The organism is Chitinophagales bacterium (assembly GCA_020636495.1).
GTDB lineage: Bacteria > Bacteroidota > Bacteroidia > Chitinophagales > Chitinophagaceae > UBA5543.
Genome location: JACJXQ010000008.1, coordinates 1,326,441 through 1,557,126, shown reverse-complemented (window position 1 = coordinate 1,557,126; position 230,686 = coordinate 1,326,441). Strand labels below are relative to the sequence as shown.

At 43.4% G+C, this 230,686-nt stretch carries 195 protein-coding genes and 1 pseudogene (2 of these 196 only partly in view); 89 read left to right on the top strand and 107 right to left on the bottom strand.

From position 1 onward, the window contains the following. Nucleotides 1-546 carry the 3' portion of a C40 family peptidase gene (locus tag H6550_06705; GenBank protein MCB9045812.1) on the top strand. Its footprint begins 225 nt before the window's first position, so the window shows 546 of its 771 coding nt (coding positions 226-771); its start codon lies off the left edge, out of view; it ends in the stop codon at nt 544-546. Here H6550_06705 and H6550_06700 read toward each other — a convergent pair. From H6550_06700 to H6550_06670, 7 genes are all read right to left on the bottom strand, one after another. After that, complete coding sequence (locus tag H6550_06700; protein ID MCB9045811.1) at nt 543-1,628, bottom strand: hypothetical protein; 1,086 nt, start codon at nt 1,626-1,628, stop codon at nt 543-545. The genes H6550_06705 and H6550_06700 overlap by 4 nt on opposite strands. 248 nt (nt 1,629-1,876) lie before the next feature. Next, on the bottom strand, nt 1,877-2,425 hold the full coding sequence (locus tag H6550_06695) for a translation initiation factor IF-3 (protein ID MCB9045810.1): 549 nt from the start codon (nt 2,423-2,425) through the stop codon (nt 1,877-1,879). Nucleotides 2,426-2,500: 75 nt separating this feature from the next. Beyond that, entirely contained in the window at nt 2,501-4,456 is a 1,956-nt protein-coding gene (gene thrS, locus H6550_06690) for a threonine--tRNA ligase (protein MCB9045809.1), read from the bottom strand. A 112-nt stretch (nt 4,457-4,568) separates the two neighbouring features. After that, nucleotides 4,569-5,102 (bottom strand): hypothetical protein, encoded by a 534-nt coding sequence (locus tag H6550_06685; GenBank protein MCB9045808.1) that lies wholly within the window; start codon nt 5,100-5,102, stop codon nt 4,569-4,571. 68 nt (nt 5,103-5,170) lie between these two features. Then, nucleotides 5,171-5,890, bottom strand: coding sequence for a hypothetical protein (locus H6550_06680; GenBank protein ID MCB9045807.1), 720 nt, complete (start codon nt 5,888-5,890; stop codon nt 5,171-5,173). Next, the gene (locus H6550_06675) at nt 5,887-6,717 is read right to left on the bottom strand and encodes an ABC transporter permease subunit (GenBank protein ID MCB9045806.1); all 831 of its coding nucleotides are present in this window, start codon (nt 6,715-6,717) and stop codon (nt 5,887-5,889) included. The genes H6550_06680 and H6550_06675 overlap by 4 nt, the downstream gene beginning before the upstream one ends. Continuing rightward, nucleotides 6,695-7,627, bottom strand: a complete 933-nt coding sequence (locus H6550_06670; protein MCB9045805.1) for an ABC transporter ATP-binding protein — start codon at nt 7,625-7,627, stop codon at nt 6,695-6,697. The genes H6550_06675 and H6550_06670 overlap by 23 nt, the downstream gene beginning before the upstream one ends. A 195-nt stretch (nt 7,628-7,822) precedes the next feature. Here H6550_06670 and H6550_06665 point away from each other — a divergent pair, with 195 nt between their 5' ends. Further along, entirely contained in the window at nt 7,823-9,112 is a 1,290-nt protein-coding gene (locus H6550_06665; GenBank protein MCB9045804.1) for a HAMP domain-containing histidine kinase, read from the top strand. 5 nt (nt 9,113-9,117) lie between these two features. Here H6550_06665 and H6550_06660 read toward each other — a convergent pair whose 3' ends face one another. From H6550_06660 to H6550_06650, 3 genes are all read right to left on the bottom strand, one after another. Further along, complete coding sequence (locus H6550_06660) at nt 9,118-9,714, bottom strand: carboxymuconolactone decarboxylase family protein (GenBank protein ID MCB9045803.1); 597 nt, start codon at nt 9,712-9,714, stop codon at nt 9,118-9,120. A gap of 71 nt (nt 9,715-9,785) precedes the next feature. Beyond that, nucleotides 9,786-10,349: a peroxiredoxin gene (locus H6550_06655; GenBank protein ID MCB9045802.1), complete on the bottom strand. Its 564-nt coding sequence runs from the start codon at nt 10,347-10,349 to the stop codon at nt 9,786-9,788. Between the two features lie 175 nt (nt 10,350-10,524). Next, nucleotides 10,525-12,561, bottom strand: a complete 2,037-nt coding sequence (locus H6550_06650; GenBank protein ID MCB9045801.1) for a gliding motility-associated C-terminal domain-containing protein — start codon at nt 12,559-12,561, stop codon at nt 10,525-10,527. A 117-nt stretch (nt 12,562-12,678) separates the two neighbouring features. On the opposite strand from H6550_06650, the gene H6550_06645 reads away from it, so the two are divergent. The 3 genes from H6550_06645 to H6550_06635 all read left to right on the top strand — a co-directional run bounded on the left by H6550_06645 (nt 12,679) and on the right by H6550_06635 (nt 18,146). Beyond that, nucleotides 12,679-14,844 carry a S46 family peptidase gene (locus H6550_06645; GenBank protein ID MCB9045800.1) on the top strand — a complete coding sequence of 722 codons (2,166 nt, stop codon included), beginning with the start codon at nt 12,679-12,681 and terminating at the stop codon, nt 14,842-14,844. 118 nt (nt 14,845-14,962) lie between these two features. Continuing rightward, nucleotides 14,963-15,514, top strand: coding sequence for a hypothetical protein (locus H6550_06640; GenBank protein ID MCB9045799.1), 552 nt, complete (start codon nt 14,963-14,965; stop codon nt 15,512-15,514). Between the two features lie 7 nt (nt 15,515-15,521). Then, a complete protein-coding gene (locus H6550_06635) occupies nt 15,522-18,146 on the top strand; it encodes a T9SS type A sorting domain-containing protein (protein ID MCB9045798.1) in 2,625 nt (874 codons plus the stop codon). Nucleotides 18,147-18,214: 68 nt separating this feature from the next. Here the strand turns inward: H6550_06635 and recN are convergent, their stop codons facing one another. Next, nucleotides 18,215-19,876, bottom strand: a complete 1,662-nt coding sequence (gene recN / locus H6550_06630) for a DNA repair protein RecN (protein MCB9045797.1) — start codon at nt 19,874-19,876, stop codon at nt 18,215-18,217. Nucleotides 19,877-19,960: 84 nt separating this feature from the next. On the opposite strand from recN, the gene H6550_06625 reads away from it, so the two are divergent. After that, a complete protein-coding gene (locus tag H6550_06625) occupies nt 19,961-21,133 on the top strand; it encodes a class I SAM-dependent rRNA methyltransferase (GenBank protein MCB9045796.1) in 1,173 nt (390 codons plus the stop codon). A gap of 52 nt (nt 21,134-21,185) precedes the next feature. On the opposite strand, the gene H6550_06620 is transcribed toward H6550_06625, so the two are convergent. Further along, entirely contained in the window at nt 21,186-23,819 is a 2,634-nt protein-coding gene (locus H6550_06620; GenBank protein MCB9045795.1) for a T9SS type A sorting domain-containing protein, read from the bottom strand. Between the two features lie 265 nt (nt 23,820-24,084). Here H6550_06620 and H6550_06615 point away from each other — a divergent pair, with 265 nt between their 5' ends. Continuing rightward, nucleotides 24,085-24,678: a 2OG-Fe(II) oxygenase gene (locus tag H6550_06615; protein ID MCB9045794.1), complete on the top strand. Its 594-nt coding sequence runs from the start codon at nt 24,085-24,087 to the stop codon at nt 24,676-24,678. Nucleotides 24,679-24,692: 14 nt separating this feature from the next. Here the strand turns inward: H6550_06615 and H6550_06610 are convergent, their stop codons facing one another. Then, the gene (locus tag H6550_06610; GenBank protein MCB9045793.1) at nt 24,693-25,787 is read right to left on the bottom strand and encodes a hypothetical protein; all 1,095 of its coding nucleotides are present in this window, start codon (nt 25,785-25,787) and stop codon (nt 24,693-24,695) included. A gap of 33 nt (nt 25,788-25,820) precedes the next feature. Beyond that, complete coding sequence (locus H6550_06605) at nt 25,821-26,651, bottom strand: hypothetical protein (GenBank protein ID MCB9045792.1); 831 nt, start codon at nt 26,649-26,651, stop codon at nt 25,821-25,823. Nucleotides 26,652-26,793: 142 nt separating this feature from the next. Here H6550_06605 and H6550_06600 point away from each other — a divergent pair, with 142 nt between their 5' ends. Beyond that, entirely contained in the window at nt 26,794-27,231 is a 438-nt protein-coding gene (locus H6550_06600) for a GNAT family N-acetyltransferase (GenBank protein ID MCB9045791.1), read from the top strand. Between the two features lie 2 nt (nt 27,232-27,233). On the opposite strand, the gene H6550_06595 is transcribed toward H6550_06600, so the two are convergent. Beyond that, entirely contained in the window at nt 27,234-27,650 is a 417-nt protein-coding gene (locus tag H6550_06595) for a hypothetical protein (protein ID MCB9045790.1), read from the bottom strand. 37 nt (nt 27,651-27,687) lie between these two features. Further along, nucleotides 27,688-29,118 carry a PLP-dependent aminotransferase family protein gene (locus H6550_06590; protein ID MCB9045789.1) on the bottom strand — a complete coding sequence of 477 codons (1,431 nt, stop codon included), beginning with the start codon at nt 29,116-29,118 and terminating at the stop codon, nt 27,688-27,690. A gap of 85 nt (nt 29,119-29,203) precedes the next feature. Between H6550_06590 and H6550_06585 the strand changes: the two genes are divergently transcribed. From H6550_06585 to H6550_06565, 5 genes are all read left to right on the top strand, one after another. Next, nucleotides 29,204-30,148 carry an EamA family transporter gene (locus tag H6550_06585; protein MCB9045788.1) on the top strand — a complete coding sequence of 315 codons (945 nt, stop codon included), beginning with the start codon at nt 29,204-29,206 and terminating at the stop codon, nt 30,146-30,148. 30 nt (nt 30,149-30,178) lie between these two features. Beyond that, the gene (locus H6550_06580; GenBank protein ID MCB9045787.1) at nt 30,179-31,219 is read left to right on the top strand and encodes a branched-chain amino acid aminotransferase; all 1,041 of its coding nucleotides are present in this window, start codon (nt 30,179-30,181) and stop codon (nt 31,217-31,219) included. 6 nt (nt 31,220-31,225) lie between these two features. Then, nucleotides 31,226-31,678 carry a GNAT family N-acetyltransferase gene (locus H6550_06575; GenBank protein ID MCB9045786.1) on the top strand — a complete coding sequence of 151 codons (453 nt, stop codon included), beginning with the start codon at nt 31,226-31,228 and terminating at the stop codon, nt 31,676-31,678. Nucleotides 31,679-31,691: 13 nt separating this feature from the next. Continuing rightward, nucleotides 31,692-32,264: a DUF1572 family protein gene (locus H6550_06570; protein MCB9045785.1), complete on the top strand. Its 573-nt coding sequence runs from the start codon at nt 31,692-31,694 to the stop codon at nt 32,262-32,264. A 150-nt stretch (nt 32,265-32,414) separates the two neighbouring features. Further along, the gene (locus tag H6550_06565) at nt 32,415-33,479 is read left to right on the top strand and encodes an outer membrane beta-barrel protein (GenBank protein ID MCB9045784.1); all 1,065 of its coding nucleotides are present in this window, start codon (nt 32,415-32,417) and stop codon (nt 33,477-33,479) included. Between the two features lie 9 nt (nt 33,480-33,488). On the opposite strand, the gene hxpB is transcribed toward H6550_06565, so the two are convergent. Further along, nucleotides 33,489-34,142: a hexitol phosphatase HxpB gene (gene hxpB, locus H6550_06560; GenBank protein MCB9045783.1), complete on the bottom strand. Its 654-nt coding sequence runs from the start codon at nt 34,140-34,142 to the stop codon at nt 33,489-33,491. Between the two features lie 136 nt (nt 34,143-34,278). Here hxpB and H6550_06555 point away from each other — a divergent pair, with 136 nt between their 5' ends. Together H6550_06555 and H6550_06550 are read left to right on the top strand one after the other, a co-directional pair. After that, nucleotides 34,279-35,613 carry an insulinase family protein gene (locus H6550_06555; protein MCB9045782.1) on the top strand — a complete coding sequence of 445 codons (1,335 nt, stop codon included), beginning with the start codon at nt 34,279-34,281 and terminating at the stop codon, nt 35,611-35,613. Nucleotides 35,614-35,655: 42 nt separating this feature from the next. Further along, nucleotides 35,656-37,761 carry an insulinase family protein gene (locus tag H6550_06550; GenBank protein ID MCB9045781.1) on the top strand — a complete coding sequence of 702 codons (2,106 nt, stop codon included), beginning with the start codon at nt 35,656-35,658 and terminating at the stop codon, nt 37,759-37,761. A gap of 53 nt (nt 37,762-37,814) precedes the next feature. Here the strand turns inward: H6550_06550 and H6550_06545 are convergent, their stop codons facing one another. The 4 genes from H6550_06545 to H6550_06530 all read right to left on the bottom strand — a co-directional run bounded on the left by H6550_06545 (nt 37,815) and on the right by H6550_06530 (nt 41,307). After that, the gene (locus H6550_06545; protein ID MCB9045780.1) at nt 37,815-38,162 is read right to left on the bottom strand and encodes an MmcQ/YjbR family DNA-binding protein; all 348 of its coding nucleotides are present in this window, start codon (nt 38,160-38,162) and stop codon (nt 37,815-37,817) included. Nucleotides 38,163-38,217: 55 nt separating this feature from the next. Further along, nucleotides 38,218-40,476 (bottom strand): TonB-dependent receptor, encoded by a 2,259-nt coding sequence (locus tag H6550_06540; protein MCB9045779.1) that lies wholly within the window; start codon nt 40,474-40,476, stop codon nt 38,218-38,220. Between the two features lie 11 nt (nt 40,477-40,487). Further along, nucleotides 40,488-40,832 carry a heavy-metal-associated domain-containing protein gene (locus H6550_06535; protein MCB9045778.1) on the bottom strand — a complete coding sequence of 115 codons (345 nt, stop codon included), beginning with the start codon at nt 40,830-40,832 and terminating at the stop codon, nt 40,488-40,490. 67 nt (nt 40,833-40,899) lie between these two features. Continuing rightward, on the bottom strand, nt 40,900-41,307 hold the full coding sequence (locus tag H6550_06530; GenBank protein MCB9045777.1) for a hypothetical protein: 408 nt from the start codon (nt 41,305-41,307) through the stop codon (nt 40,900-40,902). An 87-nt stretch (nt 41,308-41,394) separates the two neighbouring features. On the opposite strand from H6550_06530, the gene H6550_06525 reads away from it, so the two are divergent. Then, nucleotides 41,395-41,787, top strand: a complete 393-nt coding sequence (locus H6550_06525; protein MCB9045776.1) for a hypothetical protein — start codon at nt 41,395-41,397, stop codon at nt 41,785-41,787. Nucleotides 41,788-41,794: 7 nt separating this feature from the next. On the opposite strand, the gene H6550_06520 is transcribed toward H6550_06525, so the two are convergent. The 9 genes from H6550_06520 to H6550_06480 form a co-directional block, all read right to left on the bottom strand. Continuing rightward, complete coding sequence (locus tag H6550_06520; protein MCB9045775.1) at nt 41,795-42,064, bottom strand: hydrolase; 270 nt, start codon at nt 42,062-42,064, stop codon at nt 41,795-41,797. A gap of 2 nt (nt 42,065-42,066) precedes the next feature. Beyond that, nucleotides 42,067-42,744 carry an SGNH/GDSL hydrolase family protein gene (locus tag H6550_06515; protein MCB9045774.1) on the bottom strand — a complete coding sequence of 226 codons (678 nt, stop codon included), beginning with the start codon at nt 42,742-42,744 and terminating at the stop codon, nt 42,067-42,069. A gap of 2 nt (nt 42,745-42,746) precedes the next feature. Further along, the gene (locus H6550_06510) at nt 42,747-43,037 is read right to left on the bottom strand and encodes a type II toxin-antitoxin system RelE/ParE family toxin (GenBank protein MCB9045773.1); all 291 of its coding nucleotides are present in this window, start codon (nt 43,035-43,037) and stop codon (nt 42,747-42,749) included. Then, nucleotides 43,025-43,204, bottom strand: coding sequence for a hypothetical protein (locus H6550_06505; GenBank protein ID MCB9045772.1), 180 nt, complete (start codon nt 43,202-43,204; stop codon nt 43,025-43,027). Before H6550_06505 ends, H6550_06510 begins: the two co-directional genes overlap by 13 nt. Nucleotides 43,205-43,211: 7 nt before the next feature. Beyond that, entirely contained in the window at nt 43,212-44,585 is a 1,374-nt protein-coding gene (locus H6550_06500) for an NAD-dependent succinate-semialdehyde dehydrogenase (protein ID MCB9045771.1), read from the bottom strand. Between the two features lie 134 nt (nt 44,586-44,719). Then, nucleotides 44,720-45,403, bottom strand: a complete 684-nt coding sequence (locus tag H6550_06495) for an alpha/beta hydrolase (GenBank protein MCB9045770.1) — start codon at nt 45,401-45,403, stop codon at nt 44,720-44,722. An 84-nt stretch (nt 45,404-45,487) separates the two neighbouring features. Further along, nucleotides 45,488-46,048, bottom strand: a complete 561-nt coding sequence (locus H6550_06490; GenBank protein ID MCB9045769.1) for a hypothetical protein — start codon at nt 46,046-46,048, stop codon at nt 45,488-45,490. A 210-nt stretch (nt 46,049-46,258) separates the two neighbouring features. Next, a complete protein-coding gene (locus H6550_06485; protein ID MCB9045768.1) occupies nt 46,259-46,807 on the bottom strand; it encodes a hypothetical protein in 549 nt (182 codons plus the stop codon). Nucleotides 46,808-47,044: 237 nt separating this feature from the next. Further along, the gene (locus tag H6550_06480) at nt 47,045-47,608 is read right to left on the bottom strand and encodes a hypothetical protein (protein ID MCB9045767.1); all 564 of its coding nucleotides are present in this window, start codon (nt 47,606-47,608) and stop codon (nt 47,045-47,047) included. Nucleotides 47,609-47,824: 216 nt separating this feature from the next. On the opposite strand from H6550_06480, the gene H6550_06475 reads away from it, so the two are divergent. Both H6550_06475 and H6550_06470 read left to right on the top strand, forming a co-directional pair. Beyond that, a complete protein-coding gene (locus tag H6550_06475) occupies nt 47,825-48,970 on the top strand; it encodes a sorbosone dehydrogenase family protein (GenBank protein ID MCB9045766.1) in 1,146 nt (381 codons plus the stop codon). 101 nt (nt 48,971-49,071) lie between these two features. Then, nucleotides 49,072-50,301, top strand: coding sequence for a hypothetical protein (locus H6550_06470; GenBank protein MCB9045765.1), 1,230 nt, complete (start codon nt 49,072-49,074; stop codon nt 50,299-50,301). Between the two features lie 64 nt (nt 50,302-50,365). Here the strand turns inward: H6550_06470 and H6550_06465 are convergent, their stop codons facing one another. After that, nucleotides 50,366-51,307 carry an ROK family protein gene (locus H6550_06465; GenBank protein ID MCB9045764.1) on the bottom strand — a complete coding sequence of 314 codons (942 nt, stop codon included), beginning with the start codon at nt 51,305-51,307 and terminating at the stop codon, nt 50,366-50,368. A gap of 113 nt (nt 51,308-51,420) precedes the next feature. On the opposite strand from H6550_06465, the gene H6550_06460 reads away from it, so the two are divergent. Then, nucleotides 51,421-52,686 (top strand): sugar MFS transporter, encoded by a 1,266-nt coding sequence (locus H6550_06460; GenBank protein MCB9045763.1) that lies wholly within the window; start codon nt 51,421-51,423, stop codon nt 52,684-52,686. A 285-nt stretch (nt 52,687-52,971) separates the two neighbouring features. Here the strand turns inward: H6550_06460 and H6550_06455 are convergent, their stop codons facing one another. Further along, nucleotides 52,972-54,612 (bottom strand): leucine-rich repeat domain-containing protein, encoded by a 1,641-nt coding sequence (locus H6550_06455; GenBank protein ID MCB9045762.1) that lies wholly within the window; start codon nt 54,610-54,612, stop codon nt 52,972-52,974. A gap of 850 nt (nt 54,613-55,462) precedes the next feature. Further along, on the bottom strand, nt 55,463-56,044 hold the full coding sequence (locus H6550_06450) for a dihydrofolate reductase family protein (protein ID MCB9045761.1): 582 nt from the start codon (nt 56,042-56,044) through the stop codon (nt 55,463-55,465). 863 nt (nt 56,045-56,907) lie between these two features. Here H6550_06450 and H6550_06445 point away from each other — a divergent pair. Beyond that, nucleotides 56,908-57,945 (top strand): hypothetical protein, encoded by a 1,038-nt coding sequence (locus tag H6550_06445; protein ID MCB9045760.1) that lies wholly within the window; start codon nt 56,908-56,910, stop codon nt 57,943-57,945. A gap of 79 nt (nt 57,946-58,024) precedes the next feature. Next, nucleotides 58,025-58,657 (top strand): calcium-binding EGF-like domain-containing protein, encoded by a 633-nt coding sequence (locus H6550_06440; GenBank protein MCB9045759.1) that lies wholly within the window; start codon nt 58,025-58,027, stop codon nt 58,655-58,657. A 56-nt stretch (nt 58,658-58,713) separates the two neighbouring features. On the opposite strand, the gene H6550_06435 is transcribed toward H6550_06440, so the two are convergent. Next, on the bottom strand, nt 58,714-59,370 hold the full coding sequence (locus H6550_06435; protein MCB9045758.1) for a hypothetical protein: 657 nt from the start codon (nt 59,368-59,370) through the stop codon (nt 58,714-58,716). A gap of 119 nt (nt 59,371-59,489) precedes the next feature. Between H6550_06435 and H6550_06430 the strand changes: the two genes are divergently transcribed. After that, entirely contained in the window at nt 59,490-60,224 is a 735-nt protein-coding gene (locus H6550_06430; GenBank protein MCB9045757.1) for a methyltransferase domain-containing protein, read from the top strand. A 1-nt stretch (nt 60,225) separates the two neighbouring features. Then, nucleotides 60,226-60,822: a phosphatase PAP2 family protein gene (locus H6550_06425; protein MCB9045756.1), complete on the top strand. Its 597-nt coding sequence runs from the start codon at nt 60,226-60,228 to the stop codon at nt 60,820-60,822. On the opposite strand, the gene H6550_06420 is transcribed toward H6550_06425, so the two are convergent. After that, the gene (locus H6550_06420) at nt 60,809-61,498 is read right to left on the bottom strand and encodes a DUF4476 domain-containing protein (protein MCB9045755.1); all 690 of its coding nucleotides are present in this window, start codon (nt 61,496-61,498) and stop codon (nt 60,809-60,811) included. The two genes, H6550_06425 and H6550_06420, sit on opposite strands and share 14 nt — an antisense overlap. A gap of 86 nt (nt 61,499-61,584) precedes the next feature. Next, nucleotides 61,585-62,325 carry an RNA methyltransferase gene (locus H6550_06415; GenBank protein ID MCB9045754.1) on the bottom strand — a complete coding sequence of 247 codons (741 nt, stop codon included), beginning with the start codon at nt 62,323-62,325 and terminating at the stop codon, nt 61,585-61,587. A gap of 37 nt (nt 62,326-62,362) precedes the next feature. Here H6550_06415 and H6550_06410 point away from each other — a divergent pair, with 37 nt between their 5' ends. Together H6550_06410 and H6550_06405 are read left to right on the top strand one after the other, a co-directional pair. Then, entirely contained in the window at nt 62,363-64,807 is a 2,445-nt protein-coding gene (locus H6550_06410) for a BamA/TamA family outer membrane protein (GenBank protein MCB9045753.1), read from the top strand. Nucleotides 64,808-64,841: 34 nt separating this feature from the next. Then, nucleotides 64,842-65,789 carry an arginase gene (locus H6550_06405; protein MCB9045752.1) on the top strand — a complete coding sequence of 316 codons (948 nt, stop codon included), beginning with the start codon at nt 64,842-64,844 and terminating at the stop codon, nt 65,787-65,789. Between the two features lie 71 nt (nt 65,790-65,860). Here H6550_06405 and H6550_06400 read toward each other — a convergent pair whose 3' ends face one another. Both H6550_06400 and H6550_06395 read right to left on the bottom strand, forming a co-directional pair. Further along, nucleotides 65,861-67,006, bottom strand: a complete 1,146-nt coding sequence (locus tag H6550_06400; protein ID MCB9045751.1) for a TraR/DksA family transcriptional regulator — start codon at nt 67,004-67,006, stop codon at nt 65,861-65,863. 6 nt (nt 67,007-67,012) lie between these two features. Next, a complete protein-coding gene (locus H6550_06395) occupies nt 67,013-70,333 on the bottom strand; it encodes an isoleucine--tRNA ligase (protein MCB9045750.1) in 3,321 nt (1,106 codons plus the stop codon). 762 nt (nt 70,334-71,095) lie between these two features. Between H6550_06395 and H6550_06390 the strand changes: the two genes are divergently transcribed. After that, nucleotides 71,096-71,860, top strand: a complete 765-nt coding sequence (locus H6550_06390) for a CHAD domain-containing protein (protein MCB9045749.1) — start codon at nt 71,096-71,098, stop codon at nt 71,858-71,860. A gap of 51 nt (nt 71,861-71,911) precedes the next feature. Here the strand turns inward: H6550_06390 and H6550_06385 are convergent, their stop codons facing one another. The 3 genes from H6550_06385 to H6550_06375 form a co-directional block, all read right to left on the bottom strand. Beyond that, on the bottom strand, nt 71,912-72,103 hold the full coding sequence (locus H6550_06385) for a hypothetical protein (protein ID MCB9045748.1): 192 nt from the start codon (nt 72,101-72,103) through the stop codon (nt 71,912-71,914). Nucleotides 72,104-72,160: 57 nt separating this feature from the next. Then, the gene (locus H6550_06380; GenBank protein MCB9045747.1) at nt 72,161-75,940 is read right to left on the bottom strand and encodes a T9SS type A sorting domain-containing protein; all 3,780 of its coding nucleotides are present in this window, start codon (nt 75,938-75,940) and stop codon (nt 72,161-72,163) included. 388 nt (nt 75,941-76,328) lie between these two features. Continuing rightward, the gene (locus H6550_06375; GenBank protein MCB9045746.1) at nt 76,329-78,011 is read right to left on the bottom strand and encodes a hypothetical protein; all 1,683 of its coding nucleotides are present in this window, start codon (nt 78,009-78,011) and stop codon (nt 76,329-76,331) included. A 299-nt stretch (nt 78,012-78,310) separates the two neighbouring features. Between H6550_06375 and H6550_06370 the strand changes: the two genes are divergently transcribed. The 4 genes from H6550_06370 (at nt 78,311) to H6550_06355 (ending at nt 81,347) form a co-directional block, all read left to right on the top strand. Continuing rightward, nucleotides 78,311-78,835: a hypothetical protein gene (locus H6550_06370; GenBank protein MCB9045745.1), complete on the top strand. Its 525-nt coding sequence runs from the start codon at nt 78,311-78,313 to the stop codon at nt 78,833-78,835. Nucleotides 78,836-78,908: 73 nt separating this feature from the next. Further along, nucleotides 78,909-79,502 carry a class I SAM-dependent methyltransferase gene (locus H6550_06365; protein MCB9045744.1) on the top strand — a complete coding sequence of 198 codons (594 nt, stop codon included), beginning with the start codon at nt 78,909-78,911 and terminating at the stop codon, nt 79,500-79,502. Nucleotides 79,503-79,671: 169 nt separating this feature from the next. Then, entirely contained in the window at nt 79,672-80,667 is a 996-nt protein-coding gene (locus tag H6550_06360) for a hypothetical protein (GenBank protein MCB9045743.1), read from the top strand. A gap of 149 nt (nt 80,668-80,816) precedes the next feature. Next, nucleotides 80,817-81,347, top strand: coding sequence for a DUF4287 domain-containing protein (locus tag H6550_06355; protein ID MCB9045742.1), 531 nt, complete (start codon nt 80,817-80,819; stop codon nt 81,345-81,347). A gap of 47 nt (nt 81,348-81,394) precedes the next feature. Here the strand turns inward: H6550_06355 and H6550_06350 are convergent, their stop codons facing one another. After that, nucleotides 81,395-81,898 carry a DUF1761 domain-containing protein gene (locus tag H6550_06350; protein ID MCB9045741.1) on the bottom strand — a complete coding sequence of 168 codons (504 nt, stop codon included), beginning with the start codon at nt 81,896-81,898 and terminating at the stop codon, nt 81,395-81,397. Between the two features lie 121 nt (nt 81,899-82,019). On the opposite strand from H6550_06350, the gene H6550_06345 reads away from it, so the two are divergent. Continuing rightward, entirely contained in the window at nt 82,020-83,918 is a 1,899-nt protein-coding gene (locus H6550_06345; GenBank protein ID MCB9045740.1) for an ABC-F family ATP-binding cassette domain-containing protein, read from the top strand. Nucleotides 83,919-83,930: 12 nt separating this feature from the next. Here the strand turns inward: H6550_06345 and H6550_06340 are convergent, their stop codons facing one another. The 3 genes from H6550_06340 to porU all read right to left on the bottom strand — a co-directional run bounded on the left by H6550_06340 (nt 83,931) and on the right by porU (nt 89,803). Next, the gene (locus H6550_06340; protein MCB9045739.1) at nt 83,931-84,608 is read right to left on the bottom strand and encodes a hypothetical protein; all 678 of its coding nucleotides are present in this window, start codon (nt 84,606-84,608) and stop codon (nt 83,931-83,933) included. Nucleotides 84,609-84,750: 142 nt separating this feature from the next. Next, complete coding sequence (gene porV / locus H6550_06335; protein ID MCB9045738.1) at nt 84,751-85,959, bottom strand: type IX secretion system outer membrane channel protein PorV; 1,209 nt, start codon at nt 85,957-85,959, stop codon at nt 84,751-84,753. A 112-nt stretch (nt 85,960-86,071) separates the two neighbouring features. After that, on the bottom strand, nt 86,072-89,803 hold the full coding sequence (porU, locus tag H6550_06330) for a type IX secretion system sortase PorU (protein ID MCB9045737.1): 3,732 nt from the start codon (nt 89,801-89,803) through the stop codon (nt 86,072-86,074). A 290-nt stretch (nt 89,804-90,093) separates the two neighbouring features. Between porU and H6550_06325 the strand changes: the two genes are divergently transcribed. Together H6550_06325 and H6550_06320 are read left to right on the top strand one after the other, a co-directional pair. Next, nucleotides 90,094-91,626, top strand: coding sequence for an SUMF1/EgtB/PvdO family nonheme iron enzyme (locus H6550_06325; GenBank protein MCB9045736.1), 1,533 nt, complete (start codon nt 90,094-90,096; stop codon nt 91,624-91,626). A gap of 343 nt (nt 91,627-91,969) precedes the next feature. Then, entirely contained in the window at nt 91,970-92,401 is a 432-nt protein-coding gene (locus tag H6550_06320; GenBank protein ID MCB9045735.1) for a calcium-binding EGF-like domain-containing protein, read from the top strand. A gap of 349 nt (nt 92,402-92,750) precedes the next feature. Here H6550_06320 and H6550_06315 read toward each other — a convergent pair whose 3' ends face one another. Continuing rightward, the gene (locus H6550_06315) at nt 92,751-93,290 is read right to left on the bottom strand and encodes a hypothetical protein (protein MCB9045734.1); all 540 of its coding nucleotides are present in this window, start codon (nt 93,288-93,290) and stop codon (nt 92,751-92,753) included. Between the two features lie 268 nt (nt 93,291-93,558). Here H6550_06315 and secA point away from each other — a divergent pair, with 268 nt between their 5' ends. The 3 genes from secA to H6550_06300 all read left to right on the top strand — a co-directional run bounded on the left by secA (nt 93,559) and on the right by H6550_06300 (nt 98,979). Then, a complete protein-coding gene (secA, locus tag H6550_06310; protein ID MCB9045733.1) occupies nt 93,559-96,879 on the top strand; it encodes a preprotein translocase subunit SecA in 3,321 nt (1,106 codons plus the stop codon). 157 nt (nt 96,880-97,036) lie between these two features. Continuing rightward, complete coding sequence (locus H6550_06305) at nt 97,037-97,609, top strand: hypothetical protein (GenBank protein ID MCB9045732.1); 573 nt, start codon at nt 97,037-97,039, stop codon at nt 97,607-97,609. Nucleotides 97,610-97,695: 86 nt separating this feature from the next. Beyond that, nucleotides 97,696-98,979 (top strand): UDP-N-acetylmuramoyl-tripeptide--D-alanyl-D-alanine ligase, encoded by a 1,284-nt coding sequence (locus tag H6550_06300; protein MCB9045731.1) that lies wholly within the window; start codon nt 97,696-97,698, stop codon nt 98,977-98,979. Nucleotides 98,980-98,981: 2 nt separating this feature from the next. Here the strand turns inward: H6550_06300 and H6550_06295 are convergent, their stop codons facing one another. Genes H6550_06295 through H6550_06285 form a run of 3 tightly spaced genes read right to left on the bottom strand, consistent with a single transcriptional unit; the run spans nt 98,982 to nt 104,968 of the window. Next, complete coding sequence (locus tag H6550_06295) at nt 98,982-100,946, bottom strand: T9SS type A sorting domain-containing protein (GenBank protein ID MCB9045730.1); 1,965 nt, start codon at nt 100,944-100,946, stop codon at nt 98,982-98,984. A gap of 51 nt (nt 100,947-100,997) precedes the next feature. Then, nucleotides 100,998-102,995, bottom strand: a complete 1,998-nt coding sequence (locus H6550_06290; protein ID MCB9045729.1) for a T9SS type A sorting domain-containing protein — start codon at nt 102,993-102,995, stop codon at nt 100,998-101,000. Continuing rightward, on the bottom strand, nt 102,992-104,968 hold the full coding sequence (locus H6550_06285; protein ID MCB9045728.1) for a T9SS type A sorting domain-containing protein: 1,977 nt from the start codon (nt 104,966-104,968) through the stop codon (nt 102,992-102,994). Before H6550_06285 ends, H6550_06290 begins: the two co-directional genes overlap by 4 nt. Before the next feature lie 357 nt (nt 104,969-105,325). Between H6550_06285 and H6550_06280 the strand changes: the two genes are divergently transcribed. After that, complete coding sequence (locus H6550_06280; GenBank protein MCB9045727.1) at nt 105,326-107,242, top strand: arginine--tRNA ligase; 1,917 nt, start codon at nt 105,326-105,328, stop codon at nt 107,240-107,242. A 3-nt stretch (nt 107,243-107,245) separates the two neighbouring features. Here H6550_06280 and H6550_06275 read toward each other — a convergent pair whose 3' ends face one another. Together H6550_06275 and rbfA are read right to left on the bottom strand one after the other, a co-directional pair. Further along, the gene (locus H6550_06275; GenBank protein MCB9045726.1) at nt 107,246-108,490 is read right to left on the bottom strand and encodes an ABC transporter permease; all 1,245 of its coding nucleotides are present in this window, start codon (nt 108,488-108,490) and stop codon (nt 107,246-107,248) included. Then, nucleotides 108,487-108,873, bottom strand: coding sequence for a 30S ribosome-binding factor RbfA (gene rbfA / locus H6550_06270; protein ID MCB9045725.1), 387 nt, complete (start codon nt 108,871-108,873; stop codon nt 108,487-108,489). Before rbfA ends, H6550_06275 begins: the two co-directional genes overlap by 4 nt. Nucleotides 108,874-108,973: 100 nt before the next feature. Here rbfA and H6550_06265 point away from each other — a divergent pair, with 100 nt between their 5' ends. From H6550_06265 to H6550_06245, 5 genes are all read left to right on the top strand, one after another. After that, a complete protein-coding gene (locus tag H6550_06265; GenBank protein MCB9045724.1) occupies nt 108,974-109,849 on the top strand; it encodes an Omp28-related outer membrane protein in 876 nt (291 codons plus the stop codon). Between the two features lie 65 nt (nt 109,850-109,914). Continuing rightward, on the top strand, nt 109,915-110,457 hold the full coding sequence (locus H6550_06260; protein MCB9045723.1) for a hypothetical protein: 543 nt from the start codon (nt 109,915-109,917) through the stop codon (nt 110,455-110,457). A 63-nt stretch (nt 110,458-110,520) separates the two neighbouring features. Continuing rightward, the gene (locus tag H6550_06255; protein MCB9045722.1) at nt 110,521-112,737 is read left to right on the top strand and encodes a TonB-dependent receptor; all 2,217 of its coding nucleotides are present in this window, start codon (nt 110,521-110,523) and stop codon (nt 112,735-112,737) included. A 159-nt stretch (nt 112,738-112,896) separates the two neighbouring features. After that, on the top strand, nt 112,897-113,550 hold the full coding sequence (locus H6550_06250) for a lipoprotein signal peptidase (protein MCB9045721.1): 654 nt from the start codon (nt 112,897-112,899) through the stop codon (nt 113,548-113,550). Between the two features lie 30 nt (nt 113,551-113,580). Further along, the gene (locus tag H6550_06245) at nt 113,581-113,874 is read left to right on the top strand and encodes a cell division protein ZapA (protein MCB9045720.1); all 294 of its coding nucleotides are present in this window, start codon (nt 113,581-113,583) and stop codon (nt 113,872-113,874) included. On the opposite strand, the gene H6550_06240 is transcribed toward H6550_06245, so the two are convergent. Continuing rightward, nucleotides 113,871-114,869 (bottom strand): c-type cytochrome, encoded by a 999-nt coding sequence (locus tag H6550_06240; GenBank protein ID MCB9045719.1) that lies wholly within the window; start codon nt 114,867-114,869, stop codon nt 113,871-113,873. The two genes, H6550_06245 and H6550_06240, sit on opposite strands and share 4 nt — an antisense overlap. Nucleotides 114,870-115,117: 248 nt before the next feature. On the opposite strand from H6550_06240, the gene H6550_06235 reads away from it, so the two are divergent. Then, nucleotides 115,118-115,747, top strand: a complete 630-nt coding sequence (locus H6550_06235; GenBank protein MCB9045718.1) for a hypothetical protein — start codon at nt 115,118-115,120, stop codon at nt 115,745-115,747. Between the two features lie 104 nt (nt 115,748-115,851). Further along, the gene (locus H6550_06230; GenBank protein MCB9045717.1) at nt 115,852-116,559 is read left to right on the top strand and encodes a hypothetical protein; all 708 of its coding nucleotides are present in this window, start codon (nt 115,852-115,854) and stop codon (nt 116,557-116,559) included. 63 nt (nt 116,560-116,622) lie between these two features. Here H6550_06230 and H6550_06225 read toward each other — a convergent pair whose 3' ends face one another. The 6 genes from H6550_06225 to H6550_06200 form a co-directional block, all read right to left on the bottom strand. Further along, nucleotides 116,623-117,024, bottom strand: coding sequence for a VOC family protein (locus tag H6550_06225; protein MCB9045716.1), 402 nt, complete (start codon nt 117,022-117,024; stop codon nt 116,623-116,625). 11 nt (nt 117,025-117,035) lie between these two features. Continuing rightward, nucleotides 117,036-117,581, bottom strand: coding sequence for a DUF4199 domain-containing protein (locus tag H6550_06220; GenBank protein MCB9045715.1), 546 nt, complete (start codon nt 117,579-117,581; stop codon nt 117,036-117,038). Between the two features lie 127 nt (nt 117,582-117,708). After that, a complete protein-coding gene (locus H6550_06215; protein ID MCB9045714.1) occupies nt 117,709-118,149 on the bottom strand; it encodes a winged helix-turn-helix transcriptional regulator in 441 nt (146 codons plus the stop codon). A 53-nt stretch (nt 118,150-118,202) separates the two neighbouring features. Beyond that, entirely contained in the window at nt 118,203-118,499 is a 297-nt protein-coding gene (locus H6550_06210) for a chaperone modulator CbpM (protein MCB9045713.1), read from the bottom strand. A gap of 5 nt (nt 118,500-118,504) precedes the next feature. Continuing rightward, nucleotides 118,505-119,416 (bottom strand): J domain-containing protein, encoded by a 912-nt coding sequence (locus H6550_06205; protein ID MCB9045712.1) that lies wholly within the window; start codon nt 119,414-119,416, stop codon nt 118,505-118,507. A gap of 89 nt (nt 119,417-119,505) precedes the next feature. After that, nucleotides 119,506-120,633, bottom strand: a complete 1,128-nt coding sequence (locus H6550_06200; GenBank protein MCB9045711.1) for a hypothetical protein — start codon at nt 120,631-120,633, stop codon at nt 119,506-119,508. A gap of 139 nt (nt 120,634-120,772) precedes the next feature. On the opposite strand from H6550_06200, the gene H6550_06195 reads away from it, so the two are divergent. Continuing rightward, on the top strand, nt 120,773-122,257 hold the full coding sequence (locus H6550_06195; protein ID MCB9045710.1) for a histidine kinase: 1,485 nt from the start codon (nt 120,773-120,775) through the stop codon (nt 122,255-122,257). Nucleotides 122,258-122,301: 44 nt separating this feature from the next. Here the strand turns inward: H6550_06195 and H6550_06190 are convergent, their stop codons facing one another. Both H6550_06190 and H6550_06185 read right to left on the bottom strand, forming a co-directional pair. Further along, entirely contained in the window at nt 122,302-122,751 is a 450-nt protein-coding gene (locus H6550_06190; protein MCB9045709.1) for a thioredoxin family protein, read from the bottom strand. Nucleotides 122,752-122,940: 189 nt separating this feature from the next. After that, nucleotides 122,941-124,016: pseudogene (locus tag H6550_06185) on the bottom strand (alkene reductase). Nucleotides 124,017-124,235: 219 nt separating this feature from the next. Here H6550_06185 and H6550_06180 point away from each other — a divergent pair. Next, nucleotides 124,236-124,832: a hypothetical protein gene (locus tag H6550_06180; protein ID MCB9045708.1), complete on the top strand. Its 597-nt coding sequence runs from the start codon at nt 124,236-124,238 to the stop codon at nt 124,830-124,832. Between the two features lie 35 nt (nt 124,833-124,867). On the opposite strand, the gene H6550_06175 is transcribed toward H6550_06180, so the two are convergent. Continuing rightward, complete coding sequence (locus H6550_06175; protein MCB9045707.1) at nt 124,868-125,533, bottom strand: hypothetical protein; 666 nt, start codon at nt 125,531-125,533, stop codon at nt 124,868-124,870. A gap of 237 nt (nt 125,534-125,770) precedes the next feature. Beyond that, on the bottom strand, nt 125,771-126,949 hold the full coding sequence (locus H6550_06170) for a hypothetical protein (protein ID MCB9045706.1): 1,179 nt from the start codon (nt 126,947-126,949) through the stop codon (nt 125,771-125,773). A gap of 1,291 nt (nt 126,950-128,240) precedes the next feature. Between H6550_06170 and uvrA the strand changes: the two genes are divergently transcribed. After that, the gene (gene uvrA, locus H6550_06165; protein ID MCB9045705.1) at nt 128,241-131,042 is read left to right on the top strand and encodes an excinuclease ABC subunit UvrA; all 2,802 of its coding nucleotides are present in this window, start codon (nt 128,241-128,243) and stop codon (nt 131,040-131,042) included. A gap of 53 nt (nt 131,043-131,095) precedes the next feature. On the opposite strand, the gene H6550_06160 is transcribed toward uvrA, so the two are convergent. Further along, complete coding sequence (locus H6550_06160) at nt 131,096-132,097, bottom strand: sodium:calcium antiporter (protein ID MCB9045704.1); 1,002 nt, start codon at nt 132,095-132,097, stop codon at nt 131,096-131,098. A 115-nt stretch (nt 132,098-132,212) separates the two neighbouring features. Between H6550_06160 and H6550_06155 the strand changes: the two genes are divergently transcribed. Next, nucleotides 132,213-132,749, top strand: coding sequence for a hypothetical protein (locus tag H6550_06155; protein MCB9045703.1), 537 nt, complete (start codon nt 132,213-132,215; stop codon nt 132,747-132,749). Between the two features lie 3 nt (nt 132,750-132,752). Here H6550_06155 and H6550_06150 read toward each other — a convergent pair whose 3' ends face one another. From H6550_06150 to H6550_06140, 3 genes are all read right to left on the bottom strand, one after another. Then, nucleotides 132,753-134,423, bottom strand: a complete 1,671-nt coding sequence (locus H6550_06150) for a sodium:solute symporter (GenBank protein MCB9045702.1) — start codon at nt 134,421-134,423, stop codon at nt 132,753-132,755. Between the two features lie 129 nt (nt 134,424-134,552). After that, nucleotides 134,553-137,021: a PIG-L family deacetylase gene (locus H6550_06145; protein MCB9045701.1), complete on the bottom strand. Its 2,469-nt coding sequence runs from the start codon at nt 137,019-137,021 to the stop codon at nt 134,553-134,555. Between the two features lie 68 nt (nt 137,022-137,089). After that, nucleotides 137,090-137,938, bottom strand: a complete 849-nt coding sequence (locus tag H6550_06140) for a DUF2911 domain-containing protein (GenBank protein ID MCB9045700.1) — start codon at nt 137,936-137,938, stop codon at nt 137,090-137,092. Nucleotides 137,939-138,101: 163 nt separating this feature from the next. Here H6550_06140 and H6550_06135 point away from each other — a divergent pair, with 163 nt between their 5' ends. From H6550_06135 to H6550_06125, 3 genes are read left to right on the top strand one after another with little or no spacing between them, the layout of a single operon-like run. Further along, nucleotides 138,102-138,398, top strand: a complete 297-nt coding sequence (locus H6550_06135) for a thiamine-binding protein (GenBank protein MCB9045699.1) — start codon at nt 138,102-138,104, stop codon at nt 138,396-138,398. A gap of 19 nt (nt 138,399-138,417) precedes the next feature. Beyond that, a complete protein-coding gene (pyrF, locus tag H6550_06130) occupies nt 138,418-139,218 on the top strand; it encodes an orotidine-5'-phosphate decarboxylase (protein MCB9045698.1) in 801 nt (266 codons plus the stop codon). Between the two features lie 15 nt (nt 139,219-139,233). Continuing rightward, nucleotides 139,234-140,499: a DUF2851 family protein gene (locus tag H6550_06125; protein MCB9045697.1), complete on the top strand. Its 1,266-nt coding sequence runs from the start codon at nt 139,234-139,236 to the stop codon at nt 140,497-140,499. Here H6550_06125 and H6550_06120 read toward each other — a convergent pair. Beyond that, nucleotides 140,494-140,901 carry an OsmC family protein gene (locus tag H6550_06120; GenBank protein MCB9045696.1) on the bottom strand — a complete coding sequence of 136 codons (408 nt, stop codon included), beginning with the start codon at nt 140,899-140,901 and terminating at the stop codon, nt 140,494-140,496. The genes H6550_06125 and H6550_06120 overlap by 6 nt on opposite strands. 94 nt (nt 140,902-140,995) lie before the next feature. On the opposite strand from H6550_06120, the gene H6550_06115 reads away from it, so the two are divergent. The 9 genes from H6550_06115 to H6550_06075 all read left to right on the top strand — a co-directional run bounded on the left by H6550_06115 (nt 140,996) and on the right by H6550_06075 (nt 150,226). After that, the gene (locus H6550_06115; protein ID MCB9045695.1) at nt 140,996-141,841 is read left to right on the top strand and encodes a hypothetical protein; all 846 of its coding nucleotides are present in this window, start codon (nt 140,996-140,998) and stop codon (nt 141,839-141,841) included. A 12-nt stretch (nt 141,842-141,853) separates the two neighbouring features. Beyond that, nucleotides 141,854-142,783 carry a lipoyl synthase gene (gene lipA / locus H6550_06110; GenBank protein ID MCB9045694.1) on the top strand — a complete coding sequence of 310 codons (930 nt, stop codon included), beginning with the start codon at nt 141,854-141,856 and terminating at the stop codon, nt 142,781-142,783. A gap of 85 nt (nt 142,784-142,868) precedes the next feature. Then, nucleotides 142,869-143,204, top strand: a complete 336-nt coding sequence (locus tag H6550_06105; protein ID MCB9045693.1) for an SRPBCC domain-containing protein — start codon at nt 142,869-142,871, stop codon at nt 143,202-143,204. A 176-nt stretch (nt 143,205-143,380) separates the two neighbouring features. After that, a complete protein-coding gene (locus H6550_06100) occupies nt 143,381-144,265 on the top strand; it encodes a hypothetical protein (GenBank protein MCB9045692.1) in 885 nt (294 codons plus the stop codon). Further along, the gene (locus H6550_06095) at nt 144,265-145,272 is read left to right on the top strand and encodes a S41 family peptidase (protein MCB9045691.1); all 1,008 of its coding nucleotides are present in this window, start codon (nt 144,265-144,267) and stop codon (nt 145,270-145,272) included. The genes H6550_06100 and H6550_06095 overlap by 1 nt, the downstream gene beginning before the upstream one ends. A 92-nt stretch (nt 145,273-145,364) precedes the next feature. Continuing rightward, a complete protein-coding gene (locus H6550_06090) occupies nt 145,365-145,613 on the top strand; it encodes a 2TM domain-containing protein (GenBank protein MCB9045690.1) in 249 nt (82 codons plus the stop codon). A 77-nt stretch (nt 145,614-145,690) separates the two neighbouring features. Beyond that, the gene (locus H6550_06085) at nt 145,691-148,327 is read left to right on the top strand and encodes a tetratricopeptide repeat protein (protein MCB9045689.1); all 2,637 of its coding nucleotides are present in this window, start codon (nt 145,691-145,693) and stop codon (nt 148,325-148,327) included. A 104-nt stretch (nt 148,328-148,431) separates the two neighbouring features. Next, nucleotides 148,432-148,965, top strand: coding sequence for a response regulator (locus H6550_06080; GenBank protein MCB9045688.1), 534 nt, complete (start codon nt 148,432-148,434; stop codon nt 148,963-148,965). Nucleotides 148,966-149,035: 70 nt separating this feature from the next. After that, nucleotides 149,036-150,226 carry a pyridoxal phosphate-dependent aminotransferase gene (locus H6550_06075; protein ID MCB9045687.1) on the top strand — a complete coding sequence of 397 codons (1,191 nt, stop codon included), beginning with the start codon at nt 149,036-149,038 and terminating at the stop codon, nt 150,224-150,226. A gap of 1 nt (nt 150,227) precedes the next feature. Here the strand turns inward: H6550_06075 and H6550_06070 are convergent, their stop codons facing one another. The 7 genes from H6550_06070 to H6550_06040 form a co-directional block, all read right to left on the bottom strand. Continuing rightward, nucleotides 150,228-150,581, bottom strand: a complete 354-nt coding sequence (locus H6550_06070) for a DUF4296 domain-containing protein (protein MCB9045686.1) — start codon at nt 150,579-150,581, stop codon at nt 150,228-150,230. Then, nucleotides 150,578-151,510 (bottom strand): DUF4835 family protein, encoded by a 933-nt coding sequence (locus H6550_06065; protein ID MCB9045685.1) that lies wholly within the window; start codon nt 151,508-151,510, stop codon nt 150,578-150,580. Before H6550_06065 ends, H6550_06070 begins: the two co-directional genes overlap by 4 nt. After that, nucleotides 151,491-152,708 (bottom strand): bifunctional phosphopantothenoylcysteine decarboxylase/phosphopantothenate--cysteine ligase CoaBC, encoded by a 1,218-nt coding sequence (gene coaBC / locus H6550_06060; protein ID MCB9045684.1) that lies wholly within the window; start codon nt 152,706-152,708, stop codon nt 151,491-151,493. Before coaBC ends, H6550_06065 begins: the two co-directional genes overlap by 20 nt. A gap of 383 nt (nt 152,709-153,091) precedes the next feature. Then, nucleotides 153,092-155,035 carry a T9SS type A sorting domain-containing protein gene (locus tag H6550_06055; protein ID MCB9045683.1) on the bottom strand — a complete coding sequence of 648 codons (1,944 nt, stop codon included), beginning with the start codon at nt 155,033-155,035 and terminating at the stop codon, nt 153,092-153,094. A 125-nt stretch (nt 155,036-155,160) separates the two neighbouring features. After that, nucleotides 155,161-156,594, bottom strand: coding sequence for a cytochrome c (locus H6550_06050; GenBank protein MCB9045682.1), 1,434 nt, complete (start codon nt 156,592-156,594; stop codon nt 155,161-155,163). 61 nt (nt 156,595-156,655) lie between these two features. Next, a complete protein-coding gene (locus H6550_06045) occupies nt 156,656-156,940 on the bottom strand; it encodes a hypothetical protein (GenBank protein MCB9045681.1) in 285 nt (94 codons plus the stop codon). A gap of 50 nt (nt 156,941-156,990) precedes the next feature. After that, nucleotides 156,991-157,539 (bottom strand): sigma-70 family RNA polymerase sigma factor, encoded by a 549-nt coding sequence (locus H6550_06040; GenBank protein ID MCB9045680.1) that lies wholly within the window; start codon nt 157,537-157,539, stop codon nt 156,991-156,993. Between the two features lie 133 nt (nt 157,540-157,672). Between H6550_06040 and H6550_06035 the strand changes: the two genes are divergently transcribed. The 4 genes from H6550_06035 to H6550_06020 all read left to right on the top strand — a co-directional run bounded on the left by H6550_06035 (nt 157,673) and on the right by H6550_06020 (nt 160,858). Beyond that, a complete protein-coding gene (locus H6550_06035; protein ID MCB9045679.1) occupies nt 157,673-158,491 on the top strand; it encodes a hypothetical protein in 819 nt (272 codons plus the stop codon). 79 nt (nt 158,492-158,570) lie between these two features. Beyond that, nucleotides 158,571-159,119: a GNAT family N-acetyltransferase gene (locus H6550_06030; protein ID MCB9045678.1), complete on the top strand. Its 549-nt coding sequence runs from the start codon at nt 158,571-158,573 to the stop codon at nt 159,117-159,119. A 99-nt stretch (nt 159,120-159,218) separates the two neighbouring features. Then, a complete protein-coding gene (locus tag H6550_06025; GenBank protein ID MCB9045677.1) occupies nt 159,219-160,361 on the top strand; it encodes an acyl-CoA dehydrogenase in 1,143 nt (380 codons plus the stop codon). Nucleotides 160,362-160,444: 83 nt separating this feature from the next. Continuing rightward, nucleotides 160,445-160,858: a hypothetical protein gene (locus tag H6550_06020; protein ID MCB9045676.1), complete on the top strand. Its 414-nt coding sequence runs from the start codon at nt 160,445-160,447 to the stop codon at nt 160,856-160,858. A 41-nt stretch (nt 160,859-160,899) separates the two neighbouring features. On the opposite strand, the gene H6550_06015 is transcribed toward H6550_06020, so the two are convergent. After that, nucleotides 160,900-161,073: a hypothetical protein gene (locus H6550_06015; protein MCB9045675.1), complete on the bottom strand. Its 174-nt coding sequence runs from the start codon at nt 161,071-161,073 to the stop codon at nt 160,900-160,902. A 473-nt stretch (nt 161,074-161,546) separates the two neighbouring features. Between H6550_06015 and H6550_06010 the strand changes: the two genes are divergently transcribed. Further along, entirely contained in the window at nt 161,547-163,241 is a 1,695-nt protein-coding gene (locus H6550_06010) for a glycosyltransferase family 39 protein (GenBank protein MCB9045674.1), read from the top strand. Here H6550_06010 and H6550_06005 read toward each other — a convergent pair. Both H6550_06005 and H6550_06000 read right to left on the bottom strand, forming a co-directional pair. Next, a complete protein-coding gene (locus H6550_06005) occupies nt 163,233-163,685 on the bottom strand; it encodes a hypothetical protein (protein ID MCB9045673.1) in 453 nt (150 codons plus the stop codon). The two genes, H6550_06010 and H6550_06005, sit on opposite strands and share 9 nt — an antisense overlap. Before the next feature lie 29 nt (nt 163,686-163,714). Further along, a complete protein-coding gene (locus H6550_06000; GenBank protein ID MCB9045672.1) occupies nt 163,715-165,193 on the bottom strand; it encodes a proline--tRNA ligase in 1,479 nt (492 codons plus the stop codon). 97 nt (nt 165,194-165,290) lie between these two features. On the opposite strand from H6550_06000, the gene H6550_05995 reads away from it, so the two are divergent. The 5 genes from H6550_05995 to bla all read left to right on the top strand — a co-directional run bounded on the left by H6550_05995 (nt 165,291) and on the right by bla (nt 172,154). Then, nucleotides 165,291-166,418: a hypothetical protein gene (locus H6550_05995; protein MCB9045671.1), complete on the top strand. Its 1,128-nt coding sequence runs from the start codon at nt 165,291-165,293 to the stop codon at nt 166,416-166,418. Between the two features lie 157 nt (nt 166,419-166,575). After that, nucleotides 166,576-168,096 carry a hypothetical protein gene (locus H6550_05990; protein MCB9045670.1) on the top strand — a complete coding sequence of 507 codons (1,521 nt, stop codon included), beginning with the start codon at nt 166,576-166,578 and terminating at the stop codon, nt 168,094-168,096. Between the two features lie 193 nt (nt 168,097-168,289). Continuing rightward, nucleotides 168,290-170,176 (top strand): type IIA DNA topoisomerase subunit B, encoded by a 1,887-nt coding sequence (locus H6550_05985; protein MCB9045669.1) that lies wholly within the window; start codon nt 168,290-168,292, stop codon nt 170,174-170,176. A 218-nt stretch (nt 170,177-170,394) separates the two neighbouring features. Further along, nucleotides 170,395-171,405: a hypothetical protein gene (locus H6550_05980; GenBank protein ID MCB9045668.1), complete on the top strand. Its 1,011-nt coding sequence runs from the start codon at nt 170,395-170,397 to the stop codon at nt 171,403-171,405. Nucleotides 171,406-171,452: 47 nt separating this feature from the next. Further along, on the top strand, nt 171,453-172,154 hold the full coding sequence (gene bla, locus H6550_05975) for a subclass B1 metallo-beta-lactamase (GenBank protein MCB9045667.1): 702 nt from the start codon (nt 171,453-171,455) through the stop codon (nt 172,152-172,154). On the opposite strand, the gene H6550_05970 is transcribed toward bla, so the two are convergent. Next, on the bottom strand, nt 172,151-172,591 hold the full coding sequence (locus tag H6550_05970; protein ID MCB9045666.1) for an RDD family protein: 441 nt from the start codon (nt 172,589-172,591) through the stop codon (nt 172,151-172,153). The two genes, bla and H6550_05970, sit on opposite strands and share 4 nt — an antisense overlap. A gap of 73 nt (nt 172,592-172,664) precedes the next feature. On the opposite strand from H6550_05970, the gene H6550_05965 reads away from it, so the two are divergent. Next, nucleotides 172,665-173,210: a hypothetical protein gene (locus H6550_05965; protein MCB9045665.1), complete on the top strand. Its 546-nt coding sequence runs from the start codon at nt 172,665-172,667 to the stop codon at nt 173,208-173,210. A 2-nt stretch (nt 173,211-173,212) separates the two neighbouring features. On the opposite strand, the gene H6550_05960 is transcribed toward H6550_05965, so the two are convergent. The 3 genes from H6550_05960 to H6550_05950 form a co-directional block, all read right to left on the bottom strand. After that, nucleotides 173,213-173,401 (bottom strand): general stress protein CsbD, encoded by a 189-nt coding sequence (locus tag H6550_05960; protein ID MCB9045664.1) that lies wholly within the window; start codon nt 173,399-173,401, stop codon nt 173,213-173,215. Nucleotides 173,402-173,463: 62 nt separating this feature from the next. After that, complete coding sequence (locus tag H6550_05955) at nt 173,464-173,649, bottom strand: CsbD family protein (protein ID MCB9045663.1); 186 nt, start codon at nt 173,647-173,649, stop codon at nt 173,464-173,466. Between the two features lie 57 nt (nt 173,650-173,706). Continuing rightward, entirely contained in the window at nt 173,707-174,213 is a 507-nt protein-coding gene (locus tag H6550_05950) for a cupin domain-containing protein (protein ID MCB9045662.1), read from the bottom strand. A gap of 104 nt (nt 174,214-174,317) precedes the next feature. On the opposite strand from H6550_05950, the gene H6550_05945 reads away from it, so the two are divergent. Both H6550_05945 and H6550_05940 read left to right on the top strand, forming a co-directional pair. After that, a complete protein-coding gene (locus H6550_05945) occupies nt 174,318-174,962 on the top strand; it encodes a hypothetical protein (GenBank protein ID MCB9045661.1) in 645 nt (214 codons plus the stop codon). Between the two features lie 49 nt (nt 174,963-175,011). After that, nucleotides 175,012-175,779, top strand: coding sequence for a TIGR00730 family Rossman fold protein (locus H6550_05940; protein MCB9045660.1), 768 nt, complete (start codon nt 175,012-175,014; stop codon nt 175,777-175,779). A gap of 2 nt (nt 175,780-175,781) precedes the next feature. On the opposite strand, the gene H6550_05935 is transcribed toward H6550_05940, so the two are convergent. Next, nucleotides 175,782-176,423, bottom strand: coding sequence for a DUF47 family protein (locus tag H6550_05935; protein ID MCB9045659.1), 642 nt, complete (start codon nt 176,421-176,423; stop codon nt 175,782-175,784). Between the two features lie 287 nt (nt 176,424-176,710). Here H6550_05935 and H6550_05930 point away from each other — a divergent pair, with 287 nt between their 5' ends. Continuing rightward, nucleotides 176,711-177,694, top strand: a complete 984-nt coding sequence (locus tag H6550_05930; GenBank protein MCB9045658.1) for an acyl-CoA desaturase — start codon at nt 176,711-176,713, stop codon at nt 177,692-177,694. Between the two features lie 47 nt (nt 177,695-177,741). Next, complete coding sequence (locus H6550_05925) at nt 177,742-179,490, top strand: M20/M25/M40 family metallo-hydrolase (GenBank protein MCB9045657.1); 1,749 nt, start codon at nt 177,742-177,744, stop codon at nt 179,488-179,490. A 4-nt stretch (nt 179,491-179,494) separates the two neighbouring features. Here H6550_05925 and H6550_05920 read toward each other — a convergent pair whose 3' ends face one another. Together H6550_05920 and H6550_05915 are read right to left on the bottom strand one after the other, a co-directional pair. Further along, a complete protein-coding gene (locus H6550_05920) occupies nt 179,495-180,349 on the bottom strand; it encodes an alpha/beta hydrolase (GenBank protein ID MCB9045656.1) in 855 nt (284 codons plus the stop codon). 23 nt (nt 180,350-180,372) lie between these two features. Next, nucleotides 180,373-182,775 carry a TonB-dependent receptor gene (locus tag H6550_05915; protein ID MCB9045655.1) on the bottom strand — a complete coding sequence of 801 codons (2,403 nt, stop codon included), beginning with the start codon at nt 182,773-182,775 and terminating at the stop codon, nt 180,373-180,375. 160 nt (nt 182,776-182,935) lie between these two features. On the opposite strand from H6550_05915, the gene H6550_05910 reads away from it, so the two are divergent. Then, nucleotides 182,936-183,922, top strand: a complete 987-nt coding sequence (locus tag H6550_05910; GenBank protein ID MCB9045654.1) for a DUF2167 domain-containing protein — start codon at nt 182,936-182,938, stop codon at nt 183,920-183,922. Between the two features lie 59 nt (nt 183,923-183,981). Here the strand turns inward: H6550_05910 and smc are convergent, their stop codons facing one another. From smc to H6550_05895, 3 genes are all read right to left on the bottom strand, one after another. Beyond that, nucleotides 183,982-187,515 (bottom strand): chromosome segregation protein SMC, encoded by a 3,534-nt coding sequence (gene smc, locus H6550_05905; protein MCB9045653.1) that lies wholly within the window; start codon nt 187,513-187,515, stop codon nt 183,982-183,984. A 146-nt stretch (nt 187,516-187,661) separates the two neighbouring features. Then, entirely contained in the window at nt 187,662-189,047 is a 1,386-nt protein-coding gene (locus tag H6550_05900) for a hypothetical protein (GenBank protein MCB9045652.1), read from the bottom strand. A 64-nt stretch (nt 189,048-189,111) separates the two neighbouring features. Further along, the gene (locus tag H6550_05895; protein ID MCB9045651.1) at nt 189,112-189,624 is read right to left on the bottom strand and encodes a hypothetical protein; all 513 of its coding nucleotides are present in this window, start codon (nt 189,622-189,624) and stop codon (nt 189,112-189,114) included. Between the two features lie 145 nt (nt 189,625-189,769). Between H6550_05895 and hscA the strand changes: the two genes are divergently transcribed. Further along, nucleotides 189,770-191,629, top strand: coding sequence for a Fe-S protein assembly chaperone HscA (gene hscA, locus H6550_05890; GenBank protein MCB9045650.1), 1,860 nt, complete (start codon nt 189,770-189,772; stop codon nt 191,627-191,629). Nucleotides 191,630-191,656: 27 nt separating this feature from the next. On the opposite strand, the gene H6550_05885 is transcribed toward hscA, so the two are convergent. The 4 genes from H6550_05885 to H6550_05870 form a co-directional block, all read right to left on the bottom strand. Continuing rightward, nucleotides 191,657-192,922 (bottom strand): aspartate kinase, encoded by a 1,266-nt coding sequence (locus tag H6550_05885; GenBank protein ID MCB9045649.1) that lies wholly within the window; start codon nt 192,920-192,922, stop codon nt 191,657-191,659. A gap of 179 nt (nt 192,923-193,101) precedes the next feature. Continuing rightward, a complete protein-coding gene (gene lptC, locus H6550_05880; GenBank protein MCB9045648.1) occupies nt 193,102-194,727 on the bottom strand; it encodes an LPS export ABC transporter periplasmic protein LptC in 1,626 nt (541 codons plus the stop codon). 49 nt (nt 194,728-194,776) lie between these two features. Then, nucleotides 194,777-195,724: an MCE family protein gene (locus H6550_05875; GenBank protein MCB9045647.1), complete on the bottom strand. Its 948-nt coding sequence runs from the start codon at nt 195,722-195,724 to the stop codon at nt 194,777-194,779. An 84-nt stretch (nt 195,725-195,808) separates the two neighbouring features. Beyond that, nucleotides 195,809-199,156: a hypothetical protein gene (locus tag H6550_05870; protein ID MCB9045646.1), complete on the bottom strand. Its 3,348-nt coding sequence runs from the start codon at nt 199,154-199,156 to the stop codon at nt 195,809-195,811. Between the two features lie 100 nt (nt 199,157-199,256). Between H6550_05870 and H6550_05865 the strand changes: the two genes are divergently transcribed. After that, a complete protein-coding gene (locus H6550_05865) occupies nt 199,257-199,898 on the top strand; it encodes an MBL fold metallo-hydrolase (protein MCB9045645.1) in 642 nt (213 codons plus the stop codon). Here the strand turns inward: H6550_05865 and H6550_05860 are convergent. From H6550_05860 to H6550_05825, 8 genes are all read right to left on the bottom strand, one after another. Then, a complete protein-coding gene (locus tag H6550_05860) occupies nt 199,895-200,626 on the bottom strand; it encodes a 2-phosphosulfolactate phosphatase (protein ID MCB9045644.1) in 732 nt (243 codons plus the stop codon). The two genes, H6550_05865 and H6550_05860, sit on opposite strands and share 4 nt — an antisense overlap. Before the next feature lie 116 nt (nt 200,627-200,742). Further along, nucleotides 200,743-201,660, bottom strand: coding sequence for a gliding motility protein GldN (gene gldN, locus H6550_05855; GenBank protein ID MCB9045643.1), 918 nt, complete (start codon nt 201,658-201,660; stop codon nt 200,743-200,745). A 50-nt stretch (nt 201,661-201,710) separates the two neighbouring features. After that, nucleotides 201,711-203,267, bottom strand: coding sequence for a gliding motility protein GldM (gene gldM, locus H6550_05850; protein MCB9045642.1), 1,557 nt, complete (start codon nt 203,265-203,267; stop codon nt 201,711-201,713). 70 nt (nt 203,268-203,337) lie between these two features. Next, nucleotides 203,338-204,156 (bottom strand): gliding motility protein GldL, encoded by an 819-nt coding sequence (gene gldL / locus H6550_05845; protein ID MCB9045641.1) that lies wholly within the window; start codon nt 204,154-204,156, stop codon nt 203,338-203,340. Nucleotides 204,157-204,255: 99 nt separating this feature from the next. Continuing rightward, nucleotides 204,256-205,512 carry an SUMF1/EgtB/PvdO family nonheme iron enzyme gene (locus tag H6550_05840; protein ID MCB9045640.1) on the bottom strand — a complete coding sequence of 419 codons (1,257 nt, stop codon included), beginning with the start codon at nt 205,510-205,512 and terminating at the stop codon, nt 204,256-204,258. Between the two features lie 537 nt (nt 205,513-206,049). Continuing rightward, on the bottom strand, nt 206,050-206,841 hold the full coding sequence (locus tag H6550_05835; GenBank protein ID MCB9045639.1) for a uroporphyrinogen-III synthase: 792 nt from the start codon (nt 206,839-206,841) through the stop codon (nt 206,050-206,052). A 63-nt stretch (nt 206,842-206,904) separates the two neighbouring features. Further along, the gene (locus H6550_05830) at nt 206,905-207,777 is read right to left on the bottom strand and encodes a DUF4271 domain-containing protein (protein MCB9045638.1); all 873 of its coding nucleotides are present in this window, start codon (nt 207,775-207,777) and stop codon (nt 206,905-206,907) included. A 43-nt stretch (nt 207,778-207,820) separates the two neighbouring features. Continuing rightward, on the bottom strand, nt 207,821-208,369 hold the full coding sequence (locus H6550_05825) for a hypothetical protein (protein MCB9045637.1): 549 nt from the start codon (nt 208,367-208,369) through the stop codon (nt 207,821-207,823). A gap of 93 nt (nt 208,370-208,462) precedes the next feature. On the opposite strand from H6550_05825, the gene hemW reads away from it, so the two are divergent. The 3 genes from hemW to H6550_05810 are packed head-to-tail and all read left to right on the top strand — an operon-like array spanning nt 208,463 to nt 211,175. Further along, a complete protein-coding gene (hemW, locus tag H6550_05820; protein ID MCB9045636.1) occupies nt 208,463-209,590 on the top strand; it encodes a radical SAM family heme chaperone HemW in 1,128 nt (375 codons plus the stop codon). 34 nt (nt 209,591-209,624) lie between these two features. Then, entirely contained in the window at nt 209,625-210,500 is an 876-nt protein-coding gene (locus tag H6550_05815; GenBank protein ID MCB9045635.1) for a hypothetical protein, read from the top strand. Between the two features lie 9 nt (nt 210,501-210,509). Then, complete coding sequence (locus tag H6550_05810; protein ID MCB9045634.1) at nt 210,510-211,175, top strand: hypothetical protein; 666 nt, start codon at nt 210,510-210,512, stop codon at nt 211,173-211,175. Nucleotides 211,176-211,184: 9 nt separating this feature from the next. Here H6550_05810 and H6550_05805 read toward each other — a convergent pair whose 3' ends face one another. Further along, nucleotides 211,185-212,324 (bottom strand): FAD-binding oxidoreductase, encoded by a 1,140-nt coding sequence (locus tag H6550_05805; GenBank protein MCB9045633.1) that lies wholly within the window; start codon nt 212,322-212,324, stop codon nt 211,185-211,187. 36 nt (nt 212,325-212,360) lie between these two features. On the opposite strand from H6550_05805, the gene H6550_05800 reads away from it, so the two are divergent. The 3 genes from H6550_05800 to H6550_05790 all read left to right on the top strand — a co-directional run bounded on the left by H6550_05800 (nt 212,361) and on the right by H6550_05790 (nt 218,136). After that, entirely contained in the window at nt 212,361-212,870 is a 510-nt protein-coding gene (locus tag H6550_05800; GenBank protein ID MCB9045632.1) for a hypothetical protein, read from the top strand. Between the two features lie 168 nt (nt 212,871-213,038). Beyond that, nucleotides 213,039-215,810 (top strand): leucine--tRNA ligase, encoded by a 2,772-nt coding sequence (locus tag H6550_05795; protein MCB9045631.1) that lies wholly within the window; start codon nt 213,039-213,041, stop codon nt 215,808-215,810. A 106-nt stretch (nt 215,811-215,916) separates the two neighbouring features. Beyond that, nucleotides 215,917-218,136: a gliding motility-associated C-terminal domain-containing protein gene (locus H6550_05790; protein ID MCB9045630.1), complete on the top strand. Its 2,220-nt coding sequence runs from the start codon at nt 215,917-215,919 to the stop codon at nt 218,134-218,136. A gap of 22 nt (nt 218,137-218,158) precedes the next feature. On the opposite strand, the gene H6550_05785 is transcribed toward H6550_05790, so the two are convergent. Next, on the bottom strand, nt 218,159-218,530 hold the full coding sequence (locus tag H6550_05785; protein MCB9045629.1) for a VOC family protein: 372 nt from the start codon (nt 218,528-218,530) through the stop codon (nt 218,159-218,161). 76 nt (nt 218,531-218,606) lie between these two features. Here H6550_05785 and H6550_05780 point away from each other — a divergent pair, with 76 nt between their 5' ends. After that, the gene (locus H6550_05780) at nt 218,607-218,933 is read left to right on the top strand and encodes a DUF4406 domain-containing protein (GenBank protein MCB9045628.1); all 327 of its coding nucleotides are present in this window, start codon (nt 218,607-218,609) and stop codon (nt 218,931-218,933) included. Nucleotides 218,934-219,007: 74 nt separating this feature from the next. Next, on the top strand, nt 219,008-219,763 hold the full coding sequence (locus H6550_05775) for an acyl-CoA desaturase (GenBank protein ID MCB9045627.1): 756 nt from the start codon (nt 219,008-219,010) through the stop codon (nt 219,761-219,763). On the opposite strand, the gene H6550_05770 is transcribed toward H6550_05775, so the two are convergent. Beyond that, a complete protein-coding gene (locus H6550_05770) occupies nt 219,760-220,539 on the bottom strand; it encodes an ABC transporter substrate-binding protein (protein ID MCB9045626.1) in 780 nt (259 codons plus the stop codon). The two genes, H6550_05775 and H6550_05770, sit on opposite strands and share 4 nt — an antisense overlap. Then, the gene (locus H6550_05765) at nt 220,539-220,895 is read right to left on the bottom strand and encodes a hypothetical protein (protein ID MCB9045625.1); all 357 of its coding nucleotides are present in this window, start codon (nt 220,893-220,895) and stop codon (nt 220,539-220,541) included. Before H6550_05765 ends, H6550_05770 begins: the two co-directional genes overlap by 1 nt. A gap of 183 nt (nt 220,896-221,078) precedes the next feature. On the opposite strand from H6550_05765, the gene H6550_05760 reads away from it, so the two are divergent. Continuing rightward, the gene (locus H6550_05760; GenBank protein ID MCB9045624.1) at nt 221,079-222,791 is read left to right on the top strand and encodes a T9SS type A sorting domain-containing protein; all 1,713 of its coding nucleotides are present in this window, start codon (nt 221,079-221,081) and stop codon (nt 222,789-222,791) included. Between the two features lie 73 nt (nt 222,792-222,864). On the opposite strand, the gene H6550_05755 is transcribed toward H6550_05760, so the two are convergent. Beyond that, on the bottom strand, nt 222,865-224,235 hold the full coding sequence (locus tag H6550_05755; protein MCB9045623.1) for a pyridoxal-phosphate dependent enzyme: 1,371 nt from the start codon (nt 224,233-224,235) through the stop codon (nt 222,865-222,867). 201 nt (nt 224,236-224,436) lie between these two features. Here H6550_05755 and H6550_05750 point away from each other — a divergent pair, with 201 nt between their 5' ends. After that, nucleotides 224,437-225,270: a T9SS type A sorting domain-containing protein gene (locus H6550_05750; GenBank protein MCB9045622.1), complete on the top strand. Its 834-nt coding sequence runs from the start codon at nt 224,437-224,439 to the stop codon at nt 225,268-225,270. Nucleotides 225,271-225,342: 72 nt separating this feature from the next. Here H6550_05750 and H6550_05745 read toward each other — a convergent pair whose 3' ends face one another. The 3 genes from H6550_05745 to H6550_05735 all read right to left on the bottom strand — a co-directional run bounded on the left by H6550_05745 (nt 225,343) and on the right by H6550_05735 (nt 229,777). After that, a complete protein-coding gene (locus H6550_05745) occupies nt 225,343-226,950 on the bottom strand; it encodes a pyruvate dehydrogenase complex dihydrolipoamide acetyltransferase (protein ID MCB9045621.1) in 1,608 nt (535 codons plus the stop codon). Nucleotides 226,951-227,059: 109 nt separating this feature from the next. Next, nucleotides 227,060-228,844 (bottom strand): DNA polymerase III subunit gamma/tau, encoded by a 1,785-nt coding sequence (gene dnaX, locus H6550_05740; GenBank protein ID MCB9045620.1) that lies wholly within the window; start codon nt 228,842-228,844, stop codon nt 227,060-227,062. A 72-nt stretch (nt 228,845-228,916) separates the two neighbouring features. Beyond that, entirely contained in the window at nt 228,917-229,777 is an 861-nt protein-coding gene (locus tag H6550_05735; GenBank protein MCB9045619.1) for a hypothetical protein, read from the bottom strand. A gap of 459 nt (nt 229,778-230,236) precedes the next feature. Here H6550_05735 and H6550_05730 point away from each other — a divergent pair, with 459 nt between their 5' ends. Continuing rightward, nucleotides 230,237-230,686, top strand: partial view of an acyltransferase gene (locus H6550_05730; GenBank protein MCB9045618.1) — the 5' end (the start) only. 699 nt of this gene lie beyond the right edge of the window; 450 of the gene's 1,149 nt are visible here — the first part of the coding sequence; it begins with the start codon at nt 230,237-230,239; the stop codon falls past the right edge of the window.

Sequence of the window (230,686 nt, the reverse complement as noted above, 5' to 3'; positions counted from 1 at the left end):
GCACGGTATATTGCCGATAAACATCATAACAAACTGGTATTTGAGCACGACGAACAATGGGTGCCCATGGGCAGCGACCTGTTTGGCATAAAAATGCTACACAAACCCGGGAAATATAAGGGTAAGAAACTGGCGATCAAGGAACTGGAAGCAACCCCTAACCACCTGGCCAATGCCGCAATGCAATATATGAACGCCCCCTATTTATGGGGAGGCAGGAGTATTGCCGGCATAGACTGTTCCGGTTTGACGCAAATGGCGTTTAAAATGTGCGGTATGGCTATCCGCCGAGACGCCTCGCAGCAGGCCGAAGACGGAGAACTGGTTGATTTTCTGCAAAATGCCCGCAAAGGTGACCTTGCCTTTTTTGACAATGAAGAAGGAAAAATAACCCACGTCGGGCTCTTGCTGGATAATACCAGCATCATTCACGCCACAGATACCAGCGGAAAAGTAGTAGTAGACAAAATTGATCCGGAAGGGATTGTCAGTAAAATACTCAGAAAAAGGACCCACAAGCTCAGAATGATAAAACGCTATTGTTAATCAGCGTATTCCATGCCCTTGTAGTATATCCTGTACATGTTCTTACCTATTTGGTATTTCAAAACATCATAGGTAAGTTGCCAGTCTTCCAGTGTGGCGTTGGTCACATCATACAGCTCGCCATAAGAGAATAAACGCAGCATACCCATCCTGTTGACATATGCGATTGAGTGATATTGCATAACGAACTTGTCAGGATAATAACTCTCCAGGCTGTAAACTTTACCCCTGTAGAAAACCTTCATATATCCACTCTGATCGCGGAAGGCAACCATATTATCTATTACGCGGTAATCCTGTGGCTCAAAAAATCCAATACTCTCAATGCTGTTATCATAAAAAACCTTGAAGTAACCATCTGTAGAAACGTAAGCCACAACATTATCTCCTACCTGGTATGAATTCGGCGGGAAATCTTCTACAATATATGTTTCACCATCATGAAATATCTTGAACCTACGGCTGATGTCAATATATCCTACCGTACTCCTGCCGACCTCAAAACTGTTCACAGCATAATCTTCCTGCGACAATATTTGCCCGCCATAAAATATTCTGAACTGGTTAGCATAGTTCACATATGCTGCAATGTTATCTGTCACTTTCACAACATCTAGTGCATCACTAGCCAGGAACCCTTCTATCGGATAAACTTCACCGTTGTAATATGCCTTATACTCACTACGTACACCGTCAAAATACAATAATACGCTATCACCCAGGTAGTAAGTATCGCAATAGGTAGAAAGTTGTTTGATCTTTCCTTTATCGAAAACACTGAGTGCGGTATTGTTCTTATAAGCAACCAGGTTATCACTTATTTTAAATTCGTTTGTAAAACCGGCGTTTATCTTTTTCATGGCTCCGCCATAGTATATCTTAAACGAGCGGGCATTGTCTATGTATGGGATAGCAACTCTTCCTGTTTTTACTTCCAGAGGTTGCAGGTAGTCTATTTTTCTTATCAAACCTTTATCCCATACCATTACCTGATTTTGCAGGTTTACATAGTAGGATAATGGCTGACAAACACTAAACAAAGGGAGTAATATGATGAGTACGGAAAAGAAAATTTTAGGCATACCGACTAATTAATAACCGAAGATAGGCAAAAAATAAAAAAGCCGGCCCGAGAACAGGCCAGCCCCTATAAACCCTATCACCATGAAAACTTCTTTATAATGAGATTATTGTACTGCTACAACAACTTTATATCTTCATTTCTGAACACAAAGTTACAAATCGTTTTTATTTTTTGCAAACAAGGTTATCTTTTTTTTATTTTTTATAGTTAATCGGGCTATCGATTTTTTGTATATAGTTGATTTAACTATTTCTTTTTAGGTGTAAAAATGGCGATCATCCTACGGCCTTCCATTTTGGGCATGCTTTCTAAAGACCCCACTTCTGCCAGGCGCTCAGCAAACTTCAATAACAGTAGCTCACCCCTGTCTTTGAACATGATGGCGCGACCCTTGAACTGAACATAACATTTCACCTTATTACCCTCCTGCAGGAACTTGTAAGCATGTTTGGCTTTAAAGTCAAAATCATGATCATCAGTATTGGGTGTAAAACGAATTTCCTTTACTTCTGACTGTTTTGACTTTGCCTTTTGCTCCTTATCCTTTTTCTTTTTCTCGTAGAGGAATTTTTTATAGTCGATAAGACGACATACCGGAGGCTTAGCTGTTGGTGATATTTCAACAAGATCCACCTCCAACTCGCGTGCCAGTTGCAATGCTTTTTCTATCGGGTAAACATCTGATTCAACATTGTCACCGACAACCCTTACTTCACGGACTGTAATCTCTTCGTTTGTACGATGTTCTTTTTGTGGTCTCTGTCTGAGGTATGGTTTTTTTGTCCTTTTCTGCATTAAAGATTTTTAAAATTGTTGCAAATTTAGCGTATTTGTTCGTTCAATTGCAATAATGCTCATATTAAATGCTTATTAGACGGCCTGGGGTTTCTTCCCTTCCATCTGAGTATTTACTATACTATTTACTTCAGTAATGAACTCCTGCAGCGTAACAGATCCCTGGTCTCCTTCTTTATGTTTACGAACTGAAACCTTCTGCTCATTCATTTCCTTTTCTCCGATTATCAGCATGTAAGGCACTTTCATCAGTTCTGTATCCCTGATCTTACGTCCAATTTTTTCGCTACGGTCATCCAGTTCAGCCCGTACACCCGATGCTTTTAACTGCCTGTAAACCAAATCAGTATATTCAGCATATTTATCGCTTATCGGCAATACCTGCACCTGTACCGGCATCAACCACAGTGGCAGGTTGCCACCACAGTGTTCTATCAGCACAGCGATGAAACGTTCCATAGAGCCAAAAGGAGCACGGTGAATCATTACCGGGCGCTTACGGCTGTTATCACTGTCTACATACTCCAGTTCGAAACGCTCAGGCAGGTTATAATCCACTTGTATAGTACCCAACTGCCAGTTACGGCCGATGGCGTCTTTTACCATAAAGTCCAGTTTGGGACCATAAAAGGCAGCTTCTCCGTACTCCACAACAGTCTGCAGGCCTTTTTCTGCAGCAGCTTCTATAATGGCTTGTTCTGCAATAGCCCAGTTTTCATCACTACCTATATACTTGCTTCGGTCTTCCTGGTCGCGCAGAGAAATCTGTGCCGTGTAATTCTCAAAACCTAGAGAGTTGAAAACATACAATACCAGGTCTATCACTTTCTTAAATTCGTCTTTCACCTGCTCAGGACGGCAGAAGAGGTGTGCATCATCCTGTGTAAAACCACGCACCCTTGTCAGACCATGCAATTCACCAGACTGCTCGTAGCGGTATACCGTACCAAATTCAGCCAGGCGCAAAGGCAGGTCTTTATATGAACGAGGTTGTGTTTTGTATATCTCACAATGATGCGGACAGTTCATAGGCTTCAGCATGAACTCTTCACCTTCCTGTGGTGTGGCTATAGGCTGAAAGCTATCCTTACCATATTTATCCCAGTGCCCTGATGTTACATATAGTTGTTTACTACCTATATGTGGTGTTATGACCGGCAGGTAGCCACTGTCTATCTGCGCCTTTTGCAAAAACTGCTGCAGGCGCTCGCGCAACATGGCGCCTTTGGGCAGCCACAATGGCAAACCACTGCCTACTTTCTCAGAAAATGCGAACAGTTCCAGTTCCTTTCCCAATTTACGATGGTCACGCTTTTTGGCCTCTTCTATCAGTGCCAGGTGTTCGTCCAGCTCTTTTTGCGAAGGGAACGTTACACCATAGATACGGGTAAGCATTTTATTCTTTTCGTTACCCCGCCAGTATGCACCTGCAATACTGGTGAGCTTTACCGCTTTGATATGACCGGTGTGCGGAATGTGTGGCCCGCGGCACAGATCAGTAAAGTTGCCCTGTGTGTAAAAAGTGATCTGCCCGTCTTCCAGCCCTTCTATCAGGTCCAGTTTGTAAGGGTCGTCTTTCTCAGTAAAATAGGCAATAGCATCTTTTTTAGAAATCTCTGTCCGCTCGAAAACGCTTTTATTCTTAGCCAGTTCTTTCATTTTGGCTTCAATAGCTGCAAGGTCTTCTTCGCGTATGGCCCTGTCACCCAGGTCTATGTCATAATAGAACCCGCTTTCTATGGGCGGGCCTATTCCCAGTTTCACTCCGGGATACAAATCCTCCAGGGCTTCTGCCATAAGGTGTGCAGAAGAGTGCCAGAACGTAGCTGCAGCCCCTTGCTCGCCCCAGGTAAGCAGCCTGAGCGACACATCTTTATTAATAGGCCTGGTAGCGTCCCAAACTTCGCCGTCCACTTCAGCCGCAAGCACTTTTCGTGCCAGCCCCTCGCTGATAGACATTGCTACATCCATTGCTGTTACCCCTGCTTCGTACTGCCGTACAGAACCATCAGGTAGTGTAATATTTACCATATAAATACTTCTTCAATGCTCAATAAGTTTGCAAAGCTACAAATTGCGCATGTTGTTTTAAATAAAAAAACCCACCGATCATTACCGGTGGGTGAAAATAATATCATATAAATCACTCTGCCGGTGGCGGAACGTATTTTTTAAAATATATCGTATAGATGGTTGTATCCCTCAACCATGCAGTTACGCCGCCTTCAGTTACCGCTTTATCCTTATATTCCTCGAACCTGATAGCGAACTTGTCGGAGTAGAACTCTATCAACTCTGCATTCACATCCACTTTGAAAAGTTCCTTGTCATCGTAGATATACATCTTTGTATCGTTATCGGTCAGTCCCCACCGGAACGGGATCTCAGCAGTTTCGTTGATAGAACATGTAGTTGCCCCGGGCAGGTGCGCACCTTCATTACCTTCCCTGAATACAAGTAAGTCATCAGTATCACACGCAGCAATAGGTACACGTGTCTCCGCATCAATGGTTACAGGTACCGTGGCACCATCCTTTTTCCATTTTTTGTGTATATACTGATCGTCCAGTCTCCATTTCTCAGCTCTCAGCATCTCCTGCTTGGACACTTGTTCTTCTACCTTGGTGCATGATGACATTATCACACAAGCAGATAAAATCAATAAGGAATATCTCATAATTAAGTATAATTAACCCTTAAAACTAATGAATATCTTGGTGTTGCAAAAGTTTTGGCAGTAAAAAATCAATCCTTTTCTGCGAAAATGTTGTCGGGCAGACCTTTATTTACTTCATAGTTAAGATAACTGATCTCAATTTTGCCCTTTTTATTTTTGCCATTGCCTTTATCATCAGCTTTCATTTGTGCATTGGCGTCATAATCCATGGTAACACCTTTGGGTAATTTATACTCTTTTACGTCCAGGTACACTATTACCTTGTCGGGCAGCCCCTGGGCTATATGCGCACCAAAAGCCAGATCCATTTTCACAGTGCCATTGTCACGGGTAGTAGTTTCCGTCCGTAATGCCAGGTTACGTTCCTCGTCTACCCATATTTTAGTTAGCACAATATCACTCTCACCCTGTGGTATCACTTTTATCACTTTAACAGCACGGCTATTCACTACATCTGTACCTGCATCTATAACAATAGCATCCCCCACTGGGAACATACTATTCAATGTGAGGTTAATATTCTTTTTAGGTAATATAGATACTCCACCGTTACGCTCCAGTTTCATTTTGTCGGGAGCTTTAAAATACAGCTTGCCGGCGAGTGGTGGCACTTTCATAAATGAGACATCTATCCGGATACGCACGTCTGCTACATAGTCATTTACCTTATCCAGCCTTGCCCTTAATTTTTGAAATAATATAGTAGACGAATCAGTCTGTGCGCAAGCCACAAAACTGAAACAGGACAATAACAACAACCACAAACCATTCCTTGCATATCTCCTCATGACTGAATATCTTTTCTTTTAAATATTACTATTGTTGCCGCTAAAAAAAGCGCTATGTATCCTACCAACACCAATACAGAAGTGATTATTGCATCGTATGGTACGGGCGCATCGAAAAATCCTTTCCAAGCTATCATGTGTGTTGTAAACAGATATGGCTTAATGGTATTGAACAGAGGTATTTCCAGGTTAGAAAAAATGGTCAGTACCACTATCACACCCATAGTACCAATTATTGGTCCTATAGAATTATCTGCAAATACAGACAGGAACACAGCCAACGCAGCCACTGTTGACATAGCCAATGCCGCAAATGCGAATGCCAGCATATAACGCCACATAATATCATGTTCCAGCAACATAACAAAGGCATCACTTTTCAGGTTGATAAGGTCGCCCGTACCGAATATCAGAACAGACAGGCCCAGGCCAACTACAGCCAGCCACACCAGCAAGAGCATGGCATAAGCTACACTGGCAATATATTTTACCAGAACCACCCCGCCACGAGACACAGGCTTTGTAAGCAACAGCCGCATTGTGCCGGCGTTGGCCTCCCCGGCTAGTACATCGCCGGCTACCAATGCCACAAGCAATGGTATATGTATGAGCAACGACTGCAATACCAGGTAGGTAACCAAGTAGCCATTGAGAATATTACCCGAAATAGCGAACTGCTCACCCACCCCCTGCATAGCAAACGACACAAAACTGCTTCCATCCACATACATAGCCAGTTGAATAAGAAAGGTCACCGCCGTCATTATCAGGAAACTGATATAGGTACGTGGCCTACGGAATATTTTATGCAGCTCCAGTCTCAGCATCAGCGTGGTTTGTGAGTGATAAAAAATATGCCTCTAATGAGTGCCTTGACCTGATCTCCAGCACATGAACATGTTCTTCTACCAGGTATTTATTCAATCCGGGCATTTTGCGCGGATGCATTTTAAAGATCAATGTTGATGAATTGCCTCCGTCAATATACTGCCCCCAGCCTTTGGCGTGTAGTTTTTCGGTTATAGCATCGTCGGGCAATATCCTTATTTCAAATAATGTTTCGTTGGGGTTCAGCAATTCACTCACCTTTCCTTCTACTATCTTTTTCCCATTGTGAATGATGAGCATATCGCTGGCCACCTGCTCCATTTCGTACAACAAATGTGATGAAATGAGAATGGTCTTTCCCATCTGCCTGCCCAGCGTACGTATCAGTTCACGCATTTCTGCAATACCCTGAGGGTCCAGTCCATTGGTAGGTTCGTCAAGTATCAGCAATTCAGGATCGTGTACTAATGCCACAGCAATACCCAGCCTTTGTTTCATACCCTGGGAGTAAGCTTTTACTTTATCATGTTCCCTGCCGCGCAGACCCACTATCTCCATCACCTCTTCCAGCCTGGTTGACGGTATATGTTTTCGGCTTAACCGTGCAAATATCTTCAGGTTGTCCCAGGCTGACAGGTAACCATACAGGTCAGGACGTTCTACGATTGCACCTATCTGCTCCAATGCCCTTCTCCGGTTCCTGTCGAACCGTTCACCGTTTATCAACACTTCACCTGAATCTGCATGAATCAGTCCCAGCAACATACGAATTGTGGTACTTTTACCCGCGCCATTCTGCCCCAGGAAACCATATACACTCCCCCTTTCGATAGAAAACGACAGATCGTCTACCGCAACAAAATCGCCAAAAGATTTAGTAAGTCCCTTTACTTCAACAATTTTATCCAAGCAATGTATTTATGGTCACAAATTAACACAGAACAGGCAGAATACGTCTGAACATCTGTTAAAGAGAAAATAAATTATATTTAATATAGCTTATCCACAGCAATAAACGCTGTAGATAGAGAATAGTTAAATGAGCGTTAAACAAATTTGGGGCGATGATGTTTAATCTTATCGTTTATGTAATTTCACCGTTTCATGAAAAAGGTATTTCCTCTCATAATTATCCTGATCACCTTATCGGTGCTGGGCATCATATTCATACAGATGTCGTGGATACACAACTCTGTGCAGTTGCGCAGACAACAGAGGGAACAAGACCTGGCCCATGCCATTACCCAGATCAACCAATCGTTGCACGACGCTTACCTGTTCAAGAAAGGGAATATCGGTTTCCTGAATGAAGAATCAAGGCAATATTATCTGCAAGGGTTTACTGTAGAAGTATTATCACCGGAAGACATAACCGAGAAAATAGATGTAGCACTGAAAAGGTATAACATAAAAGAGCCTTTTGAGTACAGCATTACCAATATCTTTCAGTCTCGCATAGTAAAGTCAAAAGGGTTCAACCCAGAGATGAACAACAGCAATTCCATTGACATACTGCTGACCCTGAACGACCCGGAAGCTTTGTATTATGAGGTGCTGCACCTGTATTTGAAAGAGGAAAACAATTTCATCATACGAAAAATAGGCTGGTATATTGCAGGATCTATATTATTTACCATCATTATCATTGCAGCATTTTACCTGACCATCCGTACGATGTTCAACCAGAAGAAACTTTCTGAGATAAAGTCTGACTTTATCAACAACATGACCCATGAACTAAAAACACCACTGGCCACTATATCGCTGGCAATAGACGCCCTGACCAATGAAAAAGTGATACACGACACTGAAAAGATACGCTACTACAGCCGTATGATAAAGGACGAGAATAAGCGTATGAACAAGCAGGTAGAAAAGATACTCCAGTCGGCCAGGATAGAGAAACAAGACATAAAACTGAACCTCCAGAACCTGAATGCGCACGAGATCATTAACAAAGTAGCCGACAATGTAAACCTGCAGATACTGGATAAGAATGGCAAGCTGACTTTGAGCACAGAGGCTGATAACTTTATTATAGAAGCAGATGAGGTACACTTCTCAAATGTGGTCTTCAACCTGCTAGACAATGCCATCAAATATTCAAAAGAAGACCTGGCAATAGAGCTCATCACCAAGAACGAGGGCAACATGTTCGTGCTACAGGTGAAAGACAATGGTATAGGTATGAATAAAGAAACACAGAACAGGGTGTTTGAAAAATTCTACCGTGCCCATACCGGTAATTTGCACAATGTAAAAGGTTTCGGGCTGGGGTTAAGCTACGTAAAAGCTATAGTGGAAGCACATGGCGGTAAAGTGAAGGTAGACAGCGTATTAGGAAAGGGAAGTACATTCTCTGTATACTTCCCTGTAGTACATTCTTCAAAATAAGTAAACTAAACAATTACCGACAGGCTCCGTATCACGGCACCTAACCTCACCGCATCGTATATCCTCGGCTCAGTTGTTCCCAAAGCTTTCACTGAATGTTCGTGAGACACCATACATTGCTCGCAACCATTAATTGCTGAAACAACAATACTCATCAGCTCGAAAAATTCTTTGCCAAGTACAGGATTCATCATGATACTCATACGAATGCCTGCCGGAGTATTATTATAATACTCATTGCCGTGCATATAATGACGGAACCTGTAAAACACATTATTCAGGCTGAGCAGAGAAGCACATGCATGCGCCTCGGCTATTTCTTCCGCCGTTGCTTCAGCTTTTCGGCTCATATTCTCAAATGCTGTTATCAGCACATTATTCTTTTCAGTAACAGATACTGCCAGCGCCAGCAGAGCCGACTCCCTGGCTGACAGGTTTTTACTCTTCATCACAGCTGCCACATTCAGCTTCAGGTCTCTCAGGTATTTACTATCTACTGCCGAAAGACTTTCCAGGCTTTTTGAAGTATGCGTTTCGTCAATACCCAACTCGGCAAACATACTCTGAATAGATACCGTCAGTGTTGTATTCTCTTGTTCCATGCTACTGATTATTTTATACATAACATCCACCTTTCAGCGGTGGATGTTATGATATTATTTATGTACTAAAATTATGCTTCCTGCAGCTGTGCTGTCAGTGTTTCCTGGCCTTTTGTCCAGTTACAAGGGCACAGTTCATCTGTTTGCAAGGCATCTAAAACACGCAGTACTTCATCCACATTACGGCCTACGCTCAGGTCATTTATGTTCAACCAACGAACAATACCCTGAGGATCAATGATGAAAGTAGCCCGGTAAGCGATCTTCTCGTTAGGTTCCAGGATAGAAAGTTCTTCTGCCAGGCTTTTTGAAGTATCAGCTATCATAGGAAATTTCAGGCCACGCAGGTCATCGTGGTCTTTTCTCCATGCCAGGTGTACAAACTCACTGTCAGTTGAAGCACCCAACAAAATAGTGTCCCTGTCTTCGAAATTCTCGAAATTGTTGTTGAATTCCGCTATCTCGGTAGGACAAACAAAAGTGAAATCTTTAGGCCACCAGAACATAACCGCCCATTTTCCTTCCATATCGCTATTGCTGATATTTTGAAACTCTTTACCTTTTTCCAGAGATACCACTGCTTTCTTGTTAAACTCCGGAAACTTACTGCCAACTGTAACACAATTGTTGCTCATTACTTCTTACTACTTTTTAGATTGTTAGAAAATTTTGGCGCAAAGGTCGGTTATGCCTCGGAATAAGACAAACCACGGTGGATTGAAAAGCTTTATGAAAAAATAAATCATTTCAATTTGAAAACACGAAAGGGGGCTTAGAGCCCCCTTTCGTGAAAATATTTATCCGGTTGTGTTATCGTATCAATGTAACGTTACCTGTCTTTTGTATCCGTTTACCTGAGAGGCAGAATCCGTCAACTTCCCAGACATAAACGCCAACAGCAGCTTTTTCACTACCTATATTACCATCCCATTGTTTAGTCATATCTTTCGTAGAGAATACTAATTTACCCCAACGGTCATATATATTAAATTTATCCAATTTAATAATTTCCCTATTCAGCAGTCCAAACTTAGCACGCGCACCATTGCTTTCAGGCATAAATGCGTTAGGCAGATTTACATCACCACACTCTACATAAACAACTACTGTATCAATGCTTGCGCACTTGTACTTACTGCCAGTGTCTGTAACTACCAGGTAATATGTAAAGTCGTGCGGAGGACGAACCATCGGATTGTCTGAGTAGATATCATCAATATACTGATCAGGCACCCACCTGCGCAGGTGATTGAGCCCCTGAGATGTATTAGGCCCGCCTAATAATGTAGACGCACCATCTTTTATGGTCCTGTCAGGGCCTGCATCTGCCTGAAGCTTGATAACATTAACTGTAATATGCGTATCTACTACGCAAGTACCTAGTGGGAATGGCATACGTACATTATACTGCGTAGTGTACTCAGGCCATACCTTAATCTCGTTTTTGCTTGCACCGGATATATTATAGTTAGGTGTCCAACTGTAAGAGATAGCATTGATAGATACCATACGAAGACGAGCAGTGTCACCCTGGCAGATAGTAGTATCAGGAGGCAACAATATCAAAGCCGGTGTCGGCAATACAGTTATTTGTTTACATTGTACCTGCATATCAGGTAAACCTTCATTTACAGCATAATACACATTGTAGAAACCGGCAGTATCGTAGCTATACTTAGGTGGTTTGTTTGTTAGCGAGTACTGTATACTGGCGTTATCACATTGTTCGAACTTGATACGTGTCAGGCTGTTATTGGCCTGGTTAACGATGAATGCATATACATTATCCCTGTCGCGGATAACACGCGAGATACCTACAGGAGACAAAGTAGACCCGATGTTACCAAAATTAGTACCATTGTACGGTCCGTTCACGTCACCCATTTCCAGGCGCACTACGTCGTGCGAACCGGCATTGGTAATGATACCGTGTATCTTACCACAATCTTTTAATAGTGTAATGGCAGATGGCGATTTCAGATCCGGGATACTATTACTTACAACTGTAATGTTCGGAGTCTCGTTGGTCAGTTTATCCATGTCAACACGAGATACCGAGTTAGCATTTGCATTGGTGATGAAGAAATACCATTTGCCACCATCTATAATAGCACCGATATCTGTTGGGCCACTCAACAGTGCGGGAGTAACCGGCAATATTTCTTTAATAGTTGGTGTCAGCGAAATGTTTGAATCGAGGTCAAAACGCATCAACTGGCTGCCGTTGAAGTTACAATAGAAACCATACCACTTGTCACCCTCTTTGGCAACAAAAACCCCTGTAGGGTAATTCAATTTATTTTCGAGGTTTCCAAAGTTCACAATATTCGGAGTGTTGGATAACGACTTGCCAAAGTCGATACGCGACAAAGCAGAAGTAGCTGCTGTCTGACCGGAAGTAAGGAAGATGTACCAACGCTTATCAGCCAGATCACGCACCAGGTAAAGTGAGTTTACTTCATCCGGGAATATACCATCCATATTACCAAAATCAGTAATGGTTGGAATTGAACTCAGATCAGTACCAAAATCCATCCTCAGGAAAGAATTATTTCCTGCGTTTATGGCAAAGCCATAGTAGTTACCATCATCGTCTTTTGCAACTTCTATTCCGGCGGGCAGGTCTAATTTAAACGTATCTCCAAGGTTGACACCTGTAGGATCCTTATAAAGATACCCGGAACAAAACCCCCAATAATGTGACTGTTTGTCCGGCACATTACTCAACAACTGTATAAGTTGTTTTTCACAAACCGAGTCAGGCGCTTTAAATAATTCCTCCTGGGCGTTGACAGAACTCACTAATGAGGCTATCAAAAAAACTACCAATAGTAGACTTTTTCTCATAATACTGAAGAGAGTTTCACTTTCTAATGGGCTAATATAGCGAATTTGCCCTAAAATTTTATAGCAAAACTGTATATTTATTTCTTTGAAAAAAATTTTCCGTATTTATTTCTTTTTATGAACAATTTTCAGGTTGGTTTATTACGTAAGACATTAATTATTATCATATTAGTTGGCTCAGGATTAAACGCTCAGTCGAAAAAAGGCATGTGGCTTCCTCCATTGCTAAAAAGCCAGGAAGCTGAGATGATAGCTGCCGGTCTGAACATTCCGGTTGAACAGCTATACAACGCAGATGGTACAGGTTTGAACAATGCTGTTGTACTATTCGGCAGTGGTTGTACAGCTGAAGTTATATCTAAAAAAGGGCTTTTGCTCACTAATCACCATTGTGGATACGGAACAGTTCAAGGGCTCAGCAGCAAGGAGCATGACTACTTTGCTGATGGCTTTTGGGCCCAAAAATATGAAGATGAGCTGCCTTGTGGTGGCTTAACCGTCACATTTATTAGGAAAATAGAAAATGTGACAGATAAAATAACCGTTAACCTCGATGATACCTTGTCTGAAACAGTAAGGGACAGTATCATAGCTATAAGGATAAAGAATCTACAAAAAGGTTATAAATACACCACGGGGTATGATGCCATTATCAAACCTTATTATGAAGGCAACCAATACTGGGCGCTGCTGACAGAAAAGTATACTGACATACGTCTTGTTGGCTTTCCTCCTAATGGTGTAGGTTCGTTTGGGGGAGATACAGACAACTGGATGTGGCCCCGTCACACAGGAGACTTTAGTATGTTCCGCATTTATGCAGGCAAGGATAATAAACCCGCCCCTTACAGCAAAGACAACAAGCCTTACGACCCTGACAAATACCTGGCCATTAATACGGGTGGATACAAAGAGGGAGACTATACTATGGTATATGGATTTCCGGGACGCACCCAGCAATACATATCATCTTATCAATTAAACCAGATATATAATATTATAGACCCTATACGCATCGAGGTACGTACCACATTGCTTGAAACATGGGCCAAACACATGGATGCTGATAGGGATGTATTTCTGAAGTATACATCAAAACACAAACGAGTGGCTAATGGCTGGAAAAAATGGCAGGGAGAAGTACGTGGCCTGCGCCTGAACAACGTGCCTGAAAAGAAAATGGCCTACGAACAAAGTTTCCAGGGTCTGGCTGCGGCAGATGAGACCCTACCCTATGCTGACGACCTGCTGGCAAGAATCGGCGCAGTGTCAAATGCTGCTAATGATGTGATAAAAGCAGAAGAGTTCATCAGGGAAGCAGTATTATCTGTGGAACTGATACGGCAGGGTCAAAATTTTGAAAAGATGCTGGCTGTGTACCGCTCAGGTATTACTGACGATGAACTATCAGATAGCCTGAAGCGTTTGGCGAAAAGCTGGAACGGATACTTCAAAAATTATGATGCGACAACAGATAAGGATGTATTTACACAACTGATGCCACTGTTTTTTGCTAAATGCCCGCAATATGTACCCTCTATATATAAAGAGCAGTTGCAAAGATATGGTAATGACTATCCTAAATGGGCGAATTATGTGTATAACTCAGCCGCCGCAAGCCAATCAAGATTAGAAAAACTTGCTGAATCGACCACACTTTCTGATAGTATGAGCATTGTAACAGACCCTGCCTGGATATTGTATAATGCTATTAATACGGTTAACGAAAAACGTGTTAAACCTGCACTGACAACCTATAACGAGCAAATGAGTTACCTGAACAGGCTGTATATGAAAGCCCAAATGACACTCGACCACAATACCAATTTCTTTCCCGACGCAAATCTTACACTGCGCCTGACATATGGCAATGTGAAGGGCATAGATCCGGACGGGCCGGCTGGATATTCTTTCCAGACTAACCTTGATGAAGCCGTTGCCAAACATAACCCGGACATTGAGGAGTTTGATATGCCGGAAAAACTGAGAGAAATACACAAAAACAAAAATTATGGACGCTGGGCAGTGAATGGCACAGTGCCAATCGCATTCATAGCTACCAACCATACCACAGGAGGCAACTCGGGCAGCCCTGTACTGAATAGCAAAGGAGAACTGATAGGCCTGAACTTTGACAGGATATGGGAAGGTACTATGAGTGACCTGTATTTTGATCCGGGATTGTGCCGTAACATTAGCGTTGACATCCGCTATGTCCTGTTTATAGTGGATAAGCTGGGCGATGCCGGCTGGCTGCTGAAAGAAATGAAGCTGACCAAATAGCAGGTAATGGTACAATAAAACCTACTCAACGAAAAAAGAACCCGTAAATGGCGGGTTCTTTTTTCGTATATTTACCCGCTGTTATATCTATTTTTACTCCCTCTTTTAAATGTACCTGATGATCAGACAAAATACTTTTACAGTAGCGATACTGGCTATTTTATTTATGGCATTAACCGCTTGCGCACAATCAAAAAAAAGCACAGCAGCAAAAACAAGCAGGCATATCACAAGTGACAAACCTTTGCTATTACAGGCAACCGAGCAAACTACTCTTCCCGGCAGACCGGAAATGGAGCCTACTACTGATAACAGGTTTGTTATTGTCTGGAAGAGCAAAGACGCGCCGGCCTCATTCTTCTGGCGCGGACAACAAAGCTGGCTGCCTTGCAACGTAAATAAAGTGACCGGTTACAAACCACTTGTTGTAAAAGACAACGGGGATGGAATCCCGACTCCTCTTAACTATGTGACCGTCAGCACAAACAATCAGAATTTTGCTACAGGCGATACTCTTGAACTGTACCCGGTAACAGGTGGCAAGCACCCGATTCCTGCTGAAATACCGCAAGACAAAAACAATGTTATCTATTATAAAACCGTAAACAGCAATTGGCTTGCCCTGCCTGTGGACAGCATCACAGTTCTGCCGTCTATAGCAATGCCTTAGTAGTAAGATGAAAAAGATATATACGCTTTCAGCGGCTGTACTATGCAGCCTGCAGGTTATGTCCCAACCGTGGTTGGAAAATGTGAACGTTGAGCAAATGACAGTGGCTGAAATAGCGGAAGCCTATGAGGCTAGGCCATCTTTAAATCATTCTGTTGACGAAGAAAAAGGAACTACCGACAATGAAGACGAGCGGGAAGATAATAACTATCATTTCCGGCGCTGGCTGAACTTTGTGGAGGGGCGCACTGATGAACAAGGGCACCTGGTATCTACAGCACATATATGGCGCGAACTGAAAAAACTGCAGGCAAAAGAAGGTATCAACCGTGCTGAAGGTAAAAGCACTGCGATGGATGCCAACTGGACATTTCATGGCCCTACCAACCCGCTTAGTGGCAATTTTGGGTTGGGACGATTGACAGTGGTTGAATTTCACCCGACAGATTCTAATGTATATATAATAGGCACACCAGGTGGCGGAATATGGCGTACAAAAGACGATGGAGCAACATGGGCACCTTTGAACGATTTTTTTCCTGTATTAGGTGTAGCAGATATAGATTACAACCCGCAAAACCCTAATACTATATATGTATGCACGGGCGACAGGGACGCAGGTGACACCTATAGTATGGGCATTTTCAAAAGCACTGATGGTGGTGCGACATGGGATACTACAGGCTTTCAGTATCCTTTTACTGCATCAAAGAAAACAAATGGGTTGATAGTAAATCCGATAGATACCAACTCGTTAACAGTTGCAACTTCTGATGGGATATATAAATCATATGACGCCGGTAAATCATGGACATTATTGTATACAGGTTACTTCCAGCAACTATTGCCACACCCAACAGATACTGCTATTATGTTTGCCGCCGGCTCCTACCAGGGTGCTCAAAATGTATTCCGTTCAAATGACGGCGGGACTTCATGGCAGGTTGTCTCAGGTGTAAATAATGGCCGGAGAGTTGAAATTGCAGTCACCAAAGCCAACACTGCGGTAGTGAAAGTAGTAGTTGCAAAAAGCGATTATGGTCTGGAAGGTATTTACAACTCAACAGACACAGGAAAAACCTTCACGAAAATATTTGACGATGGCACCAACTGCAGTACCAACATTCTGGCCAGCAGCCCCAAAGGTGATGAATGTGCCGGGCAAGGCTGGTATGACCTGTCTATAGAAATCAGCCCGTTGGACGAGAACCAGGTTGTAGTTGGCGGTGTGAATACTTGGGTATCTACCAATGGTGGCAGCAGTTGGAAACTGGTCAATCAATGGAAGAATACAGTAACCGGTGTCACTATTGTTCATGCGGACAAACATTTTCACAAGTTCCACCCACTCCAGCCTTCTACCCTTTTTGAGTGTAACGACGGTGGGCTTTTCAAAACTTATGCGCCTATGAGTACGAACAGCATATGGGATAACAAAAGCGAAGGTTTGGGTATTACACAATTTTACAGGAATGCAGTTTCAGATGCAGCAACCTATGTACTGGGTGGCGCACAGGACAATGGCACCAAAATGTTGGTTGGCGGCACATCGCAACAAATGACAGGCGCAGATGGTATGGAATGCCAGATGGATCCTGTTGACAGCAATATACTGTATACGGCGCAACAATACGGTGAACTCAGGCGCTCGGTTGACGGAGGGCAGAAATTCACAGACATACAAGGGAATATTCCGGGCAAGCCTAAAGGTGCGTGGATAACGCCTTATATTATTCACCCGGTAGGTAGAAATGTGCTTGTTGCAGGATATAACTATGTATTTGTTTCAACTGACTATGGCGATAACTGGTCTGCAATTTCGCCCAATTTCTTCAATAACATCACACAACTCGCTGCAACAGCAATAGACGACAAATATTTGTTCTGTGCTACAGTAACCTCCAGCGCCAGTACAATAAGATATACAACAGACTTCGGAAATGCGTGGAAAGTACTCAGCCCTATCAACTCTAATATGCTTACTGTATCCGGCCTAATGGTAGACCCTTTTTGCAAGGATTCGCTTTGGGTAACTTACCGAACCTACACTGCTGATAAAGTTGCAGTAGCTGATATACGTACCGGCAAATGGACAGTTGTTGATAACGGCCTGCCCGACGTGCCTGTTAATTGCATTGAATATGACAAGAGCAATAACACACTTTACATCGGCACTGACCTTGGTGTGTTTTATAAAGAATACAACGACACTGCATGGCAATACTTCAATAACGGAACGTTACCCAACGTTGAAGTTATGGATCTTGGTATCAACAACACGACAAATACTATCTGGGCAGCTACCTATGGTCGCGGTATGTGGAGTTCGCCTACCCACAAATCCACAACAGGCATAGCCAACACGATACCCCTGGCTCAGGATGTTGTTACTATTGCCCCCAACCCTAACTACGGTGATTTCAATATCAGTACAAAAAATCTGGCACTTAAAGGTAAATCAACAGCGATACGCATCATGAACATGGCGGGTATTGTAGTATGGCGTAACGATGTAGTATTAAGCAAGGATGGCGGCGCTAAAATAAAAGTCGACCTACCCCGCGGTACCTACCTGGTAGAAGTGTTGCATGAGGGCACCATTTTTGCAAAAACAAAGATGGTTGTATTTTAAGCCAACAATATCATAAAAGGGAGGGCGTGCTATAATGGCATGCCCTTCCTTTTTATATTCAATTTATTTTATGCAGTCACTAATTCTTTTGCGTTCTGCAATGCTGCTTTGCCAGGCTCTTCGCCACCTATCATTTTGGCGATAGCCAGTATTCTCTCGTCTTTTGTCAGTACGCTTACCCTTGTTGTTATTCTGCCGGTACGTTCAGCCTCTTTGTATACATACATATGATGATCAGCTTTGGCTGCTACCTGCGGTTGGTGTGTGATACAAATAACCTGGTGATATCGGGCTAATCCATGTAACAGTATACCTACCTGCTTAGCAGCTTCTCCCGACACGCCGGTATCCACCTCGTCAAAAATGAGCGTAGGCAATTCCATAGCCTTTGCCGTCAGTGATTTGATACAAAGCATGATACGGCTCATTTCCCCCCCTGAAGCAGCCTTATGCACAGGTTGAAGGCTGCCGCTTTTATTTGCGTCTAAGTAAAACTGAACATGGTCGATACCCAGTTCTCCGGGCATATCTTTCTTATCAACCTGCACACTGAACAAAGCGTTGGGCATGCCTACCAATGCCAGTAGTTTATTTACCTCTACAGAGAATAGTTTTGCATGTTTACCCCTTGCAGCAGAAAGTTTGCCGGCTATACCCATCAATTTTTCTGACAACTGTTGCAATTGAGTTTCCGTATCTCCGATGGCATCTTCTATATCCAGGCTGGCTTGCAAGTCTTTTACCAGGTCTGCAACAATATCCAGTAATTCATTCGTTGTTTGTACATTATGTTTTTTCAGCAGTTTGTAACCTATGTCTACCCTATCCTGCAATCGTTGTATCTCTTCTTCATCAATAGTAACTGTACCTGCAATATTCTCTACTTCATCTGCTATATCCTTCAGCTCTATGTGCACAGAATTCAACCTTTCTATCACTGCTTTTGCTTCCGGCATCAAAGTTGAAATTGTATCTAACTGCTGTAACAGTCGTTTCAGTTCATTTACAAGCGGATGTTCACCTTCATTCAGCACTGTTAGCGTCTCCAGCAAAACCTGTGTGATGCGTTCAGCATGAGTAAGCTGTTTCAGGTGCTGCTCAGCCTCCTCAATTTCATCATTCTTTAGCGCAGCTTCCTGCAACTCATCCAGCAGAAACTTTTTATAGTCTGCTTCTTTCTGCCATTCAGCTTTCCGGGTTTTGAGAGCATCCAGTATTTTTGTTATGTTCCTGTATTCGGTATAACATGCTGAGTAGTCTTTCCTCAATGTATTATTGCCGGCCACCGCATCAAGTACATTCATCTGAAAATGACTATTATCCAGTGCCAAATGGTCGAACTGTTGGTGCAGGTCTACCAGTAGTGACGTGAGCCTGTTCAACACATCAAGGCGCACAGGTGTATCATTGACAAATGCCCTTGATTTCCCACTCGTGTTTATCTCTCTGCGTATGATACACTGCTCATCGTAGTCCAGTTCTTCTTCCTCTATAGCTGCCCTGAATGTTTCGTTGCCCTTTACGTCAAACAGTGCCTCTACGATACATTTTTCATCCTTATTGATAAGTACGGAGGTATCTGCCCGCTCACCCAGGATCAAAGAGAGGGCCCCGAGTATAATACTCTTTCCGGCGCCTGTTTCGCCTGTAACAATGTTAAGCCCTGCAGCAGGCGCTACCACCAGGTGGTCTATAATAGCGTAATTATTGATCGTTAGTTTTTGCAACATATCCGGACAGCGCAAAAATAAGTAACTAAATGGCACATTACATAAGAAAATGAAAGAGCCATATGAATTCTATACATTTGCGCCATGGCCAAATTTTTCTTACGTAAAAAGATAGGTGACAGGGTGGTAAATGGGCACCCCTGGATATTTTCCAACGAGCTTGGTGATAGTGAGGGCAAATATGAACCGGGAGATATTGTTGAAGTATACTCATATAACGGCTCCTTTGTTGGAAAAGGTTATATCAACCCTTCATCTCAAATTAGGATCAGGCTGCTGACAAGAGACAAAGACGAACAGGTAGACAAGGATTTTTTCTACAACAAACTGAAAGAAGCATGGGAATACAGGCAACAGATAGGCTATGTAGAGAACTGCAGGCTGATATTCGGTGAAGCAGACGGGTTGCCGGCACTCATTATAGATAAATTCAATGACTATTTTGTAATACAAACACTGGCACTTGGCATTGACATTTGGAAGGATGCTATAGTAGAAGCACTGCAAAGAATATTCTCTCCCAAGGGTATCTACGAGCGGAATGACGTGCCTGTAAGGGATCTGGAAGACCTGCCACAGATAAAAGGTTTTCTGTCTAAACCTTTTGATACTAATATTATCATTAATGAAAACGGCCTGAAGTTTCACGTGGATATTGAGAACGGGCAAAAGACAGGCTACTTCCTGGACCAACAGGATAACCGCAGGGCTATACAGCATATTGTGAAGGGAGCTAATGTGCTCGAAGCTTTCTGCTACACAGGCACCTTCTCTTTACACGCCGCGCATTACGGTGCCAAAAGTGTTTTAGGGCTTGATATATCTGAAAATGCAGTAGCCATGTCAACCGCCAATGCAAAGCTGAACGGATATGATAAAGTGTGCAAATTTGAAGCCGTAAATGCTTTTGATGTTCTTAAAGTATGGGCTAAAGAAGGACGTAAGTATGATGTGGTGATGCTGGACCCGCCAGCCTTTACCAAGAGCAGGGCTAACATCCAGAAGGCAATAACAGGTTATAAGGAGATCAACCTGAGGGGGATGAAGATGGTAAAACCGGGTGGCTTCCTGGTGACGGCATCGTGCACTAACCTTGTGCCACCCGACCTATTTCTCAAAACCATTGAGCTGGCTGCCAAAGATGCCAAGCGCAAACTCAGACAGGTTACCTGGCAAACGCAGGCTTCAGATCATCCTATTATGTGGCATATACCTACCACGCAATACCTTAAGTTCCTGATCGTACAGGTAATGTAATATTATATTTAACAACATCGGCGGCAATAATAACTGCCGCCGATGAATATGGTTATCGTATGACCGCCCGTTTTCGGCCAAGTACTGAATTATGATCTTTCAGTTCGACAATATAAACACCCGGAGGCATCCCTTTTACATCGACATCTATTCTTTTACCACCATCCAGCTTTTCTTCCCTGCTTACAACTGTTTTTCCCGTAAAGTCAATGACATTTACCCTTAGTGCCTTACCTGCCTGCATTGAAGGACCTGCTATTATTTTAAACTGGCCTTCAGAAGGGTTAGGCGCTAAACGGAACACATCATCAGCATAAGGTATGATGATGACATAGTTGGTTGTATCAGTGGTATCTGTCGTATCCGGTGGTATAACATATGAACCCTGCTTGACCGAATTCCACATACCCCGGCCGTAAGTAGACGCCCATATCTCTTTCGTTGTATAATTTATGCCCAGGTCGGTCACCTCAATAGATGGCATATTCTTCTGGAATGATGCCCAGAGATTGTTGGTAGATGTATCCCTGTAATACACACCAATATCTGTACCTACATACAAAACACTCAGTGAGCTGTCATATTCGATACACTTGACAGGAATGTTAGGCAAGCCCCCGGCTATCGGAGTCCAAACTCCTTTGTTATACTCCACAATACGGTTGGTATTGTAGCCGCTGAAAGAAACAAAGAACCTGCCGCTGTCCGTAGGGTGTGCTTTGATGTCTGACATATTGCCACTATAAGGAACAATGATCGTATCAAATGTAGCTGTAGCGCCGTGTACATAGTTCTTTGCATAGAACACAACTTGTGTATCAGGGAACAACGCGTAAATAGTAGGATGTTTGCCACCTGTCATTGCCAACCTGTAGCATTTACCACCGGTTATTTCAGATCCTTGTATTGACATCCAGTTGTTACCCCTGTCAGGGCTGTAATATATCTCTTTATATCCTGCTATGAGGTGCATATTACTATCGGGAGTTATGAGATATGGCGTTATCCATGCACCTGACGGCTTGCCGGGTATATTATCCTGGATGTCTGTAAAGCTGTTACCGCCGTTTGTTGTACGTCTCAACTCCCCGTTTTGCACCGCAGTATAGAATACATTTGAATCCAGCGGGTCTGCCTGGCACTCCATTCCGTCACCACCCGTCAGGTCGTACCAGGTACCACCCTGCCAGCCTTTAGAGCCATTATCCTGCGCACCACCCAATGCATAGTTGGCAGCATTGGTCACAGCATTACGATAGAACTGGGTCACACCTAAGCCATTGGAAATATCCGTCCATAAAGTACTCTGCGGCAGGCGTGTTTTATAAAGACCTCCATCGTTACCTTCGAACAATTCTCCGGTAAGCGGATGATATTCATGAGCATGTTTATCAGCGTGCACGGTCATAACACCGGGAGCATTCGAATACCACTCCGTAACCAACGACCATGAAACACCACCATTGTTAGAACCATATGTATTAACACCACCTACGTATACTTCATTAGCATTTGTGGGATTGACAGCAATGGTCAGGTCGTACCAACCCTGGTTACCACAACCCTTACCATTTAGCGCACCTACTATCAGGTCGCCCGTTTTTGAATTACAATTGCTGCCAGAAGGAACATATACCTGGGAGAAAGATGCGCCCGAATTAGTAGACTTATAGATACCCATCAGTCCATTAGAACTGTTACAAACCACAGCCATTACCAACGAAGGATTGGCCGGAGTAACTGCCACCTGTATCCTCCTGGCGTTGTTGAAGCTGGTAACCGTGGTCCAGGTAGCACCACCGTCGGTTGAACGGTAAATGTCCCTTGTACCATCATTTTTAGGAGCATACAGGATGCTTGTGTCTGTCGGGTGATAGACAACCTGTTTAAAATGGCCCGATTGTACAGAGGTCCAGTTAGCACCGCCGTTATAAGACTTGTATATCCCGACGCTGGTAGCAACTGTGAGCGAATTCGTATCCTGCGGGTTGATGACCAGGCAGTTGGTAAGCCTGAACTGGGAAGGTGTCCACGTCAGTCCTGTGACACCCCATGTGGCTCCGCCATCTGTAGACTTAAGCACACCCAGGCTGTAAGTATCAGAAGCATCGCGATCGCCGGGGCAGAGATAAATCGTATTCGGGTTTTTAGGGTTAATATCGATATCAGATACGCCGAGTACCGCCAGGCTGTGCGTCATAGCTGTCCAGGTCGCACCGTCATTGGTGGTCTTCCAGGCCCCCCCTCCGGCTGTTCCTACCCAATAGGTATTAGAATCAGTTGGATGAAAGGCGACGCAATTTACACGGCCTATGCCTCCGTAGCCACTATATGACAATGTAGGCCCCACAAACTTCCAGTCCGATTGGTTAGCGGTTGTTTTTGATCGTGCATTGTTCTGCGCTTTCTGCCCCTCAATAAAGTTAGCTGCAGAAGACACCATGTAGCCATTCTCGTCCAGGTGTTGCGACCAGTACCACTTCCAGCGGTCGTAATGGTAGCCTTCCCCTTCTACTTCGATCCCATTTTCAAATTCTTCTTCACGATCCATATCGTGCGTTTGTTCGTACTGTTCCACTACATCCCTGAATAGCACGGGTGTGGTATTATCCCCCTCAACCGGGGCTTGTGCATAAGCAGCAGCTGACGCGAAGGCAAGTATACCTGCCAGACAGATCCTCTTCATATCTAAAAATAAATTCATGAATATTCGTTAAAAATATTGAATTTTCGGTTAATATTCAATATGATATTTATCAATGCTACCATTACCATGCTAATGGAACCTTATCTGTAGGGTATTGACTTGTCTTTTCTCAAACGGATAACAAACAAAAAATGTATCTCGTGCTTGTATTTTATACCAAAAAACCACCATACATTCGCGCCGCCTTTGATTACCTGGTATAAGGCCCACAACGTATATCAGCAAAATAACCCGAGGCTTATGCATGAGTGCGCAATTTGATGAGCTGATAGACGGCTATATACAGAACCAGGCAGGTATCTGTAACCAATTTCTTGACGACAGGCTGACCACAGAACTACGTAAGAACCTTGAAGTACTGAACCAGCGGGATGAGCTATCGCCCGCAGGTACGGGGCTGGGCGTATCGAAAGTATATGATATGCAGGTGCGCAGCGATAAGATATACTGGATAGACAAAAGCAGTACGAACGAGTTCGAGCTGGAGTTCATAGACAAGGTAGAGGCTTTCATCAGCTACCTGAACAGCACCTGCTATACAGGTATCAACGACTATGAGTTTCACTATGCGATATACGAGCCGGGCAGTTTTTACAAACGCCATCTTGACCAGTTCAGGAACAACAGCGCGCGCAAGTTCTCTTTTATTACCTACCTGAACGACGACTGGCAGGAAACAGATGGCGGACATTTAGTTATATACCCCGGCGATAAGACCGAAAAGATAACACCGCTGGGCGGGCGTACCGTTTTCTTTAAAAGTGACGAACTGGAACACGAAGTGAACCCCGCCAACCGTACCAGGGTGAGCCTGACAGGCTGGTTGAAAAGTGTTTAAGCCGCAGGAGCAACTTATTCCTTTTCGCCATAGACAAGGATGAGTTCTTCCCTGTCTTTTGCATAATTGTAATTGGGTAAATGCTCAAAACGTATCCTTGTTCTATCCTCATTTTTCCAATATTCCGGGCAAGCTTTTTCAAACATAGGCCAAAGTTTATCGTCACAATTGTCACCGCAGTTTTTTAACTTGTTATGTTCTACCTCGTAGCTGTATTTTTTCGGATCATTGGTGTAGCGCATAATTATGAACTGTGCTATGGGACAATTAGCCGCATATGCAGCCCATATATCGTTCATTACTTTGCGGGAGCTCAGCACACCAATACCCGGCACATCCATAAAGCCTGTAACGTCGAAACATGCATAACCGTTTCTCTTCAATAAGTTCATTTCCATGAATGTACTATAGGCACTTTTGTTCTGCTGTATCTTCTGCAACATAGACAATGGTATCCACTGTTTGCTGAAGGCATCAAGCATTGGAGGCAGGTAATCATAATAATGTTCTATATCCCTGCCGGCCAGGTAAGCAGCATATAAAGCACCAGCTTCAGGAGCAGGCCAGCCGTTCTTTAATACATATTCACGCAGGAAAATGGATTGGACAGAATCAGCAATATGCAACTGCTGCTCTACATCTGCCCTGTATGGTCCCGGAACAGAATCCAACACATGTTTCAGTGATATAATATTGAAATAGTATTTGCTGAATGAATCATACTCAGCCGGGTGTGGAGCGTTATACGCGGCAGCAAAACGTTTTTTTATCGTATCCTTAACCTCATTTTTCAACCTGAACTTCTGCAGGAACGCATCCATACCCGAAGGACTCAGCCCGCGAAACATGAGGATATATGGAGGTATTGCCAGCATATGCCTGCTTGTGTTCTCCTCATCGTTCTTTGCATTATACATTACAGCCAGATCATAATGACGAAAGGCTGCATTCTCAGCGGTTGGTATAGCAAGAGCGTTTACCTCTTTAATTTTTGCCTTCAGTTCGGGCGAGGCGAATCCGTTGTCATCTTTTCCCTCTACACCCGGTTGCGCCGAAATAGTGTTCAACGCTACAAGCATAACCATCAGCAATGTGCCATATCCTGCCATTTGCTAAAGTTACCAAATACGAATAAAGTATTCCTACTTAGCATTGAGTTGCTTGGCGATAACAGATGGCGACACCTGTACAGACATGGCAAAAGGCGCACGTTGTACCCTGCCGGTAGTAGCATATAAAGGCCCTGAAATATAGAAGCTGATCATATCGACTATAATGACGCCGGCCTTTAACTTGATAGCCGTATAATCAGGTATATGTAATTCAGCCGCCGAGTTGCCCCATACATAATGTACCGGCACTTCGAAATACAGTCTTGCTTTCTGGTTGTTGCTGCTGATGTAGAGCTGCATAGCCAGACCTGTGTGGTTGATAAAATTGAGGTCGGATGAGGCATAGGATGTTTGTCCCGTGCTATCATTTATATTCGGGTTAATACCCCAAACGGTTTGTGCAAAAAAACCGAAATGCAACTGGTCATTGGCAGAGCGGTGAAAATACAAAGGCATCAGGAAATTGAAATTGAGCGAACCGCCCGCATTCATGATACGCTCCAGGCTGGTAGCAATAGCTGCGTCTTCGGTTGTATCGCCCGTGGTAGAGAACGAACCGCCGATACCCATACGCACCGGGCCGAACAAAAAACTGCCAAACTCTGAATAGATATGTGTAGCACTACCCAATGTTTGCACCGATACGGAACGTAATACATCGAATGTACCCTGGTCGTAAATATATTTATTGAGCGAGGTGGGACTAAAATCTGCTTTTGGCCCTGAATTGAACAACGCATATGACCTGTCAGACTTCTGACTACCATCCGTCTTGCTGTAGTCAAGTTTCAGTATGGGTGTTTGAGCTGACGCCGCAATTGTAAATAACAGGCAAAAAGTGATAGTTATGCTCCTCATCATTGTATGTGTATTTTGATAGCATAAACATACTCATTATACCTTACCTGTTATAGGGTGTTTTTCACCTTGATATTAAAAAAAAAAATTACTAATGCAATGATGTACATGGATGGGGAACATGTAAATTAGCATACGATAACATATGAGTAACATACAGATAAGAAAAGCCACTGCCGCTGATGTTGACAACGTGTACCGCTTTGTTTGCGAGCTGGAAGACATGGTATTTGACAGGGTGCTTTTCGGGGAGTATTATACCGAGAACATCGGCAACAGTAAGTATCATTACCTGCTTGCTATTGATAATGGTGTACCTGTTGGTTACCTGAGTTGTCACGGGCAGTTGCTGCTGCACCACCTTAATTATGTGTACGAAATACAGGAGCTGTTTGTTGACACAGCATACAGGGGCAAAGGAATAGGTAAGCTGCTGGTAGCACACCTTGAAGGTATTTTAGCTGATAAAGAATATGATATGCTGGAGGTAGCCAGTGGTTTTCGCAGAACGGAATCGCATGAATTTTACAAGGCTGCCGGGTTCGGGCAGACGCATTATAAGTTCACTAAAAAGAAGCAATAGTTTTATTCCTGTTCTAATGTAAGGTACTTGTTGCGGCCAAAAGTATAGAGGTAAGACATATAGCCGAGTATACTACCCACACAAACCAATAATATACCTGAACGGATATAAACCTCGGTACTCCGGGGCAATACAAAGGTGGACAGAACAGCTATTGCCAGCAGTATCAATGTCAGCTTTTGTCCTTTAAAGCCTGCCAGTTTAAACGTCACTTTACCACTTTCCTTAACCGTTAGCTTTCTTTCAACACTGCCTCGCCAGTCCATTTTGGCTCTTATAGTATGTTCACCTGCGGGTATGGTAAATACTTTTGTTTCCCCATCAGCTATAGTGCCAATGGCATTGCCGTCCACCATTATTTTGATGTCTTTGTACTTATTGATAAAATCGGACGAACGGTTGATAACTAATTCAGGCATGTGTTATTGTTGGGTTGCGAAGGTATCACAAATATTTTTACATCATCCCCTTAACAAGTCTACCCAGTGTTTTAAGGGCTTTGTCTACTTTATCATCCCATGGCATACCGTAGCTGATGCGCATACAATTGCCGTACCTTTCCTGCAGGGTAAACATAGTACCCGGGGCGATGCTTATTTTGTGTTGTATGGCTTCGCGGTACAGGTTGTAGGTATCTATCTTTTTATCCAGTTCCAGCCATAGGATATACCCACCCTGCGGGCTGTTCATCTTAATACCTTCGGGAAAATATTCATCAATCGCACGGATGAATTGCAGCCCGTTGGCATGTAGTGTCTGCCGTAGTTTACGCATATGGTGGTGGTAGCGCCCCTCTGCCATAAAGTTGGCTATTGCCGCCTGCTGTGGTGTGGCCGACGTAATACTGTTGTATAATTTCAGGCGCTTGATCTTTTTATGGTACTTGCCGGGTGCTACCCAGCCTACCCTGAAACCCGGTGCAAGCGTCTTGGATATTGAACCACACCAAAGCACATTGCCTTCTTCATCAAAACTCTTGCAGGATCGGGGGCGTTGTTTACCAAAGTATACATCACCATACAGGTCATCTTCAATAAGTGGCACACCATGTTTGGCCAGCAGTTTTACCAGCGCTTCCTTCTGGTCATCGGGCATACAGTAGCCGAGGGGGTTGCTGAAGTTGGTAACAAAGAAACAAGCTTTGATATCATACTTATTCAGTGCTTTTTCCAGGTCGGCGGGGTCTACACCCGTGTCGGGGTCTGTTGGCAACTCCAACACCTTCAGGCCTATGCTTTCCGCAAAACGGAGTACGCCAAAATAAGTAGGGCTTTCTACGGCAATGATATCACCCGGTTTGGTAAGTGACAGCAGGCAATAAGCAATGGCATTCATACATCCCGCAGTAGTAATAATATCATCAGGTTGCAAATGGCCGCCCCACTCTATAGATGATTTGGCAATCTGCCTGCGCAACGACTCATTACCCTGTATCGTTTCGTATGAAGTACCACTGGCGGGCAGTTCGCGCATAGCCTGCACCATAGCTTTGTTTAGCTTGGCTATAGGCAATAACTCCGGTGCGGGAACACTGAGTGAAAAACGTGTGGTATCCGGCATGGCGAAATCGTCATACACTTCTGAAATGATGGCCTCCACGCTCTTGGCTTTCGCCGTAAGACTAGGGTTACTCTTCTCTACCTTTTTAGGGAAACGGGAGGGATTGAACCGAACGAAATATCCTGATTGCGGCCTTGCCTCTATCAGCCCTTTGCCCTCCAGGTGGTAATAAGCCTGTAGGCTGGTACTCATGCTCACATCATGCATCTTGCTCAGGGCACGCACGCTGGGCAGCTTTTCGCCAATGGGTAGTACGTTACTCATAATGCGCTGTTCTATATCCTCAGCTATGGCTATATACAGGTGGTTACCTTTATCGTTCTTCATAACATAAAAATAAACTGTTATGGTCTAAAAATAAAAAATTGTATCTGTTTTGGTTTTGAAAATTGGCTGATATTTGCGGTATCAGATGAATAACAACACCAAAGCATATATTGCAATAGCCTTCCTGAGCATAGCCTGGGGCACCACATACCTCGCCATACGCATAGCCGTGATGCACTACCCCGCCTTCCTGTTTGCCGGTTTAAGGCAAGTTATAGCGGGGACTTTGATGGCGGTATTTGCCATAGCGGTATATAAAAAGGCCGATATATCACGAAGAACCATACTGATGAATATGATGATCGGCTTTTTCATGATAACGGTGGGTAATGGTATAGTATCTTATTCTGAAAAGACCGTACCCAGCGGCGTGGCAGCACTCATCTGCTCGATGATGCCGCTGAATGCCGTGATGCTGAATATATTCATGGTAAGAGATGACAAAGTGAACCCGATGATCGTTACGGGGTTGTTGCTGGCTATGGGCGGTGTCGCATTAATATTCAGAGACAACCTGGCCGACCTGGCTAACCCTGTTTACTTCTGGGGCATGATAGCCATATTTATAGGTACTATGAGCTGGGCATTCGGCAGTATAAAAAGCAAACAGCTGGCAGGCGTAAAGAACCCGATATTCAATGCAGCTATGCAGTTGTTCTTCGGTGGATTTTTCCTGTTACTACTCAGTCCCGCGATAGACAGCTATGATAACTTCGAACCGTTTCAACCCGATGCATTGAAGGCAATGGCCTACCTTATCATAGTGGGCTCGTTCCTGGCATTTACTGCCTATATGTTTGCACTGAAAGTATTACCTGTAGGTATTGTTACACTATATGCCTACGTTAACCCACTGGTAGCCGTGATACTGGGCTATTTTATCATGGGTGAAAGGCTTACCTGGTTTACGGGGTTGTCCTTTGCAGGAATAGTATCAGGTGTGTATCTTGTAAATGCAGGATACCGGAAACAGAAACAAAAAATGACACAAGCAGCCGCCCTGCAACCTGAAATAGCAGTGGCGGAGTAAAAATTGTTTATGAGTAAAAAAAGAAGCAGTATGATAACGATAACAGAAAAGGAACAAAAACAGGTAAAAGACACGAAGTCCATACCATTCGGCATAACGCCTACCGACCATATGTTCATATCAGAGTACAGCAATGGCGGATGGAGCAACAGTCGTATAGTGCCGTTTGAGAACCTGAGTATGAGTCCCATAGCCTTGTGCCTGCACTATGGGCAAACCGTATTTGAAGGTATGAAAGCTTTTAAAATGGCGGATGGCCGCATCAATATATTCAGGGCAGACAAACACTATGACCGTTTCTGCAAATCGCTGGACAGGATGTGTATGCCGGCTGTACCTGAAACACTTTTCCAGGAAGCACTGAAGCAGCTGGTGCAACTGGATGCGGCATGGATACCTGAAGATGAGGATGGTTCTTTATACATCCGCCCGTTCATGATAGCATCAGAAGAAAGGCTGGGTGTTAAAATATCTGACAACTATATATTCATGATCGTATGTACACCTGCGTACCAATACTACGCCAAACCGTTGCGTGTAAAAGTAGAAGAGCAGTACAGCAGGGCCGCATTTGGCGGTACAGGTTTTGCCAAGTGCGGCGGTAACTATGGCGGGGCCTACTACCCGGCACGCAAAGCACAGCAAGCCGGCTACGACCAGGTAATGTGGACAGACAGCCGCAGGCATGAATACATTGAGGAGTCAGGAACAATGAACCTGATGTTCTATATGGATGAGGTACTGGTAACACCGCCATTAGGAGGAACGATACTGGACGGTGTAACAAGAGACTCGCTACTGGCCCTTGCCGAAGATATGGGCATGCACGTAGCTGTGCGCCCGGTAACACACAGGGAGATAAAAGACGCACTGGAAAAAGGCAAGCGCGTAGAAGCATTCGGAGCAGGTACTGCAGCAGTGGTAGCACCTATTGAGGCAATAGGCATTGGAGACACAGATTATAATTGCTACATAGGTGATGATTCTATAGCACACAAACTGAAAGACGCACTGAATGCTATAAGGAACGGTGAAGCCCCTGATAAATACAATTGGAACACTGTAATATAATCACATATGCACACACCGGTGCACATACCATACAACGGCTACCTGCTGACAACAGACAAAAACCTCATGCAGGTGGAAGCAATTCACAAATGGCTGTCGGAAAAATCGTATTGGGTGAAGGACATACCTTTTGAGGTTGTAAAGGGAGGGTTTGACAATTCATTTTGCATCGGTGTATTGAAAGATGGTATACAGGTGGGTTATGCAAGACTGATAACAGACTATACTACCATTGCCTACCTGGCAGATGTGTATATTGAAGAAGAACACCGCGGGCAGGGGCTTAGCAAGAAGATGATGGAAATACTACTCGGGATGGAATGGGTGACACGACTGAGAAAAATATTTTTAGGAACTTTAGACGCCCACAGCCTGTACACACGCTATGGTTTTGAGCCTATAGCAGAACCGACACGCTGGATGGAGATAAGCAGGCCGGGCATATACTTAGACGAATAAAAACATTAAGAAGATGGCAGACTTAGGCTATTTAAAAAGTATAGACAGGCAATTCAACTATTACAAAGCCCTTGGCGAAAAGGCGATGGCACAGGTAGCTGACGACCGCCTGTTTGTACAACTGAATGAAGACAGCAACAGTATAGCCACCATTGTGAAACATATGTGGGGCAATATGATGAGCAGGTGGACCGACTTCCTGACCACTGATGGCGAAAAACCATGGCGCGAACGTGATGCTGAGTTTGAGAATGATATACAGACCCGCGAAGCCATGATGCAGAAATGGGAAGAAGGCTGGCAATGCCTGTTCAACGCGCTGGGCAGCATCACTGACAACGACCTGGGCATGATCGTGTATATACGTAACGAAGGGCATACCGTACTGGAGGCCATCAACAGGCAGATAGCCCACTATAGCTACCATGTAGGACAAATAGTTTACGCGTCGAAGTTGTTGAAGAACGGCGACTGGAACAGTTTATCCATACCTAAAAACCGATCAGATGAATACAACAAAGAAAAATTCGCACAGGATAAAAGCACACGGCACTTTACAGATGAGTGGTTGGGGAAGGACAAGTAAAAATCCACCAAGTACCTAAAAACCCCATTGAAAATAATGAATAATATCCATATGTTTATCCGCGATTAGTTCGCTTAAAAGAACATGACCAGGATAAATACCCCACTTTCCTGTTTATTTGTATTTCTATTTCTCTTGCCGCTTTTCAGCATGGCACAGGGAACGGATACCGTTGCCACATACTCTCTTTCTGCATACATGGATATGTACTATGCCTACTATACAGACTCAACCGGACCGGGCGATTTTCAGCAATTCCCTACCACATCGCCGGTAAGCAACTCCATAGGCCTGAACACCCTACAGGTATCCTCAAAATTTGATGGCAAGCGGATACGTGAGCTGGCTACCATACATGTGGGAGATATAGCCCGCAGCACATGGTCATCTACCTACAACCTGGTACAGGAGGCACATGGAGGTTTTCGCATCTATAAAAATCTTTGGGTAGATGTGGGCTTCTTCCGTACGCACTTCGGGACAGAGTTATTATTGCCTTGCGAGAATATTACCAGTTCTGTAACTGTAGGTACTTTTCATGAACCATACTACCAGGCAGCAGCAAGACTGAACTATACCGCTCATGACCAATGGGAAATAAGCCTGTACCTGCTGAATGGTTATGGCCTGTATGCCGATAACAACCACCGCAAATCAGTGGGCATGGCCGTTAACTATACTGTAAATGAAGCATTGAGCATAGGCTATACAAATTACCTTGGCAATGATGCGCCGGATAGCGTTACCATCAGTAAAACCATGTTCGCCAATAACATGTATATCAACTACCGCGAAGGAAACATAAAACTACAGATAGGAGGAGACTTTTTCACGGAACGTCATGCCAACTTAGTTAACAGGGCCAATGCAGCACTGATGTACAGCGGACTGGCAACAGTTGGCTATTATACCGATGACCATTGGGGCGTGTATACAAGAGGTGAAATATTCCACGACCCCAATGGACTGGTATCGAAAATAATAACCGATGCAACAGGACATAGAATGGGTTTCATGCTTTGGGGTATAACAACGGGGCTGGAGTTCAGGCCTAATAAGCAGTCCTACATCAGGCTGGAAGGCCGGAAGCTGCAAATGGACTCGCACGAAGCTATATTCAGGTATAATGGCATGGACAGAAATTACCGTTATGAAATAATGCTGAATGCCGGTATATCATTTACCTTGATCAATGGCGTGCTGACCAGGAGTTAACACCACTCATTACAATGCCTTCAGCAATTCCAGGTCAAATTCTTCGAGGCTGGTAAGTTTGGCATCACCCAGCATGAACTCAGGTTTGTGAAAATGTAATACATCGGGCACCATGATCACTTTCATGCGAGCCGATTTACCTGCCAGTAATCCATTGATAGAATCTTCCAGTACTACACAATTTAATGGGTCAGACCCTAACGACTTTGCCGCATGCAGGAAAACAGCGGGATGCGGTTTGCCCAATTCTACCACATCGGCAGAAGTAATTACATCAAAATATTGTTTCAAATCAAAATGCGTGATCAGTTCATCTATCATTCGAGAGGGTGATGACGATGCAAGCCCTGTTTTATAATTATTACTTTTCAGTAACTGCAGGGTTTTAATAACACCCGGCATTACCCTGCCCCTTTGTTTAGACAATTCAATGATATCATCCAGTATCTCATCGGCCACCAACTGTGCAGCAGCTCCCTGCCATGGGTATTTTATTGCCCAGTAATCTGTCACCTCGTATATACGTAACCCCGTGGTTTCTTTGAACTTATCTGCCGTTACAGGAATTTTATGTTTAAGCGCCACTCGTAGCATACTTTCGCCCCAGAGAGGTTCAGTATCCAGTAACAAACCATCCATATCAAACAATACCGTATCTATCATTCTTTGAAAATTTTGTGCAAAAATGCATAAACAGGGTGAGAATTCGGGTGAAATTAATTTCAAAAAAGGACTTTAACATTAGCCTATCCCATATGAAACCTTATTTTTGTGACTGAAACAATAATATATTTTATCTATGAAGCTTAAAGCTTTTTTCCCGCTTTTGATGAGCGCAGGCCTGCTGGCCCAGAATGCAGACGCAAAAGGTAATATCAAATTTACCGAATACGACTTGCCTAACGGGTTACACGTGATCCTGCACGAAGATCACTCTACACCGATTGTCGCCGTGTCGGTAATGTATCACGTTGGTTCTAAGAACGAAGACCCGGAACGTACGGGTTTCGCGCACTTTTTCGAGCACCTGTTGTTTGAGGGTAGTGAGAACATTGACCGTGGCGAGTACATGAAACTGGTACAAAGTGCCGGAGGACAAATTAACGCTAACACCTCGCAGGACCGCACCTTCTATTATGAAGTATTACCATCTAACCAACTGGAGCTGGCTTTGTGGATGGAATCGGAGCGTATGCTGCACGCCAAAATTGACGAAACAGGCGTAGAAACACAGCGCAAAGTGGTAAAAGAAGAAAAGAAACAGCGCTACGATAATACGCCTTATGGCCAACTGCTGAACGTTGTATTTGAGAACGCGTATACTGTGCATCCATACCGCTGGTCGCCGATAGGTAAAGAACAGTACATAGACCAGGCCAAGATCAGCGAGTTCATGGACTTCTATAAAACGTTCTACGTGCCCAACAACGCTACCCTTTCTATAGCCGGCGACCTGGACATTACCCAGACCAAGGCATTTATTGATAAATATTTCTCAGGCATACCTAAGGGTACCAAAGCTGTTCCCCGCCCTACAGAAGTAGAGCCTGCACAGAAAGCTGAGAAACGTGTTGAATTTTATGACAACATTCAGTTACCGGCAGTAGTAATAGCTTACCATACTCCTGAAATGGGTAATGATGACTGGTATGCTCTTTCGTTGCTGACACAAATGTTGTCACAAGGGCAGAGTTCGCGTTTTCAGAAGGAACTGGTAGACAAAGAGCAAAAAGCGTTGGCTGTAGGCGCCTTTATGCTGCCTAACGAAGATCCGGGTATGGCTTTCATGTTCGGTATCACCAATGCTGGTGTACAACCTTCTGCTCTAGAAGAGTCTATGCTTGCTGAAATAGAAAAAGTAAAGAATGGTGAGATAGGTGATGAGGAATTCAAAAAACTGATCAACCAGGCAGAGAACGACTTTGTTACCCAGAACCAACGTGTAGTGGGTATAGCGGAGAACCTGGCCACTTACTATACCTACTTCCACGATGCCAACCTGATCAATACAGAGCTGGACCATTACACAAAAATAACAAAAGAGGATCTGAAGCGTGTTGCGAAAAAATATTTCACAAAAGAAAACAGGCTGGTAGTTTATTATTTACCTAAATCTGAACAAAAGAAAGGTTAATCAACAACATTCATTAAACAGCTTCAATACAAATAACCAGATATGAAAAAGTTATCTCTCTTTATATTAACCGTAGCACTGGCCATCAATGCAAGTGCTCAACAATACCAGGTGGCTACCGTGACCGGTACCAAAAAAGGTGACCTGGATCGTAGCGTACGTCCTAAACCGGGACCAGCACCTGAAATAAAATTAGGCAAAACCGAAAGTTTCGTATTACCAAACGGCCTTAAAGTTTTCGTGGTAGAGAACCACAAACTTCCGTTGGTAAGCGCAAGCATACAGCTTGACATATACCCTGAAATGGAAGGCGAAATGGCCGGTTACAGCACATTTTTATCAGAATTGCTGACAGCAGGTACCAAAACACGTAGCAAAGATCAGCTCAATAAAGAGATCGACTTTATAGGTGCGCGTATCAATGCCAACTCAAGAGGCATGTTCGGACAAAGCCTGAAAAAGCACCAGAATACATTACTGGAGCTGATGAGCGATATCGCAATGAATGCAGACTTCAAACAAGATGAAGTTGAAAAGGTAAAGAAACGCACCCTATCAGGCCTGCAGGCTAGTAAGAATGAGCCGGACGACATGCTGAACAACGTTACATCGGTACTGAACTATGGTGCCAACCACCCTTACGGTGAAGTACCTAATGAAAAAACAGTGGACAATGTAACCCTGGCAAAATGTAACGAATACTACAAAACATACTACAGGCCAAACGTTGCTTACATGGCTGTTGTGGGTGATGTTACGCTTAAAGAAGTAAAACCGCTGATAGAAAAGTACTTTGGTGCATGGCAAAAAGGTGAGGTACCTGTAACCAAGTACCCGAACCCGGCTGCACCAACTACTACACAAGTAGCATTAGTACCACGCCCGGAGGCTGTGCAAAGTGTTATCAACGTAACATACCCGATAGACTTGCTACCAGGTAGCCCGGATGTAGTAAAAGCTAAAGTAACTAATGCAATTCTTGGAGGTGGCTCAATGGGTCGCCTGTTCATGAACCTGCGCGAAAAACATGCCTGGACCTATGGTTCTTATTCTTCAATTTCCCAGGACGAGTTGAAAGGTAATTTTACAGCTTACGCAAAATGCCGCAATGCTGTAACAGACAGCTCTGTTGCTGAGATACTGGCTGAGATGAAGCGCATGAACGACGAGAAGATATCTAATGAAGCACTGCAAGACCAGATCAAATACATGTCGGGCGGATTTGCGATAGGACTGGAAAGCCCTCAGACCGTTGCACAATATGCTATTAATATCGAGCGCTACAACATGCCTAAAGACTATTATACTAACTACCTGAAAAACCTGAGCGCTGTAACTCCGGAAGATGTTCAGATGATAGCTAAGAAATACATCCATCCTGACAAAGCACACATCATTGTTGTAGGTAGCAAAGATGACGTAGCAAAGGGGCTGGAGCGTTTTGATGCAGACGGTAAATTAGACCTGTATGACAATTATGGTAATCCTTTTAAAGAAACTGTAGCTAAGGCTGCTCCTGATGGCATGAATGCCGCTACTGTTATGAAGAACTATATCAGGGCAATAGGTGGTGAAAAAACGATCAAGTCTATCAAAGATATCAAGACCGTAAGCAAAGGAACATTCGCCGTAGCAGGCCAGGAAATTCCGATTACTATTACAGAAATGAAGAAAGCTCCGCTTAACTACAACGTAAAGATAGAAGGTATGGGCATGGTGCTGCAAAAACAAGTATTTGATGGCACTAAAGGCTATATGGAAGCAGGTGGCCAGAAAAAAGAACTAAGCGGAGATGACCTCGTAAGGGCTAAGCAAGAAGCTGACATCTATGCCGACCTGACACCTGAGAAGTATGGTATCACCAGGGAATTAAAAGGTATGGAGACAGTAAACGGTAAAGAAGCCTACAAACTGGAAGTAAGTGATAACGGTAAGAAGACCACCGAATATTATGACACCCAGACAGGCTACCTGATACAAACTGTTTCGGCAGAAGAAGGCACTACAGACCTGAGTGATTATAAAGACGCCGGCAATGGCTATTTCATCCCTCACAAGCTTGTTACTAACGTACAAGGACAAACAATTACAGCTAATGTTGAGTCTGTTGAGATCAACAAAGGCATTGATAACAGCAACTTTCAATAGTAACTGACGTTACAATGCTAATAGTAAAGCCCCGCAATTGCGGGGCTTTACTATTATAGCTCATCTATTTCTTTCTGTAGCTTCTTCGTCAGTTTTGATTTTACCAGTAGGTAGGACTTTTCAAGATATTCTTTCCATTCATGATTCCTGAGCTTTCCCCGTGTTTCAACACTTACCCACTGGTTCTTTGCAAAATACCGTGCCTGGGTTATTCTTTCACGCTCTGTAAGTAATGCAAAATCGTCAGGACTAACTTTAAAACTAACGCCATCATTATCGCCGAAGCCTGTAATGCAGAATATCTTCTCCGCCAACGTAAAACAAAGGTGATCTTCCCATTTTATGCCCTCCTCTACTCCTTTAAGGCTGAGGCAAAATTCACGAAGCTGTTCAGTATTCATACCATAAAAATATAAAAGGCGGGGCATATGCCCCGCCTTAAAACATTGATTGCGTTTATCTCAACTTCCAACGTACTCCGGCATAGATATTACGCCCCATAACCGGCCCCCAAACCATGGAGGCATCAAAACCTGGATCATACGGGGCATCAGACCCTATTATTGGCCTATGCTGCATAAAGTTTGCCAGGTTTTCACCCCCGGCATATATTTCAAATACTTCATTCCATGTTTTGCTTATCTGTGCATTCATCTGGAAGAAAGACGGAGAAGCCACATCTACAGATGTAACACCTGTAAGATGATTGTGCAAAGCAGGGACACGTTTGGTACCCACCCATTGTACAGTATAATCAAGGCGCCAGGTGTTCCTTGTTTCATACCCGAGGTTAACAAAGGCTCGATGCTTCGCAATCAACGGGCGCTCTTTCAATACCCCACCATAGGTTGTTTTAACGTCATACCAACGATATGCCAATCGTACATCTAAACGAACGATGGGTTCGTAGTCAAGTTGTCCCTGTAAACTATTTGCAAAAGACATGCCCTGCAAATTGTAAAACCTGACAAGGTTATATTTCTCAACGTCAACTACTACCTGGTTTTGAAAATCAGTATAATAATAATCAGCTGAGAATGCACCATCACGATAATTGAGCCTGAACTTTTGTGTCAGGTTCACACCGTAGTTCCACGCTATTTCAGGTTTCAATCCATACGGTAGTTTTGAGTCCGTACCCAGGAACTGAAAACTACGTGCTGATGCCATATAACCGATATTTTCGGCCAGGATATTGGCAGTACGTTGTGCACGGCCAACAGACGCCCTGATGGCTGTACGCTTGAATGGTGCATAACGTACGTGCAACCTTGGTGTAACAAACGCACCAAAAAGGTTGTGATAATCGCCACGTATCCCGGCTATAAGGTTGAACTTGGTGAGATAATTATAGGCATACTCAACAAAAGCCCCCGGCACCACCTCGTTGCGTGTGAAAGTGGTATTTTCAAAACGCTCATTGTAATTATCTACCAGGCTGCTCAACCCTCCTTTTATAACATGATTCGTGTTGCTGATAAGTGTCTGGAATATCCAGTTGGCATAGAAGGTATTCTGCGTGGCATCGTAATTACGATTGCCATACAGTGCATCCTGCTGGTGGTGCACACCCGAAAGTTGCAAGCCTGTGCTGGTACCTTTCTTTTCGGGGAAGACCTTACCTATTTTTGCCCAGCCCTCTATACGTTTTGTGTGCATTTTAAATCCCCAGGGGTTACCTGCTACCTGCTCTGTGCCATTCTGATAATTCAATTGACCTCCAAGCTGGTCCAGGTTTACTACCTTAACACCTGCCTGCACTTCAAAGCCCTTGGGTCCGAAATAGAACCAACGGTTCAATCCAACAAACTGGTTGTTTTGCGGCTGGTCCATAAAACCATCACTATTCATATCTACCCTGCGCCAGCGCGAGCTGCCGTGCAGCATCAGGTTAGTAGATAGTTTTTTATTGAATATATGTTTATATACAACATTACCCTCAGAGCGGCCCTGGTAGTTTTGGTATGCATTCAGGTACAGGCGTGGTTCTTTTTCTTCGAAAGGTTTCCGCAGTTCTATATTGATCTGACCTGCAACACTCTCGTAACCGTTCACCACACTACCCGTGCCTTTGCTCAGCTGCATACCCTCAATCCATGTACCGGGCGTAAACGTCAACCCTGTAACGGCAGACAACCCTCGTACATCAGGGATATTCTCACGCGTTATAAGTGTATATGGCCCGGCCAATCCGAGCATCTGTATCTGTTTGTAGCCCGAAACGGCATCGGTAAATGACACGTCAACAGAGGGCGTGGTCTCAAAACTTTCACTCAGGTTACAACAAGCCGCCTTGAGTAATTCACGCTCACTTATCAATTCTGATTTGCGGGTATCCAGCAGCCCTATCTCATTGCCCTTTTTACGGTAAGTAACCTCTACTTCGTCCAGTTGGCGGGTACCTCTGAGCACAACGGATATATTTTGTGGTCCCCCATCAAGGTGTATCGTATCATTTACATGACTCAGATGTTCAAACACGATACTGTTTGCCTCTTCGGGAACTGACAGCCTGTAATTGCCATCTATATCCGATTGCGTACCTATATCATATCCCGGTATCTTAATCACAGCACCGGGAAGGGGTGTTTTCACTCCTTTTATTTCTTCGAAAACGGCACCATATACCGACCTGTCCTGCGCGTAAATGCCGGAGGCACTCAACAACATTGCAGGCAGGTACAGCACCGTAACGATGTTCTTCAAAAACTTCATCCGGTACTATTTTAATGGTTACATGTAGCTGTTCTGTAGTGGCAACACTCAGGCAGTTTTTCGTATGCGTCCTCTGAAGCAGTAAAAGCTTCTGAGTCGTAACCGGCTTCGGCTACGCTCTTCAATATTTCTTCTTTTGAAGTTTTTGACGGCTTGTACGTAACGGTCAGCTCGTGCTTATCCTTATCCCATTCAGCACGTTTTACACCTTTTACATAAGCTGCCTTTTCGATGCGTTTTTCGCACATCTCGCAATTACCGCTTACCAGCAGCTTTTCTGTCTTTATATCTTTATCCTGTGCGTGAACAGTCAAAGAACTGAACACAACGGAAATTAAAATTATTATGTATTTCATATTATTACGATTTAAAAATAAAAAATGTCATTCAAATACTTACACCATAGAAGATGCAGCAATGACATTAACCGTAATAAGTAAGATTGGAATGTAATTTATATAAAGGTATATCCTGCCACAACCCCGGCGGAGCATTGGGTGTATATGCCACATGGCCGGTCTCGCCATATAATACAGGTTGAGGCAGTTCAGGATAATCGTGTAATACCGCACTCTGAATAACGGGGGTTAATTTGAGTACTATTTGCTGCGCTGAGTTCTGGTCGTTCACCACTTTGGCTATCACCACTTCATTCTTACAACAGCCATCGTCATCCGCTTCGTCTGTACACTTATCATCGTTGCAACCGTCACTCTTCGTGAACATATTCCACGACTCCAGGTTATGGCCGCAGTAGTGCAGTTCTATCTTCACGCCCGATACGGCAATGATATAGATGAATAAAAGCGGTATAGTCAAGAAACGCCTCAAAGTGTTACAAAGGTACGAAAATGGCTGTTAACGAAATATAAAAGCCATATATGTAATTATGGTGGAGATTTATATTATTTTGTACTTATGGTGAATCCCTTTGCTACAGGTGATACCAAGGAGTATCGCCATACTGTGACCGAAGCCGATAAGGCTGCCTTCCCTACGGGAGAAGTACATAATGTGTACTCCACCTTCTCCATTGCCCGCGATGCCGAATGGGCGGGCAGACTGTTTGTACTGGAGATGAAAGAAGCAGGTGAAGAAGGCATAGGAACAGGTATCACTGTTGCACACCACTCCCCTGCTCTTATGGGGCAGGAGGTTGTTTTTGTTGCAACGCTAACTGAAGTAAAACGAAACGAAGTAGTTGTAGATTATACTGCCCATGTTGGCGACCGCCTTGTAGCTACAGGTAAAACATGGCAGAAGATATTAAAAAAAGAGAAGCTGGACAGGTTATTTGAGGGGTTGAAATAGATACCGTTTACTCATACTCATCAAACCTTGGTGGCCTTACAGAATCAATACATCTCTCATCACTAGCACCAAATTTTTTAAAATTTTCACGAGCTTCATTTAAACTTACGCTATTAGCACCGCCCCAAAAATCAGGGTCATGAAGTTGTACTCCGTCATCTTCCCAGCAACATACATCACAAATATCAAAGTGGTTCTCTATCGGCTCTTCAAAAGTATAGTATCCACAACATGGGCATTGGTACTTACCATATTTGTTTTGTTTATTCTGATACATGGTTATCGTAATTGTTTTTCAATCATTGGCACTAACTGCTCAGCCCACACTTTATACTCCTTACCGGAATAATGTAGTTTATCACCTACTAAATAAGATTCGTCTGTACCATGTTCCCGGGTGCTATGTGTTATTTCCAGCCAATGGCATTTGTGTGCTTTGGTAATTTCTTCTTTCGCAGCATTGTAGGCGTCTATCTCTTCGGCTATCTTTTCACGGTCGCGTCCTTCGGCAAATGGCGTTACACCCCAATCGGGAATAGAGAGCACAAACACCTTAGCAGGATCACCCCCGGCAAAATCAATGGCCTGTTCCAGTAACTGGGTGTACTCTTCCCTGTAGTTCTCTACACTCCGGCCACGATATTGGTTGTTCACACCTATCAGCAATGTAACAAATGAGTATGTGCCTGTAATATGCTCAGCTTTAATAGCCGCTGCCAGTTCATCCGTTGTCCAGCCGGTAACGGCAATTATTTCAGGTTCAGCTACATCGTACCCTGCCTTATTAAGTAACGCAACTGACTGGTGCGGAAAGTTATCCTTCGCCTCTACCTGTTCGCCAATAGTATAAGAATCGCCTAAAGCAAGATATGTGTACATGTGTTTACTGTTCTGTGCGCTCAAAGATGTGGCAGAAAAAAATAAGATGCAAACAGTTGCAAGAAGACGGGTAATCATATCTAAAGAATATTCAACATTCTTGATTGATGATGGATATGAACTATAGCGACATTATCTTCATCTTCCACCAGGTAAACTATCCTGTAGCTTCCTTCAATCAATTCCCTTATGTAAGGTTTACCAAACTCAGGCACTACCCTACCTATTAAAACATGAGACTCAAGAATATCAGCTCTTGATATAATCCGGTCAACCATATTAGATGCATATAATTCTGAATCTACTGAGATGTACTCGTATATAGCCTCTAACTCACGTACAGCCAAAGGTGACCACTTTACCTGCGCCATTCGCTGACAATTTTTTTCACATCTTCATGTGAGACTGCCTGCCCTTCGTTAACCTGCCTGATCCCCTCTTCTACTTTTTCAATAAACATCAGCCTCTCAATTAGTTCGTCTAACTGAAAGTCCTTTGGCATATCCTTTATTACATCCAGTACTTTTTCCTTCGTCATATACCCGTTATTTTATAAATACGGTTTTTACATTCGTAAATTCCCGTATTCCAAATATACTTAATTCTCTTCCATAACCGCTTTGTTTCACACCACCAAAAGGCAGGCGCGGGTCAGAATGTACAAAAGCATTTACGAAGCAATTGCCCGCTTGTATTTGTGTTGCTGCAATTTTCTCCGCTTTTTTAACGTTTTTAGAGAATATACCGCTGCCCAGGCCATAAATACTGTCGTTGGCGAGCTTAATGGCGTGCTCTTCATCTTTAGCTTCGATGATAGCCGCGACAGGCCCAAAAAGTTCTTCATCATATGCAGGCATACCTTTCTTCACATTGGTTAATACCGTAGGTGGATAATAAGCACCATCGCCTTCGGGAATATAGCCACCACATAATAGTTTCGCCCCTTTGGCTATACTGTCCTGCACCTGCTTATGCAATTCGTCCCGCAGGTCTTTGCGCGACATGGGGCCTATCCTGTTATTCTTATCCATAGGGGCTCCATAAGTCGAGGCTTCCATTTGCTCCGTCATCTTCTGCTCAAACTCTTTTCTTACAGACTTCTCAACAATGAACCTTTTAGCGCATACACAACTCTGCCCTGTGTTCACCAAACGGCCTCTTACACAGGTCTCTACGGCAAGTTCCATATCCGCATCTTCCAACACAATATATGCATCGCTACCGCCCAGTTCCAACACCTGCTTTTTAATATGTGCTGCCGCAACCGATGCTACTTTCTTGCCTGCGTCTGTACTACCCGTTAAAGTAACTGCTGCAATGGCGGGATGTTTAATTACAGGCTCAACCTGTGCACCCGGTACTACCAATGTGTGAAACAAGCCTTTTGGCGCACCCGCATCTTTCAATACTTTCTCGATCGCTTTGGCACAACCTGTAACATTTGATGCGTGTTTCAGCACCATGGCATTCCCCGCCATGAGTATGGGGCCCATAGCACGAAACACCTGCCAGTAAGGAAAGTTCCAGGGCATAATAGCCAGGACTACTCCTATAGGCTGATAAGAGACATAACTTTTACTTGCTTCAGTTGCTACAATTTCATCAGCTATAAAACCGGGGCCATTCTTTGCATAGAACTCCATATTCATAGCACACTTTTCAACCTCTGCTATACTTTGCGCTATCGGCTTACCCATTTCAGCCGTGGCCAGCTCGGCCAACATCTTCTTATTCTTCTTTATTACAGCAGCTATCCTTTTCAACAGTGCACTGCGTTCGCGAAATGTTGTCGCTCGCCACCCTTCGTATGCTTTATGTGCCGCCTTCAGGCTACGTTCTATCTTCTGTTCGTTGTCGATCTTATATTCAGCTATTACCGCTCCCGTAGCCGGGTTAACGGATGTAATTATATCAGTCATAACGTGTGTTTTTGGGTATGTAAATCTACGCCTATGCATGTTAATAAATGGCTAAGAAGACATAGAGCCTGCCAATGCTGGTATAAGTTTAACAATGCCGCAACTGAAATGTTGATGTCGCAGGTAAGCAACTACTAAATAAACTGCCTGATATAAAATAGCAAATAAGGAATATTCGCCTGTTCTATAGGGTGATGTGTGGCAGGCAACATGCCCATCTGCGCATTGGGTAAGGTTCTGTACACATCCAGCGTTTCATCCAGGGTGATCATTTTGTCCCTGTCGCCCAATAATATCATACAGCTATGCTCTATCGAGCTGTACTCATTTAATTTCAACAGATTATCCTGCCCCATGTTACGGAGCATATCAATGGTTTTCTGCAATACATCTTTCCAGTTGTTGGGTGCGTGGCGTTTAGCCAGTGCATCAGCAAAAGCAGGCAGTTTTTCCTGTATCTTTTCCGCATTCAGCATCTTCACTTCCTTTTCTGCTGTTGCTTCGTCCCAATGAAATTTTGTTGCAAGTGTCACTATCTTATCCACTTTACCGGGATGATATTTGGCCAGGTACATAGCCACATACCCGCCCATACTGTAACCAAATATGGATACTTTATCCAGCTTCTCAGACTCCATAAAGTCCAATACATCCATTGCGAACAAGGCTATAGAAAATGGCTCTGCCGCAAATGGACGTCCTCCATGACCACTGAAATCAAGTGTATATACTTTATATGTATTTTCCAGTTCAGCAGCAATGCCCTCAAGTTGATCAGCGGCTCCTATAGCCCCGTGTAATAGTAATAGTGGTTGCATAATTTGAAGATAAATACAGGCCCGCATAAAACAAAACAAGCAGCCTTACGGGGCTGCTTGTTTTTATTACATCGAGAGAGACAATTATTCTTGAGTAGCAGTGTACACTACGTCTACTGCGTAAGTACCTGCAGGGTAAGCGAAACCTGGAGTAGCTTTATACTTTACACTGAAAGTCTGGTTGCCACCACGGTCAGCTGCTGTGATCAGGTCCTGGTTAGAAGCTGTCAAAGTAGAGTAAGCAGTTGAAGAGAACGGGCTGGCTATAGAACCACCTGTACCGTTTGCTGTTACTTTTACTGCCAGAACACCACTTACTGGCATAGTTGGAGCCGGGGTAGTGTTACCTGTGTATGAGAAGTTTGTAGCGTTAGCTTTAACAGCTACTGAGAAATTCTTGTTAGAACGTACTTTCAGTTCCTGTGCATCACTCTCAACACCGTTAGCGTAGTCGTTAACTGTTGTGAAAGGGATAGTCACGTCAGCACCTGTAGCAGAGCTGTTACCTGTGAAAGTGATCTCGATTGCGTTGCTCAGTACCAGGTTGGTAGTTTGAGAAGCAGAAGAGGTCTGGTTAGCCTGGTTTTGAGCATTAGCTGCGAAACCGAAAGAAGCGAAAACTGCGATTGCGATGATCTTTTTCATAATTGTTTGTTTTTGTTAGTTTGGTTGTTTGTTTAAAAATGTTTGTTGTTTGTGTTTGTCGTTATTGACGATACAAAGATGCGACGCTGGTACACATTTGAGAAATATTTAAGCCCGGTTAACCATGTGTTTGCAACCCGCTAACCAACCGTTAACAAAAAAGCGGAGAGGTATATAAAGACCTCCCCGCCATCTCAATAAGGGTAAATACTATTTCTGTGTAGCGGTATATATCACCTCTGCTGTGTAGGTACCTGCAGGATATGCAAAACCGGGAGTGGCTTTGTACCTCGTAAAGAAATACTGGAACCCACCCTTTTGTCCATTGGTTATCAGCGTTTGCGGAGCCTCATCCAGTGGGGCGAATTTGTTCCAGAATGTGTTAGAAGGGGTACCTCCTGTATTGTTAATGAACAGCCCTACATTCAGGGCAGAAACAGGCATTACAGGAGCAGGTGTGGTATTACCGCTATAAGTAAAATTTGCAGCATTGGTTTTTACACTGACATCGTAATTCTTATTAGATTTTACGATCAGTATCTGCCAGCCGGTAGTTACGCCATTAGCATAGTCATTTACATTGTTGAAGGTCATGGTTTGCGTACCGCCGTAGTACATAGAATAGAAACTGATGTCTATGGCATTACTTAATGCCAGTTTTGTTGATTGGTCAGCTGCGGCGTTCTGGTTGGCTTGGTTTTGTGCCTGGGCGGCCAAACCTGCAATTGCTAAAACGGTGCTTAAAATGATCTTTTTCATAACTGTTTGTTTTGTGTTTGTTTATTTAGTTGGTTGGTTGTTTTGTTGACACAAAGATGGGGTATGCAAGGGGCTTATGCCAAAAAATGCAATGTGCTTAACAGGCGTTTAAAAAACACATAACCCGCTATTAACAAACGAGTTGTGAAAAATAAAACAATCGAAAAACAACAATATCTAAAAACGAAAAAAGGAGCCTTACGGGGCTCCTTTAATTCACTATTTCGGGAGAGACTATTATTCTTGAGTAGCAGTGTATACTACATCTACTGAGTAAGTACCTGCAGGGTATGCGAAACCGGGAGTAGCTTTATACTTTACACTGAAAGTCTGGTTGCCACCACGGTCAGCCGCTGTGATCAGGTCCTGGTTAGAAGCTGTCAAAGTAGAGTAAGCAGTTGAAGAGAACGGGCTGGCTATAGAACCACCTGTACCGTTTGCTGTTACTTTTACTGCCAGAACACCACTTACAGGCATTGTTGGAGCCGGGGTAGTGTTACCTGTGTATGAGAAGTTTGTAGCGTTAGCTTTAACAGCTACTGAGAAATTCTTGTTAGAACGTACTTTCAGTTCCTGTGCATCACTTTCAACACCGTTAGCGTAGTCGTTAACTGTTGTGAAAGGGATAGTCACGTCAGCACCTGTAGCAGAGCTGTTACCTGTGAAAGTGATCTCGATCGCGTTACTCAGAGACAGTTGAACGGTCTGAGAAGCAGAAGAAGACTGGTTAGCCTGGTTTTGAGCGTTTGCTGCGAAACCGATTGAAGTAAGGAACGATGCGAATAATACTATCTTTTTCATTTTGTTTGTTTTTGCTTGTTGTTTAATTGTTTTGTTTGTTCGTTGTTTTGTTGATACAAAGATGGGGGTATGAAGGCCCCTCTGCCAAAATATCGCCCCCGGTTAACGGTGGGTTAGCAAGCGGGTAACCATCCATTAACAATTATTAATGAGCTGGATGGGCGAAACATCAGTAAAATCAATACTTTACCTTTACACCAAGCAACAGGCACCATTATGATCAGGAAAAGACTGTTAACAGCGGGAATTATCATTATTATCGGATTCACTCAATATAGCTGCGGCGACAGGGCTAAGCATTATACCCCATCAGAAACAGACTCTCTCCTATCATTAATAAAGCTGCCACAGGGGTTTAGCATCAGTATATATGCAGATGACCTACCCAATGCACGCTCTATGGCATTGGGGGCAAAAGGCACTCTTTTTGTCGGCAACAGGAGCGAAGACAAAGTATATGCACTGGTAGATGAAGACCATGATGGTATAGCGGATAAAAAATACGTGATAGCAGAAGGTATGAATATGCCCAATGGCGTTGCTTTCAGGAATGGCAGCCTGTATGTGGCTGAGGTAGATAAAGTATGGCGGTTTGATGATATAGAAGACAACCTCTCCCGCCCTCCTGCCAAGGTGCTCATAAGCGATGACTTCCCGGGAGACAAGCACCATGGATGGAAGTATATTGCCTTCGGCCCGGATGACAAACTATATATCCCCGTTGGCGCTCCCTGCAATATCTGCAACGATAACGAGACAGATAAACGTTACGCATCCATTACCCGCATGAATGCGGACGGCAGCGATCATGAAGTATATGCCAACGGCATACGCAATACAGTAGGTTTTGCATGGCACCCACAAACAGGCGACCTCTGGTTTACAGACAATGGCCGCGACAACCTGGGCGATGACATGCCCAATGATGAGCTGAACAGGGCGTATGAACCGGGACTGCATTTTGGCTATCCCTATTGCCACGCGGGATATATACAGGATCCTGAGTTTGGAGCGGGGCATCCATGTGACAATTACATACCACCTGTGCAAAAGCTGGCACCGCATACGGCATCACTAGGTATGAAGTTCTATACCGGAGATATGTTCCCCGCTGAATACAGGAACCAGGTATTGATAGCTGAACATGGTTCATGGAACAGGACAGAACCCATAGGATACAGGGTAACTTTAGTAAAACTGGACGGAAATAATGCTATAAGCTATGAGCCTTTTGCCGAGGGCTGGCTGCAGAATGGCAAACCCTGGGGGCGCCCGGTAGACATATTACAATTGCCGGATGGTTCTGTTTTAGTGTCAGATGACTATGGCGGCAAGATATACCGCATCACTTATAGCAAATAGCCCCATATGTGAAGATTAACCTAAAGGAGCCTGTTTAACAGTTCTTTGTGACAAGATGGAACCGTTCTTGGATATGTTACTATGTATCAAAATCCAGAATTATGAGCAGGTTAATTAAAATACAGGGTTTCGTGGTGCTGTTGATGGCATTGATAGCAACTACTGCTCCGGTAAAAGAATTAAAGGCACAACCCAATGTTTCCGTTTCGTTCCAGACCTTTTATAATGATCTGCAGCCCTACGGACAATGGATAGACTATCCTCAATATGGCTATTGCTGGGTGCCGAATGTGGGCAATGGATTCCGTCCCTACTATACCAATGGTTACTGGGCTATGACCGAATATGGTAATACATGGGTATCCAACTACAACTGGGGTTGGGCTCCTTTCCACTACGGTAACTGGACCTATGACGACTATTATGGCTGGATATGGGTGCCGGGCAACACTTGGGGCCCTGCATGGGTAAGCTGGCGCAATGGTGGCGGATATTATGGCTGGGCTCCGATAGCACCGGGTATTAATATCAATGTAGCCATAGGTAACTATAATTGTAGCCCCAACTGGTGGGTGTTCGTACCACAAAGGCATATATACGCGCGGAATTACAGCAGCTATTGGAGAGGTCCGCAGTACAATACGACCATCATCCGCAACACAACCATTATAAACAATACCTATATCAACAACAACCACAGGTATATATCAGGTCCGCGCAGGAATGAGATAGAACGTGTAACAGGACGTAGCGTGCGCACTTATGGTGTACGTAGCGAGATGAAGCCCGGCAGGTCTCAGGTAAGGGGTAATACACTGAATGTGTACCGCCCGACTGTTAACAGCAGGAACAACGAACGCCCTGAACGTTATGTGAATGCAAATGAACGCAGAACAACACCTGCTAACCACAGCGGCAGCAGGAACAACGATCAGCGCAGCAGTACCCCCAACAGGATGAGTTCGACACAAAGAGCTAGTAGCCCTAACCAGGCAAGGCCTAATACAACAAATAACAGCCGTCCTTCGCGGACAGCCAATACGAGGGCACCACAGCAACAACAACGTATAACAGAACGCAGGCAGCAATCGTGGCAACAACAGAGGAGCCAGCCTGCAAGGCAACAACATACACAACCACAACGTGGGCATGTGACACAAAACAGGCCGCAAAGCACCAACAGGAGCATGCCTGACAGGGCGAGGCCACAATCTAATCAGCATATGTCTCAGCCTGCAAGGCAACAACATAGCCAGCAAAGGGCGTCTCAACCGGCAAGAAGTAATACAACACACAACAGCGGCCAGAGAGGTGGCAGCAGGGGAAGATAAAGGATAAGGTGGAAGATGAATAGTAGCCCCGTTCCGGTGTCATGCCGGGGCGGGGTCTCTTCTTTTACCAGGCCAGTGCGCTGGCACCTAATATTGCAGCGTCAGCATCCGGCAGTGCAGAAGGCAACAGTTCTATTTTGTCTTTGAACATACTCAGCAGGTTCTCTTCCATATATTTTTTTACAGGCCCGTACAATACATCACCTGCTTTAGCCAGCCCACCGAACAAAATGATGGCCTGTGGAGAAGTAATAGCAACAGCATCAGCCAGGGTCTGGCCGAGTATTTTGCCTGTATAGTCAAAAATCTCTATCGCGAGCTTATCGCCTGCCAATGCAGCTTCATGAATATCCTTTGCTGTTATTTGTCCTTGTTTATCGCGCAGTAACGATGCATCATCCCGGTTTTCCAGCCACTCGTTTGCAGTAATGACAATTCCGGTAGCAGAACAATACCTTTCCATACATCCCTTTCGCCCGCAACCGCAAGGCCTGCCATCCCGCACTGCTATCACATGCCCCAACTCCCCCGCAAAACCATCATGACCGTATATCAACTGGCCGTTGGCTACAAAACCACTACCTACACCCGTACCCAGTGTCACCATGATAATATCTTTCATACCCCTGGCAGCACCATACATCATCTCTCCCATCGCTGTTGCGTTAGCATCATTGGTCAATGTTACTTTGTACCCCAGGGCTTTGCTCATCATATCAGCCAGGGGTATCCTGCCTTTCCAGGGCATATTGGCGGCATCCACTATCTCACCTGTATAAAAATTACCATTAGGCGCACCTACACCTACCCCATTGATATTATCCCTGCCCGCACGTTCGATGAATTTCGCCACCTCTCCTTCAATAGCTTTAATATAAAGCTCTACCGTTTCAAAACCGGTTGTGGGTATGGTAGCCTGCAACAGTATCTGCCCACGCCTGTCTGCCAGCCCTAAAGTTGTAGTAGTGCCACCTATATCAATACCTATGGCAAATGATCTGTTCATTTCTTGTTTTTGACGCTTTAAAAGTACGTATCAGATAGCGAAGTCTTATTCTGCAAACAATAAAACTTTCCCGACAATTCCTGTATCTTGGTATTCAGCTACAAACTAAACCAATGCAGTCAAACAATAAAAACTCATACGCTACCTCTTTGTTCCTGGTAGGGTGCCTGTTCTTCATATTCGGCTTTATTACATGGCTCAACGGCAGCCTGATACCTTTTCTTAAATTGGCCTGTGAACTCACCAACTCACAATCCTACTTAGTGGCTACCGCTTTTTTTGCATCTTACTTTGTTATGGCGCTGCCATCATCTATGATATTGCGCAAAACAGGGTTTAAAAAAGGTATGAGCCTGGGCCTTGTTATCATGGCTATAGGTGCAGCCATTTTTATTCCCGCAGCCATGCAGCGCAGTTATGCATTTTTCCTTTTCGGGCTCTTTACACAAGGGCTGGGATTGACCATTTTACAAACTGCTACTAATCCTTATGTTACCATACTCGGCCCTGAAGAAAGCGCCGCACAGCGCATCAGCATTATGGGTATTGCCAACAAAGTAGCGGGCGCTATAGGTAGTATACTCATGGCCGGATTATTACTGAAAGGCATATTAGGCGTGCAGGAGCAATTAGAAACTACTGCCAACGCTGCAACCAGGGCAGACCTGCTCAATGAGCTGATGCAACGCATCATTACCCCATACGTAGCTATTGCTATCTCGCTGACGGTACTCGCCGTTTTGATATTATTATCTCCCCTTCCCGAAGTAAATGATACGGAAGAAAACCCCGATACAGACAGTAGTGCTCACGCCTCTATATGGCACCACAAATATCTGTTCCTTGGCGTACTGGGTATTTTCTTCTATGTTGGTGCCGAAGTTATTTCCGGTGATTCTATCATAGCTTACGGAACCTCTATGGGCATTAGCGGGGAAGAAGCCAAGTTCTTTACCAGCTTTACACTCGGCGGTATGCTGGCAGGTTATGTATTAGGCATCATCCTCACGCCAAAATTCATGTCTCAGGAAACCATGCTGAAAATATGCGCTGCACTCGGCATTGCATTGTCAGTATGTGTCATGCTCACCTCGGGCCGCTTGTCTATTTATTGCCTCGCTTCATTGGGTATTGCCAATGCCATTATGTGGCCCGCTATCTGGCCTATGTCTTTAAAAGGTCTGGGCAAGTTCACAAAAACAGGCTCCGCATTGCTCATTATGGGTATCATAGGTGGTGCGGTCATCCCGCCATTATTTGGCTGGCTGATAGACATGATGGGCAGCCAGTCATCAGCTTATATAATACTCATACCCTGCTACCTGTACATTCTCTATTTTGCTGTAAGCGGTCATAAGGTGGGGTATAAGGAGAAGTAGCGGGAGGCCCAATAGAACCGTCATTATGAGGAGAGAGGAACGAACAACGTAATGATCCCCTGAGCATATGCAATTGGTTGATAGCTGTAACAATTACAAGGAACATTAACCATGTAAAAAAGTCAAAGAAGGCGGTTCGAGTATCAAGAAGTTCACTTCACAAGAAAATCCTCTTATAATCAGAGGATTTGTTATTTCTGCTATTTTTCTTCTTTTCTAATTTGCTGATTTTCAATCGTAATTGGTTCGAGTACCAAAACGTCTCTATAATTGCCACTAGCATCTTTAATATACAAATTCACAATTCGGTAGTAGTTGCTTGTGTCTGCCTCTTTCTTCAGGTGATACAAATTCCCTATTATAATTGGTCATAATTATCCTTTTTATACTTTTTAGTCTGGAAATACTGTCTGGAAGCCTTTGTTCTCCATAGTCAATGTTAATTTCTTCTAAATTTTCCAAATTTATTAGTATCGAAAATAGGCTCTCAAAATTGATATGAAATACGCCAGATAAATCAATTTTCTTCAATGAATGTAGATTCCCGAAGTCTGCCGGCATGTATTTATAATCAGCCGGAGATAGTACTATTTCTTCCAAATTAGTAAGGTTACCAATCCCATCTGGGATAGAATCGGTTTCATAAATATTCAATCCTAGAAATTTTAGCTTTTTAAAATTGTATATTTCTTTAGGTATTTTAATTCGCCACGCTTGGCTTAAATCAAGATATGTCAAATCCAAGCCTTGTAATGATTGTATTGAATAATCAAAATCAAATGGTTTACGCATTGAGTACAAGCTTACTTTACTCAGTTTTTTGCAATTGTTAATACACCTGGGAATTTTCGTTAATTCATCGCAATACCTAAAATGTAGTTCTTTCAAATTTCTCAATCTCCCTACGTCATTTGACATCTCCTTAATTTCAGAATGTTCTATATTAAGTACTTCCAAAGATTGGACTTTATTTATCCCGTTAGGCATCGAGCTTGTTTCAAATGAAATGGTAAGCTCCTTTAGGTTTTTCAAATCACTCAAAATATCAAACGCCTTTCCAAAATCAATTTTTGAATTACCCTTTATATTTAACCGTTCTAAGTTTTGACATTTTGTTATTGAAGAAGGAAGAGAGTCTAATCCAACATTCCAAAATATCGCGGATTTGAAGTTTTTACATTTTGATAATACCGTAAAAACTAGTTCCCAATTCATGTTGTTGCAGAAGTAAATTTCGGTCAAACTATCCAGCGTGGAAATTGAATTCGGGAGTGTTTTTATTTTATTGTCTTGAAATTCTAATATTTTTAGTCGATTTAATCTGCCTATTTCATTTGGTATTTCTGTTAGTTCATTATAAGCGATTGAAAGTTCTTCTATTTGACTAAGATTAAAAATGTACATGGGAACTTCTTTTAACTTGTCAAAACTTAATAGAACTTTGCTTTGATTGCCGTATCTCTTGTAAACGGTCGTTTCATTTACTTCAAGTGAATCTCCAATAGATTTCGATATAAACTCAAAGCCATATGGCGCTTTTACAGGCCTTTCATACTCGTAATAAGTCAAATATAATGTTCTAACGTCTTTTACAGTGTCATTATCCAGATATCCAATGTTGTATATATCAATTGTGGCAATTCCTAAAGGTGCTTCGTTTAATTCATATTGGCAGCACCCCCCTGCTCTTTTATAAACAATTTTTCTACCCGATGGATCTTGTAGATTCTTGAGATAAATCCTCTCATTTCTTGGCCCACCATTGACTCCCGACCCAACCTTAATAGGATATTTGGGACTAAGCCCAAGGGAATCAGCCGCCGGTTGACTAAGTGCCTTTATACTAACAAAAAAGATTAGAATGAATAAATTTCTAGTTATAAAGTGCATATACCTGTGATATTTGTCTGCAACGTGTAAATCCATTTTGCACATTACGAATATGCAAAAAATAAGTCATTTTCTTTAGACGAAACATTTAACAGCTTACAGCCTTCAAATCATCAGCAAACCGGTTCGAAAAATGTACCATACGGTTCACTTCACAAGAAAACCCTCTGATTATCAGAGGATTTGTTATTTCTGCTATTTTTCTTCTTTTCTAATTTGCTGATTTTCAATCGTAATTGGTTTGAATACCAAGAGGTTTTATTCTTCCTACAAATTTTCTCTAGTGTCAGCCTATTTTATCACCTTGTCCAGAAGCATTCTGTTTCACGTTAATTAAAATGAATGCAGAATATGTTGTTATGAAAATTGTCAATGGAATTTGAAAGGCTAAATAGTTAAACATTTCGATTGGTACTTGAATTAGTCTGCTTACGATAGGTGACAGCATAAATGCAAAACTGATAAGCATTATAGGTGTTTTGTTTCGCCATTTTGTAAGATTCAGCATTATCCCAACAATCCCAAGTATGGCAAAAAACTGATCACTGTTCCCAAATTCAAAAGTTGTAAAAATCAACCATACTATAAAAGGAAGCCCAATCATTTGTCCTGCAAGTATGATAAGCAAGTATGATATTATTGACGTTATTCTAATTGCATTTTTCATCCTTGATTTGTCATAGCCTAATCAGCGACAAGCTTTATAAATATAAATTATTTTTTTGAGTGACAAGCTTCTAAACAGACAAGGTTCTTAAATCTACCACTAGCGCAGATGTTCCACCGGGCATCTGTGTCTATCAAATCACCCGGTCTGTGACCGGTATTCAGGGTACTAAAAGATGACCGGGACACCGAATAGCTAAACTCCTTCTACAGCCCGTTCTCACTCCCCCGCTACAACATAACTCAATTCCGTTACCCCGCTGGCAAATGGTCTTGTCGTCTGCAGTTGTAGTTTCACCTTGTCTTTTATACCTGCAAATAGCGGGATGCCCTGCCCCAGGATAACAGGGTTAACAAACAGCCAGTAGCCGTCTATTAAGCCCAATTGCATTAGCGCATGTGTGGCCGTCGGGCTGCCAAAAAGCAATATATCTTCACTCCCACCATTTGTGGATCGTTTTATGTCATTGATGCGCTCTCTCAGGTTATCACGGATAATGGTTGTATTAGTCAATCCCTCGTCTTGCAGGGTTGTTGACAGGACAATTTTGTGTGCATTTTTATACCACTTTGAATGTTCAATGTCATGCCGGCTGGCGTTCGGTTTGTCTGCCGCCGTGGGCCAGTAACCTTCCATCATCTCATAAGTCACCCGTCCGTACAGTGCGGTGTCCGTTTCGCTTATCCGCTTGCCAACATGTTCAAAGATCTCATCATCCACCTTGATCCATTCCATTTCTCCATTCGGTCCTGCTGCAAAACCGTCAAGCGATATATGCATAAATGAAATTACTTTTCTCATTTGGTCTTGTTTATGTATTATCTTATACTAACAAATAAAGATACACAACTGCCGGGTTTATTGATAAAATAACAACCAAAGCCCAACAAGATCAACTTGACAATAATAACAATTTTACGTATATTTATGCTTTCATTCCGAACAGGCAGAAGTGACAGATCATTACCACGAGCCCTTTAACATACCACGAAACCTGAAAAATGATCACAATGCCTATATACTCTATTGTACGATTCCATACGGTAAGCGATCAAGGCGTATTTGCCCGGCAGAGCAGCAGCACAGGTGCCTGTCACGGCCACTCCGAAATCTCGAAGCTTAAGATTTCGGGCTCTTTTTCTATGGTTCGTTTCTTTTGGAGAAGCAAAAGAAATGAACGGAAGGTGACGTATGTAATCATGATGATAGTCAACTACGTAGTAACTAAGTTGATTCTAAGCTGGGGCTACTATTCCCTTCTGTAGTCAAAAGACCAACCAAAACTCATCAAGATCAGCTTGTCAATCATAGCAATTTTACGTATATTTACACTATTATTCCGAACAAGCGGGAATGACAGATCATCGCAACAAGCAATTTGACATACCGTAAAAAACTCAAGAAAATGGAAACAAAAAGAAACAATTACAAGTATCACCAAACCATATTATACATTTCATATTTAAAAATGTATTAAGCGCATCACACCTGCCCCCTGGGAAACGGTAAATTTCGATACAAAACGATACCAAATGATATAAAATAACAGTTTCAAACAACAAGGACCTTTAAATAAAAACTAATCACTATGTATAATAACAAAAATCCGTCAGGCATATATTTAAACTATCTTTATTCTGACATTATATTGAAAAGTAACCATCATGTACGGCAAAACATCCGGCGACGGACAGAAGATATCTAAAAAGAAACACAGCTATCCTGTAAATGACCAGTTGGCCAACTACCTGCTGCATAACGCACGTAGTATAGACCTGCCCATACGATATGAAGAACTGACCCAGTTCGACTCCGGCATGTCAGTCATCAACAAAAAAGGAGAAGACACGCTCTGGATATCAGCCCTATACAACCCCAACGATATGAACCGGATACACGAGGGGCTTAAGGCTATGTACTCCATCCTGAGGACGGAAGGCTATACCCCCGTGCACAAACATTTGCACGTTGAGCGAATAGACTACTGCACCTTTGGCAACTCCAATCCATTTCGTATCAAGATCGTCAACAACCTGAACGACAACTATGATTATTTTTATATAAAACGTGCCGACGCCTCACGCATATACGGGCTGGAACTGGAGCATATACTCTCCCCTTCCCGTATCAACTATTTTGTAGATGACAACACCCTGCTGGAGGAACATATTGCAGGTGTTCCGGGCGATGTATTCATTGACCAGTATATTGCTAATGATGATTTTAATAAAGTAAGGATAGCCAAAGAACTGGTAAAGTTCAACGAGCGAAGCTTTGTGCGCCTGCTGGGCGATATGCGTTCTTACAACTATGTATTTGATATCACACCCGATTTTGAGGAAGTACAGTTCCGCATACGTGCCATCGACTTTGACCAACAGAGTTATGAAGGAAAGAAGAACCTGTACCTGCCCCAGTTCTTCAAAGAGAACTATGCTTTGGTAAAACTGGTACAGGATCACCTGACACTGGAGAATATAGAACAATACCAGAAAGAAGAACGTGTATTGATAGCCCGGCGCAGCAAATCTGCGCATATCAGGCTCAACGCCCTGCTCATGGTCATGGAAAATGATATTATTTCGCTGCCTGAGAAAGTAACCCAACTGGCGGAAGAACTGGCAGAACATTACGATGATGATGGTTTCAGGGAGTGTGCTTCAATGGGCGCTATAGTACGCAGGAGCATCGCCAGGTTATAACGACATTGCCATTTGACTGTTAACACTATAAACATTGCCGGCATTTCAATATATTTGGTGTAACAACCACCCGTTGTATATGAAACTGTTGAAAAACTTCATCTTTCCGGGGCTGCTTACATTGTTCGCCTTTTCGCTCGTGCTATATGCATCCTGCAACAATAAATGTAAGGATATCACCTGCCAGAATGGAGGCACCTGCGAAAACGGAAGCTGCAAATGCCCCACAGGCTACGAAGGTGAGTTCTGCGAAACGGCGTCAGACCCTTGCAGTAACATTGATTGTCTGAACGGAGGTACCTGTGACAACGGAAAATGCAACTGCCCGGATGGCTATGAGGGCGACAAATGTGAAATTGCTATAAATGACAGGTATACAGGCATATGGACCGTATTTGAAGACGGCACGCTTACCAATGCTGCACAATATGAAATTTCTGTAACATCAGGTTCACCTACAACTATCAAGGTAAGCAACTTCTATAACAGGTTTATGTCCAACATGGTAAACATAAATATTGACGGCAACAACATGACCATACCGCAACAGGATATCAACGGCTATATTATTGAAGGTAATGGCACTTTAGAATGGGACAATATCGACCCCAGCCATGGGAAAGTAACGTTGCGTTACAAAGTAAAAGAGCCAAGCGGCGGCATTAATGATTTCGGATTAGAGAATGGTTCGGCCTCAACCTGGAACAGGTAAGAGGAAATAAAAAAGGGGCTATCGCCCCCTCAAATATCTTATTACGTCCCCCTCAATTACCCCGGTATCCTTGACATGTATTTGGCCATTTCGTTTATCTGTTCTACCACTTGTTGGTTTTTAGATTTACAAGCCTTGGCTTTCGTGAAATACATCTTAGATCCTCGAAAATCCCTGCGTTGCATACACAGGCCTGACAATTGCAGGTATGCAGTAGCTTCACTGTCTTTATCCGGCAGGCCAATTTTCACAGCTTTACGCAGGTTTTCATAAGCTTCTTTGGTATTTCCTTTTTTAAAGGCAATAGCCCCCAATTGCAGGTAAGCTGTACCCTCAAATTCTTTTTCAGGCATGCCACTACTAAGTCCTTGCCTCAGGTCAGCTTCTGCCTGGTCCAGGTCATCGCCCATGGTAGATATGTTGGCGCGCAGCATATAATAAGATGAGCGTATAGGCTTATACATCAGGTTAGGATACTTTACCCTATCTATCAATGCTTTGGCACCATCCAGATCTCCATCCTCCACATATTTCTGTATCAGCGTCATAGGGCCGATCATAAAATGCGCTATAACTGTAAGTATTGCTATCAGGAAAGGTATCCAGGCTACCCACCATGTCACTTCAAAGCCCAGGTAGAGCCCCAACAGTATCAAAGCAACAGCTAAGGGTAAACGGTATAGAACGGAAAATCTTCTTAAAGTCTGTTTCATTTCTTCAATAATTGGCTGCAAAGGTAATTTATTCTCTATTTTATGCAGTCAGCAAAAATACATGATTAATTTTGCCTTTCATCCGGCATGGCCGAAACACTATATTTGCCGCAGTACATATGAAAAAGAAAGATTGGTACGAAAACTGGTTCAGTTCTGCATATTATAAAATACTCTACCGCGACAGGGACGATGCAGAGGCTGAGCAGTTTGTGGAAACGCTGATAAAACATTTGCAGCCGTTACCGGGTAGCCGCATGCTGGATATTGCCTGCGGCGAAGGACGGCATTCCCGCCAATTGGCAGAACATGGTTACGATGTTACAGGCATCGATCTTTCATACCAGTGTATCAGGCAGGCGAAGCTACAGGAACATGACCACCTGCATTTCCTTGTGCATGATATGCGTTTCCCGTTCTATATCAACTATTTTGACTTCTCGTTCAACTTCTTTACCAGCTTCGGCTATTTTGCCAGCAACAGGGATAATGTCATGGCGGCCAAATCCTTCGCTGCAGGACTGAAGAAAAACGGCACACTGGTGATAGACTACCTGAACTCTGCATATATACTGGAGCACCTGGTACCTGAAGCACAGGTGACCAAAGAAGGACTGATATTTGATATAAAGAAGAAGGTCATAGATAAACACATTATAAAAGATATCACGATAACAGATAAAGAAGGAGAACAACATCATTATGCGGAAAGAGTAGCTGCTTTTACCTTGTCAGACTTCCTGGAAATATTCAAAAAAGCAGGCCTGACACTTACAGGAACTTTCGGGGATTATAATATGAACCCATACGACCCCGTTAATTCTAAGAGGTTGATCATGATATTTAAAAAATAATATGCTGAAAGCAGTACACGATTGGCTTATATATTGGGATTTTACCGCATGGTATTACCTGAATACCCAATGGGTGAACGACTTCTTTGACCTGCTGATGCCTGTACTACGCAACCAGTGGACATGGGCACCATTGTATCTGTTCCTGCTGATCTTCATGCCGCTTAACTACGGACGTAAAGGCTGGATGTGGTGCGTATTCTTTATATTGGCATTTGCATTAGGCGATTATGTGAGTGCCAGCATTATAAAACCTTATTATATACGCCTGAGGCCATGTAACAACCCATACATAAAAGATATAGTACACCTGCTGGTGCCATGCGGCAGCGGGCATAGCTTTCCTTCATCTCATGCCACCAATCATTTTGCCATGGGTGTATTCAGCGCCGTAAGCCTCAGAAAAAAGGCTCGCTGGGTATGGGTAGTGGCCTTACTCTGGGCCTTTTCAGTGGCATACGCCCAAATATACGTGGGAGTCCACTTCCCTGGAGATGTATTGATAGGAGGTATTTTAGGTACAATTATCGGGCTGGTAACAGGTTATACTTACAACAGGGTATATCACAAGCCGGCCCCTTCAGTTAATGAGACTTGATATACTTATTGTATTCATCTTTTGAGGCGCTGAATGTAAAAACGTCCTCCAGCTTCCAATAGTCTTTTTTGTCAATTATCCTATCGTACGACCATTTGGCAAAGTCTAACCTGCTGCCTTCAAATGCAAGCCAGTCTAACATAGTTCGCACCTGTACACTATAATAAGTACGGCCTTCCAAAACTGACTTCATTAATTTCAGCTTCTCAGAGTCAGAAATACGTTCTTCTACCCTTGCCTGAAGGTCTTTCAGGTCATCATTCAGCAGTTGGTTGTTGTTATTTTCATAATGGTCATTATTTTCCAGGCGGTCATATTCCACATATGCATCTTCTATATCCATGCTATTAATACGCATCCTGTTATTCTGCACGTCAACAACACAACGGGTTACGGTACCGGCGTCAATACGTAGTCGGCCTGAATATATTGTTTTCGCCCTGCCTCCTCCATCTTTGTACTCTTTGTATTGATATACTTTGATATTGTGCCAGCCTTTAGGCAGATTGCCGATTGTTATCGTACGGCCGTATTTGTTATAATCCCTGCCGTCTATTACTACAATTAACGGGGAATGATCGTTGAGGCGTACCTCAAGTACACTACGCTCATCATTACGGGCATAAATCGAAACTGTAGAAAGTATCAGTACCAGTATCGTTAATATTTTCTTCATAACATGGCTTTTAGCATATAAAAATATACCAATACTAATCCAATACCTATGCCGGAATAGCGAATAGCAGTCGTTTTACCATTATTTTAACGCCCTGCCAGAAAAGCCGTAAGTATACCTGCCGACACACCGGCATTTAGAGACTCAGCTCCTCCGAGCCTTGGAATGGTCACTTTCATATCTGCACATTGCAAGATTTCATCTGATAACCCTTTGGACTCATTGCCTATCATCAGTATGCCACTATCCGGCTTTTCAATTTCATAGATGCTGGTCCCGCCAAGTGTTGCTGCAATAGTAGTAAGATCAGTATCCCTTACAAACGGTACCAATTCCGTTACATGTAGTTGTACACGCAGATGCCCTCCCATAGCTGCCTGCACTACTTTAGGATTATAAAAGTCTGCACAATCAGGCGAACACACTACATGCTGCACACCAAACCAATCGGCAATTCGTATGATAGTTCCTAAGTTTCCGGGGTCTTGCACCCGTTCGGTTACAATACTCCAACCTGATGTTGGTAGTTCAGCAGCAATTGGAGGATAAGGTACTACCAACAATGCCTTATGCGCCGCCTGTAACACTGATACCCGTTCCAGTTCATCTGCAGTTACAATACATAATTCCGCCTCTGAATGGCCATGAATCAGCTGTTTATTTTCTTCTGCCCAATCCTCAGTGGCCACTATCATTTGTATAGGTCCTGCAGTTGCCAGCCATTCACGGGCAATTTTATCACCTTCAGCCAGAAATACCTTATATTGTTTACGGTATTTTTGCTGACTTAACGACCGAATGTACTTACTTTGCGCATTTGATAACATAACAGCAAAACTAAATCTAATTGTCCTTAACAGGTACATGCTTCATAAAATAAGGATATATATATTATTGGCTCTCGGCTGGTTCACATTAGCCCATAGTGCTTGCAACAGTGCCCGTCACTTAAAGGAGGGTCAGTACCTGTTAAAAAGCAACTCAGTTGAATTTACATCCAATAAATATCTCACAGCAAAATCCGAACTTACCGATAAACTGCTGGGGGCTATCGTACAAAAGCCCAACTCTTCATTCATAGTAGATGGGTTCAAACCAAAGTTATTCCTGTACAACATGCGCTACAACAAGTACCAGAATGACAGTAATAACTTCCAGCTTGAATCACGCTCTGTTGAGGCACCCGTAATTTACGACAGCACTACCATAGTACAGTCTGAAAGCTATATGGAATCCTACCTGTTTCACCAGGGGTATTTTTACGCAAAAGTGAAAGATACTACTGTATTCAACCAGAAACGAAAAAAGGCATCTGTGACATATGAAGTAAATACAGGTATCAACTACTTAATATCACGTGTCTACTTCGAAGAGATAAAGGACAGCGCAGTAAAATCCTTTGTACGCGAAGCATTCGGCGAAACGTTTTTGCGTTCAGGCAAAGCGTATTCTGCCGACCTGGTAGAAAAAGAAAGAAGCCGGATCACATCTGTACTGAAAGAAAAAGGATATTACTACTTCTCAAATAATAATATAAGCTTTGTATTAGACACTACTAAAAAAGAATACAAAAGAATAGAAGAAAACGTGTTGACGAGTGCAACCGACTTTATCTCAAAAAAGGAAGAGACACGCCCCACCCTTGATATTTACATTAACATAACCAGCGAAGGGGAGGACAAAGCATTCAGGCGTTGTGCTGTAAATAAGATCTATGTCTTCCCCGATTTTGAGGATAAGCGTGATGCTACAGACAGCACTATGATCGTTAAAAAAATACAGAAAACTACCTTTCGCTATCATGATTACTATATACGTTCAAAGGTGATACATAACCATATTTTTGTATCATCTGACAAATACTATGCACAAAGCGATTATGATAAGACCATTACAGAACTGAATCAACTTGGTGTATTTTCGACAGTAAGAGCAATATATATCGAAGATAGCACCAGAGATGAAGGTGGCCTGCAATGGCTGAACTTCGTTGTAATGATGAGCAGGGCCAAAAAATATGATTACAGTGCTAACCTTGAAGGCTCTACAGGTACTACCTATACATTGGGTAGTGGTATTACTCTAAGCTTCCGTAACAACAACGTAGCACGAGGCGCTAATTTATTTACCACCACTGTTAACGGTGGTGTAGAAAGCCAGGTAGACAGTGCGGGGCAGTTCCACCTGCTTACCCGTACAGCAAGTATCAATACCAGTCTTGAGTTTCCTAAATTCCTGTTCCCGATAGGAAAAGAGCGGTACAGCATACGCAACACACCGCGTACAGAAGTTGCACTGGGTGCTAACTTGTTGGAACGTGTTACTTTTTTCGACCTGGTAAACCTGACATCACGATTCACCTACAAATGGCGGGAAACCAGTACAAAAAACTGGGAAGTGTCACCATTCTTTGTCAACGATATCTCTATCAAAACTTCCGATCAGTTCCAGGCAAGATTGGACACCAATGAATTTCTGAGAAACAGTTATCGTGAAACGTTCATTGAAGGTGAAAATATCACCTGGATATACAGTAATGCTGCACAGGCAAAATTCTATGATGACTACAGCTATATCAGGCTGGGCATAGAAGAAGCAGGAGGTCTTGTAGGCGGGCTGAACAAAGTATCGCCCAACCTTACAGCCAGCTACTCACAATATGTTAGACTTGACTATGACCTGAGACATTATATCAAACAAAAACACTCCACAACTGCGCTGCGCCTTTCCGGTGGTATTGGTGTACCTTATGGCATCAGCAAAACTTCAACCTTGCCCTACCTGAAACAATATTTCGTGGGTGGCCCGTTCAGTATGAGAGGTTGGAAGATACGTACACTCGGACCGGGATCTTATGTAGATACAACAGGAGCCACATCCAGTGACAACACATCCGCCGCATTCATCGACCGTACAGGCGATATAAAAATAGAAATGAGTGGAGAATACCGTTTCAACATATTTAAACTATTCAGTGGCTTGCTGCAATTCAACGGTGCTGCATTTGCCGATGCCGGTAATATATGGCTGGCCAATAAATCTTCCAGTTATTTTGATGCTGAATTCCATTTCAAGAACCTCTACCGTGACTTTGCTGTAGACGGTGGACTGGGTATCAGGATAGATATTTCCAGCCTTTTTGTACTGAGGGTAGATGCCGCTATTCCACTGAAAGTACCTGGCGATAACAGCATCGTATCTGAAAGCTATCTGAAGCAAGGCTGGATAGTACAGGATATTGACCTGCTGTATAACAAATGGTGGCAGAAGAACCTTGTATGGAATATTGCCATCGGCTATCCATTCTAAAGTCATTTTGTATTTAATCTTATCTTTACCCTGTATGCGCAATATAAAGATCATAGAAGTACGTTCTGAAATTGGTGCCGGAACACGTGGTGCCAGCCTTGGCGTAGATGCAATAAAAGTAGCAGCACTGGATTTTATGAGCAGTTTCTTCGTCAACTTCCCGACAGAGAACCTCGAAACAGAGAACCACTTACTATATGAGCCTGTAGCCTCTCCCTATGCAAAAAGGATAAAGGGAGTATACACTATGTACGAAAGGGTGGCTACGGCTGTTGAAAAAACCCTGAAATCAGGCCTGTTTCCGCTGGTACTTGCCGGCGATCACAGCACTGCGGGCGGTACAATAGCAGGTATAAAAATGGCTAAGCCCAAGAATAGGCTAGGGGTGATATGGATAGACGCACACGCCGATATGCATACACCCTACACTACCCCTTCAGGTAATATGCATGGTATGCCACTTGCTGCTGCCCTTGGTTACGACAACTTGGAAAACCAAGTACACACACCTGACGCTACTACGGTAGATATATGGGAAAAGATAAAGAACATAGGCAAGATACAACCCAAGATACAACCCGAAGATATCGTTTTTATTGCGTTGCGCGATTACGAAAAGGAAGAGGAATTCCTGATAAAAAAACATGGCATTAAGATCATTCCTGTGCAGGAAGTACGCAAGAAAGGCGTAGAAAGCGTTGTAAGGTCTACCCTATTGCACCTGAGCAATTGTGATGATATCTATATCTCATTCGATGTTGATTCATTAGACAGCTCCATATCCCGTGGCACCGGCACACCTGTCAGCAATGGCCTGCGCGAGCGTGAAGCAGAAGACCTGTTGGCAACCTTTATGCAGAACCATAAGATTTGCTGCTTTGAGGTGACAGAGGTAAACCCAACACTTGACAAGGAAAACCTGATGGCTGAAATTGCTTTCAACATACTTCAGCGTTGTGTGAATATACTGCTGGTAAACTAAAACACACTTTTTTTATAATAAAAGAGCCGCCTGTAAATCAGTGCGGCTCTTTTATTATTTATAAGCATCTACTATTTTGAAGACATCATCTTTTTAGCTTCGATACTCAATGTAGCATGAGGTACAGCACGCAGACGCGCTTTCTCTATCAGCTTGCCTGTAACACGGCAGATACCGTAAGTTTTATTCTCAATGCGCATCATTGCCTTTTCCAGGTGGTTGATGAACTGTATCTGGCGACTGGCCAGTTGTGCCAGTTGCTCACGCTCCATTGCACCACTACCATCTTCCATATTCATATAACGGTTCTCTGTATCTTCAGTACCGGCTTCATCCTTGCGGGTGATAAGACCCTGCAGGTAAGCCAGCTCTTTACGTGCGGCTTCCAGGCGACCTGTAATCAATACCCTGAACTCATTCAGTTCTTCATCACTATAACGGTAAACAGGACCTTGTGACTCGATAGGTGCATCCAATATAGAGCGTGTAAACTCCGGCTGATAATTGATCATCGTCTTGCCTGACTTTTCAGTATTTTTTTTGCTCTCCAGGCGGCGGTGTGCCACTACAACCTGTGTTTTACCTTCTTCACGTGCATTGCGCCTTGTTGGTTTTGGCTTTTCTGTAGGTACAGTGGCTGCTGGCTTGCTCAGTTTAGCAGTAGTAGCAGTTTTAAGCACTTTTGCCGGAGCTTCTTTTTTTGCTTCTACCTTTTTAGCTGCTGCTTTCGGAGCAGTTGCTTTTTTGGCAGTTGTTGCTTTAGCCTCAGCTTTTTTAGCCGGCTCAGCTTTCTTGGCTGCAGCCTTTGGCGCAGGTGCAGCTTTCTTCACAGCAGCTTTCTTGGCAGGAGCTGCTTTTTTAGTAGTACTCTTCGTCGTGTCTTTTTTCACGTTAGTTGCCTTTGTTTTAGTTGTGACCGATTTTTTATTCGGCGCAACCTTCTTAGCCGCTACTTTTTTAGCCGGTGCCACTTTTTTGGCTACCGCTTTTTTAGGTGCAGATTTTTTAGAAGGCGCCGCCTTTTTCACTACGGCTTTCTTTGCAGGAGCCGCTTTCTTTGTTACGTTCTTTTTAGCTGCTGCTTTTTTTGCAGGAGCAGCTTTCTTAGCAGGAGTTGCCTTCTTTACAGCTTTCTTAGGTGCCACAGTTTTTGAGGCTTTAGCATTTTTCTTTGCCGGTGCAGCCTTTTTTGCTGCAGTTTTCTTTTTTGTGGCCATAATTTTCTAATTTTTAGAAATTAACACTTTAAGAGTTACATCATTCACCTCAATCTCAGTACCAGACTGCATCTGAGGAACGATTTCTATATTATCCGCCAAAATTTCCGTGCAAATATAGTCACTGAAATTTATTATCGCTGATTTTAATGTTTCATACTCTTCTACCTGTACGGCTATCCTGTCTGTAAGTTCCAGCCCTGAATCTTTGCGGATACGTTGTATCCTGTTCACCAGTTCGCGGGCATTGCCCTCATCCTGCAACTCAGGGGTTACTGTTATGTCCAGCGCTACTGTCAGGTTGTCTTTATTGGCAACCGACCAGCCCGGAATGTCTTCGGCTATTATTTCTACATCTCCTATACTAATTACTATTTCTTCGTTCTCTATTTTTAAGTTATACGTATTATTCTGTTCCAGTTCGCTTATTTCAGACTGCCCCATTTGCGTTATTGCCGCAGCTGCGGCTTTCATTTTAGCACCAAGGCGAGCACCCAGTGTTTTGAAGTTGGCCTTTACCTTCTTCTTAATGAAACCTTCCGTTTCTACCAGGTACTGTATCTCCTTCACATTCACCTCATTCTTCACCAGTTCTTCTACCAGTTGCAGTTGCTCCTGCATATGCTTGTTCAGCACGGGTATCAGTATCTTCTGCAGCGGCTGACGTACTTTCAGGTTCTCCTTTTTACGCAGGCTCAGCACCAGCGATGAAACGTCCTGTGCCAGTTGCATACGTTCTTCCAGGTCTTTATCTATCACACTGTCGTCTACCTGCGGGAACTCTGCCAGGTGTACCGACTGAGCTTCATAACGGTTGGTCACGTTGTTCAGGTTGGTAAACAACCAATCGCTGAAGAAAGGCGCTACCGGAGCCATCAGGAAGCTCATGGTTTCCAGGCATTCATACAGCGTCTGGTATGCAGCTATCTTGTCCTGTTCATACTCACCCTTCCAGAAACGACGGCGGCAGAGGCGTACATACCAGTTGCTCAATTGCTCGTCCAGGAAGTATTCTATGGCACGGCCCGCTTGCGTAGGCTCATACTCATTCATGTAATCCGTTACCCTGTGTACCAGTGAATGTAACTCAGAAAGTATCCACCTGTCTATTTCAGGTCGTTCGTTAACAGGTATATAACGTTCTTTGAATGTAAAGCCATCAACATTGGCATACAATGCAAAAAACTGATATGTATTATATAATGTACCAAAGAACTTGCGCTGTACCTCCTGTATACCCGCCTGGTCGAACTTCATACTGTCCCATGGGCTGGCATTGGTGATGAGGTACCAACGTGTTGCGTCGGCGCTATATTTCTCAATTGTTTCAAACGGGTCTACCACGTTGCCAACACGCTTACTCATTTTGTTTCCGTTCTTATCCAGCACAAGGCCGTTTGATACTACGGTTTTGTAAGCTACATTGTCAAAGAGCATCACGCCCAGTGCGTGCAGTGTGTAGAACCATCCACGTGTCTGGTCCACCCCCTCGGCTATAAAGTCTGCCGGGAAGTTGTGTTTCAGGTCATGTTTATTTTCAAACGGGTAGTGCCATTGCGCATACGGCATAGCTCCACTGTCAAACCATACGTCTATCAGGTCAGGCTCTCGGTGCATAGGTTTGCCGTCAGCAGTTGCCAGTATCACCTGGTCAACAAATGGTTTGTGCAGGTCCAGGTTATCACGATCCAGGCTCTGGTTGATATCCAGCACCGTATTGGCGTGGTCCATTTCCTGTATCAGTTCATCTATGCTGCCTATACACTTCACATGTTCTCCATCATCACTCACCCAAACCGGTAAAGGTGTACCCCAGAAGCGGCTGCGGCTCAGGTTCCAGTCCACCATGTTCTCCAGCCAGTTGCCAAAACGACCTGTGCCTGTAGCTGCGGGTTTCCAATTGATAGTCTTGTTCAGTTCTATCATCCTGTCTTTTACAGCTGTGGTTTTTATGAACCAAGCATCCAACGGGTAGTACACGATCGGTTTATCCGTTCTCCAGCAGTGAGGGTAACTGTGTTCATATTTCTCCACCTTGAACGCGTGGCCACTCAGCTTCAGCTTCACAGCTATATCCACGTCCACATCTTTGTAGTCAGGGTCGTTCTTGTAATCCTTTACATAACGCCCACTAAACTCGCCCATGTAGTCGCTGAACTTACCTTCTTTATCCACCATTGTGAGGATACCGATGTTGTTCTGCTTACCAACTCTATAGTCATCAGCACCAAAAGCGGGGGCAGTGTGTACGATACCTGTACCGTCTTCCGTAGTAACAAAGTCGCCTGTTATGATACGGAAAGGGTCTCCGCCTGCTATCTCAGCTGTATTACCTTCGTAAGGTAACAGTTGCTCGTAGCGGCAACCTTCTATTTCACTTCCTTTAAACTCTGTCAATATCTTCCATGGCAGCAGCTTCACATCTGCACCATACCCCTCAAAATCGCCGTTCTCTCCTTCTTCTTTAAAGTATTTACCCAGCAGTGCTTTCGCCAACACGACGTTGGTAGGCTGGTGGGTGTACGGGTTGAAGGTCTTTACCAGTACGTAATCTATTTTCGCACCTACGGTCAGGCCACAGTTGCTGGGCAGTGTCCACGGAGTTGTCGTCCATGCCATGAAGTACACCTCATCACTGCCTGCTGTATCAAACAGCATCTGCGATCTTTCGTTCTTCACCGTTTTGAACATAGCCACAACCGTAGTGTCTTTTACATCCTTATACGTGCCGGGCTGGTTCAGTTCGTGCGAGCTCAGGCCGGTGCCCGCTGCAGGACTATAAGGCTGTATGCTGACACTTTTATAGAGGTACCCTTTGTTGTAGAGCTCTTTCAGCGCCCACCACAGGGTCTCGATGTACTTATTGTCGAAGGTGATGTAAGGGTCGCTCATGTCTACCCAGTAGCCCATCTTCTCTGTTATGCTCTCCCACTCGCCTTTATAGCGCATTACCGCCTCGCGGCATTTCATATTGTAATCCTCTACAGATATTTTAGTGCCGATATCCTCTTTTGTGATACCCAGCTCCTTTTCCACACCCAGCTCTACGGGAAGGCCATGCGTATCCCAACCGGCCTTACGCTTCACCTGGAAACCCTGCATCGTCTTATAGCGGCAAACGAGGTCTTTAAGCGTACGGGAAATAACGTGGTGAATACCGGGCATACCGTTAGCGCTGGGTGGTCCTTCGTAAAAAACGAACTGCTCCTGCCCGTTGCGGTTATCTACACTCTTCCTGAAAATATCGTTGTCCTTCCAGCGTTTCAGGAGGTCCTGTTCGATGGAGGGCATGTTCAATCCCTTAAATTCTGCGTACCGTTCTGCCATACTATTGGTCGTAGGTCATAAGTCTTTAGTTATGAATATTTTACACTATACAACTAAAGACAACTCACCATAAGCTACATAAAAATTAGGCGCAAAGTTACGCTTTTAATATGGAATTACGAAAAAGAAGCATATAGCCAGGGGCAAGTCGAAAGTGAAAACTGAAAACCTAAAAATGCAATACCCGATCTCAGAACCATTATACATTAAGCAAATCACAATCCATATGGTCTATATCCCTAAAACAGGTGTTTTTGTATCGTTTTGTATCGTTTTTTACTGTTTCGGGAGGGGTGTAGTCAATTTCACAAATACATATACATTCCGACTATGCGTAACTAATATGTGCAGCTATGTTTGCTTTCCCGCATTTGTTTCCAAATGTTTCCATTTTTAATGAAACAAAAAATCTTCCTGTACCCGCCACGAAGATGCAGAGGCCAAGAGTTTTTATGGTGAACATTTACACAAATAAGTGTCTGTAAATAAAGAACCTGATATGATACCATGCACCATTGTTGCTGCCGAGTGTAGAGCCATTTACATGCAGGTACATTACATGCAGGTACATGCCATACCAAATATACATCATTTTTTAAATTATTACCAATAGATATTTATAATAGTGTGTTACAACTTCATATAAAACAGAAGTTATTTTTTACCCCCGGTCACAGACCGGTAGCAGCGGGTACACCGCAACGTACCATCAGAGTGCTACGGAGATATCATAAGATCTGCATATTCTGTAATTTAGAGGGCATGCATCTCTACTTTACATCGGGCAAAAGGCTGGATAAGGATGTCAGTAAAAAACTGAGCGCCCTAAAACGACATGCGGGCCTGGCAGCCGCTACTCATGATGAGGAAGAGATACATAAATTCAGAGTGAAATATAAAAAGTTAAGAGCCCTGTTGCGCATGGAAGCAAGCGCAGGATATAAAAGAACTATACCTAAACAACTGAAACAATTATATACAGCAGCGGGTGCTGTACGCGACCTGCAACTGCATCATAAGACCGTGTCGGCATACTTTCTACAATACAATACGCTGCCGGCACATTACCTGCAACATATACAGGATGAAATAAAAGAGGCGATCATTATCTATAACAACATATACAAGCAGGTTTCTTTCAGCCGTATCTATAAGCTCAGTTTCGTAGATATGCCCGGCAAACTGAAACGAGAAGAGTTAATTGTGTGGCACAGGCAGCATATAACCGCTGTAAAAAACATCAGCACACGAACGATAACGGATGAGGCCATACATGCGATACGCAAACTGCTGAAAGACCTGGTGTACACATCGTCCTATATTTCGTCGGGGAACGATCATGCAGCACTGGCACTGCTGCTGGGCGACTATATGGACAGTTGTGTTTTACTCACTTTCCTGAACAGGTACGAACATTACGCACCGCCTGATGAAAAAGTTATGTTGGAACATGTTATGCAAAGCCTGGAGGCCGGCAAGGAAGAGCAAAGAAAAAAGCTCTTGCAGGTGATAACTGATTATAATTAAAAGAGGCAGGATAATAGTCCTGCCTCTTTTAGTTGATCCTATATCAGTTTATTATTTTCTTTTCAGCAGTTTCTTTGCACCATATACAGCGGCTGCAGCACCTATTGCTATCACACCACCATCAAAGGGTGAATCGACAGGTGCATCAGGAAAACCGGGTCCCTGGGCCAGTGCAAGACATAGGGCAAAACAGATGAACGATATGGTAAGCAGTACCACTTTGGTTGTTTGACTTGTTATCATTGCAAAATATTTTGACCCGGGCTTACTCGGCAGTAAACCCGGGAGGTAAACGATTGATTATTCCTTGATGAGTTTTTGAGTGAACCGTGCGTTCTTGCTGTGCAGTTCGGTTATGTAAATACCTGATGGTATGTTGTTCAGCGGTATAGTTACACTGCCCGTGCTACCCTCAGTAGTTGTACTGTATACTACCTGTCCTGTTACACTTGTGAGGCGGATGACCGTTGTACCTTCTACCTTATCGAAGGATATTTTCACTTCATCATAAGCAGGGTTAGGTATCAGTTGCATCTTTGGGGTTGCGCTGTTCACACTTGCTACGCTGTTGGTCGGCTTACCCACCATGTTTATCTCAAAGCGTTGGTTGCCCTGCGATAAGGTATCTGAAGTAACATCGAACCAGTATTCAAAACCCTGTTTCATTTCCTCCTGCTTGTTCAGGTATTTGTCGTGCAGGTATAGCTTGGTACCGGCAGGTATATCAAAGTCGCCTGTTTTAATAACATACTTCTTGTACCTGTTGTATGCATTCAGCCCCAGGGGAATAGATGAACTATCAGCATAAGGGCGAACATCTATAGCCAGCCTTGTACTATCTTTCGATAGTGTATAGAAGTCCAGGTTGGGGTTATACAGTTTCTTTGCGTCCTTATTGTCGTGTACGTCCATACCGTTGTCATCGAAGTTGATGAGCAACCTGTCCCATTTGGTCGTACTGTCGCTGATGAGCAGTTCTACCCAGTTTGATTGTGCCGTCCCTTTGAATACAGTGGAACCTCCTGATGCTTTATCCTGCTCTTCGAATGTGATATTATCAGTAGCTGTAAGCGTAGTAAAGAAACCCGCGAATGGCTGCAGTATGTACGAGTTAGAGAATGCATTGGTTACCCATGCGCCGTCTACACCTGAAGATGCATCCCATACATAGTAGTTGGCACCGATGTTGCTGCCTACACTCACATTCTGCATTTGCACACCGCAAGGGAAAGGATTGCCGCATACTCCGAAGCTGGTGTTGGTTCCTTTGGTGAGTGTTACCACCTGTGTACCCTGGTTAACCCCTCCGTACACCTCGAACATAGACGCAGAAGGGTTGTAGGCTCCTGCTGTCAGTCCCTCGCCTTTGGTACCACGCACATACATCAGCATCACCTCATACTGGTCCCAGCTGGCTGTGTTGGCAGACGTAAAGGCTGTCCAGCCACTGTTGACACTGCTGGTGCTTGTATCGGCAGCAGTAGGGTCGAACCAATAGGCTGAAGAGGCATTGGTATACGTGGTTGTGAAGCCATTTGTTGCCCCACCGGTACCTGTAATATCTATCTCTTCTACTACCTGGCTCAGTGCGATAGCAGATGTGAACGGATGGGCATATAACCTGTAACATTTTTTCGCCTTATTGGCGCGTTGTGCAAAGACGTTGCCTGATATCGTTCCTGCACTTTCGCCGATCGTTCCTGTTGCAGTGGTGTCTGACAATAAACGCAGCAGGCTATTGGTAGTAAGCGTACAACCTGACTCTACAACTACAGTACCCTGGTGATCAAAGGTATCGCCACTGATAATAGCCGTACCATTTTTGGTAAACGTTATCGTACCCGTTCCTGTAGCGCCGTTCCCATTGTTAGTCAAATTGCCATAAATGGTTACATTATCGCTGGTGCCGGTATTGAGAGTGAAACCACTATTGATATTTATGTTGTTACAGCTAAAAGTAGCAGGAGCAGTACTAGAGCCAATAGCAACATCAGTTGTAGAATCCGGAGCACCTAAGCTCCACGTAGATCCATTCCATGTGTTGAAACTATACTCATACGCACCTAAAGAAGGCGGGCTATTCCTCGTGGTTCCGTCATAGTCAGTAGTGACGCTGACAGTTGTACCTTTTCCAATTACATAAGATCTCGCTGCGGAAAGAATGGTAAGGTCTCCATTCGCACTATCTGTAAATAACGCTGAAGCTGATAACGTACTGCTTGATACTACCGTGCTATTCGCATCGCAGCCGGGACTACTCTGCCATTGCGCTAACGTTTTCGTACTACCATAAAACCCCATGCTGCTGAGGTTGCTTACCACAAACAGGTTGTAGTCGCTACTGCTGCTGCTCCATCCGCTTGAAGTTGCATAAATTGCGTAGGAGTTGCCAGTGCGTTCATTGTAGAAAATATTGTTACGTACTGCGGGGGTGCTGCTTCCCACATGCGCATAGCAGGCTTGGGTAGCGCCAGCACCTGTACCACCAATAAAAATGCTGTTGTAATTGATCGTTCGTGTACTGCTGCCTAGTTCCCAAATTCCTATCACGTTATGGCTTGCAGTAGATGAGCCATTTGTTAATGATATAACATTGTTTATTATTGAAATATGTGCACTTGAACCATTGTCGGTGAATATTCCGAAGATGTTTGTACCTGAGGATGTAGCGGCATTGGCAATATTATATATCTTATTATTGAGTACACTTGTTGAGTTGGCGATGGCAAGATAAACGCCATATGCATGTGCAAAAGTACCGCTGTTGCTGGTATTTTTTTGATAGAGGTTGTAGATCTGGTTATCTGTTATTGTAGCGCTACCGCCACTAACATATATCCCCACAGGAAACGAGCCCGATATATTGGCAATGATGTTATTTGTAACAGAAATACTGTTACTTGAACCCTGCGATTGTGCAAACACTCCCTTTGTACGCCTTGTATTGCCACCCACAATACTATTGGTAGTAGTTGCATGGCCCATTACGTTACTATCAATGTTTGCATTTACTCCTGATAAATAGACACAATAGAAGTTGCAGGAATTACCACTGGTAACCACAAAATTTTGTATAGTATTACCATGGACCGTACTGGTTGTTGTTGAACTTTCCAGGTTTATAATATGATATTCTCCGTCAGCGTTACCAAGCGCACAAGCGCTACCGCCACATGCTGCCTGTTGACCACCCATATAGTTATAATTAATAGTATGACCACCTGTACCGAAAATATAAATGAAATATTGGTTGGAAGTACCGGATGAGTAATTGTTATAAAAACTATTATTACTTATTGTCCATCCGGTACCACCTATGCTGGTAAGCTGCACTTTGTATTGTGCAGAATTATAAATTTCACTATTGCTGATGATATTACTATCATTACCCTTGCCGCTTGTGCCGGAAGAATAAATACTTATGGTAGGTTTTGATGAGGTATCAGCAACATTACAATAATCTATCAGATTAGAACGATTTCCGTTTGTAGCAGTTGACGTAGCGAAATCAATTACGCCTGAAGAGGTACTACCGTTATTACCCAGTATACGGCAGTAACGAAGTGTATTGTTACTTCCTTCGTTTATGAACCTTACAGTCGACCCACCTGTGTTTGTGTTGGAAATGGTCAGTAATTTGCTACTGCCACTACCACCAGGGCGACCATCTACCGTCCAATATTGACCACCATTTATATAAAAAATGGCTGTGCCATTGCTTGCACTTACGTTCAGCATAGAACTAACAGCGCTTGCAGGTCTAATTGTGATTGTATTATTACTGCTTGCACCACTTACCGCGCCAAGAGTTAATGGAAAAGTTTCTCCTGAGCTGGTATAGCCGCTGGCCAGTTCGAAAATAACAGGGCCGCTTACTCCTGCACCATTGGGTGTACCTCCATCAGCACGTGTACCGCCGGTAATGTCGGAAATAGCAGACGTCAGACTCAAATAGACCGTTGAAGAGGCAGTGCCTCCGGGATCAATGGTATAGGTACCACTGAGTGTTGCAAATGTCGTCTGCCCTGGCAACATAGCTAAAAGCATGCATAGCAGAATTCTGATTGAAGTTTTTTTCATACCGGTAGTTATTTTTATTATTGGGGATATGGCTATACCTAAGCCCTATTGTTACACTGATTGTTTTTATATACATTTTTTCGACAATTGACATTTTGATCTAGTTGCCTTGTCTTTTTTCGAAATGCAGAAACACTACCGGCGAAATAAATATGGATGCGGGTATTAGTCTTAAATATGCCTTCCACACAGGTGAGTTTTGCTGATTATTAATCATGAACAAAAATGCATATACGGAGAGACATCGCGTACAAAACAGCGCTTAATTGCTGTCGCAACACCATTTAAATTGCGTTGCAAAACCGTCGAAAAAACGTCACATCAATGGCATTTAACAACTTATAATTGCGTAGAAATAATAATAAAAAAGACGAAAGGATACATTAAACTATATTTCATCAATCATTTTACTAAAGGACTCATCGTCTGCGAGATTTAGTTTTTTGCGCAAACGGTATTTATGCGTACGTACTGTAGAGCTGCTCACTCCCAGGATATTGGTCATTTCTTTAGTATCAAGTTTCAGTTTGCTAAGCGCTATAAAACGGGTTTCAGCAGGTGATAAATTGGGAAACTTCTCACGTAACCTGTATAAAAAACCGGAGTGAACCTGTTCAAACAACTGCCTGAAATCTTCCCATTCATCATCGGTCAGGATGGTACTATTCTGCAGTTTGGGAATAATATCTTCTGATTGCTCCTTAGTACCGTAGTTGTCCAGTTTTTCTTTCAGCCGGGTTATTTCCTGCTCAGAGGTCTCAAGCAGAGCATTTTTTTCGTGTACGGTTTTGGTAAAATCTGCCAGCCTGTTTTGCGCATTATACAAAGCAGCCAAAGACATTTGTTCCTTATTCTGCTTTTGCTTATTGCGAATATAAATTACCATAAAAACAATGGCTGATAAAAGTACGAAGCCACCTATCAAACTATTGCGCAGCAGAATACTGATCCTTTTTTCCGATCTCAACATTGCTACTTCAGAGTTATTGATATTGGTTTCTAACTGGTGGCGGGCCAGCATAAGTTGTTTTACCTGTTGGTCATTATCCAGGCTATCCCTTGCTACCATAGCAGAATCTGAATACAGGTAGGCTTTTTTCATATCGCCACGTGCAACTGCCAGCTCTCCCATCAACCGGTATAGCTCAACCTTGTATTTATAAGCAGGGCGAACGCTATCTACCGCCCACCTGCCCGTTTCGGCATATTGGAACGCACTATCATAAATTTTTTGATGATAATAGATATCTGCCAGTTTGATGATCGAGTTGATGGCATTGCTGTAATCGTTACGCTCGAGGCTGGTATTGATATCGTTTATCAATAAAGGTTTAGCGTTCTTATACTCGCCCCTCAGGTAATACACTATACCTATGTTGCCTCCTAAAATATGCCTCCATGTGGTGCTACCTTGCTTCCAGGCAACCTCCTGCCCTTTAGTAAAATAATAAATTGCTGAGTCGTATTCTTTTAATTGCCTTTTGATCAGTCCCATAGTGTTAAAGACATCCGCCTCTTCGTGTATCATGTAAGAAGGGGGTACCTCCTGTGCATACAAAAGATATTTTTCCGCGTCTTTATAGGCTTCAAATTGATAATAGAATTTACCCATGTACAGCAAAAAGTGCTTTTTGGTAGGAAATTGTTCGAAAGGAATTTCGTGAATCAGCGTGTAGAATTTTGAAAAATGCATCAGGGAACTGATCAAGTTGTTCCTTTCATGATACTCCAACCCCAGCAGAATATGTGTGCGTACCTGCATGGTCATATTGTCCTGTGCTTCCGCTAGTTGCAATAACTTTGTCAGCTTTGTGATGTACAAATCACTGTTATGCGCCCTGCCATACAGAGCCGAGTAGTAATACTGGCTCTTGTTCAGGTTGCCATATAGCAGATAAGAGCATTCACCAAGCAGTGCTTCCAGCACGAGCTCATTATCGCCTGCCTGCACCGCCATCTGTTTGATGGTATTGATGCGATGATACGCATCGGCTGAATCCATCTGTAGAAACTCTATGAAGTTAAACAGGCTGTCATAACTCTGGTATTGCTCAGCATAAGATTTGTGCAAAAGATATTCATATTGCGCATTAGAAACATGTGCAACTAATAGGACAAATAGAGTTAACCAAAAACGAATTATCAAAAGCAAAGAATTGGCGAGTACGAATATAATGAACTACTGAATATGCGCATATTTTAGAAAAGGAAAAGTTGGTTAACATCAAGTTATTAATACACAAGTAATTCTCATGTGTTTTTACGATCTCACAAAATACGTATAGAATAAACACCCATAACCGAAGCACATTGTAATATCGTCTAATACAGATTAACCTATCTTTGCGCCTCAAATCAACAACGAATATTATGACCACAGGGCAAATACTGTCAGCAGAAATGGAATGGCTGGCCAAAGTAACAGATAGTTGCATGAGGATATACTTTCAACTGGAAGTAACTAATGCGTCGATCGAAGAGATAGTCCCTCCTGCAGTACCTGCTGATACCTTTTACGGTACTATGGTCAAACAATTGTCTTTTGGAGAAAGACTGGTGGTTGCCCTGGCCCTGGCCCCTTATGTAAAACCCCAGCTGCTCGATGCGTTCTTTATTGAAAATGCTACCTACCATAGGCGCTTTTCAGAGTTTGGAGGGATGAAGATGCAGCAACACGCCGGCTTTATGCCAACAGGCGAAACGGCTATTTTCCTTTTGTCAGGATCAGATATGGATAAGAGAATAGCTGCTATGCAACTCCTTTTAAATGGAAACATTACAGGTGCAAACGGGCTGGTACAACTAAATGCCGCACCTGGCGGTGAGCCTGCTGCATGTGGTTCATTAACCTGCAGGGATACCTTTATCAACGAGCTGTTAGGGCTGAATAAATAAAGATGATTAAATAAAAGTAAAATACATTCAAAGCTAGCCTACAAGGCAATGAATGAATTATCTTTGCGACGTCATGTACAAGATCTGGAACGAGCGATACGCTACTCACAATAATATATACGGCAAAGAGCCTAATCAATTCTTCAAACAGGAACTGGACAAACTAACACCCGGCAACCTTTTACTACCCGGAGAAGGCGAAGGCCGCAATGCTATTTATGCCGAGCGCAAAGGATGGGAAGTGACCGCTTTTGACAGTAGCGAAGTAGCCATAGAAAACGCAATGCGTAATGCTAAAGAGGCAGGCTATATTTTTGATTATGTATTGGCAGACACAAGTAGTTTTGAAGCCCTGGATAACAGTTTTGATGCTATAGCCATGATCTTCTTTCATCTTTCACCATTCAACAGGGAGGCTTTTCATAAAAGAATTATTGCCTGGCTGAAACCGGGCGGTACTCTTATTATTGAAGCCTTTAACCCAACACAACTGGATCGTACATCGGGCGGGCCGAAAGACATAAGCATGTTGTATACAGAAGATATGTTGCGCAAAGATTTTTCATCGTTGAACATAGAACTGTTATTGACGACAACTGAAGAACTGAATGAAGGCAGTTTCCACCAGGGTACAGCTGAGCTGATAAGGCTGGTAGCTCGCAAATAAGCTGAAAACAGGAAGTTTACCAGCCCGCCAGCAAATTGTCATATTGTCAACACAGTGTATTACTCACTGGGTATTAGCTCGTTGCATATCAGCAATATCATATTTAAAATTTTAACAATACACGGTATGGTTTTTGTGGCAGTACTGGTAACACCAAACCAATACTGTTATGAAATTTATTATTTCTACTATCTTTTTGTGTATGGTTGTTACCTTCCCCATACAACTATCCGCACAGATAAGTACAACCAAAGGAGAAAAGTACTCACTATTTACAGTAGTGAAAACAATGAAATGCAACTTTATGCCCCCGGGCACAACAGGATCGGCACAGACGTGGGATTTTTCAGGTCTCACACCCAAAGTAGCGAGCGACACTACAAAAGCCAAGTATATAGAACGTAATTCTACTATGCCATTCCCCAGTGCGAGCATTGTACAACAGGTAGGCAAGAAATACACCTTTTATGAGTATACATCAAATGGTGTATATGAACTGGGTATATTAGACAGCAGTAGCAGCACACCAGATACGCTCAGCTATACAGATAGCAAACGTATTATCATGCTACCCATGACGTATACCAATCGATACATTGACACATTTAATGTGACTGGCACGGCAATAACAGGAGGTGGGAATATTATCGATACAGTAGAATCTTTCGGCAAACTGATATTGCCCAATGACACATTCGAGAACGTGATCAGGATGTATATCACAGAAGATATTTCCGGAACGGTATCGGGCGTTTCCGGCACGATACATAAAGGGAGTTTTCTTTGGTACGACCTGGACCACAGCAGCCCGTTGCTGCGTATTGATTCAACAATCACAATGGCAGGTATTACCAACACGACACTGGAAGTGGCATACCTGCTGGATGAAGACCCTGTTGCAATAGCTGACGTAACCATTACAAACCTGCCTGTAACGGCCACTTTTGCCGGAGACGAACTGGTGATCACCGGGGGTACGGAAAAGGGACATAATTATAATGTATCCCTACGCAATATTTATGGACAGGATGTTTACTGCACCATTGTAACTGGTGGAACAAAACACCTGAATACAGATAAACTGCCCCCTGGCATTTATATACTTGCTGTAGATGACAAGGATGAATATGGGAAGATAGGTATTTTGAAATTAGTGAAACGATGAAGACCGTTGCGAAACAAACTACAAGACAGCCACGCATAACGTGGCTATCATTTTGTACAGTTGTCGTGCAAAAACGGCATTAAGTATTTTTCAGAATTGCGGTCAGTATAATTTCTTAAATTGAGGTGATCAATTTCTAAAACTTACTTATGGAAAAAGGACTATTGGAAAAAACCGGCAGGTCGCTGGAAGATTGGATAAAATTAGCCAGGAAAACTAAACTGGATAAGTATAAGGCGATCCTTGACCACCTTAAGACCGAACATAGCCTGACCCATGGATATGCTAACCTGATAGCTTTAAAAACCCTGGGTACTGATGCTGCATCGCATGATGCCGGCGAACTGGTAGAGACACAGTATAAAGGAAAGGAAATATTAAGACCCATATACGAGGGATTGCTAAAACAGATCGGGAAATTTGGTAATGATATCACCATCACCCCTAAAAAAGACAGCGTGAGTATCATTCGCAAAAAACAGTTTGCATTGATAAAACCTGCTACAAAAACACGAATTGACCTGGGGCTAAAACTAAAAGACAAACCGACCACTGAAAGGCTGGGTAATTCCGGGCCATTTGGAGCTATGTGTACACATAGGGTACAACTTACCAACCCGAAGGAAATTGACAGCGAGCTTTTGTCCTGGTTGAAAGAAGCATACGAAAAAGCCAACTAATAGAAGGAGCACAATGTGCCCCCTCTATTAGTCACAAATATCTTGAGTTATGAGAACCGGCAAATAACGCCACCCATAAGTGCTAATGTCAATAGCCAATAGCCCATGTGTATCAATATATATTTCGCACCCTTACGTTCAAACAATGCAAGGATGCCTATGACAGGCGTTACGAAGAATATGGCCATAATAATACCATGAAAAGCACCGTGCCTGAACGTATGAAACGTATGTCCATACTTTTCCATCGTTGTTGTAAAGAATGTGTTGGCTTCAGAACCCGGTGTAAACAAATCAACTTCTTCCATAAGCATAGACTGAAACCCAAACTGGTGAATGACGACTACATTCATAATCAGCGACAGCATGAAACTGAAAACCAGTGTCATGCCAAACACAACAGCCATATTGGCTTCTCTGAGTTTCTCTTCTGCAAGACCAGTGGTTTTTATCCATGCATTACCCATCACTTTGGGATTGTACCATATTGAGCCCGTAACTAACGGGATAAGCGCAGCAAGTGCTGTAACCAGGAAATTTATTTTTACCATAACAGTAGATTTTGCCTGATTAAATATATTAATTCATATCAACATATTTTAATCCTTTGCATGAATTTAAGGATTATTAATTGTTACAGTAAAGTTTAAGCATCCCTTATCTTTGCGCCCTATGCATTACGTTTCGGCAGAAGGTATCAGTAAATCATTTGGAATAAAACCATTATTCGAAGACATTACGTTTCATATCAGTGAGGGTGATAAGATCTCGCTGGTGGCAAAAAATGGCAGCGGTAAGTCTACTCTGCTAAGGATACTTGCGGGGCAAGATGTGCCGGACAGTGGCAAACTGTGGGTACACAAAGATGTAACGGTCGCACTATTTGAACAAGAGCCGAAGTTTGAAGAAAATCTCTCTGTACTTGATAATATTTTCCACTACAAACACCCTGTGGCAGAGGCTTTGCGGGACTATGAGCGCATCATGGAGTCAGCAGAAAAAGACCCTGTTTTACTGGGAGAATCACTGGCAAAACTGGATGAGTTGGGTGCCTGGGACTTTGAAGCTAAAGTGAAACAGATACTCGGCAAGCTGAACATTCATAACTTGGAGCAACGGGTAGACACCCTGTCGGGCGGGCAACGTAAACGTGTTGCACTGGCCCAAACGTTGATAGACATAGGTTTTGAGCATAAGCATGTATTGCTCATTATGGACGAACCTACCAACCACCTGGATGTGGGTATGGTAGAATGGTTGGAGCACTATCTGAACCAGGAAAAGGTGACACTATTAATGGTCACCCACGACCGTTATTTCCTGGATGCAGTGTGCGATGTGATATGGGAGATAGATGGCAGCGCTATGCATACTTATAAAGGTGATTATGAAAGCTACCTGGAAAAGAAAGCAGCACGTATAGAAAATCAACTGGCAAGTATTGATAAAGCTAAGAATGAGTACCGTAAAGAGCTGGAATGGATGCGCAGGCAGCCCAAAGCCCGAAGCACAAAGGCTCGTAGCAGGATAGATAATTTTTACGATGTAGAAAGCCGCGCTAAACAAAAGGTAGAAGACAAGCAGGTAGAGCTGCAGATGAAGATGAACCGCCTGGGCGGCAAAGTGGTAGAGATGAAAAAGGTGTACAAAAGCTATGGCGACAAGGTGCTGATGAAAGGCTTTGATTACACTTTTAAGAAAGGCGAAAGAATCGGTATTATAGGCAAGAACGGGGCAGGGAAATCAACCTTCTTGCAAATAGTGCAGCAACTGGAACTACAAGATAGCGGCAAAGTAAACATTGGCGAGACCGTTGTTTTCGGCAACTTCTCGCAACAAGGGCTGGAGATAAAAGAAGATATGCGGGTGATAGAATATGTGAAAGGCATCGCCGAAAGCTTTCCGTTAGCTAAAGGGGGTACACTCAGCGCGGCCCAGTTCCTAGAGTTGTTCTTGTTCTCGCCCGACCAACAATACACCTACCTGTCAAAACTAAGCGGTGGCGAAAAGAAAAGGCTGCAGATACTCACTGTCCTCTTTCGCAACCCCAACTTCCTGATACTGGACGAACCTACCAATGACCTTGACCTGCCCACGTTATCTGTGCTGGAAAACTTCCTTGAAAATTACCAGGGTTGCCTGGTAATAGTATCGCACGACCGGTATTTTATGGACAGACTGGTAGACCACATGTTTGTATTTGAGGGCGATGGCGTGATCAGAGATTTCCCCGGCAACTACACACAATACAGGATATGGCAGAAAGAGCAGGAACGACTGGAACTAGAGGCAAAAAAACAGGAAGCACAGGGAAGCGCGCAGGCTAAAGCCGAACAAACACCTGAAAAACAAAAAGAAAAAAAGAAACTGTCCTACAAAGAACAACGCGAATTTGAACAGATAGAAAAAGACCTGCCACTGCTTGAAAAAGAGAAAACAGAACTGGCAGAAAAAATGAGCAGCAACCTACCTTACGAAGAACTGGAAAAAGTAAACCAGCGCATGATAGAACTAACCAACGAACTGGAAGCTAAAGAACTTCGCTGGCTGGAACTTAGCGAATGGATATAAGCTGAAATGCTATCACTTGTACCCTACTTTTCCTTCAGTTACCGTAATTGTATTCTGGCTGTTACCAAACTCCTCTAAAGTACAACTGAATGTTGCCTTCAATATCAACGGGTCCAGTTGAAAATATTCGATATTCAATTCTCCGTTCTGAGTTCCTGACGGGCTTATAAAAGGTACACCCGGCAAGTCAGGATCTGCCATTAATGGTATGGCGACATTCGGGCTCCATATGCGTGTGATAGGATATTTTATTGATGATACAATTGAATTAAGGTCTGTATACACTACAAATTCTGCATAATCATTCTGACCGTTAGAACCATGTATCACAAGAGTATCATTGCCACCTGTACCTTTATGTGTTGTTACTTTAACATCGCCGGTGGAAAATTGTCTTGTTTTACCGGTACTGTTGGTCTTCATAACAGCATACATTATTTTGTCAACCAGCGGCGTATCGCAATTCACTCCTGCCCAACCATCATTGCAGTCGCACTCGCAATTGTCAGCATTGAAATGTCCGTGACCGGAGTCTTCACATTTTTGTGTGATGCTCGAATTCACTTCACACTTACATAGGTCCTTGTCAAGGGTTTCGCAGTCTTTACATACCTTATCACAGTATTTATCATTGCAACCCGATATGCCGAACACTATTATAGCTAAGGCCGCGATCATAGCTTTTTTCATGCAATAAAATTTTCATAAACATACATATAAAATAACATATAACTAAAATAAAATTCAAATCAATATATATATGTTTCGGGTACAAAAAAAATCCCGTCTCAGTATAACCGAGACGGGAGTGATAGAATCAAATATCTTATTCTTAAGGTGTAGTTGGTTCCGGTTTATTATCCAGCTTATCAAATTCGAACAATAATGAGAAGCGGAAAGTGTTAGAAAGCGGGTTCCTGTTGATACCGCTGCCTGAAGGTATCAGGTAAGCAAAGTTCAGGCCAAATACGTTGTAACGTACACCCACGCCAACTGTAAAATACTTACGGTCTCCTTTGTATTTATTTTCGTAGAAGTAACCCGCACGAACTGCGAATTGTTGTTGATACCAATATTCAGCACCGGCAGAAATTTGTATCTCCTTCATCTCTTCGCTGAAACCACCCGGAGCATCGCCAAAAGAACCCAGCATGCCTGACACAACACCCTTATCTGTAGGGATGTAATAATCGGGGCCTGTATTAGGGTCTGTGTTACTATCAAGCGGTGTCGGCACCAATAGTTTGTTCAGGTCTAAAGCGAATGTGATAGCATTGTATGCATCAGCCTGGTATGTATAAGCACCACCCAAACCTAAGTTAATAGGAATAAAATCTTTGCGGGTAGAGGTGTATGATATTTTAGAGCCCACATTGCTCAATACAGCACCCAGTGCCAATTTACGCGAACGGAACTCGTCAATATCAGTTTTCTTATTGTAGTACACACCCAGGTCGGCACCAAAAGCATTACCCGGTTTGTAATCAATTCCGGGAGTAGTAGCACCCAAACCTGAAGCGATAGAAGAATTGATATACCTGAAAGACAGACCCGCAGATAAATATTCTGAAAGCTTACGAGAATAACCCAGATCGAAAGCAAACTCATTGGGCTTACCTGTACCTATTGGGTTAGCGTTTATGTCTGTATAGTTTATTTCCCCAAGCGAGAAGTAACGCAGAGAGGCGCTGATAGCCTGGTTATCATTCTCACCGAATTTTGCGAAACCTGAAAGGTAAGCCAGGTATATATCCGGCACCAGGTCTTTCAACCATGGCGTATATGTAGCAGATACGCCATATTTTTTGGAGGCGAAAGGTATTTTACCTACGTTCCAGTATTGAGCATTTGCATCCGGGTCTATTGCTACACCAACATCACCCATTGCACCTGAACGGGCATCGGGTGAGATTCTCAAAAAAGGTACTGCAGTTGTTACGGTGTTGGTCGTACCGGACAGGTTTGCCTTCTGTGCTACAGAAACATTAGAGATCATTCCTGCTACCAGGCTCAGTCCGATTAAAGCAAAGCGTTTTGCCATTCTTTTATAATTTATTTTCAAGTTTTGCAAAGGTATCCGATTTATTATAAGGGGCAAATCCAGACTTATGTCCTGCTGAACATGCCGCAATTTAAACAAAGCGGCCCATATATTAACGTACGATAACCAATTTTTGGTATGCTGTGTTCTTAATACCGTCTTCTGTGGCTATCATCATCCTGTAAATATACATACCTGCAGGCAGTTTCGCACCATTGTTATCTGTGCCATCCCAGGTAATTTCATTGCTGTGGCTGCCTGTTGTAATGAAGTTCTGTTTCAGATTACGCACCCATACCCCCGATGTGGTATATATGTTAATTTCTGCAGAAAGGTCAACGTCTGGCTGGTTATGCTCAAAAACAAAATGTGTCTGATCTTTGAACGGATTAGGATAATTCATCAGATCTTTCACTTTAACGATTTCTCCGTTGGCCACTTCAAAATCTACATACCCTTCGCCTGAATTATTGTTCACATCCCATGCCTTTACCGTAAAACGATGCCTTCCGTCAGGAATACCATCTACGGGAAAATAGACGTACCCTCTTTTATAGGTGTTAGGAGCCGTTTCGTAGTAATCGTTCATGATATACGGCTTTGAAACATCTCCGTCAAGTATAGCAACCAGATCGTGTCCTATAGAATTTCCGGATACATTTATACCTGTTTCGTCTTCCAGTATGGCAAAAATAGCCGTGTTGGTACCTGTAAGACCACCATTTATAAAAAGGCTGTCTTTAATGAAAGGTTTCACTACAGGTGCATCATTCTCCCTGATGGGATTATCCGAATACCCGCCCACTTTCACAGTAGTATCGCGGCCTGCAGCATCGGTCTCTCCATCGTCTGCGTAAAAACTAATGGTTCCATTACCCATCTCGTAGTTAATGTCCTTGGGTGCAATAAAAGCAAAGGAGAACTTGCCTTTATCCACTGTAGCCTTGCCCTTGTATATAGTGTTATTCAACACCCGGAATGTTTTGTCTATACCCGGTGTAATGGTCTTGACCGTACGCGCTTTATCAAAAATCGTTACTGCAAGTACACCATTAAAGTCTGTCAAAATGCTGCCATTTACATCAGTTACTTCTCCATCAATTATATACTCTCCCAACGCTCCGATGGTATTAGTGCCGGTACCGGTAGCACCATCTTTTACTGAAGTAGTATGTATGAAGTACCTGGGGAAGTTTGGCTCAAGGGCAGGATCACCGAGCAGCGCAAATTTGCGGAAGTTCTTAACTACGTCAGAGGTGGATGAAGCTTTACTGTATGTGCCATTCTTACCAATACGCATGGCATCTCCGAAAGTGTTCCACCTTCCATTTATATGTTCAAACTGGGCTGAAAGGAATTCCCGGTTCAGTATCTCGTTTGCATAAGCATAGACAAGATGTGTGGTAGTGAGCGTAGCTATTACACCACCATCAGATTTCAGCATCAATTCCTCACCCGATGACACAAAAGAAGGCTGATCGAACTGCCCGAAATCGCACGTAGCAGTCACCATAAACGGCATCTTATCAATATTCCTCCATTTGTTGTAGTCGTCCTTTGTCAATATACGTTCGTGAGACAGTACACTTGTATTGCCATGTCCGTTGTAGTTGAACATGAACAAACCTTTGAATATGCCGTCGTTGATAGCTTTATTAGCATCGGGCGCTCTTTGACCGCCTGGTGTGGAGATGAACTGGATCGCATCTTCATATACCTTTACAGGGTTATGAATATTACTGCGTTCTGCTACTGTGCGAACCATGGTTTCTGCATCATCCAGGTGCTCACCTGCAGCATCTTCGTTGTCAGCAACAAATAATGCATTCAATCGCCATGCACCTAAAGTTGCGGGGCTCTTGTAGTGTATGATCTTATCCACTACCCTATCTGCTTCTTCAGCACTCTTGGCCGGTATGCGCCCGACACCTATATCCAATGCATTGACTATATCATATCGTTCAATATTTTCTCCGGCATCCAGAAAGCCGAAAAAGTCATCATTGCTGTAAGTATTCAGAAAATCAAACGACTCTAATGCTTCGAAAGTAGGTACAAAGTTGGTATTGCTCTTTATCCTGTCTTTATAGTCGTATGAGGCATCTCCAAGCAGTAATAAATAGCGCGGCATGTCCGCATCATTCATGCCTGCACGCTCATAGAACATACGTGCAAAATCGCGAATGGCTGATATGTCCTGACCGGCAGATGAGAACTCATTATATACCTGCGTTGTAGTTGCCACAATCACTCGCATACCACTGCGTTTACGATGAAATTCCGCAAGTTTCTCCGCAGCTGTCTTAAAATCGGGGTGTGTTACAATGATAAAATCCACAGGAGCAGAACCGTAGAGATTCTGATTAGGAACGGTGGCAACAAATTCGGGAGCATCAAGACTACCCGCATCATTTACAACAGCAAAACGATGTAAAGACGATGCATCCTGTACAAATTCGTATACATTACCACCAACGAGGTTACCATCCATTCTTACAGGATTTTGCGGATCTGTTACGTCCCATACCTGTGTGCCGGAACCAGCGTTGGAAACACGGTACGTTGCGACATTGCCTGCCCCCACGCTATTCAGATCGCAAAAAACATTTGAGTTACCTTCTACACTTAAAGGCCTTCTGCCATTTACCCTGATATAATCCAGCCAGCCGGAACCTTCGCTTGAGTTCGTGTTGTAAGTAATTGTAATAGTTGCCGATTTACCGGGATGAGGTAACCTCCAAATCGCCTCCTGCCCCATAGCTTTAGGCGCATAATCATAATTGTTGGTAGCAGATACATCTAATGTAGACATCTGTTTACCATCCAGCGATAAGGTGAAAATACCTGGTGCAGTAGAAGTATTTACTACATGCGTCCTGAACTCAACAGTATCCAGCATGCTGCCGATGTCAAGAGTAAAGCTATGAGTATTCTCTTTGCCGGGGGCGCTGCTAAACTCCTCGCCCCACCATCTTTTACCAAAGTTTTGCGGGTTGGCCAGGTCCTCTTCGTGCAAAACAGCTCCTGAATAAGTATTTACAATAAGGTTACCCGATGGTTTATTGATTTGCGTAGTTACTCTTTTTTCAGCTTTCGCATCAAAGTTCAGCAGGTAGTAGCCCTTGTCCGCATAATAATTCTTTTCCTGTACAAGCATGGACCTGTCTGAATTTGGCACCCAGTTTACCGGTCCTTGCGCATAAAACACGAAGTAATCACCAGGGTCGAATTTGCCGTCACCTCCATCATTTACCCATATAGCATTCTCGGTCAGTCCTTTCACACCGGTTTGGGGATTCTGTTCAGGGAGCATTTTACCTCCATGGCCAAATACCCTGATCTGGGAAGATGGGATACCCGTTACACCCAGTTGCGTAGAAAGGAAATTGTAATCTACCTTGTAAAGACCTGTTGACGGAACACTTACTTTATACCAGGTACCCGTTGCGAGGGGTGAATTAACATCTGCTGTTGTTTTGGCAGCACCACGGCCATTATCCACAACCGGTTCAGGAACAGTATTTTCAGTGTATTTTATCGTTAAACCTGTTACCTGTTGTAATGTACCATCCTCTTTCACGGAAAAAGCAGGAATACGTACAATGGCAAACGGCTTTTTCCTGTCTAGTCCCATCAGCACATCAAAACGCTGAACAGAAGACGGAAAAGCGTCTTCCGGCAATTTATCTATAGCAGAATATGTCACACCACTTATTTCAATAGTGGGAACAGCATAGTCATGCAGGTAAATTCTGTGAGCGATATAACCCGCCTGTATATCTAACGGTTGTACGTTAAAAGTGGTACTTTCAGACGCAACAACCGTCCATCCGGAAAGTACCATGTAAAAAACCACTAAAGTTTGAAAAAACCTGTTTTTCTTATTAATTTTCATAATATTTATGGGTGTGTCAAAGATAGTTCTTTATAAGTTCAGACGCGTCAGCAGACAGTCACTTACATAGCACTAACGAAACAGGCTGCCATATTATTATTTTTTTGGAAAAAACAAGAAAAACAACATTTTTTTAGCATTATTCCTATAAAGCTTGACATTTTGAAAAGAACACTCTAATATTGTAACACTTTAACAGATTATTCAACACAATTTGTAGCAAATATTTTTCTTTGATTATGAAAAGATCTCTTCTCGGCGTGACACTGCTTTGTATAGGCGCGGCAACCATTTTTTCGGCTTGTTCGTCCAACAGTAAACCATCCGGAGTTTCCCGTGTAACTGGTTGGGACTATAACGACCCACGCCTTGGCGGTTTTGATGTGGCTAACTATCATGGCCAGCAAACCGGCCCCGGCCTTACTTTCGTTGAAGGTGGTCGTTTTACTATGGGACAAACCGAAGAAGACCTGCATATAGACAGGAACAATGTTCCGCGTACTGTTTCGGTATCTTCTTTCTACATGGACGAAACCGAGGTAGCGAACGTACACTACCGCGAGTATATCTACTGGTTAAGCCGCACATATGGTGCTGACTATCCATTGGTTATAGCAGATGCAATGCCTGACACATCAGTTTGGCGCTCTGCATTGTCTTACAACGAACCATATGTACAGTATTACTTCCGTGCAGCTGCATACGATATGTATCCGGTTGTAGGTGTTAACTGGCACCAGGCACGCGCTTTCGCTAAATGGCGTAGTGACCGTGTTAACGAAATGATCATGATAAAATCAGGTCGCCTGAAGAGGAATCCTAACCAGGTGAACGAAGATATCTTTGATAGTGAAACTTATGTAAACGGTCAATATGAAGGTTTACCAGCTAAAGGCCGTAAAAAAGACCTGGATCCACAAGGTTCTGGTTCTCGTAACATGAGGTACTCTGACGGACAATTGCTGCCAAACTACCGCCTGCCAACTGAAGCTGAGTGGGAATACGCTGCACTGGGTAACATTGGTAATAATCCTGAGCCTGAGACCAAGCGTCGTCGTGGTGAAGAAGTTATCACTGACCGCAACGTTTACCCTTGGGGTGATGCATACACAACCCGTTATGGCCTGCGTAACTCATACCAAGGTGAATTCCTGGGTAACTTCAAACGTGGTAAAGGTGATGTAATGGGTGTTGCCGGTGGTCTGAACGACAACGCTGACGTAACTGCTCCTGTTACTTCTTATGTTCCTAACTCTTATGGCCTGTACAACATGGCAGGTAACGTTTCTGAGTGGGTTCTGGATACTTACCGTCCTTATACACGCGATCTGAATGACTTCCGTCCTTTCCGTGGTAATGTTTACGAAACATATGTAAGGCTGGCTGAAGATAACGCACTGGAAGAAAAAGATACACTGGGTCACTTACAAACACGCCTGATGGATAGCACTGAAATGGCATCTTATGAAAGGTTTGACGGACTGGATGCTGACCTGAGGAACTACCAGGATGGTGACAGCGCTTCTATGTTCACATATGCATACGGTACTAACACCCTGATCAACAACGAAGCTAAAGTTATCAAAGGTGGTTCATGGAATGATCGCGCATACTACATGAATCCGGGTACACGCCGTTTCATGCACGCTTACAAGGCTAGCTCTACTGTTGGTTTCCGTTGCGTTATGGATCGCTTAGGTTCTCCTAATGGTGACAATGGCGAAAGGGCTGGTAACTACTTCGGTGGTAAAGGCCGCGCTCCAAGAAGATAATCGAAGACTACAAATAGTGTAAAAAAGGATGCCAAATGGCATCCTTTTTTTATGGTTAATAATATAGCAGTTCACCCTTTGCTAAGCATGCAATGTTCCTTTAACTAAAACGCCTACATTCCCTCAGGAGCTATGATACAAGATGAGGATTATATAGACTGTAATTTTGAAGATTGTTCCTGTTTATTAGAAAGGGCGAATACCCTGAATAAGGATTGTTTGAGTTGACACAAAAAAACAAACGTCCACCTGTTAATAATATCTTTTCAATGAAACCGGAACATGACATTAATCATATTTCCATATATAACTGCGCAATAGCTTTGCATAAAACATACAAACTATGCAACGCAACATTATTATTGCAGCAATGATCACAATCTCATCTTTTAGTATTGCCTTGTATACAGGCTGCACCAAGACTGACAGTTGTGACAACATCTCGTGTAAGAACGGGGGAACATGTGTCAACGGCGCATGCAACTGCCCTACGGGCTATACAGGCACCTTGTGTGAGACAAAGAAGTGCGAGGCCAATAACACAGCTTCCGTGCGGTTTATTAACAAAACGGGCACGAGCCAAACCTATTCCGTTGTTTGGGATGGCTCTGTAATAACTACCCTGGGGCCCGGAGCAACCTCTGAGTATTATACAGTAGCTGCGGGACAACATACCCTGCACTTTATGATCTCTAATTCAGGTACTGAGGCATGTACACAAAGCACACCTAACCTGGCAGTATGTAGCTCTATGGAGTATTGGTGTACCAAATAGGATCTTGGGGGTATTAAGGTATAATAAGCACCATTATTGCCCTGCCGCAGAATATGCCTGCAGAAGCGTCTTAAAGACCGCTGCAGGCATATTTTATTAATACACCCCGTAAGAGATATTATTGCATTTTGCAGAGCTCCCGGCTAATGACTTATGAGCGATCGGTTAGATCATTACCTCGATATTAAAGAACGCTACGCCTCGCCCATACCCTAATGCCCATAAACTGCAGGATGACTAAAACAGAGGCCGGAATTACGCTTAAACGTGTTGGTTGGACACATGACCTGACACCAACAAAAAAACCGCCACGGGAAACCCGCGGCGGTCGCTTATAATTTAGATGTACTTACAGTTGATTGTACAGAGTAGCGTCTGTGCTACGTTTGATACCGTAGTACTGGAAAGTTTTACGACGATAGCCTTTTTTGTAGTAGTTATCAGTATCACCTTCCTCAGGAACAGTTACCCAATCGTGATTTTTAGGAACATACCAACGGTATACTTCTACCGTGTTAGGACCACGACGAGTTAAAGCATAGAACTGCAAACTCTTGTCAGTGTATCCCATTTTGATCATATCGTCATCGCTGAACTCATCTTCTGCGATGCTTGCGTAATCTTTAGTGTGCGGATTGTACCAACGATAAACTGCTACACGGTCAGGAGCAGGGTTACGATAAGCCACAAACACCGGTGTTTTGTCTTTCCAGTTCCAATTCAACAATTGTCCTTCCTGGAACTCACCATCTGCTACGGTTACATAGTTTTGATCTGTTGGGTTATACCAACGGAATACCCTTACTAATTCATCTTCTTGCGCAAAACCACTGTTTGCCATGAACACTGATACCAAAACAGTTGTAACGAGGATGAAGGCTTTTTTCATAATTAATTGCTTTTTCTGAATTTATTCCCCAAAATACATAAAAAATTTCTTGCCCTGCAAGCTATTACAATAAAAAATTTTTATCCCTGCCATTTACCGTATGCCCATGCTTGTTGAAATGCCGCATTTGGCGTAGCTTTGACCCCCTTACGTGCCAGCCTGTCAGTTATACAAATATTGCATGGGATTTGATACAGAAGGGTAATATATAGCTCATTAAGAGACATTTACACGTTTAAAACCAACTTTAAAATAACAGAACTTAAAAATGATAGGTTTTCTTTCCAAGATATTCGGTGGCAGTAAGTCTGATAAAGACGTAAAAAAGCTGACCCCTATTGTTACCGAGATCAATAAATACTACGAAGAATTACATAACCTGACCAACGACCAGCTCAGAAATAAGACGGTTGAGTTCAGGAATACTATACGTGAATACCTGGCAGATATTGATGCGGAAATAGCCGCAAAAAAGGCCGAAGGCGACGACCACCCGGATGCTGACCTGCATGCACGTGAAGCTATTTACGATGAAGTAGATAAAATGTCTAAAAGGCGCGATGAACTGCTGGAAGAAGTATTGCTGAAAATACTGCCTGAAGCATTTGCTGTAGTAAAAGAAACTGCACGCCGCTTCAAAGACAACGCGGAACTGGCTGCTACAGCAACAGACCTGGACAGGGAGTTGGCAGTGAACAAAGAGCACATCAACATTGAAGGTGAGAACGTAATATACAAGAACACATGGATGGCAGCAGGCAACCAGGTGACCTGGAACATGCTGCATTACGATGTTCAGCTTATTGGCGGGATGGTTCTACACCAGGGTAAAATATCCGAAATGGCAACAGGTGAGGGTAAAACACTCGTATCTACCCTACCCGCATACCTGAATGCACTTGCCGGACAAGGTGTGCATATAGTTACAGTGAATGATTACCTGGCTCGTCGTGACCAGGAGTGGAACTCGCCGATATTCGAATTCCTGGGCCTGACAACGGACTGTATAGATAAACATCAGCCTAACTCTGAGGAAAGGCGTAAAGCTTACCTGGCAGACATCACCTACGGTACCAACAACGAATTCGGCTTTGACTACCTGCGTGATAATATGGTGCACCAGCCTGACGAAATGGTGCAGCGTAAACACCATTATGCTATGGTGGATGAAGTGGATAGCGTACTGATAGATGATGCACGTACACCCCTGATCATATCAGGTCCCGTGCCTCGTGGCGATGAGCAACAATTTGCACAACTGAAGCCTCGTATTGAGAAGCTGGTAGAGGAACAGAGAAAAGTAGCCAGCAAGAGCCTGATAGAAGCCAAGAAGCTGATAGCTGATGGCAAGAACGACAAAGAAAATGGCGGACTGCACTTGTACCGTGCGCACAGGGGCTTACCCAAAAACAATGCACTGATCAAATTCCTGAGCGAAGAAGGTAACAGGCAGATACTGCAGAAAACAGAGAATTACTACCTGGGTGAGCAGATGCGTAATATGCCTAAAGTAGACAGCGAATTGTTCTTTACAATTGACGAAAAGAACAATAGTGTTGACCTGACTGACAAAGGCCTGAACCTGATAACCGGGCATGCAGAGGATCCTAACTTCTTCGTACTTCCTGAAATTGCTACAGAGTTGGCTGAAATTGAGAAAATGGATGTCAGCGATGAAGAAAAAGCACAACGAAAAGATATAGTACTGCAGGATTACGCTGTTAAAGCAGACCGTATCCACTCTTTACAACAATTACTGAAAGCTTATACTCTGTTTGAGAAAGACGTAGAGTATGTAGTTATTGAGGGTAAAGTAAAAATAGTAGACGAGCAAACAGGCCGTATCATGGAAGGCCGCCGTTATAGTGACGGGTTGCACCAGGCAATAGAATCGAAAGAGAACGTAACAGTTGAGGCTGCGACACAGACATTTGCAACCATTACTCTGCAGAACTTCTTCCGTATGTATCACAAACTGGCAGGTATGACCGGTACAGCTGAAACAGAAGCAGGTGAATTCTGGGAGATATACAAACTGGACGTAGTAACGATACCTACCAACCTGCCTATTGCACGTAAAGATGAACAGGATCTTGTATACAAGACCAAAAGAGAAAAATACAAAGCTGTAATAGACGAAATAGAGGTATTAACCGCAAAAGGGCGTCCTGTGCTGGTGGGTACCACTTCAGTAGAGGTGTCGGAGTTGCTGGGACGTATGCTGCAACAGAAAAAGATAAAACACAACGTACTGAATGCCAAACAACACTCACGTGAGGCATCGATCGTAGCAGAAGCCGGTATTGCAGGAGCCGTGACCATAGCCACTAACATGGCTGGTCGTGGTACGGATATCAAGCTCGGACCCGGTGTTAAAGAAGCAGGAGGCCTGGCCATTATAGGTACAGAACGTCACGAGAGTCGTCGTGTAGACCGCCAGTTGCGTGGTCGTGCAGGACGCCAGGGCGATCCCGGTAGTTCACAGTTCTTCGTATCGCTGGAAGACGACCTGATGCGTTTGTTCCAATCAGGACGTATTGCGTCGCTGATGGATAAAATGGGTCACAAAGAAGGCGAGGTGCTACAGCATAGCATGATCACCAAATCAATAGAGCGTGCCCAGACCAAAGTTGAAGAGAACAACTTTGGTATACGTAAACGCTTGCTGGAGTTTGACGATGTAATGAACTCTCAGCGTGATGTTATCTATAAACGCAGACGACATGCTTTACATGGCGACCGCTTGTCTATCGACCTGGATAACGCTATGTATGATGTTTGTCTTGACCTGGCTACCCAGTTTGAAGACAACCGTGATTTTGAAGCCTTCAGGATTGAAGTAATGAAACACCTGGCAATGGAACCGGATGCATCACTTGCTAATGGCTTTGACAAGGCCAGTATGGAGAAGATCGGCTACGACCTGTATCATGAGGCCAAAAGCCTGTATACGCGCAAAATGGCAGCCATTGCTGCTAATATACAGCCTAACCTGGCAAGACTGCAGGAAGAGAATGGTGAGCGTATCAAAGACATACTGATACCATTTACTGACGGTATCAGGGGCATACAGGTACAAACAGAGCTGAAAGGTGCTGTAGAGGCTAATTCACGCCCGGTTATCACTACACTTGAAAAGAGTATCACTCTGGCGCTGATAGATGATGCATGGAAAGAGCACCTGCGTGCCATGGATGACCTGCGTTCTTCCGTACAAATGGCCTCTTATGAGCAGAAAGACCCATTGCTTATATATAAGTTCGAAGGTTTCAACCTCTTCAAGGAAATGCTCCTGAATACCAACCGGAACATCGTATCCTTCCTGCTGCGCGCCGGTATCCCTATGCAGGAAGAGCCGCCAAAAGCTGCAAGGCAGGAGCCGCAACGTACGGATATGAGCCAGATGCATATGAACAAAGAAGAAATTGATGCCGCAGGTGATGACTATGCAGCTAACGAAAGGGATATGTATGACAACAGCGGGGAAGCCCCGAGGCAGACGCCTGCTGTTGCAGAGCCTAAAATAGGCCGAAACGACCCCTGCCCTTGCGGTAGCGGAAAAAAATACAAGCAGTGCCATGGTAGATAATAACTACCTCGCATAAAGCAAATTAAAAGCCCCGGAGCAGTTCCGGGGCTTTTAATTTAAATAAACCCTATACGACAATCCACATACGTTATTATTTACTTTTGACTTTTGACATTCTAGGTTTTACATTTGCAGAAAGACATACTTTATTCAGACAATGAAAAATAACAGAACGAATATACTTTTAGCCGGCGGATTGATATTATTGGCAGTGGTGGTGCGTATCGTCAATTACGAGTTACACATATATAACTTAGCCCCTGTAGCAGCCATAGGGCTATTCAGTGGCGCCATACTTAAAAATAAAAAGGCAGCTTACCTGTTACCACTGCTGGCTATGTTCGTATCCGATACCTACATCCAGTTTTTCACCCCCATGAAGGGCTTTTATGATATTTCACAGTTCTTCGTTTACGGTGCCATGGCTATCATCACCTTCCTGGGTACTACTATGAAGAATCAAAGGCCTTTAAGAGTGGCAGGCTACTCGATCGCAGGTTCAGCCATATTCTTCATCTTGTCCAACTTCGGTACTTTCCTGACAGGTTATTGGGGTCTTGACTTCCAGGGACTGGTAACTACCTACCTGATGGCAATACCTTTCTATACAAAAGAAGGCACCAGCTTTTTTGCCAACACTTTTGTTGGCGACCTGGTATTCAGCGGCCTGCTGTTTGGTGCATTTGCAGTGCTGAAAAACGCAGTAACGGGCAAGGTTGCAAGGGCGTAATCACATAAAGACATTGAGAAAAGAAAAGAGGTTGCAACTGTTGCAACCTCTTTTCTTATTTTAGCACTATTGAAAAGCACGATCAATTGGAAATAACCGAATTATACAAGCTATATCTGCAACACCCTTCCGTACAGACAGATACACGCAAACTGAAGGAAGGTGATATCTATTTTGCATTGAAGGGACCAAACTTCAACGGCAATACATTTGCACTACAAGCCTTAGATGCAGGAGCCTCTTATGCTGTTGTAGATGAAGCAGAATATGCCACTAACGATAGGTGCATACTTGTGGCAGACGTACTCAGTACCCTGCAGGCTCTGGCCAGGCACCACAGGCAACAATTAAATATACCATTCATAGCCATAACAGGCAGCAACGGTAAAACTACGACCAAAGAGCTGGTGACTAGCGTACTGCAGCAACAATACAAAACTCACGCTACACGCGGCAACCTGAATAACCATATCGGCGTCCCCCTGACATTACTAAGTATCCCTTTGGATACAGAAATGGCCGTTATTGAAATGGGGGCCAACCATCAAAAAGAAATTGCCTCTTACTGCGAAATAGCTCTGCCTACACATGGCATCATCAACAATTGTGGCAAAGCACATATTGAGGGTTTTGGAGGCATAGAAGGTGTACGTAAAGGAAAAGGCGAGTTATATGACTATTTAAGAGTCAATAACGGCACTATCTTCCGCAATACCGACCTTGACTACCTGAAGGACATGGCACAAGGTATCGGGCAGCAGATCACTTACGGCAGTGCCAATGCTACCTACGTAGGCAAACCATTGATGGACGATATGTTCCTGAAAGTAGCCGTCTTGAGCAAAGGTGCAGAAACCTCGATCCCAACACATCTTGTAGGCGAATATAACTTCCCCAATGTGATGGTAGCGGTAGCAGTGGGTTTACACTTCGACATTTCTATTGATACGATAAAAACGGCTATAGGAGCCTACAATCCTGACAACAGCCGCTCTCAATGGATGCAGATGGGCAGCAACCAGTTGATACTGGATGCATATAATGCCAACCCTACCAGCATGCGTGCAGCTATTATCAACTTTGCCAAAGCCGACCTACCCAATAAAATGTTGTGGCTGGGCGGCATGAAAGAAATGGGCAATACCGAAGAACAAGAACATAAAGACCTTGTTGCACTGATACAGGAATATAACTGGAGTGATGTAATACTGGTGGGCAAAGAGTTCAATGGTATTACAAGTGGTTATACTCACTTCAACACTTCGGCCGAGGCAAAAGAACACATTGCAACTCACAAGCCCGAACATGCATCTATACTCGTAAAAGGCTCAAGAAGCAGCAAAATGGAGGTTATGACAGAAGCTTTATAAGTTTACCACACAACAGTAAAGGGCACAATAACTGTTTCTCTGCCTATAAACAGCTTCGCAAAATACACACCCGACCATAAACGCCCCTGCAGCTCTATCTTGTCTGATACTATCTTATTAATGGGAATAAGATCCTGTTTGTGTATCTCTCCACCCAGAGTTGAAAAGATCACCACCGGTATCGGGTTGTCATTATACACCAACCCTTTTATGGTAAAGGTGCCGCTATTGGGGTTAGGATACAATACAAAGGTACCCGTGTCTTTTACATCATATATCCTCACCTCTATCTCCGATGAATCTGAACATCCAAGATATTCAGTAATCAACTTGTAGGTTCCCGTTTGGGACAATGATACATCCGGAATACTCGGATTGTACGTGTTATTACTGAAACCTTCGGGGCCTGTCCACATTACAGAAGCTCCTATGGTTGGGTTCGTCAATTCAAGGTGCAAGGTACCATGTATGCCTAATGGTGTATTGGCTGCCAACACAGGTTTTACTGCTGCGGGATTGACCACTACCTCTACAGTGTCCCTGACAACACATTCCTTGTCGCGGACGGAGAAAATATACTTACCGCTCTCGTCCTTAGTTTTTGTCAGGGATGCCACCCCCTTCTCACTTGCAGAAAAACCAACAGGACCTTCCCAGCTATACTCAAAAGGACTGCTCCCTTCTGCATCTCCGCTCAGCAACAGGCTGTCACCTGCACATACAGGGCTATTACTTGTTGCTTGCACATTGTGCGCCCGGTTACCTTCCAGCACTTCAACTGTTGTTGTGTCAGATGTGCTGCAACGGTATATCTTGGCGGTAACCACATAATCACCCGCATTGGCCTTTACAGGGCCGGTCAGTACAGGATTTTGCAGAAACGAACCGAAGTTATTCGGGCCGGTCCATTTGTAGGTGGCTCCGGTAGTATCCTGAGTTGCTGTCAGCCTGAGGGTGTCATTGGCGCATACAGGACCATTGTTCAATGCTACCAGGTTGTCTATATGTACTATTGAAATGTCTACACCATTATCCACTGAAGTCTCGGCCGGAGCAGTACACACTGCCCTGATGCGATAACCCTTGCCATTAGGTGTATTGGCAGGTACATTACAAATCATCAGTCCCGACTTGTTGCTTTGTTTCGACCCGATATCTACAGGATTAGCAAAACTACCATTGGCATCAGATAGCTGAATCGTAACTACATTATTGGCTGGCGACAATAAACGGGTCCAATACTTCACTTGAATAGCATCTCCTGCACACAATATGCCGTCTGTATATTCAACCTTAACAGTGTCAAGCAATCTTACTACAACTGAGTCGACATAGAAATAAGGAGGTGACGGTTGCGAGCCATTGATAAAGCTGTTGGAGTCAAGGAAACTACCGATGATAATTTTATCATAAGCTGAGTCCGCAACAAACGTTTTTGTCAGTCTTACCCAATTATTCTTTTCGGTGATGATCCCGAATTCAGTGTATATGATCGTAGGTATTAACGTTAAAGAGGTATATTGGTTAATAGTATATGGCCCTGAATTGTAAAAATGTATGCCGAGGTCACTTACACCATGCAATGTACTATCAGCTAATGATACAGACATAGAAACTTCATACTCACCTCCTTTTGTAAGAGGCGTAATATCTCTTGCTATGTACTCTTTATACTCACCATTAACATTCACACAATAAAAGCCCACGTAACCATTACCGCTTGCAGGTTGCTGATACCCGAAGTAATTTGCAGGAGCGGCAACATGCCAATTGGTAGCACAAACATTAAAATAGTCGGGGGTACCGCCTGTAGTATACCTTCGCCAGCCCGTCGCTAAGTTGATCTGTGAATAGTCAGATGGACAACCCGCATAATCTTCAAAATTGCCGTTGGGTACATAATTCTGCTGGGCACCGGCGATAGTGTTCAGGCATAAGAATATTATGAGCTGCAATGATCGTTTCATAATAATACCGGCAGAAGATGTTGCACGTTAAATATAGGCATTTAAGGCCAATTACCACACAACAGTAAAGGGTACAATAACTGTTTCTCTGCCTATAAACAGCTTCGCAAAATACACACCCGACCATAAACGCCCCTGCAGCTCTATCTTGTCTGATACTATCTTATTCACGGGAATAAGATCCTGTTTGTGTATCTCTCCACCCAGAGTTGAAAAGATCACCACCGGTATCGGGTTGTCATTATACACCAACCCTTTTATGGTAAAGGTGCCGCTATTGGGGTTAGGATACAATACAAAGGTACCCGTGTCTTTTACATCATATATCCTCACCTCTATCTCCGATGAATCTGAACATCCAAGATATTCAGTAATCAACTTGTAGGTTCCCGTTTGGGACAATGATACATCCGGAATACTCGGATTGTACGTGTTATTACTGAAACCTTCGGGGCCTGTCCACATTACAGAAGCTCCTATGGTTGGGTTCGTCAATTCAAGGTGCAAGGTACCATGTATGCCTAATGGTGTATTGGCTGCCAACACAGGTTTTACTGCTGCGGGATTGACCACTACCTCTACAGTGTCCCTGACAACACATTCCTTGTCGCGGACGGAGAAAATATACTTACCGCTCTCGTCCTTAGTTTTTGTCAGGGATGCCACCCCCTTCTCACTTGCAGAAAAACCAACAGGACCTTCCCAGCTATACTCAAAAGGACTGCTCCCTTCTGCATCTCCGCTCAGCAACAGGCTGTCACCTGCACATACAGGGCTATTACTTGTTGCTTGCACATTGTGCGCCCGGTTACCTTCCAGCACTTCAACTGTTGTTGTGTCAGATGTGCTGCAACGGTATATCTTGGCGGTAACCACATAATCACCCGCATTGGCCTTTACAGGGCCGGTCAGTACAGGATTTTGCAGAAACGAACCGAAGTTATTCGGGCCGGTCCATTTGTAGGTGGCTCCGGTAGTATCCTGAGTTGCTGTCAGCCTGAGGGTGTCATTGGCGCATACAGGACCATTGTTCAATGCTACCAGGTTGTCTATATGTACTATTGAAATGTCTACACCATTATCCACTGAAGTCTCGGCCGGAGCAGTACACACTGCCCTGATGCGATAACCGTTACCATTAGGCGTATTGGGTGGTATATTACATACCATCAAGCCTGATTTGTTACTTTGCTTCGACCCTATTTCTACAGGATTAGCAAAACTGCCATTTGCATCAGAAAGCTGTATCGTCACAACATTATTTGCAGGAGACAATAAACGGGTCCAATACTTCACTTGAATAGCATCTCCTGCACACAATATGCCGTCTGTATATTCAACCTTAACAGTATCCAGTAATCTCACAACTATTGAATCAATATAATAGTAGGGCACATCAACACCTGTTACTCCCGGCGGGAACGGCACAGATGGCAACGGTTCAAAAATGGTCCTGCTGTTTGAATCTTTAAAACTACCAATTACAATGTTATCGTAGGCAGAGTCTGCAACAAAGGTCTTTGTAAGCCGCATCCAGTTGACCTGGTCTTCCAGGTATCCGTAACTGGTAAATATTACCTGGGGCTTGACCGGTGGTGTTGTATCTGCATAGATGAAGGCCGGCCCGCTTTTATAAAAGAAAACGCCTATATCACTTTCTGCAGTATCTGAAGTGTCGCATAAAGAAAGTGACAAAGACACTTCATATTCTCCACCCGGAGTAAGGGGTATTATATCACGTGTTACATACTCTTTATATTCTCCAAGGCCATTTGAGGCATAGACTCCTACATATCCCTGCCCACTGGCCGGCTGTTGATACCCGAAATAATTAGCCGGTGTTGACAATCGCCAGTTAGTAGCGCAACTGTTGAAATAATCCGGCGTACCTCCTGAATATTTGCGCCAGCCTCTTGCCAGGTTTATCTGTGAATAATCAGACGGGCAACCTACATAATCTTCGAAATCACCATTAGGCACATAATTCTGTTGAGCATTGGCAAATAAGCTTGTCAGCAACATTAATATGACGGATAGTACATTTTTCATTTTACAACAGATATGGGTATTAGTATTGTCTTTCTATCAACGAATAATTCTATAAAATAAATACCAGGAGCAATATGGCCGGGTAGTCTCACCTTTTCAGATACAACCTTATTATCCGGCACAATATCCTGTTTATATGTCAGGTTGCCCATTTCAGAAAAAACGACCATCGGGATATTACTATCGTTATAAACATAACCCTCTATGGTAAAGGTACCATTACTAGGATTGGGATAAATAACGATCATCCCGGTGTCGAGGGACTCATTTATCTCAACACTTATCGTTGATGAATCAATGCACCCTTCCAGGTTCTCTATCAAAATATACGACCCTGCATTCAGCACCTTTACATTCGGGATAGACGCACGATATGAATGAGCTGTAAAGCCCGCCGGACCCTTCCATAACACCGTAGCCCCCTTAACAGGGTTATTAAGTTCCAGCGTAAGTGTTTCATGAACTTCCAACGGGCTGTTACTCTTAATCAGCGGCTTTTCAGGCAAAGGGTTTACTTTGATTTTTATTGTATCGATCATGAAACATGCATCCGTACCAACCGACAAAAAATAATTACCCGACATAGATGTGTCTGCCGCAAAAACAGATAAATCTTGCCCGCTATCGACAAAGGCAGCCGGACCACTCCACAGATAATTGAGTTTCACTCCATCTGCAATGGCAGACAAATGAATGGTATCACCTACGCAAACAGGTGTATTGCCCGATGTACGAATATTTGTAGCCCTGTTACCTTCATAAACACTAACGGTGGTCGTGTCGCTTGAGGCACACCCATTTATCTTTGTTGTCACGATGTAATCACCACTATTTGCATTTACCGGAGCAATGATAAACGTATCCCGCTGAACACAACTGAAACCTGACGGCCCTATCCAGCTATACTCAACTCCGGCTGTAGTCGATGTTGCTGACAACCTCAATGTATCCGAAGTGCATACTGGTCCGTCATTTTCGGCTACCGGTTTATCAATCCCTGTTATACTTATGTCAAAACCATTATCAACAGTAGTATCAGCCGGAGCAGTAGAGGTGGCCCTGATACGATAGCTATTACCGGTATGCGTGGCAGGAGGAATAATGCACCGGATAGTCCCGCCGAGGTTTGCCTGCATGGTACCAATATCAACAGGGGAAACGAAACTTCCTGAAGCGTCAGAAAGCTGTATGGTGAATACATTGTTGTTTTGGGTTTGCAGTACCGTCCTGTACGCAACGGTTATTGTGTCGCCTGCACAAAGGTTTGTATCTGCAAACTGGATCGAAAAAGTATCCAGTATCTTCACCACGACAGAATCAATATAATAATAAGCCCGGTTATAGAAATTATGCGCTACAGTATCTTTCAATATATGGCTTGAATCCAGGAAACAACCGATAATTATACTATTATATGCAGAATCGGCCATGAATACCTGAGAAAGCCTCACCCAGTTAGCAGTATCTTTTATTGTACCTGCATAATTGTATAGTACCTGGGGAGTAACCTTCAATGTTGATTGTTGTGAGACTTGCCCGGGACCGGATTCAAAAAAATATGCTCCCAAACCATTGGTAGCAAACATAGACTTGTTGGCCAGTGATACTGACATAGAAACTTCATACTCCGTACCAGGCACTAATGGTATTATTTGTCGGGCAACATACTCCTTGAAGTCCAGGTTTGAATAAGTATATGTATACATGCCTACATATGCCTCACCATTGGCCGGCTTTTGCCAACCAAAACTATTTTCAGGTGTAGAGATATAAATATTGTTTGTACAGGAATTAAAATAATCCGGCGTACCTATAGTGTATTGTATCCACCCTTTACAATTTCCAACCTGCGAAACATCTGACGGACAGGACGTAACCTCTTCAAAGTTACCATTCGGCACATGGTTTTGCTGTCCCGAAGCACGGACCACATATAATGTCAATAACCACAACAGCAAGCAGGTAGTCTTCATATCTTGTTTACCAACATAAATATACTCATATAATAGGTAACCATTATGCTCTATAAGGACATACAAAAATTTACCGATAAAAAAAACGGGAAAATCACGCTTTTTTCTAAAGCCTGTCAGCATTACATTTGCTAAGAGGATTTTTCAGGTCTGTATACTTCATTCACGTGCAGACCGGCATATAGAGGCTTATCGCCAAGCGGATTTAAGGACTTCAATGACATTCCCGTGCTTCCCTGGGCTCGGGCCCTGTCAGCATCGAGAACAAAAATAATACCCCTGCCCTGTAAGGAAGGGGTATTTTTTATCTTTCAGTTCTAAACTCAACTACCTATTTTTGCGCCAAATAGCAATTACATGAGTTTGGTTGAGCAATTAAAAACGGCGGCAAAAGAAGCACTGGCACATTTATATCCAGATACAGATATTCCGGTATCTGCCATTACTATTAACCAGACTAAAACCGAATTTACCGGTGATTACACATTAGTGCTGTTCCCCTTTCTTAAACTGCTGCGAACTAAACCCGATATAATTGGCAACGCTCTTGGCGAATACCTGGCAAATCATACGGAGTTCGTACAATCGTATGAAATTGTAGCTGGGTTTCTTAACCTTACCGTAAAAGACACATATTGGAACGATTTCCTGGTGCAACATTACAATGACACCAGCTATGGTACAGGTACCGCCAACAGGCAGAATGTTATGGTGGAGTACTCCTCACCCAACACCAATAAGCCACTACACTTTGGCCATATGCGTAACATCTTCCTGGGGTACGCTATGTCTGAGATATTAAAGACCTCTGGTAATAACGTGACCAAGGCCAACCTCATCAACGACAGGGGCATACACATATGCAAATCGATGGTGGCATGGCAGCACTTTGCCAATGGTGCTACTCCAGAGACTTCAGGAGTAAAAGGCGACCACCTGGTGGGTGATTATTACGTAAAATTTAATAACGCTCTGAATGAAGAGCTTGCCCCAATGCTTGATGAGCTATATTCAAAAGGAACAGTTCCAGAGTATTTAAGCGACAAAGACAAAATTCGACTGCAAGAACATTTAACCCAATTAAGTTCCGCAAAAAATGATGACGCTATTAAAGGATTGAAGTCTGACATCAAGGTATTAATGTCAAACTACACCTCAATACAAAAAGAAGCTCAACAAATGCTACTGGCATGGGAAGCGGGCGATGAAGCTACCGTAAACCTATGGAAGACCATGAATGGCTGGGTATATGACGGATTTGACGTTACCTACAAGCGTATGGGTGTAGACTTTGACAAAATGTACTACGAAAGTAACACCTACCTGCTGGGCAAAGAGATAGTGTTGAAAGGACTTGAGAAAGGCCTACTCTACAGGAAAGAGGATAATTCTGTCTGGGTCAACCTGGAAGATGAGGGGCTAGATCAGAAGCTATTATTACGTGCAGACGGCACCTCGGTGTATATGACACAGGATATTGGTACGGCCATACTCAAATACAACGACTGTAACCTGGATAAGTCTATCTACGTAATAGGCGATGAGCAGAACTACCATATGCAGGTGTTGCAACTGATACTGAAGAAACTGGGCGAACCTTGCGCTGACGGTATCTACCACCTGTCTTACGGTATGGTAGAACTACCAACAGGCCGTATGAAAAGCCGTGAAGGAACCGTTGTGGATGCTGACGACATGATAGCTGACATGGTGGACCTTGCCCGGAAGCAAACAGAAGAAGCCGGGAAGACAGAAGGATTTACAGAAGATGAACTGAAAGAATTGTACGAAACGATAGGGCTGGGGGCACTTAAATTCTATTTGCTCCGTGTAGACCCGAAAAAGAAAATGATCTTCAACCCTGAAGAATCAATAGACTTACATGGGTTCACAGCCACCTTCATACAATATGCACATGCACGTATATGCTCTATACTCAGGAAAGAAAACATTGCAAAGGTTCCGGATAGTTCCGCTTTCGCTGACTATAGACTTACGCAGGCGTTAACACCTGCTGAGAAAAAATTAATAGTAACACTGGAGCAATACCCTGAAGTAATGCAACAGGCGGCTAATGATTACAACCCATCACTGTTATGCAACTACATATTTCAACTGGCTCAACAATTCAATTCCTTCTACGATGCGCATAGCATAGCAAAAGCGGAGAACGAAGAGAAGAAACAATTACGCCTGATGATCATTGTGATGACCGCACAGGTAATGCGCCATGCCATGAATACATTGGGTATCAGGCTACCTGAAAAAATGTAACTATTAGTCGCTTTTTAATGAAAGGCCGGTCACCCTGTTGGCTCGTGCTGCAGGGAACCAGGCGGCCAGCAGGCCTATAGCCAGTATTGTGGCTAATACTACTACTATATCTGTAAGGTATAGCCTGATAGGATATGCTTCTATGATAAATGCGCCTCCCAGTTTCAGCCAACCAAACTTTTGCTGACCAAGACAAATAAGTATACCAAGTGCCAGGCCTGTTCCTCCTCCCAATAGCGACCAGAGCGCACCCTCCGACAAAAAAATGCCGCTGACATGACCATTGCGGGCACCCATAGCTTTCAATATGCCTATATCCTTTTGTTTTTCCAATACCAGCAGCGATAGCGCACCTACCATATTAAAAGCAGCTATCATCAACACCAATACAAGAATGGCATAGACAGCCCACTTTTCTGTGCGCATGATCACGTATAGGGTCTTGTTCTGTTCAAAACGGGTCTGTACAATATATTTATCTCCCAACAAAGAATGAATTTGTTCACTTACATCATCGGCATCAGCACCGGGGTACAGTAGCAACTCCAGCGAAGAATAACGGCCGGGTTCCTGCACCAGGTCCTGCATGAGCCCGATATCAGCTATCACATACTCTCCGTCAAAATCATCTTGTATAGTGAATGCACCATCGGGCCTGAGCATCAGCGAACGAAATGCACGTTCCGGCGCCTGCGCTACTTCCGAAGCAGATATCTTGGGATTGGGGTAATAGGCTTCCATAGTACTGAAAACATTATTTACATCCACACCTAGTTCGCCCGCCAGTTGACTGCCTATTACAGCAGAATGTACCGGTGTTGTAGCTATTGTGCATGTACCCTCTGTAATGTAGCTGGCAACATTATTTACTTTAAAGTAATTTGCATCTACACCTTTCAGAGTAGCTACTCTATGCTCTTCAGAGCTGCTGTTCAACAGCACTTTATCCTCAAGTACTCGGCTTACTACCTGTACACCTTCAAGGTGTTCCAGCTTTGCAAACTGTTCTTTATCTAAACTGTAAAACTTACCTTTTGCCGGGGTGATCTTTATTTCAGGATAGAATGCCGTATACAGGTCTTTTACAAGCCCTTCGAAACCATTAAAAACGGAAAATAGTATGATCATGGCTGCGGCTCCTACCCCAATAGCAACCATGCTGATACGCGACAGGATCGGCACGGCATTGGCAGAACGTTTGCCACGCAGGTACCTCCATGCCAGTTGTCGTATCAGTGTAAGATTCATTGATCCTGTTCTGTGTCCTCGCCTTTTTCGGGTTGAATATTCAGAGACTTGAATATCTCCTCCATTTTGAAAACATGGTCTAAGGTATCATCGAGATAAAATTTCAATTCCGGCACCCTGCGTAACTGATGACGTACCCGTCTGCCTAACAAGTTCCTCCACTCCGGTGTTCTGTTCGTTATTTCCTGCATCAGTGCATCCGGTTCATCTACCTTGAACAGGCTCAGGTACACTCTTGCTTCCAGCAGGTCTGGAGTTACAACTACCTTGGATATCGATACCATTCCTCCCCTGACCATACTCATGCCCTCTCGTTGGAAAATATCACTCATTTCTTCCATTACGAGCTGTCCTACCTGCTTCTGTCTTTTACTTTGCTCCATGACAAACCAATTTACAATGCAAAGTTAACCGAAATGCAATGATTCCTGTTTATTACGCCTAAATTCACTAAATTTACCTGCTTATTTGCATAGAATTCGTATGAGAAAATTATCGTTTTTAGTTGCCTTTGGTGGCATATTGTTATTCCAGGCCTGTAAAGAGGTAGGTCCGCAGATTGATTTTGGCCCTTCGGGCAACGATACAACCTATAAAACTACTCCGGAAACTGCTGATGTAAAAAAAGTATTGGCAGAAGAGTTCACGGGTGTTTCATGCCCTCCGTGCCCCGGCGGCCATGAGCAGATGGCAAGCATAAAAACAACACTGAACAACAACCTGGTTGTGATAGCTTACCATATACTGAACTACCCCCAGGCATACCCTATTGACGACGAACTGCACAAATCAAAATATGACTTCCGCACAGAAGATGCTACCAAGGTAGGTAGTGAGATATTTGGTGGTATCGGTGCTATGCCACTGGCGGGTTTCGACCGAGTGCCACAGGATGGAAGCGCTCTGCTGGGCAAAGGTCAATGGAGCAGTGCTGCACAGACAGCAGCCAATGTACCTTCTCCGTTAAACATTCATATTACCAGTAGCTTTGATGCCACTACCCGTGAAATGACAGCAGTAATACAAGTAGCCTACACGGCTAGTGTCAGCAACGATCAGAACCTGACCATCGCTATAACAGAAGATGACATAGAAGATCTGCAAAAACGAGACCTGACTGTTGTGGAAGACTACAAACACGAACACGTACTCAGGAAAATACTTACACCTATCGTCGGCAAAAAGATACCTAACGATATGGCCAAGGAGCCCGGATTAGTTTACCAGACTACCTATACAGATACACTGGATGCAAGCTGGAATGCCGACAACTGCCATGTAGTAGCATTTGTGACCAATAACTCTGCCAGTGACCGTACTGTGGTAAACGCTCAGGAAGTTAAGGTGAACGGGCTATAACCTAGTATAGAATAATAATAGATAACTTATTAACTTGTGCCTGCTTAATCAGTAGGCACATTTTTTTGAATACACCCACAACATACAGGCTCAAGACGCAAAAACTGGCAATTATATTGGTTGCTGTCATTTTAATAGGAAGTCTTGCCGGTCATATATTCTGGTCTTTAACCCGTCAGGCCTGCTTTCAATATGTACACCATGTACTGGAAAAGAAATATTTCAATGACACTCTGATACTTTCTCACTCATCCGACACTAATGTAGCGGACCTGGTTTGGTTGAGTGACAATGAACTGCAATACAAAGGCAGAATGTTTGACGTGAAGCAAAAGCTGGAAACACCGGGCAACATCTTGCTGGTAGGCAAATATGACAACTTCGAGAATGACCTTTTCAAACTGTTGAAAAAACTGGTAGATGATAATGAGCCGGCTGATGAAGAAAGCAATGACATCACAACGCTCACAGCGGTACTGCCACGTTTCAAACCCAACCTAATTGCACTCAGTATTTTGAAGGAAAAATACAACGATTTATGGAGCAATAATTTTCGCTACTCCATAGACATACCACCGATGCATTATCCGCCCGATAGAATAGTATAGATCACCCCTTACCAACCTTTACAGTTGGGTAGTACTATTAATTCAACAAAAACAACATTGGTAATGCAATACAAAAAGCTCATTGTATTATCCTGCCTGGCTATGGGTACATCCGTAGTTTATGCACAGGATAATGATACAACTCAGATCCACGGCCTGTCAATGAACGAGGTAGTGATCTCTGCAAGTAAATTCAAAGAACATAAGAAGAACATCGCTCAACGTATAGAGAGTATTTCGCAAAAAGAAATGGAATGGTCGATGCCACAAACATCAGCTACTATGCTGGAACAAACAGGCAACGTATTTGTACAGCGAAGCCAGGCGGGTGGCGGCAGCCCTGTTATTCGTGGGTTCGAAGCCAATCGTGTATTAATGGTGGTAGATGGAGTACGCATGAACAACGCTATTTATCGTGCCGGGCACCTGCAGAACGTGATCACTATTGACAACAATATGTTGGATAAGGTAGAAGTTCTGTATGGACCCTCCTCTACCCTCTATGGCAGCGACGCCCTGGGCGGTGTTATGGTATTCAGCTCTAAAAATCCGCAGCTGGCGGAATGGAAAGGCATGGACGTACGTACTAATATGATGACCCGGTACAGTTCGGCCAATAATGAAGGTACAGGACACGTAGATTTCAACCTGGGGTTCGGGAAATTTGCATCACTTACATCTGTTACTTACAGCAAATTCGGCGACACAAGACAGGGTAATCTGCGCAATCCTTTTTCAGAGCCCCTGGGATTGAAAAAAGAATATGTACAGCGCGTGGGAGATAGCGATATTGTGTACACGAACAGCGACCCGAACGTGCAGAAAAACTCCGGCTACAACCAGGTAGACCTGCTACAGAAGTTCCTGTACCAACAAAATGAACACATAGCTCATTCATTGAACCTGCAATATTCATCAAGCTCAGACGTACCACGCTACGACAGGCTAACGGACTACAGGAATGGCAAGCTACGCTATGCTGAGTGGTATTACGGCCCGCAAAACAGGGCACTCGCATCATACAGGTTCGACGCTGCGAATATGAATGGTTTCATAAACGCAATAAACGCCGGGGTAAATTATCAATACATAGAAGAGAGTCGCCACCAACGCAGCCTGAACAACAATGTGCGCCAGGATCGCACTGAGATGCTGAATATAATAGGCTACAACATAGACCTGCGTAAAATCATGAACAAGCATGAATTGACCGTGGGTACTGACGGGCAGTATAATAATGTACAATCAAGTGCTACAGGTAAAAACATTGTCACAGGCGAAGAAACATCACTGGATACACGCTACCCTGATGGGGGCAGCACCATGTACTATGGTGCACTATATGCCCAGCACCTGTACAAAATAGTAGCCGACAAGCTGGTATTGAATGATGGTATCAGGCTCAACTTCACCAACCAACATGCATTGTTCAACGATAAAACCTTTTTCCCCTTCCCATACAGCGAAGCCAAACAAAAGAACAGTGCATTGAGCGGCAACCTGGGCCTGGTATATATGCCGGGAAAAAAATGGAGGATTGCGCTGAACGGCTCTACGGGCTTCCGTGCTCCTAACATAGATGATGTAGGCAAGGTTTTTGAATCTGTCGGAGGTGAGATCCTGGTCGTGCCCAATCCCGACCTGAAACCGGAATATACCTACAATGCTGACCTTGGTATCAGCTATACCGACGGAGAACACATAAAACTGGAAGCCAATGGTTTTTACACATGGTTCCGCAATGCAATAGTAACCACGGCATTCACACTTAATGGTGAAGACAGCGTGATGTATGATGGTAAACTAACACAAGTGGTTGCTGCACAGAACCAGGCAAAAGCATATGTGTGTGGCTTCAAAGCAGCCGTAACGCTGAAACTTATGCCACGTGTAACCTTATACAGCACATTCAATTATACCTATGGCAGGTACGAAAATGCTGGAGTCGAAGTTCCGCTGGACCATATACCACCCATATTCGGCAAAACCAGTCTTATGTATCATCAAAGACGTTTTGAAGGAGAAGTGTACACCATGTACAACGGTTGGAAAAACCTGGATGATTACAGTCCTTCCGGCGAGGACAACCTGAATTATGCCACATCACTGGGCATGCCTGCATGGTATACACTGAATGTACGTACTGGTTACAGGTTCAATGAAAATATGAGTGTACAGCTTGCCCTGGAAAATATCATGGATCAGAATTACCGGGTATTCTCATCAGGCATCAGCGCGCCTGGGCGCAACTTAGTGATAACACTTCGTGGCAACCTGTGACACCGCTTGTAACACATGGCGTTTTATAACAATAAATAACATCACATATTCAAGGGTGGCTGATGCCACCCTGAGTTTTTACAACATACTAACATGTTACAACATACTAGTATAACCTTTAGGCCTTATCTTTGCCACCAACCATATATATAAATTATAGTGAAGTACCGTCATGCCATATTGATCATACTACTTGTTATTCTTGCTGACCAGTTCAGCAAATTCTATATCAAGACCCATTTTTATTATGGCGAAGAAGTAAACGTCCTGGGCACATGGTTCAGGTTGCATTTTATTGAGAATGAAGGAATGGCATTTGGCATGAAGCTGAGTGAAGCGCCCCTGGGCAAACTGGCACTTACCTTATTTCGCCTCGGTGCTGTAGTATTCGGTTTTTTCCTTCTTAAGAAATTTGTAGTTAAAGGCTACCACAAAGGCCTGATCATATGCGGCGCACTGATATTGGCCGGAGCTTTGGGTAACCTGATCGACAGCATATTCTACGGTCTGATATTTACAGAAAGCAGCTTTCACCTGGCATCTATGGTACCATTTGGTGAAGGTTATGGAAAAATGTTTTATGGCCGTGTTGTGGATATGCTATACTTCCCTATGGTAGATACGGTACTACCATCCTGGGTGCCTGTATATGGAGGTAAGAATTTTACCTTTTTCGACCCTGTATTCAATATTGCTGACGCCGCTATATCATGTGGCGTAATAACGCTGCTGTTGTTTCAAAAGAGGTTTATGCATCGCGAGGTGAACAATGAAACTAAACCGGTAGAAGAAAAAGCGGTACTGGAGAGCTAAAAGAATTTTCATCTTATAAAGACATATCTTATGGCAGATGAAGAAATGATACCTATTAATGTATGGCTGGCAGGGCGCAGCTACCGCATTCGCATTGCTCCGCACGAAGAAGAAGCCGTTCGCAAATCGATCAAACAGGCAGACGCAAAAATAACCGAACTACGCACTGCCTATGCTGGTAAAGACGACCAGGACTTTATAGCCATGTGTTTACTTTCCTACGCAGCCGACGGTGCTGTTTCAACATTTAACCACCCCCTATTGCAACAGGAAGTGACTGACATGGTCAGCAAAATAGATGAGGTACTGGGCAGCGACACCTAAAATACTACAGGCAATCCGTTCGCTTTATGATAATCAATAATAGGCTGAAATGGCCCGAACTTATGCTGCATTTCTGAGAAAGTATCGGCATAGGGACCTCTACCGTAATCTATCGGTTTCACTTTGGTATTGTCATACTGGCTCACGGTTGCGGGCGGGAAAGGCCTTGGATGTATCCGGTCATCGTTAATAAATGCAGCTACATCTATTGCCTGTTCGTCTGTAAGTACAGGTTTATACCAAAACGCAAGTTTATCGGGCATATTGGCTTTGATAAACCTTGCTGACTTTAACACCCGGTGAATACTGGAGCCCCCTTCGTAACTATCCTTACCCCAAAGTGGCGGATATATATAGGCAGATGAATCTGCATTCCATTGCCCCTGACCATCTTTCCCGTGGCATGACATACAATGTTCCGCGTATATCAGCGCACCTTTTTCCGGATCAGCTGGCCTGCCGGGATACACCAGTTCCATACCATTATCACCCTTTACATGTTCTCCTGTTGGCACCCCCTGGGCTATCCAACGCATATACGAAACCATGGCTACCATCTCCTTACTATCCAGCGGCAATGGCTTGCCATGGTGCGGGCGTTCTATACAGTTGTTGATGCGTTCAGACAGGGTGAGTATCCTGTTTTCACGGCCACGATACTGAGGATATCGTGCATGCGAACTGAAGAAGTTATGTGCATAAGCCCTTGTACCTGCATCAAGATGGCAGTTATTGCAGTTCATTTTATTATCCAGGTTATGACTTACTATGCCGTCAGGACCTATGTAATACGCTGTATTCATAACTAACTGTCGCCCGTAACGAATCATGTCCCCGAAATCTCCTTCAGGTATCGTATTGGTATCGGGAGCAACGAATAATGCTTCTTCTTGCGGTTTGGTCGTTTCCGCGGGCTTATCCGGCCTGCACGAAACCACATATAACACAACCAAAGTAAAAGGGAGAGATAGCGCAATTTTGCGAGCTAAGGACATATGGCTTTTCATGTTCTGTACGATTCTAATTATTCGTAATGACCATGAAAGGTACAAAAGCTCCCTTTTATCACAAAAACAATGACAATGCCTGCCCGCCTGTTTTACTTTCTTATAGCTAACAATAGCTTTTAACACCCATCAATACATACTTATGAAACAAACATTGCATAATAAAATAATTTATATCATATTACTCATTCAAGATAATGACAGAAATACATACATTGTAACAAAAATATTCCCATATGAAACGAAACTACGCTCGCGGAATTACCTATGCCGCACTTATCATTTTGTCCGGTTGCGGAAAAGACCCGGTAACAACTACACCTACTACAACTACCACAAGCAACGACCCTAAAGACGGAAGTCAATGGGTGTACAAATTTACGTACTACAACCAGGATGGCTCAGTAAAAGGAAGCGGAGATGTTACTTATACAGCCAAAGAGATCAGCTATCAGAACAGCACATGGCTGCTGGTAACCACCAATCAGACAGCAATAACGAAACTGGGAGACACGGCGATCGTGGCTCAAAAACGGGATGATGGCATTTACTGGATAGATAAGACCAACGGACAGGTAAGCATGTGGATAAAACACCCTGCCAGCAAAGGAGATAATTATTTGAGTGGTGTAGGGGATGGCACAACTGATACCGTAAAAGTGCAGGAAACAAATGCTACTGTTACTGTACCTGCAGGTGACATCAGCGGATGCTATGTGTGCAAACAGTACGACACCAACAGCCTCGAAGGCGATGAATGGTATCATCCGGAAAAATGGTTGATAAAGCATATTGAATATGACCAGGATGCTAACAACAATCTCTACAAAGATTACATGATGGAACTCGTAAGTTTCACCCGATGATAAAAACAAAGCCCCTGCAAATACAGGGGCTTTTGTTTGATGCTACACATTTTATATCTGTCACCACTCTATCATTCGGATATAATTTTTAATTTTCGAATGATATGGATCTGAGACACCCCCATATACATATTGATATTACTGAAGGCCGGTACCCTAAACGGTTCATATACCTGCTTATCAGCCTGCTTACTTTCCTGTTTGGGTCGCTGTTCATACCACATACGTTCAGCGCCTACCTGTCGCCTATTTTCATACTGCAATTCACGTTCGCAGGAATTATCCTGTTCCGCAACCACCATAAGATCATTTACAGGATCATCATTTTCCTGGCTTTCCTGCTGCTGGTAATGGAAGGTGTAAAATTTACATTTTACGGCTCACGGAGAGCTAACCTCCTGGCAGATGTGATATATATGATATACTTCCTGCTCATTACCATAGAAGTGTTCCGGCAGATCGCGGTGGCACGTACTATAGACTTCAATATGGTAGCGGGCTCTTTTTGCGGTTTTATTATGCTGGCCATGGTAGGCAGTTTCATTCTGACCATTATTGAGGTAGTCAATCCAGGCGCATTCAGCGGCATAAATACCAACAGCTTCAATGAAACATTCCAGGACTTGATATACTATAGCTTCGTTTCTATCCTTACTATTGGCTACGGAGACATATTGCCGGTATCTCAAACTGCCCGGAAAGCCAGTATGTTGCTGGGTATTGTGGGTTACTTCTACAACATCTTCGTGATCGGTATCACCATTTCAACATTCATGCAGCAGCGCAGAGGGCCAAGACCTGAGAAGAAATAATGTAGTAAAAAAAAGCCTTGCTATATATGATACAGCAAGACTTATAATGTAAAGTATTGAACCTTAGCCAGATATCGTTTCACTGCCTTTTTCCCATATCGTCAGGTAGGCTCCGGCGGGGTCTTGTACCAGGCAGTAATAGCCACCCTTACCATCACTTCGTTTATCTCTCATTACCTTGCCGCCCTCTGCTGTTACAGCTGCCAGGCTCTTGTCAAGGTTCTCTACACTTATATACATGATCCATTGCGGTGGAAGCCCGGCATTCACCCCCTTGGCATGACATACACCTGCAAGTGTCTCACCACTCTCAGGATCGTTCATACAATAATCTTCATAGCCACCCATATCAAAGCCTTGTATATCCCAGCCTACTACTTTGTTATAAAACTTACTCACGGCTGTTGCATCGTCAATGGTAAGGTCCATCCATACTACCCTGCCTGTTTTATTGTCTTTGCTCATAATTTATTTTTTTATGACGCCTGTGCAGGCAATGCTTCCTTCTTTCTTAAGATACCGGCGCATATCAGCGATATCACTACCCCAACAAAGAACATTTCAAATATCATTGTCCACAAAAAACGTAGTATCGGGTTGGCGTACCATTGCCACTGTTCCAACATAGCTGTGCTTTTTTCTGCTATCTCTGCCTCTGACATGCCGGCTCCTGCCAGTTTTCTCGCCTCACCTTCTGCATACTTCTGCATAAACATCATAGGGTCCAGGTCGTTAACAGCCAGTGTCAGCTCCCAACCTGCGGCATAGATAAAACTCCCCAGCAGGGAAATATAAATACCTAACAGGAATGCTCTGCCGAATTTTATTGCGCCACCCAGGTATTTGTCACGGTACATTTTGATGCCAATAAAAATAGTAGAAAGAGCAATGACCATAGTGGTATAACCTATCAGCGCTCCGTTCGAGTTGTCCATATCAAACATGCTCGGCCCTGTCAGCAATAACATACCACCGGTGATAATACCTGATATTGACCCGAATGTCAAAACGATCTTTTTCATAATACTTGTTTTTGGTTAAGTGAATTGTTGATGTAGCAAATGAACTTCAACGCTTCGATTTTCCGTTCATACTAAAGTATGATTTACAGTAAATACAGGCATTTTCATGCTAAAGTATGGCATAATACTATGGTATCAGCTGCATTTCCTTGGCCTTCTGCACAGCCTGCGTCCTGCGCCTTACATCCAGTTTCAGATACAGGTTTGCCGTATGTGTTTTCACTGTACTTAAAGATATAAACAATTTATCCGCTATCTCCTGGTTCGACATCCCACCCGACATGAGCTCAAGTACCTCATACTCGCGTGGACTGATGCCCAGTTGGCTCATTCTGGTTTCATTCAGCACAAAATCTCCACCAACCATCACCGGCACTTCTTTTATTATGGTTTTTCTGTTGATGATCTTCGTACCTGCCCAAATACCCAGAATGGTAAAAAATATGGCTATAACACCCAGGTAAACCTCCAGGCTCAGGTCCCTGATGAAATAATTGTACTCTATCAGCTTGAGTAAAGCTGTAAGAGCGGCCAGGGCAAAACCATATATAATGACCGTACGACGCATGGGGTAAAAATAAGCAATCGCACAATATATGAATGAAATACGATCAGCTTATACTAGTCAGTTTCATAGATGCTCAACCGGGCAGACATGCTCCTGAGCTGTTCCTGCAAATCCTCTACTTGTTGCAGCAGTTGTGCTATGGCTGCAATACCCTCCATATTGATATCCAGGTCAGTATGAAGGCGTGCCAGTCTTTCCATCGTGGCTATATGATCCGGGTGAATATAGGTCTGCTCCTCAAAGTTGACCACTTCTATCAATCCTGCTTCCTGTAGTTCTTCTACAAAATGGAAGGATATACTGTAATGGGTACAAAAATCACTGGCCGGTATTAATTCTGCTTTTTCCATAGTCATCATTTTTTAAGGTCAGCTAATTGTTTGAATAATTCCTTTTCTTTTTCGGTCAGGTTCTGCGGCATGGCAATATTCCAGGTAACGTACAGGTCGCCGAATTCACCTTCTTTTTTATACTTAGGAAAACCTTTCCCTTTCAAACGTACCTGTACACCGTTCTGTGTTTCAGGTGCTACCTTCAGCTTCACTTTTCCGCTCATGGTATCTATTACCATATCACCTCCCAACACTGCGGTATACAACGGCAGATCTGCAGTCATATACAGGTTATCTCCTTCACGTTTGAATTTTGTGTCGTTATTGACAACGAAAGTAATGTACAGGTCGCCTTTAGGTCCGCCATTGATACCTTCGCCACCATAGCCCTTCAGTTTTATCACCTGCCCGTCTTCTACACCTGCCGGTATGGTTATGCGTATATTCTTCCCGTTAACGGTCAGTACCTGTTTCCTGGTTTCAAACGCATCACTCAGGTTCATCTGCAGCGATGCATTATAGTCTTCGCCCCTATATCGGGCACTGCTCCTCTGCCTGCGCTGTTGTCCGAACATCTGCTCAAAAAAGTCTGAAAAGTCTGCTCCTTCACCAAAACCTGATGAATAAGTATAGCCTTCAAAACCTTGTCCACCACCACTGCTTCTTTGCTGTTGTTGCTGCCTCCTGGCCTCTTCATACTGGTCAGCATGTTTCCAGTGCTCACCATACTGGTCATACTTCTTGCGTTTCTCTGGGTCGCTTAACACCTCATTCGCCTCATTTATCTGCTGAAACTTTTTTTTCGCTTCTTCATTGTTCGGGTTCAGGTCCGGGTGATACTTCCGGGCCAGCTTACGGTATGCCTTTCTTATATCATCTGTCGTGGCATTTTTGTCAATACCTAATACGCTGTAATAATCTATAAATCCTGCCATCTGCATTTCAGTTTATTCGTCTGCACGTTAAAGCCTGGTATATGTTTATTTACATCACATATATCAACATAAAGATACAAATACCATCACTATCGTTCCCGGGGCGGCCTGGAGGTCGGCCTGTCCTGTTTTACGGGTTCTGTTCTGTTAGGGGGAGTCGTACTGCGGGGTGTACGTGCCGGCGCTGTACGCTGCGGGGGTGTTTGCGGAGTAGTACGCTCCACAGGTTCGCGTTGTACAGGAGTACTACGTTGCGGCTCTCTCTGAACAGGGGTAGTACGTTGTGGCACAGCCTGCACAGGTGTTGTTTGCCTGGGAACACGTTGCTCAGGCTCTCTTTGTACAGGCTGTGTTACAGGTTTTGACGGACGGCTTTGTTCCGTTTCCCTCACAAAAGGTGCAGGTCTGTCCTTATTCGTACTTACAGGCACAGGCTCACCTACCGATCTTGTATTGCGTATGGTATTAGTTGGTGCGGGAACATTATCGGCCTTGTTGATCTCAGGCCTGTAGATATGAACGGTATTCTTTTTAACATACGTGCTGTTCTCCCTCGTTCCATCCTTCACTGTATATACGTCCACATCCCTGCCCGACACATTGCGGTAATCATCCCTTGTTGGTCCTGAAACATATGTTGTATTACGATTGATATAAGTATTGTTAATAATAGTGGTCTGGTTATAGGTATTCAGGTTATACCTCCTGTCACGAACATGATAGGTAAAGTTCCGCTTATACAGGTACTGAGGAGGCAGGAATACCCACCAGTCCATAGGGCAGGTATACACATTCATCGATACTGTAACGGCAAATCCCGGCATCAGTGGTGCCCAACCATAATAACCCGCGCCATACCTCCAATATACCCATGCCGGTCCCCAGTCATAACCGGGCACCCACACCCAACCATAGAAAGCGTCATATATCCAGCGGCCATAGTGGAAGGGAGCCCACCCCCATGGATAGCCCGACACCCACGTATTTCCATATTCGGTCATCAGCCAATAGCCGTTGGTATAATAAGGTTGAAACCCTGAAACAGCATCAGGCACCCACACGTAACCATATTGCGGGTCGTTTACCCAAACACCATAGGGTGACAACTCGTCGTAAAAAACACTGAATGTGACTGAAGTGCGCTGTGCTTTCGCCTTATTACCGAAGGAAAGCAACACACTAAGCAGAATGGCTATGCTTAAAAAAAATCTTCTCATAACGTGGTAGTTATACCATACGAATTTCAGCAACTTTACCAATGTCGTGCATGACAGTTGTCAACCTGTGCGATGACTAATATCATATCATAAGCTTTCCCTCCATTTCTCATTGAACTAAAAATGATATATTTACTTCATGTTACCATTCTACAGGCTGTTGATATGCCTGCTTTTGAGCTTACTAACCATAACAGGAGCCCGGGCCTCCTCTACGGACACAGGTGTCATTCCACGGTCGCTTGTGCTGGATCAGCGCTGGAATTATAACAACTATACCAACCTTGTCCTGCCCACCATCAACTGGTTGCAAAACACACCACTGGATACCGAACATGAGTTGCGTGCCAGGCACGATAACTTCCTGATGTTCTGGCTACAAAAAAATGAAGATATCGTCGTTCATATGCCCGACTACCTGGTCAACTTCCAGAATGCAGACAGGGAACTATATTTTATTTACACAGGAGGCTGGATAAAACACGCTATGGAAACCGGCGACAGAAGCCGTACCGGCAATGCACTTGCTGCGGTGGAAAGTGTGCTTGATTTTTATAACCACAACAAAGGCATCACCCGTAGCGACTACCTTGACAAGCTGACGATAATACAAAAAGCGGGCAAACTACCTTCATTGTTCGACTCCTCGGAGCAGGCACAGAATACCTACGTATTCCTTACCCAGCCGGCAGACCATGATCATTTTAAACCCAGCGAGAATTATTTCAATTTCAGGTATACAGGCATCAATTTCACCAACACAAAATCGTTGCATTACCGTTATAAACTATCCGGCTATTACGATAACTGGATAAATACGGACGAGACATCTGTAACCTTTCCCAACCTGCCTTCGGGCGATTATAAATTTACAGTACAGGCTTCTACTTATCCTGACTTTGCTCATGCTGTTGAAGACAACTACAGCTTCACCATAGCGACACCTTTTTACAAGCAGCCCTGGTTCATTATACTGGCTATCGCTTCCTGTATTATCCTGGCATACCTTTATGTGCGCTGGCGCGAACGCCAGTTGAAACAAATAGCCAACCTGAAGCACGAACGCGTAGTATTTGAATATGAATACCTGAAAAGCCAGGTCAACCCGCATTTCCTGTTCAATAGCCTGAATACACTCACTAACCTGATCGAAGAGAACCCGAAAACTGCCGTTGACTATACAGCACACTTATCTGACCTGTACCGCAATATGCTCGCCCACCCTGACCGGAACCTGGTCAACCTGTCTGAAGAACTGGACATACTCAACAACTACATACACATCCAGAAAAGCAGGTTTGGAGACGCATTGATAGTAAAACAAGATATTCCGCAGGCGGTGGCAAAAGAAAAAAAGATCATCTACCTGGCGCTGCAACTGCTGGTAGAGAATGCCATCAAACACAATATAGTCTCGCTGGCGCAACCGCTTGTTATTACCATCACAGCCGACGAAAAGGAAATTGTTGTCACTAATCCCATCCACCCCAAAATGAGTACGGGCAAACCCAACGGTATGGGTCTGGACAACATCAGCAAACGATATAAACTGGCCACGAACATGAATATCTCTTTCGGGCCTGAGGATGGCACCTTTGTTGTAAAACTTCCGCTGCTGTCGTGAACAAATTGGGTTGTTACATTACACCGATAAATATGGAGTGATCACTAGCTCTTGGGCTTATTATTCAGGATATTATTGGCATTAGTAAGAAAGGTTGCTTCTTCCTGCCCGGGTGCCGACCTGGGATAACCCAACGAGCCCAATGCTGCAATGTTGAACTTGTTATTCACCGTGTCCTTCTCCATCGTGAATATCCAGATAGTAGGATAGCCCTGCACCTGGAAAAAATTCTGCAGCCCCGCATTCTGACTCGCCAACGTTTCAGGCAATTGTTTCTTTCTCGGAAAATCCACCTCCAGCAGTATCACATTCTTCTTTGCCCATGTCTTAAAACCCTCTTTTACAAACACTGCCTTTTCCAGCTTATGACACCACCCGCACCAGTCGCTGCCGGTAAAGAACGCAAATACAGGTTTATTCGTTTTTTTAGACGCTTCATATGCCTTGGTAATATCTGTATACCAGGTCAACCCGTTTTTCTCGTGTTGTGCCATGGCAGGTTTACCTGCAAACAATAACAGGGTCAATGCGGAAAGTAACAATGTATTTAAAAGCCTCATCAGGATATGTATCAATTGGTTATCATTCAAAAATAAGGAAAAACAAGTTAGCGCTCCGTTAAACAAAGTGGCGCCCTTGCAGGCGCCACTTCCTTACTATTACAAAAAACCAACCTCTCTTAATTAATTCTCACTGTAGAACGGATAATCCGTATAACCCTCAGCGCCGGGTGTATAGAACAATTCCATCTTCAGTTCATGATTCAGCGGCACATCATCCCTGAACCTGCTCACCAGGTCAGGATTGGCCAGGAACGGCTTACCGAACGATGCCAGGCCGTTATCATCTTTCTGCAACCTTTCTTCCGCAGATTCTTTTGTTAAGCCACCGCTGTATATGATAGTACCGGCAAAGGCCTCCTTCATTTTTTCCTTCAGTTGTTCAGGCACTACCGGTGCACCCATCGCCGAATGGTCTACTATGTGCAGGTACACCAGGTTCAGTTTGCCCAGTTCTTTGGCCAGGTATTCATATTGTTCATTCACACCCTCAAAAGGATACAGGTCGTTGAACGCACCATGTGGCGACAGCCTGATACCCGTCTTATCTGCTCCTATTGCTTCGGCTGTTTTCTGCGCTGTTTCTATCACAAAGCGGGCACGGTTCTCGATAGAACCTCCGTATGCATCTGTGCGCTGGTTAGAACCCGGGTTGATGAACTGGTCCAGCAGGTAGCCATTGGCACCATGCAGTTCTATGCCGTCAAATCCGGCTTCGATCGCATTCTTAGCTGCCTGCACATACTCTTCCTGTGTTTTCAGAATATCCTCTGCGGTCATCTCTTTAGGCACAGTATGTGGTTGCATACCTTCTGCATCCGTCCACATTTCACCTTTGGCAGCAATAGCACTGGGTGCTACTATCTCACCACCCTCAGGCAGATTGGCTATATGGCCAATACGCCCCGTGTGCATCAGTTGCGCAAATATCCTTTTGCATGTACGGCATCGGTCACTTTCTTCCAGCCTGCTACCTGCTCGCTGCTATACAAGCCCGGTATGCGCGCATAACCCAAACCATTGGGCGATGGGGCTACTCCTTCCGTTATCAGCAGTCCGCCGTCTGCCCTTTGTGCGTAGTATTCCGCCATCAATTCGTTAGGCACATTACCTATGGCTCTAGAGCGTGTCATCGGGGCCATTACCACCCTGTTCTTTAGTGTAATGCCGCCCAGCTTGTATTCACTTAATAGTTTCATTGCTTTGATCTTTAGTTCTTGTAAGTGTTCTGTGGAGGCAAAATTAGGAACACCATACACGCGCATGCATAAGGATTTACAATATCGACATAAGCAATAAATGTAGCTACACGAATATAGAACATACCAAAACTGGTATCGGGACCGGCAATTCAATAAATAAATTTATTATGTTTGGTACTTGAACCTACTTCTTGTTACAACCTTAACAACCTTTTTATGAGCAAAGGAATGAACCCTGAATTTATACGTGAGCAGTTGTCCCGTATGCCTGATAATGAACTACTGCACCTCGCCACACAAAATGCAAATGGATTAACACCCGAAGCCATACAGATAGCCAAAGAAGAAATAGACAAAAGAGCACTTGGGGAACATATAGCCAAAGCCATAGATGCGCAAAACAAAAAGTACACCATGGATGATCTGAGATCATACTGCAACATCATCAGCACACTCAATTGTCCTCATTGCAACGCCAATACCGAAAAGTTAAGTGCTACGGTCACGGCCATGGTCATCAGCCTTATTATATTGACCAACTACGAGAAAAGAGTAAGGGTGGGTTGTCCGTCCTGCCTGAAAAAGAAAAATGCAACAGCTCTTGCTGGCTCACTTGTAGCCGGCTGGTGGGGTATTCCATGGGGGCCTATAAGAACACTGCAATCTATCTGGATCAACCTGTCGAACATGCGCCTCCACAAACCCGATGAGTACAACGAATATCTATATGGCTTTGTATTGACCAACATTGGCAGGATAGAAGCCTACAAGAACGACCGTGCCAAACTGCAGGAGATACTGAAGAACAGTTAACAAGCCCACGTCAGCAAACTAAGAACAGCAACGCTTCATTTCTCTTTCAAAGCATTCAGTCTTTCGTACACCTTACATATATGATAGCCATCTTTGTAGTGTACTTCAATTGACTCCGGCTCATCATCCTCGCCGGCCGTCATCATAAAATAATACAACTCTCCACCGGGTTGTGTTGATACGGTGCGCGAGCACACAGTATTTTTTTCAAAAAAACAACTGAATGAATCTTCCATCGTCAACAACAAACCACGGTCATCATCCAGTATCCTGTTACTCCGCATCGGCGAGGTAAAAAAGTAGGCTTTTGATTCTGTTTTCGGATGTTCTATCAACTCATCTACAATAACAAAATAAAAATCATCCTGGAAAACATAATGCGGATAAACCGGGTCGGGTATCTTCATCACTACAGCATAGCAGAGCAAACTGTCCCCGGGCACCAGTGTTTTCAAGCTCAGTAATTTTACCACATTGCCGCCTGCCGCCCTGGCCTGTTCTGCCAGCCCATGCACTACGGCACCAAGATCCGCATCCTCAGGCTTTACAGGCAGATAGTAAGAGATGATGGATATATGCTCAGCACCGGTTATCTCTTCATCTTTACTGATTATGTTGATACCCTCGTCAGGATAGTACTGCGCGCGCAATGGATAAGCGCACACCAAAAGCAGGCATAGGAATATGATGAGCTTGTTCATAAGGTTCAATTGTAAAGCAAGATAATAAAATATCACTCGCTGGCGCAGGTGTTCGTAAAGGCACCTGTGTCAAATAAGTTATCCGGTTTGCAACCGGCATTCGGGGTGCAAAAGTTTAGTACATCATCAACAGCTCAATTATATTCAGGCACAGGCACCTCGAATACCGGTCGGGAGACCGGGTGACCTGTAAGACACGGATGCCCTGCGGAACATCCGCGCCAGTGGGTGCAGAAACTATACTTTCTGTTTCATTATCCCCTTAATCATATCCATATTTTCAACCATATTCGAATAAGGTATTGAACTAAATTGCAAAAATGTTTCCAGTCTTTCTTTTGAATTAATAATCGTCAAATTGTCAAATAAGAATTCGATAATATTATGTAACAAGGTATTTAAATAACTAATGTACAACTCTTCAACATAGTCCACTCCTCGGTGAACTAAATCATTTCTAATTATAGCAAGCTGTTTAAAGATGTGTTCCATTTGCATGAAACCAAAAAATTGAAAAACCTTAGCACGTTTCAAAATTTCATTTGTGTTACCCGTACTTTCAAAAGGATAAAGGAGTTTTTCTAATACATTCCAAAATAACAAATAAGCTTCCCTACCTGTTTTTGAATCCTTACCTAGTCCGTATAATCTAAAAACATCAGAAAGAAACTTATACATCTGCATATCAACATCTGTTCTATTAAAACTATCAAGGATTTTTCCAAATCGTAGTTTGCATCCTGTTTGATCGATTGGTTTTGAAGTAGATGATGTGTATTTGCTTGGTTTTAGTACTTCTATAAAACCATTTGCAATAACAAGTATAAAACGTGGGTAGAAAAAACTGCTATCATTCCGTTCATGGCTATAATTTTTCCACAAAAAGTGATTTTGTGCATAAGAGTATTCCAGTATTCCTTTTAGTAGTGCGTGAACACTCTCAAAGTGCCTGACGGCATCTGAATAGTATTTACTGTTTATTTTAAACGACAGAAGTTTGTGAACACCTGACACTAGAGACTTCATCTCAATAGGTATTAACTTATTTTCACCTTTTACCCCATCTAATACATTCAATTTCTCCTCGAGATCTTCAACAACGACTGTAATATCTATACCTCTTAATACAAACGATGATTCTATTGGATAATCTGTGGAGATAAGAAATTCAAACCAATTTTCAGTATTTACTGTTTCGTATTCACGATTCAAATTTTTATAACTTAAATCGATGTTTTCTGCATTTAATTTTCTAATTGAACGCTCGATTTCTTCTTCGCTGTCCCATCTCTTTTCAGTAAGATGCAATTCTTTGATTGTTAGTCTAAATTCAGGATATGCAAACTCACCATTTCTTTTGAAAACTATTTTAGACAGAATATCATCAATATATTGTTCTTTATGTCGCCCTTTCATATTAACAATATACGCAATAAAGGCAATTGTCAGCCATTTATGACACTTGTTACAGTAAGTCATATTTATGACAAGTGATTCTTTCTAAAGTCTTCTTAAGCACGAGACCTCTGCTATTCAAGATGTTCTGAAGGCATCTTAAACCCCCTACTGTTCAAGATGTTCGGAACGGCATCTTGAACACATAATCAAAGCCGTTTTGTAAACGGTATTTATTAAACTGTAGTTCAGCAAATAAACGCATTACAATTGTACAACTCATGCAACACGATTGCCGTTCTCAGAACGGCTTTCTATTTATATATTCGAAATGCCTTGCAGAACATTTCGAACAGCGGATTGGTAAACGTAGTTTGCAAATGTCAACTATAAATACAGCATACAGACATCAAGGCCTGTAAGCCCGGCAGCGCGTTATCAAATCCATGACATCTGACGCACTCAATTGATCAACTCTAAAATACCATGAGCGTCTTTGTCCCTTTTTATATATGGCGAGGATATGTCTATGTTTAGCACTAGTTATATCCACTCTGCCAACATCGTTAATGTTAAATGTTGTCACTCTATCAGAATGTTTAGAAACTTTCCCCGCAATAGCGCAAGAAATATTTGAGAATACTGTGAGCATATATTGAAAAATTACAGAATGTAGAAATAGTTACTAAAGTTACAATTATGGGCTGGACGAAAAGTTTCATATCTGTTAAGACTTTCCTATTTTTACCCCTGCTGTTCGAGATGTTCGGAACGGCATCTTGAACACATAATCAAAGCCGTTTTGTAAACGGTATTTATTGGACTGTAGTTCGGCAAATAAACGCATGACAACTGTACAACTCAAGCAACACGATTCCCGTTCTAAGAACGGCTTTCCATTTATATATTCGAAATGCCTTGCAGAACATTTCGAACAGCGGAGAAAATCAAAAAAAGAATAGGTAAAAACAATAATTTTACGTATATTTGTTGTAGTAAATGTGAATGCATTTACGTAAATCCCGCTTTGCGGGACTATAGTAAACAACTACGCTATCTCACCATGCCCCACCCACCACACATACAAAAACATTATATCTTATCAGTCCCGCAACAAGCGGGACTTTTTTATGTTTTGTTAAGTGCAAACGGTTATCCGTTTTACTTAACAAAACTTAACAGTTCACATTGCAACAGGCTTATTATCAACCTATTGCGAAAAACAAATACTAACTTTCGGTTAAACCCCGGAAACACATTACTTAACAAAAACAGCAGGGCTAAAAACCTTATTTTTGCTACCCGGCATATTATGGCAACAAAGAAAGCAACCAAAAAGGCAGAAGACAGGATAACGGCAGACGACTCCATATTCATCAAGGGTGCACGTATGCACAACCTGAAGAACGTGGACGTGGCCATCCCCCGCAACAAGCTGGTGGTGGTAACGGGCGTATCGGGCAGCGGCAAGAGCAGCCTCACCATAGATACCCTGTTTGCCGAGGGGCAGCGCCGCTATGCGGAGAGCCTCAGCGCCTACGCCCGCCAGTTCCTGATGCGTATGGACAAGCCCGCGGTTGACTTTATACACGGTATTTGCCCGGCCATTGCCATAGAGCAGAAGGTAAGCACCCGCACCCCGCGCAGCACCGTGGGCAGCATGACGGAGATATACGACTACCTGCGCCTGCTCTTTGCCCGTGCGGGCCGCACCTACTCGCCCGTAAGCGGCACGGAGGTAAAAAAAGACACCGTGACCGACGTGGTAGACTACCTGGAAACGCTGGAACACGGCATCAAGGTGCAGATAATAGTGCCGTTGGTAACGCACTACGGCCGCAGTGTAGAGGAAGAACTGAACATACTGATGCAGAAGGGCTTCAGCCGCATATATGCCAAAGACGATGGCAAACCTTACCGTATAGAAGAACTGGTAGAGGGCACCGCAAAACTGCCCCAAAAGAACAACTACCTGCTGATAGACCGTATAGTGACCAAGGAATTTGAAGAGGATGACATTCACCGCCTGGGCGATAGTATACAAACCGCCTTTTACGAGAGTGAGGGCGAATGCCTGCTGGAGCTGAACGGCGGCGAGATAAAGAATTTCAACAACAGGTTTGAGGCCGATGGTATGGTGTTTGAAGAGCCTACCCCCAACCTGTTCTCGTTCAACAATCCATATGGTGCCTGCCCCGAGTGTGAGGGCTTCGGCATGGTGCTGGGCGTGGACGAAGACCTGGTGATACCCGACAAGAGCCTGAGCGTGCACGAAGGTGCGGTAGCCTGCTGGCGTGGCGAGAAGATGGCGGAATGGCAACACGCGTTCGTTCGCACAGCCACGAAGTACGACTTTCCTATACACAAGGCCATATCGGACCTGAACCAGAAGGAACTGGACCTGCTGTGGGAGGGTAATGATAAGGTAAGCGGCATCCGCGATTTCTTTACCATGGTAGAGCAGAACCTGTATAAGGTGCAATACCGTGTGATGCAGGCGCGCTATCGCGGCCGCACCACATGCCCTACCTGTAAGGGCACAAGGCTGCGTAAGGACGCGCAATATGTAAAGGTGGACAATACGACCATCACCGACCTGATGCACCTGCCCGCAACCAACCTGAGTGAGTGGTTTGACCAACTGGAACTGAACGAACACGACAGTAAAATTGCCTACAGGATACTCATAGAGATCAACCAGCGACTGAAGACTTTGCTGGATGTGGGCTTAGGATATTTAACCCTCAACCGCCTGGCCAATACGCTGAGTGGTGGAGAAAGCCAGCGGATACAACTGACAAAATTCCTGGGCAGCAACCTGACCGACTCGCTGTATATACTGGACGAGCCGAGCATTGGCCTGCACAGCCGCGATACGGAAAGACTGATAAAAGTACTCAAAAACCTGCGCGACCTGGGCAACACGGTAGTGGTGGTAGAACACGACGAACTGATGATGCGCGAGGCCGACCACATCATAGATATGGGTCCGCTGGCCAGCCACCTGGGTGGCGAGGTAGTAGCCGAGGGCAACTTTGACGAGATAGTGGCCAACGAGCACAGCCTGACGGGCAAGTACCTGGGAGGCATTATGAAAATAGACGTGCCCAAAGTGTTGCGCAAACCCAAAGGGCATATACAACTGGAGGGCTGCCGTCAGCACAACCTGAAGAATGTAGACGCAAGTTTTCCGCTGAATGTATTGTGCGTGGTAACGGGCGTAAGTGGTAGCGGCAAAACAACATTGGTAAAACAGACCCTCTACCCCGCCCTGCAAAAACACTTTGGCGAAGGGACGGACAGGCCGGGTCTGCACAAATACCTGGGCGGCGATATTGACCGCATCACCCATGTAGAAATGGTAGACCAGAACCCGATAGGCAAATCGTCGCGCAGCAACCCCGTTACCTACATCAAGGCGTGGGACGAGATAAGGAAACTGTTCACCAAACAGCCTTTGTCTAAAATGCGTGGATTTAAAGACAAGCATTTCTCCTTCAATACAGACGGCGGCCGCTGCGATACCTGTAAGGGCGACGGCGAGGTGGTAGTGGAGATGCAGTTTCTTGCGGACGTGCACCTGGTATGCGAAAGCTGCAAGGGCAAACGTTTTAAAGATGAGGTACTGGAAGTAACCTTCCGCGAAAAGAACGTGTATGATGTGCTGGAGATGAGCGTGGACGAAGCACTGGCTTTCTTTGCAGGAGAAGATAAAATAGTAAAAGCCATGCAGCCCCTCAGCGATGTGGGGCTGGGTTATGTGAAGTTGGGGCAAAGCAGCAATACCCTGAGTGGTGGCGAGGCGCAACGTGTAAAACTGGCTTCCTTCTTAGGCAAGGGCAACAGCAAGGATAAGATACTTTTCATCTTTGACGAGCCGACAACGGGCCTGCATTTCCACGACATCAAAAAACTACTCTCGTCCTTCGATGCGTTAATAGAACAGGGGCACAGCATCATAGTAATTGAGCACAATACGGACGTAATAAAAAGCGCTGACCATATCATAGACATAGGCCCCGAAGGTGGTGCCGGCGGGGGGCACATCCTCTACTCAGGCGTACCCAAAGGCTTGAAAGACGTAAAAGAAAGCTATACGGGACAATATCTATGATAAGTAAAAAGTCAAAAGTGAAAACAAAAAACTATTATCCAATATCTAAAACATCATCCACCAGATAGCAACATCACCCGCATCATGAGTATATAAACCACCAGTATGAAAAACGAATCCACAGCCATCACCCACTTGAACTTGCTTTTGTACACCAGCCCTATGATACCAATGGTAGTAATGAGTATGCTGCCCAGGGCGGGTATCATCAATGTGGGTTCTATATGTTCCATCAGCGGGCCTTTGGTATATACTATATCATTTATGGCCAGTACAAAAATGTTGAACACATTACTACCCAGGACATTGCCTACCGCCATATCAATAGAGCGCTGGCGCACGGCCATCACGCTCACTACTATCTCGGGCAGAGAGGTAGAGAACGCAAGGAACACGGTACCGAAAAAGCCTTCGCTTATACCGGCGTATTTAGCTACATCGTCGCCATAGTATGGCAGGAAAATGGCCGCCACCACTACCACCAGCGCAAAGAACAGGTAGCGGCTGATGATGAAGGTTTTGCTGTAGTTCACCACCTCTTCAGAAGCCGTAGCAACCGCCTCATCTTTCTTCGGACGTTTCTCGTAATTATACACCGCCCTGATGGCAAAAAAGTAAATGAATATGAAAACTAAACTATCACCACCAACCCAGCCTATATGCCCGAACAAACCCGGCTGTATGATAGAAAAAGACACCACGCACAACAACACTACTCCGAACGCAGCAGCTATCACATGGCCTGTTTGTGCTACATATGTTATGGGTGGTTGTTTGGGAAATGAGACATCCAGCAGGGAGAGTATCAGTATATTGAAAGCGCAGCTACCTATCACGTTACCTACGGCAAGGTTCGGCGAGTCGACCAGTTGTATAGAGCTGACACCGGTAACCAACTCCGGCAATGAAGTGACCCCGGCCATGAGTATCATACCCATCCACATTTTGCCCCAGCCCATAATGTCGGCCAGCTTATCGCCGTAATAAGAAAGTTTTGTGCCCGCGTATAATATTGCCAGCACACATACCGAAAACCAGAAAATACTTAATGCCATGATACATTGTCAAAATAGCAAATCTCAACGAATAATCAGCATGCAGGATATTAACCTTAAGTTGCAGAAATTTGCGGCCGGGCCAAATGTCTGTGCAAATACTTATTTTAGCATCATGAAGCACTTTCTTTTGATACCGGCTATACTGATGTTTACCTCATGCAATGCGGGCGAGGAGAATCATTCCAAAGACACTGAAACTAATACCGAAGTAACCGAAGCGGTTGCCGAGCCCAAAGACACCCTCGCCGATGCGATATTTGAGGAAGCTGCAAAAGAAGAAAAAACAATGCCCGCTCCTGACACTTTGTGTTACGTACTGACGGAAGGAGATGAAAACAGGAATATTAATGCAGTACGTATCATACAGCAGGGAGATAAGGTGACCGGTATATTAAAATACCTCACCTTTGGCGAGCCACCCGCACAGGGAGACCTTAACGGAACCATCAAAGATGGTATTATTACTGCTGACTGGACGTTTATAAAAGACAAGCAGTTTTATAAAATACCTGTGTCATTCAAAATGACGAAAAATGCCTTACTACAAAAGCCAACAGCTGTGAGTAAAGACGGGCAACCCTACATCCCTGAAGACGGAGAATACAGCTATAAGTTCAACAGGGTGAGTTGTGAGTATTTCCCTGAGTAGTACCTAAGACAGCTTAGTGTTTCTTCCGGGAATCAATAAAGCTATCAGCATGACCAGTGCCGCGCCTATCACATTCAGCCAGAGGAAAGAGACCCAGTTCATAGCATAGATAATAACAACCAATACCTCGGCTATTATTGCGGCATAGAATACGGCCTTCCCTCCTATTCTTTTCATATAAAAAGCCACGAGGAAGATGCCAAGAATGGTACCGTAGAACAAGGAGCCAAGTACATTCACAGCTTCGATAAGCGAGCCCATTTGCGTAGCGAACATTGCCACCCCGATGCTGAACAGCCCCCAGAAAAGGGTGTGCAGCCTGCCCAAACGGACCTGTTGCGCTTCTGAGAGTTCCTGCTTGTTATTCAGCAGCTGTATATCCATCATAGATGATGATGCCAGCGAATTAAGCGCGGCGGATATTGACCCCCATGACGCCAGGAATATGATAGCGAACAATAAACCAATAAGCCCTTTGGGCAAGTTGTGTTTCACAAAATACAGGAAGATATAATTGGTATCTCCATTATCGGAAGCGGGGGCAGCGCGATTGATATGCTCGCGAACGGAATCACGTAAAACGGTTATTTGTTGTTGTGTCGCTTTAAAGTCTGCCACAAGCGTTTCGTTATTATTCCTGTTGGCGGCAATGGCCTTTGCCTGTTGTTCGTATGTAGAGCGCAGTTTAGTGTATTCCGTTTCAATGCGTTCAACAGCCTGCGGGTCTTTCTCTTTCAGTTTGCCATAGGCCTGCTGATTGAAGTAAACCGGTGCATACTGGAAACTATAAAAGGCAAACAATAAAGCGCCTATCAGCAAGATAGAAAACTGCATGGGAATTTTGACCATACCATTCATGAGCAACCCCATACGGCTCTCCCTGAGGTTCTTGCCCGATATATACCGCCCCACCTGGCTCTGGTCTGTACCAAAATATGACAGCGCAAGAAAGAACCCTCCTATGATACCACTCCAGATATTGTATTTATCATCCCAGCTAAAGTCTGTAGTAATTACGTTCAACTTTCCGGACTTGCCCGCCACATACAATGCATCACTCATACTTAAACCATCCGGCAATTGCTGAACGACCATAAAACCGGCTATAGCCATAGAGGTAAGAATAATAAGAAATTGCAGCTTCTGGGTATGCGCTACCGCTTTGGCACCACCACTATAAGTATAAACCAGCAATAACCCGCCCATGATCGTATTGGTCAGGTATATGTTCCACCCCATGATGGAGGACAGGATAATAGACGGCGCATATATACTGATACCTGTAGACAACACGCGAGACAACAGGAACAATACTGAAGTGAGCACACGTGTACGTTGATCGAAACGGTTTTCCAGGTATTGATAGGCGGTGTACACATTCAGTTTGCGAAAGATAGGTATGAAGCTGACACTGATAACGATCATAGCTATGGGCAGGCCGAAGTAATATTGCACAAAGCGCATACCATCGGTATATGCCTGCCCCGGTGCCGAAATAAATGTAATAGCACTGGCTTGTGTGGCCATGATACCCAACAATACAATATACCAGGGCATATTCTTATCGGCCAGCAGGTATGAAGCTGAACCATGCAGGTTACGACTTTTATAAACACCATATAATATGATGCCTGAAAGTGTCGCCAACAATACTATCCAGTCAATTATACTCATGCCCAGTGTTGCGTGAACCAATAATACAGAACTATCTGCACCAGCAATACTGCCAGCACAGCTATGTACCATTTGTTCCAGTTTTGTACAGGTTCTGTATTCATCAGATATTATCTGTGTTTAGTAAATCTACTTACCCGCCGACAAAAAATTGCACAATAATTTAATAGCACCCACATTACCTGCAGGCAACTGCCTGAAAAATGACAACGGTGTGTATATGTAATAACCTTTGCCATATTTAGTATATAAAGTACTTCCCTTAGACGGTTCCTCGCCGGCATCATGCATACTGAACAATGGTTTGTAGTGCTCATCCCACTTATCTGCGAAATACAATCCACGTTCCTGTACCCAGTTGTCAAAGTCTGCTTTAGTTATCTTGTTAGGATAGTTCAGCAACCTGTCCTCTTTATTCAATATGGTCACTTCTGCATCCTCTTCCGTTACACGGTCGCGCGATAACGAAAACTGATAAGGGCCGATGTCTTTGGTATTCAGGCTGTGGTTGGTATTGTACTGCATGACCAGTGTACCACCATTTTCAACATACTTCATTAGTTTGGGCATCCAGACAGGTGCTTGTTCGTTTACATTTATGGCTCGAATACCTACCAGCACTGCGTCATATTTTGCAAGATTAGCTGCAGTTATATCTTCATTCTTCAACACATCAACCTTCATACCGGCAAACCTGAGTATCTCACTCACATCATCGCCTACACCCTCTATATAGGCAATGTTCTTCGCCTTACATTCCCATGCTTTCATCAATACTTTTGCATGCGGTTGTGTGTAGTATTGCAAAGTTGGCAAGTGTTCGTATTTGTTAGTGTGTTGTTGTTTGTCGTACATTTTTTTGCCATCTATTACACTTGCATACAACTCAACCTCTTTATCATCAGGCCTGCCACTGGTATGGTCTGATGCAATAGTAACAGTTATCGTAGTGTCTTTGCCTGCAGCAAGATCAATATTTCTTACCATACCGCTTATCACCGCATTTGACACAACCAGAGAAGCACCTTTAAGATCTTTTTCTGTATGTATATGTACGGTTGTTTGTATATCCCCGTTATCAGCCATTAAGTACATACCCGAAGTAAAATCTAACGTTATTTCAGGCACAACACGTAATTGCTCCACAACGTCGCCATGTGTAGGGTCGGTTGTTTTATAAGATAATGGAATTTCGACCAGGAAAGTTTCATCGCCCACCTGGACACGTGTGGTAGCTGTCAGTTCGTTCGGTGTTTCAGGCATGCCCAATTGCGCGGGGTCGGGTATCGGGTAGAAAGCATCTTGTGTTTGTGGTTGTGATAACCAATATGGCTCGGTATATGAGGCATCACCGGGTATCCTTATACTCCGCTTAAAGGTTACCAGTTCATCAAAAGGCAAAAACATATAACACACGGTATCCGTTTCCAGGCATTTGATATCCAGTAGTTTTATTTTCACATCTTTGCTACGAGCGATAACATTAATTGAAAAAGGTACCATCTCTCCTCTTGTCACTTCAGGCTTGTCTGTTACTATCTCAGCCATGAAACCCGATGCATGTAATATCACTGCCTCCAGGTCTTTCATCTTGCGGTATTTCCAATCGTTATCCGGAATGTCTTTCACCTCCTTGTACAATGCTAACAGCGCAGGCAGGCTTTTTTCGGGATGTGTAAAATCATAAGCTTTGATGATCTTCTCTATTTTCTCCCCAATATCTTTTCGGCCAATACGTCCCCATGTAATATCTATGCCGTCGAAAATTGAGTTAGTTGCAGGTTCACCATCTACCAGTGCCAGGTATTCGGTCTGCACGCCCGGCACACTACGGGTACCTGCCCCCTGGCTGCGGTGGATGCTGCGGCTGATACCTGCCAGTTCTCCATAGCCCATACCCAACAGGCTGTTATACTGTCCCACATCCAGTTTGAACTGGTCTTCACTGGTAGTATTCCTATCGCCAAACCGGTAAGCGTTAAAGAATATGCGTTTGGGTTGCCATGGCTTTACATATTTGAATTGCTCCTTAAAGCTATCTGCACTACCTGCAGCATTAAACGCCTTATGCCCTACTATAGCAGAGGCGGCGTGCTGTCCGTGACCGGCCCTTTCATCCGGCGGAAAACGACATATTATGACATCGGGGCGAAACTGCCTCATTACCCAAACCACATCTCCGGTCAACCTTTCTTCGTCCCAATGTTTGAATGTCTCGTCTGATGTTTTTGAGAAACCGAAATCTACAGCGCGCGTAAAATACTGCCCGGCACCGCCATCCAGCTTACGAGCCTCCAACAGCTCGTGCGTGCGTATTAAACCCAACGCCGGGCCTAACTGCGGACCGAGGATATTCTGCCCGCCATCGCCGCGTGTAAGCGAGAGATATGCAGTAGGTATATGCTGGTCGTTAACCAACCACGCCAACATGCGTGTGTTCTCATCATCAGGATGAGCCGCCAGGTATAGTACGTTTGTTAAACTTTTCAGCTGGTTCAGCTCGTGATATATCTGTGCCGACGTAGCAGGACGTAGCTGCTGTGCTAAGGTGAATAAGGGTAACGCCAATAATAAAATGCTGAATATTGATCTTTTCATAACCTGTTTAAAATAAGACACCCACAGTGTGTGGCTGTGGGTGTAAATATATATACTTATGAATTGTTTTATTTTTTAGCAGACATTGCTTTGATGATCGCCTCGTTGTTGCGTTTCTGTTCTGCCTCGTAAGCACTTCCTTTTGACACTTCTATCGCTTTGTTTGCAGCTTCGATAGCAATGTCTTTTTTGCCTAACTGCTGGGCGATCCTTGCTTTCAGGTTCCACATCCAGAATGCATCCTGGCGTGTTTCCAAAGCCTTGTTCACATACTCCAGTGCTTTGTCCAGGTTCTGGCCTGTTTCGTTGTAGTAAGATGCTGCCTGGTAGTAAGGAATATTTGGTTCTTCAACTGCTTTAGTAATGTCTTTTGCAATACGGTCTGCGTTGTTCGCTTTAACAGGTATCACCACTTTAGTGTTCTCCCATTTCAAAGTGATGTCACAGCTATTGAAAGTGATATCATCTATTGTAATAGTGAAAGTTTCCGCAGCATTGTTGAATTTGGTTGGTTTCACTTTGAAACGTGCCACGTCATCATCGGTAGTGTAACCGCCGGTACCCCAGTTGCCGACACCTTTATTCAGGATAACCTCCCATTCATTAACATTAGGTACAGTGTATAAAGCGTACGTACCTGCCTTAACATCTACGCCACCTACATTTACATCTTCACCAAACATAACTTTTGTAGCAGCGTTGGCACCGGTACGCCATACCTCGCCATATGCTACCAGCCCGCCGAATATTTTACGGCCGCGCATAGAAGGACGACTGTAATCAATGGTAATTTCAGAAGTAGAGAATGCCTGCGTGATCTTAGCTGTAGGACTAAGCGCAGGTAATTTCAGGCCTTGTGCAAATGATGTAGTTGCAACGCCTGTTAATAATAATAGTGCAAGAGTGATGTATTTCATAATATGTACTTTTTTGATGGATATGTGCGAAAATAACCATGATTGATGTAGCTACAAAAAAGTATTTATCTATATAAGCTTAAGTTTTCTTAACACGGGCTTATGGGTAGTTTTTTGTAACCGGACATATCCAAGCTACATTTGCAGCCTAAACATGTAAATGATGAGCTACAACGTAAATCTCGCGATACAGATACTGCCCCTGCATATGGATAAAGAACAAGCATATAGTACGATAGATGCTGCCATTGCCAAAGTGCAGCAGTCTGGACTGAAATATGTAGTATGCCCTTTTGAAACTGTTATTGAGGGCCCATACGAAACGGTAATGCAACTGGTAAACGATATGCAGGAAGCATGTTATGCAGCCGGAGCCAAAAACCTGCTGGTGAATATGAAACTGCACCGCAGCAACGAAAAAGACATGGCCATAGAAGACAAAACAGGTAAGTATCAATAATCAGGTTATTTTTGCACCAATGAACAGAGCTGCTTTAATACAAACAATCAGGGATAAGAAATCAGTATTATGTGTCGGGTTGGATACCGACCTGACGAAGATACCACAACACCTGGTGTCTGAGCCCGACCCGGCATTTGCCTTCAACAAGGCTATAATAGATGCGACAAAAGACTATACTGTCGCCTATAAGTTGAATACCGCTTTTTACGAAGCGCAGGGCATAAAGGGTTGGGAGAGCATGCAAAAGACATTGGCATATATTCCCAAAGATATATTTACTATAGCTGACGCTAAACGCGGCGACATTGGCAATACGGCAGAGCAATACGCCAAAACATTCTTCCACACCTATCCTTTTGATAGTGTTACAGTAGCGCCTTATATGGGCGAAGACAGCGTGAAACCTTTCATGCAATTTGACGGTCATTGGGCAATAGTGCTGGGACTCACCTCTAATAAAGGCAGTGCTGATTTTCAGCTGCAACCAAGTGGAAATGAACTGGTGTATGAAAAAGTGCTGAAGACCGTCGCGAGCTGGGGTTCTCCTGACAATACAATGTTCGTGATAGGCGCTACGAGAAAAGAACAACTGCAACATGTGCGCAGTTTGTTGCCTGAGCATTTCTTCCTGGTGCCGGGTGTTGGCGCACAAGGTGGCGATGTAGCTACCGTTTGCAGCAACGCTATGAACAACGATGCGGGCATACTGATCAATGTATCGCGCGGAGTAATATATGTAAGCAACGGAACCGACTTTGCAGAAAAAGCAGGCGAAGCCGCCGCAGACTATCAACAACAAATGGCAGCTTATTTGTAACTTCATCCTGTAACCATGCAGGAACGTCTATTACATACCATCTGGCAATACAGCCTTTATTCGCCAACAGAACTGAAAACCATACAGGGTGAACCCATAACCGTGGTGCACCCCGGCAGGTATAATACGGATGCCGGTCCTGACTTCCTAGAGGCTAAAATAAAAGTGGGTAACACCACCCTTGCCGGGCATGTGGAAATACACGTGCGCAGCAGCGACTGGGAGAAACACGGCCACGAAGGTGATGAGGCCTATAAAAACATCGTGTTGCACATTGTGCATGAGCATGATGCGGATGCAGGCCCTGCCAATACACCAGTATTATGCATTGCTCCTTATGTATCTCAGGACGTTATCGCTAAGTACGAATACCTGTCGTATGCAAAAAGCGACCTGCCTTGCGCTAATCACCTCGCAGATGTAAAAGACATTATCAAATACAGCTGGCTGACACGATTGCTTGCCGAACGCTGGGAAGAAAAGCTGGGCACCTGGCAGGAACTGCTGGACGAATCGGCAGGGGACTGGAGCAGCCTGCTCTACTGGCGGCTGGCTGCTAACTTTGGATTTAAAGTGAATGCAGATGCTTTTCTCGCACTGGCAAGGTCACTGCCTTTGAACATATTGGCGAAACACAGGGAAAACCTTTTGCAGGTAGAAGCACTGCTGTACGGACAGGCAGGTATGCTGGAAAATATTGAAGATGATGTTTATCCCAGTGCACTGAAAACAGAATATGATTACCTGCGCAAAAAATACAAACTGACACCAATACCGGCACATAGCTGGAAGTACATGCGGCTGCGCCCCGCCAACTTCCCTACCATACGCATTGCACAGTTTGCGGCCCTGATACATAAGTCGGTACACCTGTTCTCAGTCATCATTGAAAAAAGCACTGTACAGGAGATTCAGCCCTTGTTTGATGTGCGTGCAGGACATTACTGGGAAACACATTACAACTTTGGTGAAGCGGCAGAAAAGGACAGCAAGAAGAACCTGGGCAAGTCGTCCATTCAGAATATCATCATCAATACCATTGCCCCTATAAAATTCCTGTATGCAAGCCAGCAATCTACAGAAGCAGAGCAGGAAATAGCTTTAAAATTGCTGGATGAACTACCTGCGGAGCGCAACCACATCATTGACACCTGGACAAACAACAACTGGCCTCCTGCCAATGCCTCCCAATCGCAGGCGCAGATACAACTATACAATAACTACTGTAGTAAAAAACGTTGTCTTAACTGCGCCATAGGACTAAGCATCGTCAAATCATAGCCAGTCGAAAGTCACCGTTTTCTTCAGGTCGGGATGCAGGCTTTCTATAACCGGGCAAGTCAGAGCGGCCAGTTCCAGAATTTTCTTTTCCTTATCAGTGTAGGTAATATCCTTAGGGAAATGCATTGCCACCTTCACCTCGCTAATGCGGCGCGGGTGGGAAGCCATTATTTTCTCTATTTCACATTCAATACCATCAATATTAATATTATGCGTACGTGCGGCTATACCCATCAGCGTGCACATGCAGGCTGCCATTGCCGTAGCTACCAGGTCTGTTGGAGAGAAACGTTCTCCTTTTCCATTATTATCAGGTGGAGCATCTGTTTCGATAGTGGTACCTGATAATGAGTGGGTTGCCAGTGTTCTCAGGTCGCCTTTATAAATAAGTTTCGATGTCATGTAGATAATTTAGTCTAAATTTACTTACTTTAAAAGACAAAAGGACATGTGTGCGGGCCGGAGGCTCCATGCAGCAATAGAATCGCACCTACAAATGATGAAAAAATATTTCTGTATATCTATCTTTTTGCTGACCACGCTTTTAGTCACAGATGTGGCATTTGCCCAGGTCACAGACAGGGACTCTATAGCGGTACCGGTAAGAAAGAAAAGGCCCAAACCTATTAAACAGGAAGTAAGCTTCGGACTGAGGATGAATACGGACGGCTGGAGCCTTTTCATGGACAGGGGAAAAGTAAAGAATACAGACAGAACTACTGACTACTATTACGACCTTAATTTCTGGCAGGTAGAATTCAGCGAGAAGAAACACCCCATGGAGATCAAGCGTAGCAACACGATAAGCAGCGCAGTTGAGGCTGCTAAACCGTTTGTATATGGTAAGATCAGCAATTTTTACACGCTGAACATAGGCTACGGAAAACGCAAACTGATAGCAGGAAAGTCATTTATCAATAACGATGTTGAACCTCGTGCCATGTCAATACACTGGGTGTACCTCGGTGCATTATCGATCGGATTGGAAAAACCCTATTATATTGACGCATACGTAAACCAAAACGGTTCTTTAGTGCAAAAGACTATAAGTTATAATGATGACACTAAAGAAGATTTCTTAGCTCAGCAATTTATCGTGGGTAGTTCAGGCTTCGGACAAGGACTGGGCGAAACAAAGATAGTTCCCGGTATCCAGGTAAAGACAGGCCTCCACTTTGACTTTGCGCCAACTAAAACTTCAAAATTAGCGGTTGAAACAGGCATCAGCGCTAATATGTACAGCCGTGCCATACAATTGATGGCTAACCAAAATGCCGTTCCATATTTCGTAAATGCATATATGTCATTCCAGGTTGGCAAACGTTGGGCACAAAAGAAGTAACTTTGCAGCGTTATGCAGGAATTACCGGTTATTAATAACATAGATACGACACAAACACGCGTAAAAAAACCAAACTGGTTGCGCGTAAAACTACCTATAGGTGAAGAGTACCGTCATGTACGCAACCTGGTAGACAATCATAAATTACATACCATCTGCGAAAGCGGCAACTGCCCAAATATGGGAGAATGCTGGGGTGCAGGTACGGCTACTTTCATGATATTGGGTAATATATGTACCCGTTCGTGCGGATTTTGTGCGGTGGCCACAGGCCGCCCCGAAGCTGTAGACTGGGATGAACCACAGCGTGTGGCAGAGGCTATTCACCTGATGCAGGTGAAACATGCTGTTATCACATCGGTAGATAGGGACGAACTGAAAGACGGCGGCTCTATAATCTGGGCTAATACCATAAAAGCTGTTCGCGCGCTGAACCCGGAAACTACGCTGGAAACGCTGATACCTGACTTCCGCGGGCAGTGGGAGAACCTGGAGCGCATTATTGAAGTAGCACCAGAAGTAGTATCACACAATGTAGAAACAGTAGAACGCATGACCCGCAAGGTGCGTATACAGGCTAAATACCGCCGCAGCTTAGAGGTGATACGCAGGCTGAAAGACGGTGGCATGCGCACCAAAAGCGGCATCATGCTGGGGCTGGGCGAAGAAAAAGATGAAGTAATACAAACACTACAGGACCTGAAAGATAATGGCTGTGATGTAGTAACCTTAGGACAGTACCTGCAACCTACGCAGAAACACCTGCCCGTTGTACGTTTCGTTCATCCTGATGAATTTGCTGAATATCGCGAAGCAGGGTATAAAATAGGGCTGGACTATGTAGAGAGTGGCCCGCTGGTACGCTCATCGTACCACAGCGAAAAACATGTGATACCGGGCGAAGGCCGCAGCACATGGGAAGCAGAGAAGCAAGCTGTGTAATTGCAGTTTATTAATATTGATACAACAGCCCGCTTCATGCGGGCTGTTGTTATTTGATTATTTTCACAGCTATAAAATACAGGATATGTACAGGCACATAAAACACAGCATTACAATAAACGCTACACCCGCTGATGTATGGAGAGCACTGACGGATAAAGACCTTATCAGGGAGTACATGTTTGGTACAGAAACCACTTGCGACTGGCAGAAAGGGAGCAAACTCTCATATACCGGCGAGTACGAAGGACATAAATACAATGACGGCGGAGAAATACTGGAAGCAGAACCGGAAAGACTACTGAAACACACCTATTGGAGCTCTATGAGCGGTGTGGAAGATATTCCTGAAAATTATGCCTTAGTTACCTACACCATAACACCTGGCAACGGCGGAACCATACTAACAGCAGAACAGTAGAACAGTCCTACACAACAAATGCATGAAAACTCTGATAAGCACTGGCCGTGGGTGCTGAATGCTATTAAAGAGATACTGGAATAATAATATTCATAATATAAGAATATAAAACCCTGCCTTTTGTGCAGGGTTTTATATTACTTTTGGTCTTCTACATTCATCTTTCATTCTATTTAATGAAGAACAGGATATTATTGATACTGGTATGCTTAACCATATTGCATGCACAAGTACATGGGCAGGAAACTGATGGCCTGAGCAGAAAACAAATAAGGCATGGCCGGGCAAAATACATCCAGACAGGCCTTGGACTGAACAAGGGCAGCATGCGCGACTTTGCCACCTCCCCCATTACTTACAAAGGAATATTGTTCAACTACTCGCTTGCATGGCTGAAAATGGATACAGCGCGGGAAAACAAGTTCACTGTACGTTTCAACCAAGGCAACTACAGGTATAAAAAAACGGATGGTATTGATGTAAAATCAAAGGCTACGCAATATGTTTTGTATCTGAACTATTATAGGCTGTACCAGCTCAGAAGATTATCTAACGAAAAGTGGAATGTAAAACTGGGAGGCATGTATGACGTGAATATGGACGTACGTATCAATGATGACCTGATGAATGCAGGTATTGGCTACGAGGCATTCAGTACCTTCTTCCTGTCAGGTAAAGTATCCCGCCGTTTTGAACGAAAGGAGGTTATCAATAAAAAATTCCTTTTTATTAAGTACAAACTTAAGCCTATGGTCACATTGTTCTCTTACCAGCTCAATCTACCGGTAATGAACAACTCTGTACGCAACGGGTATGCCTATATCGGTAACGAAAGCCTGAACACGTTCCCTATATTCAATGGATATGAAGTGAAGTCATTTTCAGGCATACGTTTCTGTTCAGAGCTGGCATATACCCGCCAGATGCAAAATGGAAATATGTACCGGGTATCCTATTTCTGGGACGCATATGCAGTGGGTAAGAACTTTAACCGTTTTGAGGTAGCCAACCACATACTCGAGTTCTCCTTATTGTTTCACCTGAATAAAAACAAACAATAATGAACAGGCTGATAACAATCATATCTATACTACTACTATGCGCTTCCTGTGAGAAAGCCATATTTAAAAAGAAGGGAACATCAACTGACCCTATGGCTAACTTCGACTACCTATGGGAGCAGGTGGACATCCGCTATGCCTACTTCGATACCAAAAATGTTGACTGGAATACTATTCGTACCAAATACGCGGCAAAGGTATATTCAGGCATGAGCGAGGACGAACTATTCAATGTAATGGGTGCCATGTTGAATGAGTTGCGCGACGGGCATGTAAACCTGATATCCCCTTTCAATATTTCAGTATACGACATAGAATTACTGGGACCAGACAATATAGACGACCGGGTAATACTTGAAAATTACATCGGTACCGACAGGGTAATTACCGGTCCGTTCATGCATGATTTTCTGCGCAACAAAGAGATCGGCTATATACGTTTCCCATCATTTCCTGGCACGGTTGATAATGTGCAACTGGATTATATATTAAATAGGTATAAAGACACCAAAGGGTTGATATTTGATATCAGGCAAAATGGAGGTGGTGTAGTCAATGATGCCTACACCATTCTCAGCAGGTTCATCAATAAGTCAACTTTTGTATATCAGTCAAGAGGCAAAACAGGGCCGGGACACAACGAGTTTGGCGAAATGGAACGATCAGATCTTGCCCCATCTGAATCAGCCATCAAATACCTGAAAAAAATAGTGGTGTTAACAGACAGGGGGACATATAGCTCCGGTTCCTTTTTTACACTCATAGCCAAGTCTATTGACAATATGGTAGTAATAGGCGACACCACGGGCGGCGGATTAGGATTGCCCAATGGAGGTCAGCTTCCCAACGGCTGGACATATCGCTGCTCCATAACACAAACCCTGGATACAAGTGGCAATAACTATGAGAATGGGATACCACCTGACAGAGTTGTGCGTGTAGATAAAGTGCGCCTGGCAATGGGTATAGATGATGTGCTGGAGGCAGCTATGAACGAGATCAAATAACAACAATACTAATATCTGTGCATAAGTAAGGTGATCTTAAAATTTCATTTTATCGCCACAGGTCTATATATTTGCAACAAATTATTAGATACATGCCAGCAAAATTAAAGCCAACAGGCAAACAAAAGCAAATATTCTACATTCACACAGTTGTATTTGCAATAGTTACTGCAGCTACTTGGATGCTGTACGATAAAGGTGTTGAAGGTTGGGCTTACCCATGGCCTGCATGGACCACTGCTGCATGGGGTTTATCGCTGATAGGCCATTTCTGCGCGACGTTCCTGAGCTACGAAGATCCAGGCCACCAGGATTATAAACGCATGGAAGTAAACGGATAATAATATCTTCACAATATTCATAGCGCCCCTTGCACAACAGCAAGGGGTTTTTATTTTTACAGGAAGAAGGCTGCTATATGGATGCTCAAAAATACCAACAACTGCTGAAAGAATATGATACCATCAAGGACGAACGTTCGCGTATAGACCTTTTGGTGACCATGGCCCTGGAAATGAGAAATACTGACCAGGACGAGGCAATGAAAATGGCAGATGAGATCATTGAGAAATCTGTAAACATTGGCTACCCGCGCGGCCAGGGCCGTGGGCATAACCTGAAAGGCTCCTGCTATGGCCTTCAAGGCGATTACGATGACGGGTTGGCAGAACTGCACAAAGCACAGGCAATAGCCAAACACATAAAAGACAAAAAGCTGGAAGCCAGGGTACTGAATAATTTCGGTAACATATACAGGGAGACCGGTGATTTTGCACGTGCATTGAATTACTTTGAAGAAGCACTGGTAATCAATGAAGCTTTGGGCGATGAGGTAGCTACTTCTGTAAACCTGACAAGTATAGCCCAACTACTATACGACCTGAACGATTTTGACAGTGCCCTGGATTATGCACTGCGTTGCCTGCCTATATTTGAGAAGGCACACGATGCCAACAGGGTAACTACTACTTATAATGTACTAGGCAACATCTACTTCAAGCGAGAGGAATACGAAGAAGCCATGCAGTATTTTGAAAAGAACCTGCAAAGTGCAGAACAAGAGTCATCGGCATACATCATAGCGCTGAGCGGTGTGGGCAAAGTACATTACCGCCTGAATGACTTTGAAAAAGCTAAAGAAAGCCTGGAACAGGCCCAGAAGGAAGCTGTAGAACTGGAGAATGCGGAAGTTCAGATCATATGCAACTATTACCTGGGTAAGATACAGATGGACGAAGGTGATTTCAGGCAGGCGCTGTTCTACCTGAACAAGGCTTTTGAAATGGCTGAGGACTACCTGCGCAAACATGACGTGATGAGCCTGCACGAAACGCTTTCAGTATTGTATGATAAAATGGGTAACATCCCGAGTGCATTCTATCATCTTAAAGCCTATGAACAACTTAAAGAAGAAATATTCCAGCAGACAACGCTGAACAAACTGCGCAATCTGCAGATAAGGCAAAAAATAGAACTTTCTCAAAAAGAGAAAGAGGTGGCAGAACGTACAGCTGAACTGAAACAACAGTTCATGGCCAATATGAGCCACGAGATACGCACACCAATGAATGCCATTGTTGGCATGACCCGCCTCCTGATGGACAAAGACCCCAGGGATGACCAAAAAAGATACCTTAAAGCTATCCAGCAATCAGCAGATAATCTGTTGGTCATCATCAACGATATCCTCGACCTGTCAAAAATAGAAGCGGGCAAGATAGTAATAGAGGATACAGATTTTGTGATGACTGAGCTTATAGGCAGCATGAAGGACATATTGTTGTTCAAGGCAGAAGAGAAGGGGCTTGAATTCAAAGTCTCTGTAGACGAGCATATCCCAATCCGCTTAATTGGCGACCCGACGCGTATCAACCAGGTACTCATCAACCTGGCCGGTAATGCGGTCAAGTTCACAGAAAAAGGTTCCGTTTCAGTTTCTGCATCTGTTAACAAACGCGAGGGCAATAAATACTGGATAAGATTTGATGTAGAAGATACCGGTATCGGTATCTCGCCTGATTATGTAGGACAGATATTTGAAAGCTTTACACAGGCAGGAACAGATATTGCACGCAAATTTGGCGGTACCGGACTGGGGCTGACCATTTCCAAACAATTAGTTGGCCTGATGAACGGCGAGATAAGTGTGGAAAGTGAACTGGGGAAAGGCACAAAATTTACAGTAATCATCCCGCTCACAGAATCAGCTAACCAGGTTCCGGTAGAAGACACGCCAATAATAGACGACAGTAAGAAACAGAAACTGGCAAGACTTAAACTACTGTTGGCTGAGGATAATGAATTCAATAGAATGGTGGCAGAAGATACTCTGAAAGAGTTACTGCCAGGCATACACATAGATGTTGCTGTAAATGGACAACTGGCGGTTGAAAAGGTAAAAACAGGCATTTATGATATAGTGCTTATGGATATACAAATGCCTGTGATGGATGGTGTAGAGGCTACAAAACGAATCCGCAAAGACCTGCCGGAACCACTGAACAAAGTAAAGATCATTGCCATGACTGCCAATGTGCTGATGGAGGATGTGCAGAAATATTTTGACATAGGCATGAACGCTTATGTATCCAAACCATTTCAACCAGACGAACTCTTGTTGAAAATGGCCACTGTAATGGAACATATCAGCAGTCCTGACAAGCAACAGCAGGTACAGCCAAACACAACGGCAGTACAAGACAATGTGCTGAAACCACTACCTGAAAAGGTGACAGATATGCGATTCCTGACACAATTCACTGGTGGTAATGTCGAAAAAATACAGAAGTACAAAGGTATGTTCCTGGAAAATGGGCCCAGACTACTGAACAATATTGACGAAGGCCTGAAGAATAAGGACTATCCCGCTATCAAGATAGCAGCACACTCCATGAAACCTCAATTGTCATACATGGGGGTAAAAGAAGATATTAGCAATATCTTCCTGATAGAGCAGACAGCTGGGGAACAGGCTCACTTTGAACGGTTACCCCGCCTGATAGAACAGTTGCATAAAGTATGCGAAAAAGCCTTTGTTGAACTGAAAAGCGAATAAAATGGTCTTTCTGCTACTAACTGATTATTAAGCATATTCCCCCGGGTTGCTTTGGGGTTTTAAATATTTTTTCTATTTTTCTACGAAATTGAACTCCTGAGCATATGGCACAAAATAATAGTCGGTACATCTTCCTGGTAGATGACGAGCCGATTCAAAACGAAATGCTGAAAGATTATATCGCTGAGCGTTTCCTATACGAGATAAAAACCTTTGATAACGGTGAAGATGCACTTGCCAATATGCACCTGCATCCGGAAATAGTTGTGCTGGATTATCACCTGAGCGCTCACAAACCAGAAGCGCAAAACGGCGTTGATATCCTGAAAAAGATAAAAGAAGGATATCCCGAAACACAGGTTATTATGCTGTCGGGCCAGGACTCTCTTGAAGTAGCAGTGGACAGCATGAAATATGGTGCCTACGACTACATTGTAAAAGGAGAAACAGCCTTTTCGCGTACGGAGAACACATTGAACAACGTAAGTGAATTGCACAGAATGCGGACCATTAACAATGGCTACAAGAAAACGATCGTTTTCCTGAGCGTTGTGATAGGCCTTATTATCCTGCTGGCTTTGTACCTCAACTTCTTCACCAATGCATTCTCGCATACGTCTAACGTAGCAAGTATTTAAGCAAAGACCATTTACAGAACTCCGACAGCATATGTTTAGTACATTTGCTGTCGGATAATATTTTATAGACATGCAACTAGCGCAGAGACTGAACCGGGTAGTAGAACCGCAGACCATAAAAATGGCTAAACTAGGCCGGGAATTAAGAGCCAAAGGAATTGACATCATAGACCTTAGCCTGGGAGAACCGGACTTTAATACCCCGGAATACATCTGTGACGCTGCAACCACCGCTATGGAAGAGGGTTATACCAAATACACCCCTGTAGCCGGATATCTCGATCTGCGCGAAGCTATCTGCACCAAACTGAAAAGAGACAATAACCTGGATTATACCCCTGACCAAATCATTGTATCTACAGGTGCGAAGCAATCGTTGGCCAACGCAATATTGAGTATTGTTGACCCGGGAGACGAAGTGATCATCCCTACCCCATACTGGGTAACGTACGGTGCATTAGCACAGTTGGCCGAAGGGACTCCCGTTTATATTCCATGTACAATTGAGAATGACTTTAAGCTTACCCCTTCACAACTGGAACAACATATCAGCGATAAAAGTAAGCTGTTCATATTCTCATCTCCCTGCAACCCTACCGGGAGTGTTTATTCTAAGGAAGAACTTGCGGGACTGGCTGAGATATTCAAGCGATTTCCCAACTGTGCTATTATCAGTGATGAGATATATGAATATATTAACTACTCAGGGAAACACGAAAGTATAGGACAATTTGAAGAGCTGAAAGACCGCGTGATCGTGGTAAATGGGATGTCTAAAGGTTTTGCCATGACCGGATGGAGGTTAGGGTATTTGGCAGGTCCTAAAGAGCTGGTACAGGCATGCGAAAAGCTCCAGGGTCAGTTTACCTCGGGCGCCAACTCAATAACAGAGCGTGCGGCCATCACAGCACTTCTTGGCGATATGCAACCCACTTTCGAGATGACCAAAGCTTTCAAAGAGCGTCGTGACTTCTTGTATAATGAACTGAAAGACATCAAAGGGATGAAGCTTAATTGCCCGCAGGGCGCCTTTTACCTGTTCCCTGATGTTAGTGCCTTCTTTGGCAAATCTGACGGAGTGACCACCATCAGTAATGATGAAGACCTGAGCATGTACCTGCTATACAAAGCCAATGTAAGTACGGTAATGGGCTCAGCATTTGGCAATAGCGATTGTATACGCCTGTCGTTTGCTACCTCTATGGAGAAGCTGCAGGAAGCTGTCAAACGCATCCGTGAGGCGCTGAACCTGCTGCAATAAGCTACTCACCTGCATGCTGCAGGCCTTCCATTGTACTTAGTTCATTCAGCATAGTAATATAGACAGAATCCAGTTCGGACGGGTGCTGGCCATACCACTGCATACTTTCCTGCAATTCGTGCATACTGACATTGTGATGCGCAAGTATTGACTTATAATAATAAGCCAGGGAATCTGTATTCTTGTTCAGCGACTTGTGCGTGCTGTCATTTACCATAGTACTATATACTTCGGCTATATGCAGGTCGGTAAGCAGCGTCGTCATCTTATCCCGGGACAAGTGCTTTAACTCCTCGTCCTTACAGGCTGTTGTCAGCAGCATACAACCTATTATACTCAGCAATATTCTCCTCATTTCAGCAAGCTGTTATATTTCTGTACGTTGGGTACATCTATCTGCGATATCATTGTTACATACAACCCCCTGTTTGCTTCAGGTTGCTGTGCTATTACGCTCGCAAATTCGTCGCTCTTTGCATTGAAGAAGAACTGCAGCAATACAGAGCCGGGATTCTCTTTCTGTAGTTGGCTTAATGAGTTGATGCTGTTCAGGATGATCTTTTGCGATTCTTCCGGTTTCAGGTACATATTATCCAGTGCTTCTCTGTGCATAGAGTACATAACTGAGCGCAGTGCCTGAAACCTGGGGTTCAGTACCTGATCTACTATCCAATAACGATTGTGGTTACCCTCTACTGCTTTCCAACCAGTGATGGTCTTACCCTGTTCAGGCGCATTATTTACGATGTTCTGCGCTTTTTTAAAGTATGGTTCGCCGCCTTTGGGTGAGAAGCTGTCAAAATCGAAACCAATGACCAGGTAGGCATAATAGGCCAGAATAGCCGGCAGATTAGATACATAGACATTATTACCCGCCACGCGATTATCATTGAACTCCAGCGGTGAGAACTGGTTGTAGCTGAACTGTACCTCCTTGTCTACATGCTTCACCATTTGGCTCATATAGCTGGTGTTGTATACCGGCCTTGAAGACTGAATTGTTAGCGTGGCTGAAAAACCGTTCTGTACACCCTGCAGTGTCTGGGTTACATTTATCAGGATGTTACAGTTTATTTTCTCCTGCGGGCCGAACTGTTCATCTGTCCACTTGCGGTTATTCATAAACTCCGTAATAGCAAGTTGCATATTGCGGAAGGTTTCCTTATCCTGTCCTTGGCCGGATATACCATCGGCCATGACCTTAACAGTGCAGTTAAGCTCCTGTGCCGACACATTTGTTGCCAGCCCTATGAACAGTAATATGTTAAACAGTCGTTTCAGCATATCGCAGATCAATGATGTGTTGCACTACTGCGTGCGCCACTTCTTTTTTGGTCATTAAAGGTAAATCCTTTTTAAAACCGTCCCTGCCTATGAGGGTTACTTTATTTGTGTCGTGTCCAAAACCCGCCCCTTCATCGTTCAGGGAATTGAGCACTATAAAGTCAGCATTTTTGCGCTCCAGTTTTTCGCGGGCATGTGCCTCTTCATTATTCGTTTCCAGTGCAAAGCCTACCAATAATTGTCCCACTTTTTTCTTTTTACCCAGCTCAGCAAGTATGTCTTTTGTCTTGCCCAGCTTTATATCTAACGCTCCATCCTGCTTTTTTATTTTCTCTCCTGCCACTTCTTCCGGCTTATAGTCTGCCACCGCGGCAGACATAACCGCTATATCCACCTCCTCAAACACATTCACACAAGCATCATGCATCTGCTCTGCACTCTCTACCCTTTTCACCTGCACATTAGCATGTTTCACCTCTACGCTGGATGGCCCGAGCACCAACAATACCTGCGCTCCCTTATCAGCCAGCTCCTCGGCTATAGCTGCTCCCATTTTACCAGTAGAGAAGTTGCCGATAAAACGCACGGGGTCAAGGCGCTCGTAGGTGGGCCCAGCCGTTACCAGGGCTTTTCGGCCCTTGAGTGGCTGTTTGCCCCTTTCATCTAAAAAACGGACTACAAATTTTACCATGTCTTCCGTTTCAGCCATACGGCCCTGGCCTACCAGCCCGCTGGCCAGCTCGCCATGTACCACCGGTATTATGGTATTTCCATACGACTGCACCTTCTGAATATTACGTTTTGTTGCGGGATGCAACCACATATCTTCGTCCATAGCCGGGGCAATGAGTACCGGGCAGGTAGCAGAAAGATACACTGCACAAACCAGGTTATCGCACAGGCCGCGTGCAAATTTGGCCAGGGTATTGGCACTGCAAGGCGCTATGAGCATTACATCTGCCCAGCGGCCCAGCTCTACGTGGTTGTTCCACTGCGAACCATCGCTGATGCTGCTGTAAACAGGATGCCTGGAAACTGTTTCCAATGACAAGGGGCTGACAAATACACCGGCAGATGAGGTCATGATCACCCGAACTTCTGCCCCTGCCTTTATCAGTTGCCTGACCAGGACGGGGGTTTTGTAGGCTGCAATGCTGCCGGTTATGGCTAATATTATCTTCTTTCCTGCTAACTCCATATACAAATGACTTTCAGCGTGTGCAAGGTACGGCTTTTTTACCCTCCTGACCTACCAGAAGGGAGAAGCTGTTTTTTATTATTTCTTCTTTAACATCTTTCGCCCAAAACCACACACCAATCTGACTATCAGCACTTTATGAGTATTCGTTAAGTATTGTTAAGTAAAAACGTATTTCCCGAGCATCATATATTACAATTGACAATCAACAACTTAGGGGATAGACAATTGACTTACTTAACAAAAACCTCATTCTCGCCACCTATTTTACAAAGAACTTTTAATGGAATAATAACTGTTTGCACTTTACAAATATATGTAATTTTGCTGTAATAAACAACCATAAATAATTGCATTCCTGTTGACTGCAACTCTAAGGGGAACTACTCTTTTAGTAATTTTTGTGAGGATCGTACATTTTCGCCTTGCAGTTCGACAACATACAAACCTGAGGGGATATCATTGAGTGGAATAGTATGTTGTCCCGACATACCGTTTATTTCTTCTTTAAACACAACCTTACCTAATACATCTATTACCCGGAGTTGTAGCTTGAATCCTACCTTATTAAAAAGAACTTTTACATTGTTTTTAGCGGGATTAGGCTGTAATGTAATATTCTGTGATCGTCCCTGTACAATATTGACACCAGTTGTCCAAGCTGTTACTTTATTTGATGTAATTTTATCATAGATAATTCCGGAACCTGCATCACAACCACTGTTTAAAGGAACATCAATTCTATATATATTAATGCCGACCGGTACATTTTTGTCTACATATGTATAAGATGGAGACAATCCACCAAAGACCGTATCAATGGCAATAAATGCCCCATTATCTGTGCTGCGCATTACAACATAATACAACACAGATATACCATCATATGCATTCCATGAAATAGTACCTTTATTGCCCGACAAATAATCAAAAGATAGTCTTATTGTTTTATGAGCTACAAATGATGCGGTATCTGAATATCTCCAGCATTTATCCTTAACTGCAAGCTTGTAACTGTAACTATTAAGCGTAGGTTTGGCAGTAACATCCACAAATTGGCTTGCTAATGTTTTGGCTAAGGAGGCAATGAGTTTGTAACTGCCATTGTTCTCCCTATAAACAAAATATGAGTCTACATATGCATTGCCATTATTACTCCAAACAATAGTATTAAAGCCTGATATTGTATCGTTCAAGACGCTACATATCGGCACATCAGGTACACTATACGCACAATAGTATATCATCGAGCTGATCTTATCAGATACTTTAGTGTCTTTATATGCCATGATAAGAGTACCATACTTATCTAAAGCTAACGATGTATGCTCTGCATTACCTGCGGAAAAACCGTCAACACCTACCAGTACCCAATCTTTACCGTCATATTTATAGACAGTTGCCCTGGTTGTCCATCCCTGACAACCAAAATAAGGTGTACCATTCTCATCTACTACCAAAGATGAATAATATATTTCTCCTTTTGAAAAACCTGGTTTCCCTACTGAAACCCAATGTGCACCGTTGTACTTCAAAACAGTAGCTTTATTATTATTAGCCACATCTTTATATCCAACATAGGGTGTACCATCAGGACCCAGTGCGAGAGAAACATAATATGCCTTACCAGCAGAAATTCCTGCAGTATCAACTGCAACCCAGTCAGTACCATCAAATTTCATCACCGTAACTTCATGCGGCTTACCCAGATCAACATATGCAACATATGGGGTTCCTTTTTTATCAATAGTCATAGAAACATACTCTGGTATTGACAGAGAGAATCTTGGAGAACCCACTGTAACCCAATTAGTGCCGTCGTATTTCATAACGGTTAGGTAAGCTGAGTTTTGCCATGGATCCTTGTATGCAACATATGGCGTTTGTCCACTACCAAATGCAATAACAGGGTCCTCCCCAGGTATGCCAACCGGAGAATTACCTACACTTTCCCATTTAATTCCATTAAATCTTTCGACAAAGATCTGACCGATCTTTCCATAACAAGTATAAACTACGTAAGGCTTACCATCCTGACTAAGTGCCAATACAGGAGTTTTTGTGAATGAATCTGAAAAACCAGGTATACCTACATTTACCCATGCATTACCAAGGTGTTTCATAACTGTAACTTTGTCCTGTCTTACATGGTCAACAAAAGCAACATAAGGCAGACCACCTGTATCTATAGCAACTTGGGTATTCCACGCAAATCCATCTGAAAATCCCTGGCTACCCAAATAAGACCATTGTGCAAAAACAGGGTTAAATGAGAACATTGCCATGATCAATAAAGGCATAAAAGCCTTTGAGAAAGTTTGGGCCATATCAGTTTATTTTGGAGGTAACACTCAAACATAAGCGTCACCTAAATATACATCATTATCATAATGCCAATGAAATGTTATATAAAAAACCTCCTATTAAGTAACATTATGAGGCCATCACAGTATTATTTGTACGTAGGGCAATCACAACCGGTTGCATGTAGGTTTCCTGTTTCCCGGCTTTCCGTTTCGTTGACCGTAGAACTTGTGATCACGTTATTATCACTTGACAGGTCCGACACTCCTACCCCATCAAAATTCAGTGCTTCTATTGCCGTATTAAATGCGTCTTTTGTCATCGCCTGCAGTGCCAATGCCGGGGTTTGTGCTACCGCCGTGGTAAATTCTACTTGGCCATATAAAACCTGTCCGTCTTTTTCGACCATAGCCAGTATAAATGCCTGCCTGCCATGGGGTAATAATATCTTACTGTCGTCAGTAAAAAAAGCGTAACCATTTTGCTGCCCCTTTACAAGCCCACCCACAAGGAACATTTTTTCTGATGGCAGAACGAGGTAAACATGTAGTGCCAGATCTTCGCCGCCTGTAACCGTTGCAGTAAGCGTACTTTCCTCAAACCCGGGCAGGCCTTTTGTTACAATATCTACATTGTACCAACCAACAGCAGTTATGGCAAAGCTGTAATAGCCCAGTCCGTTGTAAGGAGGAACGACCATATTGCCAACCGATACCGTATTGAAGTTATTATAAGAAGCTGTATCTGTAACAGGTGCCCGAAATTTACGATCGCGCATCAGCGCCATGCAACTATCATAGCACTTGTCGGCAATTTCTACCTCCCCATTATATTCCATGTTATCAAGATAAGCATAGAGCAAATCCAGTTCTTTATCAGACAGGTTGGGAAAGGCTGTCATGGCAGTTTTGCCCCAAATGTTATAAAGAGTATTGGCCATAACATCACCCGATGCTATTAGTTGTGCAGAGTTGCGGGTAAATGCATACAACCATTCTTTATTGCGACGAGAGGTGATACCTGCTAACGCAGGCCCTGTAGCACTCTTATAGGGGTTGTGACAAGAAGCACAATTCTGTGTAAAAAGTTGTCCCCCTGTTTCCAGCAACTGCCTTGGTGTATCGCTTACAGGAACGGCATTGCGCCAGTTGATATTTGTCAGGTTGTCTGCTGAACCTACAAAAGCCTTCATATCCATGCGCTGACGATCTGTAGGAATATATATCCTGATGGGTTTTCTTATAGCGGCAGACTGAACTGTGTTGATATATATCATTCCCCCACTACTTAGTGGCAGGCCATTGCTCTGCGTAGTGAGCCCGGCCCTCACAATGTCCTTCATAGAGAAAGCCTCTTTCAACTCAATAGTAACAAACTGCGAATCGCTTTCTATTGCTCCTGCAGGTATGGTGATAATAGCCCCCTTTTTGCTAATGATAGAATTATCTTTAGAGATGTCTATCGAATAAGTATCTGTTTCCAGTAGCGAGGTACTGAGCAGTGTATTTGCAGTTCGTTCTGTATTGGTACAGGAAGCCGACAACACGATCAAAGTGGACAAAAACAAGAAAAGAGACTTCATAACACAGGCATTTGCCTGTAAAGGTACGACCTGTAAAGCTAAGACTATGCTAATACATTGATCACATCATTTTCAGAACCAAGTATGCCAGAACACAAAGAATGAGTATGATGAATATGGCCAACCAACTCCACTTATTATCTGTAAAATGGGTCTTGTGGCTTCTGCGTTTTTTCCTGAGTTCGTGCTGCAGCCTGTAGTTGATACGGTCAGCTAATTGCTGCGTTTCCTCAATCGGTATTTCTTTCAGGCCTTCCAATGCATCGCTGTCCATACCCTCTTCTGCCAGCAAGGCCTCTATCTCGCGCTGATCAGCCGGGCTTAACCTGCCCTCTAGGTAAGCCATCAGCTTATCTTTGGGCAAATTGCCGGATCGCGATATGTTGTCGGGCGTACTCATTTCTTGTCTGCCAGTATGGTCTTTAATTTTCTTTTACCGTTCTGGATGTAGCTTTTCACCTGCATAAAGCTATATCCTTTTTCGTCCATAATCTGCTGATAGGTCTTTTTTTCTAAGTAGAACATCCTGATACATACCTGCTGGCCTTCGTCCAGCTCTGTTATGGCATGTTTCATCTGTTCTATTTCCCGCTCTTGTTTGTGCAACAATTCTTTATCGGGCAGAAGGTGTGCCTGCTGTTGCCGCAATACGTCATCGCCGTGTACGTATCTTTTATCGCGCAATAGTTGCAGGCAATGATTGCGCATGAGTATATACAGCCATCCTTTGAAATTCTGGACATCGTCGGGCAAGGCTACCAGCGCTTTCAGAAACACCTGCTGTACTGCATCCGTAGCCTGTTCTTTATCTCTAAGGTATTTGAGCCCCACACCCAGCAACAGCACCGTATAGCGCTGCAAAAGGATACCCAGCCAGCGATTGTCTTTGGAACTGCTGTACAGGCTGAGTAATTCTTCGTCGGTATGTGTTTTTTTTCTTTCCAAACCGGGCGCTTATTCCTGTATTAAAGATGCAATAAATCAGTTATTCCACAATAGAAAATTAATGAGTTTCAAAGTTGTAAATATTGCATATTTAACCAATAGTAAATATATTGTTGTACGAAACTATCAACATATGCGAATCAAACACCTGTTTATCCCGTTAATACTGTTACTGTGCCTCTTATCAGTAAAAGATTCCTCAGCACAACAGATACTGTACAAATCGCCCATGTTCCTGCGCAAAATAGAAATAGGCTATTCTTTCTATAACGGCTTTGCCCAGCAGCGCAAAGCAGATGAGTACTATTCACCCATAGACGGTAGTCTGATAAAAATAGACAATCCGGAAACAAGATCGGTACGTACGCTGGGTGGTTATGGTTTTTCGATCGGCAACTATTTCCGACTTACCAACTTCAGAACTGATGTGGTAGGACTGGCCTTTACCTATGAGTTTAACTACAACATGATGTCGTGGGAAGAGCTGGACAGCGGATTTTCTTACCGGCCCACGCTAAAAAACCATGAACGCACAGACTTTACAGTACAGATGGGATTGCCTATAGGCCTTGACCTGAAACTGGGAGGAGAAGCCATGCCCAGTTATAACTACAAATGGTCAGCAGGTTTTGGTGGCGGCGTGTCGCCGCTCATTGCCTTTACCGGCCCCTACAGGAGCCCGATACAACTGATTTTCAGGGGCAAGGCAGACAACGTTACACTTGGCTATATGCCGTACCTGAAATTTGAATACGGTCAGAGGGTTGGTGTCATGATGAAACTGAGATGCTTCCTGTTTTTCGGGGGACCTACCTACCTGAACCCGGGCGATGCATACAGTGGCCCATACGGACAAAATGGTTATTCATTGACAGCCAAAACCGCATTGAATTTATCCTTGTCTGTATATCCATTCTCGTATCAATGGCCTGAACATGGATGGTGGCAATAGCCGGTAACAATATTCAAAATTGTACAAGAGGGCTATTATGGCCCTCTTTTTTTATTTTACATATACACTAATTAATAAAATGCAGCAGCAGATAAACACAATAGAAACAGAACGGCTGGTACTGAATGAAATAACCCCGAAAGTGCATGAATACATCATGAGCCATTATGATGATGATGCGATCATGAAATTCTTCGGTCACAGCACAGTTAAAGAACTGATGGCAGAAAAAGAACGTTTCATGCAGGGAGTGAGCAGCTATTACTTTACTTTCAGGCGCTTTACTATGGTAGATAAAGCGACAGGGATAACCATAGGCCAATGCGGATTTCATAAGTGGTATACCGACCATGCCAAAGCAGAGTTTGGTTATGCGCTGAACAATGATGAGGTAAAGAATAAGGGGTTCATGACAGAAGCTGCAAAAGCGATAGTAGCCTATGGGTTTGAAAAAATGGAATTGAACCGGATAGAGGCTTTTGCCAGTCCTGCCAACGAGCCATCCATAAGATTGCTGAAAAGCCTTGGCTTTACTTACGAGGGGCTGATGAGAGAACACTATTACAAAAACGGGCTGATAGAGGATTCGGCCTGCTACTCACTACTGAAGCGGGAATACAAGCCTTGACGACACACCTACACATTTATACATATATGTTGAATAAATACGGCTAATAAGTTACCTTTGCAGCACATTTTTGCATTACAATTACAGTATTTTTAAAATATGAATTTCGAACTTACAGAAGAACAAAAAGCGGTACAGTTAGCTGCACGCGACTTTGCGCAGAACAAACTGCTGCCCGGTGTTATTGAGCGTGATGAACACCAGAAATTCCCTGCCGAGCAAATAAAAGAGCTGGGCGAACTGGGTTTCCTGGGTATGATGGTGGATCCTAAATATGGCGGATCGGGCATGGATAGTGTCTCTTATGTACTGGCTATGGAAGAGATATCTAAAATAGACGCTTCTACTTCTGTATGTATGAGTGTGAACAACTCATTAGTGTGCTGGGGACTTGAAACCTATGCCAACGAAGAACAAAAACAAAAATACCTGACAGAACTGGCCAGTGGCCAGAAACTGGGTGCGTTTTTGCTGAGTGAGCCTGAAGCAGGTTCTGATGCAACATCTCAACGTACTACCGCAGAAGATAAAGGTGACCACTACCTGCTGAACGGTACCAAGAACTGGATCACCAACGGTAACAGCGCGTCTTACTACATTGTTATCGCGCAGACATACCCTGAAAAGAAGCACAAAGGTATTAACGCCTTTATAGTACATAAAGACTGGCCGGGTGTAACCGTAGGTGCCAAAGAGAACAAGCTGGGTATACGCGGTAGTGACACGCACAGCATCATGTTCCAGGATGTGAAAGTGCCTAAAGAGAACCGTATAGGTGAAGATGGCTTCGGTTTCTCGTTTGCGATGAAGATACTGGCAGGTGGCCGCATAGGTATTGCCGCACAGGCATTGGGTATTGCCAGCGGTGCTTATGAACTGGCGCTGAAATATTCGAAAGAGCGTAAGGCATTCGGCACAGAGATATCTAACCACCAGGCTATAGCCTTTAAGCTGGCAGATATGGCTACTGCTATTGAAGCTGCCCGCCTGCTGTGCATTAAAGCAGCATGGACCAAAGACCAGGGCAAGGATTATACGCTGGCAGCAGCTACGGCCAAATTATACGCGTCTGAAATAGCACAGTGGGTAACCAGTGAAGCGGTACAGATACACGGTGGTTATGGTTATGTGAAAGAATTCCACGTAGAACGCCTGATGCGCGATGCTAAGATCACGCAGATATACGAGGGTACCAGCGAGGTACAGAAGATCGTAATCAGCAGGACGATACTTAAGGACTAAAACAGATCCGGAAATAATATTTTAAGCGGCACTATATTCCAGTGCCGCTTTTTTCATATCTTCATATAAACAAAATCCGAATTATGAATTACCTGAAAATTTTTATGGCAATACTCGTGCTATTACCATCAGCAAGTTTTGCTGAAAGTAATGACAACCCTATAACATGCAAGTTTGGCAAATACACTTATGAAAGTACAGAAAAGGCCAGCTATGAAATAACGATACCTGAGTTGGAAAAAGATGCTCACCTGTATATATATTCCAAAGACAAAAAATACACCATTACGAAATACGCTATCGGCGTAGTTTCAAAAAGCAGCAGGGATCTGAAAGGCGAGTTTATTAAAAGTGACAACGATATAGTGGAAGCCTTAAAAAGCGAAGATATTACTGTAGCCGTAGGTGACCGAATATTCATCACAGATATACAGGCGATATGCGATGGCTGTAAAACGCCTGTAGATATCAAACCTATGGTTATCTTGGTTAAATAGTATGGTAGTGTTTATGTTATCACCACAATCATACTGAATAACTAATTGAGAATAATAGCTATTTTGTTAGCCGGACGAAATTGTCCGGCTATTTTTTGCTCTATGAAAAAAGTTGAATCCATACTGGTCATTATTTTTATCCTGTCATTCTTATTGCGTCCTTTCAGCATAAGTTTATTCGCCCCCATGTTTCTTTTTTCTTTCCTGTCACTCATTCTACTATATTTATGCTTAGGATTCGCTGTTTTTAATGGCATCCAATTGCGGAGTATTTTTAAGAAAGATGCATACGTAAACATCAAAACGAAATATTTATTCCTAGGCGCGCTAACTGGCATTATCATGGATCTGTTTTTCATTGCTATTATTTTCAAGATACAGCACTGGCCGGGAGCTTCTTTCAGTTTACTTATAAGTATTCTTTTATTTTCATTGATTGCATTAATTGGAACTATCAAAATGAGACGTGGAAACAATGCCCCCTACTATAAAGCTACTGTTCCAAGAGCAACTTTATATTTAATCATAGCAGTAGGTCTGTTCTTGTCCTATGGTTATGTTATATAATATTTAAGCTGGATCATTATCTCTGTTATGTTTTGAATAATTTATACGGTGTCACTGTGGCACATTTATTGTTTAGGTAGGGGTTACATACCTTTATACACTAAACTGACAACAACGCTACATGGGCGATACCCCGAATAATAACAGGCTGACACGTATCTGCTTTTACCTGTCGTGGCTGGTGATATCGTTGCTGCAGGCCAACTTTACCGAGTTGCTGGCAGATGAGGCTTATTACTGGAAATATGCACAAGACCTGCAGTGGGGCTATTTCGACCATCCGCCAGTTGTAGCCGCCATGATAAAACCTGGGTACCGGTTGTTTCAAAATGAGTTAGGTGTACGGTTGTTATTTGTATTGAGTAGTATCGGGTTCCTTTACCTGATGGAGATGCTGGTACGCCCGCAGAAACTGTTGCGCTTCTACTTAGTACTTGCCTCCATCGGTGCATTTCATTTTTTAGGCTTTCTTGCTCTGCCGGATATGCCTTTGCTGTTCTTTAGTGCATCGTTCCTGTACCTGTACAAAAAATACCTGGCTACTGATGGGTGGATAGTATCTATACTTCTTGCCGTGAACGCTACCCTGTTATTACTGAGTAAATATCATGGCATTTTGCTGATAGGCTTTACAGTATTATCCAATCCGGCATTACTAAAACGAAAGACCTTCTGGCTGATAGCCTTATTGAGCGTAAACCTGTTCATACCCCATATCAGGTGGCAGATAGCCCACGACTTTCCTTCGTTAAAGTATCATTTGTACGAACGTTCGGGTGGCACCTATCATATTGAATATACACTGAACTACCTGTTGTCCGTATTACTGGTATTCGGTCCTGTTGCAGGTATAGTACTGGCATGGCATGCTATAAAAGCCAATACCAGGCTCTCAACATTTGACCATACGCTCAAAACGATACTCATTGGCACTTTGGTATTTTTCCTGGCCATGACCTTTAAAGGAAGAGCTGAAGCCAACTGGGTGGCCATAGCGTTGATACCTGCCCTGGTACTGGGGTATAAACATATTGAGCATAAAGACTGGTTCCCGAGATTTACAAGCTATACTTTTGGTATATCATTGGTGCTGATATTCATTATTCGCTTTTACATAGTATATGATGTTTTACCAGACAAACCTGTATTCGCTTATATAAAAAACAAACTGCACCACACACATAGCTGGGCTAAGGCTGTTGAGGAAAAGGCAGGAGACAAACCTGTTGTATTTATGAATAAATACCAGTATGCAGCTTTGTACGAGTTTTATACAGGTAATGAAGCCATATCGCTGAACAACAGGATGGGCAGGAAAAACCAGTATAACATATGGAAAGATGAGTTGCAAATACAGGGCAAAGATGTAATGATCATTCCTAATTTCGACTGCCCGAATATGGATTCGTTTGCAACCGGGAAAGGTGTTTTTCAGTATGCTTACATTCAGAACTTCAGGTCATCTCCCACCATCAGGATACAACCATCCATAAATAAGATAACCGCGCATCCCGGAGAAGAGATCAGTATACAATTCAATGTGTATTCAGGTAGCAAAGATTTTGACCTTGAAGCTAACAATGATCTCTTACCCATGGTGCATGCTATGTTGTTTCAAAAAGACGAATTCATATCGGATCATAACGAGCATTACCTGCTGCTGAACCGTATGGTGAATGACGGGCAAAAATATACCCTTTCTTTCCGTGTACCCGAAAAGAAAGGGTCGTATGCATTGTATCTTGACATCGCTACAGGATGGTTACCTCCCGCCATCAGCAGCGATAAAATTGAACTTAAAGTACTATCACATTGACTTGAACACGCTTGCCGATATTCCTGCAACAATAAATATCAGCGCGTATAGGCATATGATAATAATAAGCAGTACACCCAGGTATTTAAATGCATTTTTCAGGTACCTGAACGCTTCATTGAACATGTACTGATCCTCCAGCATTGTAGCACGTTTGATCAACGATGTGTATTTATACAAAGCATAGGTAGGGTAAAAATTGATCCCTGCCATGAGTAAATACATGACAAAAACGGAAGGCCCTGCAAAGCTACCTCCCAGCCCGAAGCCTTCTGACCAGGCAACCATACTTATCATTGCAAATAGCCCTTTGAGCACCATGAGTCCCATCATAATGAACGACGCAATTGCCATAAAGCGTCCCCACCTGCCCAGCTCCAGCATATGAGATCTACCTGTTTCATCAACGATCAAACCCTTAGGTTCTTCTGAATGGTCGAACATGGTTGTATATTTTTGCTTATAAAAATACTTTAATATGCCTTGGCAAACAAGACCCTTTGTGTTGAAGGTTTACCTGTTAATACGCAGGCTCCTTCCTCTTTGATGTTATCAAGAGGTATACAACGTATCGTTGCCTTGGTCATTTCCTTTATTTTATCTTCCGTTTCTGCTGTTCCGTCCCAGTGTGCTGCCACAAAACCTGTTTTCTCATTCAGAACTGTTACAAACTCATCCCAGGTATCTACACGCGTAGTATGCTCGTTGCGGAACGTGAGCGCCCGGAGGTACATATTCGTCTGTATATCTTCCAGCAATTGCTCAACATCTGCCACAATATTATCTAAAGAGTAAGATGCTTTTTCTTTAGTGTCCCTGCGTGCCACTTCAGCCTGGTTATTTTCGATATCGCGAGCACCCAAAGCAATACGCACCGGAACGCCACGCATCTCATATTCAGCAAATTTCCAGCCCGGGCGGCGCGAATCATCATCATCAAACTTCACGCTGATGCCTTTGGCTTTCAGTTGCTGAACCAGTTCGGCTGCTTTTGCTTTTATCTTTTCTGTTGCGTCTGCGTCTTTGTTGAATATAGGTACAATAACCACCTGCAGCGGTGCTATTCTGGGTGGCAATACCAATCCATCATCATCACTATGGGCCATGACCAACGCCCCTATCAGTCGTGTAGACACCCCCCATGACGTAGCCCATACATACTCCATCTTATTATCCTTGTCTGCAAATTTCACGTCAAAAGCTTTTGCAAAATTCTGCCCGAGGAAGTGAGAAGTACCTGCCTGCAAAGCTTTGCCATCCTGCATCAGCGCTTCGATACAATAAGTATCCTCCGCACCTGCAAAACGCTCACTTTCGGTTTTCACACCACGTATCACCGGCATAGCCATATACTCTTCTGCGAAAGTAGCGTAGACCTCCAGCATTTGTTTGGTCTCAGCAATAGCCTCCTCTTTAGTAGCATGAGCTGTATGGCCTTCCTGCCACAAAAACTCCGCCGTACGCAGGAACAGCCTGGTACGCATCTCCCAGCGCACAACGTTTGCCCACTGGTTCACAAGTATAGGCAGGTCGCGATAAGACTGTATCCAATTCTTATATGTGTTCCATATAATAGTTTCTGAAGTAGGGCGAACGATCAGTTCTTCTTCCAGTTCAGACTCAGGGTCAACAATAATACCACTGCCATCCGGCGCATTCATCAGGCGTGAATGTGTTACTACGGCGCATTCTTTTGCGAATCCTTCAACGTGAGCTGCCTCTTTACTGAGGAAGCTCTTGGGTATAAATAAGGGGAAATAAGCGTTCTGATGCCCTGTTTCTTTGAACATACGGTCCAGTTGATCGCGCATGTTTTCCCACAATGCATATCCATAAGGTTTTATGACCATACAACCGCGTACAGCAGAATGTTCTGCCAGGTTTCCGTGCTTTATCAAGTCATTATACCACTGCGAGTAGTCCTGTTTACGAGATGTTAAATTATCGCCCATAATGCGTCTTTAGTGCTTTTCGTACTGTTAATTAATTGGTTGGGTTTGGCAAAAGTAGTAATTTACACAGGTAGTTTTCATGTTTAAAATATATACAATGAAACATATTCTCTTAACCGGATTGCTGATAGCGGCATTAGGCCATGTGGATAGCTATGCGCAGGGCGAAAAAGTGGTGGATGATATATACTATACAGCTGATGATGCAGCTAAAGATGCGGATGAAGCAGCCAAAGAAAGGGATGCTATTGACGCAGCACGCCGCAAACGGGCGGAGGAGCGCCAGGCAAACAATACTGCTGATGGCGACCAGGGAGAAGGCACGTATATAGATTATGACGACGATGACTACAACTATGCAACCCGCATCAATCGTTTTTATAATCCATATTTCGGCGCCAGCTATTGGGCTTATAGTCCATCGTTCTGGTATAACCCATGGTATGGCGGTGGCTATTATGGCAGCAGTTGGGGCTTCGGTTATGGCTGGGGTATGGGCTATGGATATTACGGCAACCCCTACTGGGGCTATGGATTTGGCTATCCCGGTTATTATAGTGGCTGGTATTCACCATACTGGGGCTACGGAGGTTATGGATATGGTGGCTACTATGGCGGATACTATAATGGTTTTTACAACGGTTATTATGCAGGTGCTTATGATAATGGTAGCAAGAGTTACTCCAACCGCAGCTACGGGCCACGTTCATCTATCAACAGGTATCCCGGCAGTCTGAGAGCTTCCGGACGTTCGACAACCGGTTACGGATCAAGAGGACAGTTAAGGGAGGCCAATGCAGGCACCAGCGCCAACAGGAACTATTCAGGAAGATACATTGCACCGTCGTCATCATCAAGTGCAAATGAACGCAGGAGTATTTCGAACAGCGAAAGGGGCTCTTCTAATATTGGCCGAAGCTACAGTAACACAAATGAAAGAGGATCGGGCTCCAGGAGTGAACGATACGGTTCACCATCGCAAGGTTCAAGGTCTGAATCGCAGCGCAGTAACTACGGATATAACCGCCCTTCCAGCGAGCCATCTAATAATTACAGTCAGCCTTCTCAACAACGTTCTGAGCCATCTTATAACAGCACACCATCCAGGAGTTATTCTTCCCCTTCGCATAGCAGCGGTGGTTTTGGCGGTGGTAGCCGTGGTGGTGGCTTTAGCGGCGGCGGAAGCCGTGGCGGTGGTTTCAGTGGTGGAAGCAGGGGCAGATAATACGGTAATTCAGAAAATATATAAACATATCTGCGGCACAGGAACATTTTCCTGTGCCGCTCTTTTTTTAACATAGGTGTAGTATTTGATTTCGGATATTTGTTTTACTGATTAAACATCAGTTCTCATTACAGGTCAAACTACTAAACTGATTTTTATGATAAGGCGTTATCTACTTTTCACGACTATAATGATAGGTGCCCCATGGTTTGCTTGGCTGGCCTCAGCCCAGGATGAATCGGACGCTTTGAGATACTCAATGCTGAGCCCTCAAGGTACCGCCCGCTCAATTGGCTTTGGTGGTGCTTTGGGTGCTATAGGTGGCGATTTCTCTGCTTTAAGTGTCAACCCTGCAGGTATTGGAGTATATAGGTCTTCTGAACTGACATTTACACCATCGCTAAAAATGAATGGCACCAACAGTACTTATACAGGTGCCGCTACTGTAGATAACAGTACCAGATTCAACATCAACAACCTGGGCGTAGTATTTACAAGTGCTGCTACAGGCAGAAGATATAAGAAAAGTAAATGGAAAGCCGCATCATTCGGATTTGGTGTAAACCGTGTAGCAGATTTTAGTAGTAACCATGTGTACAGTGGTTTTAATAACACCTCATCTGCCAGCGAAGTATTCCTGGCGGATGCTATAGCCTATCCTGACGACTATAACAACCTGGCCACTTTTGCAGGTATGGGTTATAACGCCTTCCTGCTGGATTATAATGACAGTATTGGTTATACTAAAACGCCGACTTTCTCTACAGGTCTTAACCAAATGCGCAAAGTAGAACAAAAAGGAGGGATAACAGATGTCAACTTCTCATTTGGAGGCAACTACGAAGAAAAATTAATGCTGGGCGCAACTATTGGCATTCCCTCACTCAGATATATACGAAATGTGACCCTGAGAGAAGAAGATGCATCCGGCAACCCTGACAATGATTTTGACTACTTTGAATATACTGAGTCGTTGAAGACAACAGGTACAGGCCTTAACATGAAGCTGGGGTTCATTTATAATTTCACAAACAATTTCAGGGCAGGTGCGGCATTCCATACACCCACCTATTTTGCATTGTCCGATGTTCAAAACAGGTCGCTGGTAAGTAACACAGAAAATTTCAAATCAGTAGTTAATCCATCTGACCCTAACCCGTATAGCCGGGTAGACGCACCTACCAATGAGTATCAATACTCACTGATAACTCCATGGAAGACCGTATTAAGTGCAGCCGGTATCATAGGTAAGCATGGCTTCATCAGCGTAGATTATGAATATGTAGATTATGCATCTGCCAAATTCAACTTTGACAATACTGATAACTATTACGAAAACGAAGTGAATAGTGGTATAAAAAGTATGTACAAAGGAGCATCGAACCTGCGCATTGGTGGTGAAGCACGTTTTGACATGCTGATGCTGCGTCTTGGTTTCGGGTATTACGGCAACCCTTACAGGACCGCTTCAAATGGCTCGGAAACAATGAATTATTCAGCAGGTGTAGGTTTCCGTTTCGATGACGTATTTATCGACCTTGGCTTCAACCATTCTACATCTACTGTTAAAGAACAGCCATATGCCGTAGTTTATCCAAACGAAGTGATAGATGTACCTAAAGCAACTATTAAGAACAGCTTTAATAACCTTGCACTGACAGTTGGGTTTAAATTCTGATAAGAGAAACACTTCATATCAGCTTGAAATGCATAGAAAACAGGGATTCAAAAAGTATTCCTGTTTTTTTATGCTATGACAGATATAAAATAACCACACTTGTGAGCAGCTTTATCCACATCTGGCATATCACAGGTCTGAAAAAAGGATATTTTAGTTTCTTTGTACTTTGGTAAAAACGAGAGATAGTTATATGTCAGAGAACACGAATCTGTATAACGAGGATAGTATCCGGTCGCTGGACTGGAGAGAACATATACGCCTGCGCCCGGGCATGTATATTGGTAAGCTGGGAGACGGGAGCAGCCCTGACGATGGTATATATATATTGCTGAAAGAGGTAACCGACAATTGTATAGATGAATATACGATGGGGTTTGGCAAGCGCATAGAAATAACTCTGGACAAGGGTGTTGTTACCGTTCGCGACTATGGCCGCGGCATACCCCTGGGTAAGGTAGTGGATGTAGTAAGTAAGATAAATACAGGTGCCAAATATGACAGCAAAGCCTTCCAGAAATCGGTGGGGTTGAATGGTGTGGGTACGAAAGCAGTCAATGCCCTGAGTAATTACTTTAAGGTATCGGCTTTCAGAGATGGTAAAATGAAGGAGGCTGAATTTGAGAAGGGTATACTGGTAAAAGAACACAAAGAACAGAAGACTGAGGAACCAAACGGGACATTGGTAACCTTTATACCTGATGATACAGTTTTCAAGAAATATCATTTTCTGAATGACTATATCGAAAACCAGATATGGAACTACTGCTACCTGAATGCCGGCCTGCAGATCAAGTTCAACAACCGACTGTATATTTCAAAGAACGGCCTGCTGGACCTGCTTACGAATAAAACCAACCCGGAAACGAACCGCTACCCTATCATACACCTGAAAGGTGAGGATATAGAGGTAGCTATAACGCATACCAACGATTATGGTGAGGATATATACTCATTTGTGAACGGACAACATACTACACAGGGAGGTACACACCAGGCGGCTTTCCGCGAGGCATTTGTAAAGACCATACGTGATTTTTACAAAAAAGATTATGATGCTACAGATATTCGTCAAAGTATCAGTGCTGCTATCTCTGTGCGTGTACAGGAGCCTGTTTTCGAATCGCAGACAAAAACAAAACTAGGTTCGCAATATATAGCAGAAGGTGGACAGTCCATGAAATCATTCGTATTGGACTTCTTTTCGAAAGAGTTGGATAACTACCTGCACAAGAACCCGACAGTAGCCGATGCGATGAAAAAACGCATTGAGCAAAGCGAACGTGAGCGTAAAGAGTTATCGGGCATACGTAAACTGGCCAATGAACGTGCCAAGAAGGCCAACCTGCACAATAAAAAACTGCGCGACTGTCGTATACACTTTAATGCTGAGCCTCCCAATAAGAACAAAGAGGAATTTATACAAAAGCAAAACGAGAGTACCATATTTATTACCGAGGGTGACTCAGCGAGCGGTAGTATCACAAAAAGCCGCAATGTGGAAACACAGGCTGTTTTCAGCCTAAGAGGTAAGCCGCTGAACTGTTTCGGGCTGACCAAAAAGGTCGTGTATGAAAACGAGGAATTCAACCTGCTGCAACATGCATTAAATATAGAAGAGGGCCTGGAGGGTTTGCGTTATAACAATATCATCATAGCAACTGATGCTGACGTGGATGGCATGCATATACGTTTGCTGATCATGACCTTCTTCCTGCAGTTCTTCCCCGACCTGGTGAAAGCAGGACATGTGTACATTTTGCAGACACCACTATTCCGTGTACGTAACAAACAGAAAACCATTTACTGCTACAGCGATGAGGAGCGTAAGGCAGCCATTGCAGAACTGGGCACTAAACCAGAGATAACACGGTTCAAAGGCCTTGGAGAGATAAGCCCTGAAGAGTTTGCACAATTTATAGGAGAAGATATGCACAAAGACCCTGTACTATTAGGCAAAGAAGCACAAATACAAAAATTACTGAGCTATTACATGGGTAAGAATACTCCTGAAAGGCAGAAAAACATAATTGAGAACCTTAGAGTAGAAAAAGACCTGGTAGAAGAGATGGGAGCATAGTGCTCCCATTTTTTGTCAATGGAACAAACCAGGGAAGCATTATTATTTGTACTATCTTACCCGTAATAATGTTTAAAAATAACATTATTTGACATAATAAAAAACGCAGTTCCTAACACCTTCATTCACAGCAATATGTGGCTGGGTGAAATCACCCTGTTTATTCTAAGCGATATTGCTTAGTTTTATAAGCCTGACTAACCAAAACGCCTTACTAAATGAACAGAGAGAGTGAACCATATTCATATCTCAACCTGACGGAAGAGATATACACCAGAGCATTTGCACAGGCCGTTGCCGACCAGGTATTTGTTGTTGACCGCAATGGAGTATTCCTGGATGTAAAAATGAATAATCATGATCAGGACAACTACTTGCCTGCTGAAGCATACAATGGCAAAACCATTTATGACATAGGACTGGAACCAAAATTATCGGATACTTTCAAAGCATGTATTCTGCGTACTATCGTCAACAAAAAACTGCAGATACACCGTTATACTGTACAGGTAGAAGATAAATCCAAACATAATGAAGCCCGCTTCTTTTACCTGGACTCTGAGAAGGTGCTGATCATCAACAGGAATATCACTCCGTTAGTACAGGTTACAGACAAACTATTTACCAACCAGGGTATACTACGTTCCATCATTGATAACTACGAAGATTCTATTTTCTCAGTGAACAAAAAGCAGGAGTATATCATCTTTAACGAGGCTCATAAACAAGCCATGAAAAAGAAATATGGTGTTGATATAGAAACAGGCCATAGTATGGCAGAATACATCAATATCAGCGAAGACCTGGGAATAGCGCAAGAGCTTTTTGAGAAAGCATTGATGGGCCAGTCTTCAACTATCGAACACCTGTTTGGCGATGACTCACTGTTCAGGGGCATGACACAGATACATATCTTCCCTATGAAAAACTACGAGGATAAGATATTAGGTGTGACTGTTTTTTCAAAAGACCGCTCACCACACCATAAAGCTCAATTGGAAAAAGATAAATACATCATTACCCTTGAAACACTACTGTCTGATGTATCGCACAAACTGCGTCGCCCGGTAGCATCAATGCTGGGCCTGCTGCAATTGGTAGACGAAGTAAAAACAACGGATGAGATGAACAAGTTACTGAGTTTCTTCAGGGAGTCAGTTGGCGAAATGGACGACTTTATTATTGAGATGTCGAGGTCATTACAGGAGAACAGGAATACTTATCAATAGTATATTTGTACATGCGAATACTCCTTTCTTTAATATTCTCATTATGTGTGGCATTACCTGTCTCGTGTCAATATAGTATCAAGATCACTCCTGTAGACAGTAATATCTACCTGTATACTTCCTATGGAGATGCCGGCAACTATAAGAATGTAGACGCCAACGCAGTTGTTCTGATATCAGGTAATGATGCAATACTATTTGACACACCGTGGGATGATGCACAGGCAGCTGAATTGATCTCGTTTGTGCAGGATAGCCTGGGCAAGCATATTTTAATGGCCATAATAACCCATGCTCATGTTGACCGGATAGGCAGCATCAATACCATGCACAAAAACAATATTCCTACCCTATGTTACCAACTTACAGCAGAAGAAGCTCCCAAACATGGTCATAGTGTACCGAAGCATATTTTCTATTCAGTCGACACCATCATCAAATGTGGCAATATTGAGGTAGAGGCTTTTTACCCCGGATCGGGACATACAATAGACAACATTGTCTTATACATACCGTCAAAGCAATTCCTGTATGGAGGATGCTTTATTAAAAGTGGTTTCAGCAGTTCTATAGGCAATATCGAGGATGCAGATATGGCAGCGTGGCCAATCAGTGTAAATAGGATGAATAAACATTTCTCAAAAACAGGTATAAAAACAGTAATACCCGGACATGGTAGTTGGATGTCTGACAAAGCTATTGAGAATACAATTCGCCTGTTAGAAGAAGAACCTGCAAAGAGGTATTAAAACGAACTACTAGAAACCACCAAAGTACCCGCCATCTTATCATGCAATGCCTGCTTTCTGTCATCAAATGCAGCCATGATAAAACCTATCATAAGAATTATTGCAGAAATAATCTTTCCGAAATAACGGCCTGTTGCCCGACCAAAACTAATGCGACCACCATCCATATCTGTTACTTTTATATCCAGTATCCTTTTACCCAATGTAGCCTGTGCAGAGCCAGACTCCTGTAATGCAAAATATAACCAGTCCACAATAAAAGTGATAGTTGCGGAGAGCAGATTACCCTCCAAAAGACTATCATTTACAACAAACCGGATAATAAACCCGGGTATCGCCAATATCAAACCATCAATAAAGTATGCAAAAAACCTTGCCCAAAAACCGGCATAGATTACATATTGTTGTTCTTCAGAACCATGATAATAGGAATTCATAAAATATAGTTTAACTAAAAATAGAAAAAAACTTTCAGAAAATCAGTTGTCAATTTTATCCTATTTTCGATTTATGGAAAACACGTTAGGTATCGGCTCCAGGGTAGAGCACCCACACTTTGGCAAGGGTGTTATTGTTGACGTATCCAGTGAATTATACACGATATGGTTCAAATCGCAACAGGGCACAAAAAGTATCAATAAAGAGTTTGAACTGAAAGTAATTGAAGCCTCAGAAGCAGGTAGCGATGGAGGCGGGGGCATTACCCTATCTGATATTGAGCAGGCACTTGACAACATACTAGAGCGCCGCCTGCATGAGATGCAACTGGTGCCTATGGCCAACAAATGGAACAGTGGGACACTGATATTGAAGCCGGGAGATGATTCGTTGCAAGGAAAGGAAATGCCTATTGAGGGTTTCTTTCATAAAATAGTAATGGTAAGAGACAGGTTAAGACTTATAGAGCAGAAAATAAACGCACATAAAGTATTGACCGATGAGGAGAAAGTAGACCTTCAGCAATATATTACGGGTATATACGGTTCACTGACGACATTCAATGTTTTATTCAGGGAAAGTCATCACCAGTTCAGGGGTACGGGTGGCGGTAGCTGACACTACCCCATTATGTGTAGCCACTTATATATCTCCGACCTGGTCTTACCGGTTTTTGCCTGAAGTTTTTCAAGCAATTTCACTTCTTCGCCAATCATATATTCGAGTTCGTGATCTGATATCTCAGGGTGTTCTTGCTTGATCTTAGCTTTAATCTCAGGCCATCTTTCGTTAAAATCTTTTGTGTCCATATTATGAGTGTTTACGTGTATAAAGATACAATAAAAAGCCTCGCTGCCGGGAGGCTGAAATGTTAAAGTGAGTTCAACCACTCAATAATATCACTACGTGTTTTACCTAACTTATCCTGCAGGCGGCCCAGCAGTTCATCTTCTTTACCTTCTTCGTATGCAAGGTCGTTGTCTGTAAGCATACCGTATTCCTGTTTGATCTTACCCTTCATTTCTTTCCAGTTTCCTTTCAATTGTAACTTGTCCATGTTTAGTTATTTTGGTTATACCATTATAACAGTGTACAAAACACATAGTTCAGAAGATTATGTTAATGACAGAATAATATCTTTATGTTGCGGATACTTTTCAAGTAAGGCATTCTTGTCAGCCAATTCAAAATCAGCAAAATCAAAACCGGGAGCAACTGTACATCCACATAACGTATAACCATCCGGCGTCTCTGTTCTTGACCCGAACCAGCTACCTGCTTTGATAACAACTTGCGGATTTTCGTCTTTTTCGATATCTTTTCCCAAAAGATGTTTTACCAGTGTACCTCCCTGTTCTATTTCATAGATACATAAAGTATCCCCATCATAAAAATGCCATAGCTCGTCTGAAGCGATCCTGTGCAATGCAGAAAACTCACCATACTCCAACAAAAAATATATGCTGGTAGATATAGCTCTGTCTCCTTTATGTTCTGCTGAAAGTTCTGCATGCGGCAATACCATATCAGAGCGGTATATTTCCCTGAATGCGCCACCTTCTATGTGGCTTATCAACTGTAAATGTTCTTTCCAGTATTTTGCGCTGTACTGTTGACTCATGTTACAAAGCTATAAGATTTGTTAAATAGGGGTAAGGGAATTGTTAACGAAAAGCGGAATGGCACGCAAGTTGTTTATGTATGATGTAACCAAATCTAAAGACTATGATGTCCAGGATATTAACGACCGTATTGGCTGCAGGCACACTCCTAATGACCTCATGCGTAAAAAACGAATATTACACAGTGGATCCCAATCAACCACAAGGGCCACAATACAACAATGTATTTGACGATAATTTTGATAACAACCAGAACAACTGGGCTTTCAGTGACCCCAACAATGCTGCTTATGTGAGCATTAATAACAGTTGGCTGAAATATACTTATCTACCAATTAACGAAGGAACCAATACTGTAGCCATTAATACCGGCGCCAAATTACACCGTAACTTCCTGGTACAGACACGCATGAAATCTGACTATGCGATGGGGCTTGTATTTGGCGTATCAGACAACAACTACGGCTATTCTTTCTTTATAGACAATGCCGGGTATTTTGCCCTGTATAAAGAAGGTACAGCCCAGGATGGTGTACAAACCATACTCGACTGGCAGGCCAGCAATGCCATATACACCAATGCATGGAATGATGTAGAATTTGAGCAGGTGGGCAATTACTGGACAGGATATATCAACGGAACCAAGGTTTTTGAAGTGCCCTCCCAGTATATAGGCGGTTCAAAAATTGGCTATATCGTTCTGGATGGAACAACCGGATATGCGGATTACCTGACCGTGCAGTGGTAAACCAGAAGATACGAATTAGTATATTTGTTACTTACCAGCACGGATATATATGACAGACGGGCAGCAAAACAAAGGCAAGGGACCAGACCCCAGGATATCAAAAGAAGAAAGTTATTTCCTTGAAGGCCCGCGATCGCGTTGGGCAGAATTCACATTCATTATCAAAGTGATGCGTGAATTTATCCGCGGGTTCAGGAAATTGCACTTTATCGGCCCCTCTGTTACCGTCTTTGGCTCCGCCAGGTTTAAGGAAGACCATCCATTTTACCAACTGGCTATGGATGTGGGTAAAGCGATCGTACCGCTTGGATTCAATGTAATGACGGGTGGCGGCCCTGGTATTATGGAAGCTGCTAACCGTGGAGCAAAAGCAGCCAATGGGCGATCAATAGGCTGCAACATTATTTTGCCACACGAACAAATGCCCAACCCCTACCTGGATATATGGGTTTCGATGGACCTGTTCTTCGTGCGTAAAGTAATACTCACCAAATACTCATATGCTTTCATTGTGCTGCCGGGCGGATTTGGCACTTTAGATGAATTCTTCGAGTCGCTTACTTTGATACAGACCGACAAGATAGAGCGCTTCCCCGTTGTTATAATGTGTAAAGAATACCACAAATATCTGTATGACCATATCATGCACATGGTGGAGCAGGGAACCATCAGTCCTGAGGATGTAGAGCTATTCCTGTTTACCGACTCTGTAGAAGAAGCAATTAATCACATACAAAAATACGCTGTAGAAGGCTTCGGCCTGAAGAAAAGAAAAGTGTTTCGCCCGATACCAGCATTGGGAGAAAAAAGAAAATAGTGTTAGTTATACTTTATAACCATACTTTCCAGTGTATTTATCACTTCTCCACATCTGTTATTCAGGTTTTGCAGCATTCCATAATGGTCAGAGAGCTTGATCACCTCTACAGGGGTTTCTTTCTTTTCAAAAAGTTCGAATAAAGACTTACTAATTATGGTGTCAATTTCACCGGTTACTTTTCGCATGCTTCTCATTATTGCTATCAATGCCTGTATATCTCCCCGGGCACTCAGTTTTCTTACTGTTTCTGATAATTTTTCGACAAATATCTCAAGAAGGTTGGCCACTTCATTGGTGGCAATATTAGCCTGGTCAATGTCAAAATAATACATCTGCTTGGCTGTCGCCCAGATATTATCGGCTACATCATCCAGCGAGGTTGCAATAAAGTGAATATCTTCCCGGTCAAAAGGCGTGATGAAGTTTCTACCTAACTCTACAAATAACCTGTGTGTGGCATCATCGTTCTTATTCTCCAATCGCTCAATTTTGTTCAATACTACCTTACGCTGGTTACGGTCTTTGGTGGCAATAAACTGAACAAAAGCTGACGCCATTTCGTCCAGGTTATCTGCCACTTGCTCAAAAAGGTCATAAAACTTCTTACCACCGGGCGTAAACAACTTCGTAATGGCGCTCATAATCAATCACTTTATATCCAAATTTACCCTCATTATTCCGCCTGTCCGATACCGGCACGATAACTTAACTTTAAGATAATACTGATGATTTACATCATAGATAAATTAGATGTTTTCATTACCTTTGCACCTTATATAACCAATACGGTTGTAACAATATGAGTGAGAATAAATTAAGTATAGTAAAGTTTGCCCCTAAGGGAGCTGATAACTTTCACGACGCGGTAAAGGCAAGAGTTGAAGAATACTTTAGCACGAATAACATCTCCAAATTATATAATTCGAAGATGGTGATCAAAACGATTGCCATGATCAGTATGTATTTCTTACCTTATGCACTGATCGTAACAGGGCTGGCATCTGTCAACCTGTTTTTGTTTTATGGTTTATGGATACTCATGGGTGCCGGAATTGCGGGCATCGGCACTTCTGTAATGCACGACTCTAACCATGGTGCGTACTCCAACAATAAAACTGTAAACACCCTGCTGGGTGGCCTGCTCAACTTATTAGGAGGTTACGACCGCAACTGGCGTATACAACACAACGTATTGCACCACACTTATACCAATGTTGACGGACTGGACGAGGATATAGACGCAGGAATATTGCTGCGCATGTCGCCCAATGCCAAACATATTGGTATGCACAGGTATCAGCACCTGTATGCATGGCTGCTGTATGGTATCATGAATATATACTGGGTAACAGCAAAAGATTACAAATGCCTGCTGAAATATGGCAAGAACGGAATGATAAAAAAAGAAAAGATCAGCCTGGCACGTGCACTGGCTGAGCTGAGCTTTTACAAACTTATTTATTTCGGATATATTCTTATGCTGCCTATGTTCTTTGCAGGTGTGGCATGGTATCATGTATTACTGGGCTTTATAGTAATGCACCTGGTAGGAGGTTTGTTGCTGGCATGCATATTCCAGTTGGCACATGTTATGGAAACATCGGAATATCCCAACCCTGTGAATGGCAATAAAATGGAAAGCAGTTGGGCAGTACACCAGTTACTGAACACTGCCAATTTTGCGCCTAACAACAAACTGCTCTCCTGGTATATTGGTGGTCTTAATTTTCAGATAGAACATCACCTGTTCCCCCAGATATGCCATGTACATTATCCGAAATTGTCGGAGATAGTATCGAAGGTTGCAGCAGAATATAATGTACCGTATAATGTGCAACCTACCTTCAGGAAAGCGCTGAAGCAACATGCTATGATGCTGAAACAACTGGGAAATCCGCCTAAAGCAGCTTAATTATTCTTATTTTTTAATAACTTTCATAGGTATCTGAATGTGATGCTATGAAAAAAGTTATACTCTCCGCTGCACTGGCTATTGCCGGTACAACAACGTGTTTGTTTGCACAGACCAACATATTATCTACAAATACATTGGCTGAGCAAATAATGCTGGGTAATTATAACCCCGCAAGTTTCCAGGCTTCTGTAGTTATTAATAAGCCGGCGGATATCAGCCAGGGAATCACCAACAGAGTATCTCCGGACTCTTTATACTCTTATCTTGATGTATTGCAAACCTTCGGGAACAGAAACACAGGATCAGATACCGTTTCGGCAACCAGAGGTATCGGTGCTGCCCGCAGGTGGGTATACAGCAAATTGGAGCAATTCAGCTCAGAGAATGAGAACCGTCTCATCCCCTCCTACCTGCAGTTCGACCAGTCAATTTGTAGTATCGATCAACACCGTAATGTATTTGCTGTAATACCCGGGGCGGATATTACTGACAAATCAGTAGTAATACTAGAAGCACATCTGGACAGTCGTTGTGAAGGTCTGTGCGATACAAGCTGTGTTGCTGAAGGCATGGAAGATAATGCCAGTGGAACAGCGCTGGTACTGGAACTGGCACGCGTGATGAGTAAATACACCTACAACCATACACTTGTTTTCATATTGACCACCAGCGAAGAACAAGGCCTGAATGGTGCGCGAGCATTTGCCAAATACTGCAAAGACAAAGGAATAAAGGTAAGAGCAGTATTGAATAATGATGTGGTAGGTGGTATCATTTGCGGGCAAACGGCTTCGTCACCCGGGTGTATGGGGGCAGGTACTATAGATAGTACCAACCTGAGGTTGTTCTCCGGCGGTACATTCAACTCTCCACATAAACAGTTGGCTCGTTTTGTTAAGCTGGAATATAAAGAGCAGTTATTACCAATAGCAAAAGTGCCTATGACCATCAATATCATGAGTCCGCTGGACCGTAACGGCCGTGGCGGTGATCATATTCCTTTCTATGACGAACAATACACGGCAATACGATTTTGCGCAGCAAATGAGCATGGCGATGCAGACGTATCTAATCCCAACTACTCTGACAGGCAACATAGCACAAGAGACCTGTTTGGTGTAGATACAGACAATGACAATAAAATCGACAGTTTCTTTATTGATTTCAACTACCTGGCGCGTATGAGCGTGATAAACGGCAACGCCGCTGCCATGGCTGCATCAGGTCCTAAAACACCTGAATTTGACGTTGTTGTAACACCGGGAGACGAGGCCATTTCAGTATTTATCAATACGGAGAAGCAATACCAGCACTACCGTGTAGGTATACGCACCAGTACAAATGACTGGGATACAGTTGCGACAATCCTGAATAGCGACCATATATATATACCGCTTCACGGCGGATTGAAAACACAATTCGTGAGTGTAGCTTCCGTTGATGCCGAAGGTGTAGAAAGCCTCTTTTCCGAAGAAAAAGTAGCCATGCTGAATATAACAGATCTGACAAAGAACAAACAACTACCGGTTGAGTTATTACAGAACCACCCTAATCCTTTTGATGGCGAAACAACCATATCAGTACTGGCAAATGAAAGCATTATGGATGTCAATGCCTACATAAGTGTTACTGACATAGCAGGCAAAGAAATAAAACGCATGAAGATCACGCTTAACAAAGGGGTAAATGAAGTGACCTATGAGCATGGCTATCATGTGGTGGGCAACTACGTGTATACGTTGGTAATAAACGGAGAAAAAATCCAAAGCCGTAGAATGGTATTCGCAAACTAAACACCTACTTCTTCTTTGCCGGATAAAGTAGCCTGAAAGCGTTGAATACTGCCTGGTGCCCAACAGTAGCATGGTTCTCATCTGGCAGGTAATCAAAATATATTTTTATCTTTTTTGATCTAGTGCTGCTCACTTTTTCCGCCAGTTTTTGTGCATCACGTTCCATAATATGTTCTTTGCTGCCGTCAACTGAACCTTCTTTACCCACACCTATATATACTGCAGTTGGCAACTTGTAGTCTTCTTTCAATATGGCAGGGTTCCTGTTCAGCAAACCACCATCATCCCACCAGAGGCTGGGGCTGATAATGACGTATTTGTCAAACATCATTGGCCTGGTAAATAATATTTCCGTTGCCAGCAAACCTCCCAATGACTGGCCTATTAAAGTAGCTTCATCATTAGCTGCATATTTTTCTTTTATGAATGGCTGTACTTCTTTTTCGATATACCTGATAAACTTTGCTGAGCCTCCGCTTGTTGGCAGCATCTCTCTATCTTTTGCCCTGCGTGACGGATAAGTAAAATCACGCTTCCTGTCTTTATTGGCAATACCTACTACGATCGATCCGGGTACACGGTCTATCCATGAAAAGTTATTGAACTGCACTATACCTACAATGTGAATAAAATCTTCGTCAGCCGAACCATCCAGCAAGTAGATGACAGGATATCTTTTACTACTGTCATATCCTTGAGGTAAGTACACATTCAGTTTGCGATCTTCACCCAGTTCGCTTGAATACAATTCTTCTGTATAGCCCAGCACAAAGGGTTGCGTACATTTAGTTTCAACAATGGGTTGTGCATACATCTGCAAAGCTGCCATGCACATCAATAATGATAATAAATTCCGCATCAGAGTAGTTTTACCGGCCGTATTTACATACGCTTACCATCCTCTAATATACGCTCCTGCCTGCGCAATTCATCCCTCTTGCCAAAATTATACGTAAACCCAAGCGCGACGGTCTGCGTATTATACTCTGTTGTTGATGCCTGGCTCAAGCCGGCCTGATCTATTTCCCCATTATACCGGTACCAGTGAAAAGGATCCTGAACACTTGCCTTCACCGTAACTGTGTCTTCAAAAAGGTTCTTAGTTACTGTAGAATTTACCCATCCGGATCCACTGACACGCTGTACTACGCTGGTTCGGTATGGACCTGCATAGCGGGTATGAAAATGAGCATTCCACCCCTTCTTAAATGTAAACTGTGTATCTAAACTCATATATACACCATTGGCACGGGCAAAGTAATGTTCACCATTATAATCTGCTTCAAATTCAGCATAGAAAACATTACCTCCGACACTGAGATTCAACCAATCAAATAACTGGTCGTTATAAAAGGCTGACAACGCTCCGCTAAACTTTCTGCCATTATTACCTGTTGAGCTATAAGCTACATTTGTTGCCTTATTGTAGCGCAACCTGTCTGTAAACACACCATTCACTTGTGAGCATGAAGCGGTAGTTATGAGACTGCCTTTATAATTATGTTTCAACTCAATGTTGTGTGTGAATTGTGGGTTTAACAACGGGTTACCTTCTTTCACATTATACTGCGATGTCACCCAGCTAAATGGGTTCAGTTCCCTGTAATATGGCCGTTGCAGCCTTCTTCCATAGTTCAGCTCGAAAGTGTTATTACTATCTGCCTTGTATGTTACATATGCTGTAGGGAAAACGTTTGTATAATTTTTGGTAAACTGTATATCCTGTGTTACCTGGTTGCCGGTTGCGTGTGTATGCTCTACCCTTATACCTGCCTGCGCCTGCCACTTGTCTTTGTTCAATGAACTGCTGACATAAGCCGCAGTTATATTTTCCTTGTATAGGAATGTATTACTCCTGAGCGTGTCTTTTATCCAGTTGTCATCTACATAAATATCAAAAATATTAGCCTCGTTTATATAAGCGTAGCTGGTTTTTGCTCCGCATTCCAGCTTCATGTCTTTGGCGGGTTGTGTGGTATAGTCTACTTTAGCAGTCAAAAGCCTGTTCTTATCAGGTATACTGTTGTTCAATATCAGCGGGTCTGGCAGTTCTACACCCTGCTCGTCATAGTTAGTACTGTTGATTCTTTGGTATATTTTGCGCTGATTGATAAAATAGCCGGCGTTTACCTGTATGTCGCTTGTACTATCTATCTCATGCTTACCAAAGAAGGTAAGTACACCGTGGCTTCTTATATGGCCATTCTCATTTCTACTATTATTATACACTTTTGAGCCGGCAGTATTATCATGCACCACAGAGTTGGTCTTGTCTATTTCGTTATTGGTATGATATATACCTTTTGCAGTCATAGACAACGTAGTTTTATCTGTCACATCATAATCTACACCTGTCTGCAGTGAATAATCAGGGAATTGCTCTTTGCGAAAAGCATGCTCTGTTGTTACGACCGCAGGGCTACCATCCTCATTCTTTGCAATCCGGGTTTCATCAGATATAAGATAACCAACACCATAGTAATAGCCAGGATTAAGACTATAGGTCATTTTGTTATTACGATAAGCAATGTTGCTGCCTGCATTTACAAACAGATATTTTCCCTGCTGGTAATTACCCGTTGCTACCCCACTCCAGCCATCTTTTTTCTTCTTGTTCATTTTCATGCTGATGATACCATTATCACCAGCTGCATCATATTTAGCTGAAGGTTGTGTTATTAATTCCACTTTAGCTACTTCAGAAGCATTCACACTTTTCAGGTACTCAGCCAGCTCTTTACCACTCATGTAAGTGGGCTTATCATCTATCAATACAACTAAACCTTGCTTACCATTCATACTGATGGTACCATCAGCACCAACCGTTACTCCCGGCATATTGCCCAACAGTTCCAGCAGGTTGGCCCCCTGTTTCATACTCTCACGCACATTGACCACAGTCTTGCCCAATTCGGTTTGTATAAGATCTTTATGACCGGTTATCACAACGGCATTCAGCTTGTTATCAGCCTGCTTTAGTATAATATCAGGGATAGTGAGATTATCAGTTACTTCCTGTAATTGTTTTACGGGTGTGTACCCCAGTAATTGTACATCAACAATATACCTGCCGGCAGCAATATCTTTCAGCAAGTATTTGCCATTTTCATCGGTTTGTACCGTCTGTAACCAACTACTGTCTGCAGCTTTTAACAATGATACATTAACGAAAGGCATTACCGCTTTTTGCTCATCAGTAACTTTGCCTGATACAGTATAAAGTTGTGCATTCGCAGAAAAAGTCACCAACAAAAAAACAGACAATAGCGTATATGGTTTTCTCATAAATATCTTTTTATACGGATTATGCGTTGCATATTTGTCATATAAACATAGTGTAATATGAAATGAATACGTTGGTCGGACAATTTGTTTAAAACAACTTTAACTTTTAATAGAAAAATTTACATATTTGTACATTCACTTATTAAAAACTTATACCCTTATGTACAATAAGCTATTGTTAGTTATTTGTGTGTTGGCCTTTTCTGCAAATATTTACGCACAGGACACCGAAGAAACATTCACAGAAGAACAATTGGAACAAATCAGACTCATTGACTCTATCAACAAGTCTATGAAGTACACCACCAGAGACGTGATATTGAGGGATGTAGCTACAATGCACGTACCTGAAAATTTTAAATTCCTGGGGGAAGAACAAAGCAAGCAGGTAGTAACAGACATATGGGGCAACCCTGAAGATGAAAATATCATAGGTATGTTGTTTCCAGCCGATGGGGATGCAATTGCTGCAAATAGCTATGCATTTATTATCACTTACGAAGCAATAGGATATGTAAAAGACGAAGATGCTGATGATATTGATTACGATGAGATGTTGAAAGAGTCTCAGGATGGAGAACCGGAACTGAATAAAGAACGGGAGAAAATGGGTTTTGAGCCGATACACTTTGTAGGTTGGGCGCAAAAACCATATTATGACAAAGAGAAGAAAGTATTGCACTGGGCCAAGGAGTTCCACTTTGGTGATGCAGACTACAATACGCTGAACTATGACATTCGCATACTTGGTCGTGAAGGTATTCTCTCTCTTAACGCTGTAGCAGATATGAGTCAGTTGGGTATGGTGAAAGAAAACATCAATGCTGTGCTGGACATGCCTAAGTTCATTCCCGGTAAACAATATAAAGATTTTGATCACAGTATTGATAAAGTGGCTGCATATACGATAGGCGGATTAGTTGCCGGTAAAGTGTTGGCAAAAGCAGGGTTCTTTGTTCTGATACTAAAATTCTGGAAGATCATTGCAGCTGGAATAGCAGTTGCTTTTGCCGGTATAAGGAAATTCTTCAAACGTAAAAAAGAGGAAGAAGCCTATATGGCAGACAATAATTATATTGACCCACTCACAATACCCGCTCCGGCAGACGAAAGCAGCACAGATAACGATACAGACAAACAATCGTAAAATAGTTACAAAAAAGCGGGCTTTTAGCCCGCTTATATGTTTACCATGTTAAATATCCCTTAGTTGGCAAGGCTCCTGAAATCAACAGGCACCAGTTTACTTACACCGGGCTCCTGCATCGTTACACCATATATCACATCAACAGATGCCATGGTTTGCTTGTTGTGCGTTACCAGGATAAACTGCGAGTTATTACTGAACTTGCGTATCATCTGGGTGAACTTACCTACGTTGGCATCATCCAGCGGCGCGTCTACCTCATCCAGTATACAGAACGGTGCCGGCTTGATGAGGTATATCGCAAACAGGAAGGCTGTAGATGTAAGTGTCTTCTCACCACCTGATAATTGGGTAAGTGTACTTGGTCTTTTACCTTTTGGTTGCGCGTATATCTCGATGTTACTATCGGCAAGGTTATCAGGATCTGTCAGGCGCAAATCGCACTGATCTTCTTCTGTAAACAGTGTTTTAAATACCTCTATAAAATTGGTACGTACACTGTCAAATGTCTCTTTGAATTTTGTATTTGCCGTCAGCTCCACTTCTTCAATAGTAGCCAGCAATGATTCTTTAGCCTCTACAAGATCACTCTTCTGCTCCTGTATAAAGTCGTACCTAACTTTCATTTCAGTATACGCCTCAATAGCTGTAGGGTTGATCTCACCCATATTCTCCAGGCGTTTCTTCATACGCTCTGCTTCAGCGTTCAATTCGTCCACTGTCAGCTCTCCTGTACGATCCTGATCTAATACTTCATCAAGGTTCACTTTGAACTCTACGCTCAAACGCTCCTTCATACCGGCCAGTTGCAGTTTCATTTCGTTCAGCTTGTCTTTGATGCTGTTCAGCAATGTTTCTGCCTGTTCTTTCTCACGACGTTTCTGATTCAGTAACCCCTCTTTCTCTGATATCTCGTTACGCAACTCGTAATACAGCCTGTCCTTTTCGTTAAGGGCTGCCTCATCAGTCTCTTTCTTCTTCATCAGGTCATACAGTTCCGTATCGCCATTATTCAGTTGAGATTCCGTTTCTGCCAGTTGCTCCGTTGCATCTTTTAGTTGTGCAGTATTAGTAGTTATCTGTACCTGCAGATCTTTGTATTGATTGCTACGGAAGTTCAGTTCCTGTTTCAGTCCGTCCAGTTTGCTTTGCTGGCGGGTAAACTGTAGGTTCAACTGGTTGTACTGTTCCGTTGCATGGTTGAAAGCCAGTTCCGCAGCTTTAAAGGCTTCATCCGCTTGCTCTATTTCAGCTGTAATTGATTGCAATTCCTCACCTATCTGCTCCAGCGCTTCCCTTGCTCCTGAAATACTATCATGTGTATCAGCCAGTTGTTCTTCCAACTCACTTACACGCACGTCAGCACGTTCGTTCAGGTGTTCGTAGTTGCTTATTTTATCACCGAGATTTACCAGCAGGTTCTGCAGGTTGTTTATCTCGTTGCGGGTCTGCTCAATAGCTTTATCATTCAGCTCCTGGTTGAACCCAGTCACGAGCGTCTGTGTATCTGTTATCTGTTGCTTTAAGTTAGCTGTGCTTTCTGTCAATTCTGCTATCTCTTTGGCAAGGCGTTCCAGGTTTTTGGCACGGCCTATTTTGTTCCCTTCAAACAGTCCGATAGAACCACCACCAAGCGTGTACTTACCACGCACCATTTTACCGGACTTCTCTACAATGATATTACCATTGAGTACCGGTGCAGTAGTGACATCATGCTCAGTATCCGCTATGTACACATGGCCCAACAGATGCTGTGCCAATGACTTGTATTGTTCATCAACAGTTACAACGCTTAATGCAGGTACAAGCCCTTCCGGTGCGCTATGCGCTGCCTGCTGATATTGCTGAAACTGGCTCAGCATAAAGAAGTTGGCCTTGCCTTTCTTATTTTGCTCAAGCAGGTGTACGGCTTTCGCCGCATCTTCTACATTGTCAACTATATAGTAGTTCAGGTAGCTGTCCAGTAAGTTCTCCAGTGCTGTACGATATTCATTCTGCACCACAAACACGTCAGACAACAGCGGAGCATTCTTACCCCACTCTTCGTGCTTGCTTAAGAACTTAATACTATCAGGATATCCTTCCAGGCTTTCTACCAATGATTTCAACAGGTCGTGCTCATTGCGCCTTGAGTCCAGTTTACGGTTCTCGTCTACTAATTCAGAACGCAGGTTCTCTATCTGCTCCTGGCTTTGCAATATCTTGCCTTTCACCTCTTCCTGCCTGTTCACTAATTGTTCCAACTCAGCTTTGGTGACTCCCAGTTTCGATTCTGTTTCCTGTTTCTGTGTATTGAGTTGTGCGACCTGGTCTATGCGGTGTTGTTTCTCTTCCTGCACCTGGTGTATACTGCGCTGCAGGTTCTGTACCGATGTATCTGCTATAGCAACTTTCTTTTCCGCATCAAACTGCTCGCGCTGCTTTTGCTGATACTTACCCCTCAGACTATCCAGTTGCACTTTCTTATTGTCAAAAGCCGTACGCTTTTCATCAGCTACATTCCTCAGTCCTTCCAGTTCTTCTCGTATCTTTTGCAGTACCTCGTTCTCCTCACCTATCTGTTGCTCTGCAAAGCTGATAGATTCTTCCAGGTTCTTTATCTGTGCATCTGCACCGGACAGAAACTCATCCAGGTTCTTCACCCTGTCTTTCAGGTGGTCTATACGTTGGGATGCCAGGCGTTTATCACTTTCCAACTGCCGAACTTTGTTCACCAACTCGTTGAATTGTTTCTGCAAGCCATTCAACTCCTGTTCTCGAGCTACCAGTTTTGTTTTCTCCTGCTGCACCGTAGATTCCTCCTGCGACACGATCCTCTCTAGTTCATTTCGCCTGTCGCTCTCTGTAGTATGTTGCTCATTCAACTCGCGATACTGGTCGTTAAAATGTTCCAGCGATGCTTTTGCAAGCTCAATACTTACCTCCTTGTATTCGGTCTTTATCTTAAAAAAGCGCTCAGCCTTCTTGGCCTGGCTTTCCAGTGTACGCAGGTTGTTTCCTATCTCAAACAGCAGATCCTCAATACGCGACAGGTCCTGTTCTGTCAGGTCCAGTTTTTGCTTCGCTTGTTTCTTACGTGTTTTGTAAATAGAGATACCGGCAGCCTGTTCCAGCATACGACGACGTGAACCATCTTTATCCTTGATGATATCATCTACCATACCCAACTCAATGATAGCATATGAGTCATTGCTCACACCAGTATCTAGAAAGAGGTTATGTATATCTTTCAGGCGGCAGGTTACATCATTCAGCCTGTATTCACTTTCTCCATTTTTGTAAAACTTACGGGTAATAGTAACCGTAGTGAATTCAGTAGGCAACAGGTTACGATTGTTCTCAAAAGTAAGAGACACCTCGGCCATACCTGCAGCATTTCGTGTACGCGATCCATTGAATATCAGGTCTTCCAGGTTATCAGACCTCAGTGATTTGATCTTGTGCTCGCCTATTACCCATCTAATCGCATCTACAATATTCGACTTACCACATCCATTGGGACCTACTACACCAGTTATGGGGTGGTCCAACATAATGTGTGTTTTGTCAGCGAACGACTTGAAACCTTTAATATCTAACGACTTTAACTTCAAAGCACAAATTTTTTATGGCGGAAGACAAAAATATACATTTCAGGGGTTTAAAGGGGATGAAATACAGTACTGACGCGCAAATGTGGGTAACTTGGGGAATATAAACAGTTCACCTAATACAGAAAAATAAAACAAATATATAAGTATTACCAGCCCTTACGCTTGTAGAATAACTTATTGTTGTAAAAGAAGGTAGCAACGGGGTACAGGTACTCAAAATCCTGCTCCCTGCCAGCCTGCTTTAACCTACCTGGCAAGCAAACTACATATTTAGCTGTATCTAATGCATTATCAAAGCAAGGTAGGTCTTCTGTAATACAGTTGTTGATGATATCTAATGTATCATTATGGCGCATATGGTTCACAGCAAGTGCGGCGGGATGAACATCCTCGACCAACAGAGTGCCTGGCTTTTCTGCCACATATGCCAGAACATCATCCATATTATTCCGGCTTTCGAAATAGAACAGATACCCCATGTACACAAAGCCTGCTAATATGATTGACAGGAAGAAAATAGTATTGAAGATGTTCTTCTTAAAATTGGTGTAGGCAAAACTTAACAGCACCAGCATGATGATATATGCAACGCCACGATATATCGGATACATAGCACCGAAAGCATAGTGTGCTGCTACCAGCAACAATAGGGTTATCAGTACTATTGTCAATTCAACATAGATTTTACCCTTGCGTATAAAAACAACGGCAGCAGGCACTAATGCTGCTACTATGATCCACTTCAGCGTCAGGAATACATTAACTGGAGCGAATTCATTCAACGAAAGAAACGATATAAGGCTGGATAATGTACCTCCCCTGAAAAGAGAATCGCGCCCGATAATAGCAGGGTCGTACTTACTTACTATCTGCCCCTTGTCGAATATGTACAGGAATACAGGAATACTGATAGCAAATATCAAAATACGAACAGGGCTTTTTATTGTTTCGGAAAAGCGACTGATACCGGCAATAATGAAAATTGCTACAACAGGGAACAGAAAGCTGAATATGGATATGGAACCCAAGCATCCTAACAATATTATATATAGCAATTGCCTGGGCTTGCCGTCTGCCATATAATGCCTCAGGTGAATGATCATAGCAAGAAGACATATCATGGCAAGAGCATATCCGCGCGCCTGGGCAAAATATATGTAGTATGGCCACATATACAACATTACCTGATCTATATGCCTGAGCTGATACCCCTCCTTATCCTTCAACAACCTGCTTACAGCCCAGAAATACACGAAGAACATCAGGAAACTGGGTAACCTGAACAAGAACATGGTCTTTACACCCATATTTTCCAGCCACTTGTAATATAGTGAATTCAATACATGGTTGTTGGCCAGGTTGTATTGCTCATATTGAAATATTTGCCGTGGAGATGCATGTATGATATTTGTATAAGTGGTAGACTCATCATACGACCAATGATTAGAGAACCCCAGTATCAATAAGGGTATGATAAGCAGTAACGGGAGTGTAGAAACTCCTTTGTATGTCAACCAGGAAGGTTTTTGCATATTAGTGTTTAGAAGCGTTGTGTTCCTTTGTCAAATATAAATAATACGGAATATGTATGCAACATCAATACTTTTCGATGAATTTAGGTATGTCATTCTTCTCTTCATATTCTTCCCTGAGTCTATGTAGCTTTTCAAGCAAGTCGCGTTCTTTTATTGCACTAAGTTGCATATCAGCATAGGCATCGCTCAGGTCATCCATAGCTACTGTAGTATCAAACTGCTCAAAAACTGACAATTTATACATCACAATTTCCTTTTCGGCTTGCAGAAACTCCAGCTCCGTTTCCATCAACTTTTCCGAACCACCTACATTTTTCATACCCTTGACCTGCTCCACTTTTCTGTCAACATACCTCTGCATTTGCACTCTAATGGGGTTCAACCCTGTGAAGTCCAGAGTATTTACAGCGATCTTCAACTCATCTCCCCAGCCTTTACCATAAGCGAGTAATGAATCATTGATGGCTGCAATCTCATTATCCAGCCGGATACAATCGTCTTTTTTATTAAGATCGCAAGACAGGAACAAGGTTATCAACAACATGCCCGCAATACTGTATTTACGGTATAACATATCTGTAGTTTAACGCAAAATAGTGATATACCTCATATATCGTAGCAGATACCGTCAATGTTACAAGTACGTTAACATAAATAGTATATATAGGGTTATTGTACGTTGGTTAGTCCCCCTGCGTTGTCTTACCTTTGTGGCGATTATGGGTAAAGTAGCGATCAACCTGGCAACAGGTAGTTTACAGAAAGAAGAAATAATTGTAGGTATAGACCTTGGTACCACCAATAGCCTTATTGCAGTGGTGCGTGAAGATGATAAAATGCCGCTGGCACTCAGAGAAACTGACGGGCTGACCTTAGTGCCCTCAATTGTTCATTTTAATGATCTTGGAGATGCTACGGTCGGAACAAAAGCTAAAGAGTTATTGCTGACGGAACCTCAGAGGACAATATACTCGGTAAAGCGCCTGATGGGTAAATCATACAAAGACATCAGCAGCGACACTGGTTTCTTTACATATAAAGTGCTGGACGATGATACCGATTCACTGGTAAAAGTACAGGTAGGCGATAAGTTCTACTCTCCTATCGAGCTATCATCGATGATACTAAAAGAACTGAAGCATAGGGCCGAACACATACTGAAAACACCTGTAAATAAGGCAGTAATAACAGTACCAGCCTATTTTAACGATGCACAAAGGCAGGCTACCCGCGATGCCGGGCGACTTGCAGGGCTGGATGTATTACGTATCGTAAACGAACCCACTGCAGCAAGCCTTGCTTATGGATTAGGCATAGATGCCGGCCAGGAAAAAACAATTGCTGTATATGATCTTGGTGGCGGAACTTTTGATATATCCATACTGAAAATAACGAATGGTATTTTTGAGGTACTATCTACCAATGGTGATACCTACCTGGGGGGCGATGATATGGACAGAGCTTTATCTCTGCATTGGCAAAAAGAACTGGGAATTACAGATGATGAACTGAGATCACACAAGAATATTGCACAAGAACTGAGGCTAACTGCCGAAGCCGCAAAAAAACATCTTTCTTCTAACGAAAAATATGAAGGCAATGTAGGCGGGACAGCAGTAAGTATCACACGTAGTGCTTTCAATGAGATGATCACTCCACTCATCAACAGGACAGTGGACAATTGCAGGAATGCTTTGAAAGACGCCGGACTTACAGCAAAAGATATAGATGCAGTGGTAATGGTAGGTGGTTCAACAAGAGTTCCATTAGTAAAAGAACGTATCAGTGAATTGTTTGGCCGACAGGTGCATGATGAGCTGAACCCTGACGAAGTAGTAGCCCTGGGCGCGGCAGTACAGGCGGATATACTGGCAGGCAACAATACAGATATGTTGCTGCTGGATATTACACCATTAAGCCTGGGCCTGGAAACTATGGGTGGTTTGATGGACGTATTGATACCCCGAAACTCGAAAATTCCTACCAAAGCGGGCAGGCAGTACACAACCCAGAAAGACGGACAAAGCGGCATGCGTATATCCGTTTACCAGGGCGAACGAGACCTTGTAAAAGACAACAGGAAGTTGGCAGAATTTAACCTGACAGGTATTCCTGCTATGCCTGCAGGTCTTCCTAAAGTTGAAGTAAATTTCCTGATAGACGCAGATGGCATTCTGAAAGTAAGTGCAACTGAATTGCGTAGTGGTGTAGCCCAAAGCATTGAAGTAAAACCACAGTACGGACTGACAGACGAGGAAGTAGAGAGCATGCTTATGGACTCCCTAACACATGCCAAAGAAGACATACAGGCACGTGCATTGGTTGAGGCCGCTACAGAGGCTGAGCAGATGATCGAAACCACAGAGCGTTTTCTCGACAAGAACAGAGAACTTCTTACCAAAGAAGAAACAGCGCAAACGATGAACCAAATACAGGTTCTTAAGGACGCTATCGCATCGAAAGACAAGGACAAAGTTCAAAAAGAAACTGAAATACTCAATGATATTTCACGTCCATTTGCAGAAAGAGTAATGGACGTTGCCATAAGTGCGGCAATGAAAGGAAAGAAGATACTATAAAGTATCTTCTTTCCTTTTAAACTATTCTTACATCAGTACCACCTGTACTGTATGCCTTGTTTTCTGTTCCAGTAATATATGCCTGCCTTTGGTCAGGTCTGCAAAAATATCAGGAGTATAGTGCCTGATGGTCAGCAGGCTTACATCTTCGTTGTCTGATACATTATAATCTTTGCTGAGCATCTTTACCAATTGCTCCAGCTTACCGCGTTCATTATCAATACATGCAATGAAACTGATAGCAGCGTTTTGTATCATGTTCACACGGATATTCATCTGGTGAAAAATATCATACAGGTCGCGCAGCTTGCTTTCTGTAATAAATGAGAAGTCTTTAGCTGTCAGTTTAAGCAAAACCTGATTACCCTTCTGCACAATAAGCGGTGGATAGAACAGGCTGCTCACCTCATTCATCACTACAGTTCCTTTCAGGTTCTTATCCAGAAAACACTTTACATACAAAGGGATGTTGTTATTCTGTAATGGCTTGATAGTTTTGGGGTGAATAACCTGCGCACCATAATAGGCCATCTCGATCACCTCATCATAACTTATTGAGTCTATCCTCACTGTATTAGGGAACTTCTTAGGGTCGGCATTTTTCAGCCCTTCCACATCTTTCCATATTGTTACGCCTGACGACTTTGTCCATGCCGCCAGCAAAGCAGCTGTATAGTCAGAGCCCTCACGGCCAAGAGTTGTAGAAGCATTGTCAGATGTAGCACCAATGAAACCTTGAGTAACGATGTTCTTTCCTGATTTTAATAATGGCATCAACTTCTCCTGCACCTGTTGTTCAGAATATTCGTTGTCTACTTTAGCATCCCTGTATGTATCGTCGGTACGTAATATATCTCGTATATCTACCCATTCCACATTCATGCCCTGTTGCTTCAGGTAAAAAGCGAATATTCTTGTCGACAAAAGCTCGCCGATACACACTATCTGATCATAAGTATAATCATACTTATGGGCAGCCGCATCATCTATGGCCCATTGCAACTCGGTAAAGAACACATTCATAGCTTCCAGTGCCTTATCATGATATTTATCTTGCAGCACTGCTTTGGCATATTCTATATGCTGTTTCTCTAATGTTGCAGCCTGTTCATGTGCGGCAGCTGTATCTCCTTTGCAGGCAGCCGTTACAATATGCTCCAGGGCATTGGTTGTTTTACCCAGTGCAGACACTACCACAACCACAGGTTGTTCGGCCGCCTGTACAATCGGCCAAAGGGCCTGCATACGCTCGGTAGTAGCAATTGATGCCCCACCAAATTTGTAAACTTGCATGTATATTCCAGTTTATAACAAAACAGGCTTACCTACCGGTAAGCCTGTAAATTTCTATGTTTGATATGCTACATAGCACTAGTACAGCTTACCCAAGGCAAGTCGTTTCTGTCCCTTATGTAGCTTCTTATTGTTCATTGCAGTCGCAAAAGTAAATATTTTATAAAAATATCCAAATATTACTCAAATATCTCTTTTAAGGTCTTAGGCCTCTTTTTCTCCAGCCATTGAAAACGGCTCAGTCGCAACCCGGCTAGATTTACCTTATCAAGCGGGTTCATTTTTTCTTTCACATCCTGTTCAAATAATATGTATGTAATAGCCTGATCTTCAAACAAAACTCTCATCCTGGCACTACTCACCTCACTCACACCAATATACGCTCCATCATCATCTTTGGAAAATTGTATTGCCTCTGCATTAGGCTTTACAACGACTTCCGTTATCGAATTATTCTCAAAATATCCTGTAAGCGTTTTACCCTGTACCTGGTCAAACAACTCAGCCTTATCAGGACCCGTTTGCGAAACTACAAAAGCTTTGTCCGGCACATACATTCTTTTCAACTTATTGCTATCCGTATACAGCAATATGGTATCACCTGTAATCTGGCTTCTCCGCGACCACAACACAGGGTCATACATCATCTTCATAACGGAATCCACCTGTGAATAAGCAATACTATCGCACAAGCCCTGCATAGAGTCAGAAAATATCTTTACATGATGATAACCAATAAAGTAGCGTAACTCTGCAGTATCTGTTGCAACAGTAGTATCTGCTATCATTTCAACTACTTCTTTTTTATTCTTGCCCTTTCCTATAGTTTTTACAACACGTATGCTATCCTTTACTGGATTGACAGGAGCCATAAAAAAGGTATCCGCACGAATGAACAAACTATCTTCTCCATTCATTTTTTTCATCACAGGTCTGATGGTAGCAAGTGTTGTTTTTTTCTTTTCATTCATGTCGGCCCTCTGGCAATACAGGGTTAACTTTTGCGTTGTATCAATAGCGAGAACATCTCCTCTTGCCTTTGCCTGGCCATTAGTTTTATTGTAGTAAAGGCTGTCGGCCTCCATGTATTGCTCCTTTGTAAGTATGGATGAACGACAAGGGAAATGAGCAGCCTGTAGTTTGCTATCATATGTACCACAATGTGTGGTCAATACAGACGAATCGCTTGTAACGACAGAAGAGGCAAAAAAGGTGGTTATTTTAGTTTCTGTGTTATATCCCATATCATCCGATACGATCGTATACTCCGGGTCATATACATGCACGTCTTCAGTAAACCGGGCATCTTTCGTGCGAATATTATAAACACCCGAATTACTGGTAAGTGAGGTAGCATCACTTTGCAATGTTCCTCCATTATAGTAAACACCTATCTTGGTATTCAGGTCATATTGCACCTCTGTAGCCCAGAGATTATCTTTCCCATCTGTAAGGCTTACATTGCCATCCAAGAAGGCAAGTTTTTTGTTCCCTATATATTTCAGGTAATCACTGGCAGAACGAGTTCCGTCCGGCTGAATAATGACCACATTACCAAAAGCCTCGACATTATTTGTTTCGCTGTACAGGTAGGCACTGTCACAATACATCATGGTTTCCCCTTGTTGCAATTGTACATTGTTTACCAGTTTATTAAATGCGATACTATCTGTAGGCACACGCTCAATATACCCGGCTGTAACTATTTCTACATTGACCTTTTTTGACGTGTCAGCAACCTTCTGCGCAAATACCTGCACCGATATACTTATCAAAGTAGACAATAAAAGTAAGCGTAGTTTCATTCCCGGTATATAACAAAGTGCAGGATATACAAATGAACAGCTATCCCGGTTATTTTTTCTGTTTTTTGCCAAATATGGTTACGTTAATATAACGCCAGGGATGAGCATTAATATCCGCCATCAGGTCATTCAGTGTTTTCATGGTCTCCGTCAGGTTATTGTATAGTTGCTTATCATTTACAACCATACCTAAAGTACCTTCATTATCATTGATTTTTTTCAGGATACCATCCAATTGTTTAGCGGCTGATTGCAGTTCCTGTACTGTCTCCTGTATAGGAGCGGCAGAAAGATTACTTGTAGTCTGTTCGGCATTCTTAATGATATTCGTAATGCCTTGGTTGTTATCAGCAATATTGGATGTGATACTATTGGCATTCCTGATAACAGCAGCCAGTTGTTCACTTTCATTGTTCAGCTTCTCCGACAATTCTGAAAAGTTCTTCATGGTAACATCCAGCGACGTAACAGTGTTTGACAAGCTGTTGGCGGTGCTTTCATTCAATACGCCACTAACACCAACCAATACAGTATCCAATGTAGTAATAACATGCCTCAGGTCGGTAATAAGGGGCGACAACTCAAATGAAAGGTTATCAATAATACCACCCTCCATAGATGCCGGCAATGTGGCGCCATCTTCCAGCATTTGCGTACCCATACCAAAGTTAAGCCTGATGATCTTTGTACCCAGCAAATCTGCAGAGCCTAACTCTGCCGTCGTTCCGACAGGCACATCTACACTCTTACTAACCGATAAGGTCACTTTAACTTTCTCACTATCTATCAATTCTATACCTGAAACCCTGCCAACACCGAGACCTTTCACCTGTACCGCGGCCGAGGTCTGTAGTCCTTGTACATTATCATAGTAAGCGTAAAACTCATTTTCGCCGGAAAAGATGTTAGCACCTTTCAGAAAATAGAACCCGGCGAAAAATACCAGCAACGACACCGTGACCAATAATCCTGTTTTCGCTTCTTTTGATATCTTCATAATGCTTTCATCAGTTTGTTAGCAAAAGTACTAAAGGTCGCCCAAAGACAGCCAAATACTTTACAATAATACCGACTGATACTGTTAAAAGTCTGTGCCCAGAGACAGGTGCAACAGTGGCTTTTTACGATGATTATCGGTATTCCACGCCAGGTCAGCCCTACCAAAATACCCGAACAGCATGGTGCGTAAGCCGAAACCATAACCTAACCCGAATACCTTCTTGGAGTCGTCAATGGAAACAATCACAAGCGAATTATTATATCCGATAGTACCCGGCTGGGGTATTACCTTATCATTACGCACCGTACTTTCCTTAGGCCAGAGGCCATACCATGCAGACCCAACATCTGCAAAAGTTACCAATTGAAGATTACGCAGTAATGACGATTGTATTGGCCTTTGTAAAATAGTAGCAAGTACAGGGAAACGGAACTCGTTATTCAGCACACCATACGAATTACCATTCCAGCTGTTTTGCTCATATCCACGCATATTCGTAGCCAGCGCCTGAAAAGCATACTGCTCACCCGGCCTGATAGGTGTCTCACTGTTATATTTCGGCCAAGCCCAATTGTCAACACCACCTACAAAGTATAATATCTTCTGATTACCTCCTGAATGTGCCGCTGCAAAACGTACTGCCCAGGTCAGATTCTTATATATCTTGGTATAGTGTCTGAAATCAGTGCCAAAATTGTAGAAACCGCCTCCTGAACCATTGATACGGTACATATATTCTGCGAAGAACTTAAACCGGAAACCCCTGTATATATTTATTACCGGGTTTATTGTATTGTCAAATACATATTCAGCTTTGCTGGTTATCCAGAATTTCTGCCTGTCAGGGAACGGATATGACAAACTTAATGTATCCTGTGCTTTATAGTTTAATACATCTCTCCTGAAACCCATATGCAGCCTGATACTCTCAAATTTATTCAGCGGATAGCTTACTGTCGCCTGCACAAGATCTGTACTGTTTTTACCCAATTGTTCGTTCTCGTACTCTGCATTGTTGACGGTATCAATATAAGGTACTACATAGTTTCTTATCTTGTTCTGCCTCAGGTATAACAAACTCCAATCAACCCTCTTCTTATTATTCTCAAATTGAAGAAAATATGTCGTACCGGAAAAATTCACGGGTAATCTCAAACCTCCGGTAAACCGGTAATCTTCCATCAGGTCATTAAGACTCGCAGTCAGCATACCCCCAAGGCTCGGATTGGCAAATTGATTAGCATTCTGACCCGCAGGCTGATAACGGTTGAACAATACCGAGTTATCCAGCTTAACAGATAAAAAGTCAGGTTTAAAATCGGCCCTGTACCTTTGAGCACGCATATTCAGGTAGGTGCTATCCACTCCTTCTTCCTCATCTTCTTTCGCAAGACGCTGTTCTTTCCGGGTCATCTTAGGTTTCCTGGTTGCAGCATCATCTCCCGGTTCTTCATCATCAAACTGCGTCTGAAAAGCATTCCCTCTTTTTAACACTGGTTCTTTTACTGCTTCATCCTCTGTTTTTGCGCTTGCATCATCTTTTATTACACTTCTCTTCTTACTGGTTTCCGATTGTTTCAGCAGTGTCGGTGTCAACTCAACTCCTTTAGCGCCTTTCTTAGGTATCTGCAAAGGCTTGTAATATATCTTATACTTGTCTCCTACCTGCAATACATCTGCCACCTGGTTGCTTACAGGGCTGTACTGATGTGCCACAATGTTTCTTGCATGATTGGTTACCGCAACCGTATAAGTAGAATCATTCTTATTCACATCATGCGTAACCATTATTATATATTGGTTGTAGATACCATTCTCATTATAGAGATAAGCATAATTGTCAGTACCGTATTGTATAGGCTGTGTTACCTCACCTTTGGTAACATATGTCATCTGCAACAACTCCTTTTTACGGGTGGTTGTATTGTAGAAGTATACATTCATCGGGCCCGTCGGCAATTCATTCACTCCAAGCGGCACGTCAAGGTTTGGTTTAGGCCTGTTTGAAATAAATAAGATACCACGGCGCGAGCCACCACTCACATACCACGGTTGCAGGTCGTCCCATGCATCATCAGTTATGTTTTTCATTCTTTTACCACGAATGGTAAATTCATAAAGATCAGTTTTACTCTTTTTTATTGCGGAAAATATCAATCTGTCATCATCCTCCATAAATGTCATACTCAATACCCTGTCAAACCTGTTTGCGGGTATCTCATAATTTTCTATCTGAGCTTTTATTGCATTGTATATACGTAAGTGTGTACTGTTATCTTTTCGGTATAGTATCGCTAACTTATATCCTGTATTAGACCATGTGATGATCGGATAGTTAGGATCAGGAGTAGCACCAAAGTCCAGCTTACCACCCTCCATTACTGTTGAGCGCACCTTTGTCTTGATAGTCTTTTGTATATAAACTTTATATTCTCCGTTTTTCCATGCAACATAAGCCACATCCTGCCCTTTTGGCGAAACCCTGATGTCTTTTATTATCGTACCGTCTTTTGGAACATCTATTTCAATCAAAGCTGTTGAGCTATCCGGAATAGCCTGGTTCAATTCATCTTTTGCATAGATATCTTTGTAAAAGACAATTGCAGAGTCATATGCCTGCTTTACTTTCATGCCAAGCGTCATCTTTACACTCTGGTTAAGGCTGCTCTTCAATTGTGTTGTATATACCAGGTTCTTCATACTACCTTCACCATATCTGTCTGATACATATTTCCAAAAAGCTTTACCTGCTAATTCAGGATTTACTTCAGCTAATTTGTAGAAACCTTTATCAGGATAGGACTCGATCAGGTTCTTCCAGTCGCTATTGCTTTCCGTATCCCAACCATCTACTATGTATGCTATAAAACCATTAATAGTCCATTCAGGCAAGTTCATTAATATAGCATTTCTCACTACTTCCCTCAGGTTCTCGCCAAACAAAAGCCGCTCCATAACAATACGCGCCATGCCTGAGCGGGTTTGCCTGCGCAGGTCTTTATGCTCACCTGTATAGTACACAACTAATTTATCACCCACAATATTAACCGTACCTGCAGGCACATCCTGCAATTGAGAATCATATTTTCTGCCAATATTGGTTTGTTGATACTCGTCGTACGTGTTATATAACACTATATTGAACCTGCCCGGGAACTGGCCACCTATCTTACTTTCAATTACAGCAATATCATTTTCAACCTGCTCTGCCACATATCTTGCCAGTTCCACTCCAGACCTGTCGTAGTGATAAATACGAAAGTGGTTTGTCTCAAAATACTTCCATTTGAACGTTCTGTGCTGAATTCTGTTCTGTCCGTATTTTTCAACATTGGCCTGCGCATATACATCTACACTGTTCAAAAACATGGTCGAGATAATTGCTACTAATAATAATGATGGTATGGTAAGCCTTCGGCTGAAATACATAATCGATCGAAATTAAGTTAGTTATTCGCTAATTTGCTTGTCAGATAAAATGTTCGGTATAAGTTTGCTACCTAAATTACAGAAAAAATAGACTTCTTATATGTTATACACGCAATCTTTTGTTTTTAATCCGTTCCAGGAGAATACATATATCATATACAATGAAAAAAATCAGTGTTGGATCATAGATCCCGGCATGAACAATAACATTGAAATCAGTCATTTTTTCAGTTTTATTGAAGAAAACAAACTCATTCCACAAGCAATTATCAATACACATGCACATATCGACCACATCTTCGGCGTTGCAGCAGTAAAAGACCGCTATAAAATTCCTTTCGGTCTGCACGAAAAAGATTTACCAGTACTAAAAGGGGCCGCAGGCTCGGCTATGTTGTTTGGATTTGACTTTAATACTACACCTGAACCTGATTTCTTTATTGATGAAAACAAGTTGATAGCTGTTGGCAATGATAAGCTCCATGTACTCTTCGTTCCCGGGCATTCGCCGGGTAGTGTTGCCTTCTATTATCCTGAGGGTAAATGGGCTATTGCCGGCGATGTTTTATTCTCGGGCAGCATCGGCCGTACCGATTTGCCGGGAGGCAACCATAATCAATTGCTTACCAGCATCCGCACCCAGCTTTTTACATTGCCTGGAGAAACCGTAATATTCTCAGGACATGGCCCGGCCACTAAGGTCTCTATTGAACAACAAAGCAATCCCTTTCTTGTTGCCTAATCCTTATATATAACAAGTTGGTTATCTTTAAGATAAGGAACAACAGGATGAAGGTCTATTGATGCACAGTATTCCATATCAGACTCAAGCCCGTACGCAGACAACCGCCTGTAGTGTGAGCTGTCTCTCAGGAAATCAATAGGCTTCACGCCGTTAAGGCTATTATACAAAGTAACTGCAGCCTTGGCGCTATCGCAGTTCATATAAAAGCTATCTTTAACTTTGTCTATCACTGCCCCTGCAAAAAGCGCGTCTTCCAGGTTAAACCTGTCTTTCCATGCCGCGCAGGCCAATAATACATTCTTATTTTGTTGAAGCAAGAACTCGCTAACAGCTGATAAATTCAGGAATGAACCGGTAATTATAGCAGAAGCACCTTTTACCATATGCAGCAGGCGTGTACCGTTTGTTGTGGTCAGAACTAAGGTTTTACCTTCAACAAATTCACGACTATATTCCGAAGGTGAATTACCATGTTGTAAACCCTCAACCACTTTACCGTTGCGCTCTCCTGCAGTAATACTGTTTTCCACTTTGTTACCTATCTCAATACATTCTTCCACGGTAGCTACCGGCCAAACAGATTTTGCATTATTATACAGCGCTGCAGCTATTGTAGACGTAGCCCTGAATACATCAATGATCACCACTACGCTACCCTCAGTGTCAAATAAATGCAATAACGCAGGAGACAAACATACCTCCAACCTGGGTAATTCTCTATTCATTATATGTAATTAACGGGCTGCAATATTAATTAAATGAGGGGAGATTCAAGCCTCTGTAAGCAATAAAAAAGCTGCTGTAAAGATACAGCAGCTTTTTCTTATCGTTAAGCAGGCAATTAGTATACCCACATATCATGTTCTTTGTTAAACAACATTTCAGATGCTTTCTGACCTTCGTACAGAGCTTCCAGTGGAGACATACCCCTGTTGTTGTAGCTCATATCGAAAGGATTGCTGGTCTTAATGATCTTGCTTGAGAAGAACCTGCCCTCAAAGAAGTCATTCCATGTCATACGTGCAACATCATTTTCAGGATTAAAAACCTCATATTGTGCAAGCATTGGCCTTATCTCAGGGTAGTATAACCAGAACACAGCCTGAGAAGCACGGAACAAGCCGGTATTCTCGTCAATGATATCCTTTATCGGGGCAATACCAATGATACGTACCACCATTTTACCCAGGTTCCTGTCAAATATCCAATCTTCTTTGATCCTGTATTTGGTTACGATATCGGGGTTAAATTCACGGCTTGTGATAACCACTTTGATCTCACCTGTAAACGGATCCTCAACATAGTTAGTGTCAGGAGTACCGATCATGATCTCCAGTATCTGGTCTTTAGTTAAGGCATTTGTAAAGCGCTCATCTATGTTAGAATAAGCTTTAATTTTGCCTTTTTTAACTGCATCCAGAATGATCTCAATGAAGTAACCACCACCGGTATAATCATCACCGGGATAGCGGAAAGCCATATTTTGCTTTTCACGAATATCTATTTCGCGCCATACGCGTTTCTTCCACATAACGTCGTTCTCACGCAGTGGTTGCCAGTTCAGTATCTTCGTCGGGTGTTCCACTCTGTCATATGCACCGTCTCTTACCAGCGAAGGCTGCCATCCATCTTTAACCGCGTCTATCGGGTTAAACTGAGACTGGATGTCCTTCATTGAATTGTCCTGGGCAAATGCGACTCCACCAAACATTACCAATGCGGTAGTAGCGACTAATTTGTATGTTCTTAGGATATTCATAATTCCTGTAATGATTTGCTTAATAATCTAACCTTAAAGTTACAAAAAATCTAAATTAGTAAAAACGTAATGGCATTAAGTTTGCGGACGCGTCCGTCAGGTCCTTTCGCTCTGATATCATCAAAGAAAACCCTGTCACCCGGCCTAGCACGTTTTATCAATTCTATTATGTCCTTGTTCTTGTTCAGATAAGGGCTAGCTTCGGTAAACGGTCCTTGCAGTTCACCACGCTTAGGTATCATACTCATCTCATAGCTTGTCACTACGAAACGTGTATCGAAATCGAAATTCTTAAGCGCAGCAACGATACCTATCTGAGCTTTCAGTGTACTGGATGGCATAGCACCATTAGACTTTCCACCTACTTCAGCTACAGGGTCAGGAATGTACTTAACACGTACTTCCATAGCGCCAACCTTCTTAACACCACCATCAGTTTTAGCGTTGATATTAGCCATTACATTACCAGGTTTGGTAGCTTTCACTATGTAGTGGCCTATACCTTCCTGGCTATTTGCAGTAACATCAGCACCGTCAATATTCACAGAGATATCCTGTAATGAATAACCCGCAGCTGATACAGTTATCGGGTTGTCAACACCAATGTAGAATACGTTCATTTTATCCAGCTGGATAGAGGCACCGGTAGAACCAACCATATAATCGAAAGAGAACTCTTTCTCTTCTACACGACCACCCAGATCAATAGATACGCGGCCTTTCACAGTTTTCTGACCGATACCGGAAGCAGTAACTTCATACTGACCAACACCATCTTTTATTTCTTTGATAGCACCGCCACCTGCAGTAATTGATATTTTAGGATCAATACTTTTGTTATAGGCAGCTAACAGGATCTTAGCTTCGATCTTTTGCCCTTCCAATGCATAACTGTTTGAAGGTACAGCTATCGCTTCAAAGGCATCAAATTTCACCTGTATATCACCTGCTTCTTTTGCAAGCTGATTGATAATTGCAGCTTCACTGTTCCTTACGTCATTCTGGAATTTCGCAAGCAATGTTACAACGGCCATTGTAGGCATATTGTAGAAGTAAGCTGTAGACCAGTCGCCCTGCGGGTTATTGTCTGTCTTATCTACTTCAGCAACCTTCATCGGCAAATCTTTTGCCATCCTGTCCCTTTCAGTTGGGTTAACCAGGCTCAGGAACTTGGCACGAAGAGTCTCCAGTTTACCTTTTAATTCATCGCCACCTTTCAATTCAACCAATAAACGTGTACTGGCATCGATGTTGTCCTTTCTTTTGATCTCGCCATCATCTTCATAACCACCGGCTTCAACAATTACCTTGTCTTTCCACTCTTCCAGATATTTGATCATCTCCTGAGCAGCAGCCTTAGCTTCTTTAGCCTTATCGTTAAACGGTTTTACGCGTTCACGTTGACCTTCCTGGTTTTCCTGTGTGTTAAAGCCCTCATACAAAACATCGTTCTTAGCTTCGATCGCTTTGTTTGACGAGGTGATACTTTGATTGATCACCTCGAAGGCGTGCAGGATCTCGGACGATACGTTTAGTGCCAGCATAGCGGTCAAAACCAGATACATCAGGTTGATCATTATCTGCCGCGGCTCTTTAGGTATAGACATCCCTTTATAATTTTTCTAAGGTTATTTTAATAATTCTTTTCAACTTTTACTGCGTAACTAATACACAGAACTACCTTCCTTGCATTGCAGCAAGCATGTTACCATATATCTGGTTCAATGTGGTCAGGTTCTGAGATAACAGTGATATTTGATCTTTAGCAGCTACCGCATCCTGTGCACTTGAAGCCATTGCATCAGATGCATTCACCAGGTTGCTATAGAATTTATTCATAGCTTTCAGGTGATTGTTAGCATCCTGCAATTCTACTTCATATATCTGGTTCAGAGAACCCAGGTTCCTTGACAGTACCTGAACTTGCTCATGGAATTTAGCTGTATCATCTGCGGCATTGTTGAAAGACTGCATAGTGTTGCTCGCTCCAACAAAAGTATTTTTCATTTCTCCCAGTGCCTGTGCAGCATCGCGGGCGCTCTGAGAATATTCGTTAGTAGCAGAGGTAACTTCAGTAATATCTTTGATCTGATCTACAACAGCACCAAACCTTTGGAAGTTATCTCCCAGTTTCCTGATATTAGCAGGAGTGATCTGGGCATCTTCCATCATTTTATCTAATGACGCACCCGGAGATACTTTACCTGCTGCTGAATCAAATTTTGTTCCTTTACGATAAGCCTCAACGTGAGGATTCTCATCAATGTTTGGATAGAAACGCTCCCAGTAGTAGTCTTTATGTGGAGGTAAAACACCCAGCATAGCAAAGATGAAAGCCTCTGTCAACATACCTGCTGTCAACATCGGACCGGCACCTGGCCAGTGTTGAATTTTAAACAATGCACCTAAAAGTACTACTGACGCACCAAGACCAATGATAAAGTTCTTAATGTATTTACCTCTTTTGGTTTCGAAAAACAGTGCTACTGAACCCATTTTATAATTTTTCTAAGAGTTGATAAAATAAATATTGTTTCACTTTAATTGCCTGCAATATTGCCGACACTTTATTCTGTCACTAATCGATGTTATAAATTAACGCCTGTTAGTTAATGCACCATAGATTTGCGGGTAGATACAACGGAAACCTATATAAGCTTTAGCTGTATCAGCAAATTCATAATCGCGGGTACCATTTTGCAGGTAGAATGCAACATCTCTCCAGCTTCCGCCACGCACTACTTTACGTGTCATCCACTGTGGATCATTCTCCTGTAATTCATAACTAACTGTTGGGTTAAGATCTGAAACTACCTGGTAAGCTGTACCGAAGTATGTAGTGGCAGTCCACTCAGACACGTTACCAGCCATATTATACAGGCCAAAGTCATTAGGCCAGTAGCGGTCAACAGGTACAGTATACAAACCACCGTCGGCTGCATAGTTACCACGTTGAGGCTTAAAGTTAGCCAGGTAACAACCTTTCTTATTAACTATATAAGGACCACCCCATGGATAAGGAGTCTCTGTGCGTCCGCCGCGAGCTGCGTACTCCCACTGCTCTTCCGTAGGCAGTTGGAACTTACCCTCGAAATACTGTTTGTACTTCTCGCGCTCAGAGCGCCATAACGTAGTCCTCCAGTTTGTGAAGGCTACTGCCTGGTGCCAGTTCACACCAACAACTGGATAGTTGTCAAATGCAGGGAACCAGTTATACTGCAGAGCTATCGGCTCATTGTATGAATACTGTAATTGACGTACCCATACAGTCGTATCAGGATATACAGGAATATCAAACTTGTGTTGAAACTCTGTGCGTGCCTGTGCAGGGCTATTTACGTTAGAAACATAATCGTATGTTTCGTAGTGGAAGATCAGTTTTGAATTGTCAAACTCTTTCTTACCCCAGCCTGATGCTTCGGCAGGAATATAGAAATTTGCCAACTGATCCTGCAGATCAACATCTTTCCAGTTGATACGCTTTCTCATATCAACTTGCTGGCTTCCGTCATCCAGGTCTATAAAATCACCAAGCTGTACGTGTGCCATGGAGTCCCTAACCCAGTTAGTGAACTGACGGTACTCAGCATTAGCAATCTCAGTTGCGTCCATGTAGAAGCCCGGCATCTGAACGGTGCGTATCATCGCGTCATTCTTTCCGCGAACATCTTCGTCGCTTGCTCCCATTTTAAACACTCCTGACGGAACATAAACCATACCAAGCGGAACGGGCGCCTTATAGTTCAACACGTTTGGCTCTCCTACCAGCTGACCACCATTACCGGGTGTTCCGCAGCTTGCAGCAAATGCAAGTAACGCTACAGCTGAGATCTTCAGGGAAAGTTGTTTCATACTACGTTTGTTAATTTTTTTTGCGTTTAGGCAAATAAAGTAAATTTTTGGTTAAGAAGCCAGTAAGCATCTCAACCGATGCACAATATTTAAAGTTTTTTCCAAAAATGCAAGTTTCAAAAAAAAAAATTGTTAATAATTGCGATTGCCAAATATGGCGAAAAAACAATTAACAAGCAATACTTTATAACTAATTTTTCAACATTTCCTGATCAAGTTTATACCCTGCATCATTTTGCAGCACATAATTCATGTCCTGCATACCTGTAAACGACTGATATCAGGCTTATCAAACATCCTCCTTTTTATACGCGTTAACGCGATGATTTAACAGGATTTCCTCCCGAAACGACCCCGGATCAGGGTTACATGGCAAACAATCGTATCGCCCGTACTTAAAAGCCCCGAAATACCTCAAAAATGACAATCACAGGCCTTCTTTGCGCTTTTGTATCACACTCAACAATGCCTGCGTACCATAACATCGAAGCCCGGCCTATTAAGGCCGGGCTTCGATGTTATCAACAATAATTTATTTTACTTCTTAACGTCCAGAAATAGCTCCAGGGCGGCTATCATTGACGGTGCATTAGGTGCAGGTGCCTTTATATTCAAAGTAAGGCCCGCATCCTCTATGGCTTTAGATGTTGTAGGTCCGAAACCACCGATCATAGTGCCATTCTGTTTGAATGAAGGGTCATGATCAAACAAGGTCTGAACACTATTTGGGCTGTAAAAAACAATCACATCATATTCATTCTTCATTACGGGCGATATGTCGTTAGACAATGTCCTGAACAAAGTGGCCTCGGTATAGCTAGCCCCTTCATCTGCAAGGTACTGAGCTATTTCATTCTTACCATTATCAGATGTAGGAACGATGAATTTTTCGTTGTTCTTGTGTTTGGCTATTACTTCCAGCAATCCGTCTGCACTGCCATCAGCCGAAAAGAACACCTTACGCTTCCTGTACAAGATGAATTTTTGCAGGTACAATGCCACTGCTTCGGTGCTGCAGAAGTATTTCATATCCTGCGACACTTTGATTTTCAATTCTTCGCAAATACGAAAGAAGTGGTCAATAGCCTTCCTGCTGGCAAAAACAATTGCGGTATATTCCGCAATATCAATCTTTTGTTTGCGAAATTCTTTCCCTTCGATTCCTTCAACCTTTATAAAAGGATGAAAATCAACCTGTAAGCCATACTTTTTGGCTAAATCAAAATAAGGGGATTTATCTGTAAGAGGACGGGGTTGTGTTATGAGTACCCTGCTTATTTTGAGTTCTTTTTTACCGTTATTTTTTACTGAGCGTTCTACTTTTGCCATATTGGGTTTCGTAACGGGTTGATTTGAACAAATTATTTACTTATCGCCTATATAAATCATTAATTAATAATACATTCCGCGTATCAATAGCTTCGTTAATAATGCCATAGGCAATAATTCGGAAGCGCAAAGGTACGCAAAAAAATGAAATTTGCTGTACTGAAAAAACGAACCCAGCACTTGCCACGACCTGATGTAACGGTTGACGAACAACACACCTACCAGGAATAATGACACGATCATGGCAGGTAAGGCAATAGCGGGCTGAGCAAAGGCAAGCAAGACAATAAACGGCAATAATATAATTGAGATGATCTTATTGATAAGGAATACATTATACATGTAATGACTAATAATAACACGTACATTAAACGCCCAACCACTAAAACGCATCACCGCATATTTTGCGCCATACAGTCCCAGGAAGCTGAGTATCAGTATGGTTATCAGTAAAGACGGGCTGTATATAGCATAACGTTGGGGTAAGTTTAACTTAAAGATAAAATATACGTATACACCTGCCGATGCCGCAAAAAAGACATTCATGAGCAAATTAGGCAGCCCGGAGTTTCCTATCTGGTCTTTTAGCTGTTGGCTGCTGAACGATGGGCTTCTGAAGGCCCTTAACAGGTATTGGAAATACCTGGGATTGGCAAAACGCATAATGCCAAAAAGAAGTACGAGCACCAGTACAAGATAAAAGTCAAAGGTATTATCGTAAAATAACCGCATCTGTTCCCTGGCCGTAAAACGATCAGGTGACAGCATCGGGTTGGCCCTGAGCATACTGTCAGTGGCTGTTATAGCTGCCTTGTTGATGGCAGTTGTATTCACAACAATACTGCTATCATAGGATAATACATTTACCTTGGCAGTAAGTATACCCGACCACAATAAAAACGCTGTAATAAGTGTAAAAAACCTGGACAATGACATATGTTTACCCCTTGCAAAATTAGTACTGTTGCGGAACTTTTTCTTATCGTTGCTGAAAAAGGTTCAGGTCTTTCCGAATAAAATTATACAAAGACTCTAACCTGCCTTTATTGTAGGTGTCGCAATGTTGTAATGCAGTACTCCTGGAATCCTTGAAACAGTTCATCAGCTCACCATTGCAGGTAACCCTTATTTCCGTAGCCATGCGGCTGGCCCACAAATCCTTTACGTCCTCGTCAACATAATTCTTACCTGCATACAGTACAGGTATCAGCGAGTTAGGGTACATCTCAGCTGCATGTCTGCAAATGATATTCAGTTCTATCAACATTTCACCGCGAGCCTCCTTCAGCATACGGCAGATAAGAAAAATATAGAACGGCCTTGTTTCGTCATTTTGAGTAAAAACACTATCCAATATTGAGTAAGCTTTGTTACTAGAATTTACGTCAAATAAATGCGCATAATACTCTTTAGCCTCCTGCGATACCTGGGAATGTCCGTAATAGAAGTCGAAGTTTTGCAACCCCTGGGCAGAACCACAATAGGCCATAAAGGTGAAACATAAAACCAGAAATACTTTGTGTATCATATCCCTATATCAGCACTAAAATAAAAAAATAAGGCTATTCCCCGAAAGATGTTTTCCTCATAGCTGTTAATTGATGTTATTTTGCCCAATATTATGGCAGGCATATACGTTCATATACCATTTTGCAAACAGGCGTGCTCCTATTGCAACTTTCATTTTTCCACATCCTTGAAACTCAAAGCTCCGCTGTTGGAAGCAATAATGACGGAAATTGAAATGCAGAAAGCATACCTGCAAGCACAACCTGTAGAAACCATATACCTGGGCGGAGGAACCCCATCGCTGCTTACAGCCAATGAGATACAAAAACTTACTGAAACGATAGGGAAACACTACAATATCGACAACCTTAAAGAATTCACGATAGAGACCAACCCGGACGACCTGGATAAACAATACATCAAAAGCCTCAGAGATACCGGGATCAACAGGTTCAGCATTGGGATACAGTCATTTTTTGACAGCGACCTGCAGTATATGAACAGGGCTCACAATGCCCGGGAAGCTGATTATGCCATCAAGGCTGTACAGGACGCCGGTTATGAAAACATAACTATCGACCTGATATACGGCACACCCGGACTGACAGATAAAAACTGGCAGCAAAACTTGAAGCAAGTACAAATGTTAAACATCCCACATTTATCTGCCTATGCGCTGACAGTGGAGGAGAATACACAACTCCATCACAAGATCAAAACATATAAATCAGCTCCTGTCGATCCTGCACAATCGGCACACCAGTTTGAAATGCTGATGGCAAAAGCGGAGGAAATGGGATTTGAACATTACGAGATATCCAACTTCGCACGTCCCGGTCACAGGGCGTTGCACAACACCAACTATTGGCTGGGTGTACCCTACCTGGGCATCGGGCCATCAGCACATTCATTCAATGGTCACTCTCGTCAATGGAACATAGCCAACAATGCCTTATACACTAAAAGCATTCTATCGGATAAACAACTTGATTTTGAGCTGGAGATACTCACCTCTGAACAGCAGGTTAATGAGTATATCATGACTTCTTTGCGCACATCATGGGGGCTGAACCTTGAAACGATTGCGAAAAAATGGGGTAATGAATTCCGTCAACACATTCACAATAAAGCACAGCAGTACATTGAACAACATAATATGATCCTGGACGATCATACCCTGTTGCTTACACGAGAGGGGAAATTATTTGCTGATCATATTGCGGGAGAGCTTTTTGTATGATAATTATTTCTAACTTTAAAGAAATAATAACCTTATGAGAAAACCATTGATCCTCCTCAGCCTTACACTTGCATTTTGCTCACCGGTAAGAACCGATGCCCAGACCATGAGCATTACAAAAGCATCATCCCTGGCAGCAAACCACTCTCAGAAACAAGAATCGCAAAAAGTATACTCATTCAGAGTTGGGAGCACCACAGCAGCACACCTGAAAGACGACAACAACTATAAAATAAAAACAGCTGATGTTTGCTACGACAAAGCATACCTGTCTGCCATAAGTGATACAATGTTCCGGCAAGGAAACCCTAAGTACATTTGGGTAGACCTTTTAATAGATGGATACGTACATGACGGCGACATGGATTGGTATAATGTATACATAAACACCGAAGGCAACAGCAACGGTGGCAATACTAATATTCCTGAAGAAACGAGAACGGCTTATGCAGAAAAATGGATCCGCTTTGTATATAGCTTACATGAACCTTTGAGCAAGTATGGCTCTTACAACATGAATAATATAAACCCTATAAGTGTCCTGGCAATGATTGATCCGGCTTCTGATTTCCGCAAGGTATCTAAGTCAGAACTTCATTTTTTAAGACTCACATGTAATGGCGAATTGCGCTTCTACATGGAGCTGATAAAAGACGGTATTGCTACCCCCGACAAGCCATTGAACCTTGATCTGAGCAGTAAAGGATTTTATGTGTACGGGAAACGACTGACCCGGGAACAACGTGAAAAATACATGAACCTTTGCGAACAGGAATTTGGCAGCAATTACTTTAACGATGGTTCAAGATACAGTCGCGGGCCACTGCCCGAAAACACTTTAGCTAAAGATATTGCCGAACTGACTGATAGAATAAAAGCAGCAGACAAAGTGCTGCAAACAGCTGAATAAAGATCACAAATGAAACAATCGGCTTTAATCATATTACTGCTTCTGTTCGTATTCGCAAATGCATCTGGACAGGGTATTTCCATCAACATTCCAACCAAAATAAAAAAGGATAAAAAATATCTTTTTTACCTGCATGGAGCCATCGTACAACAACAAGGTGCCAATGCGGTCAGTCAGACCTACGGCAAATATTTGTATAACGATATACTGGATACTTTCAGCAAAAACGGCTTTTCGGTAATAAGTGAGGTTAGACCCAGGAATGCAGAGGCACATGAATATGCAACAAAAACAGCCGTTCAGGTGCTCAAATTATTACAGGCTGGTGTACCTGCAAAGAATATAACGATTGTAGGAGCTTCAGCAGGTGCATATATCACCATTGACATAGCTATGCAGTTAGGCAATGCAAATGTCAACTATGCCATTATGGGTATGTGCCACGACGGCACTGCTGACAACTATGCCGACAAAAAGATATGCGGTAATTTCTACTCGATATTCGAAGCTTCAGACGGGGCAGGCTCATGCAAAACACTCCTTGAGAACAAAGAATGTACAAAAGGTTTTGAAGAGTTGGAACTGCATATGGGTAATGGCCACGGGTTCCTGTATCAACCCTACCATCAATGGGTACAGCCTTTACTCCAATGGATATACAAAGCCGGTAAATAGAACACTCCCCTACCTATATGTATCATGTAGTTGCACCAGTTCATACCCTGCACGGCTTCCCAACGCTACTCCCATGCCGCCAAATCGGAACGCCCCGAATACACGGTTGGAGAAAACCTTTATAATGGGCTGTTTATTTTCGCCGAACGCCATAATACCGGCCCATCTTCTTTCAATTTCAAAATCAACGCCTGGAATAATCACCTCTCTCAGTTTCTGCTCCAAATTTTCCTGTATCATTTCTGTAACGAAAGCTTCTCCTGTTCTCTCCCCTTCAAAATCCAGGTTTCGTCCGCCACCCAACAATATCCTGCCATCAATTTCCCTGAAGTAATAATACCCTTTGTCAAAATGGTAGATACCTTTGAATTTCAGACCAGGTATTGGTCTCGTCACTAACACTTGCCCTCTGCCTGGTATTATGTCTTCGCCGGGCAGTAACAGACCTGTAAAAGCATTGGTACAAATATTTAGGGTTGTGCAGCGTAGCAGGTAAGGCTCAATACCTGTTGTATTTTCAACGACTACCAAAACACCGTCTTCTTTTTCCTCATAACCTGCAACACGTGCGCCCGTTTTTATTTCAACACCATATTCTATTGCATGTGCAGCTAATGCACGCATCATCATACCTGTATTCAGTTCCCCTTCACAGGTATTTTCTATCAGTGCCTCGGTATATTTCTCAGAAAAACCTGATGACTTTATACGTTCATTCGCCAGGCGGAACGATGGCTTATTATTAACCGGCAGTAACAGGCCGTTCAGGTAATCAATATGATTTAACGCTTCTTTTGCATTTGCGTCTATCAGTTCATAACTGCCATTTTCAGCGTAACCTATAGCCTCATCTCCCAACCTGCTGCGCAATAAAGCTAATCCTCTTTTTCTTTGTTCAAACAGCCCGACAACCTCAGCTTCACTCATCACTTCCAGGTCGTCAAGAAGCTCTGTAACACTGCCCATACAGGCAAACCCCGCATTTCGGGTGCTGGCCCCTGCGGGTACAAGGCCCCGCTCCAGTACAAGAACACTTGCATGCGGATATTTTGCCCTTAACTCAATAGCAGTACTCAACCCGGTAATACCTGAGCCTATCACAATATGGTCGTATTTGAAAAAGCTTTGCTGCTCCCAGTAGCTGAACATGATACAAAGTAAAGATCTTTGTCTTAAATTGGCAGCATGAAACAATTGTTATTCGCGCTGCTGTTCTTACCATGTGTGGTATCAGCGCAAGATGAGAAAACAAGCAAAGAAAGACCTTTTGAAGGCTGGCAAATCAGTGATTGTCAAAAATACGCCATCAACCAATTGGCAAAAGGAACTGAAGGGGAACTGAAAGCTGCCGCCGAAGGCCGTATTGAGGAAGGAACAAAAACCATATACATAGCGAAGCAAAAATGGCTGCAAAATGTTCCGGACACTGCAAATGGCTACAACATTGTATACATCGATATAGACAGCAATGGCAAAATGCTGGCCGAGGAAGTAAAAAAGAATCATGCAGCCGTGTACTATATCAGCCCGTTTGAGATGCGCTCAAACATGTGCGAAATGTGGGTATTCCCCATAGAAATGAAAAAGAAGGGCAAACAGGAATACAGTACCACAGCATATAAAATGAACTTCTTCTTCAACTACGACCCACCTAAGTACGAATACAGGGGCACAGACGCTGTAGTTTTGGAGTAACAGCAGTTTAACATTAATATACTGCTTTAGGAGTATCAGAAAATACTGATACTCCTTTTTGTATGTAGCACTAAAGTGGCTGACTCATCTGTCTCTAAACCATTTTCGTATCACAACTATCTGTTTTGTATTTTTGCCCTCCGATTTACAATACAGATATAACAGATCATGGAGTACGCACACCGCGATATAGAGCAAAAGTGGCAACAATACTGGAAGGACAAGGAAGTTTACAAGGTTAGCAATAACAGCGACAAGCCTAAATTTTATGTGCTGGACATGTTCCCCTACCCCAGCGGTGCGGGGCTGCACGTTGGCCACCCTTTGGGATATATAGCGTCGGACATACTGGCCCGTTACAAGCGCCACAGCGGATATAACGTACTCCACCCTATGGGTTATGACGCCTTTGGTCTGCCCGCCGAGCAATATGCGCTGGAAACAGGCCAGCACCCTGCTGTTACTACCGAACAGAACATAGACCGCTACCGCCAGCAGTTAGACAATATTGGCTTCTGCTACGACTGGAGCCGCGAAGTGCGCACCAGCGACCCCCGATATTACAAATGGACACAATGGATATTCCTGCAGCTCTTTCATAGCTGGTACGACCGTAGTCAGCAAAAAGCAAGGCCGATTAATGAACTGACGGCCATATTTGAGCAGGAGGGCAATACTAACCACCCATGCCCGGAAGGCGAGACCCTGGATTTTGACGCCGCACATTGGAAAGGAATGAAACCTGCCGCTCAGCGCCACATATTGATGCAATATCGCCTGGCTTACCTAAGCCATGCCGAAGTATGGTGGTGCGAAGCACTGGGTACCGTATTGGCTAACGACGAAGTGGTAAATGGTGTATCAGAACGTGGTGGCCACCCGGTAGTAAAAAAGAAAATGAACCAGTGGTTCCTGCGCATAACGGAATATGCTGAAAGGTTGTTGAGCAGCTTGGACAAGTTGGACTGGACAGATGCGATGAAAGAAATGCAGCGCAACTGGATAGGCAAGAGCACGGGTGCGGAAGTAACTTTCAACGTAAATGACAGCAACTCTGAAATAAAAGTATTCACCACTCGCCCCGATACCATATTCGGTGTGGACTTTATGGTGCTTGCCCCTGAGCATGAATTGGTGGACAGTATCACCACAGAAGCACAAAAGGCGGAAGTGGAAAAATACATAGAGTACGTGCAGAGCCGTAGCGAGCGTGAGCGTATGGCTGAAGTAAAGCAGATAACAGGAGCTTTCACAGGTGCGTATGTAACTCACCCATTCACAGGTAATGATGTGCCTGTATGGATATCGGAATATGTATTGGCAGGCTACGGTACAGGAGCAATCATGGCGGTACCGAGTGGTGATGAGCGCGACCATGCATTTGCCAAGCACTTCAACATTTCCATCACCAATGTATTTGGCGACAAGTACAACGGAGAGGAAGCATACAGCGACAAGGGTGGTACGATAGAGAACAGCGACTTCCTGAGCGGCAAACCTGTTAGCGAAGCCATAGCTGCAGCCATTAAAGCAATCGTAGAGAAAGGCATAGGTCAGGCAAAAGTGAACTACAAACTACGTGACGCGGGATTCAGTCGTCAGCGTTATTGGGGAGAGCCATTCCCTGTCATATACAAAGAGGGTGTGCCATACACAAGCGACGAATTGGGCAATGAAGAGTTGCCTCTTGAACTGCCGCATGTGGACAGTTACAAACCGGGACCTGAAGGACAAGGGCCATTGGCCAACATTGCCGATTGGGTGAACACACCTGACGGTAAGCGCGAGACCAACACCATGCCGGGCTATGCAGGCAGCAGTTGGTACTTCCTGCGTTATATGGACCCACATAACGATGCAACATTTGCAGACAGAAAAGCCACCGACTACTGGCAGGCTGTGGATATATACATAGGTGGTACGGAACATGCTGTTGGGCATTTGCTGTACAGCCGTATGTGGACCAAAGCACTGCACGACCTTGGGCATATAGGTTTTGACGAGCCATTCAAAAAGCTCATCAACCAAGGAATGATACAGGGTAGCTCGAGGTTTGTGTATCGTATACACGGCACCAACAAATTTGTATCATACGGATTGAGAGGTGACCACAAAACCGACAAGCTACATGCTGATGTAAGCATGGTGGATGGCAATGTATTGGATACAGAAGCTTTCAAAAAATGGAAGCCCGAATATGCAGATGCAGAGTTTGTACTTGAAGACGGTAAATACATTTGCGGAAGTGAGACGGAAAAAATGTCGAAGAGCAAATACAATGTGGTGAACCCTGACGACATTGTTGCTCAATACGGTGCGGATACGTTCCGTATGTACGAGATGTTCCTTGGCCCGATAGACGTGAGCAAGCCATGGGACACCAAAGGCATAGAAGGCGTGCACCGTTTCCTGAAAAAAATGTGGCGCCTCTACAACGATGAGCAACAAGGCTGGATAGTTACGGATGAAGCAGCTACTGATGCAGAACTGAAAGTACTGCACAAGACCATCAAAAAGATAAGTGAGGATATTGAACGTTTTTCTTTCAATACATCCGTAAGCCAGTTTATGATAGCGGTGAATGAATTATCATCGCTCAACTGCCATAAGAAAGCCATACTGGAGCCCCTGGCTGTAGTTATAGCGCCATTCGCACCACACTTTGCGGAGGAACTATGGCATAGCTTCGGACACGAAACTAGTGTTGTAGATGCATCTTATCCTCAATACGAAGAAAAGTATGTGAAGGAGAACAGCAAGAACTACCCGGTAGCTATTAACGGTAAGGCAAGGGCCGAAATGGAGTTTCCACTGGATATGGACATCAGTGAAATAGAAAAGCTGGTATTATCCAACGAGACCGTTATCAAATGGATGGAAGGCAAGACCCTGAAAAAGTTCATTTATGTGCCCGGCAGAATGATCAATGTTGTGGTATAACTCCTTTGTTTGACCAAAAAGGCATTTCGTTGAACCAAACCTCACTCCCGTTGAACGAAAATACCGCCATATAGCTTTTGTGTATATTGCATGTAAATTATGCTCCATGATGGTACGCTTACTTACTATCCTATCAGTTATGTTGATCACGATTACTGTTGACGCCCAACTAAACAATGGCCTGGTTGCGCATTGGGATTTTAATAGCAATACCAATGATGTTTCCGGGAATGGACATAATGGTACTGCGTATAATATCAACTACACCAATGGCAAAGCCGGCGCTCCCAATACTGCTGCTAGATTCAACGGCACTAATAGTTATGTGTTCGTCCCCTACCAGAGCGACCTGAACATGAATCAATACAGTATCTGCGCACTGATCAAACCAACAGGTTATTATACAGGTGTCTGCCAGGTAAATGTTATTCTTGCAAGAGGAGTAGAGCCTCAACAAGGCTATTATCGCTTGTGCTATATGGATAACATATACGACAATGGCAATTGTAACCTCCTGGATACTTCAAAAGAAGTGTTTATGACCAATGCAGGCAATGTAACCGAAGTTAACGCATTAAACTCGAGAAAATATACTCCGACCATAGTCACTCAAAACTGGTATTGTGTGGTTGGAACTTTTGATGGCTCACAATACAAACTGTATGTAAATGGTGTTCTGAAAGCTACTACTGCAATAAGCAGCGGCACCATAGGATCAACTACAGATGCTCTTGCGATAGGTGCCTATAAATTCGGTCCACAGGCTGCTACATTCCCTTACTGGCTCAATGGTGTACTTGACGACCTGAGGTTATACAACCGTGCACTCAGTCAGAACGAAGTGGACAGCTTTTGCAACCTGTTTTCTACACCCATTGTTACTCCCGAGGTCTCCATATCCCAACCCATATCTCCAACATCATTTTGCCCCGGCGATAATTTCCTTTTGTACTATACGGTTACCTCTCCTTTCAAAACAGGCAACATCTTCACCGCACAGCTTTCCGATGCTACGGGCAGTTTTGCCAGCCCGGTTAATATCGGATCTGTTACTGCTACCGGTCCCGGTGTTATCAGTTGCACCATACCTGCCAACACACCCCAGGGGACAGGTTACAGGGTGCGCATACTGGCTTCAAACCCATCAAAACTTTCTGCTGATAATGGTGTAAACCTCACCGTCAACGAAGGACCACAGGTAAGTATTTATGGAGATACTGCGGTATGCATCAATGACACTTTAAAACTATATACCCAGGTTACTCCTCCCGGCACAAATATCAATTGGAAAGGCCCCGGCAGTTTCAGCAGTACAAGCCCCAATATCATTATACCCAACGCCAATTATTCCGACTCCGGCAGATATGTAGTTACCGCCGACAACAATGGGTGTAAAGCATACGATACGGTATATGCTATTGTTGACAGCCTCAGCTTTAAGCTCGGAAATGACACAACACTCTGCGAGCATGAGTCTTTACTCTTATACACCGGCACAAAAGGCACAAGCCTGCTTTGGAGCGACGGCAGTACTGCTGACACCTTTAAAGTACAAACAGGAGGAACATTCTTTGTTACAGCTACTCTTGGCAGTTGTTCCCTAAGTGACACTATTAAGGTAGAAATAAAGTATGTGCAGGTAATGTTACCTACCGATACAACGGTTTGTCCCGGTAGCTTAATAACAATATCCGTAGCTGATACTTTTGACAAGTACATCTGGAATACAGGTGCTACCACTCCGTCTGTTACTCTCGATACCTCCGGTATTTTCTGGCTGACCGCATTCAAAGGCCCTTGTTACGATATCGACAGCTTCAGCATCAAACATATGTCTCCTTACTTCCTGCTGGGTAATGATACTACTGTCTGCAAAGGAAGTACACTCACCCTATTTGCCCAGTCACTGCCTGATAGCAGATATGTATGGCAGGATGGTACCACAGGGCCGGAATACAATGTAACATTACCCGGATTCTACCATGTCACGGCACACAATATGTGCGGTATATTCGCCAGCAATATTGAAGTAGACTTCTACCCCTGCGAATGTAACCCATTTGTACCTAGCGCATTCACTCCTGACGGTAACGGACTCAATGATAAAATAGGGCCTATTTTAGATTGCAAACCTGTATACTACAGGTTCCTTGTTGTAAACAGAAGAGGACAGGTAGTGTTTGAAACCGAAAAATATGGCGACAAATGGGATGGCAGATATAAAACCATCCCATCGGGTATGGATACCTACTTCTACATGATACAAACCACAGATGTATTAGGAAATAAAACAATACACAAAGGAGATTTCCTATTGTTACGATAATAACAGGCAATAATTTTACTTGTTAATTTGGTTTAAAATGGGGATTGTTAATAACCCCGAACACATTGCCCCACGGGTCTTTTACCGATGCTATTATGATACCTTCGCCAACATCAGAAGGCTTTTCATGTGCAGTAGCACCTGCAGCTATCAGTTTATCTACTGTCGCCTGCACGTCATCAACACCCCAGTAGGCTGAAACATTATCACCAGCAACCATTTCATCAGGCTGGGGGTGCAGCCCAAGCTCATAGCCACCCACATTATACCCTACATAATATGGTGTATTGAAGTAGGGTTCAATGCCCAGGATATCAGTATACCATCGGGTTGCAGCCTTAAGGTCAGGCATCATATACACAACAGTTCTCAACCCCTGGAATGTGTTACTCATAGTTGGTGCGTTTGTGCCAAAATATCAAATGTCCCTGAACTATTCTTGTTATTTTTGACAGGTACAAACATTTTTTATGATCATTGGTATTGCAGGACCCTACTCAGCTGACACGGAGGAACAAAGACAGGAAAACCTTGCTGCACTTAATAACGCGGCAGCACATTTACTCAGTATAGGCCATACACCTCTTATTGGTATAAACGCGGCACTACCGGTCATCAGGCAATCAAAAACAAAAACACCTTACGAGGATATTATGAAGATATCCATGGCTGTGATTGACTGTTGCGAAGCAATACTACTCATAGCAGAAAGCCCGGGTGCCAACCGTGAACGGGACTTTGTTCTTTCAAAAGGGCTTCCTGTATATTATAATATTAGCGAAATATCTCCTGCATAACTTTACAACCTTCTGAATACATTATTATACTATCTTTGCGCACCATTACTGATTTTTAAATATCTCTTGCCGGTATGGCTGTAATCATATTTTTCGTTATACACCACTACCTGTCACTATTTTCCCAGACATTTTTTCAGCATCGATATGCTGCACATGGTGCATTCACTATGAGCAGAGGCTGGGAGCGCTTTTTTTACATTTTTACCTGGCTGACGGAGGGCTCTTCATACCTAAGTCCCAGGGCCTATGCGCTGATGCACCGCATGCACCACGCCTATGCCGATACGGATAAAGACCCGCACTCTCCCCTGCATTACAAAAACGTTTTTGCAATGATGTGGGCTACAAAAACCATGTACACCGATATTTTTGACAATAAATTCCCGGTAGAAGAGCGATTCACAAAGAACCTGCCTTCGTGGGATAGCTTTGATCGTTTTGTACATGGATGGGGTCCACGTGTAGTATGGGCTGCAGGTTGTACCGCATTTTACGTGTACTTCGCTACCGCATGGTGGCAATGGCTTTTACTCCCTATCCAGCTTATGATAGGTCCTGTTCACGGCGCTATTATCAACTGGTATGCTCATAAATACGGTTATAAAAACTTCAAACTAAAAAGTACAGCTGTTAACCTGCTGCCTGTTGATGTCATCATGCTGGGAGAAGCTTATCATAACAACCACCACAAGCGTGCGTCTCACCCTAACTTTGGTGTACGCAAGTATGAGTTAGACCCGGTATATCCTTTTATCAGGCTGTTCAATGCAGTTGGCATTATCAAACTAAAGAAACTACCAACGGAGTTTATCGAGACGGACTTTTAACGAACTAATTCCTGCAGGTATGCAACGGCATTCTTCAACCTGCTGCCATACCAGCTGAACATCTCGCCGTCAACAAGCATTACTTCTGTATAAGGTAATACTTCCTTTACCTCGGTAATATGTTGCTCCTTAAAAGGGAATGGCTCTGATGATAACAGTATTAGCTCCGGCTGATACTTTTTGAGCTCCTCAAGTGTTACTTCCGGGTAGCGTGTCTTGCCGGCCAATATATTCTGCCAACCAATAGTACGTATCATACTGTGTATAAAAGTATCATTCCCGACACTCATCCACGGACTGCGCCATATCATATATGCTACTCTTTTAGGTGTGTTGGCTTTATGCAAGTCGTTAAAGCCTTGCACTATCTCTTCTACCAGCTTATTCGCCTTACCCTCCATACCTGTCACCTGGCCCAATGCCTGTATCATATTCAATGCTCCGGGCAGGTTGGTAATATCACTCACCCATACAGGAAATTCTTTTTCCAATAGTTCTATCTGCTCCTGTGTATTCTCTTCTTTATTGGCGATGATAAGGTCTGGCTGCAAAGAGCGTATCTTTTCTATATCCAGCTTTTTTGTCCCGCCTACCCGCTCTTTATTACGAAACCACTCATCAGGATGCACACAAAACTTGGTAATGCCCACCACTTCTCTCTCCAGCCCCAGGTCGTACAATAATTCGGTTTGAGATGGTACAACACTAATAATTCGTTCCGGGTAGTAATTGAACGTTACCTCCCGTCCCATCTGGTCTATTACAGTTCGCTGCATTACTCAAATTTCCTAAAATAGAACATGATAAAAAAAGTGAATAGCGCATCTGCCGGAAATATCGTATCAGTAAAATATACTTTGTCCATCTGGTCAGTCAGTACAAATCGTAACGCAAGGTTCAGCGTTGTAAGCCCTATATAGGTTATGGCAGCCCATTTTTTCATATCGCATACAAACAGCCAGCTTATCGTGTACAACAGCATGATCAGTGGCTGAACAAGGATCAAACCACCAACAGGGTCAACAATATTATCATACAGCAGGTATAATAAAAACCCAACATGAAATATTGCTATCCAAGGAAAAACTACAGGTGGCTTCTGCCACATTCTTTTATAAAACGGTTCACTCATTTACAATACAGGTTATGCTGCAAGCCACGAAAGTAGCTAAATCATCATTATTTCTATTGCGCAGACGGATACAAAAGCATTTTGTGCTGTACATGTCTCAATTATTAACCCGAAGTTGCTATCTCACAAACTCAAAATGCATGTAAAAAATAATACCTATATTGTGTATTAAACCTACCTTTTATGCGAACACTTTTTTCACTTCTTTTCATCTCATTTTACGCCTGTACTACAACCAATGCACAATATGTATTTACAGGCCTGGACATTAATCCAGGCTCTTCCGCGTCGTCACCAATTGCCATGACCGCCATAGATACACTACTGTATTTCAGGGCTCAGCACTCTGCTTATGGAGATGAACCCTGGATATCAGATGGAACCGTAAATGGCACCCGCTTGCTCAAAGATATTGCTCCGGGTACGGCTTCTTCGGCAGCTAAGAGTTTTACCGGGTATAACGGCAAAGTATACTTTTCTGCAATTAGCACAAACGGCGATGAGCTGTGGGTGACTGATGGCAATACAAATGGCACAGTACTGTTGAAGGATATCAACCCGGGTAGCGGAAGTTCAAGACCCGCATACTTCTTCGTTAGTGGCCGTAAATTGTTTTTTTACGCCGATGACGGGGTTCATGGCAATGAATTATGGATGTCGGACGGCACAGCAAACGGAACAGTCATGTTGAAAGATATATGGACTGGTCCAGACGGACAAGATCCTAATATCGATCCATCCTTCATAGAGATTAATAACAAAGTATATTTTATTGCGACCAATGGTTCACAGGTTCAAGGTTATGAACTATGGACAACCGACGGTACTACTAACGGAACGCAGCTGGTTGCAGACATTCGTCCGGGCCTTGCAACCAGCGGACTGAGAATGCTTACGAAATACAACAATAAGTTGTACTTTTTTGCTAACGCGGGATCGCCTGACTATGGCAGCTTATGGGTAAGTGACGGCACCTCCAATGGTACGCACATGGCAGTTGATCCGGTAACCGGCACACAAATTTATGACGGGCCAAGTTCTGCCGGACTTGTAAATAACAAAATACCAGTGTGCAACAACCTGATGTTCTTTGGTGTCAATCGTATCTCCAACCAAAACATCAACAATCTTGAACTCTGGGTCAGCGACGGAACACCAAATGGAACAAAACAACTCAAAGATATCTATCCCGGCCTGTATGGTTGTGAACTGGACTACTTGCATGTGGTTGATAGCCTCGTATTCTTCTTTGCCAATGACTCTTTGCATGGTAAAGAGCTTTGGGTTACTGACGGCAGTACCTCAGGCACTCGCATGGTACACGACATCCGTAAACAGGTCGGTTTTGGTTGTAGTCCGATGTTTGTTTCTCCTTATGCAAACAAGTTGTTTTTCGGTGCGTACGATACCTCGTCTACCACCTCTTATGCCGACCTATGGGTGAGCGACGGAACAAGTAACGGAACAAAAAAGATAAAGCCATATGGCATAAAAGGAATGTCCGGCGACAGTCGTTTCGACCCGGTTGTATGTCATAACAATATGTTTTTCACGGCATGGTTCGATTCTACCGGGATAGAATTGTGGGTACTCCGGGATACCAATTACCACGCTGACACCTCGCCCCCCGCTTCAATACATAACATTACTGACAAATACGAATGCTCAATTGCTCCCAACCCTGCCCATGACAAATTAAAGGTTTCATGGAACATAAGCTATGAAGACGCACAGATTTCAATCATTGACCTTACCGGGAAAACACTGTTGAACAAGCCTGTACTTGCAGGACAAAACAGTATTGAAATTGTCTTACCAAATATTTCCTCGGGCATATATATAGTCAACATCCAACACAAATATGGAGTTGTAACGAAACGTCTGGCAAAAGACTAATAAAATACCCGAAAAAGTGAGCCCCCGCAGATTACGGGGGCTTACTAATTCCAAATTTCTAAGGTTTTAAGCATTATTTACTCAATGCATTAATAATATCATACTTCGTAAGTATATGGTATTGGCCGCTATCGTCTTTTGCCAATACAGCACCATTATCTTTACCTATTGCACTGCTTAGCCTGTCTAATGGTAACGACATTTCAACTACAGGCATCGGAGCTTCCATCACATCTGCCACATTAAAATCTTTCACGTCGTGGTTGTCGATCATTTTTTTGAACAATCCCATCTGTGTAATAGTACCTGTTATTTGCGTTTCTTTCATCACAGGTATCTGCTCAATATCATACTTCTTCATCAGGTCGAATGCCTGGCTTACTTTAGCATCTTCATCTATTGTCACCAACCTGCGGCGGCCAAGCCCTCCCAGCAGATCTCCGACAGTTTCCACATCCAGGAATCCCCGGTCCAGCATCCACTCATCGTTGTATATCTTACCTACATAACGGCTACCATGGTCGTGAAAAATAACAACTACAAGGTCTGTCGGTTTCAGCCTGTCTTTCAATTGATGCAGACCGGCTATAGCACTACCTGCAGAATAACCTACAAATATACCTTCCTCTTTCGTGATCTTACGTGCCATTACAGCACCATCCTTGTCAGTTACCTGTTCAAAATGATCAGCCACATCGCGTATGTAATTCTTGGGAAGGAAATCTTCACCTATCCCCTCCGTAATGTAGCTATGTACTTCATTCATATCCAGCTCACCGGTACGGTGCCACTTGGTCAGTAAAGAGCCATAGCTGTCTATTGCCCATACCTTAATATCAGGGTTTTGCTCTTTCAGGTACATACCGGTACCTGTCATAGTACCTCCGGTGCCTGTAGCTACAACCAGGTGAGTCACCTTACCTTCCGTCTGGTGCCATATCTCGGGGCCTGTCTGCTCATAATGCGCCAACCTGTTGGCCAGGTTATCATATTGGTTCACATACCAGCTGTTGGGTACTTCTTTGGCCAGTCTTGCCGATACAGAATAGTAAGATCTCGGATCTTCCGGCTCTACATCCGTAGGACACACTATCACTTCTGCTCCAAATGCCTTCAGTATATCTGCTTTTTCCTTACTCTGCTTATCAGTGGTCGTAAAAATACATTTATAGCCACGCTGTATAGCCGCTAGTGCAAGCCCCATACCTGTATTACCTGATGTGCCTTCTATGATAGTACCTCCGGGCTTTATCAGGCCTTGTTCTTCGGCAACATCCAGCATTTTTACCGCCATACGGTCTTTAATACTGTTGCCTGGGTTAAAATAATCCACCTTTGCATACACAGGGCAGGGCAGGGTCGATGTTACCCTGTTCAGCCTGATGAGTGGCGTATTACCTATCGTTTGCAGAATGTTGTCGTAAACCTTTTTGTCAGGAGTCATAATGTGCTTTGAATTACTGCGCGAAGGTAAAAAAAATTGTTGGGAGGCTTGAATTAACCGATATGCAACATACACACCATGCTCAATATTCAGGTAGCACGTATATCTATGCATTCATCTTTCTAAAAATTAAATACCTGGCTCGATTGTTGTATAAACAACAAATTATCTATCTTCAGATTTAATTAAACTAAACAGCTTATGAAACGTACTTTACTTTTAACCTTTACAGCAGGTTTCCTGTTCGTAACGCTATCCAGCAATGATAACGGTGCGTCCGGTACCCCTAACGGAATTCAAACTGCTAAAACCGGGTGTGGCGGTGCAGGTTGCCACGGAGGTGCTGCAGCAACAGGCACTATTTCAGTCAACCTGGTAGAGAAATCAACCAGTATGCCGGTTACTAATGGTGAATACAAACCAGGTTCAACGTACATTGTAACACTTGCCTCTACTGCAACAGGCGCTACAAAATATGGCTTTATCGCTATGTTCAGCACCCCATCCAATACACAGGCAGGCACCTTAGCCAATGCAACATCGGCAAAAACAAAGATCACTGCCAAGTCTTCATTCCTTGTAGCGGAACATAGCTCTCCCATGAGCCCTGTTGCCGGCTTCTTCGGCGCTGTCTTCGAATGGACTGCTCCTGCCAAAGGTACCGGTGATGTAACGGTTAACGTTGCAGTAAATAACTGTAATGGTAATGGATCGGCAGACGCTGGTGATACATACAACCTGGGTACAGCTACTTTTAAAGAAGGCGCCCCAGCGTCTGTATATGATATCAATGGAGGCATTACAGTTAGCGCGTATCCTAACCCTGCCGCAAATACGCTTAATGTAGCTATCAGCAATACTTCTGCTAACAGTTACCAGTATGCTATTTACAATATCAATGGTGCAGTATCTGCGAAAGGCCAGCTGTACAATAATATAAATAGTATAGATATAACAGCATTACCGGCTGGAATAAACTTCCTTAAGATAACTGACGGCACATCACAAAAAGTAATCAGTTTCAATAAGCTTTAAGTTTAAACTCTGGTAAACGTCATAACAAAAAGGCTGCCAATGGCAGCCTTTTTATCTATAGTAAGTTATTGCTTATACTAACATTGTTACCGGGTTCTCCAGATGGGCTTTCAGCGTTTGCAGGAAACGTGACCCTACCGCACCATCCACTACCCTATGGTCGCAGCTGAGCGTTATCTTCATGAGCTGACGGATAACCACCTGTCCCTTTTCTACCACAGGGGTTGGTGTTATTTTACCTACTGCCAGTATGCAGCTATCCGGCGGATTGATGATGGCGGTAAACTCGTCTATATCCATCATACCCAGGTTAGAGATGGTAAAGGTATTACCGCTGAACTCTGGCGGCTGCAGTTTTTTATTACGTGCTTTTTCAGCCAGTGCTTTTGCCTCCTGTGCTATCTGTGACAGTGATTTCTGATCTGCGAATTTAATAACGGGCACTATCAGGCCATCATCAATAGCCACCGCGCTACCAATGTGTATATGATGGTTCTGGCGGATCTTATCTCCCATCCAGCTACTGTTTACAAACGGGTGCTGGCGCAGCGCCATAGCACATGCTTTTATCACCAGATCGTTGAACGATACTTTTACCGGAGACACCTCATTGATAGCCGTGCGCGACTCCATTGCCTTGTCCATCGTAATGGTCATGGTCAGGTAGAAGTGCGGAGCGGTAAACTTGCTTTCGCCCAGCCTGCGGGCAATAGCTGCACGCATCTGCGATACCGGCACATCTGTAAAGCTTTCTTCTCCGACAGCAGCTGTTTGTGGTACAAACGCTGTACCTGCCGCTTGTTGTGCAGGGGCCTGTGATGGTTGGTAATTATCTATATCACGCTTAATGATACGGCCTCCGTCACCGGAGCCTTGTACATTATGCAGGTCTATACCTTTGTCTTCTGCCAGCTTCTTAGCCAGTGGCGATGCTTTCACACGGCCATTCTGGCTACTCTCTGTTGCAGATGCAGCAACTGAATGTGCGGTAGTTGCAGCGGAAGGAACAGCCTGTGGCGTTGCTGTTTCCTGCGTTGTAGCTTCGTCTTCACCCTCGTCATCCAGATAAGGTTCTATGTCTGTGCCTTCTTTACCTACTATTGCAATAATGTCGTTTACTTTAGCGGCCTCACCTTCTTTCACGCCAATGTACAGCAGGGTACCTTCAGCATAACCTATCACTTCCATAGTAGCCTTGTCTGTCTCTACATCAGCCAATACATCATCGCTTTTCACCTTGTCGCCTACCTTCTTGTTCCATGCCACGATCTTACCTTCTTTCATCGTATCACTCAGCAAAGGCATACGGATAACGGTTGCATCTCCCGACTTTGGCTTACCGGATTTTTTCTTGGGAGCAGCTTCTTCAGCAGCAGGTTTACTCTCTGTTGCAGGAGCATCATCTCCTCCCTTATCTTCCAACAGGGCCTTATAATCTTCCCCTTCTTTCCCTATTACTGCGATGACATCATTCACTTTTGCAGCCTGGCCCTTCTCAACACCAATATACAGAAGGGTTCCGTCCACATATGGCATCACCTCCATGGTAGCCTTGTCAGTCTCTACATCGGCTATCACATCGTCACTTTTTACCTTATCTCCAACCTTTTTATGCCATTCGGCTATCACACCTTCCTTCATCGTATCACTCAGAAGTGGCATACGTATCGCTTCGGCCATGAGTTCTCTTTATTTTTAGAGGTCAAAAGTAATCAATTCCCCTTTTATTTCACCTTTAATTGCCTGCTTTCACCCTTTCAGGGCAGACATAGCAGGATATGCCATATCATCAATAGTCCAGGTGCAGGCCCAGCGAGTCTTTCAGCCTTCCCAGGTCAGGGTTTTTCGCTACCATTTCGTCAAACATATCCTGCTTGCTGAGCACCTTGGTTTGCTGTTCGGCTATAATGTCTTCATCCTCTTGTATCTCTGTGGTCACACGTACCATAATGCCCGTCTGCTCGCGGTAATACTCCAGTATCTCGTTCCGGTGCTCTTTGGCATAGGTATCGGTAAGCACGGAGGGACTTATTAGGCACACCTCGTCCGGCTTGCGGAATTCGGGTTTGATATTTGTCAGCTGGGCATACAACATCATTTTATTGGCAGCCTGCATGTTTTTCTTGAATTGCTCATACAACTGCATCACCACATCTTCCGTCAGTTCCTTTTTCTCATCTTTCTGGGTCAATGCCGTATTTACTGCATGGTCTATTTCGTCCAGCAGGTTGCTGCTGATACGTCGGCTGGCACCATTACTATTTGCTTTGGGGGCGGGTGGTGTATATGTTTGTTGTGGCGCTGGCTGCGGTTCTTCTTTCTTTACAGGTTGCGGAGTGGGCTCCTGTACCTGCTGTACGGGGGCGGGCGGTGCCTTGTATTCATTTACAGGCGTGGGCGGTGGTGCGGGAGTTGTAGCAGTTGGAACCAGCGTATCTACACTACCGGTGTTTTTTTTTACTTCACCAGGCTGCATAGCCTGGAGTAAGTAGCAGAGCCTGATGAGGCACATCTCCACATGCAGCCGTTTGTTATTGGCATTGCGGTAGTTCATCTCCGCCTCGCTCACTACGTTCAGTGCCGATATGATGAACGACGGTGGTGCCTGGTTGGCCTTTTCGTGATAAATAGCTTTATGCTCGTTGGGCACATCCAGCAACTTGGCCATGCGCGGGTCTTTGCACAGCATCAGGTTGCGGAAATGTTCGGCCAACCCTTCCAGTATCACATCTCCTTCAAAACCTCTTTCCAGTGCGCTGTCCAGTTGCAGCAGCGTACTGCTTACATCCTGTGCCAGCATATGGTCTACCAGACCGAAGTAAAAATCGGCGTCCAGCAGGTTCAGGTGCTCCATGGTATTGTTGTAGGTAAGCATACCATTGGTAAAGCTTACTATACGGTCGAACATACTCAGTGCATCCCTCATACAACCCTCGCTCTTCTGTGCTACTACGTGCAGTGCGGCTTCCTGCGCCACAACGCCCTCTTTAGTGGCGATGCTGTGCAAGTGGGTAGAAATATCGTCTGAAGTGATACGCTTGAAATCGAATATCTGGCAGCGGCTCAGGATAGTTGGTAATATCTTATGCTTCTCCGTTGTGGCCAGGATGAATATGGCGTACGAAGGTGGCTCTTCCAGTGTTTTCAGGAAGGCATTAAAAGCCGAGGCACTCAGCATGTGTACCTCGTCTATGATATATATCTTGTATTTACCGGCCTGTGGTGCGAACCTCACCTGGTTCACCAGTTCCCGGATGTCATCTACCGAGTTGTTACTGGCGGCATCCAGCTCAAATATGTTGAACGAGGTATGGTTGCTGAAGCTCTGGCAGGTACTGCACTTGCCGCAGGCCTCCATATCAGCGGTAGGCGTTTCGCAATTGATAGTCTTGGCCAGTATACGCGCGCAGGTGGTCTTACCCACACCGCGCGGACCACAAAACAGGTAAGCATGCGCCAGGTGATTATTCCTGATAGCATTCTTGAGCGTGGTGGTAATATGCGCCTGCCCCACTACCGTATCAAAGGTTTGCGGGCGGTATTTACGTGCTGAAACTATGTAATTGTCTGACATACCCTGTTAAGTCAAAAGTAAAAAGTAATCGGCCAAAAGAAAAAAGAAGTTTTGCCCAACATATTTTATAATTCAATATTCAAAAGTTTGTTGTTTAGGTGTTCGATTGTTAAGTAATGTTAACTGATTCATGTTTTTTTCATTGAGGTTAACAATTGGCAGGGGTGGTGTTTTGTCCGGCGCGGGTGGTTGTCCCCCTATCCCCCTCCCGCTATAGCGGGATTTCATTCCGGGGAGACGCATTTCTTCTGAATTGGACGGCGCGAGGGGTCCACGCCTGAACGGCGTTTGCCTTTCATCCTTGACATCGGGGGACCGTTCGTTTTGTGTTTCTTCATGCGTGGTAGAAATGGTGTTGCGCGAGGTCGCTTCCTGCGTATCTGACGAGGCAGATACTTCGTCGCGAAGACGGGCGGTTGGGGTTTGTTCTGTGGTTTGGGAGATGAGGACGTTGACCTGTTGCTGGAGCGTGGGGGTGTTTACGTAGACAGTTTGGGTGCGGCGCCATGTGGCGGGGTCGGACAGGAGCCTGTAAAAATTCTCGAGGCGGGTGTCCATATCTATGGCGCGCAGTACGGCGTATATAGGCAGGTCGTCCTCTACCTTCTCGTAACTGTATTTTGTTTTTATGTGTCGTACCCGCTTTGTCTCACCTGTAATGATCTTTGTGAGTACGGCTCGTTTCTGGTTGATGGTGAGTAGCTGCTCTTTGAGCACGCTGCCCTGCTCTTCTTCTATTTCGCGCAGGGCACGCTCATGTACACGTTGTTCTGTTTCGTGTATCCATGCCGATACATCAGGGCGGGCCATGAGCCGCGAAGCGGCTGCATAGAGCGACTTTGTGCTTGCTTTGGGGTAGGTCATTTTGTAGGCTACGCCGGGGTCGTGGGTCTGCAGATAGTTGAGGCAGAACTGTAGGTGTCTCGGATTCATAGTGATAAATTAAACCCCTCCGACTCCCCTAAAGGGGAGAGCTATAGGGTAGGTAAACAATCATCCTGCCGGGCAGGATATTTACAATAGCAAATATACGTAATTTATATCAATATTGCAATTTTTAATTGTCTGAATTGGTCCCGACAGCTATCGGGATCAAGGATTGGAGGATTTACAGGAAAGCGGCATTCGGCGAACATTTGTTTAGCAGACGATCAACAGCTCAATTATATTCAGGCATAGGTATCCCGAATACCGGTTGGGAGACCAGGTGAATCTGTAAGACACAGATGCCCTGCGGAACATCTGCGCCAGAGGAAGATGGCGGTGCTATCAGGCCATAACTATCCTGAAATCACATATGTACAATTTCCTAACAGTATGTTATTGGCGGATATATATTACCGTATTTATGATAGCGGGCTTAACTTGTCCCCAAAATAAAAGACACACACAATGATCAAACCCCTTACCTCCTGGCGGTTCGTCTTTGCCATCCTGGTATTCCTGAGCCATATGTGGTTTTTGGAATTTGAGGCAGACCCATGGGTAGTAGATATACACAACTACTTTTTTATGGAGGGGTTCATCGGGGTGAGTTTCTTTTTTATTCTCAGCGGTTTTATTCTCAGCTACAGCTACCAGGAAAAGATACTGAACGGCACCACGAGCTTCTCAAGTTTCTGGAAAGCCAGATTTGCACGTATCTATCCCCTGCACCTGCTTACCCTGCTTATGGCCATGCCCCTGATGTTGCACGAATCGTTCATCAATTTTGTGAACAAGCTGATACTGAACGCACTGCTGTTGCAAAGCTTTATACCATCAGACGGTTTTTACCTGACCTTCAATGCCGTGTCGTGGAGTTTGTCGGACGAGATGTTCTTTTACCTCTGCTTCCCGTTC

Coding starts and splice junctions, on each gene's coding strand:
- H6550_06245 (MCB9045720.1), top strand. CDS start 113,581: ATGGCAGATGAAGAAATGATACCTATTAATGTATGGCTGGCAGGGCGC.
- H6550_06020 (MCB9045676.1), top strand. CDS start 160,445: ATGAATTACCTGAAAATTTTTATGGCAATACTCGTGCTATTACCATCA.
- H6550_06100 (MCB9045692.1), top strand. CDS start 143,381: ATGAAGAACAGGATATTATTGATACTGGTATGCTTAACCATATTGCAT.
- H6550_06520 (MCB9045775.1), bottom strand. CDS start 42,064: ATGTATCAGAATAAACAAAACAAATATGGTAAGTACCAATGCCCATGT.
- H6550_06235 (MCB9045718.1), top strand. CDS start 115,118: ATGAAACGAAACTACGCTCGCGGAATTACCTATGCCGCACTTATCATT.
- H6550_06400 (MCB9045751.1), bottom strand. CDS start 67,006: ATGGCCACAAAAAAGAAAACTGCAGCAAAAAAGGCTGCACCGGCAAAG.
- H6550_06395 (MCB9045750.1), bottom strand. CDS start 70,333: ATGGCAGAACGGTACGCAGAATTTAAGGGATTGAACATGCCCTCCATC.
- H6550_06070 (MCB9045686.1), bottom strand. CDS start 150,581: ATGAGGAGAATATTGCTGAGTATAATAGGTTGTATGCTGCTGACAACA.
- H6550_06695 (MCB9045810.1), bottom strand. CDS start 2,425: ATGCAGAAAAGGACAAAAAAACCATACCTCAGACAGAGACCACAAAAA.
- H6550_06160 (MCB9045704.1), bottom strand. CDS start 132,097: ATGGCATTAAGTATTTTCTGGTTTTCGGTATGTGTGCTGGCAATATTA.
- H6550_06490 (MCB9045769.1), bottom strand. CDS start 46,048: ATGAAAAAGATCATCGCAATCGCAGTTTTCGCTTCTTTCGGTTTCGCA.
- H6550_06195 (MCB9045710.1), top strand. CDS start 120,773: ATGTTACCATTCTACAGGCTGTTGATATGCCTGCTTTTGAGCTTACTA.
- H6550_06075 (MCB9045687.1), top strand. CDS start 149,036: ATGCAACTAGCGCAGAGACTGAACCGGGTAGTAGAACCGCAGACCATA.
- H6550_06325 (MCB9045736.1), top strand. CDS start 90,094: ATGAAAAGATCTCTTCTCGGCGTGACACTGCTTTGTATAGGCGCGGCA.
- H6550_06105 (MCB9045693.1), top strand. CDS start 142,869: ATGTACAGGCACATAAAACACAGCATTACAATAAACGCTACACCCGCT.
- porV (MCB9045738.1), bottom strand. CDS start 85,959: ATGGCAAAACGCTTTGCTTTAATCGGACTGAGCCTGGTAGCAGGAATG.
- H6550_06115 (MCB9045695.1), top strand. CDS start 140,996: ATGATGAAAAAATATTTCTGTATATCTATCTTTTTGCTGACCACGCTT.
- H6550_06285 (MCB9045728.1), bottom strand. CDS start 104,968: ATGAAGACTACCTGCTTGCTGTTGTGGTTATTGACATTATATGTGGTC.
- H6550_06410 (MCB9045753.1), top strand. CDS start 62,363: ATGCTTCATAAAATAAGGATATATATATTATTGGCTCTCGGCTGGTTC.
- H6550_06065 (MCB9045685.1), bottom strand. CDS start 151,510: ATGCTGAAACGACTGTTTAACATATTACTGTTCATAGGGCTGGCAACA.
- H6550_05960 (MCB9045664.1), bottom strand. CDS start 173,401: ATGGACACAAAAGATTTTAACGAAAGATGGCCTGAGATTAAAGCTAAG.
- H6550_06465 (MCB9045764.1), bottom strand. CDS start 51,307: ATGAACAGATCATTTGCCATAGGTATTGATATAGGTGGCACTACTACA.
- H6550_06005 (MCB9045673.1), bottom strand. CDS start 163,685: ATGTTCGACCATTCAGAAGAACCTAAGGGTTTGATCGTTGATGAAACA.
- H6550_06125 (MCB9045697.1), top strand. CDS start 139,234: ATGCAGGAACGTCTATTACATACCATCTGGCAATACAGCCTTTATTCG.
- H6550_06655 (MCB9045802.1), bottom strand. CDS start 10,349: ATGAGCAACAATTGTGTTACAGTTGGCAGTAAGTTTCCGGAGTTTAAC.
- H6550_06485 (MCB9045768.1), bottom strand. CDS start 46,807: ATGAAAAAGATCATTTTAAGCACCGTTTTAGCAATTGCAGGTTTGGCC.
- H6550_06175 (MCB9045707.1), bottom strand. CDS start 125,533: ATGAACAAGCTCATCATATTCCTATGCCTGCTTTTGGTGTGCGCTTAT.
- H6550_06515 (MCB9045774.1), bottom strand. CDS start 42,744: ATGATTACCCGTCTTCTTGCAACTGTTTGCATCTTATTTTTTTCTGCC.
- H6550_05775 (MCB9045627.1), top strand. CDS start 219,008: ATGGCTGTAATCATATTTTTCGTTATACACCACTACCTGTCACTATTT.
- H6550_05955 (MCB9045663.1), bottom strand. CDS start 173,649: ATGGACAAGTTACAATTGAAAGGAAACTGGAAAGAAATGAAGGGTAAG.
- H6550_05825 (MCB9045637.1), bottom strand. CDS start 208,369: ATGATACACAAAGTATTTCTGGTTTTATGTTTCACCTTTATGGCCTAT.
- H6550_06640 (MCB9045799.1), top strand. CDS start 14,963: ATGATCAGACAAAATACTTTTACAGTAGCGATACTGGCTATTTTATTT.
- thrS (MCB9045809.1), bottom strand. CDS start 4,456: ATGGTAAATATTACACTACCTGATGGTTCTGTACGGCAGTACGAAGCA.
- gldL (MCB9045641.1), bottom strand. CDS start 204,156: ATGGGTTCAGTAGCACTGTTTTTCGAAACCAAAAGAGGTAAATACATT.
- H6550_05930 (MCB9045658.1), top strand. CDS start 176,711: ATGGTGATCAAAACGATTGCCATGATCAGTATGTATTTCTTACCTTAT.
- H6550_06605 (MCB9045792.1), bottom strand. CDS start 26,651: ATGATGAGGAGCATAACTATCACTTTTTGCCTGTTATTTACAATTGCG.
- H6550_06055 (MCB9045683.1), bottom strand. CDS start 155,035: ATGGCCCAAACTTTCTCAAAGGCTTTTATGCCTTTATTGATCATGGCA.
- H6550_05745 (MCB9045621.1), bottom strand. CDS start 226,950: ATGGCCGAAGCGATACGTATGCCACTTCTGAGTGATACGATGAAGGAA.
- H6550_05790 (MCB9045630.1), top strand. CDS start 215,917: ATGATGGTACGCTTACTTACTATCCTATCAGTTATGTTGATCACGATT.
- H6550_06295 (MCB9045730.1), bottom strand. CDS start 100,946: ATGAAACGATCATTGCAGCTCATAATATTCTTATGCCTGAACACTATC.
- H6550_06365 (MCB9045744.1), top strand. CDS start 78,909: ATGTACAAGATCTGGAACGAGCGATACGCTACTCACAATAATATATAC.
- H6550_06700 (MCB9045811.1), bottom strand. CDS start 1,628: ATGCCTAAAATTTTCTTTTCCGTACTCATCATATTACTCCCTTTGTTT.
- H6550_06080 (MCB9045688.1), top strand. CDS start 148,432: ATGGCACAAAATAATAGTCGGTACATCTTCCTGGTAGATGACGAGCCG.
- H6550_06495 (MCB9045770.1), bottom strand. CDS start 45,403: ATGCAACCACTATTACTATTACACGGGGCTATAGGAGCCGCTGATCAA.
- H6550_06650 (MCB9045801.1), bottom strand. CDS start 12,561: ATGAGAAAAAGTCTACTATTGGTAGTTTTTTTGATAGCCTCATTAGTG.
- H6550_06505 (MCB9045772.1), bottom strand. CDS start 43,204: ATGACGAAGGAAAAAGTACTGGATGTAATAAAGGATATGCCAAAGGAC.
- H6550_05865 (MCB9045645.1), top strand. CDS start 199,257: ATGTTATACACGCAATCTTTTGTTTTTAATCCGTTCCAGGAGAATACA.
- H6550_06205 (MCB9045712.1), bottom strand. CDS start 119,416: ATGGCAGGATTTATAGATTATTACAGCGTATTAGGTATTGACAAAAAT.
- H6550_06015 (MCB9045675.1), bottom strand. CDS start 161,073: ATGAGTGACAGGAAAGAAAAAAGAAACATGGGGGCGAATAAACTTATG.
- H6550_05735 (MCB9045619.1), bottom strand. CDS start 229,777: ATGAATCCGAGACACCTACAGTTCTGCCTCAACTATCTGCAGACCCAC.
- H6550_06455 (MCB9045762.1), bottom strand. CDS start 54,612: ATGGATTTACACGTTGCAGACAAATATCACAGGTATATGCACTTTATA.
- H6550_06475 (MCB9045766.1), top strand. CDS start 47,825: ATGATCAGGAAAAGACTGTTAACAGCGGGAATTATCATTATTATCGGA.
- H6550_06350 (MCB9045741.1), bottom strand. CDS start 81,898: ATGGTAAAAATAAATTTCCTGGTTACAGCACTTGCTGCGCTTATCCCG.
- H6550_06680 (MCB9045807.1), bottom strand. CDS start 5,890: ATGAGGAGATATGCAAGGAATGGTTTGTGGTTGTTGTTATTGTCCTGT.
- H6550_05835 (MCB9045639.1), bottom strand. CDS start 206,841: ATGGCAAAAGTAGAACGCTCAGTAAAAAATAACGGTAAAAAAGAACTC.
- H6550_06305 (MCB9045732.1), top strand. CDS start 97,037: ATGAAAAATAACAGAACGAATATACTTTTAGCCGGCGGATTGATATTA.
- H6550_06355 (MCB9045742.1), top strand. CDS start 80,817: ATGGAAAAAGGACTATTGGAAAAAACCGGCAGGTCGCTGGAAGATTGG.
- H6550_06450 (MCB9045761.1), bottom strand. CDS start 56,044: ATGAGAAAAGTAATTTCATTTATGCATATATCGCTTGACGGTTTTGCA.
- H6550_06555 (MCB9045782.1), top strand. CDS start 34,279: ATGAAGCTTAAAGCTTTTTTCCCGCTTTTGATGAGCGCAGGCCTGCTG.
- uvrA (MCB9045705.1), top strand. CDS start 128,241: ATGGCAACAAAGAAAGCAACCAAAAAGGCAGAAGACAGGATAACGGCA.
- H6550_06290 (MCB9045729.1), bottom strand. CDS start 102,995: ATGAAAAATGTACTATCCGTCATATTAATGTTGCTGACAAGCTTATTT.
- H6550_05840 (MCB9045640.1), bottom strand. CDS start 205,512: ATGAAACAACTTTCCCTGAAGATCTCAGCTGTAGCGTTACTTGCATTT.
- H6550_06445 (MCB9045760.1), top strand. CDS start 56,908: ATGTACGGCAAAACATCCGGCGACGGACAGAAGATATCTAAAAAGAAA.
- H6550_05805 (MCB9045633.1), bottom strand. CDS start 212,324: ATGTTCAGCTACTGGGAGCAGCAAAGCTTTTTCAAATACGACCATATT.
- H6550_06600 (MCB9045791.1), top strand. CDS start 26,794: ATGAGTAACATACAGATAAGAAAAGCCACTGCCGCTGATGTTGACAAC.
- porU (MCB9045737.1), bottom strand. CDS start 89,803: ATGGTACTTTCCGGATGGACGGTTGTTGCGTCTGAAAGTACCACTTTT.
- H6550_06035 (MCB9045679.1), top strand. CDS start 157,673: ATGCGAATCAAACACCTGTTTATCCCGTTAATACTGTTACTGTGCCTC.
- H6550_06645 (MCB9045800.1), top strand. CDS start 12,679: ATGAACAATTTTCAGGTTGGTTTATTACGTAAGACATTAATTATTATC.
- H6550_05795 (MCB9045631.1), top strand. CDS start 213,039: ATGGAGTACGCACACCGCGATATAGAGCAAAAGTGGCAACAATACTGG.
- H6550_06685 (MCB9045808.1), bottom strand. CDS start 5,102: ATGAGATATTCCTTATTGATTTTATCTGCTTGTGTGATAATGTCATCA.
- H6550_05915 (MCB9045655.1), bottom strand. CDS start 182,775: ATGAGAAAACCATATACGCTATTGTCTGTTTTTTTGTTGGTGACTTTT.
- H6550_06570 (MCB9045785.1), top strand. CDS start 31,692: ATGGCAGACTTAGGCTATTTAAAAAGTATAGACAGGCAATTCAACTAT.
- H6550_06180 (MCB9045708.1), top strand. CDS start 124,236: ATGAGCAAAGGAATGAACCCTGAATTTATACGTGAGCAGTTGTCCCGT.
- H6550_06405 (MCB9045752.1), top strand. CDS start 64,842: ATGCGCAATATAAAGATCATAGAAGTACGTTCTGAAATTGGTGCCGGA.
- H6550_06415 (MCB9045754.1), bottom strand. CDS start 62,325: ATGTTATCAAATGCGCAAAGTAAGTACATTCGGTCGTTAAGTCAGCAA.
- H6550_06425 (MCB9045756.1), top strand. CDS start 60,226: ATGCTGAAAGCAGTACACGATTGGCTTATATATTGGGATTTTACCGCA.
- H6550_05940 (MCB9045660.1), top strand. CDS start 175,012: ATGACAGACGGGCAGCAAAACAAAGGCAAGGGACCAGACCCCAGGATA.
- H6550_05770 (MCB9045626.1), bottom strand. CDS start 220,539: ATGCAGCGAACTGTAATAGACCAGATGGGACGGGAGGTAACGTTCAAT.
- H6550_06545 (MCB9045780.1), bottom strand. CDS start 38,162: ATGAATACTGAACAGCTTCGTGAATTTTGCCTCAGCCTTAAAGGAGTA.
- gldN (MCB9045643.1), bottom strand. CDS start 201,660: ATGAATATCCTAAGAACATACAAATTAGTCGCTACTACCGCATTGGTA.
- dnaX (MCB9045620.1), bottom strand. CDS start 228,844: ATGTCAGACAATTACATAGTTTCAGCACGTAAATACCGCCCGCAAACC.
- secA (MCB9045733.1), top strand. CDS start 93,559: ATGATAGGTTTTCTTTCCAAGATATTCGGTGGCAGTAAGTCTGATAAA.
- H6550_06660 (MCB9045803.1), bottom strand. CDS start 9,714: ATGGAACAAGAGAATACAACACTGACGGTATCTATTCAGAGTATGTTT.
- H6550_06525 (MCB9045776.1), top strand. CDS start 41,395: ATGGTGAATCCCTTTGCTACAGGTGATACCAAGGAGTATCGCCATACT.
- H6550_06435 (MCB9045758.1), bottom strand. CDS start 59,370: ATGAAACAGACTTTAAGAAGATTTTCCGTTCTATACCGTTTACCCTTA.
- H6550_06540 (MCB9045779.1), bottom strand. CDS start 40,476: ATGAAGTTTTTGAAGAACATCGTTACGGTGCTGTACCTGCCTGCAATG.
- H6550_05830 (MCB9045638.1), bottom strand. CDS start 207,777: ATGTCATTGTCCAGGTTTTTTACACTTATTACAGCGTTTTTATTGTGG.
- H6550_06665 (MCB9045804.1), top strand. CDS start 7,823: ATGAAAAAGGTATTTCCTCTCATAATTATCCTGATCACCTTATCGGTG.
- H6550_06030 (MCB9045678.1), top strand. CDS start 158,571: ATGCAGCAGCAGATAAACACAATAGAAACAGAACGGCTGGTACTGAAT.
- H6550_06440 (MCB9045759.1), top strand. CDS start 58,025: ATGAAACTGTTGAAAAACTTCATCTTTCCGGGGCTGCTTACATTGTTC.
- lipA (MCB9045694.1), top strand. CDS start 141,854: ATGCAGGAATTACCGGTTATTAATAACATAGATACGACACAAACACGC.
- H6550_05935 (MCB9045659.1), bottom strand. CDS start 176,423: ATGAGCGCCATTACGAAGTTGTTTACGCCCGGTGGTAAGAAGTTTTAT.
- H6550_05800 (MCB9045632.1), top strand. CDS start 212,361: ATGAAACAATTGTTATTCGCGCTGCTGTTCTTACCATGTGTGGTATCA.
- H6550_06420 (MCB9045755.1), bottom strand. CDS start 61,498: ATGAAGAAAATATTAACGATACTGGTACTGATACTTTCTACAGTTTCG.
- lptC (MCB9045648.1), bottom strand. CDS start 194,727: ATGAAACTACGCTTACTTTTATTGTCTACTTTGATAAGTATATCGGTG.
- H6550_06200 (MCB9045711.1), bottom strand. CDS start 120,633: ATGAGAAGATTTTTTTTAAGCATAGCCATTCTGCTTAGTGTGTTGCTT.
- hscA (MCB9045650.1), top strand. CDS start 189,770: ATGGGTAAAGTAGCGATCAACCTGGCAACAGGTAGTTTACAGAAAGAA.
- H6550_06380 (MCB9045747.1), bottom strand. CDS start 75,940: ATGAAAAAAACTTCAATCAGAATTCTGCTATGCATGCTTTTAGCTATG.
- H6550_06150 (MCB9045702.1), bottom strand. CDS start 134,423: ATGAGTATAATTGACTGGATAGTATTGTTGGCGACACTTTCAGGCATC.
- H6550_06430 (MCB9045757.1), top strand. CDS start 59,490: ATGAAAAAGAAAGATTGGTACGAAAACTGGTTCAGTTCTGCATATTAT.
- H6550_06385 (MCB9045748.1), bottom strand. CDS start 72,103: ATGATAACAAGTCAAACAACCAAAGTGGTACTGCTTACCATATCGTTC.
- H6550_06050 (MCB9045682.1), bottom strand. CDS start 156,594: ATGAAGTCTCTTTTCTTGTTTTTGTCCACTTTGATCGTGTTGTCGGCT.
- H6550_06510 (MCB9045773.1), bottom strand. CDS start 43,037: ATGGCGCAGGTAAAGTGGTCACCTTTGGCTGTACGTGAGTTAGAGGCT.
- H6550_06500 (MCB9045771.1), bottom strand. CDS start 44,585: ATGACTGATATAATTACATCCGTTAACCCGGCTACGGGAGCGGTAATA.
- H6550_06320 (MCB9045735.1), top strand. CDS start 91,970: ATGCAACGCAACATTATTATTGCAGCAATGATCACAATCTCATCTTTT.
- H6550_06595 (MCB9045790.1), bottom strand. CDS start 27,650: ATGCCTGAATTAGTTATCAACCGTTCGTCCGATTTTATCAATAAGTAC.
- H6550_06120 (MCB9045696.1), bottom strand. CDS start 140,901: ATGACATCGAAACTTATTTATAAAGGCGACCTGAGAACACTGGCAACC.
- H6550_06280 (MCB9045727.1), top strand. CDS start 105,326: ATGAGTTTGGTTGAGCAATTAAAAACGGCGGCAAAAGAAGCACTGGCA.
- H6550_05950 (MCB9045662.1), bottom strand. CDS start 174,213: ATGAGTCAACAGTACAGCGCAAAATACTGGAAAGAACATTTACAGTTG.
- H6550_06625 (MCB9045796.1), top strand. CDS start 19,961: ATGGCCAAATTTTTCTTACGTAAAAAGATAGGTGACAGGGTGGTAAAT.
- H6550_05875 (MCB9045647.1), bottom strand. CDS start 195,724: ATGAAGATATCAAAAGAAGCGAAAACAGGATTATTGGTCACGGTGTCG.
- H6550_05760 (MCB9045624.1), top strand. CDS start 221,079: ATGCGAACACTTTTTTCACTTCTTTTCATCTCATTTTACGCCTGTACT.
- H6550_06045 (MCB9045681.1), bottom strand. CDS start 156,940: ATGGCTTACCTAGAGGGCAGGTTAAGCCCGGCTGATCAGCGCGAGATA.
- H6550_06370 (MCB9045745.1), top strand. CDS start 78,311: ATGACCACAGGGCAAATACTGTCAGCAGAAATGGAATGGCTGGCCAAA.
- H6550_06470 (MCB9045765.1), top strand. CDS start 49,072: ATGAGCAGGTTAATTAAAATACAGGGTTTCGTGGTGCTGTTGATGGCA.
- H6550_06615 (MCB9045794.1), top strand. CDS start 24,085: ATGAGTGCGCAATTTGATGAGCTGATAGACGGCTATATACAGAACCAG.
- hxpB (MCB9045783.1), bottom strand. CDS start 34,142: ATGATAGATACGGTATTGTTTGATATGGATGGTTTGTTACTGGATACT.
- H6550_05945 (MCB9045661.1), top strand. CDS start 174,318: ATGATGTCCAGGATATTAACGACCGTATTGGCTGCAGGCACACTCCTA.
- H6550_06145 (MCB9045701.1), bottom strand. CDS start 137,021: ATGAAAAGATCAATATTCAGCATTTTATTATTGGCGTTACCCTTATTC.
- H6550_06240 (MCB9045719.1), bottom strand. CDS start 114,869: ATGTCCTTAGCTCGCAAAATTGCGCTATCTCTCCCTTTTACTTTGGTT.
- H6550_05925 (MCB9045657.1), top strand. CDS start 177,742: ATGAAAAAAGTTATACTCTCCGCTGCACTGGCTATTGCCGGTACAACA.
- H6550_06635 (MCB9045798.1), top strand. CDS start 15,522: ATGAAAAAGATATATACGCTTTCAGCGGCTGTACTATGCAGCCTGCAG.
- H6550_06550 (MCB9045781.1), top strand. CDS start 35,656: ATGAAAAAGTTATCTCTCTTTATATTAACCGTAGCACTGGCCATCAAT.
- H6550_05900 (MCB9045652.1), bottom strand. CDS start 189,047: ATGCAAAAACCTTCCTGGTTGACATACAAAGGAGTTTCTACACTCCCG.
- H6550_06090 (MCB9045690.1), top strand. CDS start 145,365: ATGCCAGCAAAATTAAAGCCAACAGGCAAACAAAAGCAAATATTCTAC.
- H6550_05750 (MCB9045622.1), top strand. CDS start 224,437: ATGAAACGTACTTTACTTTTAACCTTTACAGCAGGTTTCCTGTTCGTA.
- H6550_06675 (MCB9045806.1), bottom strand. CDS start 6,717: ATGCTGAGACTGGAGCTGCATAAAATATTCCGTAGGCCACGTACCTAT.
- H6550_05920 (MCB9045656.1), bottom strand. CDS start 180,349: ATGCGGAATTTATTATCATTATTGATGTGCATGGCAGCTTTGCAGATG.
- H6550_06345 (MCB9045740.1), top strand. CDS start 82,020: ATGCATTACGTTTCGGCAGAAGGTATCAGTAAATCATTTGGAATAAAA.
- H6550_05765 (MCB9045625.1), bottom strand. CDS start 220,895: ATGAGTGAACCGTTTTATAAAAGAATGTGGCAGAAGCCACCTGTAGTT.
- H6550_06135 (MCB9045699.1), top strand. CDS start 138,102: ATGAGCTACAACGTAAATCTCGCGATACAGATACTGCCCCTGCATATG.
- coaBC (MCB9045684.1), bottom strand. CDS start 152,708: ATGGAGTTAGCAGGAAAGAAGATAATATTAGCCATAACCGGCAGCATT.
- recN (MCB9045797.1), bottom strand. CDS start 19,876: ATGTTGCAAAAACTAACGATCAATAATTACGCTATTATAGACCACCTG.
- H6550_06360 (MCB9045743.1), top strand. CDS start 79,672: ATGAAATTTATTATTTCTACTATCTTTTTGTGTATGGTTGTTACCTTC.
- H6550_06255 (MCB9045722.1), top strand. CDS start 110,521: ATGCAATACAAAAAGCTCATTGTATTATCCTGCCTGGCTATGGGTACA.
- H6550_06575 (MCB9045786.1), top strand. CDS start 31,226: ATGCACACACCGGTGCACATACCATACAACGGCTACCTGCTGACAACA.
- H6550_06155 (MCB9045703.1), top strand. CDS start 132,213: ATGAAGCACTTTCTTTTGATACCGGCTATACTGATGTTTACCTCATGC.
- H6550_05885 (MCB9045649.1), bottom strand. CDS start 192,922: ATGCAAGTTTACAAATTTGGTGGGGCATCAATTGCTACTACCGAGCGT.
- H6550_05985 (MCB9045669.1), top strand. CDS start 168,290: ATGTCAGAGAACACGAATCTGTATAACGAGGATAGTATCCGGTCGCTG.
- H6550_06225 (MCB9045716.1), bottom strand. CDS start 117,024: ATGAGCAAAGACAATAAAACAGGCAGGGTAGTATGGATGGACCTTACC.
- H6550_06390 (MCB9045749.1), top strand. CDS start 71,096: ATGCATCTCTACTTTACATCGGGCAAAAGGCTGGATAAGGATGTCAGT.
- H6550_05810 (MCB9045634.1), top strand. CDS start 210,510: ATGAAACAATCGGCTTTAATCATATTACTGCTTCTGTTCGTATTCGCA.
- pyrF (MCB9045698.1), top strand. CDS start 138,418: ATGAACAGAGCTGCTTTAATACAAACAATCAGGGATAAGAAATCAGTA.
- H6550_05970 (MCB9045666.1), bottom strand. CDS start 172,591: ATGAATTCCTATTATCATGGTTCTGAAGAACAACAATATGTAATCTAT.
- H6550_06230 (MCB9045717.1), top strand. CDS start 115,852: ATGGATCTGAGACACCCCCATATACATATTGATATTACTGAAGGCCGG.
- H6550_06085 (MCB9045689.1), top strand. CDS start 145,691: ATGGATGCTCAAAAATACCAACAACTGCTGAAAGAATATGATACCATC.
- H6550_05815 (MCB9045635.1), top strand. CDS start 209,625: ATGAGAAAACCATTGATCCTCCTCAGCCTTACACTTGCATTTTGCTCA.
- H6550_06610 (MCB9045793.1), bottom strand. CDS start 25,787: ATGGCAGGATATGGCACATTGCTGATGGTTATGCTTGTAGCGTTGAAC.
- H6550_06585 (MCB9045788.1), top strand. CDS start 29,204: ATGAATAACAACACCAAAGCATATATTGCAATAGCCTTCCTGAGCATA.
- H6550_05785 (MCB9045629.1), bottom strand. CDS start 218,530: ATGAGTAACACATTCCAGGGGTTGAGAACTGTTGTGTATATGATGCCT.
- gldM (MCB9045642.1), bottom strand. CDS start 203,267: ATGTCTATACCTAAAGAGCCGCGGCAGATAATGATCAACCTGATGTAT.
- H6550_06590 (MCB9045789.1), bottom strand. CDS start 29,118: ATGAAGAACGATAAAGGTAACCACCTGTATATAGCCATAGCTGAGGAT.
- H6550_06095 (MCB9045691.1), top strand. CDS start 144,265: ATGAACAGGCTGATAACAATCATATCTATACTACTACTATGCGCTTCC.
- hemW (MCB9045636.1), top strand. CDS start 208,463: ATGGCAGGCATATACGTTCATATACCATTTTGCAAACAGGCGTGCTCC.
- rbfA (MCB9045725.1), bottom strand. CDS start 108,873: ATGGAGCAAAGTAAAAGACAGAAGCAGGTAGGACAGCTCGTAATGGAA.
- H6550_06275 (MCB9045726.1), bottom strand. CDS start 108,490: ATGAATCTTACACTGATACGACAACTGGCATGGAGGTACCTGCGTGGC.
- H6550_06170 (MCB9045706.1), bottom strand. CDS start 126,949: ATGAAAGGGCGACATAAAGAACAATATATTGATGATATTCTGTCTAAA.
- H6550_05995 (MCB9045671.1), top strand. CDS start 165,291: ATGAAACATATTCTCTTAACCGGATTGCTGATAGCGGCATTAGGCCAT.
- H6550_05980 (MCB9045668.1), top strand. CDS start 170,395: ATGAACAGAGAGAGTGAACCATATTCATATCTCAACCTGACGGAAGAG.
- H6550_06535 (MCB9045778.1), bottom strand. CDS start 40,832: ATGAAATACATAATAATTTTAATTTCCGTTGTGTTCAGTTCTTTGACT.
- H6550_06010 (MCB9045674.1), top strand. CDS start 161,547: ATGGGCGATACCCCGAATAATAACAGGCTGACACGTATCTGCTTTTAC.
- H6550_06580 (MCB9045787.1), top strand. CDS start 30,179: ATGATAACGATAACAGAAAAGGAACAAAAACAGGTAAAAGACACGAAG.
- H6550_06215 (MCB9045714.1), bottom strand. CDS start 118,149: ATGCGTCGTACGGTCATTATATATGGTTTTGCCCTGGCCGCTCTTACA.
- H6550_05895 (MCB9045651.1), bottom strand. CDS start 189,624: ATGTTATACCGTAAATACAGTATTGCGGGCATGTTGTTGATAACCTTG.
- H6550_06565 (MCB9045784.1), top strand. CDS start 32,415: ATGGCACAGGGAACGGATACCGTTGCCACATACTCTCTTTCTGCATAC.
- H6550_05755 (MCB9045623.1), bottom strand. CDS start 224,235: ATGACTCCTGACAAAAAGGTTTACGACAACATTCTGCAAACGATAGGT.
- H6550_06190 (MCB9045709.1), bottom strand. CDS start 122,751: ATGGCACAACACGAGAAAAACGGGTTGACCTGGTATACAGATATTACC.
- H6550_05780 (MCB9045628.1), top strand. CDS start 218,607: ATGATCATTGGTATTGCAGGACCCTACTCAGCTGACACGGAGGAACAA.
- H6550_05965 (MCB9045665.1), top strand. CDS start 172,665: ATGGAAAACACGTTAGGTATCGGCTCCAGGGTAGAGCACCCACACTTT.
- H6550_06620 (MCB9045795.1), bottom strand. CDS start 23,819: ATGAAGAGGATCTGTCTGGCAGGTATACTTGCCTTCGCGTCAGCTGCT.
- H6550_06480 (MCB9045767.1), bottom strand. CDS start 47,608: ATGAAAAAGATAGTATTATTCGCATCGTTCCTTACTTCAATCGGTTTC.
- H6550_06220 (MCB9045715.1), bottom strand. CDS start 117,581: ATGAAAAAGATCGTTTTGACATTCGGGTCAATATCAGGTATTATCACC.
- H6550_06025 (MCB9045677.1), top strand. CDS start 159,219: ATGAATTTCGAACTTACAGAAGAACAAAAAGCGGTACAGTTAGCTGCA.
- H6550_06340 (MCB9045739.1), bottom strand. CDS start 84,608: ATGAAAAAAGCTATGATCGCGGCCTTAGCTATAATAGTGTTCGGCATA.
- H6550_06210 (MCB9045713.1), bottom strand. CDS start 118,499: ATGGAAAAAGCAGAATTAATACCGGCCAGTGATTTTTGTACCCATTAC.
- H6550_05990 (MCB9045670.1), top strand. CDS start 166,576: ATGATAAGGCGTTATCTACTTTTCACGACTATAATGATAGGTGCCCCA.
- H6550_06000 (MCB9045672.1), bottom strand. CDS start 165,193: ATGGGCGATAATTTAACATCTCGTAAACAGGACTACTCGCAGTGGTAT.
- H6550_05860 (MCB9045644.1), bottom strand. CDS start 200,626: ATGAATAGAGAATTACCCAGGTTGGAGGTATGTTTGTCTCCTGCGTTA.
- H6550_06315 (MCB9045734.1), bottom strand. CDS start 93,290: ATGAAAAAAGCCTTCATCCTCGTTACAACTGTTTTGGTATCAGTGTTC.
- H6550_05910 (MCB9045654.1), top strand. CDS start 182,936: ATGTACAATAAGCTATTGTTAGTTATTTGTGTGTTGGCCTTTTCTGCA.
- H6550_06140 (MCB9045700.1), bottom strand. CDS start 137,938: ATGAAATACATCACTCTTGCACTATTATTATTAACAGGCGTTGCAACT.
- H6550_06265 (MCB9045724.1), top strand. CDS start 108,974: ATGAGAAAATTATCGTTTTTAGTTGCCTTTGGTGGCATATTGTTATTC.
- H6550_06460 (MCB9045763.1), top strand. CDS start 51,421: ATGCAGTCAAACAATAAAAACTCATACGCTACCTCTTTGTTCCTGGTA.
- H6550_05870 (MCB9045646.1), bottom strand. CDS start 199,156: ATGTATTTCAGCCGAAGGCTTACCATACCATCATTATTATTAGTAGCA.